General features: G+C 69.1%; 207 protein-coding genes, 1 tRNA gene and 1 pseudogene (1 of these 209 only partly in view). 107 read left to right on the forward strand and 102 right to left on the reverse strand.

Going from position 1 to position 226,833, the window contains the following annotated elements; all coding sequences use genetic code 11:
* Positions 1-222: 222 nt before the first annotated feature.
* From ACIBH4_RS29865 to ACIBH4_RS29880, 4 genes are all read left to right on the forward strand, one after another.
* Positions 223-1,092, forward strand: a complete 870-nt coding sequence (locus tag ACIBH4_RS29865; protein WP_362518073.1) for a hypothetical protein — start codon at positions 223-225, stop codon at positions 1,090-1,092.
* 90 nt (positions 1,093-1,182) lie between these two features.
* Positions 1,183-2,505 (forward strand): B12-binding domain-containing radical SAM protein, encoded by a 1,323-nt coding sequence (locus tag ACIBH4_RS29870; RefSeq protein WP_362768944.1) that lies wholly within the window; start codon positions 1,183-1,185, stop codon positions 2,503-2,505.
* The gene (gene tmk / locus ACIBH4_RS29875; protein WP_362518079.1) at positions 2,505-3,140 is read left to right on the forward strand and encodes a dTMP kinase; all 636 of its coding nucleotides are present in this window, start codon (positions 2,505-2,507) and stop codon (positions 3,138-3,140) included. The genes ACIBH4_RS29870 and tmk overlap by 1 nt, the downstream gene beginning before the upstream one ends.
* On the forward strand, positions 3,137-3,592 hold the full coding sequence (locus ACIBH4_RS29880; RefSeq protein WP_362518082.1) for an NUDIX domain-containing protein: 456 nt from the start codon (positions 3,137-3,139) through the stop codon (positions 3,590-3,592). The genes tmk and ACIBH4_RS29880 overlap by 4 nt, the downstream gene beginning before the upstream one ends.
* A 155-nt stretch (positions 3,593-3,747) precedes the next feature.
* On the opposite strand, the gene ACIBH4_RS29885 is transcribed toward ACIBH4_RS29880, so the two are convergent.
* The 3 genes and pseudogenes from ACIBH4_RS29885 to ACIBH4_RS29895 all read right to left on the reverse strand — a co-directional run.
* A complete protein-coding gene (locus tag ACIBH4_RS29885; RefSeq protein ID WP_364237676.1) occupies positions 3,748-4,401 on the reverse strand; it encodes a type II secretion system F family protein in 654 nt (217 codons plus the stop codon).
* A gap of 588 nt (positions 4,402-4,989) precedes the next feature.
* The gene (locus ACIBH4_RS29890) at positions 4,990-5,730 is read right to left on the reverse strand and encodes a type II secretion system F family protein (protein ID WP_362518088.1); all 741 of its coding nucleotides are present in this window, start codon (positions 5,728-5,730) and stop codon (positions 4,990-4,992) included.
* 400 nt (positions 5,731-6,130) lie between these two features.
* A pseudogene (locus ACIBH4_RS29895) lies at positions 6,131-6,704 on the reverse strand (ATPase, T2SS/T4P/T4SS family); the annotation flags it as partial.
* 102 nt (positions 6,705-6,806) lie between these two features.
* Here ACIBH4_RS29895 and ACIBH4_RS29900 point away from each other — a divergent pair.
* The 3 genes from ACIBH4_RS29900 (at position 6,807) to ACIBH4_RS29910 (ending at position 10,946) form a co-directional block, all read left to right on the forward strand.
* Entirely contained in the window at positions 6,807-7,799 is a 993-nt protein-coding gene (locus tag ACIBH4_RS29900; RefSeq protein WP_362768940.1) for a hypothetical protein, read from the forward strand.
* A gap of 119 nt (positions 7,800-7,918) precedes the next feature.
* On the forward strand, positions 7,919-8,881 hold the full coding sequence (locus ACIBH4_RS29905) for a hypothetical protein (RefSeq protein ID WP_362768937.1): 963 nt from the start codon (positions 7,919-7,921) through the stop codon (positions 8,879-8,881).
* A 1-nt stretch (position 8,882) separates the two neighbouring features.
* Positions 8,883-10,946 carry an FtsK/SpoIIIE domain-containing protein gene (locus ACIBH4_RS29910; protein ID WP_362768934.1) on the forward strand — a complete coding sequence of 688 codons (2,064 nt, stop codon included), beginning with the start codon at positions 8,883-8,885 and terminating at the stop codon, positions 10,944-10,946.
* A 154-nt stretch (positions 10,947-11,100) separates the two neighbouring features.
* Here ACIBH4_RS29910 and ACIBH4_RS29915 read toward each other — a convergent pair whose 3' ends face one another.
* Positions 11,101-11,616 carry a hypothetical protein gene (locus ACIBH4_RS29915; protein WP_362768931.1) on the reverse strand — a complete coding sequence of 172 codons (516 nt, stop codon included), beginning with the start codon at positions 11,614-11,616 and terminating at the stop codon, positions 11,101-11,103.
* Positions 11,613-11,846 carry a hypothetical protein gene (locus ACIBH4_RS29920; protein WP_362768928.1) on the reverse strand — a complete coding sequence of 78 codons (234 nt, stop codon included), beginning with the start codon at positions 11,844-11,846 and terminating at the stop codon, positions 11,613-11,615. The genes ACIBH4_RS29915 and ACIBH4_RS29920 overlap by 4 nt, the downstream gene beginning before the upstream one ends.
* Before the next feature lie 93 nt (positions 11,847-11,939).
* Between ACIBH4_RS29920 and ACIBH4_RS29925 the strand changes: the two genes are divergently transcribed.
* The gene (locus ACIBH4_RS29925) at positions 11,940-12,227 is read left to right on the forward strand and encodes a winged helix-turn-helix domain-containing protein (protein WP_362768926.1); all 288 of its coding nucleotides are present in this window, start codon (positions 11,940-11,942) and stop codon (positions 12,225-12,227) included.
* Positions 12,228-12,929: 702 nt separating this feature from the next.
* Here the strand turns inward: ACIBH4_RS29925 and ACIBH4_RS29930 are convergent.
* The 3 genes from ACIBH4_RS29930 to ACIBH4_RS29940 all read right to left on the reverse strand — a co-directional run bounded on the left by ACIBH4_RS29930 (position 12,930) and on the right by ACIBH4_RS29940 (position 15,639).
* The gene (locus ACIBH4_RS29930) at positions 12,930-13,379 is read right to left on the reverse strand and encodes a hypothetical protein (RefSeq protein ID WP_362768923.1); all 450 of its coding nucleotides are present in this window, start codon (positions 13,377-13,379) and stop codon (positions 12,930-12,932) included.
* A 228-nt stretch (positions 13,380-13,607) separates the two neighbouring features.
* Positions 13,608-14,201, reverse strand: a complete 594-nt coding sequence (locus tag ACIBH4_RS29935; protein ID WP_399173236.1) for a helix-turn-helix domain-containing protein — start codon at positions 14,199-14,201, stop codon at positions 13,608-13,610.
* A gap of 370 nt (positions 14,202-14,571) precedes the next feature.
* Entirely contained in the window at positions 14,572-15,639 is a 1,068-nt protein-coding gene (locus tag ACIBH4_RS29940; protein ID WP_362768920.1) for a tyrosine-type recombinase/integrase, read from the reverse strand.
* 288 nt (positions 15,640-15,927) lie between these two features.
* On the opposite strand from ACIBH4_RS29940, the gene ACIBH4_RS29945 reads away from it, so the two are divergent.
* The gene (locus ACIBH4_RS29945) at positions 15,928-16,602 is read left to right on the forward strand and encodes a helix-turn-helix transcriptional regulator (protein WP_362768917.1); all 675 of its coding nucleotides are present in this window, start codon (positions 15,928-15,930) and stop codon (positions 16,600-16,602) included.
* Between the two features lie 152 nt (positions 16,603-16,754).
* On the opposite strand, the gene ACIBH4_RS29950 is transcribed toward ACIBH4_RS29945, so the two are convergent.
* Together ACIBH4_RS29950 and ACIBH4_RS29955 are read right to left on the reverse strand one after the other, a co-directional pair.
* Positions 16,755-18,221, reverse strand: a complete 1,467-nt coding sequence (locus ACIBH4_RS29950) for a hypothetical protein (protein WP_362768915.1) — start codon at positions 18,219-18,221, stop codon at positions 16,755-16,757.
* Positions 18,222-18,279: 58 nt separating this feature from the next.
* Positions 18,280-20,034 carry a pentapeptide repeat-containing protein gene (locus ACIBH4_RS29955; RefSeq protein ID WP_362768912.1) on the reverse strand — a complete coding sequence of 585 codons (1,755 nt, stop codon included), beginning with the start codon at positions 20,032-20,034 and terminating at the stop codon, positions 18,280-18,282.
* Positions 20,035-20,810: 776 nt separating this feature from the next.
* Here ACIBH4_RS29955 and ACIBH4_RS29960 point away from each other — a divergent pair.
* Positions 20,811-21,443, forward strand: a complete 633-nt coding sequence (locus tag ACIBH4_RS29960; protein WP_362768909.1) for a MerR family transcriptional regulator — start codon at positions 20,811-20,813, stop codon at positions 21,441-21,443.
* 379 nt (positions 21,444-21,822) lie between these two features.
* Complete coding sequence (locus ACIBH4_RS29965; RefSeq protein WP_362768906.1) at positions 21,823-22,218, forward strand: hypothetical protein; 396 nt, start codon at positions 21,823-21,825, stop codon at positions 22,216-22,218.
* 384 nt (positions 22,219-22,602) lie between these two features.
* Here the strand turns inward: ACIBH4_RS29965 and ACIBH4_RS29970 are convergent, their stop codons facing one another.
* Complete coding sequence (locus tag ACIBH4_RS29970) at positions 22,603-23,541, reverse strand: hypothetical protein (protein WP_362768903.1); 939 nt, start codon at positions 23,539-23,541, stop codon at positions 22,603-22,605.
* Between the two features lie 902 nt (positions 23,542-24,443).
* Between ACIBH4_RS29970 and ACIBH4_RS29975 the strand changes: the two genes are divergently transcribed.
* The gene (locus ACIBH4_RS29975; protein WP_362768900.1) at positions 24,444-24,596 is read left to right on the forward strand and encodes a hypothetical protein; all 153 of its coding nucleotides are present in this window, start codon (positions 24,444-24,446) and stop codon (positions 24,594-24,596) included.
* A gap of 65 nt (positions 24,597-24,661) precedes the next feature.
* On the opposite strand, the gene ACIBH4_RS29980 is transcribed toward ACIBH4_RS29975, so the two are convergent.
* From ACIBH4_RS29980 to ACIBH4_RS29995, 4 genes are all read right to left on the reverse strand, one after another.
* Positions 24,662-26,122, reverse strand: a complete 1,461-nt coding sequence (locus tag ACIBH4_RS29980) for a recombinase family protein (protein WP_362768897.1) — start codon at positions 26,120-26,122, stop codon at positions 24,662-24,664.
* Between the two features lie 12 nt (positions 26,123-26,134).
* Positions 26,135-26,740 carry an ATPase, T2SS/T4P/T4SS family gene (locus ACIBH4_RS29985; RefSeq protein ID WP_362768894.1) on the reverse strand — a complete coding sequence of 202 codons (606 nt, stop codon included), beginning with the start codon at positions 26,738-26,740 and terminating at the stop codon, positions 26,135-26,137.
* Between the two features lie 17 nt (positions 26,741-26,757).
* A complete protein-coding gene (gene ssd, locus ACIBH4_RS29990; protein WP_362518185.1) occupies positions 26,758-27,804 on the reverse strand; it encodes a septum site-determining protein Ssd in 1,047 nt (348 codons plus the stop codon).
* Positions 27,805-28,993: 1,189 nt separating this feature from the next.
* On the reverse strand, positions 28,994-29,785 hold the full coding sequence (locus ACIBH4_RS29995) for an oxidoreductase (protein WP_362518188.1): 792 nt from the start codon (positions 29,783-29,785) through the stop codon (positions 28,994-28,996).
* 588 nt (positions 29,786-30,373) lie between these two features.
* Between ACIBH4_RS29995 and acs the strand changes: the two genes are divergently transcribed.
* The 4 genes from acs (at position 30,374) to ACIBH4_RS30015 (ending at position 34,934) form a co-directional block, all read left to right on the forward strand.
* Entirely contained in the window at positions 30,374-32,359 is a 1,986-nt protein-coding gene (gene acs, locus ACIBH4_RS30000; protein WP_362518191.1) for an acetate--CoA ligase, read from the forward strand.
* A 750-nt stretch (positions 32,360-33,109) separates the two neighbouring features.
* The gene (locus ACIBH4_RS30005) at positions 33,110-33,577 is read left to right on the forward strand and encodes a phage holin family protein (RefSeq protein WP_362518194.1); all 468 of its coding nucleotides are present in this window, start codon (positions 33,110-33,112) and stop codon (positions 33,575-33,577) included.
* Positions 33,574-34,497 carry an alpha/beta hydrolase gene (locus ACIBH4_RS30010; protein ID WP_362518197.1) on the forward strand — a complete coding sequence of 308 codons (924 nt, stop codon included), beginning with the start codon at positions 33,574-33,576 and terminating at the stop codon, positions 34,495-34,497. The genes ACIBH4_RS30005 and ACIBH4_RS30010 overlap by 4 nt, the downstream gene beginning before the upstream one ends.
* A complete protein-coding gene (locus tag ACIBH4_RS30015; RefSeq protein WP_362518200.1) occupies positions 34,494-34,934 on the forward strand; it encodes a DUF309 domain-containing protein in 441 nt (146 codons plus the stop codon). The genes ACIBH4_RS30010 and ACIBH4_RS30015 overlap by 4 nt, the downstream gene beginning before the upstream one ends.
* Before the next feature lie 88 nt (positions 34,935-35,022).
* Here ACIBH4_RS30015 and ACIBH4_RS30020 read toward each other — a convergent pair whose 3' ends face one another.
* Entirely contained in the window at positions 35,023-36,222 is a 1,200-nt protein-coding gene (locus ACIBH4_RS30020; RefSeq protein WP_362518203.1) for a MarP family serine protease, read from the reverse strand.
* A 72-nt stretch (positions 36,223-36,294) separates the two neighbouring features.
* On the opposite strand from ACIBH4_RS30020, the gene ACIBH4_RS30025 reads away from it, so the two are divergent.
* Positions 36,295-36,846 (forward strand): HEAT repeat domain-containing protein, encoded by a 552-nt coding sequence (locus ACIBH4_RS30025; RefSeq protein WP_362768891.1) that lies wholly within the window; start codon positions 36,295-36,297, stop codon positions 36,844-36,846.
* Here ACIBH4_RS30025 and ACIBH4_RS30030 read toward each other — a convergent pair.
* Together ACIBH4_RS30030 and nth are read right to left on the reverse strand one after the other, a co-directional pair.
* Positions 36,796-37,440 carry a CoA pyrophosphatase gene (locus ACIBH4_RS30030; RefSeq protein ID WP_362518209.1) on the reverse strand — a complete coding sequence of 215 codons (645 nt, stop codon included), beginning with the start codon at positions 37,438-37,440 and terminating at the stop codon, positions 36,796-36,798. The genes ACIBH4_RS30025 and ACIBH4_RS30030 overlap by 51 nt on opposite strands.
* Positions 37,441-37,559: 119 nt before the next feature.
* The gene (gene nth / locus ACIBH4_RS30035; protein WP_362518212.1) at positions 37,560-38,279 is read right to left on the reverse strand and encodes an endonuclease III; all 720 of its coding nucleotides are present in this window, start codon (positions 38,277-38,279) and stop codon (positions 37,560-37,562) included.
* 45 nt (positions 38,280-38,324) lie between these two features.
* Here nth and ACIBH4_RS30040 point away from each other — a divergent pair, with 45 nt between their 5' ends.
* On the forward strand, positions 38,325-39,047 hold the full coding sequence (locus ACIBH4_RS30040; RefSeq protein ID WP_362518215.1) for a Crp/Fnr family transcriptional regulator: 723 nt from the start codon (positions 38,325-38,327) through the stop codon (positions 39,045-39,047).
* Between the two features lie 109 nt (positions 39,048-39,156).
* Here the strand turns inward: ACIBH4_RS30040 and ACIBH4_RS30045 are convergent, their stop codons facing one another.
* From ACIBH4_RS30045 to ACIBH4_RS30060, 4 genes are all read right to left on the reverse strand, one after another.
* Positions 39,157-39,954, reverse strand: a complete 798-nt coding sequence (locus tag ACIBH4_RS30045; RefSeq protein ID WP_362518218.1) for an MBL fold metallo-hydrolase — start codon at positions 39,952-39,954, stop codon at positions 39,157-39,159.
* Complete coding sequence (locus tag ACIBH4_RS30050) at positions 39,951-40,787, reverse strand: NUDIX hydrolase (protein WP_362518220.1); 837 nt, start codon at positions 40,785-40,787, stop codon at positions 39,951-39,953. The genes ACIBH4_RS30045 and ACIBH4_RS30050 overlap by 4 nt, the downstream gene beginning before the upstream one ends.
* A gap of 350 nt (positions 40,788-41,137) precedes the next feature.
* Positions 41,138-41,596 (reverse strand): RidA family protein, encoded by a 459-nt coding sequence (locus ACIBH4_RS30055; protein WP_362518223.1) that lies wholly within the window; start codon positions 41,594-41,596, stop codon positions 41,138-41,140.
* Complete coding sequence (locus tag ACIBH4_RS30060) at positions 41,593-41,748, reverse strand: DUF4177 domain-containing protein (RefSeq protein WP_012887236.1); 156 nt, start codon at positions 41,746-41,748, stop codon at positions 41,593-41,595. Before ACIBH4_RS30060 ends, ACIBH4_RS30055 begins: the two co-directional genes overlap by 4 nt.
* A 415-nt stretch (positions 41,749-42,163) precedes the next feature.
* On the opposite strand from ACIBH4_RS30060, the gene ACIBH4_RS30065 reads away from it, so the two are divergent.
* Positions 42,164-43,168, forward strand: a complete 1,005-nt coding sequence (locus ACIBH4_RS30065) for an ArsA-related P-loop ATPase (RefSeq protein ID WP_362518226.1) — start codon at positions 42,164-42,166, stop codon at positions 43,166-43,168.
* Positions 43,165-44,292, forward strand: a complete 1,128-nt coding sequence (locus tag ACIBH4_RS30070) for an ArsA family ATPase (protein WP_362518229.1) — start codon at positions 43,165-43,167, stop codon at positions 44,290-44,292. The genes ACIBH4_RS30065 and ACIBH4_RS30070 overlap by 4 nt, the downstream gene beginning before the upstream one ends.
* 130 nt (positions 44,293-44,422) lie before the next feature.
* On the opposite strand, the gene ACIBH4_RS30075 is transcribed toward ACIBH4_RS30070, so the two are convergent.
* On the reverse strand, positions 44,423-44,719 hold the full coding sequence (locus tag ACIBH4_RS30075; protein WP_012887233.1) for a WhiB family transcriptional regulator: 297 nt from the start codon (positions 44,717-44,719) through the stop codon (positions 44,423-44,425).
* 266 nt (positions 44,720-44,985) lie between these two features.
* Between ACIBH4_RS30075 and ACIBH4_RS30080 the strand changes: the two genes are divergently transcribed.
* Entirely contained in the window at positions 44,986-47,262 is a 2,277-nt protein-coding gene (locus tag ACIBH4_RS30080) for a transglycosylase domain-containing protein (RefSeq protein WP_362518232.1), read from the forward strand.
* Between the two features lie 54 nt (positions 47,263-47,316).
* Here ACIBH4_RS30080 and ACIBH4_RS30085 read toward each other — a convergent pair whose 3' ends face one another.
* The gene (locus ACIBH4_RS30085) at positions 47,317-47,778 is read right to left on the reverse strand and encodes a GatB/YqeY domain-containing protein (RefSeq protein WP_362768885.1); all 462 of its coding nucleotides are present in this window, start codon (positions 47,776-47,778) and stop codon (positions 47,317-47,319) included.
* Positions 47,779-47,858: 80 nt separating this feature from the next.
* On the opposite strand from ACIBH4_RS30085, the gene ACIBH4_RS30090 reads away from it, so the two are divergent.
* Positions 47,859-48,782 (forward strand): metallophosphoesterase, encoded by a 924-nt coding sequence (locus ACIBH4_RS30090; protein WP_362518238.1) that lies wholly within the window; start codon positions 47,859-47,861, stop codon positions 48,780-48,782.
* Positions 48,783-48,817: 35 nt separating this feature from the next.
* A tRNA-Pro gene (locus ACIBH4_RS30095) sits at positions 48,818-48,891 on the forward strand.
* A 292-nt stretch (positions 48,892-49,183) separates the two neighbouring features.
* Here the strand turns inward: ACIBH4_RS30095 and ACIBH4_RS30100 are convergent.
* The gene (locus ACIBH4_RS30100; protein ID WP_362768882.1) at positions 49,184-49,690 is read right to left on the reverse strand and encodes an SRPBCC family protein; all 507 of its coding nucleotides are present in this window, start codon (positions 49,688-49,690) and stop codon (positions 49,184-49,186) included.
* A gap of 15 nt (positions 49,691-49,705) precedes the next feature.
* Positions 49,706-51,277: an aldehyde dehydrogenase gene (locus ACIBH4_RS30105; RefSeq protein WP_362768879.1), complete on the reverse strand. Its 1,572-nt coding sequence runs from the start codon at positions 51,275-51,277 to the stop codon at positions 49,706-49,708.
* Positions 51,278-51,926: 649 nt separating this feature from the next.
* Here ACIBH4_RS30105 and modA point away from each other — a divergent pair.
* The 4 genes from modA to ACIBH4_RS30125 all read left to right on the forward strand — a co-directional run bounded on the left by modA (position 51,927) and on the right by ACIBH4_RS30125 (position 56,181).
* Positions 51,927-52,718: a molybdate ABC transporter substrate-binding protein gene (gene modA / locus ACIBH4_RS30110; protein ID WP_362518247.1), complete on the forward strand. Its 792-nt coding sequence runs from the start codon at positions 51,927-51,929 to the stop codon at positions 52,716-52,718.
* 289 nt (positions 52,719-53,007) lie between these two features.
* The gene (locus ACIBH4_RS30115) at positions 53,008-53,457 is read left to right on the forward strand and encodes a hypothetical protein (protein WP_362518250.1); all 450 of its coding nucleotides are present in this window, start codon (positions 53,008-53,010) and stop codon (positions 53,455-53,457) included.
* A gap of 136 nt (positions 53,458-53,593) precedes the next feature.
* Entirely contained in the window at positions 53,594-54,907 is a 1,314-nt protein-coding gene (locus tag ACIBH4_RS30120; protein ID WP_362768876.1) for a PLP-dependent cysteine synthase family protein, read from the forward strand.
* Positions 54,904-56,181, forward strand: a complete 1,278-nt coding sequence (locus ACIBH4_RS30125; RefSeq protein WP_362768874.1) for an MFS transporter — start codon at positions 54,904-54,906, stop codon at positions 56,179-56,181. The genes ACIBH4_RS30120 and ACIBH4_RS30125 overlap by 4 nt, the downstream gene beginning before the upstream one ends.
* Before the next feature lie 243 nt (positions 56,182-56,424).
* Here ACIBH4_RS30125 and ACIBH4_RS30130 read toward each other — a convergent pair whose 3' ends face one another.
* The 4 genes from ACIBH4_RS30130 to ACIBH4_RS30145 form a co-directional block, all read right to left on the reverse strand.
* The gene (locus ACIBH4_RS30130) at positions 56,425-56,706 is read right to left on the reverse strand and encodes a metal-sensitive transcriptional regulator (protein ID WP_350942464.1); all 282 of its coding nucleotides are present in this window, start codon (positions 56,704-56,706) and stop codon (positions 56,425-56,427) included.
* Between the two features lie 80 nt (positions 56,707-56,786).
* Positions 56,787-57,455, reverse strand: a complete 669-nt coding sequence (locus tag ACIBH4_RS30135; protein ID WP_362518265.1) for an isochorismatase family protein — start codon at positions 57,453-57,455, stop codon at positions 56,787-56,789.
* Between the two features lie 199 nt (positions 57,456-57,654).
* Entirely contained in the window at positions 57,655-58,803 is a 1,149-nt protein-coding gene (gene dhbC, locus ACIBH4_RS30140) for an isochorismate synthase DhbC (protein ID WP_362518271.1), read from the reverse strand.
* Positions 58,804-58,887: 84 nt separating this feature from the next.
* The gene (locus ACIBH4_RS30145) at positions 58,888-59,652 is read right to left on the reverse strand and encodes a 2,3-dihydro-2,3-dihydroxybenzoate dehydrogenase (protein WP_362518276.1); all 765 of its coding nucleotides are present in this window, start codon (positions 59,650-59,652) and stop codon (positions 58,888-58,890) included.
* Between the two features lie 406 nt (positions 59,653-60,058).
* Here ACIBH4_RS30145 and ACIBH4_RS30150 point away from each other — a divergent pair, with 406 nt between their 5' ends.
* Together ACIBH4_RS30150 and ACIBH4_RS30155 are read left to right on the forward strand one after the other, a co-directional pair.
* Complete coding sequence (locus ACIBH4_RS30150; RefSeq protein ID WP_362518280.1) at positions 60,059-60,925, forward strand: hypothetical protein; 867 nt, start codon at positions 60,059-60,061, stop codon at positions 60,923-60,925.
* Between the two features lie 1,590 nt (positions 60,926-62,515).
* On the forward strand, positions 62,516-62,857 hold the full coding sequence (locus ACIBH4_RS30155; RefSeq protein WP_362518283.1) for a hypothetical protein: 342 nt from the start codon (positions 62,516-62,518) through the stop codon (positions 62,855-62,857).
* Positions 62,858-63,034: 177 nt separating this feature from the next.
* On the opposite strand, the gene ACIBH4_RS30160 is transcribed toward ACIBH4_RS30155, so the two are convergent.
* On the reverse strand, positions 63,035-63,436 hold the full coding sequence (locus ACIBH4_RS30160; protein WP_362518286.1) for a hypothetical protein: 402 nt from the start codon (positions 63,434-63,436) through the stop codon (positions 63,035-63,037).
* 334 nt (positions 63,437-63,770) lie between these two features.
* Here ACIBH4_RS30160 and ACIBH4_RS30165 point away from each other — a divergent pair, with 334 nt between their 5' ends.
* Positions 63,771-64,655: a DUF4429 domain-containing protein gene (locus tag ACIBH4_RS30165; RefSeq protein ID WP_362518290.1), complete on the forward strand. Its 885-nt coding sequence runs from the start codon at positions 63,771-63,773 to the stop codon at positions 64,653-64,655.
* A 22-nt stretch (positions 64,656-64,677) separates the two neighbouring features.
* Here ACIBH4_RS30165 and ACIBH4_RS30170 read toward each other — a convergent pair whose 3' ends face one another.
* Together ACIBH4_RS30170 and ACIBH4_RS30175 are read right to left on the reverse strand one after the other, a co-directional pair.
* Complete coding sequence (locus ACIBH4_RS30170; RefSeq protein ID WP_362518295.1) at positions 64,678-65,403, reverse strand: HNH endonuclease family protein; 726 nt, start codon at positions 65,401-65,403, stop codon at positions 64,678-64,680.
* A gap of 109 nt (positions 65,404-65,512) precedes the next feature.
* Complete coding sequence (locus ACIBH4_RS30175; RefSeq protein ID WP_362518300.1) at positions 65,513-66,181, reverse strand: response regulator; 669 nt, start codon at positions 66,179-66,181, stop codon at positions 65,513-65,515.
* A 332-nt stretch (positions 66,182-66,513) separates the two neighbouring features.
* Here ACIBH4_RS30175 and ACIBH4_RS30180 point away from each other — a divergent pair, with 332 nt between their 5' ends.
* Complete coding sequence (locus ACIBH4_RS30180; protein WP_362768871.1) at positions 66,514-67,023, forward strand: hypothetical protein; 510 nt, start codon at positions 66,514-66,516, stop codon at positions 67,021-67,023.
* A gap of 171 nt (positions 67,024-67,194) precedes the next feature.
* The gene (locus ACIBH4_RS30185) at positions 67,195-68,418 is read left to right on the forward strand and encodes an MFS transporter (protein WP_362518308.1); all 1,224 of its coding nucleotides are present in this window, start codon (positions 67,195-67,197) and stop codon (positions 68,416-68,418) included.
* Positions 68,419-68,539: 121 nt separating this feature from the next.
* Here the strand turns inward: ACIBH4_RS30185 and ACIBH4_RS30190 are convergent, their stop codons facing one another.
* On the reverse strand, positions 68,540-69,286 hold the full coding sequence (locus ACIBH4_RS30190; RefSeq protein ID WP_362518312.1) for an MBL fold metallo-hydrolase: 747 nt from the start codon (positions 69,284-69,286) through the stop codon (positions 68,540-68,542).
* A 303-nt stretch (positions 69,287-69,589) separates the two neighbouring features.
* Here ACIBH4_RS30190 and ACIBH4_RS30195 point away from each other — a divergent pair, with 303 nt between their 5' ends.
* Positions 69,590-70,420, forward strand: coding sequence for a putative RNA methyltransferase (locus ACIBH4_RS30195; RefSeq protein WP_362518315.1), 831 nt, complete (start codon positions 69,590-69,592; stop codon positions 70,418-70,420).
* Between the two features lie 180 nt (positions 70,421-70,600).
* On the opposite strand, the gene ACIBH4_RS30200 is transcribed toward ACIBH4_RS30195, so the two are convergent.
* Positions 70,601-71,812, reverse strand: coding sequence for an RNA-guided endonuclease TnpB family protein (locus ACIBH4_RS30200; protein WP_362518318.1), 1,212 nt, complete (start codon positions 71,810-71,812; stop codon positions 70,601-70,603).
* Positions 71,813-71,916: 104 nt separating this feature from the next.
* Here ACIBH4_RS30200 and ACIBH4_RS30205 point away from each other — a divergent pair, with 104 nt between their 5' ends.
* Complete coding sequence (locus ACIBH4_RS30205) at positions 71,917-73,683, forward strand: prolyl oligopeptidase family serine peptidase (RefSeq protein WP_362518321.1); 1,767 nt, start codon at positions 71,917-71,919, stop codon at positions 73,681-73,683.
* A gap of 232 nt (positions 73,684-73,915) precedes the next feature.
* Here the strand turns inward: ACIBH4_RS30205 and ACIBH4_RS30210 are convergent, their stop codons facing one another.
* A complete protein-coding gene (locus ACIBH4_RS30210) occupies positions 73,916-75,454 on the reverse strand; it encodes a PP2C family protein-serine/threonine phosphatase (RefSeq protein ID WP_362518324.1) in 1,539 nt (512 codons plus the stop codon).
* 120 nt (positions 75,455-75,574) lie between these two features.
* On the opposite strand from ACIBH4_RS30210, the gene ACIBH4_RS30215 reads away from it, so the two are divergent.
* Together ACIBH4_RS30215 and ACIBH4_RS30220 are read left to right on the forward strand one after the other, a co-directional pair.
* Positions 75,575-79,747, forward strand: a complete 4,173-nt coding sequence (locus ACIBH4_RS30215) for a HAMP domain-containing protein (RefSeq protein ID WP_362518327.1) — start codon at positions 75,575-75,577, stop codon at positions 79,745-79,747.
* Positions 79,748-79,750: 3 nt separating this feature from the next.
* Positions 79,751-80,383, forward strand: a complete 633-nt coding sequence (locus tag ACIBH4_RS30220) for a response regulator (RefSeq protein ID WP_362769793.1) — start codon at positions 79,751-79,753, stop codon at positions 80,381-80,383.
* 224 nt (positions 80,384-80,607) lie between these two features.
* On the opposite strand, the gene ACIBH4_RS30225 is transcribed toward ACIBH4_RS30220, so the two are convergent.
* Together ACIBH4_RS30225 and ACIBH4_RS30230 are read right to left on the reverse strand one after the other, a co-directional pair.
* Positions 80,608-81,840, reverse strand: a complete 1,233-nt coding sequence (locus ACIBH4_RS30225) for an NYN domain-containing protein (protein ID WP_362518333.1) — start codon at positions 81,838-81,840, stop codon at positions 80,608-80,610.
* A gap of 432 nt (positions 81,841-82,272) precedes the next feature.
* The gene (locus tag ACIBH4_RS30230) at positions 82,273-85,071 is read right to left on the reverse strand and encodes a zf-HC2 domain-containing protein (protein WP_362769795.1); all 2,799 of its coding nucleotides are present in this window, start codon (positions 85,069-85,071) and stop codon (positions 82,273-82,275) included.
* A 170-nt stretch (positions 85,072-85,241) separates the two neighbouring features.
* Between ACIBH4_RS30230 and pyrE the strand changes: the two genes are divergently transcribed.
* Entirely contained in the window at positions 85,242-85,778 is a 537-nt protein-coding gene (pyrE, locus tag ACIBH4_RS30235) for an orotate phosphoribosyltransferase (RefSeq protein WP_362518339.1), read from the forward strand.
* A 166-nt stretch (positions 85,779-85,944) separates the two neighbouring features.
* Here pyrE and ACIBH4_RS30240 read toward each other — a convergent pair whose 3' ends face one another.
* Entirely contained in the window at positions 85,945-86,364 is a 420-nt protein-coding gene (locus tag ACIBH4_RS30240) for a hypothetical protein (protein WP_362769797.1), read from the reverse strand.
* Between the two features lie 389 nt (positions 86,365-86,753).
* On the opposite strand from ACIBH4_RS30240, the gene fbaA reads away from it, so the two are divergent.
* The 4 genes from fbaA to ACIBH4_RS30260 all read left to right on the forward strand — a co-directional run bounded on the left by fbaA (position 86,754) and on the right by ACIBH4_RS30260 (position 90,800).
* Positions 86,754-87,776 (forward strand): class II fructose-bisphosphate aldolase, encoded by a 1,023-nt coding sequence (gene fbaA, locus ACIBH4_RS30245; protein ID WP_362518344.1) that lies wholly within the window; start codon positions 86,754-86,756, stop codon positions 87,774-87,776.
* Positions 87,777-87,877: 101 nt separating this feature from the next.
* Positions 87,878-88,297 carry a DUF3151 domain-containing protein gene (locus ACIBH4_RS30250; protein WP_362518347.1) on the forward strand — a complete coding sequence of 140 codons (420 nt, stop codon included), beginning with the start codon at positions 87,878-87,880 and terminating at the stop codon, positions 88,295-88,297.
* 207 nt (positions 88,298-88,504) lie between these two features.
* A complete protein-coding gene (locus ACIBH4_RS30255; RefSeq protein ID WP_362518350.1) occupies positions 88,505-89,788 on the forward strand; it encodes an adenylosuccinate synthase in 1,284 nt (427 codons plus the stop codon).
* An 85-nt stretch (positions 89,789-89,873) separates the two neighbouring features.
* Positions 89,874-90,800: a glycerophosphodiester phosphodiesterase family protein gene (locus ACIBH4_RS30260; RefSeq protein ID WP_362518353.1), complete on the forward strand. Its 927-nt coding sequence runs from the start codon at positions 89,874-89,876 to the stop codon at positions 90,798-90,800.
* A gap of 80 nt (positions 90,801-90,880) precedes the next feature.
* On the opposite strand, the gene corA is transcribed toward ACIBH4_RS30260, so the two are convergent.
* Entirely contained in the window at positions 90,881-92,047 is a 1,167-nt protein-coding gene (corA, locus tag ACIBH4_RS30265; RefSeq protein WP_362518356.1) for a magnesium/cobalt transporter CorA, read from the reverse strand.
* Between the two features lie 559 nt (positions 92,048-92,606).
* Here corA and purD point away from each other — a divergent pair.
* From purD to ACIBH4_RS30290, 5 genes are all read left to right on the forward strand, one after another.
* Positions 92,607-93,839: a phosphoribosylamine--glycine ligase gene (gene purD, locus ACIBH4_RS30270; protein WP_362518359.1), complete on the forward strand. Its 1,233-nt coding sequence runs from the start codon at positions 92,607-92,609 to the stop codon at positions 93,837-93,839.
* Positions 93,840-94,029: 190 nt separating this feature from the next.
* The gene (locus ACIBH4_RS30275; protein WP_362518362.1) at positions 94,030-95,064 is read left to right on the forward strand and encodes a hypothetical protein; all 1,035 of its coding nucleotides are present in this window, start codon (positions 94,030-94,032) and stop codon (positions 95,062-95,064) included.
* Between the two features lie 165 nt (positions 95,065-95,229).
* Positions 95,230-96,498, forward strand: coding sequence for a UDP-N-acetylglucosamine 1-carboxyvinyltransferase (gene murA / locus ACIBH4_RS30280; RefSeq protein ID WP_362518366.1), 1,269 nt, complete (start codon positions 95,230-95,232; stop codon positions 96,496-96,498).
* A gap of 225 nt (positions 96,499-96,723) precedes the next feature.
* Positions 96,724-98,013 carry a GTP cyclohydrolase IIa gene (locus tag ACIBH4_RS30285; RefSeq protein ID WP_362769799.1) on the forward strand — a complete coding sequence of 430 codons (1,290 nt, stop codon included), beginning with the start codon at positions 96,724-96,726 and terminating at the stop codon, positions 98,011-98,013.
* Between the two features lie 465 nt (positions 98,014-98,478).
* Entirely contained in the window at positions 98,479-99,447 is a 969-nt protein-coding gene (locus ACIBH4_RS30290; RefSeq protein WP_362518372.1) for an EamA family transporter, read from the forward strand.
* A 30-nt stretch (positions 99,448-99,477) separates the two neighbouring features.
* Here the strand turns inward: ACIBH4_RS30290 and hisC are convergent, their stop codons facing one another.
* The gene (hisC, locus tag ACIBH4_RS30295) at positions 99,478-100,539 is read right to left on the reverse strand and encodes a histidinol-phosphate transaminase (protein ID WP_362518376.1); all 1,062 of its coding nucleotides are present in this window, start codon (positions 100,537-100,539) and stop codon (positions 99,478-99,480) included.
* Positions 100,540-100,619: 80 nt separating this feature from the next.
* Between hisC and ACIBH4_RS30300 the strand changes: the two genes are divergently transcribed.
* Positions 100,620-101,255 carry a Uma2 family endonuclease gene (locus tag ACIBH4_RS30300; RefSeq protein WP_362518379.1) on the forward strand — a complete coding sequence of 212 codons (636 nt, stop codon included), beginning with the start codon at positions 100,620-100,622 and terminating at the stop codon, positions 101,253-101,255.
* A 57-nt stretch (positions 101,256-101,312) separates the two neighbouring features.
* Here ACIBH4_RS30300 and ACIBH4_RS30305 read toward each other — a convergent pair whose 3' ends face one another.
* The 5 genes from ACIBH4_RS30305 to ACIBH4_RS30325 form a co-directional block, all read right to left on the reverse strand.
* Complete coding sequence (locus ACIBH4_RS30305) at positions 101,313-101,981, reverse strand: NrtR DNA-binding winged helix domain-containing protein (protein ID WP_362518382.1); 669 nt, start codon at positions 101,979-101,981, stop codon at positions 101,313-101,315.
* Between the two features lie 19 nt (positions 101,982-102,000).
* The gene (locus ACIBH4_RS30310; RefSeq protein WP_362518386.1) at positions 102,001-103,836 is read right to left on the reverse strand and encodes a DUF4434 domain-containing protein; all 1,836 of its coding nucleotides are present in this window, start codon (positions 103,834-103,836) and stop codon (positions 102,001-102,003) included.
* 78 nt (positions 103,837-103,914) lie between these two features.
* The gene (locus ACIBH4_RS30315; protein WP_362518388.1) at positions 103,915-105,003 is read right to left on the reverse strand and encodes a glycosyltransferase; all 1,089 of its coding nucleotides are present in this window, start codon (positions 105,001-105,003) and stop codon (positions 103,915-103,917) included.
* Between the two features lie 19 nt (positions 105,004-105,022).
* Positions 105,023-106,288, reverse strand: coding sequence for a nucleotide sugar dehydrogenase (locus tag ACIBH4_RS30320; RefSeq protein WP_362769801.1), 1,266 nt, complete (start codon positions 106,286-106,288; stop codon positions 105,023-105,025).
* Between the two features lie 129 nt (positions 106,289-106,417).
* Positions 106,418-108,412, reverse strand: a complete 1,995-nt coding sequence (locus ACIBH4_RS30325) for a glycosyltransferase (RefSeq protein WP_362769803.1) — start codon at positions 108,410-108,412, stop codon at positions 106,418-106,420.
* Positions 108,413-108,618: 206 nt separating this feature from the next.
* On the opposite strand from ACIBH4_RS30325, the gene wecB reads away from it, so the two are divergent.
* Both wecB and ACIBH4_RS30335 read left to right on the forward strand, forming a co-directional pair.
* Positions 108,619-109,788: a non-hydrolyzing UDP-N-acetylglucosamine 2-epimerase gene (gene wecB / locus ACIBH4_RS30330; RefSeq protein WP_362769805.1), complete on the forward strand. Its 1,170-nt coding sequence runs from the start codon at positions 108,619-108,621 to the stop codon at positions 109,786-109,788.
* Positions 109,789-109,851: 63 nt separating this feature from the next.
* Complete coding sequence (locus tag ACIBH4_RS30335; protein ID WP_362518404.1) at positions 109,852-111,909, forward strand: glycosyltransferase; 2,058 nt, start codon at positions 109,852-109,854, stop codon at positions 111,907-111,909.
* A 538-nt stretch (positions 111,910-112,447) separates the two neighbouring features.
* Here ACIBH4_RS30335 and ACIBH4_RS30340 read toward each other — a convergent pair.
* Positions 112,448-113,203, reverse strand: a complete 756-nt coding sequence (locus tag ACIBH4_RS30340) for a class I SAM-dependent methyltransferase (protein ID WP_362770062.1) — start codon at positions 113,201-113,203, stop codon at positions 112,448-112,450.
* A gap of 72 nt (positions 113,204-113,275) precedes the next feature.
* Between ACIBH4_RS30340 and ACIBH4_RS30345 the strand changes: the two genes are divergently transcribed.
* The 3 genes from ACIBH4_RS30345 to ACIBH4_RS30355 all read left to right on the forward strand — a co-directional run bounded on the left by ACIBH4_RS30345 (position 113,276) and on the right by ACIBH4_RS30355 (position 115,959).
* Positions 113,276-113,845: a CGNR zinc finger domain-containing protein gene (locus tag ACIBH4_RS30345; protein WP_362518410.1), complete on the forward strand. Its 570-nt coding sequence runs from the start codon at positions 113,276-113,278 to the stop codon at positions 113,843-113,845.
* A 273-nt stretch (positions 113,846-114,118) separates the two neighbouring features.
* Positions 114,119-115,456 carry a DUF418 domain-containing protein gene (locus ACIBH4_RS30350; protein WP_362770064.1) on the forward strand — a complete coding sequence of 446 codons (1,338 nt, stop codon included), beginning with the start codon at positions 114,119-114,121 and terminating at the stop codon, positions 115,454-115,456.
* A 38-nt stretch (positions 115,457-115,494) separates the two neighbouring features.
* Positions 115,495-115,959 (forward strand): hypothetical protein, encoded by a 465-nt coding sequence (locus ACIBH4_RS30355; protein ID WP_362518417.1) that lies wholly within the window; start codon positions 115,495-115,497, stop codon positions 115,957-115,959.
* A gap of 235 nt (positions 115,960-116,194) precedes the next feature.
* Here ACIBH4_RS30355 and ACIBH4_RS30360 read toward each other — a convergent pair whose 3' ends face one another.
* The 5 genes from ACIBH4_RS30360 to ACIBH4_RS30380 all read right to left on the reverse strand — a co-directional run bounded on the left by ACIBH4_RS30360 (position 116,195) and on the right by ACIBH4_RS30380 (position 120,258).
* Positions 116,195-116,785, reverse strand: a complete 591-nt coding sequence (locus tag ACIBH4_RS30360; RefSeq protein ID WP_362770066.1) for a dihydrofolate reductase family protein — start codon at positions 116,783-116,785, stop codon at positions 116,195-116,197.
* 25 nt (positions 116,786-116,810) lie between these two features.
* A complete protein-coding gene (locus tag ACIBH4_RS30365; RefSeq protein ID WP_362518423.1) occupies positions 116,811-117,398 on the reverse strand; it encodes a helix-turn-helix domain-containing protein in 588 nt (195 codons plus the stop codon).
* A 235-nt stretch (positions 117,399-117,633) separates the two neighbouring features.
* Positions 117,634-117,906 (reverse strand): GlsB/YeaQ/YmgE family stress response membrane protein, encoded by a 273-nt coding sequence (locus ACIBH4_RS30370; protein WP_362518426.1) that lies wholly within the window; start codon positions 117,904-117,906, stop codon positions 117,634-117,636.
* 370 nt (positions 117,907-118,276) lie between these two features.
* Complete coding sequence (locus ACIBH4_RS30375) at positions 118,277-120,007, reverse strand: SPFH domain-containing protein (RefSeq protein ID WP_362770068.1); 1,731 nt, start codon at positions 120,005-120,007, stop codon at positions 118,277-118,279.
* Positions 120,008-120,057: 50 nt separating this feature from the next.
* Entirely contained in the window at positions 120,058-120,258 is a 201-nt protein-coding gene (locus ACIBH4_RS30380; RefSeq protein ID WP_362770070.1) for a hypothetical protein, read from the reverse strand.
* A gap of 474 nt (positions 120,259-120,732) precedes the next feature.
* On the opposite strand from ACIBH4_RS30380, the gene ACIBH4_RS30385 reads away from it, so the two are divergent.
* Positions 120,733-122,757 (forward strand): NAD(P)-binding protein, encoded by a 2,025-nt coding sequence (locus ACIBH4_RS30385; protein WP_362518435.1) that lies wholly within the window; start codon positions 120,733-120,735, stop codon positions 122,755-122,757.
* A 102-nt stretch (positions 122,758-122,859) separates the two neighbouring features.
* On the opposite strand, the gene ACIBH4_RS30390 is transcribed toward ACIBH4_RS30385, so the two are convergent.
* A complete protein-coding gene (locus tag ACIBH4_RS30390) occupies positions 122,860-123,888 on the reverse strand; it encodes an acyltransferase family protein (RefSeq protein WP_362770072.1) in 1,029 nt (342 codons plus the stop codon).
* 174 nt (positions 123,889-124,062) lie between these two features.
* A complete protein-coding gene (locus tag ACIBH4_RS30395) occupies positions 124,063-124,869 on the reverse strand; it encodes an SDR family NAD(P)-dependent oxidoreductase (RefSeq protein WP_362518441.1) in 807 nt (268 codons plus the stop codon).
* A 162-nt stretch (positions 124,870-125,031) separates the two neighbouring features.
* Here ACIBH4_RS30395 and ACIBH4_RS30400 point away from each other — a divergent pair, with 162 nt between their 5' ends.
* The 4 genes from ACIBH4_RS30400 to ACIBH4_RS30415 all read left to right on the forward strand — a co-directional run bounded on the left by ACIBH4_RS30400 (position 125,032) and on the right by ACIBH4_RS30415 (position 128,914).
* Positions 125,032-127,530, forward strand: a complete 2,499-nt coding sequence (locus tag ACIBH4_RS30400) for a nitrate- and nitrite sensing domain-containing protein (protein ID WP_362770074.1) — start codon at positions 125,032-125,034, stop codon at positions 127,528-127,530.
* A complete protein-coding gene (locus ACIBH4_RS30405) occupies positions 127,527-127,934 on the forward strand; it encodes a roadblock/LC7 domain-containing protein (RefSeq protein WP_329088690.1) in 408 nt (135 codons plus the stop codon). The genes ACIBH4_RS30400 and ACIBH4_RS30405 overlap by 4 nt, the downstream gene beginning before the upstream one ends.
* A gap of 76 nt (positions 127,935-128,010) precedes the next feature.
* Entirely contained in the window at positions 128,011-128,358 is a 348-nt protein-coding gene (locus tag ACIBH4_RS30410) for a DUF742 domain-containing protein (RefSeq protein WP_350942372.1), read from the forward strand.
* Complete coding sequence (locus tag ACIBH4_RS30415; protein WP_362518448.1) at positions 128,339-128,914, forward strand: ATP/GTP-binding protein; 576 nt, start codon at positions 128,339-128,341, stop codon at positions 128,912-128,914. The genes ACIBH4_RS30410 and ACIBH4_RS30415 overlap by 20 nt, the downstream gene beginning before the upstream one ends.
* Positions 128,915-128,997: 83 nt before the next feature.
* On the opposite strand, the gene ACIBH4_RS30420 is transcribed toward ACIBH4_RS30415, so the two are convergent.
* The 6 genes from ACIBH4_RS30420 to xylA all read right to left on the reverse strand — a co-directional run bounded on the left by ACIBH4_RS30420 (position 128,998) and on the right by xylA (position 135,889).
* Positions 128,998-129,369 carry a DUF742 domain-containing protein gene (locus tag ACIBH4_RS30420; protein WP_362518451.1) on the reverse strand — a complete coding sequence of 124 codons (372 nt, stop codon included), beginning with the start codon at positions 129,367-129,369 and terminating at the stop codon, positions 128,998-129,000.
* Positions 129,366-129,755, reverse strand: a complete 390-nt coding sequence (locus tag ACIBH4_RS30425) for a roadblock/LC7 domain-containing protein (RefSeq protein WP_362770076.1) — start codon at positions 129,753-129,755, stop codon at positions 129,366-129,368. The genes ACIBH4_RS30420 and ACIBH4_RS30425 overlap by 4 nt, the downstream gene beginning before the upstream one ends.
* Positions 129,756-129,968: 213 nt before the next feature.
* Positions 129,969-132,203: a nitrate- and nitrite sensing domain-containing protein gene (locus tag ACIBH4_RS30430; RefSeq protein WP_362770078.1), complete on the reverse strand. Its 2,235-nt coding sequence runs from the start codon at positions 132,201-132,203 to the stop codon at positions 129,969-129,971.
* 139 nt (positions 132,204-132,342) lie between these two features.
* Positions 132,343-132,993, reverse strand: coding sequence for a DUF998 domain-containing protein (locus tag ACIBH4_RS30435; protein WP_362770080.1), 651 nt, complete (start codon positions 132,991-132,993; stop codon positions 132,343-132,345).
* A gap of 365 nt (positions 132,994-133,358) precedes the next feature.
* Positions 133,359-134,741: a xylulokinase gene (gene xylB / locus ACIBH4_RS30440; RefSeq protein ID WP_362518463.1), complete on the reverse strand. Its 1,383-nt coding sequence runs from the start codon at positions 134,739-134,741 to the stop codon at positions 133,359-133,361.
* The gene (gene xylA, locus ACIBH4_RS30445) at positions 134,738-135,889 is read right to left on the reverse strand and encodes a xylose isomerase (protein WP_350942357.1); all 1,152 of its coding nucleotides are present in this window, start codon (positions 135,887-135,889) and stop codon (positions 134,738-134,740) included. Before xylA ends, xylB begins: the two co-directional genes overlap by 4 nt.
* Positions 135,890-135,968: 79 nt before the next feature.
* Between xylA and ACIBH4_RS30450 the strand changes: the two genes are divergently transcribed.
* Positions 135,969-137,162 carry an ROK family transcriptional regulator gene (locus tag ACIBH4_RS30450; RefSeq protein WP_362518467.1) on the forward strand — a complete coding sequence of 398 codons (1,194 nt, stop codon included), beginning with the start codon at positions 135,969-135,971 and terminating at the stop codon, positions 137,160-137,162.
* A 184-nt stretch (positions 137,163-137,346) separates the two neighbouring features.
* Here ACIBH4_RS30450 and ACIBH4_RS30455 read toward each other — a convergent pair whose 3' ends face one another.
* The 3 genes from ACIBH4_RS30455 to ACIBH4_RS30465 are packed head-to-tail and all read right to left on the reverse strand — an operon-like array spanning position 137,347 to position 138,762.
* On the reverse strand, positions 137,347-137,598 hold the full coding sequence (locus ACIBH4_RS30455; protein ID WP_362770082.1) for a hypothetical protein: 252 nt from the start codon (positions 137,596-137,598) through the stop codon (positions 137,347-137,349).
* On the reverse strand, positions 137,582-138,025 hold the full coding sequence (locus ACIBH4_RS30460; RefSeq protein WP_362770084.1) for a hypothetical protein: 444 nt from the start codon (positions 138,023-138,025) through the stop codon (positions 137,582-137,584). Before ACIBH4_RS30460 ends, ACIBH4_RS30455 begins: the two co-directional genes overlap by 17 nt.
* The gene (locus ACIBH4_RS30465) at positions 138,022-138,762 is read right to left on the reverse strand and encodes a hypothetical protein (protein ID WP_362770086.1); all 741 of its coding nucleotides are present in this window, start codon (positions 138,760-138,762) and stop codon (positions 138,022-138,024) included. The genes ACIBH4_RS30460 and ACIBH4_RS30465 overlap by 4 nt, the downstream gene beginning before the upstream one ends.
* A 174-nt stretch (positions 138,763-138,936) precedes the next feature.
* Here ACIBH4_RS30465 and ACIBH4_RS30470 point away from each other — a divergent pair, with 174 nt between their 5' ends.
* Complete coding sequence (locus ACIBH4_RS30470) at positions 138,937-140,241, forward strand: helix-turn-helix transcriptional regulator (RefSeq protein ID WP_362770087.1); 1,305 nt, start codon at positions 138,937-138,939, stop codon at positions 140,239-140,241.
* A 120-nt stretch (positions 140,242-140,361) separates the two neighbouring features.
* Here ACIBH4_RS30470 and ACIBH4_RS30475 read toward each other — a convergent pair whose 3' ends face one another.
* From ACIBH4_RS30475 to ACIBH4_RS30535, 13 genes are all read right to left on the reverse strand, one after another.
* The gene (locus tag ACIBH4_RS30475) at positions 140,362-140,793 is read right to left on the reverse strand and encodes a PIN domain-containing protein (RefSeq protein ID WP_362519975.1); all 432 of its coding nucleotides are present in this window, start codon (positions 140,791-140,793) and stop codon (positions 140,362-140,364) included.
* Between the two features lie 124 nt (positions 140,794-140,917).
* Positions 140,918-141,373 (reverse strand): excisionase family DNA-binding protein, encoded by a 456-nt coding sequence (locus ACIBH4_RS30480; protein ID WP_362519972.1) that lies wholly within the window; start codon positions 141,371-141,373, stop codon positions 140,918-140,920.
* Between the two features lie 222 nt (positions 141,374-141,595).
* Entirely contained in the window at positions 141,596-142,018 is a 423-nt protein-coding gene (locus ACIBH4_RS30485) for a PIN domain-containing protein (RefSeq protein ID WP_362519969.1), read from the reverse strand.
* Positions 142,015-142,245 carry a hypothetical protein gene (locus ACIBH4_RS30490; protein ID WP_362519965.1) on the reverse strand — a complete coding sequence of 77 codons (231 nt, stop codon included), beginning with the start codon at positions 142,243-142,245 and terminating at the stop codon, positions 142,015-142,017. The genes ACIBH4_RS30485 and ACIBH4_RS30490 overlap by 4 nt, the downstream gene beginning before the upstream one ends.
* A 292-nt stretch (positions 142,246-142,537) precedes the next feature.
* Positions 142,538-142,867, reverse strand: coding sequence for a PIN domain-containing protein (locus tag ACIBH4_RS30495; protein ID WP_362519962.1), 330 nt, complete (start codon positions 142,865-142,867; stop codon positions 142,538-142,540).
* Between the two features lie 62 nt (positions 142,868-142,929).
* Complete coding sequence (locus tag ACIBH4_RS30500) at positions 142,930-143,241, reverse strand: hypothetical protein (protein WP_362519959.1); 312 nt, start codon at positions 143,239-143,241, stop codon at positions 142,930-142,932.
* A 138-nt stretch (positions 143,242-143,379) separates the two neighbouring features.
* Positions 143,380-144,477, reverse strand: coding sequence for an IS630 family transposase (locus ACIBH4_RS30505; RefSeq protein WP_399173269.1), 1,098 nt, complete (start codon positions 144,475-144,477; stop codon positions 143,380-143,382).
* A gap of 181 nt (positions 144,478-144,658) precedes the next feature.
* Positions 144,659-145,087: a HEPN domain-containing protein gene (locus ACIBH4_RS30510; RefSeq protein WP_362768552.1), complete on the reverse strand. Its 429-nt coding sequence runs from the start codon at positions 145,085-145,087 to the stop codon at positions 144,659-144,661.
* A gap of 32 nt (positions 145,088-145,119) precedes the next feature.
* Positions 145,120-145,746 carry a winged helix-turn-helix domain-containing protein gene (locus tag ACIBH4_RS30515; RefSeq protein ID WP_362519953.1) on the reverse strand — a complete coding sequence of 209 codons (627 nt, stop codon included), beginning with the start codon at positions 145,744-145,746 and terminating at the stop codon, positions 145,120-145,122.
* Complete coding sequence (locus ACIBH4_RS30520) at positions 145,739-146,377, reverse strand: hypothetical protein (RefSeq protein WP_362768547.1); 639 nt, start codon at positions 146,375-146,377, stop codon at positions 145,739-145,741. Before ACIBH4_RS30520 ends, ACIBH4_RS30515 begins: the two co-directional genes overlap by 8 nt.
* A gap of 154 nt (positions 146,378-146,531) precedes the next feature.
* The gene (locus tag ACIBH4_RS30525; protein WP_362768544.1) at positions 146,532-147,095 is read right to left on the reverse strand and encodes an ATP-binding protein; all 564 of its coding nucleotides are present in this window, start codon (positions 147,093-147,095) and stop codon (positions 146,532-146,534) included.
* Entirely contained in the window at positions 147,079-147,273 is a 195-nt protein-coding gene (locus ACIBH4_RS30530) for a DUF5999 family protein (protein WP_362519941.1), read from the reverse strand. Before ACIBH4_RS30530 ends, ACIBH4_RS30525 begins: the two co-directional genes overlap by 17 nt.
* Positions 147,274-147,511: 238 nt before the next feature.
* Complete coding sequence (locus ACIBH4_RS30535; protein ID WP_362768541.1) at positions 147,512-147,964, reverse strand: MarR family transcriptional regulator; 453 nt, start codon at positions 147,962-147,964, stop codon at positions 147,512-147,514.
* 72 nt (positions 147,965-148,036) lie between these two features.
* On the opposite strand from ACIBH4_RS30535, the gene ACIBH4_RS30540 reads away from it, so the two are divergent.
* On the forward strand, positions 148,037-148,546 hold the full coding sequence (locus ACIBH4_RS30540) for a VOC family protein (protein WP_362519935.1): 510 nt from the start codon (positions 148,037-148,039) through the stop codon (positions 148,544-148,546).
* A 157-nt stretch (positions 148,547-148,703) separates the two neighbouring features.
* On the opposite strand, the gene ACIBH4_RS30545 is transcribed toward ACIBH4_RS30540, so the two are convergent.
* A complete protein-coding gene (locus ACIBH4_RS30545; protein WP_362520002.1) occupies positions 148,704-149,666 on the reverse strand; it encodes an asparaginase in 963 nt (320 codons plus the stop codon).
* Between the two features lie 322 nt (positions 149,667-149,988).
* Between ACIBH4_RS30545 and ACIBH4_RS30550 the strand changes: the two genes are divergently transcribed.
* From ACIBH4_RS30550 to ACIBH4_RS30565, 4 genes are all read left to right on the forward strand, one after another.
* The gene (locus tag ACIBH4_RS30550; RefSeq protein ID WP_362519932.1) at positions 149,989-151,227 is read left to right on the forward strand and encodes a histidine kinase; all 1,239 of its coding nucleotides are present in this window, start codon (positions 149,989-149,991) and stop codon (positions 151,225-151,227) included.
* Positions 151,218-151,859, forward strand: a complete 642-nt coding sequence (locus ACIBH4_RS30555; RefSeq protein WP_362519929.1) for a response regulator transcription factor — start codon at positions 151,218-151,220, stop codon at positions 151,857-151,859. The genes ACIBH4_RS30550 and ACIBH4_RS30555 overlap by 10 nt, the downstream gene beginning before the upstream one ends.
* Before the next feature lie 4 nt (positions 151,860-151,863).
* Positions 151,864-152,667 (forward strand): hypothetical protein, encoded by an 804-nt coding sequence (locus ACIBH4_RS30560; RefSeq protein ID WP_362768538.1) that lies wholly within the window; start codon positions 151,864-151,866, stop codon positions 152,665-152,667.
* Positions 152,668-152,985: 318 nt separating this feature from the next.
* On the forward strand, positions 152,986-155,397 hold the full coding sequence (locus tag ACIBH4_RS30565; RefSeq protein ID WP_362768535.1) for a GH1 family beta-glucosidase: 2,412 nt from the start codon (positions 152,986-152,988) through the stop codon (positions 155,395-155,397).
* Positions 155,398-155,410: 13 nt separating this feature from the next.
* On the opposite strand, the gene ACIBH4_RS30570 is transcribed toward ACIBH4_RS30565, so the two are convergent.
* From ACIBH4_RS30570 to ACIBH4_RS30580, 3 genes are all read right to left on the reverse strand, one after another.
* Positions 155,411-159,160, reverse strand: a complete 3,750-nt coding sequence (locus ACIBH4_RS30570; RefSeq protein ID WP_362768531.1) for a hypothetical protein — start codon at positions 159,158-159,160, stop codon at positions 155,411-155,413.
* 686 nt (positions 159,161-159,846) lie between these two features.
* Entirely contained in the window at positions 159,847-160,371 is a 525-nt protein-coding gene (locus ACIBH4_RS30575) for a hypothetical protein (protein ID WP_362519916.1), read from the reverse strand.
* Positions 160,372-160,666: 295 nt separating this feature from the next.
* Positions 160,667-161,374 (reverse strand): helix-turn-helix domain-containing protein, encoded by a 708-nt coding sequence (locus tag ACIBH4_RS30580; RefSeq protein WP_362768528.1) that lies wholly within the window; start codon positions 161,372-161,374, stop codon positions 160,667-160,669.
* Between the two features lie 80 nt (positions 161,375-161,454).
* Here ACIBH4_RS30580 and ACIBH4_RS30585 point away from each other — a divergent pair, with 80 nt between their 5' ends.
* The 3 genes from ACIBH4_RS30585 to ACIBH4_RS30595 all read left to right on the forward strand — a co-directional run bounded on the left by ACIBH4_RS30585 (position 161,455) and on the right by ACIBH4_RS30595 (position 168,380).
* The gene (locus ACIBH4_RS30585; RefSeq protein WP_362768525.1) at positions 161,455-162,915 is read left to right on the forward strand and encodes an MFS transporter; all 1,461 of its coding nucleotides are present in this window, start codon (positions 161,455-161,457) and stop codon (positions 162,913-162,915) included.
* A 242-nt stretch (positions 162,916-163,157) separates the two neighbouring features.
* Positions 163,158-165,248 carry a DEAD/DEAH box helicase gene (locus ACIBH4_RS30590; protein ID WP_362768522.1) on the forward strand — a complete coding sequence of 697 codons (2,091 nt, stop codon included), beginning with the start codon at positions 163,158-163,160 and terminating at the stop codon, positions 165,246-165,248.
* Between the two features lie 402 nt (positions 165,249-165,650).
* Complete coding sequence (locus ACIBH4_RS30595) at positions 165,651-168,380, forward strand: beta-L-arabinofuranosidase domain-containing protein (protein ID WP_362519904.1); 2,730 nt, start codon at positions 165,651-165,653, stop codon at positions 168,378-168,380.
* 196 nt (positions 168,381-168,576) lie between these two features.
* On the opposite strand, the gene ACIBH4_RS30600 is transcribed toward ACIBH4_RS30595, so the two are convergent.
* Positions 168,577-169,161, reverse strand: coding sequence for a TetR/AcrR family transcriptional regulator (locus tag ACIBH4_RS30600; protein WP_362768519.1), 585 nt, complete (start codon positions 169,159-169,161; stop codon positions 168,577-168,579).
* A gap of 80 nt (positions 169,162-169,241) precedes the next feature.
* On the opposite strand from ACIBH4_RS30600, the gene ACIBH4_RS30605 reads away from it, so the two are divergent.
* Positions 169,242-169,658, forward strand: coding sequence for a VOC family protein (locus ACIBH4_RS30605; protein WP_362519999.1), 417 nt, complete (start codon positions 169,242-169,244; stop codon positions 169,656-169,658).
* 17 nt (positions 169,659-169,675) lie between these two features.
* On the opposite strand, the gene ACIBH4_RS30610 is transcribed toward ACIBH4_RS30605, so the two are convergent.
* Positions 169,676-170,839 (reverse strand): acyltransferase, encoded by a 1,164-nt coding sequence (locus ACIBH4_RS30610; RefSeq protein ID WP_362768516.1) that lies wholly within the window; start codon positions 170,837-170,839, stop codon positions 169,676-169,678.
* Positions 170,840-171,234: 395 nt separating this feature from the next.
* Here ACIBH4_RS30610 and ACIBH4_RS30615 point away from each other — a divergent pair, with 395 nt between their 5' ends.
* From ACIBH4_RS30615 to ACIBH4_RS30630, 4 genes are all read left to right on the forward strand, one after another.
* Positions 171,235-171,549: a hypothetical protein gene (locus tag ACIBH4_RS30615; protein ID WP_362519894.1), complete on the forward strand. Its 315-nt coding sequence runs from the start codon at positions 171,235-171,237 to the stop codon at positions 171,547-171,549.
* An 11-nt stretch (positions 171,550-171,560) separates the two neighbouring features.
* Positions 171,561-172,715 carry a hypothetical protein gene (locus ACIBH4_RS30620; RefSeq protein WP_362768513.1) on the forward strand — a complete coding sequence of 385 codons (1,155 nt, stop codon included), beginning with the start codon at positions 171,561-171,563 and terminating at the stop codon, positions 172,713-172,715.
* A gap of 95 nt (positions 172,716-172,810) precedes the next feature.
* Positions 172,811-173,392: a putative glycolipid-binding domain-containing protein gene (locus ACIBH4_RS30625; RefSeq protein ID WP_362519887.1), complete on the forward strand. Its 582-nt coding sequence runs from the start codon at positions 172,811-172,813 to the stop codon at positions 173,390-173,392.
* Positions 173,393-173,589: 197 nt separating this feature from the next.
* Positions 173,590-173,961: a hypothetical protein gene (locus ACIBH4_RS30630; protein WP_362519884.1), complete on the forward strand. Its 372-nt coding sequence runs from the start codon at positions 173,590-173,592 to the stop codon at positions 173,959-173,961.
* Between the two features lie 60 nt (positions 173,962-174,021).
* Here the strand turns inward: ACIBH4_RS30630 and ACIBH4_RS30635 are convergent, their stop codons facing one another.
* Together ACIBH4_RS30635 and ACIBH4_RS30640 are read right to left on the reverse strand one after the other, a co-directional pair.
* A complete protein-coding gene (locus ACIBH4_RS30635; protein WP_362519881.1) occupies positions 174,022-174,249 on the reverse strand; it encodes a hypothetical protein in 228 nt (75 codons plus the stop codon).
* Between the two features lie 287 nt (positions 174,250-174,536).
* Positions 174,537-175,268 (reverse strand): hypothetical protein, encoded by a 732-nt coding sequence (locus ACIBH4_RS30640; RefSeq protein WP_362519878.1) that lies wholly within the window; start codon positions 175,266-175,268, stop codon positions 174,537-174,539.
* A gap of 528 nt (positions 175,269-175,796) precedes the next feature.
* Between ACIBH4_RS30640 and ACIBH4_RS30645 the strand changes: the two genes are divergently transcribed.
* Together ACIBH4_RS30645 and ACIBH4_RS30650 are read left to right on the forward strand one after the other, a co-directional pair.
* The gene (locus ACIBH4_RS30645) at positions 175,797-176,165 is read left to right on the forward strand and encodes a hypothetical protein (RefSeq protein WP_362768510.1); all 369 of its coding nucleotides are present in this window, start codon (positions 175,797-175,799) and stop codon (positions 176,163-176,165) included.
* Entirely contained in the window at positions 176,162-176,302 is a 141-nt protein-coding gene (locus ACIBH4_RS30650; RefSeq protein ID WP_362519872.1) for a hypothetical protein, read from the forward strand. The genes ACIBH4_RS30645 and ACIBH4_RS30650 overlap by 4 nt, the downstream gene beginning before the upstream one ends.
* A gap of 148 nt (positions 176,303-176,450) precedes the next feature.
* Here the strand turns inward: ACIBH4_RS30650 and ACIBH4_RS30655 are convergent, their stop codons facing one another.
* The gene (locus ACIBH4_RS30655) at positions 176,451-176,855 is read right to left on the reverse strand and encodes a tyrosine-type recombinase/integrase (protein ID WP_362519869.1); all 405 of its coding nucleotides are present in this window, start codon (positions 176,853-176,855) and stop codon (positions 176,451-176,453) included.
* A gap of 122 nt (positions 176,856-176,977) precedes the next feature.
* Between ACIBH4_RS30655 and ACIBH4_RS30660 the strand changes: the two genes are divergently transcribed.
* Both ACIBH4_RS30660 and ACIBH4_RS30665 read left to right on the forward strand, forming a co-directional pair.
* Positions 176,978-177,238 (forward strand): hypothetical protein, encoded by a 261-nt coding sequence (locus tag ACIBH4_RS30660; RefSeq protein ID WP_362519866.1) that lies wholly within the window; start codon positions 176,978-176,980, stop codon positions 177,236-177,238.
* 9 nt (positions 177,239-177,247) lie between these two features.
* Positions 177,248-177,943, forward strand: coding sequence for a recombinase family protein (locus tag ACIBH4_RS30665; RefSeq protein ID WP_362768507.1), 696 nt, complete (start codon positions 177,248-177,250; stop codon positions 177,941-177,943).
* A 29-nt stretch (positions 177,944-177,972) separates the two neighbouring features.
* Here the strand turns inward: ACIBH4_RS30665 and ACIBH4_RS30670 are convergent, their stop codons facing one another.
* Positions 177,973-178,257: a hypothetical protein gene (locus ACIBH4_RS30670; protein WP_362519859.1), complete on the reverse strand. Its 285-nt coding sequence runs from the start codon at positions 178,255-178,257 to the stop codon at positions 177,973-177,975.
* Positions 178,258-178,354: 97 nt separating this feature from the next.
* Positions 178,355-178,582 carry a hypothetical protein gene (locus tag ACIBH4_RS30675; protein ID WP_362519856.1) on the reverse strand — a complete coding sequence of 76 codons (228 nt, stop codon included), beginning with the start codon at positions 178,580-178,582 and terminating at the stop codon, positions 178,355-178,357.
* 777 nt (positions 178,583-179,359) lie between these two features.
* Between ACIBH4_RS30675 and ACIBH4_RS30680 the strand changes: the two genes are divergently transcribed.
* From ACIBH4_RS30680 to ACIBH4_RS30690, 3 genes are all read left to right on the forward strand, one after another.
* The gene (locus ACIBH4_RS30680; protein ID WP_362768504.1) at positions 179,360-180,238 is read left to right on the forward strand and encodes a helix-turn-helix transcriptional regulator; all 879 of its coding nucleotides are present in this window, start codon (positions 179,360-179,362) and stop codon (positions 180,236-180,238) included.
* 2 nt (positions 180,239-180,240) lie between these two features.
* The gene (locus ACIBH4_RS30685) at positions 180,241-180,438 is read left to right on the forward strand and encodes a DUF397 domain-containing protein (protein WP_362519847.1); all 198 of its coding nucleotides are present in this window, start codon (positions 180,241-180,243) and stop codon (positions 180,436-180,438) included.
* 73 nt (positions 180,439-180,511) lie between these two features.
* Positions 180,512-181,057 (forward strand): AAA family ATPase, encoded by a 546-nt coding sequence (locus ACIBH4_RS30690; RefSeq protein WP_362768501.1) that lies wholly within the window; start codon positions 180,512-180,514, stop codon positions 181,055-181,057.
* A gap of 147 nt (positions 181,058-181,204) precedes the next feature.
* On the opposite strand, the gene ACIBH4_RS30695 is transcribed toward ACIBH4_RS30690, so the two are convergent.
* Together ACIBH4_RS30695 and ACIBH4_RS30700 are read right to left on the reverse strand one after the other, a co-directional pair.
* Complete coding sequence (locus ACIBH4_RS30695) at positions 181,205-181,795, reverse strand: YdeI/OmpD-associated family protein (protein ID WP_362768498.1); 591 nt, start codon at positions 181,793-181,795, stop codon at positions 181,205-181,207.
* Positions 181,792-183,687, reverse strand: coding sequence for an NAD(P)-binding domain-containing protein (locus tag ACIBH4_RS30700; RefSeq protein WP_362768495.1), 1,896 nt, complete (start codon positions 183,685-183,687; stop codon positions 181,792-181,794). The genes ACIBH4_RS30695 and ACIBH4_RS30700 overlap by 4 nt, the downstream gene beginning before the upstream one ends.
* A gap of 422 nt (positions 183,688-184,109) precedes the next feature.
* On the opposite strand from ACIBH4_RS30700, the gene ACIBH4_RS30705 reads away from it, so the two are divergent.
* Entirely contained in the window at positions 184,110-184,637 is a 528-nt protein-coding gene (locus tag ACIBH4_RS30705) for a pyridoxamine 5'-phosphate oxidase family protein (protein ID WP_362519835.1), read from the forward strand.
* A gap of 87 nt (positions 184,638-184,724) precedes the next feature.
* Here ACIBH4_RS30705 and ACIBH4_RS30710 read toward each other — a convergent pair whose 3' ends face one another.
* Positions 184,725-185,606, reverse strand: a complete 882-nt coding sequence (locus ACIBH4_RS30710; RefSeq protein ID WP_362768492.1) for a TIGR01777 family oxidoreductase — start codon at positions 185,604-185,606, stop codon at positions 184,725-184,727.
* A gap of 80 nt (positions 185,607-185,686) precedes the next feature.
* Here ACIBH4_RS30710 and ACIBH4_RS30715 point away from each other — a divergent pair, with 80 nt between their 5' ends.
* Positions 185,687-186,265 (forward strand): YdeI/OmpD-associated family protein, encoded by a 579-nt coding sequence (locus ACIBH4_RS30715; RefSeq protein WP_362519830.1) that lies wholly within the window; start codon positions 185,687-185,689, stop codon positions 186,263-186,265.
* A 251-nt stretch (positions 186,266-186,516) separates the two neighbouring features.
* On the opposite strand, the gene ACIBH4_RS30720 is transcribed toward ACIBH4_RS30715, so the two are convergent.
* Positions 186,517-187,311 carry an IclR family transcriptional regulator C-terminal domain-containing protein gene (locus ACIBH4_RS30720; protein ID WP_362519827.1) on the reverse strand — a complete coding sequence of 265 codons (795 nt, stop codon included), beginning with the start codon at positions 187,309-187,311 and terminating at the stop codon, positions 186,517-186,519.
* Positions 187,312-187,795: 484 nt separating this feature from the next.
* Here ACIBH4_RS30720 and abc-f point away from each other — a divergent pair, with 484 nt between their 5' ends.
* Entirely contained in the window at positions 187,796-189,430 is a 1,635-nt protein-coding gene (gene abc-f / locus ACIBH4_RS30725) for a ribosomal protection-like ABC-F family protein (protein ID WP_362768489.1), read from the forward strand.
* A gap of 21 nt (positions 189,431-189,451) precedes the next feature.
* Here abc-f and ACIBH4_RS30730 read toward each other — a convergent pair whose 3' ends face one another.
* Positions 189,452-191,059 carry an MDR family MFS transporter gene (locus ACIBH4_RS30730; protein ID WP_362519821.1) on the reverse strand — a complete coding sequence of 536 codons (1,608 nt, stop codon included), beginning with the start codon at positions 191,057-191,059 and terminating at the stop codon, positions 189,452-189,454.
* A 260-nt stretch (positions 191,060-191,319) separates the two neighbouring features.
* Between ACIBH4_RS30730 and ACIBH4_RS30735 the strand changes: the two genes are divergently transcribed.
* Positions 191,320-191,883, forward strand: a complete 564-nt coding sequence (locus tag ACIBH4_RS30735; RefSeq protein ID WP_362519818.1) for a hypothetical protein — start codon at positions 191,320-191,322, stop codon at positions 191,881-191,883.
* 60 nt (positions 191,884-191,943) lie between these two features.
* Here ACIBH4_RS30735 and ACIBH4_RS30740 read toward each other — a convergent pair whose 3' ends face one another.
* Positions 191,944-192,510, reverse strand: a complete 567-nt coding sequence (locus tag ACIBH4_RS30740) for an NADAR family protein (protein WP_399173283.1) — start codon at positions 192,508-192,510, stop codon at positions 191,944-191,946.
* A gap of 400 nt (positions 192,511-192,910) precedes the next feature.
* Between ACIBH4_RS30740 and ACIBH4_RS30745 the strand changes: the two genes are divergently transcribed.
* From ACIBH4_RS30745 to ACIBH4_RS30755, 3 genes are read left to right on the forward strand one after another with little or no spacing between them, the layout of a single operon-like run.
* Entirely contained in the window at positions 192,911-193,423 is a 513-nt protein-coding gene (locus ACIBH4_RS30745; protein ID WP_362519815.1) for a SigE family RNA polymerase sigma factor, read from the forward strand.
* Positions 193,420-194,370 (forward strand): endolytic transglycosylase MltG, encoded by a 951-nt coding sequence (gene mltG, locus ACIBH4_RS30750; RefSeq protein WP_362768486.1) that lies wholly within the window; start codon positions 193,420-193,422, stop codon positions 194,368-194,370. The genes ACIBH4_RS30745 and mltG overlap by 4 nt, the downstream gene beginning before the upstream one ends.
* A gap of 52 nt (positions 194,371-194,422) precedes the next feature.
* Positions 194,423-194,653 carry a hypothetical protein gene (locus tag ACIBH4_RS30755; protein WP_362768483.1) on the forward strand — a complete coding sequence of 77 codons (231 nt, stop codon included), beginning with the start codon at positions 194,423-194,425 and terminating at the stop codon, positions 194,651-194,653.
* 299 nt (positions 194,654-194,952) lie between these two features.
* On the opposite strand, the gene ACIBH4_RS30760 is transcribed toward ACIBH4_RS30755, so the two are convergent.
* On the reverse strand, positions 194,953-195,411 hold the full coding sequence (locus ACIBH4_RS30760) for a MarR family transcriptional regulator (protein WP_362519806.1): 459 nt from the start codon (positions 195,409-195,411) through the stop codon (positions 194,953-194,955).
* A 63-nt stretch (positions 195,412-195,474) separates the two neighbouring features.
* Here ACIBH4_RS30760 and ACIBH4_RS30765 point away from each other — a divergent pair, with 63 nt between their 5' ends.
* A complete protein-coding gene (locus tag ACIBH4_RS30765) occupies positions 195,475-195,843 on the forward strand; it encodes a VOC family protein (protein ID WP_362519803.1) in 369 nt (122 codons plus the stop codon).
* Between the two features lie 278 nt (positions 195,844-196,121).
* On the opposite strand, the gene ACIBH4_RS30770 is transcribed toward ACIBH4_RS30765, so the two are convergent.
* The gene (locus ACIBH4_RS30770; protein WP_362519800.1) at positions 196,122-196,979 is read right to left on the reverse strand and encodes an SAM-dependent methyltransferase; all 858 of its coding nucleotides are present in this window, start codon (positions 196,977-196,979) and stop codon (positions 196,122-196,124) included.
* Between the two features lie 647 nt (positions 196,980-197,626).
* Between ACIBH4_RS30770 and ACIBH4_RS30775 the strand changes: the two genes are divergently transcribed.
* The 8 genes from ACIBH4_RS30775 to ACIBH4_RS30810 all read left to right on the forward strand — a co-directional run bounded on the left by ACIBH4_RS30775 (position 197,627) and on the right by ACIBH4_RS30810 (position 205,911).
* Positions 197,627-198,130, forward strand: coding sequence for a methylenetetrahydrofolate reductase C-terminal domain-containing protein (locus tag ACIBH4_RS30775; RefSeq protein WP_362768480.1), 504 nt, complete (start codon positions 197,627-197,629; stop codon positions 198,128-198,130).
* Positions 198,127-199,110, forward strand: coding sequence for a methylenetetrahydrofolate reductase (locus ACIBH4_RS30780; protein WP_362519791.1), 984 nt, complete (start codon positions 198,127-198,129; stop codon positions 199,108-199,110). The genes ACIBH4_RS30775 and ACIBH4_RS30780 overlap by 4 nt, the downstream gene beginning before the upstream one ends.
* Positions 199,100-200,590: a hypothetical protein gene (locus ACIBH4_RS30785; RefSeq protein WP_362519788.1), complete on the forward strand. Its 1,491-nt coding sequence runs from the start codon at positions 199,100-199,102 to the stop codon at positions 200,588-200,590. The genes ACIBH4_RS30780 and ACIBH4_RS30785 overlap by 11 nt, the downstream gene beginning before the upstream one ends.
* Complete coding sequence (locus ACIBH4_RS30790; RefSeq protein ID WP_362768477.1) at positions 200,590-201,771, forward strand: hypothetical protein; 1,182 nt, start codon at positions 200,590-200,592, stop codon at positions 201,769-201,771. Before ACIBH4_RS30785 ends, ACIBH4_RS30790 begins: the two co-directional genes overlap by 1 nt.
* Positions 201,768-203,009 (forward strand): methionine adenosyltransferase, encoded by a 1,242-nt coding sequence (gene metK / locus ACIBH4_RS30795; RefSeq protein WP_362519782.1) that lies wholly within the window; start codon positions 201,768-201,770, stop codon positions 203,007-203,009. Before ACIBH4_RS30790 ends, metK begins: the two co-directional genes overlap by 4 nt.
* Positions 203,006-203,872 (forward strand): formyltetrahydrofolate deformylase, encoded by an 867-nt coding sequence (gene purU, locus ACIBH4_RS30800; protein WP_362768474.1) that lies wholly within the window; start codon positions 203,006-203,008, stop codon positions 203,870-203,872. The genes metK and purU overlap by 4 nt, the downstream gene beginning before the upstream one ends.
* Before the next feature lie 42 nt (positions 203,873-203,914).
* Positions 203,915-204,907: a carbohydrate kinase family protein gene (locus ACIBH4_RS30805; protein WP_362768471.1), complete on the forward strand. Its 993-nt coding sequence runs from the start codon at positions 203,915-203,917 to the stop codon at positions 204,905-204,907.
* 77 nt (positions 204,908-204,984) lie between these two features.
* Positions 204,985-205,911: a VOC family protein gene (locus ACIBH4_RS30810; RefSeq protein WP_362519772.1), complete on the forward strand. Its 927-nt coding sequence runs from the start codon at positions 204,985-204,987 to the stop codon at positions 205,909-205,911.
* Between the two features lie 36 nt (positions 205,912-205,947).
* On the opposite strand, the gene ACIBH4_RS30815 is transcribed toward ACIBH4_RS30810, so the two are convergent.
* On the reverse strand, positions 205,948-207,285 hold the full coding sequence (locus tag ACIBH4_RS30815) for a helix-turn-helix domain-containing protein (RefSeq protein WP_362519769.1): 1,338 nt from the start codon (positions 207,283-207,285) through the stop codon (positions 205,948-205,950).
* Positions 207,286-207,678: 393 nt separating this feature from the next.
* Here ACIBH4_RS30815 and ACIBH4_RS30820 point away from each other — a divergent pair, with 393 nt between their 5' ends.
* From ACIBH4_RS30820 to ACIBH4_RS30865, 10 genes are all read left to right on the forward strand, one after another.
* Positions 207,679-208,626: an ABC transporter permease gene (locus ACIBH4_RS30820; protein ID WP_362519766.1), complete on the forward strand. Its 948-nt coding sequence runs from the start codon at positions 207,679-207,681 to the stop codon at positions 208,624-208,626.
* Complete coding sequence (locus ACIBH4_RS30825; RefSeq protein ID WP_362519763.1) at positions 208,623-209,480, forward strand: ABC transporter permease; 858 nt, start codon at positions 208,623-208,625, stop codon at positions 209,478-209,480. The genes ACIBH4_RS30820 and ACIBH4_RS30825 overlap by 4 nt, the downstream gene beginning before the upstream one ends.
* Positions 209,477-210,508, forward strand: a complete 1,032-nt coding sequence (locus ACIBH4_RS30830; RefSeq protein WP_362519760.1) for an ABC transporter ATP-binding protein — start codon at positions 209,477-209,479, stop codon at positions 210,506-210,508. Before ACIBH4_RS30825 ends, ACIBH4_RS30830 begins: the two co-directional genes overlap by 4 nt.
* Entirely contained in the window at positions 210,501-211,529 is a 1,029-nt protein-coding gene (locus ACIBH4_RS30835) for an ABC transporter ATP-binding protein (protein ID WP_362519757.1), read from the forward strand. The genes ACIBH4_RS30830 and ACIBH4_RS30835 overlap by 8 nt, the downstream gene beginning before the upstream one ends.
* On the forward strand, positions 211,526-213,964 hold the full coding sequence (locus tag ACIBH4_RS30840; protein ID WP_362519754.1) for a CoA transferase: 2,439 nt from the start codon (positions 211,526-211,528) through the stop codon (positions 213,962-213,964). The genes ACIBH4_RS30835 and ACIBH4_RS30840 overlap by 4 nt, the downstream gene beginning before the upstream one ends.
* An 84-nt stretch (positions 213,965-214,048) precedes the next feature.
* Entirely contained in the window at positions 214,049-215,305 is a 1,257-nt protein-coding gene (locus tag ACIBH4_RS30845; protein ID WP_362519752.1) for an amidohydrolase family protein, read from the forward strand.
* The gene (locus tag ACIBH4_RS30850) at positions 215,302-216,339 is read left to right on the forward strand and encodes a peptidyl-alpha-hydroxyglycine alpha-amidating lyase family protein (protein ID WP_362519749.1); all 1,038 of its coding nucleotides are present in this window, start codon (positions 215,302-215,304) and stop codon (positions 216,337-216,339) included. The genes ACIBH4_RS30845 and ACIBH4_RS30850 overlap by 4 nt, the downstream gene beginning before the upstream one ends.
* Complete coding sequence (locus ACIBH4_RS30855) at positions 216,336-217,526, forward strand: epoxyalkane--coenzyme M transferase (RefSeq protein ID WP_362519747.1); 1,191 nt, start codon at positions 216,336-216,338, stop codon at positions 217,524-217,526. The genes ACIBH4_RS30850 and ACIBH4_RS30855 overlap by 4 nt, the downstream gene beginning before the upstream one ends.
* Before the next feature lie 185 nt (positions 217,527-217,711).
* Positions 217,712-219,268, forward strand: a complete 1,557-nt coding sequence (locus ACIBH4_RS30860) for an ABC transporter substrate-binding protein (protein ID WP_362519744.1) — start codon at positions 217,712-217,714, stop codon at positions 219,266-219,268.
* Between the two features lie 17 nt (positions 219,269-219,285).
* Entirely contained in the window at positions 219,286-220,173 is an 888-nt protein-coding gene (locus ACIBH4_RS30865) for an SDR family oxidoreductase (protein ID WP_362519741.1), read from the forward strand.
* A 47-nt stretch (positions 220,174-220,220) separates the two neighbouring features.
* Here ACIBH4_RS30865 and ACIBH4_RS30870 read toward each other — a convergent pair whose 3' ends face one another.
* The 6 genes from ACIBH4_RS30870 to ACIBH4_RS30895 all read right to left on the reverse strand — a co-directional run bounded on the left by ACIBH4_RS30870 (position 220,221) and on the right by ACIBH4_RS30895 (position 225,100).
* Positions 220,221-221,090 (reverse strand): amidohydrolase family protein, encoded by an 870-nt coding sequence (locus tag ACIBH4_RS30870; protein ID WP_362768467.1) that lies wholly within the window; start codon positions 221,088-221,090, stop codon positions 220,221-220,223.
* Positions 221,091-221,182: 92 nt separating this feature from the next.
* Complete coding sequence (locus ACIBH4_RS30875) at positions 221,183-222,055, reverse strand: amidohydrolase family protein (RefSeq protein WP_362519736.1); 873 nt, start codon at positions 222,053-222,055, stop codon at positions 221,183-221,185.
* Positions 222,052-222,462 carry a lipocalin-like domain-containing protein gene (locus ACIBH4_RS30880; protein WP_362519733.1) on the reverse strand — a complete coding sequence of 137 codons (411 nt, stop codon included), beginning with the start codon at positions 222,460-222,462 and terminating at the stop codon, positions 222,052-222,054. The genes ACIBH4_RS30875 and ACIBH4_RS30880 overlap by 4 nt, the downstream gene beginning before the upstream one ends.
* Positions 222,459-223,226: an aldolase/citrate lyase family protein gene (locus tag ACIBH4_RS30885; RefSeq protein ID WP_362768464.1), complete on the reverse strand. Its 768-nt coding sequence runs from the start codon at positions 223,224-223,226 to the stop codon at positions 222,459-222,461. The genes ACIBH4_RS30880 and ACIBH4_RS30885 overlap by 4 nt, the downstream gene beginning before the upstream one ends.
* Positions 223,223-224,152: a hypothetical protein gene (locus ACIBH4_RS30890; RefSeq protein WP_362519727.1), complete on the reverse strand. Its 930-nt coding sequence runs from the start codon at positions 224,150-224,152 to the stop codon at positions 223,223-223,225. Before ACIBH4_RS30890 ends, ACIBH4_RS30885 begins: the two co-directional genes overlap by 4 nt.
* 57 nt (positions 224,153-224,209) lie before the next feature.
* A complete protein-coding gene (locus tag ACIBH4_RS30895) occupies positions 224,210-225,100 on the reverse strand; it encodes a DUF6282 family protein (RefSeq protein ID WP_362519724.1) in 891 nt (296 codons plus the stop codon).
* A gap of 104 nt (positions 225,101-225,204) precedes the next feature.
* On the opposite strand from ACIBH4_RS30895, the gene ACIBH4_RS30900 reads away from it, so the two are divergent.
* Both ACIBH4_RS30900 and ACIBH4_RS30905 read left to right on the forward strand, forming a co-directional pair.
* Positions 225,205-226,089 carry a CoA-transferase gene (locus ACIBH4_RS30900; protein WP_362519721.1) on the forward strand — a complete coding sequence of 295 codons (885 nt, stop codon included), beginning with the start codon at positions 225,205-225,207 and terminating at the stop codon, positions 226,087-226,089.
* Positions 226,090-226,095: 6 nt separating this feature from the next.
* Positions 226,096-226,833 carry the 5' portion of an alpha/beta hydrolase gene (locus ACIBH4_RS30905; RefSeq protein ID WP_362768461.1) on the forward strand. Its footprint extends 111 nt past the window's final position, so the window shows 738 of its 849 coding nt (coding positions 1-738); it begins with the start codon at positions 226,096-226,098; the stop codon falls past the right edge of the window.

The following is a 226,833-nucleotide window of genomic DNA, read 5'->3' on the forward strand; positions in this document are numbered from 1 at the left end:
GCCGCCCCCCGCCCCCCCCCCCCCCACCCCCCCCCCCCCCCCCCCCCAAACACACCCCCCCCCCCCCCCCCCCGCGGCGGGGGCCGGCCCCCCCCCCCCCCCCCCCCCCACGCCCCCCGCGGGCGGTGGTGCACCACCAGGGGCCGCCCGCAGGGCCAGGCAAGACCGGCAACACTCCGCTCTCTTCCCACAACCATGAAACGACAGCTCCAATGACATCCGATGTCCTACCGTGGCGGCCACGCGGCCCACCTCGACCGCAGTTGCCCCACCAACCCACTCCGCACCCTGGAGACGCACATGACCTGGACCATGCTCGACCACCCCGGATGGGACCACACCACCACTCCATTGCGCGCCATGCGGACCCCCACCGGCACCTGGCTCATCACCCACCCCGACACCGTCACCCCGCTCAACAGCGACGGTGCCGCCCCGACTCTCGACACCTACGACCCCACCACCCTGCACGACGCGCCGCTCCCCGCGGGGCTGCGCACAGCCCTCGACCGGCTCGGCCCGGTCCGGAGGTGGCGTAACTCTGACCTGTGGGAGGCGCTGGCGACCGCGATCATCCGACAGGTCATCCGCGCCGGACAAGCCCGCAAGATGCACCACGCGTTCCGAGCCGCCGCCGGCGACCGAGTTGGGGACACTGCGCTGATCCCTACCCCCGAGCGGGTGCTCGCCCTCCCCGACGAGGAGTTCACCGCCCTGGGGATGGCGTTCAAGCGGCGGCCACTGCGAGCCGCCGCATCCGCCTACCTGACCCACCATGTCGAGTGGGCGGAGCTCGCCCCCGAGGTTCTGGTCAAGGCCGTACAGGCGGTGCCACGCATCGGCCCCTGGACCGCCGGAGCCGCCGTCGCTGACTACAGCGGCGATTACAACCTCTACCCCTACGCCGACCTCGCCGTCCGCACCTGGGCGGCCCTGGCCGACCCCACCACCTCGTGGCCCGCCGACGAACCCGCCTTCGCCGCGCGCTGGCGTGACCTGGCCGGCCCGCATCTATCCACCTTGACTGTCCTGACCCTCGCCTGGGGAGACCACCATGCACGCACTGATCAAGGGAGTACCACGCACCACTGAACCACAGCTCGACCTGCTCCTCATCAACGCCCCCTGCGGGACTACGCTCTTCGCCCCCGCGTCAACGACTACACCCTGCCCGTCCTCGGTATGGTCTACATCGCCACCTACGCTGCCACCCAGGGCTACCAGGTGGGCGTGCTGGACGCCGAAGCCGCCGGCCTGTCCGTCGCCGCCACCATCGACCTAATCAACCAGGCCGCCCCCCGCTGGGCCGGGTTCAACCTGCTGGCCCCCACCTACGAAATCAGCGTCACCATCGCCGCCGCTCTCGATTCCGACATCCGCGTCATGGTCGGCGGCCACCACGCCAAGGCCATGCCTGCCGAGATCCTCACCGATCCCCGGCTGGCCCACTGCGACGCCCTCATCCTCGGCGAGGCCGAAACCCGCGTCGTCGAGCTCCTGGCCGACCACCGCAACCGCACCAGCCTGCCCGGCGTCATGTGGCTCGACACCGTCCTCGGCACGCCAGTCACCGGCGGCCGACCTGGCACCAGCCATCACCTCGCCCCGGACATCAACAGCCTCCCGTTTGTGAACAGGGAGTTTCTCGCCCAAGACCCATACGTCGCCGACGACGGGCGCATCGAGGCGAACATGGTCGGGGCCCGCGGCTGCCCGTACGACTGCTCGTTCTGCGGAGCCGCGGTCAGTGCGAACCCCGACGTGACGATCCGGGTGCGGGATCCGCTCGACATCCTCGCTGAGATGCACCAGCTTCGCGCCGAACGGCAGGTGACGGCGTTCCGGTTCGTCGATGACCTGTTCCTCGGCGCCCGGCGGGTGATCGACCAGATGATGGGCGCCTTCGCCCAGGCCCGTATCGGCGAGTGGGCGGTGTGGGACGCCACCGGCCGAATCAACGTTCTGCACCGGGCGCCTGACGCCACTCTCGACCTGCTCGCTGCCTGCGGGCTGCGGGAGGTCGCGCTCGGCATCGAATCCGGATCCGAGCGGATGCTGACCTACATCGACAAGCGCATCACCCGGGAGATGATCCTCAGCGTCGTCCAGCGTCTCACCAGCCGCGGCATCAAGGTGAAGGGCTACTTCATCCTCGGTTTCCCCACCGAAACCCGGGAGGAGATGGGTGCCACCGTCGACCTGATCCACCGTCTGTGGGACCTCACCGACAACCAGCCTGGAACGTTCCGGACCAGCGTGTTCCAGTTCCGCCCCTACCCCGGCACCCCGGAGTGGACGCGGCTCATGGCCACCGGCCAGTACACCGCTGACCAACTGCTCGACTACGCGCCCGTCGACCTCGGCGGCGAAGAGGCGCTGCGTGGACGTGACGAGTTCAACTTCAGCTCCGGTATCCAATTCGGGGAATCCTCCGAGGAAGAGATTCACCAGCATCTGGCCGATCTCGCTCTTGCCCAGCACGCCCGCCTTCAGGGGAGCATGTGATGCCCGGCTTGCTCATCACCCTGGACGGGCCCGGCGGCGCCGGCAAGTCCACCCTCGTCGCCCTGGTCGCCGAGCAACTCGCCACGGCCGGACGCCCGGTGTTGGCGACCCGGGAACCGTCCGACGGCCCCCTCGGCACGATGGCCCGCCAGCAGACCGCGACGTTCTCCGGGACCGCGCTGGCCTGCCTGGTAGCCGCCGACCGCTACCACCACTTGGAGACTGAGATCCACCCCGCGCTGGCGAAGGGGGCGGTGGTGGTCTGCGACCGATACGTGCCCTCCTCTTACGTACTACAGAGCAGAGACGGCGTCCCACTGGACTACATCCGCCAACTCAACGCACCAGCCACCCGACCAAACCTAGCCGTCCTGGTGACCGCCGCGGCGCCCGTCCTGGAGCAACGACTCGCCGTTCGGGGCGCGCATTCCCGGTTCGAACACGAAGGCTCCAGTCTCGCCGAGGCCACCTTGTACGAGGACTTGGGCGACATCCTGGCTGCCGATGGGTTCGCCTTCCATCGGATCGACACTGGTCATCTATCACCGCAAGACGCCGCTTCGGCCCTCACCAGCCACATCCTTGAGCTATCGTCACGGGCGTCACCCCATTGGGAAAGGCCACCAACCTTATGACGCAGCGCCAGCAGGTCACCGTCGATGTGCACGTGATCCTCGAACGCGACGGCCACATCCTGTTGTGCCTGCGCCAGGGCACCGGGTACGCCGACGGGCTGTACTGTCTGCCCTCCGGACACCTCGACCCCGGCGAGACCGTGATCGACTGCGCGATCCGTGAAGCCTGCGAGGAGATCGGGGCCGTCATCGCCCCAGGTGATCTGCGACCGGCCACCGTGGTGCACCACCTGTCCCCAGAGGGGCAGCCCCGGGTCGGATTCTTCTTCGTCGCGCTCCGCTGGGACGGCGAGGTAGTCAACGCCGAGCCGAACAAGTGCGCCAAGGTCGAATGGGTGCCCATCGACTTCCTGCCGGACAACACCGTGCCGTACACAGTCGCTGGGATCAGGCTCTACCGCGAAGGAGTCGGCATCGGTGTGCACGGCTGGCCCGACCCGGCAGTCGTATAACGCGAACACGGCCTCGGCCCTTCGAGGAAGAACCGAGGCCGTGGCCCGCAATACCCGGTTTCCAAGGCTTGGTGTGCGCGAACATGTGATTGATCGGGAAACCGAACGCCACACTGTGGATAACCCCTCCCCGTGGGGAAAAGTCTGTGGATAACTCAGGGGAGCAGTACCTCGCCGGCGAGGCCGGCCACGACGGGGATGATGCCCAGGAAGACGAACGCGGGCAGGAAACACAGTCCCAGGGGAGCGACGGCCTGGACCCCGACCCGTTGGGCGGCCGCCGCGGACGCGGCGCGGGCGACATGGCGGGAGTCGTCGGAGAGTCTGGTGAGGACATCGGCCACCGGTGCGCCACTCGACGCGGCCCGGCTCATGGCACGGGCCAAAAGGGCGAGCGGGCGCTCGGAGGCCAGAGCCCGCCAGGCGTCGTCCGGCGCGGCTCCCAGCCTCAGCTGGCCACTCACCCAGGCCAATCGCTCGCCCAGCGGCCCCCCGATCGCCTCCACCGTGACATCGATGGCTCCGGTGATCGGCTGACCGACACGCAGGCAGGCGACCATGAGGTCGGCCGCCAGCGGCAGATCCGCGGTCAGCCGCCGGCGTTCCTCACGAACTTCGGGTGGCTCCCGCCTGCGCAGGATCACCAGTGTGATCCAGAAACCGGCGACACCCATGACCACTCCCGGCAGGCCGCCCACCGTCAGGAACGCCGCCAGCCCCGGAGCGATGGCGGTCGCGAGCTCTCCCCGGCCCGGCCGTCGCCTCTTTCTCGGCTCCCGAGCCGTCCCCTCTCTCGGCTCCCGGAGCATCCCCCCAGGCCCTCGGAGCATCCCCGCAGGCCCTCGGGCCATCCCCGCAGAGGAGAACGCGGGTGCTTCTGTCTCCTTCCGCCCCCCAAGGGATCCAGTCGGCTGCCCCACCCCGTGGGATCCGGTCGGCTGCCCCACCCCAGGGAACTCGGCCGGGTGAGGTGAACTCCACACATGGCGGAGCCGGTCGGATTGTTCTCTCCGGGTGCTCCACAGTCGGCCGGCGATTCCGGCGAGCACCACGGCCAGCAAGATGATCATTACCTTTCCTCCCCACGTCCTGGCTTTTCGCCTCCCCTGGCCTCACGTTCCGGCTTCCTGACATTCCCCTGGCCTCATGTGCCTTCCTCACCCCCTGGACACGCCCTCTGGACACGGGCCTCAGCCCGCCCGAAGCTGCGGGTCCGGCCTTGCTCGGCAGGCGCGCCGCGAGGGCGACGAGATCCTTCCCTGTTGGCAGCCGAAAGGCGCGTCGGGACCCGGGCGTGGGCGATGTGGAGGGGCCTGTGCAGGTCGAGGGTGGCGGGCGACCCGCACGGGGCACTCCCTGGCCACGCCCTCTGGCCACGCCCTCTGGACGCGCGGCTGTCAGATTCGCTGAGCACGGGTGACCAGACGGTGGGTCCACCACAGACCACAGGCGTCGAGCGTGAGACCGACGACCAGGCAGCCCGCACCCGCCGGGCCGCCGAACAGGAAGTGCAGCGGGCGCATGCCAAGACCGACTGCCATCAGCAGACCGAGAACGGGCAAAGCCGCCAGCAGCCGAGCCGTGGCACGGGGACCGGCGAGCTGGGCGGCGACCTCGTGGCGATGAGCCTGAGCCTCTCGCAGAGAACCGGCGACACGGTCGACGAGAACGGCCAGACCCGCCCCGGCGGTCACGCTCGCCTTCCAGCAGGCGGCCAGCCCCCGAAACGCCTCGCCGCCGTGTTCGGGTGCCACGGCCAGCAGAGCGGCGGGGACGTCACCTCCGTCTCTCGCCACCGCGACCAGCGGGCGCAGAGCCACGGGATCGGGAAAACCCGCCGCCCCCACGGCCCGCGCCAGCGCCTCGCCCGCCGTCCGACCTGCCGCCAGCTCGGCGGAGAGCCCCTGGCACAGCTCGATCGACGCGATCCGCCAGGCGTCCGCACGCCTGGAAGGCCGTGCCCGCGCGGTGAACCTCTCGTAGCGGGAACCCCGCACGATCGGGCGGCGACGCCTCATCCGGCGCAGGCGAGCGGCGCCAAGGTCCGCCCCCATCCACAGCCACGTCGCCACAGCGGCGAGGACCAGGGCGGTCGCCATCATGTCGTCGGCCGTGACATCGACCGCGAAACCGACCACGCCCTCGGCTCGTCGAAGCCCGGACCACCCGGACCACCCGGACCACCCGAGGCACCCGAGGCACCCGAGGCACCCGAGGCACCCGAGGCACCCGGAGAAGACTCTCGGCGGTGAGAGGACGCGAACACCGCCGGACATGAATCCGCGATGTCGGGAGAAAACTCTCGCGAACGCGAAGACTGACGTGAGGCCTCTCGGATATCCGGTGACGGACCGCGGGGAAGCGGGGAGGCGCCCCCTCCATAGGGGATGCCCCTGAAGGAAGTGACCGATGAAGGAGCTCCAGCTCGGGAAGCTCCGGCTCGGAAGGCTTCAGCTTGGGGCGTCCCAACTCGGGACGCTTCAGCTCGTGATGTTTTTGGGGAGATGTGATGCCTGTGGCGGGAAGTGAGCGAGATGGGGACGCCGGGCGCTCGGGCCGCGAGGGCGGGTAGGCCCGGGCCGGGGGTCACCTGTCCGTCCGGAGCGAAGGTGAGGGCCGATTCGGCCTCGACCAGCCCCGAAGGGCGACGGACCAGCATGCAGATCTCGGCGACCCGGCGACGCCCGTCGGCACGGTCACGGGTCAGATGGACGACGACGTCCAGGGCGGCGGCGATCTGGCTGTGGACCGCCTCCCGGCTGAGACCCGCCGCGCATCCCAGCGCCTCCAGGCGGGGTGGCACATCGGTCGCGGTGTTGGCGTGCAGGGTGCCGCAACCTCCCTCATGACCGGTGTTCAGGGCACTGAGGAGATCAACGACTTCGGCTCCCCTCACCTCTCCGACGACAAGCCGGTCGGGGCGCATCCGCAGGGCCTGACGGACGAGGTCGCGCAGGCCGACACCGCCCGCGCCCTCAAGATTGGCCGGGCGCGACTCCAGGCGGACGACGTGAGGGTGAAGCGGTCTCAGCTCCGCCGAGTCTTCGACGAGCAGCAGCCTCTCATCGGGGTGGGCCAGGGAGAGCAGGGCGGAGAGCAGGGTCGTCTTGCCCATATCGCGTAAAAGACACACCTAGCGCGAATCGGCCCCAAGCCGGTGCTGGAACACCTGCTCGGGGCCTTGACCCCCGCCTGTGACACCAGGAGCGGACCCATGACCATTAGTAGCATCCCCGAGCCGGAGGACGTCTCCGCGCTCATCAGCGAGACCGAGGCATTCCTGGCCGCCCAGGAGCCCGTGACCCAGCCCGCCACCAACGCCCCGGCCGTGACCGGCGAGACCCGGCGCGTGCGCCAGCTCCGGGCCGAGGTGGCCGAGGCCAGGCTGCTGGCCGAGCTGCAGGACGACGACACCCCGCTGCAGCTGGACACCGTCCGCGTACGCAAGCGTCGCCGAGCCGCACACGAGGCCGCACGCCTTCACCAGCTGGCCCAGGACCCGACGATGAAGGCTTGGCAGGCCTCCCGGATGCGCAAGCTCCTGGTCACCGTGGCCATGATGTCGCTGACGCTCGCGCTGGCCTGGTCGACGGCCGGTGTTCAGGTGTTCGCCTCCGAGGGTGCTCCGGCCTGGTCCCCGTCGTGGGTGTTCGCCTGGCTCGTCGAGCCGTTCATGAGCATGGCCCTGCTGGTCGTCGTCGGCGCCCGTGCCTACATGGCCACCCACGGCCAGCCCATCGCGAGTAAGACGCTCACGCGGATCGAGTACCTGTTCCTGGCCCTCACGCTCGGTATGAACGCCTGGCGCCACCTCCCCGGCGTGGCTGACGATTTCTCCCTCTCCGCTCTGGTCCTCCACACCCTCGGACCCGTCGTGGCCGTGGCTATCGTGACCGCTCTCCCGATCATCCTGGCCGCGTTCACGGCGCTGGACCACAGCCAGAGCACCAGCGCGGAGGCCTCCGCGTACACCCCTCCGGCTACCCGGCGGCCTTCGCCCTCCGCCCCCGCTGATCAGCAATCGGATGGAGGCTCGGAGACCCGGACGGCTACCCCTCCGCGTGGCCGCTCTCTGGGCGACCACCGGACGAGCCTGACGCTCCTGATCGCGAACGGCGCTCTCCCGGCGAAGCCGTCGGCGGAGGCCATCCGGAAGGCACTCGGCTGCAGCCGCGCCACCGCGCAGACCCTCCGCGACGAACTCTGAACCCCCGCCCTCAGCTCACACGAGGGCCTGACGAAGTCACCAAGACAGTACGACCCCGGTCGGTGCGCCAACACCGGCCCGGGGTCTAGGGCCACCCCTGCGCTTACCAGGAGCGAACCTTGCCCAACCGTACCCCGGGGATCCGCCGGGCTGAACTGCCCACGGATCACTTCACGACGATCAGTAACAGGTGGGTCCGCGACAAGCGGCTGACCTGGAAGGCGCGCGGCGTCCTCGCCTGGATGGCCTCCCACAAGGTCGGGTTCCGGATCTCGGAGAGGACCCTCATCGCCGCCGCACCGGACGGGCGTGACGCCGTACGCGGCGCCCTCAAGGAGCTGGAGCGCCACGGCTACCTCATCCGGGAGCGCCAGCGCGCGGCCAGCGGCAAGCTCGGCAGCACCGACTACATCCTCATGGACCCCTGGACGGCCGGAAACCGGCAGGTCGCGACCAACGACGGAATTCCCGTCGCTGGTGAGCACGGCCAGCCCGCACCTACGACGGATTACCCGTCAATGGGCGCTACCAGGGGAAACACCGCCGATGCCCAGGTCGGCCCTGTGACGGATAACCCGGCGGAGGCTGCCACCAGCAAGAACGAGGCATCGTCGCAGGTCGCGACCAATGACGGGTTTTCCACCCTCTTTAAGAAGAACAACAACCAGAAGACCAGGAAGAAGAACAACGACGAAAACCCTGCTTCTCCTCTCGCCGTAGGCGTCGTTGCGGACCGTAACGCGCGAGACGCCGTCACGGCGCCTCCGGCGAACCGGGAAAACCTTCCTCGGATGGCTGGGGATGTGCTCACCCTGCTCCCGGACCACTACCGGTCGGCCCCGGCCTGGCTGCGCTCCCGTCTGCTGAACAAGATCACCGAGGCCCTGACCGACTACGGCCCCGCTGCGGTCGCGACCTACGCCACCAAGTTCCTGGGCGACCCGAATTTCGGCGCCTACGAGCACCTGCGCCGGTTCGACGACATCGTCCGCAAGCTCGCCGCAGACGTCGCCGAGGGGATCACCTGCCCTGGCTGCGGCCTCGACGCTCGTCACCCGTTCTGCACGGCCGGAGGTGCCTGAGATGGCTGCTGCTGAGATCGAGCGCCCGACCCTGCACGTGGTCCCGGATGTCGACGAGAGCCGCATGATCGACGCCGAGAGCGCCGCAGAGGAGACCTTGACCGGAAGGCCGGTTGATCTTCCTGAGGACGTTGACGGCGACTCTGTGGCCATCTACGCCACGGTCACGGGCCGAGACGTCACCCGTCAGCCGATTCTGCCCGCGTGGGCTCGCTCCCGTACCGACTTGGCCGCTGCGGCGCGCTGGTGGGCGGGCACCGTCGCCTATCGCGTCGCCTTCCACGCCTGGCGCTCCCCGGTGTACGGCCTGCGGGTCATCCGGTGGACGCCGGTCGGCGGCGGGCGCCTGGTCGGCCGTACCTGGCAGTGGGTGACCGACGCCGAGTCCCGGCCGCTGCGGCGGTCCATGGTCGTCGCCAAGGACAGTGACGCCTACCTGCGTCTGGTCAAGCAGCGAGACCAGACGGTCCGCCGTCGCATGGTCGCCACTGCGGCGGGCCTGGCGGGTCTGGGAGGGGTCGGGACGGCGTCGTGGGTGCTGCTGCCCTGGTGGGCTCAGGCGATGCTCTACGGAGGTCTGACGCTTGGCCTGGCCCAGGTCGGCCGCCCGGCGGACAAGCCCCTCACCTCGGTCGCCGTTTCCGTGACCAGGTACCACCGGCTGACGGCCGAGCGTGTCCGGGAAGCCCTGTGCGTTCTCGGCATCACCGGGATGAAGGACCCCAAGGCGATCACGTTCCCGACCGAGATCCACCGGGACGGCCCCGGCCAGCTGGCGCGCGTGAACCTCCCGGCTGGCGTGGAAGCCGTGTCGGTGGTCGAGAAGCGCGGCAAGCTCTCGTCAGCCCTGCGGCTCCCCATCGACCAGGTCTGGCCGATTCCCGGCCCCGACCACGCCGGACAGCTTGACCTGTGGGTCGGCTACCAGCCCGCGTCGAAGATGCGCCCGCCGAAGTGGAGCATCCTCGCCGACGGCGCGCGGACGTCGGTGTTCGAGCCGGTGGCCTTCGGCGCCGACCAGCGCCAGCGCCCGGTGTCCTCGCCCCTGTTCGCCCGGAACTGGCTGATTGGAGGCATGCCGGGGTCGGGCAAGTCCTACGCCGCCCGCGCCCTGACCCTGGTCGCCGCGCTGGATTCGACGGTGGAATTCAAGATCGCCGAGTACAAGGGCACCGCTGACTTCGCCGACTTCGAGCCGATCGCGTCGGAGTACTACTGCGGTGTCGACGATGAGGCCATCGCCGGAGGCGCCGGGATCATCGCGTGGGGCCTGGCCGAGGCCGAGCGGCGCGGTAAGCGGATCAAGAAGTTCCGGGCCGAGGGCAAGGCGCCCGAGGGCAAGGTGACGCCGGAGCTGGCCACCGCAGGCGTCGGCCTGCACCCGGTCGTCATCCTCATCGACGAGGCGCACGAGCTGTTCCTGGCCGACAAGGACGCCGCCGTCGGCGCCGAGCGGCTGATCAAGCGCGGTCGCGCCCTGGGGCTCATCGTCATTCTCGCCACCCAGATCCCCGACAAAGACAGCCTGCCGCCGAACATCACCCGGTGCGTCAACATGCGCTGGTGCCTGGCCGTCCAGGATCAGGTGGCCAACGACATGATCCTCGGCACCGGGAGCTACAAGCGCGGCATCACCGGTACCTCGTTCCGGCCGGAGATCGACGCCGGGTGGGGCATGGTCACTGGCCTGAAGGACCCCTCCGCCGTCAGGTCGTTCTACCCCTCCGAGGCCGAGGCGAAGAAGATCCTCAACCGGGCCGTGCAGCTGCGCGGTGGCCGCGTCCAGACCAGCCAGGCAGAACAGCCTCGGCTTGATGTCCTGGCCGACGTCGTCCGCGTGTGGCCTACCGGCCGCGCGGGCCTGCAGTGGCAGACGCTGGCCGAGATGCTCGCCGAGACCCGGCCGGAGGCGTACGGGGACCTGACGGCCGAGTCGGTCTCGTCGCTGGTGCGTGGCTGCGGTGTCCCGTCCGAGGATGTCAAGGCCGACGGCAGGGTCTTGAAGGGGTGCAAGCGCCTGGAGATCGACGCCGCCGTTGAGCGCCGGGAGCTGACTGCCAGGTAGCGGCGGGTTCGGTGTCCCCAGACCCTCCCAGGGGCCGGTTTCTGGGGGCACCGAGCCAACCCAGCTACCCGCTACCTCAGAACGTCCGCGCAGGTCAGACCGGTAGCGGGGCCAAGTAGCGGCTCCGCTACCTCGATCGCGCCCGCAGGGCTCGCTACCCCGCCGAGGCGCCGGTTTCGGGGTCGTCCTCGGGGTGCCGGACGGAGAGGTTTGCCACGCAACCGGGGCAGGCCAGCGAGGAACCCGAATCGAACGCGATCCTGCCGATGCCTGAGGAGTCGACCGGTCTGACGTCCAGCCCGCAGATCGCCTCGGTGATATCGCGGTCGGCGCGGTTCCCGGGCACCGCGTGCCGGATCCCTCGGTTGGCCTTGAGGACCACGGGGAAGTTCTCGAAGCCGACCACGTAGAGCACCGGCTCGGCACGCGCCCGCGACGGGTACGAGATCACCGTGAGATCGGCCGTGTGAATCGTCCACCGCCGTTGGCCTGGAAACCCCTGCACGGCGTCGTCCATCTCGACCAGGGCGTAGGTAGACGAGCCTCGCTTGATGAGCCAGAGCACGTAACCGGTGTTGCCGACGAGCCTTCGAGCCGACTGGGTGAAAGTGTGGCTGAAGAACAGGGAATCGACGACCACGCGGCATCCGGCCGAGGCGGACGAACTCATGCCGGTACGTCGTCCTCGGGCGGCTCATACTCCCAGGACCACGCCTTGACCCGGTTCTTCACGGCTCGGATTCTCAGCCGGGCTAGGTTCTCGTCGACCAGGACCCGCTCGCACCCGTTCGCGAATGCCTTATCGGTCAACAGGCCGAGGTACTTCGCCTCCCAGCCGACGTCAGTGTGCGCGACCTCGTAGCCCAGGATCTTCGGCTCGTCGCCGGTTTCGCCTTCCATGCTCGCAGGCTATGACGCGGCATAGAGCGGTGTACAGCGGTAGACCGCTACCCACACATTTATGCAGCTCAAGGCCGTTCTACGTTGGGTGCTATGGCAGATGTGCAGGGAGTCCCCGACTTCAACCCGTCGGACATGGCGTACGTCTACGCCCAGATGGCCGACCACATCGCCCTGCGCATCGCCGCCGGTGACCTCCGCCCCGGATCCCGCCTACCCGGAGAACGCGCCCTGGCCGAGGAGTACGGCGTAGCGCTCGGCACCGCCCGGAGGGCCGTCGAGGAGCTGCGAGACCGGGGACTCGTCGTGACCCTGCCCGCCAAGGGAACGTTCGTCGCGGTCGAGGACGGCAACGGGGCGGAACCGGCCGCACCGGCCTGAACTTACTTACTACGCACCCCTGCGACGGAGGCGGGCCGGCAAACCGTCCATACGTGAGTTTTCGCAGGTCATAGGCCTATATGACAAACCGCGGTGGCCCCTGTGCGCGGCCGACCTGAGTTGGGACCTCGTTCCGCGTTCGCGGCGGCTGGATCCCAACTACAGGGACGGGGAGATCCGCGTTTCGTCCACATGCGGATCCAGCCACCTAGCAACTATTTGCCGTCGCGACGCGAGGACTCGACCAGACCGAGTCACACGATAGGGCCGTCGATGACGAGCGCCAGGGCCTCGAGAGCCCGAGTGGCGAATGAGCGTTGGACGGGGGCGCCGCTCATGTCGGACAGAACCTGCCGTTTTACACCGTCATCCCGTTGATCGGCGAGGCCTGAACGGCCGGGACCGTGTGGCCGAGGGCCCCACCTCGGAACGTCGCGTAGGCAGCTCTAGGCGGTGCCATGGCGGCCACTAACGGCCGAGAACTACCCACGGGCGGAATGGGGCCCAGGGTCGGTCGAGGGCGCGCTACAGGTGGCTGGTGAATGCCCGACCAGTGCGGCTCGTTGACGCCGTCCTCGCCATCGCCAGCCAAGTGAGCGGCGAAGCCGTGGAGGGCATCGCCGACGCTCGCGACACGCGCACGGCGGGCGGCAGAGATGCCACTGACGTGGTTCCAATTGATCATGAGGTACTCCTGAGGGATCAGTCGGCCGGACGGCCGGATGCGGAGATGGTCGACACGGTCAGGTCATGCAGGGGCCTGGTGGCCTCGTAACGCGTGCGGGCCTGGGCGGCCGTGCAGATGGAGCACTGACGCCAGCCTCGGGCGGTTACGCGGTCGTACGGGTGACCCTTGGGGCAGGCCGTTTTCCGGGCGTTCCGCGCGCTCGGGCCGTTGCCGCGTAACACGTTCTCGCGGTGCGTCACCGGCCTGACGTGGTCCGGGTGGGCGCACAGCGGGCCGATACAGCCGTCGTCCGGGTACCCGTAGTGATCGAGTTCCAGGCCTTCGGGCACCAGGCCGTTGACGGCCTCCCAGGCCCACCTGTAGGCGGTCTGGAACCTGGTCCCGGCCCAGAACAGACCGCGCGGTCCACCGGAGCGCCGGGCGTTAGTCGCGCCTGTCCAGCGCCAGCAGCCATTTTCGAGCACTACGATTTTCTCGGCGAACCGCCGAATGGCCTTAGGGGTAGCCGAGGAATTGTCCCGGAGGTACCGGGTGACTCGCGCGTCTACAGCGGGTCGCTTGCGGCTCACTTCTCTTTCTCCTGTCGTGTTGACCAGGAGGGACGACAGAGCGCGAATCGTGCTCGATTATTTTTTCGAGTTAGCCACAGGTATTTCTCAGAGGGTCTTCCGAGCCGTCCCGACTGGGGGTGTTTAGATCGTAATCAGGGTGCGCAGGTGGGCGCAGTGCTCGACGAACCGGGCACGTTGCCCCTGGTCCACGATGGCGTCAGCTACGGAATCCTCGCTGAACACCGGCACCAGGCGCACGAGGAAATTGATGCTGGTGGATCGCCCGGAATCCAGGCGCCAGATTTGCTGAGGGCTCGTGCCGATGAGACGAGCCAGAGCGCGAGCACTCATGCCTACATTTTCCCGGAGCTGCCTGAACCGCTCCGGCGATACACGGATTTGCCTCATACAGTCATTGTATTGGCCACGATCAATCAATTGATAATGCCGGGAATTGCCCTCGACTACCACTCCGGAATCGGCCACTGTCCCGCGTAGGGGGCCGTCAGCTACGCGGCAACCCAGACCGGAGGCCTTGTGGGAGGACGACTTAACGGTGGGGGGGTGCCTTTTGTCGGGAGGGCGGGCGCTCCTGGCGCGCCAGCTCGACGACGGCCAGGAGCTCGGCCAGGTTGGCGCTAGCCCGGCGGGAGCCGTGGCCACCTGGTACCCCAACGAAACGGCTCCGCCCAGACAACTGGGGCCGACGACTAGCCGTCTCACAGGCGACCCCATCCCCTGCTCTGGGAGCTCCCTCCTTGTTCAGACGCCTGCTCGTCTCCGTCGCCCTGGTCGGTTCTGCGCTCGTCGTGCCCGTCTCCGTCACCCTGCCTGCCGCAGCATCGGCTGTCGTCGCGTCCGCGCCTGCCATGTCGTTGTCGGCCGCATGTCAGTACCGGCGTGCTGGCCAGACCTGGAAATGCGTTACGCCCGGCGCCTACTGTCCCGCTGCGGCCCGCAACAAGTTCGGCACCGCGAAGGTCACCAACCGGCGATACAAGTGCTCGGTGTACCCCAACGGGCAGTGGCGTTGGAAGCGAGCCTGACCCGAGAACGACGGAGCGCCCGCCCTCTCATCAGGGAACGGGCGCTCTTCTACGGTCGGTCAGAGCCCCGCCACCGGGTTCTTCTCCCACATGTCCCCCTCCTCCAGGTAGCCGAGCAGGGCGGTAGAGCCGTCCTTCCAGCCACCGTGACGGCCGATCCTCTCCAGGTTGGCGCCCGCGCGGCGGGCGGCCGTGGCGAAGCCGCGCCGCAGGCTATGGCCGGTCCAGCGGCCTTCCAACCCGGCGGCCGCAGCGATCCTGCCAACGATCTCCCCGCAGGCTTCGGCGGTCATGCGCCCGTGCGGGTCACCGATGGGCAGACCCTTGCGCATCATCGGCGGGGCAATCCGGCCGTGCCGGTCGACGCGCACCAGGAGCGGGCCCGACGTGCGGTCGGCCTCGGCCATGGCGGCCAGGAGATCGCGCACCGCGCGGACGGGGCAGCTGGCGGGGATGCGGCCGTACGGCACGGCCACCTCAGTGAACGTCTTGATCTTCCGCCGGTAGATGGTGACCTGGAGGCCCTCGGGCTTCTCGCGGACGTCGGCGATGTCCAGAGCCACCAGCTCGGAGACGCGGGCGGCGCAGGCGTACCCGAGCAGCAGCGCCACGGCGTCCCGCTTCCCCGCCAGGGTCGAGCGGTCGACGGCGGTCAGCATCGCGCGCAGGGCATCCGGCACAGCCGCGTCGGCCTTGCGCGTGCGGGCGGCCGGGTCCTTCGCCAGGGCCAGGCGCTCGCGGTAACCGGACAGGACCTTACGCGCGGCCTTGGTCTGCGGTGGGGCAGCATCGGCAGCGTTGTGCATGGTCCGGATGGCGGCCAGGGCCCGCTCGATGCTGGACGGAGCCAGCGGGCGGCCGGTCTTCGCCGACGGAGTCGCCGTCAGGTGCGTGACGTACTCAGTGATGGTCTCGGCCGTCGCCGGGAGCAGGAGGCGGCCGTGCCGGGCGCACCAGGCGGTGAAGGCCGACCAGTCGGAGGCGTACGCCCGGCGGGTCGAGGCGGGGATGCCCGCCAGGACGGCCTCCCTGGCCGCGTCGCTCACCGCGAAGTCGGCGGCCGAGTGAACGGGCTGGGCAACGGGGGCGACGACCGGAGCGACGGGGGCGGGGAGAAGGTCGGTCACAGAGTGCTCCTTGGGGCCGTTTCTAGCTCTTGAGAAGAAAGTTTATCAGGAGCCAGATCCGAGAAATATAAACGATCATGAAGAGGGTGGTGAATCGTCGGCACCCCGGTGCCGAGCTGCGCCGACATCCGACCGCGAGCCGAGCAAAAGAGTTGTTCGTAGTCAGCGGTGCATAGCGGGTCATCTACGGCTGGACATCGCAGGCCGACGGCCGCATGCTCCTGCCATCACCGCAGGTCACCCAGACCCGGAGCGAACTAGGAAGGTCGGCCGCCGATGAAGTGGATCATGATCGATATCAACAGAGACAGCGAGGCCAAGGAGAGGGTGGCTGAGCTGATCACACCGCTGAAGGAGCGGCTGAGGCAGCGGGGCTGGAAGCAGAAACATCTGGCGAGGAAGGCCGACCTCTCGCAGAGCACGGTGTCGCGGGCGCTGTCGGGGCACGTCCTGCCCCCGTCCGCCACGGTGGCCTCCCTGGCGCGAGCACTCGGCTGCGAGGAGGAATCCATCCGCCGATGGACAGCCGCCGACGTCGCCGTGGGCGCGCAGCGCATCCGGGACAGCAACGACGCCCCGCCAAGGTTCCGCGACTACCTCGACCTGCTGCGAGGACTGCGTGATCTGCTGGCCAGTAAGCGCCTGTCACAGCGCGCTCTGGTCCGCGAGGACAACAAGCGTGGCGGGAGCCTGCGGCAGTCCACCGTGGGAGCCCAGTTGGGCGGGAGACGCAGTCTGCACCGCGAGACGGTGGAGGTCATCGTCGACATATGCGGCGTGCCGAGGCCGAGCGCGGCGGAGTGGCTGGCGGCGTGGGACCGGCTCGGTGCGCCGCACATGGCCGAACAGCTCCGCCGCCGGGACGAGACGTGTCGGCGGCTCGGCATCGCCCAGGCCCGCGTCATGCATGCGGAGCAGCGGCGCAGGCGTAACCCGTGGTACGGGCTCGATACCGCGATGTGACCGCGCTGGGCGCGGCGTGCCAGTGCCCGACGCTAACGGCGTCGGGCACCCGCACTCGATCACCAGGCTGCTGGGGGTGAGCGTGGGAACGCTGTACCACCACATCCTCGACCCGCAGGAGCCCCACGTCAGCCGCCACTTACGCCTAGCTTCTACCAGAGGTGCAGGTCCCAATCCGCGACATCATCAGCCGTGTCGATCCGTTTGTTGACGTAGTCCGCCGTTTGGTCCCACCAGCTGCGGCGCGAAGCTACTCCGAGCGCTAGCCGAAGAACCCCTTCCGGCGGGTCCTGGGGGGATCGGGGCAGCTCGATCACCTGGTAGGCGGTCACGCTGTTCGCGTTGAGCGACCGCAGCCGCCGAAGCGCCTCCGCCCACCGTCTGGCGGATTCATCACCGAGAGGCTGGGGAGCCAGCAGATGCGGCTCGATGTGGGGTCTGAGTACCTCATGCGCGATAGGCACGGCCGTCAGGGCGATGTTGTCGAGGTCCTTGCCCTGCTCGGGAGGCACGACCAGGAAGGTCATCTTCACCGGGACGGTCAGGAAGTTGAACATCGGGCGCTGCGCCTTGAACTCCTCCATACGCTGCCGGAGAGCCGATTTGAACTCCTCGCCTTCGCGGCCGTTTCGGGGAAGCCCAGGGAGTGACAGCGTCAGCGGGTGTGCCAGAAGCTGCCGCCGACTCATAGTCCGCGAGTCGGAGAGGAGACGGTCGAAGTTGCTGCGATACGGCTCAGGGCAACCAGGCGGCGTCGTCTGGGACAGGCCGTCGAAGTACATGCACAAGCCAGCGCAGAGCGCTGCGTCAATCTGGCTCAGGACCGCCTCCTGAAACCGTGTCAGCCACCAGAATCGGCTGGAACGTTCGATGTACGCCCACAGCTCCGCGTCCTCGTCGCCAAACATCGTGGGATCGTCTGGGGGGTCCTCGAAGTCGTCGGGGAGGTCGGGGGCGACGAAAGGACTGGAGTACTCGTCATCCTCGTCATCTCGGATATGCCTGAGCCGGTTCGCCAAGATGAGATCGGCGATGACGTCCCGGCCGGGGCGAGCCATAAGCATCGTCCGCCCGCCGGGTTCATGGGACCGGACGATACGGGGACGCAAACCCTCACCGTCACTCGTCGGTTCCGTAGGGTTGGGGGGGAGCAGCTGCTGGCTGGACCGAGGAGCAGGTGGGGCCCAGATGTCCGATGGGTTCGCCGACGCCGGATCCAAGGCTCGTAATTCGTCACGGTTCCACGCCTGGTCCAGGTCCACGTACAAGAACTTGACCTGCCGGTCGTCGCGGTACAGCACACTGCTTCGGCGCGGCCGGACCGCCGAATCGGCTGGACCGAGCAGGTCGAGCACGTGCTTGGCGACGCGATGGATCGCCGGCGGATTCTTGCGGCTGGTCTTGAAGAACAGGTCCAGCGCAACGGGCCCAGTGAAGGCACGCCGTCCAGCTACAGCCATCTGGTCGATGACCTGCTGCTGGAAATCGACTGCGGATCGTCGTCCCCTGGCTCCTTTTTGCTCGGGCTCACCCTGGATGGTCACCCGCAGGGTCCGCAGCCAACGGGCTCGTCGTTGCATCACCCAGAAGTCATTCGGCATGTTCCAGGACTGTTTCATCGCCTCTCCATGGCAGCAGAACTGCCGAGCCTTCGTCTAAGGCAGCCAAGTCGCGGGCTCATACCGCTCCGGTGGCATCGGCGCCAGAAGCCCTGTTCAGATCGCCGCTCGCCGACTGGCCTCCAGCTTCATCGGCTGGTTGCGCTGTGGGCTGCCCTGGGAGTCGTAGCCCTTCCGCCGTGTCAGGAAGCCCGATAGGTGGGCAGGACCAGTCGGCAACCCCGGTGAGATCAACCTCGCCGCCTGAGAACTCCGCGTCGACGAACGAGACCTCAGCGCCGGAAAGCTCCGCATCGTTGAACCAGAGCCCGCCGTCGGAGAACCTCGCGGGCCCGAACACGACCTTGCCGCTCTTGAACACCGCGTCGCTGAACCAGACCTCACTCCCCGAGAACTCCACATCGGCGAACCGGACGTCTCCGCCCGAGAACTTCGCACCGTTGAACAGGACCGTGCCGCCCGGAAAGGTTGCTGCATCGAACGAGACTCCGCCGCGCGAAAACACCGCACGATTGAACGAGACGCAGCCACCTGAGAAGGTTGTACCTCCGAACCAAATCCGGGCGCCTGATAACTCCGCCTCGACGAACGAGACCTCGCCGCCCAAGAACCTCGTCAGTCCGAACCAGGTCCGGCCGCCGGAGAACTTCGCCCAGTTAAATGCAACCGCGCCACCCGAAAACTTCGCGCTGGCGAACACGATCTCTCCGCCGGAGAACTTCGCCCAGTTGAACGCAACCTTGCCACTCGAAAACTCCACGCTGACGAACTGGACAGTGCCGCCGGAGAACTCCGCGTGGCTGAACCCGACATCTGCGCCGGAAAACTTCGCACCGATGAACCTGACATCTCCGCCGGAAAACTTCGCAACGCCGAACTGGACATCTCCGCCGGAGAACTCCGCGTGGCTGAACTGGACTTCACCGCCGGAGAACTCCGCGTGGCTGAACCTGACAGCGCCGCCGGAAAACTTCGCACCGACGAACCTGACATCTCCGCCGGAAAACTTCGCACCGATGAACTGGACTTCACCGCCGGAGAACTCCGCGTGGTTGAACCTGACAGCGCCGTCCGAGAACTCCGCATAGTTGAACCTGATCTCGCTGCCGGAGAACACCGCACCTGTAAAGTCTGCGCCCTGGTCGAAGACAACGCCGGTGAAGTCGAGGTCGGTCCCTGACCAGGAGATAGGGGCGTCACGGTGCAGGTGCGCACCAATGAGACGCAGGATCGTGGCGCGTACTTCTCGCATAGCCCGCCAGGTGGCCGCCCCAGTGGGGTCCCGGTCAGCGTCGGGTTCAGGTTCGTGTGGCATGCGAAGGTAGGCGCACAATACGTCGATACACATCTGACGGCCGCCGGGCCAATCGTCGGCGAGAGCGGCCAGGGCGTGAACAGCGGCCAGTCGGACGGCGGCAGAGGCGTCCCCCAGCTTGCCTGAGGCCTTGTCGAAGCGGTCGACATACAGCTTGACGTCCTCACGCCGGGCGGTTTCCCGGGCCCGATGGTTTTCCTCCTCGCTGATGCGCTGTTTGCGGTAGGCGACGACCAAGGCCACCACGCCGCCGATTCCGCCGACGACCGCAAGCACGATCTTCAACGTGTCGAGGAACTCGGCGACGGTTGGCCTCTTACCGGTGGCAGCGGGGAGTCCGAGCCAGGCTAATGCGCCGAACAACAGCAGCCCTGTCGCAGTGACAGCAAGCGCCAGAGTGAGGGTTAAGGCCCAGCCGATCGGCAGCAGCTTGGCCGATTTTGTCTCAAGAACGGGCTGGCGGCGGAATCGCCGGACGAATTGGGGGAAGCGCCGCATGACGCCCACTTTGCCCGACGATCGGCTTGCCGACAGGGGAATTCACACACGGAGGGCCACATCTGAAGCGCGGGCGGAGGACCAAGCCGGAGGTGGTGCTCGGGGAGTGGAGCACGTCTGCGGGGTTTGTCAGCAGCTCATCCAACCCGACGCCCGAGGCGAACCCGGGTTGAGGGCATGACGCCGAGGGGCCAGTACGTCACTGGTTTCACGTACGGGTGACGTACGCGGTGCCGTCGACTTCCCGGTCGGTTACGTCGGTCGCAGGCTTGCCTAGAGGGGACGATCCTGAAACCGGCTACCCCGACCCCGCGCAGGCCTGATAGCCATGACTCATGGACGACGAATACGAACCACCGTGGTACAGCTGCCCGACCGACAACTGCGAGAACGGCTCAGTCGACCTAGCAGAGCGGCCTGATGTGGAAGGTGACGGTTCCCCCATAACGGGCGGTCACTGCAACCGCTGCGGCATCCCGGCCGTTCAATGCTCCGAATGCAAGAGCCTCATCGCCCTATTTGACTGGGAGCCAGTCTCATGTGACGCCTGCGGCGAGACGGAGTACCAGCGTATCCCCGCAGACAGAAAGGGCAGCGACTTCACATTCCACCGCCTTTCCTGACGAACCAGGCGAGTCGGCCGGACGCGGCCACTGTTCCGGCCCCCTCGGCGCTCGTCTGCGCCCAAGGCCCGACCGACAGGGGGCCGGGGACTTCGCGTAGTTGGTCGACGGCTGCCGGTAAGTGGCAGGGATCGACCCGTGTAGTACGCCAGGATGGCGGACATGTTCCCGCCTGGAGAAGATCCGCTGTGGAGCGTCGAGAGGATCGCTGACCACCTCGACGTCGACAACGACTGGGTCCTCGGCTTCGCCCGGGAGCACGGCCTTGAGCTTTTCGACATCGGCGGGGGCAACCTCAGGGCCCGCCAGGGTGATGTCATTCGCTTTGCCCTGCGGAACAGTCGCCCTCGCCTCGACCAGCCGGATTTTCAGCGGCAAGAGCGCGCCGACGACAAGCCGACGGGCTCCGCTGCGCCTGCTCGGAAGCCTCCGCCCGATCCGCAGCCTCCGCCCGATCCACTGCGAGGCTATCGGCCTTATGTCTCGGAGCGTGGCAGGGACTTCGACCTCTTCCCCATCGGGGTGCTGGCCGCCGTTCTGAACCGCAAGCCTGACACCATCCGGGGCTGGGAGCAGCAGGGCTGGCTGCCTCCTGCGCACCGCTCCACTAGCGATGACCCACGCGGTACGCGCCGCCGCTATACCCGCGCCCAGATTCTGGCCATACACCGCATCGCTCAGGAGGAGGGCGTACTTAAGCCGCATGCCCGGTCCATTCGAGACACCCGATTTGTCGAGCGAGTCCGAGCCGTGTTCGAGGAGCCTCCATCTGAGCCCGACCGCTGAGTCAGGTGTCCGAAGGGCTGAGGCAGTTGGTCGACGGCGGGGAGTTGGCGACACGGTGCCGAACTGGTCGACGAGGACCAGGGCGCCGGGGCGACGGCCACGGTGGGCACCAGGCGGCACGTGATGTGAGGGTGTCGCTGTAGGGGGTGGAAGAGGACCCGGGCCAGACCCTCGCCGATTTTTCGACCAGTCGCCGGCTGATGGCACTCGAAAAAATCCGACTACGGGTCCGCGGATTTTCTACCAGCGGAAACGCGGGAAAATCCGGCTGTCGGCCGCGCCGTACGGCTCCTGGCCACGCATCTTGAGAAGACGAATCGCTCACATTTCTTGGACATTCCTAGTGTGCGGATCCGTCACGTCCCGTAGACAAGGAGACATGAGCAGAACACCATTTCGTGATACAGCCCGAGCCATCGCCGACCGCATGGACTACATCGCCATGTCCATCGGATGTGACCGCGTTCGCTCCCACGGTTGGTGGCGGAACATGGTCGAGTACGGCGCATGGAACGGACCCGGCACCAGCCGAGTCGGCCCCCCCACCCCCGAAGCAGTCATCGGTATTGCCAAGCTGTTCGCTACCACTCCAGAACAGGTGAACGCGATGATCGCGGCCGACTGGTACGGCGTGCTCCCCGACAAGGAGCTGTCTACCCGGGTTATGGGCCTGGGCCCGATGATCGACCGGCTGGACATCAGCGACTACGGCCTGCTGCATAATCTGACCATCCGCTTAGCCCTACAGCGCGAGGCCGTGGACGGCATGGACTAGGCGTGATCGCCGAGCCGAGTCCCTCAGCCCATACCTTGATCTGCTCGGCGCCCGGCTGGCGTAGGAGTCGATAGGTGACCGTGCCGGGCATTCGTCCCCTGCCGACCGTCACCCAGCCGTCGTCAGACAGGGCCCGCACGTGCTCGCCGATTTCCGCGCGGGGTCCAGCCGGTGTGCCGCTCCAGCTGGACCGTGGGCACCTCGACCCCCGGGGGCCCTCCGCTAGTCGGGCCAGCAGGAGGTAGAGCAGGACGGTCCCGGGCGGTACACAGCCCTTTTGCCAGGCGCATGGGCACGATCAGGCACTCGTCATCGGGGAACGTGACTGCCGAGTACGGCACGGCCGGGAAGGCTGGCATGTCGGAGTCCTCGGCTGGTGTCCTTTCAGTGGCTCCGGCTGTCGATGTGGTCCAGGAGCTTGGTCAGTTCCTCATCGCTGAGCGGGTCGGCGTTGAAGTCCAGGACCTTGCTGATGAAGTCGAGTGGGTAGCCGGGCCCGTAGGTCTTCAGGCCGGTGTTGATCCGGATGCGGACAATCGCCGGATCGCCCATTTCCTCGAGCGCCTTCTCGATGGCGTCGAGAACCTCGTCATACTCCTCGCCCCGCTCGTATTCGTGATCCCGCCAGTCCTCGCCGATCGTTCCACTGACCCAGCGGTCGAGGAGTTCGAGGCAGATGCGTATGTGCTCCGAGCCGGGCATGTAGTCGATGATCTCGGCGGTTTCTTCCTGCTCGGCCTCGGGCTCGACCTCCACCATGATGATGTGGAGCCGGTCAGTCGGCCGGTAGCGGTTCATCCGGCCGTGGACGGCGTACTCGTCGATCTCGACGAGGCCGCGTTCCTCCAGCTGCTCGGTGTCTGATCCGACTGTCTTGGGGTGCAGCCTGGATCCGGGATCGCGGATCAACGCGACCAGCTCGGCGTGCGTGATGTAGGCCCACCCGAAGCTCTCCGGCCGGTTCTTGTCGTGCCCCTTGAGGATCATCAGGACGACCCAGATCCGGATCTGGCGGGGCGACAGGCCGCTGAACATGATTTCGCGGGAGAGCCGCGCCCAGCCCTTGCCATCCAGGTACTTGGCGAACTTCGTATCCCTGATGCCGTGGAACGTGTCCTCAGCGGACGGCCAGTCGTGGAGGGTTGGCCGCTGGCCTTCGTGACCGAGGTCTTCCAGGGTGATCCAGCCCGAGGAGCTGAGGCGCTTCAGGGACCGCTTGATGGTGTCTACGCTCACGCCGAAAACGTCCATGAGATCGGCGCGCTTGAACGGCTTCGTAAGGCCGTTGTAGTAGTCCATGTTCGACTGGAAATACCAGTACATGAGGCAGTCGAAAGCTGTGAAATGGTCCGAGAGTGCGACGCGAATGTTAGCCTGCGCGAATCGCTCAATACCCCTCTGACCTGCTACACTGTCCATAGATGAAGCCCAATCCTTCGTCTCACCGGCCCGGAGTGTTACCGCACTCGCGGGCCTTTTTGATTTCATGGCTTATGCCGTAATTACACGGTACCAGGATGGCCCTATCCGGTAGCAATTCCTGATCACCGGAGGCGGGGCGAGTAGCGCGTAAGCCGATTTCCAGTTGGGATTTCCGACACGCGAGGATGCTCGAGGGCTCCCGGTCAAAGTGGAGGGGGTGCCCGAAGACTCCAGGGGGGGTGCACCAGGACTCCGGGTGGGGTGCACGGAGGCTCCCCAAAAGAAGAGGTCAACTAGAGGGTGTAGACCGTAGTACTTCGTACTACGGGTGCGCGCGCTCCGCGCTCGCACACTGAAGGGGCACACACCGAACCCGCAGGCTGGAGGATGCAGGAAATCAGGGACGGACACCCTCGGCCAATGACACGGCCTCCGGCCAATTAATCGCAGGAATGGATACCCTCGGCCGCTTCCTCGACCTTCGGCCGCATTAGCCTCCACGCGGCCCTGAGAGCCGTTCTCCAGCCCTATCAATTACCGCCCTCGGGATTCTCGCCAAGCGGCTACAGGGCGACCCTGGGGCGTTCTGGAGGCTTCGGGAAAACGCGCCCCCCATGGTGTCGTAGCCGTCTCGGATTAGCCCTATCACGGCCCCACATGGCCTGGCTACCACATCCCAACTCAACGAAAGTCGCAAAAGGGTCTAGTTATGCCGTAACTAGCGCCCATTCGCCCCGGCCGGAATCCTTAGACCCGTGAGAGAGCGCACGAGACAGAAGCAGGTCGAACCTGTGAGGGCCGAGGTGAACGAGTACAAGTACGCGGCACTCGTCCGCGAAATCGTCGATGGCTTTCCGCCGCTCACGGCCGAGCAGAAGGCCCGCATCTCGATCCTGATGCGCGGCGCGGTTCCGGCCGCCACCGATGAGCCGGAGAGCACCCGCAACGCCGCCTGAGCCCCGCTAAGCCATACGGGAGGAGGCCGACGGGGGCGCTTGCGCCTCCTCCCTCGACCTCCTGGTCACCGCTTCGGTTCGATCCTCACCGAGGCGGGGTCAAAGTAGCTGCCGTCAGAAGCCCGCCCGTGACGGGCCGGAAGGATCGTCACGGTCATCAATGCGTCGAGGATGGCGCGCTTCCGGCCGAGGTCCAGCCCCTTCCACGTGGCCCGTGGGTCCTCCGTGCCAACGACCCCGGCGAAGACGCTCCCCTGACTCGCTGCGGTGATCCGGTTCTCGACCTCCTTGAGCTGGCTGCGGAGCCGGGTGCTGCCCGTCACGAGCTGGCGGGCGTCGATCGCCCCGTCAGCGTGCAGCGTCGACAGCTCGTCGAGCCGGGCCCGCAGCGTGACAGCTTCGACGTGCAGGGGAGCAACGTCCTCCCCCCGGTCCTGCAGGGGCAGTTCAACCGCGTCAGGCCGGGACAACCGTTCGATGACGAGTTCCTCCACGAACGCGTCCAGCGGTGCCGCAGTCCGTGTGACGTGGTTGCCCGGACTCTGGGACCCTCCACGTGGCGGGCGGCACCGGTAGCACGGGTTCCGGGCCTGGCTGGAGCGGGAGCAGATAACGGTCTCCCCGCACCCCCCGCAGATGTAGATGCCGGACCCGAGCCACCGCGCCCGGTTGCCCGGCGACGTCTTGCGCGCGGGGTCGCTCAGCAGCGCGACGACTGCCCGCCAGGACTCTTCAGGAACGATCGCGGGCCAGGAGGCCTGGCCTACCACCTCGCCCTTGTAGACGGCGAGACCGGCGTTCCTGGCACGCAGGAGCACGTCCCTCAGCTCGACTGTGCTCCACTCCTTGCCGCGCGACGTCCTGACACCCGCAGCGTTGATCGTGCGGACGGCGGAACGGAGGCTCGCCCCTGCGAGGAGGGCGTCCGTCGCCTTGACGATCTCGGCCGCTTCGGCCGGCTCCACGGTGACGCCGTCCTTCAGGAAGCCGAACGGGCGGATCCCGCCGCCGTACTCACCGTTGGTCGCCATGCGCAGGCGAGCGTTTGAGACCCGGCGGCCCGTGTCCCGGGAGGCCTTGTTGGCTACAGCTACCATGACCCGCGCCATGGTGATATCGGCGTCGTTCGCGAGCCGCAGTGACCCGGTAACCGACGCCACCGGCGGCCGTGGCTTGCGCATCTCGACGGCGTCAATCAGGTCCTCAAGGTCGCGGGGATCGCGGGCGGCCCGGTCAAGGTCGTAGGCGATCAGCCCGTCGGCCTCGCCGGTCGACAGCCACGTGATCGCGTTGCGCAGGCCGGGCCGGACGGTCCGCAGTCCCTGGGTGCCGTCGGGGAGCTGGATCTTCCGCCGCTTGTAGGCGGACACGTCGTTCTCCACGACGACCTTCCAGACCTTCCAGCCGAGGCGGTCGGCCACTCCACGGCAGTGCCGCTCCTGGTCGTCGACTCCGGTCGTGTCCTCGTCGCGGGCGTCGCTGATTCGGCACAAGATGACGGCTCGTTGGGGGATGTACTCGCTCATGGTTTAATGGTGTCACAAGTAGTGCTTCGGCTTGCCCGTACCCGTGCCGCCCGTGACCAGGAAGGCGAGCCTCGACTCGATCACCGCCGTGAGAACGGAGACGCTGTCGGCCCTGATCGCGCCCGCTTCGACCAGGTCGGGAAGGGTGAAGGTGCGTCTGGGCGGGAGCCGCAGGGAGAGGCAGGTGCCGTTGGGCGCCACGGGTGGAAGGACGGCGTGGAGCCGGACGCCTCCGGCGAGGCGGGCGTCGACGTACGGGCACGCGTCGTCGAGACGCCTGCCCGCGGCGGAGGCGAGACGCTGCGCCAGCCGCCGGAGAGCGTCTTCGCTCGGGAAGACGATCGAGGTCAGATGTAGCCCACCGCCGTCGTCGACCCATACCTCGCGCGGGCCGTTCACCAGCACGTCGGTGACCTCGGCCTCGGCCAGCAACGGCTCCAGAGGACCGGCCCCGATGAGATCGGCGCACAGGACCCGGGCCACCGCCAGGATCTCCGCGTCACCGAGCATCGCCCGCTCGGCTCGCAGCGCGACCGCGACGTGCGCGGCACTGGGCTCGACGCCCGTTCGGGCCAGCCGTACGCGGACCGCCTCCACCAGCTCCGGCGAGACCGTCACGGCTGTCTCGGCCCGCTTCACGCGTCCGGCCCGAACAACTCGTGCAGGAACGCGGAGCAGAACCGCCCGAGAGAGGTGCGGCGGCCGAGCGGGGGGACGTCCCCCCGCTCGAGCGCGGCGGCCAGACGAGGCTGGTCGGGGAGGCTGCCACCGTGCGGGACGTCGAGTGAGGCCGCCACCACGTCGTCGTTCAGGACCCCGCTGCGCACGACGGCCCGCACCTCACCCGTGTGCCCGCGCAGCCCGGCGAGCACCTGGGCGGCGGCGAGCACGCCACGCACGTCGGCGGTGACGACCAGGAGGGTCGTGGCGGCTCGTCCGAGCGCCTCCACCGCGGCCTCGTCGAGGTGGCGCGGCAGGTCGACGACGACCAGGTCGAAGCCCCTGCGGCCCGCCTCAAGGACCGAGCGCATCGCCTCGGCCGGGATCGGATCGACCTCGCCCCTGTGGAAGGAGAGCAACGTCAGCCCGGCGAAGGTCGGCAGGGCCGCCTGGAGCGCGGTATGGCTCACCCTGCCCTCACGGGCGACCAGGTCGGACCAGCGCGCCCCGTCGGACTCCTCCTGACCGAGGAGGAGGTCGAGACCTCCGCCTAGCGGATCGGCGTCGACGAGGAGGGTGCGGATGCGCCGCCGGGACGCGGCCAGTGCCAGCGAACCCGCCAGGACGCTGGCTCCCGCTCCTCCCCGCCCTCCCGCGACACACACCACGGAGCCGGGTCTCGCGGGCGGCTCGACGGCGTCGGCGAACTCGTCGACCAGCTGTCGCTCCGCGGCGGGCAACTCCAGTACGCCCTGAGCGCCGACCGCGACGCACTTGCGCCATGTGTCGGGATCTTCGGAGGTGTGGGTGGCCAGGAAGACACGGGAGCGAGGTGGCGGGCCGGTCGCGGCCAGGGCGTCGGCCACGTCGCCCCCGACGACGACCAGCGGGGCACGGTTCCAGTAGGGCCGGGCGTGCGCGGGCACGTGGGCGACATCGAGCTCGGCTCCGGCCGCCGCGGCGACACGAAGCAGGTCGTCGAGCAGATCGTGGTCTTCGGTGATGATCAGCGGACGGTCCACGGGTGCCTCCCTGGGGTGCGGGAGCCCCACTTTCCGCGACGACCTACCCTTCAGGGGAAACCGAACGCCGCACTGTGGATAACCCTTGCCGACAGGGAGAAGCCTGTGGAAAACCGGCCGCCGGACGGAAGGCCGGGAAGACATGCCGCCGGGGCAGGGGACGCTCGAAGAAAAGGGCGACCCCCGCCGGGGGGGAGAGAGCGGGGGTCGCCAACCGGTCCGGCTCTGGGGGGGTAGAGCCGGTCCCGTTTAGGAAGAAAGCCTTCAACAACCGACCGGAGCACAGCGAGAGGGTCGCGTTGCGACCTGCGCAGTTACTCCGGTTTGGGGAGATAACACCTCATGCTGCCCGATCAACTTGAGTTCCGTCGAGGAGTAATCCTCGATTTCCGCTAGTTTTTTTAATGCAACGGTCCAGTCTCCGGACACGGTCCCGCCGAGACGCGCGCCACGCACACACGAACGACGGTGACGCTCGGTAATTGCCGCCGAGGCGTCACAGCATCCGCCGGACGCCACACCGGGCGTGCTCGGCGGAGCATAAAACGATATAAGAGGGGATTCGTCCATTAATGTCCCCTGATCCGTAAAGGTCTTGCTCCCAGGGGTTCCCATCTGCGCGGATCGGACGTACAAAGGTTTTACGGACCAGTTGTCCGGGCATGGCCGCCGAGTACCCACGTGCCGTCAGCCGCGGGAGGCGCGCTGAATCGGGCTTGCCCCGCTTCAGCGATTATCAGGTGCACGCTTGGTAACTCGGTCGGGACATGTCGGCGACGGCGCCCCCACACCAGGGGCGCCGTCGGTATGTGCGGCCGATCCCGCTGGATGTCCGTAATCAGTGACGCTCGGTAATCGAACACGCGGCCGGCCGTCACTCAGTGGCACGGATGAGCGAGCAGGCGGGCAGGCCACGGGTGCGATCGAGCCGATCCCCGGGCAGGTCAGATGCGAAGGCGGGGGACCCTGGCAGGCCAGGGACGCGAGTGCGCGGACGGGCTCAGGGACGCGGGCAAGTGTCCTCGCGCCGCCCCGCCGCTCTCACACTGACCCGCTACCCTCGCACGCCGACCCCGCTGCCATCGCACGCCGCCTCCCCGACCCCGCCGCCCCTGCTGCCCTCACACTGACCCGCCGACCCCGCTCTCCTCGCACTGACCCGCTGAGCCCACGGCCGACCGGTCCGAGGTCAGCCGCGCTGCATGGCCTCGCAGATCGCCGTGGCCTCTCGTACGCCCAGCGTGACCGCCGACGCGCAGTGCCGCACCCACGCGGCGACGCCCTCGGGGGTACCGCTCAGATATGACCGCAACCCCTCCCCGTAGGCGGAGCCGAGTTCGAGGTGGCCCACCTCGACGGCGACCAGCGACTTCGGGTCCAGGCCGAACTCCACAAGCGTCAACCGCTCCGCCGCCCGCGCGACCACACCGTCCGCCGTACCGAACGGGCGCAGCACGGCCAGTTCCGCGTGTACGACGGCGGCGAGCACCAGGGCGGGGGCCTTCGACGAGGCCGTCACCAACCGGACCAGCCCGTCCACCCGTGCCACCGTCTCCTGCGGACCGGGGGCGGCCCCCAGGCCGAGCGGGTCGGGCGCCTCCGCGACGGCCCTGGGGCGGCCGAGGTCCCCCGCACCCCCGCCGTCTCCGATGAGCCCCGAGGCCGCGAGGGTATGCAGCCTGGCCAACACCTGGCGGGGCGCCGAACGCCAGGTCGCGCCGAGTCGCCCGAGTTCGGCCGAGACACGCAGCGCGCCCTGCACCACGGGATCGGTGACCTCGGGGATGGCTTCGAGGGGCACGTCCACGCCCTCCAGGGCGGCTGACGCGCGTGCGCCGCGCAACGCGGATCTGGCCGACACCTCCGGACTCTTACGTCGCAGCACGCGGTGTCCGTAGAGCCGGTCGACGGCCTTGCGCGCGTCGGTGACCGCCTCGGGCACTCCGGGCATTCCCGCGATGACAGCCAATGGGTCGCTCACGCTGCCCGACCCTATCGGGGCCGTTCGGCGGGACTTCGGCCAGGCCATGAGGCACTCCGGGCCACGTCCCCGCCCGTCTGGAAGAGCCTCCTTCGGAAAACCGCCCTTGAGAGGCCGTGAGAGGCGTGGGAGACCGCCCGGGAAGACCCTTTCGGAGGACCTCGCCGCTGAGGGGCCCCCACGGAGACCTCCCCGGAAGGCGGCCTTCGCGAGAGAAGGCGGCCTTCGCGAGAGAAGGCGGCCTTCGCGAAACCTCCAGGAAGACCTCCTCGGAGCACCCCGTCCTCGGGAGCCCTCTCGGGGGCTTGCCGGAAACGGCTCAGGAAGCGGCGTGCGAACCGTTCACCGAGCGCATGGCACCGTCCAGCGCACCACCTCGCCAACGCACGTTGAACAACGCCGTCCGCATTCCTACGGTGTCGAAAACGCAACGTTCCGTGGGTGGAACTCCCTAGAAATGAGGCGTTTGACCGTATATGGCCCCTCATCACCGGTTGGTACAGACCTGTGCTAGACCTCTTGTGGCAGACACATGTGGCCTGGTGAAGTGGGACACGACCGTCGATAGCAGTACGTGAGGAGTGCGTAGTGGCCCCGGAGAACCCTGGTTCCAAGTCGCGTGAGACCCAGGAGACGCTGTCGAACCTACTGCGGGAGACCCGGCGATTCGCACCTCCCGCCGACCTGGCCGCGGCCGCGAACGTGACCGCCGACGCCTACGCGGAGGCCGAACGGGACCGCCTCGCCTTCTGGGAGAAGCAGGCGGACCGCCTGACCTGGTCGAAGCGCTGGGACACCACCCTTGAGTGGAACCCGCCCTTCGCCAAGTGGTTCGTCGGCGGCGAGCTCAACATCGCCTACAACTGCGTCGACCGCCACGTGGAGGCAGGCCGCGGCGACAAGGTCGCCTACCACTGGGAGGGCGAGCCCGAGGGCGACACCCGTACGCTCACCTACTCCGACCTGCTGCGCGAGGTCTCCAAGGCCGCCAACGCACTCCAGGAGCTGGGCGTCGGCAGGGGCGACCGGGTCGCGATCTACATGCCGATGATCCCCGAGCTGCCGATCACGATGCTGGCCTGCGCCCGCATCGGAGCGATCCACTCGGTGGTGTTCGGCGGATTCTCCGCGAGCGCGCTCAGTGGCCGGATCCTGGACGCGGACGCCAAGCTCGTGGTCACCGCCGACGGCGGCTACCGCCGCGGCGCGCCCAGCGCGCTCAAGCCGACCGTGGACGAGGCCGTCAAGAAGTGCCCCGGCATCGAGCACGTCCTCGTCGTGAGGCGGACCGGCCAGGACGTGGAGCAGACCGACAAGGACGTCTGGTGGCACGACGTCGTGGACCGGCAGTCCGACGTGCACGAGGCACGGCCGAACGACGCCGAGGACCCGCTTTACATCCTCTACACCAGCGGCACGACCGGTAGGCCCAAGGGCATCCTGCACACCACCGGCGGCTACCTCACCCAGGCCGCCTACACCCACAACGCGGTGTTCGACCTCAAGCCCGACACCGACGTCTACTGGTGCACCGCCGACATCGGCTGGGTGACCGGCCACTCCTACATCGTGTACGGCCCCCTCGCCAACGGCGCGACGAGCGTCATCTACGAGGGCACCCCCGACACCCCGCACCGGGGCCGGTTCTGGGAGATCGTGCAGAAGTACGGGGTCACGCTGCTCTACACGGCCCCGACGGCCATCCGTACGTTCATGAAGTGGGGCGACGACATCCCCGCGAAGTACGACCTGTCGTCCCTGCGGATCCTGGGCAGCGTCGGCGAGCCGATCAACCCCGAGGCCTACATCTGGTACCGCGAGCACATCGGCGGCAACCGTACCCCGGTCGTCGACACCTGGTGGCAGACCGAGACCGGCGCCGTCATGATCAGCCCGCTGCCCGGTGTCACCGAGGGCAAGCCCGGCGCGGCCATGCGCCCGCTACCCGGCATCACCGCCGACGTGGTCGACGACCAGGGCCAGAGCGTGGGCAACGGCGGTGGCGGCTACCTCGCGATCCGCGACCCGTGGCCGTCGATGCTCCGCACCATCTGGGGTGACGACCAGCGCTACATCGACACCTACTGGTCCCGCTTCGAGGGCATGTACTTCGCGGGCGACGGCGCCAAGAAGGACCAGGACGGCGACATCTGGCTGCTCGGCCGGGTGGACGACGTCATGCTCGTCTCCGGGCACAACATCTCCACCACCGAGGTCGAGTCGGCGCTGGTCTCCCACCCGAAGGTCGCCGAGGCGGCCGTGGTCGGCGCGACCGACCCGGTGACCGGGCAGGCCATCGTGTCGTTCGTGATCCTGCGCGGCAACGCCGAGGAGGGCGAGGACATCGCGGCCGAGCTGCGCGCCCACGTGTCCAAGGCTCTGGGCCCGATCGCGAAGCCGCGCCAGATCCTCGTCGTCCCCGAGCTGCCCAAGACCCGCTCCGGAAAGATCATGCGGCGTCTCCTGCGTGACGTGGCGGAGAACCGCAGCGTCGGCGACGTCACCACCCTCGCCGACAGCACGGTGATGAACCTCATCTCGGAGAAGCTGCCCAGCGCCAAGAGCGAGGACTGAGCGGACAGGAACACCCGGGTGGGCCGAAGACGCGGCCCACCCGGAGTTTTTGAGCACTCCGAGTTCCCGTGAGAGGCCCTCCCCGAGGGCTTCCGGCGAACTCACGCGGGCTCACGCGGTCTCTCGACGTCGCCGGCGCGGACCTTCAGCGGTCTCACCCGGTCTCACCCGGTCTCACCGAAGAGCTCCACGTGGTCCCCCGACGTCGCCGGGCTTCAACGGGCTCCGGTGACGGCGGTGTCTCCCCTGCCCTCCCACCGATCTCCGCGGTGACGGGGTTCCTCCCGCCCGGAAGCCCTTTTCTCGTCGGCTCTCATCGGCCCGGCGATGTTCACCGGCCCGCCGCCGGGGTAGCACCCGGCCCGTTGAACATCATCTTCACGGCCGGAGGCCGCCGCAGCCCGCAGGAGCCGGGAACTCCTCCCCGCACGGGCCGGGAGTCGCCCCGGCGATCGCTGTCGCGGTCAGGAGCCCAACGGTTTCGCACCGGCTTCACCTGCCGCCCACCCGGCGGGGCTGTGGTGCAGGTTCTCACCACCGGACAGCCGAGACCTCACCAAACCGGTGCAGCCCCACGCCTCCCCTCCGCCCCGGGACTAAAGTCTGAAGTCTTGATGACGCAGGTATTTGATGACACGTACGCGATCACCCCGGCGTGCTCGCGGCGCCGGTTCCGCTGCGGGTGTGCGTGCGCGACCACCTCGACGCGCAGCATGATGTTCGACAAAGGCCCTCGATAGGAGATCGTCCATGACACATATCCCGCCCGCGGAACCACAGGAGGAGTCACTGGGCGCGCTGGTCGCCGCCGCCAGCGACCACATATCCACCCTGGTACGCGCCGAGATCGAGCTCGCCAAGGCCGAGTTCAGGTTCGACGCCAAACGGGTCGGTACGGCGGCCGGGCTCTTCGGCGCAGCGGCGTTCATGGCGCACCTGTGCCTGATCCTCGCCTCCTTCACGATCGCCTACGCCCTGGTCGCCGCGGGCATGTGGACCTGGCTCGCCTTCCTGATCGTCACCGTGTTCTACCTGCTCGTGGCCGCGCTGCTGGTCTTCATCGGCATACGGCGACTCAAGGGCCTGACCGGGATGAAGCGGACGCTGCGCTCGCTCAAGACCATCAAGAGCGGCGGGCACGACCCCGCTCTCGACACGGCTGCGGCCACGGCCGGCCAGACGGGCGGCCATCGCGACCCGGTGAGACCGAGCCAGTGAGCAGACCCGACGAGTCCCTGGTCAGGATCGAGGGCCCGTGGACCCACCGCTCCGTCCACGCCGGCGGCACCCGCTTCCACGTCGTGGAGGCCGGTACGGGCCCTCTCGTGCTGCTGCTCCACGGGTTCCCGCAGTTCTGGTGGAGCTGGCGCAACCAGCTCGTCTCGCTCCCCGCGGCCGGATACCGCGCCGTCGCCGTCGACCTGCGAGGCTACGGAGCCAGCGACAAGCCTCCGCGCGGCTACGACCTGCACACCCTGGCCGCCGACGCGGCAGGGCTGATCCGGGCGCTGGGCGAGACCGGTGCCGTCGTCGTCGGCCACGACTGGGGCGGGCTGCTCGCCTGGACCATGGCCGTGACGGATCCCAAGGCGGTCCTGCGGCTGGTCCCGGTCTCGGCACCGCATCCCCGGCGTCTCCGCACCACGCTGTTCACCGAGCCCTTCGGCCAGTTCAGGGCGGCCCGCTACGCGCTGGGCTTCCAGCTGCCGCTGCTTCCTGAGCGGCGTCTGACCGCCAACTCCGGCGCCAGGGTGGGGCGGTTGCTCGATCAGTGGTCGGGGCCCGGCTGGCCTGAGGAGGACGTGGCGAAGACCTATCGCGACGCGTTCCGCATTCGCAACGTCTCGCACTGCGCGCTGGAGTATCACCGCTGGTTCGGCCGCTCCCAGCTCCGCCCCGACGGGTGGCGCTACGCGAAGACCATGCGTACCCAGATCAACGCGCCGACCCTGCAGTTGCACGGCGCGCTCGACAGGCACGTCCTGCCGCGCACCGCCCAGGGTTCCGGCCGCTACGTCGCCGCCTCCTACCGGTGGCGGCTCATCGAGGATGCCGGGCACTTCCCGCACGAGGAGCGCCCCGAGGAGTTCGACGCCGAGCTCGTGGCCTGGCTGTCCGACCCGGAGCCCGACCGATGAGGGGACGCGACCGGGATCCCGACGGCAGGCCGCGCAACCAGCGCCCCCGCGACGCGTTCGGACGCCCGCTGCCCCACGGCGCCGAGGGCGTGGAGCGCATCCCCGACGACTACGCGCCGAGCGCCGAGGAGGCGATCTCCGAGGCACGCCGCCTGCTCGGCGAGGGGCGGCCGTTCCACGCCCACGAGGTGCTTGAGGGCCGCTGGAAGAACTCCCCCGAGGAGGAGCGCGAGCTCTGGCAGGGACTGGCGCAGATCTGCGTCGGCCTCACCCATCTGCAACGGGGCAACCGGCGCGGGGCCGCGACGCTGTTCGTGCGAGGCGCCGACCGGATCAGCCGCTACGGGATGCCGTACGAGCTGATCGCCAGGGCCGCCCACGAGCTCGACGACCTGGAGGCCGAGGTGGCCATCGCCAGGATCGAGGCTCTTCTCTGACGTTCACCCCCTCCGCGCGGCGGCGAGGGCGAGGCCGTGACGGTCCGCGAAGGGTTCCGGGAGCCGTTCGCGGGTTTTCGTCGAAGGGCTAGTTCTGGTCGCACTCCTGGGTGTCGACCTGGTTGAAGAGCTTGGAGCCGTCCTCGGCGTCCGGCGCGACCTCCGCGGCGGTGAGCACGTAGCCGGTCTCCTGCTGGTCGAGGGCCGCGGCGAAGACGACACCGTAGACCTTGCCGTCGGTGGTGAGCAGCGGGCCGCCCGAGTTGCCCTGGCGGACCAGGCCGCGGATGGCGTACACGTCGCGGACGACGGACTTGCGCTCGTAGATGTTGAGGCCCTTGGCCTTCTGCTGCACCCGGATGCGGGCCACGTTCATGGTGTAGCCGTGGCCGTGCGGGAATCCGGCGACGATCGCGTCGTCGCCCTTCTTCGCGGTGCCGTCGAAGCGCAGGATCGGCATGTTGAGCCCGGGAACGTGGAGAATGGCGATGTCTCGGTCGGGGTTGTAGAGCACGACCTTGGCCGGGTGGGTCTTGTTGAGGTAGTCGGTGACCTGCAGGCCCTGGTTGACCCCGGCGACCACGTGCGCGTTCGTCATGATCTTGTTCTGGGCGTAGACGAACCCGGTGCCCTCGATGTGCTTGCGGCAGCTCGTGGCGACGCCCTGGACCTTCACGATGCCCCGGCGCGCCCGGGTGAGCTGCTTGTTGCCCTTCGCCACGCTCTGGTCGGGCGGCGAGACGTCGACGAGCTGGCCGCCTCCTATGGCGTCGAAAACCTTGGGGAAGCCTGAGGTGTTGATGAAGTTCTTGAACGGCACCTGCAGGTCCTTGGCCGCGCTGGGCAGCGTCTGGTCGACCGTGCTCAGCAGCAGGGACCTGTTGACCTGCTCGCTGATCAACGTGAACTGCGACGACGCCACCAGCGAGCCGATCAGCCACGCGATGATCAGCACGGAGAAGGCGCTGGCGAAGGTGCCGCCGACCGCGTCGACGACCTTGGCGGGCTCCCAGGTGACATGGCTGCGGACCACCGCGCCGATCGTGGACGAGGCGAACTGCCCGACCGTGGCGGTGAGGAAGACGATGACGATCGCGAGCAGGGCACGCTCGGTCTCGCCGTCGACCACCGCTCCGGCGAGGGGTGGGGCGAGGAACATGCCCAGCAGGCCGCCACCGACAAAACCGACAAAGCTCAGGGCCCCGATGATGAACCCCTGGCGGTATCCCGACACCGCGAAGGCCACCATCAGGGCGATCAGGATGAGATCGAGGAGATCACCGCTCACTCCCTTACGGTATCCAGCCGCCGCCCCGCGCGTGCACACCTTCTGTGAGCTCTCTGCGGTTATCGTGGCCAGATGGCGATGATCGGAGGGGCGGCGGCGGTGGAGTCTCTCATCGAGACCGCGCTGCGAGAACGCGATCAGGAGGGTGCGGCACGCTGGCGCGCGATCACCCAGCTGCAGGAACGCGGCGATCTGGAGACCTTCACCGCCGCACGGAGGTTGTGCTCGGGGAAGACCGCCGCCGAGCGGATGCTCGGGGTCGACATCCTGGGGCGGCTCGGCTTCGTCGACCGGACGCTGCCGGTGCTGCGGACCATGTCCGTCCAGGAGGACGACTGCCTGGTGCTCTACTCGGTGCTGATCGCCTTCGGCCATCTCAGGGACCGCCGCGCGCTGCCGTCGGTGATCGCCCTCGCCGAGCACGACGATCCCCGGATAAGGTACGGGGCCGCGTACGCGCTGCCGAACATCATGGGCAGCCCGCCGGATCCGACGGGTCTGGCCGCGCTGCGGCGGCTCACCCTCGATCCCGACGAGGACGTGGCCGACTGGGCCCGCCTCGGCCTCGCCCTGTCAACGGGACGCGAGGTTGAGGACGTCGGGCGGGATGTCCTCGACCCGTGACCGGTCCCAGGGAAGCTCGAAGCCGGAACCGCCGAGCACCCCGTCGAGCACTCCCGCGGTGAACCCCCACACCAGCAGCCCGCGCACTCGAAACGCCGGCCCCAGGTGACCGCTCGGGTGGCGCAGGATGATCCGGTTGACCGGGTCGACGAGCTCGCGGATCGGGACCCGCTCCACCGACTCCACCTCGTCGGGCGAGGCCGCGTGCACCGTGCAGGGGGTGTGCCACCAGCCCAGCACCGGGGTCACCCGGTTGTCGCTGTGGCTCAGGTACAGCTCGGGCATGGTCCCGAGCACCCGGACGCCCGCCGGGTCGAGACCGGTCTCCTCGCCCGCCTCGCGCAGCGCGGCACCGATCGGGCCGTCGTCCTCGGGATCCACCCCGCCCCCCGGGAACGCGGGCTGTCCCGCGTGCGTACGCCCGCGCGAGCTGCGCTGGATGAGCAGCACGTCCGGGCCGAACGACCCTTCGCCGAAGAGCAGGAGGACCGCCGCCCGCCGCCCGCCGGACACCGGAGGACGGAGCAGCGGTGAGGGCGACATCCCCGTGACCCGCTCCGCCAGCGTTTCCAACCACCCTGGGACCTCTTCCACGGGCACACCTCCGGTTCTCTGCAACACGATGCCCCGCCCCGCGCTTCCCGGCCTTCGCGGATCCACCGACACCGGGAGATGCCTGCCGGACGGTCATCCGGCGACGGGCAGGAGGAAGATCACGAGAAAGGACCTGGACGCACCAGCTTGGCGGCCTGGGCCGCGTCGACGGGGCCGATGCCGTACGACGGGCAGAGCGCGGCGAGCGGGCAGACCCCGCAGGCCGGTTTGCGCGCGTGGCAGATCCGGCGGCCGTGCCAGATCAGGCGGTGGGACATCATCGTCCAGTCGCGCTTCGGGATGAGCCCGGCGACGACCTGCTCGATCTTCACCGGATCGGTCTCCGAGGTCCAGCGGAAGCGGTGGGTGAGCCGCTGGAAGTGGGTGTCGACGGTGATCCCGGGCACCCCGAAGGCGTTTCCGAGCACGACGTTGGCGGTTTTGCGCCCGACTCCCGGCAGGGCCACCAGGTCCTTGAGGCGGCCGGGGACCTCTCCGCCGTGGCGCTCGCACAGGGCCTGGGCCATGCCGATGATGCTGGTGGTCTTGGCGCGGAAAAAGCCGGTCGGCCGGATGATCCCCTCCAGCTCGGCCCGGTCGGCACCGGCGTAGTCCTCCGCCGTAGGATATTTTGCGAAAAGGGTAGGAGTGACTGTATTAACCCTTTTGTCCGTGCACTGGGCGGACAAGATCGTCGCGACCAGTAATTCAAGAGGATCACGGAAGTCGAGTTCGCAGTGGGCGTCAGGATAGGTTTCCACCAGAATCCGATCCATTCGACGAGCTCGACGGACCAGGGCAAGCTGGGATTCACCACCGGGGCTGACGTTGCGAAGCACTCCGACAGCCTACGCTCAAGGCCCTCTGGAGAGTGGCGCGGCGGGATGGGTCACAATGACTGCGTGAGCCGTGAAACAGGAGGCACTGTGAACTCCGACGACGTGCTGGGCAAGGCCCCTCTGTTCGCCGCGCTCGACCGTGAGAGCGCCGCCGCGCTGCGCACGAGCATCTCGGAGGTGGAGCTGCCCAAGGGACAGACCCTCTTCAGCGAGAACGAGACCGGAGACCGCCTCTACGTGGTGCTCGAAGGCAAGATCAAACTCTCCCGCACCTCGCCAGACGGCCGGGAGAACCTGCTCAGCGTGCTCGGCCCGAGCGAGATGTTCGGCGAACTGTCCCTGTTCGACCCCCGCCCCCGTACGGCGTCGGCCACCGCGCTGACCGACGTCCGCCTGGCCGGGCTCGGACACGACGACCTGCGGCCCTGGTTGACCGGCCGCCCCGAGGTCGCCCTCCACCTGCTGCGTGCCCTGGCCCAGCGCCTGCGCCGTACGAACGACGTGCTGGCCGACCTGGTCTTCACCGACGTGCCCGGCCGGGTGGCCAAGGCCCTGCTCGACCTGGCCGATCGCTTCGGCCAGCGGATCGACGACGGCGTACGGGTCCACCACGACCTCACCCAGGAGGAGCTCGCCCAGCTGGTCGGCGCCTCGCGGGAGACCGTGAACAAGGCGCTGGCCGACTTCGCCCAGCGAGGCTGGCTGCGTATCGAGGCCAAGGCCGTGGTCATCATGGACCTGGAGCGGTTGCACAACCGCTCGCGCTGATCCGCTCGGGGGCAGGAAGTGCCGCGGAGGGTGATTCGCCGGAAAAAGGACCGTTCCGAAAGCGGTCCCCAAGGGAGCGGACCGCCCTCCGAGGCCGGTCCGACCGTCTCTAACCGTCGAGGTAGGCGAGCTGCGCGCGGACCGACATCTCGGCGTAGGGCCGGAGCGCCCCGTCCACGTCCGCGTAGACGATCTCGACGATCTCCGCGGGCGTCGTCGCGCCCCACCGTCGTGCCTCCCGGATCTGGTCCAGTCTCCGCCGCCGGTGCGCGATGTAGCCGTCGAGGGCGGCGATCGGGTCGGGCAGCACCGGACCGTGGCCGGGCAGCAGCGCCTCGGCCCCGGCCCCCTCGGCCTTCGCCCTGAGCAGGTCGAGGGAGCGCAGGTAGTCGGCCAGGTCGCCGTCCGAGGCGATCACGGTGGTGCCGCGGCCGAGCACCGTGTCGCCGGTGAGGATCGCCCGGTCCTGTGGCAGCCAGAAGCAGAGCGAGTCGAACGAGTGGCCGGGTGTGCCCACGACGTGAACCTCCAGGTCCCCGGCCGTGAGCACGTCTCCGTCGCCGAGCCCCTCCTCGCCCAGCCGGTGCGCGGGGTCCAGCGCCCTGACGGGCGCGCCGACCAGTCCGGCGAACGTCGCGGCGCCGCCGCTGTGGTCGTGGTGGCCGTGGGTGAGCAGGATCGCGGCGACCCTACGGCCCTCCAGGTGCCCGGCGACCCGCGAAAGGTGCTCGTGGTCGTCCGGTCCCGGGTCGACGACGAACACCTCCTCCTCGCTCGCGGGAAGACCGATCACCCACGTGTTCGTACCGTCCAGGGTCATCTCGGAGGGGTTGGGGGCGAGGAGGTTGAACGCGTGGTCCGTGCCGGCGCCGTCGGGCCCCTCCAGGGGGATCCGCAACCCACTCATCGCGCACCGAACCGGTAGTCGTCGTCGAGCACGATGCGCATCTCCCCGTCCACCTCGGCGATCCCCGGCATGAACGTCACGATCTCACGCTCGGCCGCGAGCACCTCGGGCACCCTCTCGTAGGCGCTCAACTCGGTGAGCGTGCGGTGCGTCGGGGGCATCAGGAAGATCTGGCCGGTCTCGCCCTGGCCGAGCGCGTCGGCGGGCCGCACCCAGGCGACCTGGTCGGCCTCGCCGCCGACGTCGCGGGTGAGCTGGCCCGGCGGTAGCGCCGCGACGAAGAACCGGGTGTCGAAGCGCCTGGCCTCGACCTCGGGGGTGATCCAGTGCGTCCAGGGACGGAGCAGGTCGGAGCGGAGGACCAGGCCGCGCCTGTCGAGGAAGTCGGCGAAGGAGAGGGTCTTGCCGATCAGGGCGAGCCGGTCGGCCTCCCAGTCGTCGCCGGTGGTGTCGGACACGACGGACTCCGCGGACGGTCCGGCGAGCAGCACCCCCGACTCCTCGAACGTCTCCCGTACGGCGGCGCACACCAGGCCCCTCGCGGTCCGCTCGTCCGCGCGGAAGATCTCGCCCCAGGCGGCGGGCGAGGGACCGGCCCAGGCGATCACCTGGTCGGTGTCGCGCGGGTCGACCGACCCGCCGGGGAACACGTAGGCCCCGGCGGCGAAGGCCATGCTCGCCCTGCGCCGCAACAGGTAGACCTCCAGCCCGCCGGCGTCCTCGCGGAGGACGACCACGGTGGCGGCGTCCCTGGCCGGGACGGGAGCCACCCGCCCGGCCAGAATGTCGCGTGCACGTTCGCCCAGCTCACCGGGGAGCGGAATACCGCCCATTTGACACCCTCCACCAGAACATCACTCGGTTTCAGGTCCATCATGTGGCACGCCACCGCCCCGGACAACCACGGCACCACCCGGACAATAACTGCGTCATCCGGCTAAACCCAGATAAAAACGGCTTTGCTCTGACAAGCGCGGCCCCATCCGGACAAAAACCGGCAGGCGCCGGGCCGTCACCGGCCTGCGGAGCCGCCCTGCCCGGAGGGCGCACCCACACGGCTCCGGCGAGCCCTCACAGCGCCCGTACGGCCCCGTCGAGCCTCATTCGCCCTGAGACCTCATCCGCTGCCGACGGGCCCCATCGGGCCACCAGGGGCCCTCTCGATCCCGGGGCCCCTGAGATCTCAGCGAACCTCGGCGATCACCTCGACCTCGACCGGCGCGTCCAGCGGGAGGACGGCGACGCCGACCGCGCTGCGGGCATGCTTGCCCGCGTCGCCGAGCACCGCGGCGAGCAGGTCGCTCGCGCCGTTGACGACCTGCGGCTGGCCGGTGAAGTCAGGGGCGCTGGCCACGAAGCCGACCACCTTGACGATCCGCACGATGTTCGACAATCCCCCTGCCGCCGACGCGACCGCGGCGAGGGCGTTGAGCGCGCACACCCTCGCGAGCGCGTAGGCGTCCTCGACGTCCACCTCGGCGCCGACCTTCCCGATCGCCATCAGCTTGCCGTCCACGATCGGGAGCTGCCCCGAGGTGTAAACGTGGTTGCCGGAACGCACCGCCGGGACGTACGCCGCCAGTGGCGGCACCACCTCCGGCAGGATCAGGCCGAGTTCGGCCAGTCTCTCCTCGCCTGTCACTGCTTGGGCCGCTTCAGGTAGGCGACCAGCTGCTCGGGGTTGGGGCCGGGCACGACCTGGACGAGCTCCCAGCCGTCCTGCCCCCAGTTGTCGAGAATCTGCTTCGTCGCGTGGACCAGCAGCGGCACCGTCGAGTACTCCCATTTCGTCATGCGGGACACATTAGCGAGACCGCCCGCGGTGAACGGCCCACCGCGCCCTCTCGGGCACCTCGCCTCCCTCGCCCGCCCCTGGACGGGCTCCCGGGCGGAACCGAACCGACGACCAGGACGGTCCACCGCGGGAAGCTGTGAGAATCTGCATATTTACTTTCCGCATTCGATCGATTAGTGAGACGGCGGCGCACGGTTCACCGGGCCGCGCGCCAGGTCCCGCTCCGACGCCTGCGGCCCGCGTCACCCCGGCAACCAGGGGAAAACGGTCGTATGCCCGCTCGGCGGCGGAACCCCCGAGCGGGCGCCCACCCGGGCCGGCCCGCCCTCCTCGGGTGGGGAGCGGTGCGGGTGCGCGGTCTCCGGAGGAAGGCGCCGAGGAGTTGTCAAGTACCGGTTGGGTAGCCTTCGAAGAGTGAGAGCTCGCGACACCGATTGGGACGGCGTACGCCTTCACGTCGTCACAGGCAAGGGCGGCACCGGCAAGACCACGGTCGCCGCCGCACTCGCGCTCGCCCTCGCGGCGGGTGGTGGAAAGGTCCTGCTGGTCGAGGTCGAAGGCCGCCAGGGGATCTCCCGGGTCTTCGACCTGCCACCGCTGCCGTACGAGGAGCGCAAGATCGCCGTCGCGCCCGACGGTGGGGACGTCTACGCGCTGGCCGTCGACGCCGAGGAGGCCATGCTCGAATATCTTGAGCTGTTCTACGGCATGCGCAGGGCGGGCAGGGCGCTCAGCAAGATCGGCATCGTCGACTTCGCCACCACCATCGCCCCCGGCTTTCGCGACGTCCTGGTCACCGGCAAGACGAGCGAGGCCGTCCGGCGCAGGGGCAAGGACGGCAGGAGGGTCTACGACGCGGTCGTGCTGGACGCGCCGCCGACGGGCAGGATCGCGCGCTTCCTCAACGTCACCAACGAGGTCGCGGGGCTGGCGAGAGTCGGCCCGATCAAGAACCACGCCGACCTGGTGAACGGCGTCGTGTCCTCCCCGGAGACCGCCGTGCACTTCGTCACGCTCCTGGAGGAGATGCCGGTCCAGGAGACCCTGGACGGCCTGCGAGAGCTCCGCGCCGCCGGGCTCCCGCCCGGTGGGATCTTCGTCAACATGATCCGCGAGTCGCTGCTCCCCGCCCCGGTCCTGGAAGCCGCCGCCGAGGGCAGGTTCGACCCGAGTGAGCTGGCACTCGGCCTCAAGGCCGCGGGGCTCATCGACGGCGGCTCCGCCGCGGTCACGGTGGCCGAGGCCCTGACCGAGGAGATCGCCGAGCACGCCCACCGCACCGAGCTGGAGCGGCAGGAGAGACTGGCGCTGGACGAGGCCGCCCGCCCTCGTTACGACCTGCCGCTGCTGGCCGACGGCGTGGATCTGGCCGGGCTGTACGAGCTGGCGGAATCGATCCGCAACCAGGGAGCAGCGTGAAGACCCCCCCGTTCCTCGACCTCGACGCGATCATCGACGACCCGAACACCCGCATCGTCGTCTGCTGTGGCTCCGGCGGTGTCGGGAAGACCACCACCGCCGCGGCGCTGGGACTGCGCGCGGCCGAGCGGGGTCGTTCCGCCGTGGTGCTCACGGTCGACCCCGCGCGACGGCTCGCGCAGTCGATGGGGCTCACCGAACTCGACAACACCCCCAGGCCCGTCACGGGCGTCGAGGGGGAGGGCCGTCTGCACGCCATGATGCTCGACATGAAGCGGACCTTCGACGAGATCATCGAGGCGCACGCCGACCCCGAGCGAGCCCGTCAGATCCTGACGAACCCCTTCTACCAGTCCCTGTCGTCCAGCTTCTCCGGCACGCAGGAGTACATGGCGATGGAGAAGCTGGGCCAGCTCAGGCGGTCGGACGACTGGGATCTGATCATCGTCGACACCCCGCCGTCCCGCTCCGCCCTCGACTTCCTCGACGCCCCCGAGCGGCTCGGCCGCTTCCTCGACGGCAAGCTCATCCGGCTGCTCATGCTTCCCGCCAAGGCCGGGGGGCGCAGCGCGTTCAAGCTGTTCAACGCCGGTTTCGGCATCGTCGCCGGGGCGTTGACCAAGTTGCTGGGCGCGCAGGTGCTCAAGGACCTGCAGACGTTCGTGTCCGCGTTGGACGCCGTCTTCGGCGGTTTCAGGGCTCGCGCGGAGCAGACCTACCGGCTCCTGCAGGCCCCGGGGACGGCGTTCGTCGTCGTCGCCTCGCCCGAGCGCGACGCGATACGCGAGGCGTCCTACTTCGTGGAGAGGCTCGCCGAGGAGCGCATGCCCCTCGCGGGTCTCGTGGTCAACCGGGTGCACCGCTCACCCGCGTCCATGCTGTCCGGGGCGCGGAGCACCGCCGCCGCCGAGGACCTGGAGTCGCGCGGAGAGCACGAACTCACCTCGGCGGTGCTGCGGTTGCACGCCGGACGAATGCAGCTGGCCGCCCGCGAGCAGCGCGAGGAGGAGCACTTCGTCTCCGCCCATCCCACGGTGCCCGTCGCGCGGGTCCCCGCGATGGCGCAGGACGTGCACGATCTGGAAGGACTGCGCGAGGTGGGTCAGCTCCTGGCCGCCCGCTAGGAGAAGCCTTCCCGCGGGAGGAGAACGAGTCAGGGAGCGCGCCCGGCGGGCACACTCCCTGACCTTTATGCAATCGTTATACGCATGTACGGCTGGCGCCCGGCGCCAGCCGTACGGGATCGGCGCGAACTCAGCCGGCGATCAGCTCGTTAGTCCGCTCGTACTCCTCTTTGGCCAACTCCAGCAGGTCCCGCCAGGAGTCGACATCCGGTCGCCGACGCAACAGCGCTCGGCGTTCGCGCTCGGTCATCCCGCCCCACACCCCGAACTCGATGCGATTGTCCAACGCATCGGCGAGGCACTCGGTCCGGACCGGGCATCCTCGGCAGATCAGCTTCGCTCGGTTCTGGGCAGCGCCCTGAACGAACAACGCGTCAGGATCCGCACCCTTACAGGCCGCACGGGAGGTCCAATCCGTGATCCACATTCGACCCCACTCCCCTTTAGGTGGTCAGTCGTGACTTGGGCCGACGGGCGCGGGCGTCAGGCCTCGGTATTCAATTGCTGCAGAAAGAGAACGTACGCAACCAGACGTTCGGGCCGACAGACCCCGGCGGGACCAAATTCTCACATGGTCATCCACGGCCATCTGGCCGGGAATGACTAGTCACCTGCCCGAGATACAGGACAAAGCCAAACTAAGATGGCGTTCCGTTACCGTATGGGTCATCTGCCCGACGTACTCTGGGACTCGTGCAAGCTCAAGGCAAAGACCAGCGGTCTGTGATCGGCGCGGTCGGTAACGTGGTGAAGTTGCTCGGCGCGGCGACTGTCACGGGTGTGCTGGTCGCCGCCGTGGCGCTTCCGACGGTGGGTGGCGCGGGGCTGACGGTGAACGCGGCGGCGGACGAGCTACGTCTTCTCCCCGAAGAGCTCCAGGAGCCCCCACTCGCGGAGAAGACCACTCTGCTCGACGCCGACGGCAAGCAGTTCGCCCAGTTCTACTTCGAGAACCGCGAGTCGGTGAAGCTGGACGCGGTCGCCGACGTCATGAAGACGGCGATCGTGGCGATCGAGGACTTCCGGTTCTACGAGCACGGGGCGATCGACCTGGAGGGCACCTTCCGCGCGGCCGTGAAGAACGTCTCCGGCGGCGGAGTCGTCCAGGGCGGCTCCTCCATCACGCAGCAGTACGTCAAGCTCGTGCTGGTCAACGCCGCGGAGAGCAAGGAGGAGCAGGAGGCCGCGATCGCTCCCACGCTCTCCAGGAAGCTCAACGAGCTGCGCTACGCGCTGGCCATCGAGGAGAAGTACACCAAGTCGGAGATCCTTGAGCGCTACCTGAACATCTCCTACTACGGCGCGGGTGCCTACGGCATCCAGGCCGCGTCCAAGCGCTTCTTCAACAAGTCCGCCTCGAAGCTCACCCTGTGGGAGGCGGCCACCCTCGCCGGAGCCGTGCAGAACCCGAGCGTGACCGATCCCAACGCGGGCAAGGCCTCCCGCGACCGGTTGCTGGCTCGGCGCAACGTCGTGCTGAACCGGATGGCCGAGCTCGGCAAGATCACGCCGCAGGAGGCGGAGGAGGCCAAGAAGAAGAAGCTCGGCTTCAAGAACATCGAGGCCCCCGGCGGCTGCGAGGAGAGCCCCTACCCGTACTTCTGCCTCTACGTGCGGCATGAGATCGCGACGAACGAGGACTTCGGCAAGACCCGCAAGCAGCGCGAGAGGCTGCTGCAGCGAGGCGGCCTCGTCATCAAGACGACGCTCGACCCGAAGGCGCAGAAGGCCGCGGAGAAGGCGATCAAGCAGTACGTCAAGACCAGCGACAAGCCGGTCGCCTCGCAGGCGATGATCGTCCCCGGCACCGGCGCCGTGAAGGCGATGGCCGCCAGCCGCAAGTTCGGCAGGAACAAGAAGAAGAACGAGATCAGCTACAACCTCGTCGGCGACAGGACGCACGGCGGCGGAGCGGGTTTCCAGGCGGGCTCCACGTTCAAGCCCTTCACCCTGCTGACCGCCCTGGACCAGGGCATGAAGCTGAACGACGGCTTCGGCACCGGTTCCGGCTACAAGGCCCCCAGCAGGAGCGCGTTCCGCGACTGCAAGGGCAACGTGGTCGGCGACACGAACCACGAGGTCAAGAACTCCAGCGAGGGCGGCGGCGGCTTCAAGACCCTGACCAGCGGCACCCTGGGCTCGGTGAACACCTTCTTCATGCGCCTGTCGCAGGAGGTCGGCCTCTGCGACACGGTCAAGATGGCCAAGAGCCTGGGCATCAAGCGTGCCGACGGCGAGCCGCTGAAGGAGTTCGAGACCTTCACCCTCGGCATCAACGAGATGGACCCGGTGACGGTCTCCGCCGCCTACGCGACGATCGCCGCCCGCGGCACCTACTGCACCCCGATGGTGATCACCGAGAGCACCGACCGCGACGGCAAGAAGACCTCCTACAAGCCCAAGTGCAAGCAGGTCCTTGACGAGGAGGTCGCCGACGCGGCCACCCACATCATGTCCGGGGTCTTCACCAAGGGCACGATGACCGAGGTCGGCGGCATCGGCCGGCCGGCGGCGGGCAAGACCGGCACCACCGACGCCTACACCGCCGCCTGGTTCGCCGGATTCACCCCCGATCTCGCCTCCGCGGTCAGCCTCGGCGACCCGCGCGGCGCCTTCAAGCACGACCTGACCGGCGTGACCATCGGCGGGCGCTACTACAGCTACGTGTACGGTGCCTCGATCTCCGGGCGGATCTGGAAGAACTCCATGATCGGCGCGCTCAAGGGGGTCGAGGCGACTCCCTTCACCTCGGTGAACATGTCGCGCTTCGGCGGCTGTTCCCCCGGCCGGTGCGAGCCCAAGCCCCCGCCGAAGCGCGACGGTGACGGCCCCGGAGACGGCCCCGGTGACCGCCGGGGTGACAACCGAGGCGACAACGGCGGCGGCCCGTTCAGGCCGGGTGGCGACGGCCGGGAGGTCAACGGAGGTGACCCGTTCGGCGGCGCCCCGATCGCACCGACCGTCCCGTAGCCCCCGAACGCCCCGGCGGTTCCGTAGCGGCCCCGGAACCGCCGGACCGTCGGATCAGGGCGCCGCCGCCAGGCGGGCACGTACGGCCTGCGCGACACGACCGCCCTCGGCGCGTCCGGCGACCTTCGGGTTCACGATCTTCATGACCTGCCCCATGGCCTGCGGCCCGGCGGCGCCGCTCTCGGCGATGGCCTCGTCCACGAGCCCGGCGAGCTCGTCGTCGGACAACTGCGCGGGCAGGTACGCCTCAAGCACGGCCTGCTCGTCGACCTCGGCCTGGGCCTGCTCCACCCGGCCGGCACCGCTGAACGCCTCGGCCGCCTCGCGACGCTTCTTCGCCTCCTTGGCCAGCACCTTGACGATCTCGTCGTCACTGAGCTCGCGTGCCGTCTTGCCCGAGACCTCCTCGACGTTCACGGCCGCGAGGGCCATGCGAATCGTGCGGGTGCGGATCTCGTCCCTGCTCTTCATGGAGGCCGTGAGATCGGCCTTCAGCTTGTCCTTCAATGCGCTCATGATGTCCATCTTGCCGCCTCACCAGCCCCGCCGTATCCCGAGTTTCCGTTCGAGGGCTCGATCTCGGGCATGATGAGAAGGTGAGGAAAGCAGCCGCGGTGCCCCTGTCCCTGTTCGGCGTCGGCCTGGCCGGCCTCGCGTACGCCTCGTTCGTCGAGCGCAACGCGTTCCGGCTGCGCCGCTTCGACGTGCCCGTTCTGGAGCCGGGACAGCGGCCGGTGCGCATCCTCCACCTGTCCGACCTGCACCTCACCCCCGGCAGGCGGAGGCTGATCGAGTGGGTGCGCTCGCTCGGCGCCCTCAACCCCGATCTGGTGGTCAACACCGGCGACTCCATCGCGCATCCCGACGCGGTCGCGCCCCTCATGCACGCCCTGGAGCCCCTGCTGTCACGCCCGGGCCTGTTCGTCTACGGCTCCAACGACATGTACGAGCCGCGGCCGAAGAATCCCGCGCGCTACCTCTGGCGCACCTCCAAGGCCGACTACGGCCAGAAGATCCCCAACCTCCCCTGGGAGGAGCTGGGCGCCGCCATGGCCGCCGAGGGCTGGCTCGACGTGAACAACACCACCGCCCGCCTCAAGGTCGGCGATCTCGACGTGGCGGTGGGCGGCATCCACGACTCCCACATCAACCTCGACCGCTACGACCTGATCGCCGGCCCCGCCCCGGCGGCGGCCGACCTGCGCCTGGGTGTGATGCACTCGCCGGAGCCCCGCAACATGACCCGCTTCGCCGCCGACGGCTACCAGTTGCTGCTCGCCGGGCACACCCACGGCGGTCAGCTCTGCGTCCCCTTCTACGGCGCACTGGTCACCAACTGCGGCATCGACCGGGCCCGGGTCAAGGGCATGAGCCGCCACGACTCCGCCTACCTGCACGTCTCCGCCGGTCTCGGCACCAGCCCCTACGCCCCGGTCCGTTTCTCCTGCTATCCCGAGGCGAGCCTCCTCACCCTGGTGCCCCGCCGCCGTGGCGACGCAAGCACCCACGAAGTCCGCTAGACTTTCCCAAGCACGAGCAAGTCCGGACGTGCGACCGGGGTGTGGCGCAGCTTGGTAGCGCGCTTCGTTCGGGACGAAGAGGCCGCAGGTTCAAATCCTGTCACCCCGACGTTGAATGTCCCGAAGTGAGAGCCTGGTCACCAGAAATGGTGACCAGGCTTTTGGCTTGTGGACCCCGTTCGGATCGCGAAAGCAAGTGGCCATCTGGCGAAATTTCTCCCATTCGCCTATTTCATCCAGCAGTGCCCGCTTTGTTGATCGGTTCCCGCTGCCCTCCGGACCGGACGGATGCCCCCGCCTGCCTCGCCCCGCCGGTGACGGTGCCTCGGAACACCGGCGTGGCGACGAAGGCGAAGGCCCGTCCCCGGGCCGGAGCGTCCGGGACTCCGGGGATCCGGAGGTCACCGAACCGCGTCGTCCGTGATCCCTTCCGGCACGAAGCCCTCCGGCAGGTCCCGCAGGTGGTGACCACCGGCCGTGACACGCACCGGGCCTCCGACGGCGAACATGATCTGGTGGGCACTGCGGATCAGCACCCGCCCGACGGCCGAGTCGATCGCCCCCGCGAAGTGGGGAACGCTCGTGCTGTAGTTCACGTCGAACACGACCTCGCAGCCCTCGGGCAGGTCCGTGCTCGTCCACACCCCCTTGAGGTGCTGGAAATCCCCACTGACCTGCTCGAACTCGATGCGGTACGGCTGCCGGCCGCCTCCGGACCCCTGGCTGCGCTGCACCCACCGCGCCGTACCGCCACGGAAGGCCAGCACCCACTGGCGGAGCCCGTCGCCGGTGTCGGAGACGGAGACGATGTCACGGGCGTACGCGGGGTATGCCGCCTCGTCGCCGAGCCGTTCGATCACCTCGGCGGCCGTCGCCGGCACCGTGGCCTTCAGAATGCGAGATGTCATGACGCATGCTCCTTCTCAGTCCGCCGGGCGGATGACGCTGACGCCCTGCAGGCGGGTGGTGCGCAGCATGGGGTGGCTCGCCTCTCCGAAGGCACCGCCGGTGAGACCGGGCCCGCCCTGATTGGGCAGGAAGGGCAGGAAGCCACTGTGCGAATCATTGATCTTCAGGTTGCCGCCGTTGACGACCCCCTCCAGGAACCGCTCGATCGTCGAGGTCCCGGTCGACCAGACGGAGTTACGCAGGCCGTACGCGTTGGTGTTCACGAAGGCCAGCACCTCCTCCAGGAGAGCCTCGTCATCCGTCCCGGCGTCGGGGACGATGATCGGCAGAAGCGGGAAGAAGGTCTCGTCGCGGACCACCGAGAGCGACCTGGCGTTGCCGAGCCCGTCGACACGGACGATGCTCGGCTCGACGAAGAACCCCGTCTCGGACGGTGATCCGTCCACTTCGAGGCGACGGCCACCGTGGACGAGCTTCGCACCCTTGGAAAGGGCCTCCCCCAGGCAGCCGAAGAACCAGTCGACCCCCAGAACCGGGGTGAGCACCACACCGACCTCGTCCGGGTATCCCGGCTGGATCCTCCGGGTGGCCACGACCAGCCGCTCGATGAGCTCGTCCGCGATCGCCGGATGGACGACCACCTGGTTGGGCACGTTGCAGATCTGGCCGGAGTTCATGAAGAACTGGGTGAGGGTCTCCACCGTGGCGTCCAGGTCGGCGTCGTGCCACACCACGCAGCAGTCGTTGCCCGCGAGTTCCAGGATCGGCTTCTTACCCGCGGCGATGCAGTCGGCCTCGAACTCAAGCCCCTTCTTGCTGCCCCCGAAGTAGAGGACGTCGTCGACGTGCTCGCTCGCCATCCAGGCGTCGAGCATGGGCGGCCCGCAGAGGGCGTTGAGCGTTCCCGGCGGCGCTCCCGCCTCTTCGAGCACCGGCGCCACGATCTCCCGCATCGCGTACATGCAGCTGAGAGCGACCCCCCGCGGTGCGCGTACCACCACGGCGTTGCCCGCGATGAGGGAGGTGAGGCCGTTCAGCGCGTTGACCGCCGCGGCGTTCTGGGGCGGGTTGATGCAGACGACCCCGTCCGGAACGCGACGCAGGATCATCTCACGGTCGCCGTCCCATCGGCGGAACTCCATCTGCTCGGCGCACCATTCGAGGGTCTCCCGGCTCCAACTGGTGTACGGGAGCCCGCCGATCATGCCTTGGGCCGCGGAGCGCGGTGTGCCCTCGGCGACGAGGATCTCGACGAGGGGGTCGAGGTGCTCAAGCATCCTTTTCGCGATGCGGCGTCCGATCTCGATTCGCTCGCCGAGCGGAACGCGTCTCCATTCCGGGGCGGCGCCGGCGGCCGATTCCAGGGCGAGGGCCGTCATGCTCTCGTCGGCGACGACGCACGCCCCCACGACACGTTCCCCCACGGTGTGCGAATCGGTGATTCCCAGATCGAGATCACGCTTGAGCCCCAAGGTGGGGAAGGTGTCCTCGATGAGGGCCCGAGCGGTGAGCGTGTGAACAAGCTGGGCGTTCTCGCCGGTGACATCTCGGCCGCAGATGTAAGCGGGATATATCCCAAATTTCACATTTCCTCCTTCGCTCGATATGACCACGGCTGATATTCACGCTATGTGCGGTAATAGCAGTGGAGCAATGGGCGTGTCATAAGGGCTTCTTATGAAGCCCAAGAGCCATTTCTTATCGAGTTCGGGCCGACCAGGGGCTGGGCCGCTGTTCACCGAGCAGGGCACCGCCGCCCAAGGGGGACCGCCGGACCTTCCACTCACCACCCCGCCGATCCGTCCGGCACCCCATCCGTCCGACATCCCATGCATCCGGCACCCCGCTCGTCCGACACCCCATGCACCCGACGCCCCGCTCGCCCAACATCCCGTTCATCCGGCACCCCCCTTTCCGCCCAGCCCCCGCCCGTCCGCCCTCCTTTCCGCCGGGCGCGGGGTTCGCGGGTCGGCGTGATCACGAAGGCCCCATCTGGCGCGAACCTGCGCGCGGCACACCCCCTCCCATCCATCCCGCCCATGCCACTATGTCCCGTTCAGCACGTTCCGTTCGGTTCCACTTCGCCGATATGGATTGTCCTCGCATGTGCGATGACAAAGCGATCAATACCGCATGACTGCCAGGCTATTTAGCCATTAGGGCATGAATATGCGAAGGTAGGGTGATTGTTCGCGATGTTTCGGCTCAGCACGGTGAGCCGGTAAGGAGCCCTCGTTGTTCAGGCGTCTTCCCCGGTGGGCCGTCGCGGTCCCCCTCGCCCTCACGCTGGCTGCCACCCTGTCCGGCTGCGGCTCCAGCGAACCGCCCCCCACCACGGCCTCCTCCGGCGACGGGACCACGACGCTGACGGTGCTCGCCGCCGCGTCGCTGACCGGCACGTTCACCGAACTGGGAAAAGCCTTCGAAGTCGCGCACCCGGACATGACGGTGCGTTTCAGCTTCGGCTCCAGCGCCACCCTGGCCCAGCAGATCGTCGCGGGCGCCCCGGCCGACGTCTTCGCCGCCGCCAGCCCGGCCACGATGAAGACCGTCACCGACGCCTCCCTCGCCACCGGCCCAACCACCTTCGCGCGCAACATCCTCCAGATCGCCGTCCCTGCCGACAACCCGGCCAAGGTCGACGACCTGGCCGACCTGGCCGACCCGAAGGTCAAGGTCGCCCTCTGCGCCGAGCAGGTGCCCTGCGGTGCCGCCGCGGTCAAGGCCCTGGACGCCGCCGGCCTCAAGGTCACCCCCGTCACCCTGGAGCAGGACGTCAAGGCCACCCTCACCAAGGTCGGGCTCGGCGAGGTCGACGCCGCCCTCGTCTACAGGACCGACGTCATCGCCTCCGGCGGCAAGGTCCAGGGCATCGACTTCCCCGAGGCCGAAAAGGCGATCAACGACTACCCGATCGCGGCCCTGTCCGGCGCACCCGCCCCCGAAGCGGCGAAGCGGTTCGTCGACCTCGTGCTGTCACAGCAGGGTAAGGACGTACTGACCAAGGCCGGTTTCCAAACACCCTGACCGCTGCCACGACACCCTCCGTGACGCGACATCCCCGCGCCCACCCGTACGGGAAACCCTGCGCGGGGCGCGCGTCCGGCGTCTCGCCCGCGCCGTCGAGGACCTTCTCCACCTCGATCCCGGCCCTCGCGAGGCCGGCGAAGCGGATCCGCCGAGATACCTCACACCGGCATCACCGGGCCCTCTGCCCCCATAACTACCCATCTAGCGCCCTTTAGCGACATAAAGTAACCCCCCGGAGTCGAGCGACAGCAGACGGTAATGTACGTTTGTGGTCATGATCGTGTCGATGCGACGAGTCGCGCAGCGCGGAGGCGTCACCCTCGCGCTGGGACTGGCCGTGCTCGGCGCCGTCATATTGATGCATCTGGCACTGTGCGTCGTAACCCCCGCACACCGGGGGCACTTCCACGCACCCGGCCATCGGTCACCGGCCGCCGCGACCGCTGTCACCGCCGCGGGGCATCTCACCGCGATCGGCGCGGAGGTGCCCGCGGATCACGTACCGTGCCCGGCGCCACCACCCACCGAGGAGGATCACCACCTGTGCGGGGCGGCGGCCGGAGCGCAGATCACCGGTACGCGTGCCCCGGTGCCGACCGGCCCGGTCATCGGTGGCCCGGTGGCCGTCGACGAGGCCCCGGCACCCTCGCCGTCGCCCGCGTGGCGCCGCGCGCGGCCGGTCCGCCCGCCCCCGGGTGCGGTGTTACTCCTTCTCAAATCCGTTTCCCGTATATAGCCCGCCCCGCGGGCCCGCTCGTCAACGACTCCGCACTCCTCACGAGGCTCCTCGCGAGTTCCTCATGAGCGGTAGAGCCGTCGCTCAAGCGTGCCCAGAAGCGAGTTGATCACATCGCATCCAGGGGAAACGGATCATGACATACACACTTAATTCACCACAGGTAGCGGCCGACCGGCCGCAGATCGACACCGCCTCACTCGGCCGGCTGATCACCGGGGCCACCTGCCACACTCCCGAGCACGTGGTCGGCAACACCCCCGTGCTCTGGGTTCCCGAGATCGCCTCGGGGCTGGGGCACGGATTCTGGGCGAAGTTGGAAGGCGGCAACCCCGGCGGGATCAAGGACCGCTCCGCGCTCTACATCGTCGAGCGGGCGCGCGAGCGCGGCCTGCTGCGACCGGGAGCACCCATCGTGGAGTCCACCAGCGGGACCTTCGGGCTGGGCCTGGCGCTGGCCGGCATCGTGCACGGCCACCCGGTGACGCTGGTGACCGACCCGGGCATGGAACCGCTGATGCACCGGTTGCTGTCGGCCTACGGGGCCCGCGTCGTCGTCGTCACCGAACCGCATCCGGTGGGCGGCTGGCAGCAGGCCCGTCGGCAGCGCGTGCGGGAACTGCTCGGCGAGCACCCGGACGCCTACTGCCCCGACCAGTACAACAACCCCGACAACGTCGCCGCCTACGCGGGACTCGCCGTTGAGCTGGCTGGTCAGCTCGGGCGGATCGACGTCCTGGTATGCAGTGTGGGCACCGGTGGCCACAGCGCCGGCGTTCATCGCGCGCTCCGGCGCTTCTATCCCGACCTGCGGCTCGTCGGCGTCGACACGATCGGCTCGACCATCTTCGGCCAGCCCGCGCGCTCGCGGCTCATGCGCGGCCTGGGCAGCAGCATCCACCCGCGCAACGTGGCGTACGAGGCCTTCGGGGAGGTGCACTGGGTCGCGCCCGCGGAGGCGGTCTGGGCCTGCCGGCGGCTGGCCGCGCTGCGGTACGCCACCGGCGGCTGGAGCGTCGGCGCGGTGGCCCTGGTGGCGTCCTGGCTCGCCCGCACGCTGCCCGGACACACCCGGATAGCGGCGATCTTCCCCGACGGTCCGCACCGCTACTTCGACACGGTCTTCAACGACGACTACTGCGCGGAACGCGGCCTGCTCGGCGCGCCCCCGACGACGGACCCCGACGAGATCACCCATCCGGCCGAACGCGAGGTGACGCGCTGGACGCGATGCGCGACCGTGCCCGCCCCGGTCACCTTCCCGAGAGACGGCGATGCCTTCCAGAAAGACGGCGACGTCTCCCTGGAAAAGCGGGTCGCCTTCCCCGAAGACAGTGTCGTCTTCCCGGGAGACGGCGTCGTGGAAACGTCGTCGGCCGCCGCGGAAGACGGCGCCCGCGCCGAGGTCGTCGCCGTCGAGGAGACAACCGGGAAAGGTGGCCCCCGGTGAGAGGCACCGTCGCCCTGGCCCGCTCCTTCGACCGGCCGGTGAGACTGCTGCTGATCAACCAGCTCACCATCAACACCGGCTTCTACATGCTGATGCCCTATCTGGCCGGTCACCTGTCGGGAACGCTGGCACTGCCGGCCGCACTGGTCGGCCTGGTCCTGGGCATCCGCAACCTCAGCCAGCAGGGCATGTTCCTGGTCGGCGGTACCCTCGCCGACAGGCTCGGCCACAAGCCCATGATCGTCGCGGGCTGCGGGCTGCGCACGGTGGCGTTCCTGCTGCTCGCCGTGGCCGACTCCCTGCCCGCGCTGGTGGTCGCCTCGGCCCTGACCGGGTTCGCCGGCGCGCTGTTCAACCCCGCCGTACGGGCCTACCTCGCCCGCGAGGCCGGGGCGCGCAAGGTCGAGGCGTTCGCCGTGTTCAACGCCTTCTCCCAGGTCGGCATCCTCATCGGACCGCTCGTCGGCCTGCTGCTCAACGCGGTGGCCTTCAGGCTCGTCTGCCTGGTCGCGGGCGTGATGTTCGCGATCCTGACGGTCGCACAGACGCGAGCCCTGCCCGCGGGAGCCGCTCCGGAGGGCGAGGAGGGGCGAGGCGTGCTGCCGGCCTGGCGCGAGGTGGTCGGTGACCGGCCGTTCCTGCTGTTCTCCCTGGCCATGATCGGCTCCTACGTGCTGAACTTCCAGATCTACCTGGGGCTGCCGCTGGAGATCCGCCGGGCGACGGGCGGTGAGCTGGGAATCACCCTCGTGTTCGCCGTCTCGGCGGTGATGACCCTGGCGGGCCAGGCCCGTCTCACGACGTGGGCGACCCGGCGGTGGCGACCGCCGCAGGCCATCGCGTGGGGCCTGGTCCTGATGGGACTCGCCTTCGTCCCTCTCGCCCTGGCCGCCCCCTGGGCGGGCACCGCCGTCGTGCCGTCCGGCGGAGCCGCCCTGATGCTCACGCTCGTCCCCGTCCTGGGGACCACGGTGCTGCTCAGCCTGGCCACCATGATCATCTATCCGTTCGAGATGGCGACCGTCGCCACCTTCGGAGGCCGGGACATGGTGGGGACGTACTACGGGCTCTACAGCACCCTGGCCGGCGTCGGTATCGCCGTGGGCAACCTGCTCACCGGGTCGGCCCTGGATCTGGGTACGCGGGTCGGTCTGCCGAGCCTGCCGTGGCTGGTCCTGGCACTGATCGGCCTCGGCTGTGCCACGGCCGTCGCCGTTCTGGATCGATCGGGGCGCCTGGCGACCCCGCCGAGGGCTGCCCCGGCGACGGCGTGAGGCACCAGAGGCCGGTCCGGCCCTGACGATCGGCGGGGGCGGGGGACCATCTCACCGAGATTCCGTACTTCCCCGTCCCCGCGGTCCCCGCCGGTCGTCAGGGGTCGGCGCTCGGCCGCGGCGGACGACGGTGCGATCAGGAGGAGTCGTCCGGTACGCGTGCGTCCGGCCTGTTCGGCCCTCGACCCACCGGCGCCATCCGTCACGACGCGCTCAGGAACGGCGCCGCCCGTCACGGCCCGCTCAGGAACGGACAAGGCGGGCGATCGCGTCGGACGCCTCCCTCACCTTCTCCTCGGCCTCGGCTCCCCCCTTGGCCGTGGCCTCGGCCACGCAGTGCGCCAGGTGCTCCTCCAACAGGGACAGCGCGAAGGACTGCAGTGCCCGGTTGGCCGCCGACACCTGGGTGAGGATGTCGATGCAGTACTTGTCCTCCTCGACCATCCGCTGCAGGCCCCGGACCTGCCCCTCGATCCGACGCAGCCGCCGCACATGGTCCTGCTTGTTGGCGGTGTATCCGTACATCTCGCCCCCTCCGCTCGGCTTCCCCTGCGAAAGAATACCCCCCGCTAGTATTCAAGGCAGCCTCGCCGTTCGTGCCCGGCCTACATGCCGCCGACCATCTCGGCGGGCGGCGGCACCGGCTCCCACCCGCCCACCAGCCCACGGGTGGTGATCGTGACCGCGCAGCGTTGCGCGGCGTACGTGAGGGCCATGGCGTGATGTTCCGGGGAGAAGTCGGCGACGGCATCGGCGACGAGGAACGGCTGAAGGTCCTGCATGAAGGCGTCGCAGGCGGTCATGAGGCAGCCGATGTGCGCGTAGACACCGCAGACGATGATCTGGTCGCGCCCCATCGCGTCCATCCGGGTACGCAGGTCGGTCCTGTGGAAGGCGCTGTAGCGCCACTTGGTGAGCAGGATGTCGGATTCCGAGGGAAGGAGGCTCGCGACGATCTCGCTCTCGCGAAGACCGGCGATGCCCGCTCCCCAGAAGTCCTGGAGCAGGCCGCGCTCATGCCTGCTCTGGCCGCCGGGCTGCACCGAGTAGACGACGGGAACCCCCAGCCCCGCGCAGACGTCGCGCAGGAGACCGATGTTGGCGATGAGCCCGGTCAGCGGGGAGGCGTCGGCGGTGAAGGGGGCGAGGAAGTAGTTCTGCATGTCGTGGACCAGCAGGATGGCGCGGCGCGGATCAGGGCGCCAGCTCACCCGGTTCTCGGGCAGGTCGTTCTCCCTCGGCAGCGGGTAGGAGGCGATCTGGGGAAGGGCCACGGGCGCTGTCTCCTTTCCTCGGTTTTCGTCGGGTTTCCTGCGGCTTTTCTGCGGCTTTTCTGCGGTTTCCCTGCGGTGACGGAACCTTCTCGCGGTGGCGAACCGCCTCCCGCGACGGTGAACCTCTTCCGTGACGGCGAGTCGTCTCCCCGTGGCGGATCATCGCCCGTGACGGCGGATCGCTGCCCGTACCGGCGGGTCAGCGGTCCTGGTCCAGGCCGACGGCGCGGAGCATGGTCTGGAACTTGGCGGTGGTCTCGGCGAACTCGGTCTCCGGTACCGACCCCGCGACGATCCCCGCGCCCGCGAACAGCCTCAGGGTCTGGTCGGCGATCTCGGCGCAGCGGATGGTCACGACCCATTCGCCGTCGCCCGTCGCGTCACCCCACCCGACCAGGCCGGCGTACAGACCGCGGTCGAACGACTCGATCTCCTCGATGGCCTCGCGCGCGGCGCCCGCGGGCGTGCCGCAGACGGCGGGGGTGGGGTGCAGCACGGTGGCCAGTTCCAGCGAGGTGACCGCCGGGTCGTCCAGCACGCCGGTGATCCGGGTCGACAGGTGCCACATGGAGGCGGTGGACAGCGGCGAGGGCCCGGCGGGGACGGACAGCTTCCTGCAGTACGGGCGCAACGTCTCCACGATGCTCTCGATCACCAGGGCGTGCTCGCGGAGGTCCTTGTCCGAGGCGAGCAGAGCGCGGGCCCGTTCGCGGTCGACGACGGGGTCGGGGTGGCGGGGCGCGGACCCCGCGAGCGGGTTCGTCGTGATCCGGCGGCCCCAGCGGGAGACGAGGAGTTCGGGACTGGCTCCCAGGAGGGTGCGGGCCGTGTCATCGCTCGACGGCAGGTCGACCGCGTAACCATAGGCCTGCGGGTCGCGCCGGACGAGGTTGCGCAGGATACGGCCTACGTCGACGGGGACGCCCATGGTGATGTCCAGGGTCCGGGCCAGCACGATTTTCTGGAGCTCTCCGGCGGTCAGCTTGGCCAGCGCCTTCTCCACACCGCGCATGTAGTCGTCGGAATCGGAGACCGGACCGACCCCGGTGAACGTCCCCGTGATCCGCTCGGGAGCGGCGGAGATGCCGGTCGGCGGACTCGTCCAGCAGACGGTGGCGGGCACCAGCAGGCGCGCGGGACGATCGTCGCGGAAGGGAACCGCGCCCACCACCACGGGGTTGGGGTGACCGGAATCCCGCGCGTCGCGCAGGGCCGAGGCGACGCGACCCTGCAGGCTCGTCGTCCCGGAATCGGGGACCTCCTGGACCACCCCTCTGGCGAGCAGGGTCCTGGTCGGCGAGGTGAAGAAGAAGGTACCGGGCTCGTAATCTCCCAGAAGGTCGGGCATTCGAGACATGGTCATGGTGTCGTTTGACGACATGGCTAAGAGGTCTCCTGTCGGGAGAAATCCAGGAACGGGGGGTGTGCCGTACTACGACCGGAGCGTGGCGCCCCCGTCGACGTACAGGTCCTGCATGGTGATGTGCCTGGCACGGTCGGAGGCCAGGAAGAGGACGGCGTCCGCGATGTCGGCGGGATCGGCCAGCCTGCCGAGGGGGATGCCCACCCGGAAACTGGCCGGCGAGCCGTCGATGACCGTCCTGGCGTCGTGGCCGCCGGTCCACAGGGCACGCTGCATGGGAGTGTCGGTGGAGCCGGGCGACACCACGTTGCAGCGGATGCCGTACGGTGCCAGCTCCAGGCCGAGGCACTTGGTGAACTGCGCGGCCGCGGCCTTGGAGGCGGCGTAGGCCGACATGTTGGTCCGGGGCACGCCCGCGGCGTTGGATCCCACGGTGACGATCGCCCCGGATCTGCGGGGGATCATCCGGCGGGCGACCGCGCGGGACAGGTGGAAGACTCCGCCGGTGTTGACGGCGAACGTGCGAGCCCAGTCGTCGTCGCTGATGGCGACGACGGGTCCCGAGCAGAGCACTCCTGCGACGTTGACGAGCAGCTCGATCGGGCCGAGATCGGCCTCGACCCGCGCGACCACGTCGTCGACGGCGGCGCTGTCGGTGACCTGGCAGGGGTAGGCGACCGCGACGCCGAGGCCGGCGGCGACCCGCGCGACCCGCTCGGCGTTCACGTCGAGCGCGGCGACACGTGTGCCCGTCGCCGTCAGGGCTCGCGCCACCGCCTCGCCGATGCCCTGTGCCGCACCGGTGACCACGGCCACCGCGCCTTCCATCACCATGCCTTCACCGTCTCTCGCCGCCGTCGCGCTCCCGTCGCCCTCGCCACGGTCCGCCTGTATCGGTAGGCAGGCTAGCTCCATCACTTTAGGTCGCGCAGCAAAAACTTATAGTTACTTTTCACAGATCAGGAGGACATCGCGGAGGTTAGTGGGACCACTCCGGACTGCGGGCCGCTGCGAGCGAGGGAGCCCTGAGCGGGCGGATCGTCCCCCGGTGACGGCTTTCCGGGGAGAAGCGGTCTCCCCTGCTCCCGCCCAGCTGAAGGGCGGATTCGACGCGTTTACAGATAGTCAACATCGCGTCAATCGCTATGACCTACCATCATCCTTCGTGACAAGTCAGGATATTTCAGAGCGACAGGTATATATCCCCCCTGCGCCTCCCGCCGAAACCTCCGCGGAGCCCGTGGAACCCACGGAGGAGGGCAGCGGCGTGCTGGCGATGATCGAGCGCATCGGCTCGATCATCGTCCCGATCGGCGTCGCGTTCTACGCCGTCCTCTACCTCGGCGTCGAGCAGATGTACGGCGTGTTCGGCATCAGCCCGCAGCAGGCGGGAATCGACCAGTCCGTCCTGCTCGGCCGGTTGATGGGGACGCTGATCCTGCTCCTGCTCGTCATCGCGCCGCTTCTCGGCCTCGTCGTCGGGGTGGGCTGGCTCGCCGACAAGGTGACCCGCGGCGCGGTCGGAAAGGCCATGACGGCCGTACGGCGCCGCCCCTGGGTGGCCGCCCTGATCGCCGCGCTGTGGTGCGGCGCGACCTACTGGGGTCTGCTGAGCCTCGTGGGCGACCTCGAAATCGCCGCCATGGTCGTCGTCGCGGTGGGGCTGGGCGTGCTGACGTTCCTGGTGCCGTTCCGGCTGCTGCGCCGCAAGCCCGTCGGCCGCGCCGGCATGAAGGTGCTCACCGGCGCCCTCACGGGCATCGGCCTCGGATTCCTGCTGATCCTGCAGATGGCCCTGGGCGCGATCGAGATGCAGGAGACGGGGCGGGCCAACGACCTCCTCCCCTACGTCGGCTTCCAGGACCAGTGGGCCGTCATCAAGAACGCCGACGACGACAAGCCCCTCTACGACGGCCGGTGGATGATGCTGCTCGGCGAGAGCCAGGGCACCTACGTCTTCTACGACTGCGACAAGCTGGAGACCTTCCGGCGCCCGATCGACGGCACGCTCCTCGGCAACCTCCAACTGCAGCCGGAGCGAGAGGCGGGCTACAAGTGCGGCACGCTCGCCGAGCAGGGCCAGACGCAGGCGAGCGAGAGCCAGTAGACACAACCGGTGAACACATCCGAGAGGACGTCCACCGGCTCACCCACAGCATCTGCCGGCGGCGGGACCGGCGCTCCCGGTCCCGCCGGGGACGGCACGACGCGCGTCACGAATTTTGACCCGAATAATCATCTCAAAAATCATTACGGGCAATAAAAAAGGCCTCGACTCGGATATGCGAATCGAGAGAGCCGCCATCTGCCGCGGCCACGGGCGGGGAATCAAACAACCTGGACATATCCCCGCCATTGACGAATCCGTTTAAACCTTCTTAACGAGGGTCGCGCTTTGCCATGTCGATCATCGGGTAACTCCTGCTTGCCGCCATCGTCGCGGTTCAAGCAATCCGATTCCCTGAAATCACAAAAGACATGGAATGCGATGACTTTTAGCGGTAGAAAACGGGCTCAAAACATTAATTCCAGCCAACGTGCTCGAAACCGGTCCGTCGCGACAACAGCAATCGGTGCCGTTCTGGCACTTTCCTGCCAGGCACCGGCCGGCGCCGTGACCGAGACCACGGGAGTCGTTCTCCTCAACACGCGAGCCGCAGGTAGCGAGACCATCCCGGTCGGGAGGACGATCGGCGCGCCCGGGGGCGCGAGTTTCTCCCTGATCGGAGCCCTCGGGCGGGAAGACTGCAAGTGCCAGGGGCAGCACTGCGTGTGCGACCGCGATCGTCCCGGCAAGAATCGGGGCAGCGGGAAGAGCAGGAGCGGCCGGGACCGCGGCAAGAAATCGTCGAGTCTCGAACTGCCATCGGAATCGGCGATCCCGGCGAATCCCGCTAAAGAAAATCCCGCCAAAACGGATCTTCCAGATGCTCCACTCGATCCGCTCAGCCTACCCGGCCCGGCTAAACCGGCCAAACCGGCGGGGCCCGCGAAACCAGCGGGACCTGCCAAACCAGCCGACCCAGCGAAACCAGTCGGCCCCGCGAAACCGGCGGGACCCGGGGGGACGGCAGGCCCGGCAAATCCGGCAGGACCCGCAATTCTGGTGGGCCCCGCAGGCCCGGCCGGTCCGGCAGGCTCCAAGGGAGTTTCGGGTCCCGCAGGACCGACGGGAGCGACGGGAGCGAAGGGTGACACCGGTGCCCCCGGCCTTCCCGGGGCACCGGGCCCGGCGGGCGCGATGGGACCCGCGGGCGCGACGGGTGCCACCGGTCCTGCGGGGCCGATGGGACCTGCGGGACCGATCGGCCCTCAGGGACCGGATGGGCTCACCGGACCGATCGGCCCTGAAGGACCCGCGGGTCCGGCGGGTCCCCAGGGACTCGCGGGACCGGTAGGGCCGATCGGTCCTGAAGGACCGGTGGGACCGATCGGCCCTGAAGGACCTGCGGGGCCGATCGGCCCTGAAGGACCTGTCGGCCTCGTCGGGCCGATGGGCCCGGAAGGACCGGTCGGCGCCCCCGGGCCCACGGGTGCGGACGGCGCTCCGGGACCCGTGGGGCCGGCCGGCGAACCTGGCGCCACCGGACCGGTGGGCCCGACCGGCGCCACCGGAGCCGCGGGCGAGCCTGGAGCACCTGGCCCCGAGGGACCCGCGGGACCGATCGGCCCCGCGGCGCCGACCTCCGCCGTCTCGGTGTCGTACCTGCTTTTCGAACCGATCACCGCGTCGGTCAGGAACGACGGGACGGCACAACTCCGCGATCCGCGCACGACTCCGCTCTGGCACGATCTTTCGAAGATCCCCGGTCATCCCACCGACGTGGTGGACCTCGCGACGACGATCCTCCATGACGGCGCCCTTCCGTACCTTCACCTCACGGTCCAGAGTTCGTCCGGTCAGGTCGCCCGGACGAAGTGTCTTCTCGGGCGGCCGGTTCCGCGAACGGGGGGCTTCTTCGCTCCGGGAACGCCTCTCGGGCCTCCCGCCTACCCGGCGAACTGCGACAAGTTCACCAACGAGACACCGCCGCTCTGAACCTCTCCGAGTTCCGAGCCTGACAAATGAAAGAATTGTCGTTAAAAGAGAATGCCGTACCCGGCATCGGCCGGGCGCGGCATTCTCCTGTCGAATGCCGCGAACGATGTCGAATCCCTCGAATACCCATGAACTCCCGTTCCCCACGATCACACGGCCCTCGGGCCGTGGAGCGCGTCAGTTGCGGGCGAGGACCAGACGCGAGGGGTCTTCTCCGGGCAGCGGGACGCGGAGGCGGCGCCTGGCTGCGACCATCCGGCACCCGGCGGCGCACGCGTTCGCACCCAGCGCGACGACGGCGAACAGGCCGAGGCGGAGCAGGTCCTGCCTGCCGAAGCTGAGCTCCCCGGCACCGTTGACCAGGAATCCGGTACCGAAGAACCACGCCATGACGGCCGTCGCCAGCGCGACCCCGGCCCGGACCCCGCGGGCGGCGTAGGCGCACACGGCGATCGCCATGATCAGTACGCGGCCGGTGGTCTCCGCCGGAGCGAGGAGCAGCGAGGCGGTCGCGGCCGTGGCGACGACGGTGACGAACCCCCCGGCGAGCGAGAACCCCACCGGTTCGATCCCGGACATCACACCTACCCCCTCCGCATAACGGACATTTATTGCCGAATAGGCATTTATCGAGGGGGTGGGCCTCCGCCCCTCCATGAAATCCCGGGAAATGCCCGAACGCCAATGTCGGTATCTTTTCTTCACCCTTTCCTGACGCTCCTTTACGCCGTTCTCGTCCGCGGTCGGCTCCGGCGGGCGCCCGCCGGAAGCTTCTTTGCGGCGACAAGGCGCACACGGGTGGAGAGTCCGAAGATGACCGGAGCTTTCGTGCCGGGACGATGGAGAACCGGTCTGGGGTGACTCAACCCACTCGATTGCGAGCATCCCGTGCCCTCTGCCATACGATCGCCATATGGCGGAGGTCATGGTGCGCGACGGGACTTGGACGTTCGACGGCGAGATCCTGCGGATCGTGCCCGGCCGTGACCGGAGCGTGAAGAAACTGCGGCAGTTGCTGGGAGAGGTGCGGGTGCCGCTGGAGGCGGTGGCCGGCATCGCGTACGAGCCCGGTAAGAAGGGCGGCAGGCTGCGACTGCGCCTGCGGGAGGGCGCCGACCCGTTCAGCCAGGCGGCGCGCGGTCGGATCGCCGACGCCGCCGACCCCTACCAGCTGGTCGTCGACACCGACCGCATCGGCGCCGCCGAGTATTTCGTCACCGAGGTACGCAACGCGCTGGTGATCGAGCAGGTGCCGGACGGTCCCTCGGAGCGCTACCTCATGCCCGGCCCCGAACTGCCCGTGGTGGTCCCGGCGGGCGACGGCACGGCCACGTTCGACGGTGAGTCGATCCGTCTTGAATGGAACTGGGCCGCGGAGGGGGTCAAGAAGTCGGCGGGTTCCCAGCGGTTCGCGCTGAAGGACCTGAACGGCGTGGAGTGGGTTCCGGCCACGGGCATGGAGAACGGCTGCCTCCGTTTCCATGTGAAGGGCACGGCACCCCACAAATTCGCTCCCAAGCACGACCCGAACTGCCTGGTCCTGTGGGGATTCGACAAGGAGATCCGCACGACGGCCCTGCTCGTCGCCGCCGTTCTCGCCAGGCTGCCGCACCCCTCGGACGCTTACCCACCTCCCGCCGAACCCCTCTCGATCGAGGCCTCCACGGCACCCGCCGCCGGCGACGACCCGGACTCGCTCCTGCGCCGCCTGCGCGAGCTGGGCGACCTGCACAGGGACGGCATCCTCACCGACGAGGAGTTCACCACCGCCAAGCAGGCCCTGATCCGCCGCTTCTGACCTCAGGGCGGCCGCGCGGAGGTCACCTGCACCGGGCGAGCATGACCTTCTTGTCCGCGCGGGTGACCGGCAGGTTGTATTTCAGGGCGACCTGGGCGAAGCGGACGACGTAGGCGCAGCGGACCCCGCGTACGGGAGGGAGCCAGGACGCCGGTCCCGAGCCGCCCTTCGCCTCGTTGGCGGCGCCGTACACCGGGATGAGGTTGAGCGGGTCATTGGCGATGCGCTTCCGCTTGGACATCGGCCAGCGGGAGGCTCCCATCCGCCACCCGTAGGAGAGCGGGACCACGTGGTCGACCTGGATCTCATCGGAGCGCTTCTTGGTCCAGCGGACGATCCGGCCGGTGTAGGGGTCGCGCAACTTCATGGAGACGACCACGCAGTCGGACCCTCGGCGGTAGCGCACGTCCTCGCCGTCGCGGGCCAGCAGGTCGTCGCGGGTACGGCAGCCGTTGCGCGCGTACGGCACCCCTTTGGCGGTGTCGGCCCAGTTCTCGCCGAACCTGGTCCTGCTGTAGCCGGCCTTGGAGCCCATCGGCCTGACCCGGAGTCTCCCGATCAGCCTGACGGCGGCTCCCCGATCCCCGGCCGATCTGACGGGCGCCAGGCCGGGACCCACGCCGTCCGGATTGTCCAGTGGTGCGACCCGGGCAGGCGCGGCCCTCGCACGCGTGTCCTCACCCTGCGTCGACAATGAGAAGAGCACCGCGGCGCCGAGCATCACGGTGACCACCCCCCGCGTGCTCAACCATGCCTCCAGAAAAGGTCTACGGACTCACGCCTGACCGATTCCCGGTCATCTCATGGTTGACACGGGGGTGTCCGCTGGTTGAGACCGAGTCCGGCGAAGGGGCAGGTCAGGGCTGGAAGCGGTAGCCCATGCCCGGTTCGGTGAGCAGGTGGACCGGGTGGGCGGGGTCGCGCTCCAGCTTCTTGCGCATCTGGGCCATGTACTGGCGAAGGTAGTTGGTCTCCTTGCCGTAGGCGGCGCCCCAGACGTCGTTCAGCAGACGGCGCTGGGTGATCAGCTTGCCGGGGTTACGGGCCAGGATCTCCAGCAGGCGCCACTCGGTGGGTGTCAGCCGCACGCCACCGGAGACGGTCTTGCCCACCAGGTCCACCTCGTGCTCGCCGATCACGAACCGGGCCGGTTCCTCCTCGGTGGCGGAGACCCTGCGCGACACCGCGCGGATCCTGGCGAGCAGCTCGTCGACGCCGAACGGCTTGATGACGTAGTCGTCCGCGCCCGCGTCCAGGGCCTCCACCTTGTCGTGGCTCTCGGCCCTGCCGGACAGCACGATGATCGGGACACTCGTCCAGCCGCGCAGCCCGTGGATGACGTCCACCCCGTCCATGTCGGGCAGGCCGAGGTCGAGCACGACCAGGTCGGGATGCCAGTCGGCGGCCTGGCGCAGGGCGGCGGCACCGTCGTCCGCCACGGCCACCTCGTACCGGCGCGCGGCCAGGTTGATGCGCAGCGCCCGCAGGAGCTGGGGTTCGTCGTCGACGACGAGGATGCGCGTCACGGGGTCCTCCTCGGTCGAGACCAGGCTACGGCGGCGACTCCCCGGCTGATCAGGTGCCCCGGTGAACGGAACGAGGCCGGGGAGCGGTCGAGCACCGTGAAGTCCAGCCAGGAGGGGCCCGGTGGGTACGCACCGAAAAGCCGCGTCCCACGCCGATAACGGTGATATCGAGCTAAATGTCGATATCAGTGGCACCTTCAGGAAGCTTGTCCGTCATATTCTTCGACGCCCATCGGGATCCGATGAATAATCCCGCTCGCCCAGGGCAGCAAGGGCTACCACAACAGCCCAAGCCTGAGGTGAGGTCACACATGATAGCGCTGGGACTTCTCTTGATCGTAGTCGCGGGTGCGGCCGTGATCGCGGTCTCCTGGGACGAGACCACGACATCGACCGCCACCGCTTCGTTCACGGTCTTCGACCGCCTGTTCCAGCTGTCCCAGCTGGAGCTCTTCTTCGCGGGTGTCGCCACGGGAGCGGTTTTCCTGCTCGGCATGGGAATGGTGTTCGCGGGTATGCGACGCTCGGCCGCGCACCGCCGCAGGCTCCGTGCCTCGCGGATGGAGGCGCGTGACCGTGTCACCCGCCTGGAGGAGGAGAAGCGGGAGCTGGAGCGCAAGCTCGAAGAGTCTCCCAAGACTCCCGCGGCCGCCACGACTCCCGTGGCCCCTGCCGCCTCCGCCGCTCCCGCGACCGCCTCGGCCCCCGTGGTCGACCGCGACCGCGACGGCGTCGACGACCGTGTCGAGGACACCGCACCCCACCCCCGGGTCGACGTGCCCCGTCAGGCCTCCACCGACCAGCTCGTGGCCGGTCGTCACGGGCGCTCGGACCACCGCTAGCACCACGCCTTCCTCAGCCGGTGCGACCACGGGGGTCGCACCGGCTGAGGCATGCCCGGACCCCTTTCACCGCCCTCCGGACCGCGGGAGGACCGTTCAGAGAAAAGCCGTTCCCGGGTCCTCACGACCCCGCTCGTATTGTTAAAACCCCCAAAAAGTAATATTCCCCCCATGACACCACGGTCTAGGGCGATTCTCTTCTGGGCCACCGGTGTGCTCGCCTACATCGTCGCCGTCTTCCACCGGCAGTCGCTGGGTGTGGCGGGCATCGAGGCGGCGGCGAGGCTCGACGTCGGCGCGGCGGGACTCTCGATCCTGGCCATGTGCCAGTTGCTGGTCTACGCGGGCATGCAGGTGCCCGTGGGGGTGCTCGTCGACCGGCTCGGTTCCAAGCGGATGCTGATCGTGGGGGCCGTGGTGATGGCCTGCGGCGAGCTCGTCTTCGCCCTCGCAGGAGGACTGCTACCGGGGATCGCCGGGCGGACGCTGATCGGGTGCGGGGACGCGATGACGTTCATCAGCGTGATCAGGCTGGTCCGCCTCTCCTTCCCCGCCCACCGCAACCCGCTGATGGTCCAGCTCACCGGCCTGCTCGGCCAGCTGGGCGCGATCGCCTCCGCGGTGCCCCTCATCTACTCCCTGCACACCTACGGCTGGACGCCGACCTTCCTGATCGCCGCCGTCGTGGGCGTGGTCTCGGCGTTCCTGCTGATCACGGTCCTGCGCGACACCCTCCCCGAGGTCGCGGGGCAGCCACCGAGCCTGAAGGCGGCCTGGGCCGAACCGGGCACCCGGCTGGGCATGTGGACCCACGCGGCCACCCAGTGCTCGGCCGCGGCCTTCCTGCTGCTGTGGGGATATCCGTTCCTGGTCCAGGGGCAGGGGCTCACCCCCTCGACGGCGGGGGTGCTGCTCACCACGCTGACCCTGTGCGGCATGGTGTGCGGGCCGCTGCTCGGCTATCTCGCCGGACGGTTCCCCTTCCACCGCTCCCGGATGGTGTTCGTCGTGATCGGCAGCACCGCGGGGGTGTGGACCGCCGTACTGCTCTGGCCGGGGCGGGCACCACTCTGGCTGCTGGTCGTGCTCGTGGCGGTGCTGGCGGCCAACGGGCCGGGGTCGATGATCGGCTTCGACTACGCCAGGACCTTCAACCCGGCCACCCGGATCGGCGCGGCCACCGGCATCGTGAACGGCGGCGGTTTCGTCGCGTCCATACTGGTGATCGCCCTGATCGGAATCACCCTCGACCTCAGGGGCGACAACGGCCTGGACGCCTTCCGCTGGGCCCTCGCCACGCAGTACCCGATCTGGGCACTGGGCACCTTCCAGGTCATCCGCTACCGGCGCAAGGCACGCCGGAACCTGCTCGCGGCTCCCCGGACGACCCCCTGACAACCTCTCCGGTACGGCGAAGACCGCGCCTGAGCCGGAACACCGGCTCAGGCGCGCGCACCCCTCGTGCTCGTCCTCCCCTGGCGCCTCCGGTGTGGACGGACCTTCCGAAGGGCTCGGTTCAGACGATCCTGGTGAAGGGCTCGGCGAAGTGGGCGGTGCCGATCATCCCGCCCTCCGCCCTGACCTTGTCGAGCAGCTCCACCCGCGTGACAATGGCGAGCTCGGGATCGGCGTCGTAGAGGTAGGGCACTCGCGGATCCTCCAGTTGCACCGGATGCAGCACCACGTCGCCGGTCAGCACCAGATCGCCGACCTGGACGACCTGGTGGCCCGGGGTGTGCCCCGGCGTGAGCAGCACCCGGATGCCGGGCAGCACCTCCGCCCCGCCGTCCACCGCCTGTACCCGATCGCCCAGTGGCCGGACGACGCGGTCGAGGACCTCCTCGCCCGCCGCGTCGATCTCGGCGCGCTGCAGAAGGTGCCGGGCGTTGGCGAAGACCGGCGCCCCCGCGATCACCGCGCCGCTCGCGTGGTCGCTGTGCAGGTGCGTGATGACCACGGCGTCCACCTCCTCGGGAGCCGTCCCCACCCGGGCCAGCTCCGCGCCCAGGGAGCCCGGCACCGGTGCCCAGCTCGCCGCGAGCGAGTCACGGGGGCCGATGCCGGTGTCGACCAGCACCGTACGGCCCGCCTCGTCGCGCAGCAGATAGCAGTGGAAGTGCAGGATCCACCCGTCCGACTCGCCGTGACAGCCGCCGGGGAACATCTGCGCCATCGGGCGCCGGATCGACTCGCCCATCGCCCCCACCGCGTCACACAGCGGGAACACCTCGACCCCGGCAACCGTTATAGACCGATGTAGCATCCGCTCTCCTGTTCGGGATGAGGCAACGGTGCTACCGTAATACCGGGCGTGACGCACCGCTGGCTAGGCCGCGTGCGATGATCCGCCCCCGTTTCTCGCTTCTCTCTCACCGCCCCTGTCCCAGGCGTGCGGTCCCCATCTCTTGTGAAGAGGCAGCAGGCGCTGGAGCTTCTCACCGGCAGGCTCAGCGAGACCCCGTCCGACGCGGCCTTTCTCCAGCAGATCCAGCAGACCACCTGAGCCTGTGCGACCTCCCGCTCATCATGACAATTCACCCTCGGCGCGGCGCGAGATGATGGGGAGATGCTGGACGATGTCGTCGAACACCTCGCCTGCCCGGTCTGCCGCGGTTCCCTGGAGCTCGAAGAGCGGGTCCTGAGGTGCGCCCTGGGGCACGGCTTCGACGTGGCCAGGCAGGGATACGTCAGCCTGCTGACCGGGTCGCGGGTGCCGGGAACGGCCGACAGCGCGGCCATGGTGGCGGCCAGGGACGCGTTCCTCGGCGCCGGGCACTACGCCCCTCTGACGGAGGCGGTGGCCGCTGCCTGCCGCACCGGCGCGAAGGTGGTGGCGGACGCCGGGGCCGGGACGGGTCACTATCTCGCGCGGGCGCTCGACGGGCTGCCCGGAGCCGCGGGGGTGGCACTGGACGTCTCCAAGCACGCGATCAGGCGGGCCGCGCGGGCACATGCCCGGGTGGGGGCGGTGGTGGCCGATGTGTGGCGGCCACTGCCGTTGCAAGATGGCACGATAGATGTGCTTCTCAATGTGTTTGCCCCTAGAAATGGGGCAGAGTTCGCACGAGTGCTTAAGGGGGACGGTGAGCTCGTAGTGGTCACGCCTACCCCGCGGCACCTCGCGCCACTGGTGGAGCGGCTGGGGCTCCTGTCGGTGGACGATTCGAAGGAGCGGCGGGTGACGGAAAGCCTGAACGAGCACTTCGTCGAGACGGATCGAAGCCTTCTCGCGTTCGAGATGCGCCTGGGGCACGACGCGGTCGAGGCGGTCGTGGGAATGGGACCCAGCGCCTGGCATACGGATACGGAAGTTATGCGAGGCAGGATCGGAGGGCTTCCGGAAATGAGCCCCGTGGAGGCTTCTTTTCGTATGTCTACCTTTAAGCGTCGCCGGTGAGCAAGCCGTGTGCTTGACAGTCACCTTCGAGACACCTGTTACTGATGTGACTTTTAGTCCGAAATTCCCAGACATTCCCCAAGAAATTAGCCGGTGAAGACGACATACTGGACCGCAATTCAGCAAGCCCGCGCCCGGGCGCGAGAAGCTGACGCCTTGACGGAGGGAAGCGCCACTTGACTACTCCCCGCCCTGAAGGACGGGGATTCCAGCCCTCGCGGGCCGGGGTTCCTGTTTCGTCGGCGACCGCACCCGGGAGGACCCGGAATGTCTGACGTCACCTCCGCAGGCAGACACGGCAAGACCTGCCGCCAGGATGTTCTTCGCGGCGTTGACGTCCCGGTCGTGCCGGGTGCCGCAGGACGGGCACTGCCACGTCCGGGTGCCGAGGGAAAGTCGGGCGAGCAGGTGCCCGCACGCCGAGCAGGTCTTCGAGCTGGGATACCAGCGGTCGATCACGATCAGGTGGCGGCCGTGTTCGGTCGCTTTGTACTCCAGCATGCGGCGGAAGGTGCCCCACCCGCTGTCGGAGATCGCTTTGGCCAGGGACCGGTTGCGGACCATGTTCTTCACGGCGAGGTCTTCGATCACGATGACGTCGTGGTCGCGCACCAGTCGCGTCGAGGTGCGGTGCAGGAAGTCGGTGCGGGAGGCGCGGACCTTGCGGTGCGCGCGGGCGACCTTCGCCTTGGCCTTGGCCCGGTTGGCGCTGCCGCGCTGCTTGCGGGCCATGCGCCGCTGGTAGCGGGCCAGGTTGCGTTCCCGTTTGGCCAGGTGACGCGGATTGGCGATCTTCTCGCCGTCGGAGGTGACGGCGAAGTCCTTCACACCGACGTCCACCCCCACCATCGTGCCGGTCGCCGGAGCCTGCTCGGGGTCGTCGACGTCGACGGCGAAGGAGGCGTACCAGCGTCCGCACGCCTCGCGCGAGACGGTGACCGTGGTCGGGTCGATGCTCGCCGGGTCAACGTCGGGCCAGGACCACACGAACGCGAGCGGGGTGTCCGTCTTCGCCAGGAACAGTCGCCCGTCGCGGTAGCGGAACCCCGACCGGGTGTACTCGGCGCTTTGTCGCCCGGTGCGGGACTTGTAGCGCGGGTATCGGGCGCGTCCGGCGAAGAAGTTGGTGAAGGCGACCTGCTGGTGGCGGATGGCCTGCTGCAGCGGAACCGACGACACCTCGTTCAGCCACGCCAGCTCGTCGGTGGCCTTCATCGCCGTCAGGTAGGCGTTGGCCTGGGTGAAGTTCGTTGTGGCCCGCTCGCCGCGGTAGCGGGCGTGCCGCCAGGCCAGGGTCCGGTTCCACACCACGCGTACACAACCGAACGTGCGGCTCAACATGGCCGCCTGCTCAGGGGTGGGGTAGGCCCGCACCTTGTACGCCGTACGCACGTCCGGACCTTATCGGAACGCATGGCAGGCGATAGGCGTTACGGTGCCATGCCCCGTTTCCTCCCGGCCCTGAAAGACCGGGTCTCCACGCTCAAGGAGTTCAGATGAAGGCGGAGGAGCGCTGGCAGGCCAGGTTCCGCGCGCCGCGCGCGACGTTGCCCGTGTGGGCCGGCCAGGCTCCCAGCCGGTCCGTCTACCGCAGCAACGCCTCGGGGGCGTGGGAGGTCTACGCCTGGGACCGTGCGGGCGGCTCCACCCGCCCTGCGACCTCCCGGCCCAAGGGCACCTCATACGGCGCGATCGATCCCACCGGGCAGTGGATCTGGTGGTTCGACGACACCGACGGCGACGAGTGGGGCCGGTGGATGCGCCAGCCCTTCTACGGCGGCCCCGACCAGCCGATCGACCTCGACCCCGGCTTCCCCGCCGGGCTCGGACTCGCCGCGACGGGCGAGGCGGTCATCGGCATGGCCAGGCCGGGTCAGGGCTTCACCATCCATCTCGTGCAGCCGGGCGAACCCGCACGGACGATCTACGAGCACGCCGAGGCGGCCGCCGTCTCCGCGGTCTCCCCGGACGGCTCGCTGATCGCGATCAGTCACAGCGAGCACGGCGACGCCCGGCACCCCGGGCTGCGCGTGCTCCGGCGCAACGGAGCGGTCGTCGGCGACCTGCACGACGGCCCCGGCAAGGGGCTCATCGGCCTGCGCTTCGCCCCGGTGTCCGGAGACCGCCGCCTGCTCACCCTGCACGAGCGCAGGGGCCGCCGCGAGCCCCTCGTCTGGGACCCCCAGACCGGCGAGCAGCGGGAGATCTGGCTGCGCGACCCGGGCGAGATCACCGCCGACTGGTACGACGACGGCCGCTCGCTGCTCGTCGTACGAGGCAACCGGGGCCGCACCTACCTGACCCGCTACGACCTTCCCGGCGGCGGCTTCTTCCCGATCGAGACCCAGCACGGCGTGATCGACGCCGCCGCGCCCCGCCCCGACGGCTCCGTCGAGTACTCCTGGTCCAGCGGCGCCCACCCGCCGTTGATCCGATCGACCAGCGGCCACGTGGTCATGAACCACGGCGGCCCCACCTCACCCCCGTCGGTCCCGGTCGAGGACGTGGACGTGGAAGGACCCGGCGGCCGCATCCACTCCCTGGTCTCGCGTCCCGAGCGCGGCTCCGGCCCCTTCCCCACGGTCTTCATGCTGCACGGAGGGCCCACCGCGCAGGACGACGACTCCTTCGTGCCCCAGGTGGCCGCCTGGGTGGATCACGGCTTCGCGGTCGTGCGGGTCAACTACCGGGGGTCCACCGGCTACGGTTCCGCCTGGCGCAACGCCCTCCACGGCGACGTCGGGCACATCGAGCTGGCCGACGTGGCCGCCGTCAGGGACGCCCTGGTCGACCGCGGCGTCTGCGATCCCGACCGGCTGGTGCTGTCCGGCGCCTCCTGGGGCGGCTACCTCACGCTGCTCGGCCTGGGCACCCAGCCCAAGATGTGGGCGGCGGGCATCGCCACGGTGCCGATCGCCGACCACATCGCCGCCTACAAGGAGGAGACGGAGGCGCTGCGCTCCTACCACCGTGCGCTGATCGGCGGCTCACCCGAGGAACAGCGCGAGCGGTACGTGAACAGCTCACCGATCACCTACGTCGACCAGGTCGAGGCGCCGGTCCTCATCCTCGCCGGGGAGAACGACCCGCGCTGCCCGATCGGGCAGATCGAGGCGTACGTGGCCCGGCTCGCCGAGCGCGACCACGAGCACAGGGTGTACCGCTACGACGCGGGCCACGGCTCCCTGGTCGTCTCCGAGCGCATCGCGCAGATGTCGGCACAGCTGGAGTTCGCCAGAAAACACGTGAAGACCAATATTTAACGCACATCCCCTATCGGAGGGCGACGGTTTCCCCTCGGAAGAGGTGACGGCCCTCCCCTGAAGGGGGATGGCCACCCGTGCAGTGACGACGGTTTCCCCGTGAAGACGGTTTCCCCGTGAAAAGGTGACGGCCTTCCCCTTGAAGGGGTGATGGCCTCCCATGAGGTGACGACGGCCCTGCCCGGCCGGTGAGAGGGCCGGTGGACGGGCTCCGACCGGTCGGCGGTCCCCGTCAGCGGGCCCGCAGGACCACGATCGCCATGTCGTCGGCGCTCGGCTCGGGGGCGAAGTCCTGGACCGCGCGGCGGATCCGCTCGGCGACCGCCCGCGCCGACAACCCCACGCACTCGGCCAGCAGCTTGGCGAGCCCCGCGTCGTCGTCGAGCAGTCGCCCGTCCCTGCGGCGCTCGGTCACCCCGTCGGTCACCGCGAGAAGCACGTCACCGGGGTCGAGGTGGACGAGCTCCGCCTTGAAGGTCGCCTCGGGGAAGACCCCGAGCAGCGACTGGGAGGTCACCACGGCCTCCACGACACCGTTGGGCCGCAACCGCAGCGCCTCCGGGTGCCCCGCGGAGACCATCGCCACGTCCAGGCCGCTCGGCACGGGCGTGATCTCCCCGTGCAGCAGCGTCAGGAAGCGGGCACGATCACCCTCGTCCAGGATCGCCTGGTTGAGGCGTTCGAGAACGGCCGCCACCCCGTACCCCTCCCGCGCGAGCAGGCGCAGGGTGTGGCGGGCCAGACCGGTCACCGCGGCGGCCTCGGGGCCGGTCCCGCAGACGTCGCCCACCGCGAACCGCCAGGAGCTGTCACCGGCCGCGAAAAGATCGTAGAAGTCGCCGCCGACCTCGTTGGTCTCCCCCGCGGGCTCGTAGACCACGGCGGGGTCGAGACCGGGGATCTCGCCCGGCTCGTCGGGAGGGAGCAGGCTGCGCTGCAGTGCCCGGTTCGCCGCCGCCTGGGTGGCGTACAGCAGGGCGTTGTCGAGGGCGAGCGCGGCGCGGCGGCCGATGTCCTCGGCGTACTGGAACACGTCCTCGGCGAACCGGTCGGGCCGACCCAGGCACATCGCGCCCAGCGTGCGCCCGCGCGCCAGGAGCGGGATGACCAGCACCTGCGAGTCGGCGAGCTGCATGGAACCGCCGCCCTGCGGGATCTGGACGTCGGCGAGCTCCTCCCTGAGCTCGTCGATGCGCCGCTCGTCGGTGTGCCAGAGGTAGGCTGGACGCTGCGGACCGCCGCCGTTGCTCCACGTATAGACGGCACACCAGGTGGCGAGCCGCGGCACCACGATCTGCGAGATGATCGCGGGCACCATGTCGGGGTCGAGAGTGCCTGCCAGCAGGTCGCTCGCGTCGGCGAGAAAACCCATCCATATCGGTCCACGACTGGGCTCTTCCGTGGCCCACTCCGAGGACGGACGCCCGGAGGAGCCGGCCAGCCGGATCTTGGCCCAGTGCGTGCGTTGCTGACCGGCGAAGGTGACACCCCACTCCTCCACCGGCACGGACGGTGCGCCGGGGCTCTCGGCGGGAGCCTGCCTCTGGCGCACCTCGATCCGCAGGCCATCACCCAGATGGCTCCAGACGATCTCGAAGGGAACGTCCGTGACCTGCGACGACAGGTCGGCGGCCAGCCGTTCGGCGACCGCCAGAACGGACGCGGCGGCCCAGGCGGTCATCACCTCGATGGTGAACCGCCTGGCGGCAGGGACGGCCGTGTCTCCTGGGGCGAAGGTCGCCGCCAGAACGGCGCGGGGAGCACTGGTCACTGTTCCGTGACTACCACACTTCCCGTTGACATGGGGTGAATCGAAGGTGGGACTACACATTGCGCACCGTGACAGACTGGGGTGACTCACGGCCGCGCCCCCGGGAGTCAGGGAGGTCATATGACCACGGTCAATACCGTGTCCGACGTCGAGGAGCGACGTTACAGCGAATCGGATCTACGACCGATCCTTCAGACGCTCATCACCTGGCGCGACGGTGACTTCCGCCGCCGGGTGCCACACGCACCTCCCGGGATCCTCAGCGAGATCCGCCTGCTGCTCAACGAGGTCGCCGACCGCCGCGAGCACCTCGCGAACGAGCTGCACCGGGTCCGCCGCGAGGTGGTCAAGGAGGGCCGCTTCGGCGAGCGCCTCACCCCCGGCCCCGGCGTGGGCTCGTGGGCCGAGAGCGTCGACTCGGTCAACACGCTGATCGACGCGCTCGTGGGCCCGGTCAGCGGGGCCGCCGACGTGATCGACGCGGTGGCGAAGGGCGACCTCTCCCGCCGGATCGATCTCGACCGCGGCGCCCGGGGCGAGGTGCGCCGCCTCGGCAAGGCGATCAACGGCATGGTCGACCAGTTGTCGCTGTTCACGTCCGAGGTGACGCGGGTGGCGAGGGAGGTCGGGACCGAGGGACGCCTGGGCGGCCGGGCGAACGTGCGCGGCATGTCGGGAAGCTGGCGCGACCTCACCGAGGCCGTCAACACCATGTCCAGCCGCGTCTCCGCGCAGGTCCGCGACATCGCCGCGGTGACCACCGGGGTCGCTCGGGGCGACCTGAGCCGCAAGGTCACCGTCGACGCGGTCGGCGAGATGTTCGAGCTGAAGAACACCGTCAACACCATGGTCGACCAGCTCCTCGCGTTCGCCGAGGAGGTCACCCGGGTCGCCCGCGAGGTCGGCACCGAGGGTCAGCTGGGCGGTCAGGCGCAGGTGCGCGGCGTCTCCGGCGTCTGGAAGGACCTCACCGACAACGTCAACGTGATGGCGGGCAACCTCACCACCCAGGTCCGCGCCATCGCGGCGGTGTCCACCGCCGTCGCCCAGGGCGACCTGTCCAAGAAGATCACCGCCGACGCCCAGGGTGAGATCCTACAGCTCAAGGACACCCTGAACACCATGGTGGACCAGCTGTCGATGTTCGCCGACGAGGTCACCCGCGTCGCCCGCGAGGTCGGCACCGAAGGACAACTCGGCGGCCAGGCCCGGGTACGCGGCGTCTCCGGCGTCTGGAAGGACCTCACCGACAACGTCAACTCCATGGCGAACAACCTGACCTACCAGGTCCGCAACATCGCCGAGGTCACCACCGCCGTCGCCAACGGAGATCTGACCCGCAAGATCGACGTGAACGCCCAGGGCGAGATCCTCGCGCTGAAGACCACGATCAACACCATGGTCGACCAGCTGTCGTCGTTCGCCTCCGAGGTGAGCCGCGTCGCCCGCGAGGTCGGCTCGGAGGGTCAGCTGGGCGGTCAGGCGCAGGTGCCCGGTGTCTCCGGCACCTGGAAGGACCTCACCGACAACGTCAACGTGATGGCGAACAACCTCACCACCCAGGTCCGTCAGATCGCCGCGGTGTCCACCGCCGTCGCCCAGGGCAACCTGTCCAAGAAGATCACCGCCGACGCCCAGGGTGAGATCCTCCAGCTCAAGGACACCCTGAACACCATGGTGGACCAGCTGTCGATGTTCGCCGACGAGGTCACCCGCGTCGCCCGCGAGGTCGGCACCGAAGGACAACTCGGCGGCCAGGCCCGGGTACGCGGCGTCTCCGGCGTCTGGAAGGACCTCACCGACAACGTCAACTCCATGGCGAACAACCTGACCTACCAGGTCCGCAACATCGCCGAGGTCACCACCGCCGTCGCGTCGGGCAACCTGAACCGCAAGATCGACGTGAACGCCCAGGGCGAGATCCTCGCGCTGAAGACCACGATCAACACCATGGTCGACCAGCTGTCGTCGTTCGCCTCCGAGGTGAGCCGCGTCGCCCGCGAGGTCGGCTCGGAGGGCAAGCTGGGCGGCCAGGCCCGTGTCGAGGGCGCCGAGGGCATCTGGAAGCGCCTCACCGAGAACGTCAACGAGCTCGCCGGCCGCCTCACCACCCAGGTGCGCGCCATCGCCGAGGTCACCACCGCCGTCGCGACCGGCGACCTGACCCGCTCCATCACCGTCGACGCCGAGGGCGAGATCGGCGAGCTGAAGGACAACATCAACATGATGGTGGCGGTGCTGCGCGACACCACCACCGCCAACCAGGAGCAGGACTGGCTGAAGTCCAACCTGGCGAGGATCTCCCGCCTCATGCAGGGCCACAGCGACCTGATGGAGGTCGCCAAGCTCATCATGAGCGAGCTCACCCCACTGGTGTCGGCACACTACGGCGCCTTCTACCTCGCGGAACCCACCGGCGACCGCGACCTGCTCCTCATCGCCGGGTACGGCGCCCGCCCCGGCAGCGGCCCCAGGCAGCGGTTCGCGACCGGCGAGGGCATCGTGGGCCAGGCCGCGCTGGAGGGCAGGGGGATCATCCTCGGCAACGTGCCCGCCCGCTACCTCACCGTCGACACCGGCCTCAGCACCTCCACGCCCGCACAGATCGTCGTGCTGCCCGTCCTGTTCGAGTCACAGGTGCTCGGTGTCCTGGAGCTCGCCTCGTTCAGCGAGTTCAGCGAGGTCCACCACGACTTCCTGAACCAGCTCGTCGAGACCATCGGCGTCACGATGAACACGATCATCGCGAACTCCAGGACCGAGGACCTGCTGACCGAGTCGCAGCGCCTCACCACCGAGTTGCAGGAGCGTTCCGACGAGCTCCAGCGCCAGCAGGAGGAGCTGCGCCGCTCCAACGCCGAACTGGAGGACAAGGCCGCGCTGCTCGCCAAGCAGAACCGGGCGATCGAGATCCAGAACTTCCAGATCGAGCAGGCCCGCCGCACGCTGGAGGAGCGCGCCGAGCAGCTCGCGGTCTCCTCCCGCTACAAGTCGGAGTTCCTCGCCAACATGTCCCACGAGCTGCGCACCCCGCTGAACAGCCTGCTCGTGCTCGCCAAGTTGCTCACCGAGAACGCCGACGGCAACCTCACCGCCCAGCAGGTGGAGTTCGCCAGGACCATCCACGGCGCCGGTTCCGCCCTGCTGCAGCTGATCAACGACATTCTCGACCTGTCGAAGGTCGAGGCCGGCCGGATGGACATCCACCCCCAGCAGATCTCCCTGCCCAAGCTCGTCGACTACTTCGAGGCCACCTTCGCGCCGCTCGCCCAGGACAAGGGCCTGTCGTTCAACGTCGAGATCGACCCGTCGATCCCGCAGGAGCTCCGCACCGACGAGCAGCGTCTCCAGCAGGTGCTGCGCAACCTGCTCTCCAACGCGATCAAGTTCACCCCCAAGGGAGAGGTGCGGCTGCGCGTGATCCACGCCAGGCGCGCCGTCGCCTTCGTGGACGACACCCTGCGCGGCGCCGACGGCATCCTCGCCTTCGAGGTGGTCGACACCGGCATCGGGATCGCCTCCGACAAGCTGGAGGTCATCTTCGAGGCGTTCCGCCAGGCCGACGGGACCACCAGCCGCAAGTACGGGGGGACGGGCCTTGGCCTGTCCATCTGCCGCGAGATCGCCCGCCTGCTCGGCGGCGAGATCCACGTGGTCAGCGAGGTCGGCGAGGGCAGCACCTTCACCCTCTACCTGCCCCCGTCGTACGGCGGCCCGCTGTCCGCGCGCGACGGCGGGGCGAGCACTCCCTCCTCCCCCCGCAACCCCACGCTCATCGGCGTGCTCGAAGAGCCCGGCGACCTGCCGGAGCTGACGCTCAACGACGACATGCCCCTGCCGCAGTTCCCGCAGGGCGAGGGCAAGCCGTGGAAGGGCGACGATCCGCTCACCGGGGCGAAGATCCTGATCGTGGACGACGACATCCGCAACGTGTTCGCGCTGACCAGCGTGCTCGAACGCTACGGCTCCACGGTGATCTACGCGGAGAACGGTCGCGAGGGCATCGAGCAGCTCGAACGCAACGAGGACGTCGCCCTCGTCCTGATGGACATCATGATGCCGGAGATGGACGGCTGGGCCACCACCTCCGCGATCCGCCGGATGCCCCAGTTCGCGGATCTGCCGATCATCGCGCTGACCGCTAAGGTCATGCGAGGCGACCGGGAGAAAAGCATCGCCTCCGGCGCCTCCGACTATGTGCCCAAGCCCGTGGACGTCGACCGCCTGCTGGAAAGGCTGCGCGGCTGGCTCACCCGGGGCAAGCCGGCCGCCGACTCCGACGAAGGCGTGTGATCGATGCCGGACAAAGCCAAGATCCTCCTGGTGGACGACCGGGAGGAGAACCTCATCGCGCTTGAGGCCATTCTCAGCTCGCTCGATCTGATCCCTGTCCGGGCGAAGTCCGGGGAGGAGGCGCTGAAGGCGCTGCTCGGCACGGAGTTCGCCCTGATCCTGCTCGACGTCCGTATGCCGGGCATGGACGGATTCGAGACGGCGGCCCACATCAAACGCCGCGAACGAACCCGCAACATCCCGATCATCTTCCTGACCGTGGTCGACAGCGCGCCCGACTACGCCTTCCGCAGTTACGCGGCGGGCGCCGTCGACTACCTCACCAAGCCCTTCGACCCCTGGGTGCTCCGGGCCAAGGTCGCGGTGTTCGTGGAGCTCTACAACATGAACCGCAGGCTCGCCGAGCAGGCCACCATGCTCCGCGAACGCCTCGCCACGGAGTTGCCGCCCGGTGAGGCGTCCGACCAGGCGGCCGTGCTGCCCGAGCTGTCCAGGCGCCTGGCCGCCGTCGAGGAGGAGCTCGGCCGGGTCGTGGAGCTGGCCCGTAAAAGCGGCGACCCCGGTCTCGCGGGGCCGTTGACCGACCTGTCCAACCGTCTCGACCACCTGCGCGCGGGCTTCGACGCCCTTACCTGACGGGCGCCTTCGCAGGTCACTCCGGGCGCCCCGCAGTCAGACGGGCGTCTTCACGGTCACCTGACGGGTGCCCCGCAGTCACCCGGCGGGCCTCTCCGTCGCTCACCCGAGGGACGTCTCCGCGCCTCCCTGAGGGATCTCCGCGTCACTTGGGGGATCTCCGCGGCGCGATCCCTTCGCGCCGCGGTTCCTTCCGAGCCGACCGTGCGCCTCTCGTGCGCCTCTCAGCGGCGGGCGCGCTCCAGGGCGTCCCAGAAGCCGCGGCGCAGGGCGTGGCGGACCTCGTCGTGCAGGAGGAAGTCGATCGGCAGTGAGGAGCCCTGGAGCAGGCGTGCCTCCAGGTCAGAGGGCATCCGGGGCTTGCGGGCGAGGACCGCCTCCAGCCACAGGGCGGGCGCGTCCTTGGCCACGGACTCGCCGAAGTCGTGGCCTTCCTTGTGTGCGGCCTGCACCGCGTCGGAGAGGGTCGTCGCGGCACCGGTTCCCGTGCTCTGCGTCGGCACCGGAGCCGGTTGGGGGCCGCTGTAGGTGCCCATCTGCTGCGGCGGGGACTGATAGCTCGGCATGCCGCCGGTGTTGCCCAGCGAGTACTGCGGCGCGACGGGCAGCGGACCGGTCTGGGTGCTGACGGCCGCGTGCGAGGGCGGGGAGGCGGGCGGGGGTGGCGGTGGCGGCGGTGTGGCGGGAGCGGCCGGGACGACCGGTGACTCCTGGGTGTAGCTCTGATAGGCGGAGGGCAGCGCGGGCTGGGCGTGAGCCGCGCGGGACGGCTGGACCGCGGGGATGGGACTGGTGGCCGGGGCGGTGGTGTTCGCGCCGATGCCCCCGGTGTTTCCGCCGGCGCCCCCGGTGCCGCGCGAGGAGACGGACTGGCCGTTGGCGGCGCGCTGGTGGCCGTTGGCCACCAGGGCGGGTGTGTCGCCGCTCAGCAGGCTGACGTGGGGGCGCAGCTGACCGGCGCCGATCTCGATCAGGTCGTCGCACTCCTGGCGCAGCGTACGGGAGACGGCCCAGTTGCCGTCGGCGCTGATGTGCACCACGGTGACCCGGATGCCGAGGTCCTGGGCGTCGCAGATGACCTGCGCCAGGTCCTCGTCACCGCTGACCACGACCGCGTCGCAGACCGCGCCGTTGCGGGCCAACGTCATCAGGTCGCGGTGGACCTGGGCGTCGACACCCTCGCGACGACCGGGGCGGATGCGCGACAGGCGAAGCTTGAGGCCGGGGATCTCGGCCAGCGTGTCGTGCTCCGGGGTGCGGCGGCCCTCCACGGTCGCCTCGTACCAGTAGCAGCGCAACAACGGCAGCCCGGTGCGCTCTCTCGACAACTTGTTGAGCAGCTGGAGCAGCCCCGGGTAGTCCCAGGAGACGGACTCGCGGTGGCGGGTACCGTGCGCCGCCATCGCGCCGTCGGCCAGCAGGTAGCCGGCGTCCACGAACAGCGCGCAACGATCCACACGACACCGCCCTTCCTACGTAGCCCGATCCTTCGGTTCAGACAAGCCTGAAAGAACCCCTCAGAGACCGGACAGACGGCCCTTCCTCAGGGTAATCAAGCAGCTGACCATCCGAGGGTGAATCCCGACGATTCCACCCGCGCTCGACCATACGCTGGATCGTTCACGCAGACCGTACCAGTTTGTCCCGTTCGTGAACCCGCTCGGCGAGGTGCTATCACTTCCGGTTCTCCCCCATTGCGCCCCGGCCTCCCCGCCCTCCACACCAGCCCCTCACCGCACAACGAACCCACAGGCGCGGCGTGCCCCTTTTGTCAGGGATACGACTCTCCTTCCGTCAGCGATGCACCTCGTCAGGGATACGACCGGCCCCTCCTTTCACCGCACCGCCGACGACTCACCTTCCACCGCGTCGCCGACCACCGAGGGCCGTCACGGGGCGGTCCGCACGCTCACCGCCGCCACGCCGAACAGCAGAACGTCCTCGCGCGTACTGATCTCCAGTACCGGGTCACGGCCGAGGGGCGCCCGGAAGCGGTCCACGTCCGTGCCGAAGGTCGTGCCGGTGCCCCGCGCCCCGACGGCGGACCCGTCGAAGGGATTGCGCGGGTCCCGCTCCCCACCCGCGGGCCGCAGGGTCCGGCCGCCGAGCCTCACCCGATCGCCCGCGACGCCCGCGTCACCCTCCCAGGTCACCAGGGACATCCTCGCGGGCACGCCGGAGGGCGTCAGCCCTTCGAGCGGTATCCGCGCCGAGCGATTCTCCCCGTCCAGCACCTCGGTGGTGTCGACGACGACGGCCTGACTGTACGGCCGGCGCGGGTCGGCGACGATGACCACCAGGCTCCACCCGGCGTGACGCGCCACACCTGACCGCACCGAGGCGTCGGCCACCCAGTACGTCCCGCGAACCCTGCCCAGCAAACGCGTCACCTCGGCGAACGCCTGGTAACCGCGCCCCGCGGGCAGCTCCCTCTCGACCACCTGCGTGGCCCTGACCTGCCGGTACCGGCCCTCACCCGGCACCTTGAGCTTGATCCGCCCACCTGGTGGCGCACTCGCCGACCAGTAGAGTCCCGCCCACACCACCTTGCTCGCCGCCGGCAGGGCGAGCCGGGCGGCGCTCGAACTGCTCGTCGACGGATCCTCGTCATGATCGATGAGACGCATCTCCCAGTTGTTGTTGTCGCGTCTGCCGCCCCGCCGGGAGCGGGCGGCCTCGCACGCGGGCTCCGAGGGCGCGCAGCCCACCAGGGTGTTGCCGATCGCGGAGACGGCGACCCGGCCGTCGGTGGCGAACCTGGCCGGGGCCCCCGTCGCCCGTACCCTGCTGCGTGACCTCGCCTCCACCCGCGTCCCCGCGGTGGTGACCGTGACCGAGGGCGACGTCCCGTAGGCCGCCTCATCCGACACCAGAACCCTGAGGAAGACCGCTGTGGCCCGGCCCGCGGGAAGTGGGCCGCGGACGCACCGGGCGCCCCGGTTTCGTGCCCGGCAGGACCAGCCGTCGACCGTACCCACCGGTGTGACGCCGCCGACGGCGTTCCCTCGGCGGGACCCGGACGGCAGCGTCACACCTCGCGGCAGCCCGACGTCGGCGACGACCTCCTCGCTCTGCCCCCGGCCGGCGTTACGCAGCCGCACCACGACGATTCCGGCCTCGGACCTGACGAGGGCGCCGAGCGCGTCGATCCTGGCCACCAGGCGGGGAGCGAGCCAGGCACCCGTCTGACCGCCCGGCCCCGCTCCGGCCGGCGCGCCCCCCTCGGACTCACCGGCCCTGTCCCCGGGGCCCGTCTCACCGGACTCGCCGTCGGGGGGCGCGCCGGCAACGGATCCGGGCGCCGCTCCGGTCTCCTCGGAGCCGCGGCCGGATTTCGCCGACCGTCCCGACGGAGACGGTACGGGGCCTTCGGAGGTCTCCGGCACCTCCGGGTCCGGGGAGTCGGGCACCGGGGCCACGACGATCGGCTCGGAGGCCGTGCTCGGCCATCGGACGGGCTCCTCCGTCGACACCAGCACGAGGGCCGCGGCCACCATGACCGAGGTGGCCATCGCACCGGCCGCGACGGCGCGCCGTACGGATCGGGGAGCCCTCCGCCAGCGGCCGGACAGCCCGCCGCCCCCCGCCGTGGCGCCCATCCTGGCGAGCGCCGTCAGGTAGGCGGGGAACGCGGGACCGGCGACGAGCGGGCCGATGACGGAGCGGACGCCGTGGCCGATGCCGGTCAGTTCCGTGAGCACCGCGCGGCAGCCGGAGCAGCCCTCCAGGTGCCTTTCGACGACCCTGCTCTGTTCCCTGTCCAGGCCGCCACGCGTGTGGGGGCCCAGCCTGGTCAGCACGGGCCGGCACTCGGGGGCGGACGTCTCGGCCAGGTGGATGCGCAGGCACGCCTGGCGCATCCCCTCCCTCGCCCGGTGGGCGAGCGCGGCCGCGCCGTTCACGGTCAGACCCAGCAAAAGCCCGACGTCCTCGACCCTGAGCCTCTCGACCTCGGCGTGCCACAGGACGAACTGCCACCGCTCGGGCAGGGAGAGGAACGCCCTCGCCACCGGCGAGCGTTCCAGGCCCCGCAGTGACGGGTCGACGAGAAACGCGCGCGGATCGAAGGGTCCTGCCTCGCCGTCCGCCCGCTCGTCGGTCTCCCCGTCCGCCTCGCCGCCAATCTCACCGGTGGGCCGCTCACCGGTCTTCCCGCCCGGCTCGTCGGTGGGCCGCTCAGCGGTCTCTCCGTTCGCTTCTTCCCCGGTTGCGGGGAGTGTCCGCTCGACGGTCTCCTCTTCCGCCCCGCCCTCGATCTCACCGGTCGCCCGCTCGACAGCTTCCTCATCGGACTCATCCGCGACCTCACCGGTCGCCCGCTCTACGGCCCCCTCGTCGGCCCCGTCCTCGCCGTCGGCCCGCTTGAGGACTTCCCGTGACGGCCGTTCCGGTACGGCCGGTGTGCCTCCGTCCGTACCGGAGCGGTCGTCGGCGGTACGGCGGAGGACGGTGAACAGATGGACGCGAAACGCCTGTTCCGGGCCGTGTCCCTGGGCGATCACGTGGTGGACCTCGGCGAACGCCTTCCCTACGAGGTCCTCGGCCTCGCTCTCACCCGGCAGGAGCAGGCGGGCGAGGGCACGCGTCGCGGGGGCGTGTCGCCGATGGAGCAGCCGGTAGGCGGCCACGTCGCCGTTCCTGGTGGCAGCCAGCAGCTCGGCGTCGCCTTGAGATGTTTCCGCACCCATTGTGACCTCACCATTACCCGGAGTTGCCTGCCGGATAATCCCGCAGTCCGCGCCGCGAGTAAACCCGGATCGCACTTTTGCCATCACGGGCCGAAATCGACGTTACGGCCGGCCTGCTCGTAGGCGGGGCCCCGATCGGGCGGGCTCCCCGGTCGCCCTAACCTTGTGCCATGAGCGATCGCGAGAGTCTGCTGGCGGAGATCAAGGGCAAGGCCGTGGTGCACGGCAAGGTCGTGCTGTCCTCGGGCATGGAGGCCGACTTCTACGTGGACATGCGCAGGGTGACTCTCGACGGGCAGGCGGCGCCGCTGGTGGGGCGGGTCATGCTGGACATCACCAAGGATCTGGACTACGAGGCGGTAGGCGGTCTCACGCTGGGCGCCGATCCGGTGGCGGCCGCCATGATGCACGCGGCGGCCGCGCGAGGCGGAAGGCTCGACACGTTCGTGGTCCGCAAGGCGCAGAAGACCCACGGCATGCAGCGCAGGGTCGAGGGGCCGGATGTGTCGGGGCGTCGGGTGCTGGTGGTGGAGGACACCTCCACCACCGGTGGATCCCCGCTGACGGCGGTGGAGGCGTTGCGCGAGGCGGGCGCCGAAGTCGTGGCGGTCGCCACGATCGTGGACCGGGGAGCCTCCTCGGCGATCGCCGAGGCCGGACTGCCGTACCTGACCGCCTACACCCTGGCCGACCTCGGCCTGGCTTAGCGGGAAACGGGTTGACCTCCTCCCCGGCCTGAAGGGCCGGGGATTCTCCCGTCGCGTCGCGGTCAAGCGGCGCGGGGGGTAGCCCTCCGGTCCGCGCGCCCTCGCGATCGATCCGGGGCGCCGGGTCGGGTACGACTCGCCGCCTGTGACGATGCGGGAGGCGGGGCTAGCGGGAGACCGTGAACTCCTGGCGCTCCCCCGCCTTCCCCGGGGAGCGGACGGCACCGTTCACCTGGACGCGGACGGTGGCGGAGTCGGCGAGGACGACATCGACCTTGGGGTCGAAGGACCGGAACTGCTCCCCGAGGGCCATCTCCCTGTCGAGGAGCACGTCACCTCCGCTGATCTTCACGAAGACCGTGGGGCACCGCTCCCGCAGGCACTCGACGAGGACCGTCGGGACGCGCTCGGGGGTGGCGGATGGGGGTGGGGAGGCGACGGCGGACGAGACGGCGTCCGAGGGGGCGGGCGACGCCGTCGGCGCGCCGGAGCCCAGGCTTCCGGCCAGCGAGAGGACTCCCAGCACGATCAGGGCGACGACCGCCAGCACCGCGAGTCCGACGAGGACCAGGCGCGCGATGCCCATGGGGTCAGACCTGTGGCGTCCCACACTGTGGAGGTTAGCGGTTCGTGAGGATATTTCACGAACCACCTGGTCGGATCCGTCAGAGAGGGCGTATTTCCGCACCTCGTCCGGGTCGTGCCACGGCCGCTGAGTCCCCGCGGGGAAAGGGGCCGAGAAGCGCCGCGCCGGGGATTGCCTGGTGGGGAGGGGGCGAGGGGTGCCGCGGGTCCCGGTCCTCCGGCAGGAAGGGGGCCGGGGATACCGTTGGGGAGACGGTCGGAGACACCTCGGTACGCACCGAAGTGGTACCCGAGCTATCCGACCGGGAAGAAACTCCGGAATACTGGCCTGCGGGCTATGTCTTCATAGCCGCGCCAGCTGTTCATAGCCGTCTCCAGGGAGATGACACGATGCCTATCGCTACTCCAGAGGTCTACGCCGAGATGCTCGACCGGGCTAAAGCAGGCGGTTTCGCCTACCCGGCCATCAACGTGACCTCATCACAGACCCTCAACGCGGCGCTCAGGGGGTTCGCCGAGGCGGAGAGCGACGGCATCATCCAGGTGTCGACCGGCGGCGCCGACTTCCTCTCCGGCACCACGGTCAAGAACATGGTGACCGGCTCGGTGGCGCTGGCGGAGTACGCCCGCGTCGTCGCGGCCAACTACCCCGTCACGATCGCCCTGCACACCGACCACTGCCCCAAGGACAAGCTGGACGGTTTCGTGCGCCCGCTGCTCGACATCTCCCTTGAGCGGGTGGCGAGAGGCGAGGACCCCCTCTTCCAGTCGCACATGTGGGACGGCTCCGCCGTGCCGCTGGAGGAGAACCTGGACATCGCGCGGGAGCTCATCGAGAAGACGGCCCGCGCGAAGATCGTCCTTGAGGTGGAGATCGGTGTCGTCGGCGGCGAGGAGGACGGCGTCGTCGGCGAGATGAACGAGAAGCTCTACACCACCACCGAGGACGCCCTCGCGACCGCCGAGGCCCTGGGCCTGGGCGACCGTGGCCGCTACATGCTCGCCGCGACCTTCGGCAACGTGCACGGGGTCTACAAGCCGGGCCACGTCAAGCTCCGCCCGAGCGTGCTCAAGGAGATCCAGGACGCGGTCGGCGCCAAGTACGGCGCGGAGAAGCCGTTCGACCTGGTCTTCCACGGTGGCTCCGGCTCGCTGCTCGAGGAGATCCACGAGGCCATCTCCTACGGCGTGGTGAAGATGAACATCGACACCGACACGCAGTACGCCTTCACGCGTCCGATCGTCGACCACATGTTCAAGAACTACGACGGCGTTCTCAAGGTCGACGGCGACGTCGGCAACAAGAAGGCGTACGACCCCCGCTCGTACGGCAAGGCCGCCGAGGCCTCGATGGCGGCGCGCATCGTCGAGGCCGCCCAGCACCTGAAGTCCGCGGGTACCAAGCTCTCCTAAGCCCAGAAAAGGGTCACAGCAGAGACAACGAGGTCGGCTTCCGGAAAGACTCCGGGGGCCGATCTTGGCCTGAGGTGGGTCCACCGGGTAGGACTGTCGTCATGGAATCGCACGAGAACCTCCTCGCCGGCCCGCCGCCCACCCTGCTACCGGACCTGACGGAGGCCAGGGAAGCACTGGAGACCAGCGCCCAAGCATCCGATGTCGCCGCGCGTTTCCCCGCGTACCCGGCCGTCTGGGCCGTACTCGCGGACGAGTCCTTCGCGGCGGGGCACGCCGTGACGTCGTACGCCTTCGCCCGCACCGGTTACCACCGCGGCCTGGACCAGCTCCGCAGGGCGGGCTGGAAGGGGCACGGCCCGATCCCGTGGGGGCACCTTCCCAACCAGGGGTTCCTGCGTTGCCTGCACGCGCTCGCCCGCGCCGCCCAGAGCATCGGGGAGAAGGAGGAGGCCGAGCGGTGCTTCCAGTTCCTGAAGGATTCGAGCGCCGAGGCGTCCGAGGAGCTGACCAGCCGCTGATCTGCGGGTATTCAGCCGCCGGTTCCGCCCCTGATCTGTCCCGCTGAGCCGCGGGTCAGCTTCCGATTCGTCCCTGGGATCTCCCGCCGAACCCTCTTTCCCAAGGTGGGAGATCCCCATTTCGGGCGCGGTCGGGTATTCTCTCCACGCAAGAGCCCCTGTCGCGATTGCGTCAGGGGTTTTCGTTTTTGTGGTGGGAGACTCACGATGCCGGCTGTCGTTCTCGTTGGTGCCCAGTGGGGCGATGAGGGCAAGGGTAAGGCGACCGACCTGCTTGGAGACCAGGTCGACTACGTCGTCAGATACCAGGGAGGCAACAACGCGGGCCACACGGTCGTCATCGGCGACCAGAAGTACGCGCTGCACCTGCTTCCCACGGGAGTGCTCTCCCCGAACGTCGTCCCCGTGATCGGCAACGGCGTCGTCATCGACCCGGGGGTGCTGCTGAGCGAGATCGACGGGCTCCAGGCCCGGGGGGTCTCCGCGGAGCGGCTGCTGATCTCCGCGAACGCGCACCTGATCATGCCCCACCACAAGGCCCTGGACAAGGTCACCGAACGCTACCTCGGCAAGGCCAAGATCGGCACGACCGGGCGGGGCATCGGCCCCGCGTACGGCGACAAGATCTACCGGATGGGCGTGCGGGTCCAGGACCTGCTGGACCCGGGCATCCTGCAGAAGAAGATCGAGGTCGCGCTGGGCGAGAAGAACCAGATCCTCACCAAGATCTACAACCGCCGGGCGATCGACGCGGGCAAGGTCCTGGATGAGTATCTCGGCTACGCCGAGCGCCTCACACCGCACATCGCCGACACCTCGCTCATCCTCAACAGGGCGCTGGACGAGAACAAGGTCGTGCTGCTCGAGGGCGGGCAGGGCAACCTGCTCGACATCGACCACGGCACCTACCCCTTCGTCACCTCCTCCTCCCCGACGAGCGGCGGCGCCTGCTCGGGTTCCGGCATCCCGCCGACCCGGCTCACCGGCGTGATCGGCATCCTGAAGGCGTACACCACCCGCGTCGGCGCCGGCCCGTTCCCGACCGAGCTCGACAACGAGATGGGCGAGTGGCTGCGCACCACCGGCGGCGAGTACGGGGTGACCACCGGCCGCAACCGCCGCTGCGGCTGGTTCGACGCCGTCATCGCCCGCTACTCGACCCGGATCAACGGCGTCACCGACTACTTCCTCACCAAGCTGGACGTGCTCTCCGGCCTGGACACGATCCCCGTCTGCGTCGCCTACGAGATCGACGGCGTCCGCCACGACGAGATCCCGATGACCCAGACCGACTTCCACCACGCCAAGCCGGTGTACGAGGAGTTCCCCGGCTGGAAGGAGGACATCACCGGTGCGAGGAGCTTCGAGGATCTGCCCCCCAACGCGCGGGCGTACGTGAAGGCCCTTGAGGAGATGAGCGGCTCCAGGATCTCGGCCGTCGGGGTCGGCCCCGGCCGTACGGAAACGCTCCAGATCCACTCGATGATCTAGTTCGGACCGGTACGGCTCGCGAACGGCGTCGCCGAGACGCGAGCCGTACCGGACGATCGGCGCGCGAGGTGGATAAGGTCCCTGTGTGCATGCCGAGATTCACGGTCACCGCGGCGCCCGCGGGCTCCGTCCAGAGAACACCCTGCCCGGTTTCGCCCACGCCCTCGAACTGGGTGTCGACGCGCTTGAGCTCGACGTCGCGCTCACGGCCGACCGGCGGCTGGTGCTCACGCACGATCTCACCGTCTCCCCGGTGACCAGCGCCGACGTCCGTCCCGCCTTCCGCGACGACCCCGCCTTCCCGTACGTGGGCCGGTCCATCGGAGCGCTCACGCTGGCGCAGCTGCGCACGCTGGAGTGCGGGATACGGGTGCCGCGCCACCCCGAGGACCGTTTCGCCGCGACGCAGGTGCCGGTGCCGAACACCCGGATGCCGACCCTGGGTTCGGTGCTGGGCCTGATGGACGCGTACGGCGCCGACGGGGTGCGGGTGCACGTGGAGCTGAAGTCCGACCCGACCAGGCCGGAGCTGAGCGCCGACCCCGCCGAGTTCACCGAGATGGTCGTCGCCGAGCTCGACCGGCACCGCAGGCTGGACAGGGCGGCGATCCTCGGTTTCGACTGGCGCGTCCTGCGGATCGCCCGATCGCTCACCCCCGCGACCCCGAGGTACGCCCTGATCGAGCGCGCCACCATGGACAGCGTGTGGCTCGACGGCCTCCATCTGGAGGACTTCGGCGGCGACGTCCCCGCCGCCGCCGTCGAGGCGGGGGGCACCACGCTCTCCCCCGAGCACGTGATGGTCGACCAGGAGTTCGCCCGGCGCGCCGAGAAGGCCGACCTGCCGATGGCCGTGTGGACCGTGAACGAGCCCGGACGGGCCGGGGAGCTGCTCGACCTCGGGGTGGCCGCGATCGTCACCGACTATCCCGACCGGATGATCGCCCTGTGGACCGAGCGGGGCATGCCCGTTCCCCGGCCGATCACCCCCGCGCGCCCTCTGAGCGCCTGAGAGCCGGTGGGAGAGATCGGGTCATATCCGGGCGTCGCGCCGGAAACCATGGTGGAGCGGGGCCGACTGGAGCGCCCCGGTCACATCCAGCCGTTGCGGCGGAAGCCCCGGTAGAGCAGCGTGCAGGCGATGACCATCACGCCGATCACCACCGGGTAGCCGAAGACGGAGTCGAGCTCCGGCATGTGCTCGAAGTTCATGCCGTAGATGCCGGCGATCATCGTGGGGACGGCCATGATCGCGACCCACGAGGAGATCTTCCGCATGTCCTCGTTGGCGAGCGCGTTGGAGCGGGCGAGCGCCGCCTGCAGTATGGAGTTGCAGAGTTCGTTGGACGACTCGACCTGCTCGCAGACGCGGGCCAGGTGGTCGACGACGTCGCGGAAATACTCGCGCATCTCCGCGGGGATCATCCGTCGCTGGGCCAGCGTGGACATCGGCGACTGGAGCGGCATGACGGACCGCTTCATCTCGATCATCTCGCGCTTGAGGTTGTAGATCCGGCCGATGTCGCGGGCGCTGACGTCGGCGAAGACCATGGCCTCGACGTCCTCCAGCTCGGCCTGCATGCGGTCGGCCACGCTGAGGTACTTGTCGACCACGTGGTCGGCGATCGCGTGCAGCACGCCGGTGGGTCCGCGGTTGAGGAGCTTGGGCTTGTCCTCAAGGCGCGCGCGCACCTCCGAGAGGGGGCAGTGGCTGCCGTGGCGCACGGTCACCACGAAGTCGGGGCCGACGAACACCATGAGCTCGCCGGTGCCGATGATCTCGCTGGTGGCGGTGAGCACCTCGTGGTCGATGTAGGCGACGGTCTTCAGGACCACGAACACCGAGTCGCCGTAGCGTTCGACCTTGGGCCGCTGGTGAGCCTTGACGGCGTCCTCGACGGCGAGCGGGTGCAGGGCGAAGACCTCCGCGAGCCACTCGACCTCGGGGGCGTCGGGCTCGTGCAGGCCGACCCAGACGAAGGCGTTCCCCTTGCTGGAACCTCCGCCGGAGCCCCCGTCGGAGACCGCGTCGGAGCCCTGGTGGTGAGCCGCGTTGTGGGCACGGACGAGCTCCAGGGCGTCGGGGATGCCCAGGGCGTCGATCTTCTTGCCGCCGATGTACGCGGCGTACTCGACGAGCGAGTCGCTCGGCGGGACGCAGACGCCGGTCATCCGCTCACGGATCGAGACGGCGGGCGTGTGCGCGGCACGGATCGTACGGGTGTGCTTGATGCGAGGAAAAAGAAGCGAGGAGCGCATGGCGAGCCTTTCCCGCCCAACCTGGCGGGATCCACACGCGATGCGATGTCACCCCCGGTGAGGAGGGTGATGCGTGTGGCGCCGGTCGGGCACCGAGATGGGGTGGTCGAGGGTGCGCACAGCAGGCGTGCGCGAGCACGTACTGCTGGGATCGCCAGAGGACATCCCGAACCACCTCCAATCAGCAATAGACACGCAAAGCCACCCAAAACTAACACGATTGAGGGGATGACTCTCAGCTTACTCCCAGGTTCAACAGTCGATCATGCGTAACCAGACAAAATTCACACGCCCTTTACGGCACCTTCCCCAGCCGGGAGTGCTCCGACTTGTCCACAGCCTGTGGAAAAGTTCTCGAATCCGCCACGGGCACGGGTCTACCGGAAGCGCCGGCGTCCCGGAGAGTGGCCTTCCAGAGCGTAAACCGCCCGGAGCGAGGGCCTCCCGAAGCGTGAACCGCCCGGAACGCGAGGCTCCCGGCACACGAGACCGCCGGGAGTGCGGCCCTGGTGGGGCACGGGCCCGAGGGCGACGCCGCAAGGACGATAGGCTCTGACGAGTGCGCGTTCTTGTGATTGGATCCGGCGGGCGTGAGCATGCCCTGTGCCGGTCGCTGGCGGCCGACCCCCAGGTCACCGAGGTTCACTGTGCTCCCGGAAACGCGGGTATCGCGCAGGTCGCGACCCTGCACCCGGTGACGCCGACCGACCCGGCCTCGGTCACCGAGCTGGCCGGGAGTCTCGAAGCCGACCTGGTCGTGATCGGCCCCGAGGCACCCCTGGTCGCCGGGGTCGCCGACGCCGTCAGGCAGGCGGGGATCCCCTGCTTCGGGCCCTCGCGGCAGGCGGCGCTGATCGAGGGTTCCAAGGCCTTCGCCAAGGACGTCATGGTCGCGGCGGGCGTTCCCACCGGCCGGTCGCACACCTGCGTCACGCCCGAGGAGGTCGCCGCCGCGCTCGACGAGTTCGGCACGCCGTACGTGGTCAAGGACGACGGCCTGGCCGCGGGCAAGGGCGTGGTGGTCACCGACGACCGCGACGAGGCGCTCCGGCACGCCGCCGCCTGCGGGCGGGTCGTGATCGAGGAGTTCCTCGACGGCCCCGAGGTGTCGCTGTTCGCGCTCTGCGACGGCTCCACCGCCGTGCCGCTCCAGCCCGCCCAGGACCACAAGCGCGCCTACGACGGCGACCAGGGTCCCAACACCGGCGGGATGGGCGCCTACACGCCGCTGCCGTGGGCGCCCGACGACCTCTCCGAGCAGGTGATGGCCGAGACCGTCATGCCGACCGTGACCGAGCTGGCCAAACGCGGCACGCCGTACACGGGGGTGCTGTACGTGGGGCTCGCCCTCACGTCCAAGGGTCCGAAGGTGATCGAGTTCAACGCGAGGTTCGGCGACCCGGAGACCCAGGTCGTGCTGGACCGGCTGGAGACGCCCCTCGCGGGCCTGCTGCTCGCCTGCGCGACCGGGACGCTCGACCGGTTCGGGCCGCTCTCCTACCGCGAAGGCGCCGCGGTGACCGTGGTGATCGCCGCGGAGAACTACCCCGCGGAGCCGGTGAAGGGCGACGTGATCGAAGGGCTGTCCGACCCGGTCGAGGACGCCTACGTGCTGCATTCCGGCACCGCCCTCGACGGCGACCGGATCGTCTCCAACGGAGGCCGGGTGCTCAGCGTGGTCGGCACGGGGCCCGACGTCCCCGCGGCGCGGGCGGCGGCCTACGAGGCCGTGGAGCGCATCCGGATGCGCGGCTCGCACCACCGCACCGACATCGCGGGCCGCGGCGTCTGAGCCTCCGGTTTCCCGGGGGGCCGCGAGACCCGGTCGGCACGTCCGGGTCCGGGTTTTGCCAAAGGCGAACAGCGCGCTGATCGGCATGCCCGAGCCCCGGTTTTCCGGGATGCGTAGCGCCTGATCGGCATGTCGCGGTAAGCCTGGGGCAGTCAGTGCCCGTCCCAGGCCGCTCCCCCCCGGAGGAACGATGTCGCTCGATCCCGCGCTGCCCCCCGAGCGGATCGGCGACACCGGCGTGTTGCGCTGGCCCGGCACCTGGCGGGTGTACGTCGCCACCCGGAGCGAGGAGATCAGGGCCGACACCGAGCGGGCCCTGACGCTGCGCGACGAGGCGGGGCAGCTCGCCTCGGTGGGCGAGGGCATCGGCACGCACCTGGCGCGGGCGGAGACGTACGCGCGCAGCACGCACGGCGTACGGCGCTGGCTGACCGGCCAGGCCATCGAGGGCGCCTGGTCCAACGTGAACAGCGCGACCGTGATGCTGTACGGCGTGCTGCCGACGGCGGAGCTGTGCGGGCGGGCCCCCGAGGTGGTGGCGATCGGCCGGGCCTATCTGCCCGGCGACGACCCCCGGCTCGTCCACCTCCAGGCCAGGCTCGCGGCGGGGGACCTGTCGGAGAACGACAGGCCGCTGATGCAGTCGGTGCTGCGGGCCGCGTACACGGCGCAGGCGATGGAGACCGGGCGGGTGCGCAGCTTCCGCAACCTGCTGCTCGGCGGGGTGGTCATGCTGTCCCTGATCGTGCTGAGCGTGGTGGTCATCGGCGCGATCTGGCCGAACGTCATCCCGATGTGCGGCGACCAGTCGGTGATCCGCACCCAGGGGCTGATGCCCGCCCAGATCTGCCCGACGGGCGGTCTGCGGCCGGGGCACGGCGACGTCCCTCTCGTGGCCCTGATCGGCATGCTGGGCGCGGCGCTGGCCACCGCGGCCTCACTCTCGACCCGCTCGGAGCTGTCCACCCGATACTCGCTCGCGGTCGTGCAGAACCTTCTCAAGGCGCCGGCGGGGGTGGCCACCGCGGTGCTCGGTCTGCTGATCCTGAACTCGGGCTTCGTGCCGGGTTTCGCCGGACTCGGCTCGCAGCCCGCGATCCTGGTCTGGGCGATGGCGTTCGGGTACGGCCAGCAGGTCGTCACCCGCTTCGTCGACCAGCGGGCCGACAACCTCCTCTCGGCCGCCTCCCCCCTCACCACCGCGGGCGGCGCGAAAGGCAGGTAACGGCCCGGGGACGACGGGAGGCCAAGGATTGTCGGCCGTTCGAGGGGTAGTTCCCCCTCGAAGTGGCCGGTTCAGGGGCATCCAACGACTACTGTTGACCGGATAAACCTCGGCTGCCGCCCCGCGCCACACGAATCACCCACATCACTTCAAGGAGCATGACGCATGGTCCGTTACCGCGTGCGCGGTGGCAACCCACTTCGTGGAACCGCCTTCATCCAGGGTGCCAAGAACGCCGTGCTGCCCATGATCGGTGCCGCGCTGCTGGCGTCCCGAGGCCGGACGGTCCTGCGCAACGTGCCCATCATCGAGGACGTCCGCCGCGCGGTCGAGCTGGCGGAGAGGGTCGGCGCCACGGTCGAGCTCCACGAGGCGGAGCGCACACTGGTGATCGACGCCTCGACGCTCAGCAGCCCGGTCCTGCCCGCCGAGATCGCCCGCCGCTTCCGCGGTTCCGTGCTGTTCGTGCCCGCACTGCTGCACCGGCTCGGTGAGGCGGTGATCGAGGGCGTGGGGGGCTGCAACCTGGGCAGCCGCAACCTCGACTTCCACTACCTGGGCTACAAGCGCCTGGGCGCGATCGTGGACGAGGGTGACTCGGTCATCCACGTCAAGTCGTCGGGGCTCACCGGCGCCACCCTGTACCTGGACACCCCCTCGCACACCGGCACCGAGAACCTGATCATGGCCGCCGCCCTCGGGCGCGGCACCACCGTGATCGAGAACGCGGCGCTGGAGCCCGAGGTCCTCGACGTGATCGAGATGCTCACCCGGATGGGCGCGAAGATCAGCGGCGGTGGCACGGGGTTCATCACCGTGGAGGGCGTGGAGGAGCTCCAGGCCGTCGAGCACACCGTGATGCCGGACCGCCTCGACGCGGGCGTGTTCGCCATGGCCGCCGCCGTCACCGGCGGAGAGGTCAACCTGGTCGGCGCCAACCTCGACCACCTCGGCGTGGTCCGCTACAAGCTGGAGCAGATGGGGGTGGAGTTCGCCGACCACGGCGCGGTGCTCCACGTGCGCAGGGACCGCCCGCTGCGCCCGATCAACGTGATCACCGACACCTATCCCGGCTTCGCCACGGACCTGCAGTCGCCGATCATGACGGTCGCGTGCCTCGCCGACGGCGCGAGTTACATTCATGAACGCATCTTCGATGGGCGTTTCGCTCTCGCCTCAGAACTGAACAAGATGGGCGCCGACATTGAAGTGAAAGAGAACAGTGCTGTCGTTCGCGGCGCCACTCCACTCACCGGAACAGAGGTGACCGCTCACGATCTGCGTTCGGGAATCGCGCTCGTGCTCGCGGGCCTCGCCGCCGAGGGGGAGACCGTCATCGGATCGGGATATCTCATCGACCGCGGGCACTCTTATCTGGCCGAGCGCATGCAGTCCCTGGGGGCCGACGTGCGGCAAGAGATTTCAGCTTCATAATGAGCGGGTTTGAGACGCTCAAAAACCGCTCTGACCTGTGTAAACGATGCCAGTCATGGCTTTAACCCGGAAGTGGCTTCCGGAATTGGCCGCAAATCGGGCGTGACATTACGGCCCTCGCAAGCGATCGTTCCAAAAGAGAGCCGAAAACAAACGGACGGCATGATGGGACGAACATTGGTCGAGCGGGCCGAAGAAGCGCCACGAGTGTCACGCCCGGGTGCCATGACACCGGACCTCACTATCGGTGTGGTGGGCCCCCATGACCTCGTTGAACGGGTGATGTTGATGGGGCATGCGGCCGCCCCGTTACCCTGCCGCCTGGTGGCGGCGGCATACCGCGACGAGCAGGAGGCCGCCGACAAGGTCACCCGCCTGGGAGCAGGGGTGGACGCGTGCCTGTTCGCCAGCCCGGTCCCCTACGATCTGGCACGGCGATCGGGGGTGCTGACGATGCCCGCGACGTATGTCCAGCTCGGAGGCGCCGCGCTGATCGCCGCGCTGGCGAGGGCCGCGCTGGACGAGCGGATAGACCCGCGCAGGGTCAGCGTCGACGTGCTGAGCAGGGCGGAGGTCGAGGAGGCGTACAACGATTTGAGCCTTCCCGCAGGGGATGTGCACAGCCGCGACGAACCGGGCGCCACCGGTACGATCGCGGCCTTCCATGAACGCCTCGCCCGCCAGGGCAGCACGAGCGGGGCGCTCACATGCCTGCCCGCGGTAGCCGACCGCCTTCAGACGGCCGGGGTGCCCGTGGTCAGGATCCGCCCCACCTCCGCCGCGGTGCGCACGGCGCTGCACACGGCGGCCCTGCTGGGCGCGCACCACAGGCTGGAGGAGTCGCAGCTCACCGTGGTCCTGGTGGAGGTGCCCACGCTGCGCGAGCCGGTTCGCCGTGCCGCGCCACGCTACTGGCGCGACGAGCTCCGGCTGTCCCTGCACCGGTTGCTGGTGCAGGAGGCCAACCGGATCAACGCGTCGGTCACCGCGGTCGACGACCACAGCTACATGGTCACCGCGACCCGCGGTTCGGTGGCCGCGGCCACCGAGGGCTTCCGGGTGCTGCCGTTCGCCGCGCGGGTCCGCGACGAGCTGGGCCTCGCGGTCGAGGTGGGCGTAGGCATGGGCCGCACCACCCACGACGCCGAGTCGCACGCCAGGGCCGCGCTCGCGCGCACACAGGCGGGCAAGCAGGCCCAGGGCTTCGCGGTGGACCGTGAGGGCAGGGCGCTCATCCCGGCCCCCAGGATGCCCCCTCAGGGCGCTGGAGCGCTGAAGCCGAAGGGCGTGGAGGTCCTGGCCCGGCTCGCGGCCAAACTGGAGGGTGGGGACACGGTGGTGGACGCGGAGGGCGCCGGCAAGATGCTCGGCGTCACCCCGCGTACGGCACGGCGGTTGTTGCGCACGCTGGTAGACGAGGGACTCGCGTGGCCGCTTCCGCCGAACCGGACACCCCAGCCGGGGCGTCCTCGTCAGCTGTACCGGCTGATCGTGGAGAAGCTCGGCGCCCGCTGAGCCCTACGCCTCCATCGGCACGGAGGGTTTCCGCCGCACCCGGGCGGCGGGACCTCCCGGGTCACGGCACGCCGACCCCGGCGTGGCGTGACCTGCCGGGCCCGGACCGTTCGACGTGGCGCGGCGTGACGTAGCGTTGTCGATTCGTCGCCGCGTGTTCACGAAACCTTGTTCACCGTGGCTCGTTCACCGGGACGTGTTCACTGCGGCTTGTTCATTCCGGCCTGTTTGTTTTTGCCTGTTCACAGCATCCTGTTCATTACGGCGTTCATTACGGCCCAGTGATTACGGTCCACCCCGGCACGGTGAGGACGCGGCAGGGACCCCGATGCCGCGATCCCCCTCGGCGCGGATCCGCCGGCGCGGCGTCAAGGAAAACCACTCGGGTCACGCCCCGCGGAAGCGCGTCTCAAGGTCCGAAACTCGCGAGCGGATTGTCGGTGTCAGCCACTATTGTCATGAGCTATGAGCAAAGACGGTGCTTACAGCCGTAAGACGCTTCTCGTCTGGGGAGCGCTGGCGATCGTGTACGTGGTGTGGGGTTCCACGTACCTGGCGATCATGATCACGATCGAGACGATCCCGCCGCTGCTCAGCGGAGCCGCCCGGTTCATCACGGCCGCGCTCGTACTGGGCCTCGTGGTGCTCCTGGTGAAGGGACGCGATGCCTTCCGGATGACCTGGAGGGAGGCGGGCGGGGCGACGCTGGTCGGCCTGCTGCTGCTGAACGGAGGCAACGGCATGGTCGCCGTGGCCGAGCAGCACATCTCCAGCGGCCTGGCCGCGCTGCTGGTGGCCTCGACCCCGCTCTGGCTCGTCATCTTCAGGATCATGTTCAGGGACCGGCCGCGGGTGCTGACGCTCGTGGGGGTGCTCATCGGGTTCGGCGGCGTGGCGGTGCTGTCGCTGAGCGGCGGGAGCAACGTGGCCGACGGCGTCGGAGTCGTGATCATCCTGCTGGCCTCGCTGTCGTGGGCGGTCGGCTCGTTCCTCGCCTCCCGCATCCCCATGCCCGCGAACCCCTTCGCCGCGAGCGTCGTCGAGATGGCGGCGGGCAGTGTCGGGCTCGCCCTCACCGCCGCCGCGATGGGCGAGCATCTCGACGTCTCCGTCGTCTCCGCACGGTCGTGGACCGCGCTGATCTATCTGATCATGGTCGGGTCGCTGGTCGGCTTCACGGCGTACGTGTGGCTGCTGGGCAACGCCCCGATCTCGCTGGTCTCCACCTACGCCTACGTCAACCCGGTCGTGGCCGTCGCACTGGGCGCCCTCGTGCTGAGCGAACCGGTTACCGGCTCGATGATCGCGGCCGGCGTGGTGATCGTCGTCGGCGTGGCCCTGGTGGTCTCCACGGAGCGGCGGCGGGGAAAGCCGGAGCCCGCGGAGCCGGAGCCGAAGCCGGAGCCCGCGGAGCCGGAGCCCGCGGCCGTGTAGGCCGCGGGCGCCCGGCGCGGGTCCGGCGGGTCAGGCGCCTTTGAAGGCCGCCGCGGCGGCGAGGAAGGTGTCGTTGGCCTCGGGGTCGCCGATGGAGACGCGGGCGCCCTCCCCGGCGAAGGGCCGTACCGCGACACCCTCGGTCGCGCACACCCCGGCGAATTCGAGCGTGCGCTCCCCCAGCCGCAGCCAGACGAAGTTGGCCTCGCTCACCGGCACCTCCCAGCCCTGGCCGATCAGCGCCTCGCGGACCCGGTCGCGCTCCTTGACCACGACGTCGACACGCTCCATCAACTCGTCCTCGGCGGCGAGCGAGGCGATCGCGGCCGCCTGGGCGAGGTGGTTCACCGCGAACGGCACGATCGTCTTGCGGACGGTGGACGCCACCGGCTCGTTCGCGATCAGGTAGCCCACCCGGAGCCCGGCCAGGCCGTACGCCTTGGAGAAGGTGCGCAGGACGGCGACGTTCGGCCGGTCGCCGTAGACGGTGAGCCCGTCGGTGACCCCGGTGTCCCTGACGTACTCGCGGTAGGCCTCGTCGAGCACGACGAGCACGTTCTCCGGCACCCGGTCGAGGAAGGCCTCAAGCTCCGCCGCGTGGACGACCGTGCCCGTGGGGTTGTTCGGGTTGCAGACGAAGATCATGCGGGTGTGCGGGGTGATCGCGTCGGCCATCGCCTCCAGATGGTGCGTCTCGCCCAGCAGCGGGACCCGCACCGAGGTCGCCCCCGCCAGGTCGGCCAGCAGCGGGTACGCCTCGAAGGACCGCCACGCGTAGATCACTTCGGCGCCCGGCTCGCTCACCGTCTCGAAGAGCTGCTGGGCAACCGTCACCGAGCCGGCGCCGAGCGCGATGTGCTCGGCCGGGACGCCGTACTTCTCGGCGATCGCCGCGGTCAGCTCGGTGGCCGCCGGATCGGGATAGCGGTGCATCTGGGTCGCCGCCCTGGCGACCGCCTCCACGACCGAGGGCAGCGGCTCGTAGGGGGATTCGTTCGAGGAGAGCTTGTAGGACCGGCCGTCGGCGGACACCACGGCCTTGCCCGCCCGGTAGGCGGGCATCGTGTCCAGGATCGCGCGGAAACGAGGCATGGCCTTACCTTATGAGCAGCGGGCGGATGGGGCATCCTGTAACACTGGAGGTGAGAGGCGTGCCCGACCGGGAGGACGACATGAGCATCGCATCGCTGGCCGACAGGCCGAGCGCCGAGGCGGACGAGACGGGGTCGCCCGAGCTGGAGCCGCTGCCCCGTTGGGTGTTCCCTCCCAAAGAGGGCTTCTCGGCCGAGGACCTCGACCGGCTTCGAGGGATCCCTCCCCACACGGAACTCATCGATGGCACTCTCGTCTTCGTGAGCCCCCAGACCCGTTTCCACTCACTCATCGTGGATCTCCTGATTTACACGCTGCGTCAAGCGGTTCCGTCCGGACTGCGTGTTCGCAGGGAGATGACGGTGACACTCGGCAAGCGCCAACGCCCCGAGCCCGATCTCGTGGTGACCCGAGTCGATGGCGACCTGGATCTGAAGCAGACCACCTACCAGCCGGCCGACGTCGTCCTCGCCGTCGAAGTCGTCTCCGCCGAGTCGGAGATCCGCGACCGGGAGCGCAAGCCGGTCCTGTACGCCCAGGCGGGCATCGACCACTTCTGGCGGGTCGAGGAGAAGGACGGCCGCCCGGTCGTCTACGTCTACGAGCTGGACCCGGCCACCAAGGCCTACGCGCTCATGGGGATCCACCACGACCGGCTGAAGGTCAGCGTCCCGTTCGACGTCGACGTCGACCTGACGGAGATCGACGGCCTCTGATCGTCGGCAGGGCTCCACGGCTCACCACGACGGGGCTCAGGCGACATAGGGCTCCGGTCACTCCTTGAGAGAGCGGAGCATCGGGGGATGCAGCGCCACGGCGGGGCCGCGGCGATACAGCTTGGCGGGGCGTCCGCCGTCGCGGGTGGTGGTGCCGCCGGTGGGCACCAGGAAGCCCTCGGCCTTGGTGACCTTGCGGTGGAAGTTGCGCGGGTCGAGGGTTCGGCCCCAGACGATCTCGTAGACCCGGCGCAGCTCGGCGACGGTGAACTCCGGCGGGCAGAAGGCCGCGCCCAGCGGGGTGTATTCGAGCTTGGCGCGGGCCCGCTCGATCCCGTCGATCATGATGCGCCGGTGGTCGAAGGCCATCTCGCGCAGCAGCGAGGAGACCGGCTGCCAGCTCATGTGCGCCTCGGTGGAGGTCGGCAGGTGCGGGGCGAGGCCGAGGTAGGCCACGCTCAGCACGCGCTGGCGCGGGTCGCGGTCGGGATAGCCGTAGGTCTGCAGCTGCTCCAGGTGCACGGGGGCGCCCGGCAGGCCCGCCCGTTCCGCGAGGACGCGGGCGGCGGCCGCGGGCAGGTCCTCGTCGAGCTGGATGAAACCGCCTGACAGGGCCCAGCGTCCCTCGTACGGCGGCTTGTCGCGCCGCCAGACGAGCGCGCTCAGCACCTGGCGGCGCACCGTGAGGACGACAAGGTCCACGCTGACGGGAATGCGCGGCACCATGGCAGGCACGTTACACCGGTCAGACCCGTACGCGGACGTGCAACGTCTCGGTGGCGGCGCGTCCGTCGGCCGCCGCGACCGAGACCCTGACCCAGGTGTCCTCGGGCACCTGGGTCCAGTCGAACGGGATCCACGCCGTTTCCATCCGTACCGGCAGGTCCGGCGGCGGCTCGGTCAGGTTCACCCCGGCCACGTCGACGACGCGGGGCTCCTCCTGGCCCTCCCAGGTGATCGTCACCTTGGAGCCCATGGGGATGTTGTAGCCGCGGATCTCCATGCCGTCCTGGATGTCGCGCTGCATGCGGATCGCGTCGGCGGCGATGGGCCGGTTGTAGTCGCGGGCGATCTCCTCGGCGAGGGACGGGGAGCCGCAGGTGTAGAAGTCGCTCCACATGTAGGAGACGACCTTGGAGACGTAGCGTCCGACCTGTGCCACGGCCGTGTCGAGCCGCTCCTTGTCGGTGCGCCCTCGGTCGGACCCCGCGGCGCACGGCTCCTCGCCCGACGGCTCGAAGGCCTCGACGTTGGCCCAGAGCTGCACGTTGAAGCCCTGCTCGATCATCCTGGTCCTGGCGAGGGACATCTCGCGGTAGTAGTCGCGGGTCGAGCCGTGGTACGCCTCGCCGTTGGTCTTCTTCTTGACGACCGGGCTCAGCCGCTCGTCGATCTTCTCCTCGCGCTGGTCGGCCCAGAACAATCCGACCTTGCCCGTACCCCGGCTGTCCTGCGGGGCGATGATCCCGACACCGGTCCTGACGAGGGCCTCGAAGCCCTTGGCGACCTGCTTGGGAGTGGCGCTGAACGGCCGTTCCTTGCGGGCGTCGAGGTAGGGGCTGACGAGCACGGGCCTGCCGGGCATCTCCTGCTCGACGATCTCGTGCTGCGAGGCGTAGACCCTGAGCGTCGGGTGGTCGGAGTCGGAGTCGCCGACGTACTTCATCTCGCGCATCTGCAGCTCGAACGGCTGGTAGAAACCGCCCAGCGAGGTCCGGTCCTGGAAGCGCGCCCCGTAGTCCTGCATGATCCGCCGGGTGAGGGTGGTGAGCGTGTCCGTGCCCTGCTTGGCGGCCTGGGTCTTCTGCGCCGGGTCGCGGGGGGCGAGCGGCAGCGCCGGGTAGACCTTCACGCCGAACCGGTCACCGAGGTCGAGCAGCTCGGCGAGGCTGTCCTCGTGCGCGGCCGCGACCAGGATCACGTGATAGCCGCGTCCCTTGGAACGGATGTTCTCGCAGCTCGGGTCGTCGGTGCCGTCGTCGGGGGCGACGATCCGGTAGAAGACGGTCTTGTCGGTGACGATCTTCCGCTCGAACTCGGGGCAGCGGAACAGGTCCGGGCCGAACGCCTCGTCGGTGCGGTAGACGAACGTCCAGCTCACCCGGTTGCCGGGGTTGGCGGCCTTGAGGTCGTTCTCCGCCGCCAGCGCGCACGGGACCCCGTTCTCCTCGCACGGCTCGTAGCGGGCGTCGACGTCCCCCTGGCCGTCGAGGATCCGGCCGTCGTTGTCGAGGCGGCGCGCCTGCAGGCCCCAGCCGATCCGGATCACCGTGTCGCCGCCCACCTCGTGGATGGCGCCGAACTGCCGGCGCCAGGTGCAGTGGTCGGTGGTCGGGACCAGCCAGTAGCCGGTGACCGCGTACGGCCAGCGCATCGTCGTGTCGAACGTCCCACACGGGTCGGTGAACTCGGTCACCTCCGGCACCGGCACCGAGGGGGTGGCGGAGGTGGAGGGTGAGGGCGAGGCCGTGAGCGACGAGCCTCCCGCCGTCGGGGAGCCGTTCCCGGTGGGCGTGGTCACCACGAACGCCGCCACACCCGCGAGGATCGCCACGCCCAGGAAAGCGATGAGCCAGCGCACGTTCAGGACACTACCGTTCTTGTGATCAGGCAGACATAAGGAGCCGGACGGACACCGCGGGCCTCGCCGTATCGACAATCAGCTCTTGACGCCCGCCCACGCCTCCAGCTGAGCGACGAAACGGCGGGCCGAGTTGGGCCAGTGGTGGTTCGCACGAGCCGCCGCATACCCTCGGGCGCCCCTGGCATACCGCTCCCTGACGTCGTCTCGCAGGAAGAGCACGGCCTGGGCCACGGCCTTGGGATCCTGCCAGGGCACGACCATGCCGCTGTCGTAGCGCTCGACCAGCTCCACCGCGCGGGGCGAGGGAGTGGTGATCACCGGGATGCCGTGCGCCATGTACTCCACGATCTTCGTGGGCATGGAGTGCCGGTAGTTGGGCTCGTCGTGCAGCAGGGAGAGCCCGGCGAGCGCGCCGTCGAGCCGCTTGAGCGCCTCGTCGTTCGGCATGAAGTCACGCCACTCCAGCACGCCCTCCGCCACCGCCTCGTTCAGCGTCGGCCGCGACTGCGGGTCGGCGTAGCCGATCAGCTCGACCGCCACCCGGTACGGCTGCAGCAGCCGGGCCACCTCGATCGCCTCGCGTACCCCGCGCGCGCCCGACAGCCAGCCGAGGTAGACGACGCGGTCGTCGCCCGGCGGCGTCACCTCGTCGGGCACCCAGGTCTCGTTGGGCACCACCAGGTGCGCCTGGCGGAACCTTCCCGCGTACGCGGTCTCGGCCAGCAGCAGGTGCAGGTGCCGCTCGGCCGTGCCTTCGAGCAGGCGGGCCAGGAACCGCACCGGCGGACGCAGGAACGCGGGCAGCCAGGGCTTCAGCGACAGCGTCGCCGGGGTGTCCTCGTGGACGTCCCAGACCACCGGGGGCCGCTTGCGCACCCCCACCACCGCGAGCAGCAGCTCGGGGTCGTGGATGACCACGAGGTCGACCTCGCCGCGCATACGCTTGAACACCTTGCGCGCGGCGCGCACGGCGGCGAACCGCTTGCGCTCGGCGGCGCGGGGGAGGTCGACGCCGTTCACCCAGGAGCGGGCCATCACGCCCCGCGCCGTGTACGGGGCCGCGTACGTGACCTCATGACCGGCGTCCACGAGCGCGCGGATCTGCCGGTGCAGGATCCGGGCGTCCTCGGGGTGATGCACCACCGTCATGACGAGCACGTGCACTTCGCGCAGCCCTCCGTCGCTAGAGCCGCTCGACGCGTTCACCCTCGGCGAGCACGCCTCGGGTGTCGAGCACGAGCTTGCCATGGTCCTCGACCGTCGACAGGTCGAAGGCGGCGTGCTGCTGGAGCAACAGCGTCACGTCGGCTTCGGCCACCGCCTTGGCGAGGTCTTCCTCACGTGGCACGTCGACGTCGTCGACCCGCCACTCCTTGACGTACGGATCGGCGAAGACGAGCTCCGCCCCCAGCTCGAGCAGCGCCCGCGCGACCGGCAGGGCCGGGGTCTCACGCTCGTCGGCGATGTCGGGCTTGTACGTGACACCGAGCAGCAGCACCCTGGAGCCGTTGACGGGCTTTCGCTGCCGGTTGAGCAGTCGCTGCACGCGGGCCACCACGTAGGACGGCATCCGCTCGTTGATCTCCTGTGCCAGCTCGACGAAGCGGAACGGGTAGCCCAGCTTGCGCACCGTGTAGGAGAGGTAGGAAGGGTCGACGGGGATGCAGTGCCCGCCGACGCCGGGTCCGGGGAGGAACTTCTGGAACCCGAACGGCTTGGTCGCCGCGGCCTCGATCGACTCCCACAGGTCGACACCGAGCTCGTCGCAGAAGATCGCCATCTCGTTGACGAGGGCGATGTTGACGTGGCGGTAGGTGTTCTCCAGGAGCTTGGCCATCTCGGCCTCGCGGGTGCCGCTCACCGGCACGACCTGCTCGATGAACTGGGCGTAGAACCCGACCGCGCGGTCCTTGCAGGCCGGGGTGTAACCGCCGACGACCTTCGGGGTGTTGCGCAGACCGTATTTGGGGTTGCCCGGGTCGATGCGCTCGGGCGAGAAGGCGAGGTGGAAGTCGGTGCCCGCGACGAGACCCGAACCCTTTTCCAGGATGGGGCGGGCGACCTCGTCGGTGGTGCCGGGCCAGGTGGTGGACTCCAGGACCACCAGCGCGCCGGCGCGCAGGTTGCGTGCGACGGTGGCGGTGGCGCCCTCGACCGACGACAGGTCGGGGCGGTGGTCCTCGTCCAGCGGGGTCGGCACGCAGATGACGATGGTCCGGCTGTCGGCCAGTACGGATTCGTCCAGCGTGGCGGTGAAGCCTCCCGCCAGCATGTGCTCAAGGTCGGCGTCGGTCAGGTCGTCGATGTACGACGTGCCCGCGTTGAGGGCCTCGACCTTCGCGGCGTCGACCTCGAAGCCGACGACCCGCAGACCGGCCGCGGTGGCCTCCTTGGCCAGGGGCATGCCGACGTAGCCCAGACCGATGATGGCCAGGTCGTAGGCAGTCACTGGATGACCTTGGAACGCCGGAAACAACACTTCATGGTCGCAAAGGCTATCTCAAGTCCGAACGAGCTACGCCTAATGCGATTGAACGCATCGCAAACGGCTGGTCTCCCTGTTACCAACACGAGACCATCATCCAGCAATCGATCGGTAAATATCACGGTAAGTCTCCGCGATGCGGCTCCACGTACGCTTCGCCGCCACCTCGGCCCGTCCCGCCTCACCCATCCCGGCCCTTCGCTCAGGATCGTCGCGCAGTCCGGCGATCGCCTTGGCCAGCGCCTCGGGGTCTCCCGGGGGCACCAGAAGCCCCGCCCCCTCCGAACCCACGAGCTCGGAGAGCGCCGGCAGGTCGCTCAGCACGACCGGCTTGCCGAGAGCCATCGCCTCGACGGGCTTCAACGGCGTGACGAGCCGGCAGACGCGCAGGTCCTCGCGGGGGCAGACGAAGATGTCGATCGCCGCCTGCGCCTGCAGGGCCTCGTCGGGACCGACACGTCCCGGCAGGATCGCGACGTCGCCCAGTCCCAGCTCCTCGACCTGTTCGAGCAGCGCCGCCCGCTCCACGCCGTCGCCGACGAGAAGCACCTTCACCGGCGCGCCCTCGTCCCGCAGGAGCGCGGCCGCGTTGATCATGGTGGCGAAACCCTCGTAGGCCACGATGCTCGACACCGAGCCCATCACGATCTCGCCGGGCTCGATGCCGTACGCGGCACGGAACGCCGCACCGTCGTACTCGGCACTGAGCAGCGAGTCGTCCACCGCGTTCGGCGCGAGATAGATCCTCTCCCTCGGCACCCCGCGTTCGACGATCTCGCCTGCCATGGTCTCCGCGAGGGTGACCACGGCGTCGGCGGAACGCATGATGAACGCCTCACGGTCGCGCTGCAGCACGTGCCGCTGGCTGCCGATGCGCTTGGGGTCGCGGGAGGCCCAGGTCTCCTCGAGGAAGCCCCGCACCTCGTAGACCATCGGCGTGCCGGTACGCTCGCGCACCGCGAGCGCCACCGACCCGTTGCGATGGTCGGTCGCGGCGTGCAGCACCTGCGGTCGCAGGGTCCTGACCAGCTCGGTCACCTCTCCGGCGCCGCGGATCATCCGCCCCTGGCTCTCGAACGGCACCTCGCCGCTCGGGATCAGCCGGTGGTAGGGGATGCCGTCGATCTCCTCGTACGGCGTCGCGTCGGCGTGCCCCTGCATCATCGGCCAGCCCCAGCTGGTCACGACGTGCGGGTCGAGCCCCGCGGCCTTCTGCGAGGTGACGATGCGGTGCGTGCGGACGGTGTATCCGGCCTGCGTGTACGGCAGCGCGTTCGTCACGCAGTGCAGCACCCTGCCGGGGAACCGCTCGCCCACGATCACCTTCGCCTTGGGCGGGATCGGGTTCGGCTGGATCGCGGCCAGCTCTCCCGCGTAGTAGGCGTGCCGGCGCTTGATGAAGGGGTAGCGCGTGTGACCCTGCAGCACCGCGGCGGCCTCGCTCATCCGGCCGGAGTCGAAGTGCTCCTTCGCCTCGCTCCACGGGCCCTTCACCAGGCGCATGCCGAGCTTGCGTACGACGATCTTGGCGCGGCGCGCGACGGGCCAGGCGAACCGGCCGACCACGGGACGGACGCTCGGCGGGAGCGTCTCGGCCGCCGCCTGCGCCACGCGTACCGGGTCGGACTTCACCTTGGTCGCCACGACCCGGGAAACGATCACCGGGTGCTGGACGAAGCCCTTGATGAGGCCGCGCAGCCCGGCCCTGGCCGACTTCGCCGAGACCGGGGAGACGGGGGAGTTCGGGGAGGCAGGGGAGCCAGGGGGCGTCTGGGAGTCCGGGGAGGCCGGGAGCGACGCGGGGACCTTCTCCTCGTCCTCGTCCGAGGGCCTCGCGGTGACGGTGGGCATGTCGGAGACGGGGGGCGTGTCCGGGGCGGAGGGCGTGTCCGGGAGGGTGGGTGTCTCCGGTGTCTTCGCTGTCTCCGGTGTCTTCGTGTCCGGTTCCGTGGTGTCGTCCGCGTCGGGTTCGCGCATCGTGTTCGCGTCGGGTTTCCGCGTCGTGTCCACGTCGGAGACCGGGGCCGCGTCCACGGGCGAGGGCGTCTCCGCGCTCGGCGGGGGCGGCGGCTCCGTGGGCGTGTCCACTGCGGGGGTCTCAACGGCCGGGAGCGTCACCGAGGGAGAGGGTGTCGCCGGAACCGAGGGCGTCACCGGATCCGGGGACTTCACCGGATCCTTCGCCGAAACCTTCGCTGGAACCGAGGGGGAGTCTGGCCTGTTGGCATCGGATACCACGCCGTGACCGTACCATAGGCAACGTTTGCCCCACTGCCGCATGAAAGGCGAGGTCAATGAGGGACTTTGCCCGTCCGGGCGCTGCTCAGAGCCCCGATAATCCCCTCGTCCTGCACGTGCTCGGCGCGCGCCCGAACTTCGTGAAGGCCGCTCCCGTGGTGCGCGCCCTCACCGAGCTCGGGGTGCGACAGGGCATCGTTCACACCGGTCAGCACTACGACGCGCTCATGTCGGACGTCTTCTTCGCCGACCTCGGTCTTCCCGAGCCGATCGCCAACCTCGGCGTCGGTTCCGGCTCGCACGCCCGGCAGACGGCGGCCCTGCTCGTCGGCCTGGAGGACGTGGTGCTCGAACACCGTCCCACCCTGGTCGTCGTCTACGGCGACGTGAACTCGACGCTCGCCGCGATCCTCGTCTGCGCCAAGCTCCACGTGCCGACCGCGCACGTGGAGGCGGGCCTGCGTTCCTTCGACCGGGAGATGCCCGAGGAGGTGAACCGGGTCGTCACCGACGGCCTGTCCGACATCCTCTTCGCCACCTCGCCGGACGCGCTCTCCCACCTCGCCGCCGAGGGCGTCGATCCGGCCAGGGTGCACCTCGTCGGCAACCCGATGATCGACAGCCTGTTCTCCGCGCTGGACCACCTCGACCCCGCCCCGGTCCGCTCCCGGCTCGGCCTTCCCGAGCGGTACGCGGTCGCCACCCTGCACCGTCCCGGCAACGTCGACGACCCGGCCTCGGCCAAGGAGCTCGTCGACGCCGTACTCTCGGTGAGCGAGCGCCTGCCGGTCGTGGTGCCGCTGCACCCGCGCGGCCGGACCCGTCTGGCGGAGGCCGGACTGGTGAACGGGGAGAACCTCCTCATCGTCGACCCGCTGGGCTACGTGGACTTCCTGTCACTGGTGCGGGGCGCGACGCTGGTCGTCACCGACTCCGGCGGCGTGCAGGAGGAGACGACCATGCTGGGTGTGCCCTGCCTCACGGTGCGGCCCAACACCGAGCGGCCGATCACCATCACGCACGGCACCAACCGGCTCGTCACCCCCGCGCAGTTGCCCGCCGCCGCCGACCTGGCGCTGGCCGAGGGCTCGGGAACGCCGTCGGGCGAGCTGCCTCCGCTCTGGGACGGTAAGGCCGGTCCCCGGATCGCCCGGGTGATCGAGAGCTGGCTGCGCGGCGGCAACCTCTCGCCGGCCGGTCAATCCGTATCGCCCAAATCCCTTTAAAACGGCCATTCGGCTACGACTTTGGTCGTACGCTGGCACGACCTCTGACAAAGGCGATTCCCCATGAGCGATGAGACCCCAGAAGAGCCGAAGTTCCAGCGTCTCGGACCGATCAACTGGCTGCCCGAGGAACGCAAGGTCGTCGAACGCCTTGAGGAGCGCGTCCACGACCTGGAGCGACGGCTCGCCATCGCCGAGGCGCGGGCCGACTACGCGCAGTGGAAACTGGAGTCCACCAAGGTGCAGCGCCCCTACCGGGTGGCCGAGGCACTGACGTCCGCCAAGGGGCCGGGGGTCACCGCGCTGCCGGGCAAGCTGCGCTCCGCGATGCAGGCCCGCAAGGGCCCCAAGCCGCCCCGTCCGGTGACCGAGGTGGTCGAGGAGCTCGACCGGCAGGGGCCCGTGGTCGACGTACCGCAGGTCAAGTGGCCCGCCGGTCCGATTGTCCGCCCCGACATGAAGGTCGCGGTCATCCTGGACGACTTCTCCCGGATGGCGTTCAAGTACGAGTGGGACCAGATCGAGTTCGGGCTCCGCGACTGGCCGGAGATCTTCGCCGAGCGTCGTCCCGAGCTGCTGTTCGTGGAGTCGGCCTGGCACGGCAACCAGGGCCGCTGGCGCTACCAGATGACCGGGACGAAGGCTCCCAAGCCCGAGCTGATCGCTTTGATTGACTGGTGCCGCGCGGAGGGGATTCCCACGGTCTTCTGGAACAAGGAGGACCCGCCGAACTTCGACTTCTTCATCGACACGGCCAAGCTGTTCGACTACGTCTTCACCTGCGACGGCGACATGGTCCCCCGCTACCGCGAGGTGCTGGGTCACGACCGGGTCGACGTCCTGCAGTTCGCCGCGCAGCCCCGGGTGCACAATCCCATCCAGGAGAAGCAGGGGCGCGTCAACGACGTGGTCTTCGCGGGCATGTACTTCAGGGACAAGCACCCCGAGCGCCGCGAGCAGATGGAAACCGTCCTCGCCCCGATCCGCGAGCTCGGGCTGCACATCTTCGCCCGAAACGGCACCGTCGACGAGAAGTACGCCTGGCCGAAGGAGTACGTCCCGCACATCGTGGGCGAGCTGCCGTACGACCAGATGCTGGCCGCGTACAAGATGTACAAGGTCTTCCTCAACGTGAACTCGGTGCTCGACTCACCGACCATGTGCGCCCGCCGCGTCTTCGAGCTCTCGGCCTGCTCGACGTCGGTGGTCTCCGGCTGGTCCCGGGCCATCGAGGAGACCTTCGGGTCACTGATCCCGATCGCCCGCGACGAGCTGGAGTCGTACAACCAGGTCCTGCACCTGATCAACAGTCCCGAGCTGCGTGCCCGTCAGGGGCACCTGGCCATGCGCGAGGTCTTCGACAAGCACCTGTTCTCGCACCGCGTGGACCAGATCCTGGGGATCCTCGGTCGACCGGTGCAGCCGCGGACCCGCTCGATCTCGGTGGTCCTGCCCACCAACCGCGCCTCCCAGATCGAGCACGCGATCTCCTCGGTGGCCAAGCAGATCCACCGTCCGGTTCAGCTCGTCATGGTCCTGCACGGGCTCGCCATCGACCCCGTGGTGGTGGCGGACAAGGCGCGGATGGCCGGGATCACCGATGTCGTGGTGCTGCCCGCCGACTCGTCACTGTCGCTGGGCGCCTGCCTCAACATGGGCATCGCCGCCGCCGAGGGCGAGCTGATCGCCAAAATGGACGACGACAACCTGTACGGCGAGCACTACCTGTCGGACCTGGCCCGCGCCTTCGACTACTCCGACGCCGAACTGGTCGGCAAGGGCGCGCACTACGCGTACTTCGAGGGCGGCAACACCACGATGCTTCGGCTGCCGGGGCTGGAGCACCGGTACGCCTTCCTGGTGCAGGGCGGCACCTTCCTCGGCAAGGCCGACATGTTCCGGCATTATGGGTTCGAGGACGTGACCCGGGGCGAGGACACCCGCCTGGTCCGCCGGCTCAAGGAGGACCGCGTCAAGATCTACTCCGCCGACCGGTTCAACTTCGTCTACTGGCGCAGTGGCGACAAGTCCCTGCACACCTGGCAGGCCGACGACATCAAGCTCACCCGCAACGCGCAGTTCTCCTTCGCCGGGCATCCGGAAGCGCACGTCATGATCTGACTTCGGTTTCGGCGTTGGTGGGGCGATTCCCGAAGGTTTTCCTGCGGCATGGGCACGATGGCCGGGGATCGGCGTGTCAGGTGGGCGGGTGCTCCGGGCGGCCGTCGTTGGTGACGGGTCTGGGTGTCCGGCCGGTGTTCAAGGTGGGTGCGCGCTCCGGTGGGCGGGTGCTCCGGGCGGCCGTCGTTGGTGGTCGTCTGGTGGGTCAGGCCTCCGGCCTGGCGGGCGCGCTGGTTGCGGATTTTTATAAGCCGCCCGGAACACCCACCCACCTCCGCACACGGCCCGTCTCGCCGTAGGTGGTGCGGTCCGTAGTGGCTTTCTTACGGGCCGCCCAGTGTGCGCTGGGGACGCTGAAGCAATCCGTACGGGGTCGTTCGGGGTCCGTCGCCGTAGCTGAAGCGCCGGTACGGAAAGGAGCGCAGCGGACTCGCCGTGATTTCACCGGGCTCGGCGTGGTTCGCTCTCTTGGCTCACCACTCGTTTTCCGCCTGATCGCGGTTCTCCGCCCTCGGCTGTGGGGGCGTCGGTGGTCGGGTCAGTGGCGGACGGCGCAGAGGAGGCGGTTGTTGCCGCGCTGCCAGAGGGTGCCGATCTCGGCGAATCCGGCATCGCGCAGGGCGTCGACGTGCTCGGAGAGCAGGGAGGACTCCGAGCCGTGGTGGTCGGCTCCCGCGGTGGTGCGTGCGGTGTGGAGTTCGGCGAAGGCGGGATCGGCGGCGATCGCATCCCACCACTGGCGCCAGTCCTCGGGGTGGCCGCCGGCGAACACGCGCTGGGTCTCCCGGTCGTGTACGGCGCGTTCGAGACGGGCGATGGCCGGGGTGGTGTCGTCGGTCTCCATGTGGTCGCCGTTGAGCAGGAGCCCGCCCGGGCGCAGCACGGTCGCCAGTTCGGCGTACATCTTCTGGAGGTCGGGCCCGGAGATCCAGTGCAGTGCGGTGGTGCTCACCGCGACGTCGGCCGGCCTGTCCAGGCCGAGGGATCCGGTCCATCCGGGGGTGCGCAGGTCGAGGGAGAGGAAGGTGAGGTGCGGGTAGGCGGCCCGGCCGAGGCCGAGCAGCAGGGGGTCGGCGTCGACCGCGATCACTGTCGCCTGGGGCAGTCGCTCCAGGAGACGGGCGGAGAGCGAGCCCGGTCCACATCCGAGGTCGATGACGAGCGGATCTGGGCGGCCTGTCGCTTCGACGGCGTCGATCAGCGCGGTGAAGCGCTCTTCGCGGTCGGGCAGGTAGCCCTCCTGCTGACGATCCCAGCGTGCGATCCACTCAAGTGCGGCATCGTGGGTGAGCACCATAGTCTCCTTGTGACTGTCGTCTAAGCTTATGACAGTTACAAACTAGAACGCGAGGATGTGACTGGTCAAGTGGATTTCAACAGTCACACCGATTCGATCGTCCGCGTGGCGGTGGGGTTGGTCAACGAACTGACGCCTGGAGAGAGGCGGGGCCGCGACTTCTCACCGCCGCGCGATCTCGCTCCCGCCGCCACGGAGGGCCTGCGCACCGGCTACCCGGGCCATCGGGAGGTCACCGAGGTGGAGGCCGGCGAGCTCGCCGAGATCGCGGCCCGGCTGCGCATGGTCTTCGACGCCGTCGCGAAAGGAGACGTCGATGCCGCAGCCCTGCGGGTCAACGATCTTCTTGAGAAGACCCGGGCCCGACCGATGCTCGAACGACATGACGGAGAGCCGTGGCACCTGCACTTCCACGGTCCCGGCGGCACCATGACCGGCGACTGGGCGGCGAGTTGCGCCACCGGGCTCGCGATCGTGCTGGGGAGCGAGCACCACGACCGTCTCGGCGTGTGTACGGCGCCGCACTGCGACCGGGTCTACGTGGACGTCTCCCGCAACGGCACCCGCCGGTTCTGCGGCACCGCCTGCCAGAACCGCGTCAAGACCACGGCCTTTCGCGCCAGGGGCAGGGTTTCGTGAGGGCGGGTTGGAGACCCCCAGCCGGTCGGCGCGAAGATCTGACCGCAGCGGTTCCGTGGGGGCGGACCGGAGACCGACCACGGTGGCCCCGGCAGCATCACCGCGACTGTCATCGACGGGTGGAACGCTCGTCGGCCGTCGTTCGGGGGTAGGGCCGCTCAGGAGGCATCCACTCTCCCGAATCGCGCCTCTCCGTACCAGCTGTCGCCGTATCGTGACTTTGCGTGATCGAAGAATCGTCGACGCCCTCGCGCTCGCTCATCGATGCTGCCGTTGGAGCAGCCCGTTCGGCACGGTTTCCGGCTCGGCGAGAGCAACGGCTCCCGCTCGGTCACGGCGGCACGGCGGGAGGTCCGCTCCCTCATGGCGACTAGGAGCGCCCCGATCCGCGGCCCGGTGCGGAGCGGCGAGCGCGCACTCGCACCCGATCTCGCCCGTGGCTTCATGCTGTTGCTCATCGCCGTGGCGAACACTCCCTGGTATCTGTGGGGCCGAGAGATCCGAGCCACCACGATCCATCCGCCCGGAGGCTCGGCGCTGGACCGGATCGTCCAGGTGGCCGCCATCGTCGGGGTGGACTTCCGGGTCTATCCGATGTTCGCGTTCCTGTTCGGCTACGGCATGGTGCAGCTCCTGTCACGCCAGCGGGCCGCCGGGCACTCGGAGTCGGCCGTGCTGACGCTGCTGCGTCGTCGCAGCCTGTGGCTGTTCCTGTTCGGGTTCGTGCATGCGGCGTTGCTGTGGCAGGGGGACATTCTCGGCGCGTACGGCCTGACCGGGTTTCTCCTGTCCGGGCTGTTCCTGCGCAGGAAGGATCGCACGCTGCTCGTCTGGGCCGCGATCGGCACGGGCATCCTCATACTGGAGACCCTGCTCAGCGTGGTGGGGGCCTACTTGGAGTCGTCCCCCGAAATCTTCGGCTATCTGTCTTTGGGATCTGCGGGCAGTGCCGAGAGCGATCCGCTCGCCGCGGCATCGGGGCGCCTCGCCTTCTGGCCGATGGTCGTGGTCGGCCAGGGCTTGCTGGGGCTCGTCGTGCCCGTCGCGATCGTCCTCGGTTTCTGGGCGGCCCGGCGGCGGATTCTGGAACAGCCAGGCGAGCACCTGTCACTGTTGCGCCGCGTCGCCGCCGTCGGCATCGCCATCGGCTGGCTGGGTGGACTGCCGCACGCGGCGGCGGTCATGGGGGTGCTGAGGATCCCCGAAGAGTCGATGTTCGTTTTCGAGATGTCCCAGACGGTTACCGGCCTGCCCGCCGGGCTGGGCTACGCGGCGGCGTTCGGACTCGTCGGGCACCGGCTCGGACGTCGGCGACGCCCCGGCCTCGCGTCCACCGCGGTGGTCGCGCTGGGCAGGCGGTCACTCTCGGCCTATCTCGCCCAATCGCTGCTCTGCGCCCCGGTGCTGGCCGCATGGGGTCTCGGGGTCGGGGCTCACCTGCACAGCGCCTCCGTGGCCGGCTACGCGCTCGGCGTCTGGCTGATCACCGTGGTCGCGGCCTACGGCCTGGAGCGTCGCGGCAGGCGAGGACCCGCCGAGGTTCTCCTGCGTCGGCTGACATACCGAACGGGTTGGAAAATCGAAGATCGTCAGGCGGCGTCGGGCGAGTAGACTTGCGCGCCACCGCCTCGCCTGTGAAGGAGTCGCTCGTGATCATCGACCCAACGCTCACCCGGATCGGCCAGGGGGTGGAGCTGCATCACCACAAAGGGCAGCGTGACGCCGCTCGCGAGCTGTTCGCGCAGATCTGGGACGACATCGGCGGCGAGAAAGGCGAACCGCTGCATGTCTGCGTCCTCGCCCACTCGATGGCCGACGTGCAGGACGACGTGCGCGAGGAGCTGATGTGGGATCTGCGAGCTCTCGCCGCCGCCGACCTGGTCACCGATGAGCAGGCGGCCCAGGCCGGGGTGGCGATTTCCGTGGCCGGCCTGTATCCGTCGTTGCACCTCAACCTGAGCGACTGTTATCGCAAGCTGGGCGACCTCGACCTCGCCCGCAAGCACCTCCAGCAGGCGCGGGACACGATCGGCGCGCTCGGTGACGACGAGTACGGGCAGCTCATCAAGGGTGGTCTGCAGCGGTTGGCCGAACAGCTGGATGAGACCATTTGACCGAGCCCCGGCGCTTCCACCTCCTTGGGTTTCCCCACCCTCGGAAAGCTTCCACCTCGTTGGGTGTCCGCCACCCTCGGAAACTCGTGTCGCCCACGGGGGAGCACGGAGGCCCAGGCACCCCGGTGACGCCCAGGCACCCCGGTGACGCCCAGACGCCCCGGTAACGTGGCGGCTCGCTGATCCTCACCGACGAACACCGGTCACCTTCCGGTCGCCGGGACGTCCCGGGGATTCAGCCGGCCGGGCGGTAGACGCACACGTTCGTGCCCGCCTTGCTGGTGACCGTGGAGACCAGCTCGAACGTGTGCAGGCCGCCGTCGTCGGGGAAGATCGTCTTGCCTCCGCCGAGGATCACCGGCATGACGATGAGCCGGAGCTCGTCGACCAGGTCCTCGCTCAGGAGGGTGCGGGCGAGGGTGGGGCTTCCCATGAGCACCAGGTCGCCGCCCTCGGTCTCGCGCAGCTTCCTGATGTGGGCGACGGCCTCGTCACCGGGGATTCGGGTGGTGTTGTTCCACGTCAGCTCGTCGTCGCCCAGCGTCAGGGACACGACGTACTTCGGGATGGCGTTCATCCGGTCGGCGAACGGGTCACCGGCCCGCCCCGGCCACGCCGCGGCCATGGTCTGCCACGTCCGGCGCCCGAACAGCAGCGCCTCGGCCCCGCTCAGCGCGCCGTCGAAGGCACCGCCGACCACCTCGGGGTCGAAGAACGGGTGGGACCAGCCACCGTGGGCGAAGCCGCCGTCGGCGTCCTCCTCGGGGCCACCCGGCGCCTGCACGACGCCGTCCAGGCTCATGAACTCGACGATCACGGTACGCATGGATTCGCTCCTTGAAGGGGGTGGCTCAACGGGTTTCCTTCACGCTCGGGTGAAGGGCGACGACGATCCGATGGTCGCGGCCTTTCTCTGCGGACTCGTCGTGATATTTGGACACCAGGGCCGTGACGGCCCCGGCGAGCTCCCTGGCGAACTCGGCCCGGTCGGCGGCCGAGGCGAAGCGCACCTCGCCGTCGATCGCGAAGGTCGCGACGCGCCTGCGTGCTTTGGCAGCGCCGGTGATGAGCGCCCCGACGTCGCGGACCAGCCTGGCCGCGACGGCCAGCAGCCAGCTCGCCGAGAGCTGGTCGGGTGAGCGCGCCGGGTCGGGCTCGACGGAGGAGAGCGCGGTCGGGGAGATCACGTACGAGGCCGCGGTCGCCCGCATGATGCGCTCGTTGACGTTGCCCTTGCGCCGCTCCTCGATCATCTCGACGAGCCCGTGCGCCTCAAGCGTCTTCAGGTGGTAGTTGACCTTCTGCCGGGGCAGGCCGACCTTGGCCGCCAGCATGGTCGCGGAGCCGGGCTCGCTCAGCTCGGCCAGCAGCCGAGCCCGGATGGGGTCCAGCGAGATCTCGGCGGCGGCGGAGTCTTCGATCACGGCGATGTCCTGCATGTCCGCAGACTATCTCCGACAAATTATATTGTCAATAAAGCCTTATTTTCCGAGAAATCGGTCCTCACCGGTTCGGGTCCGGGTGGCATGACGGCGGTACCGCATCCGCTGGGGTGGGAACACAGCGACGGCCCCGCCCGAAAGGATCCGGGCGGGGCCGTCGGGGTGACCGGGGTGGTGGTCTCCGGATTTCCTCGGGATCTCCCCGTGGAAACCGGCCGCCCCGGGTCACGGACTACCGGACGCCGCGCCTGCCGTACAGGCTCACCGTCAGGATGACGCCGACCGCGGCGAGGGCAATCTGGATCATCAACTCGATCCAGTCGATACCTGAGGTGGCAGCGACCCCGAGCGCTCCGGCGATCGCGGTGCCGATGAGGGCCGCGACAATACCGATGACGATGGTCAGCCAGATCGGGATGGACTGCTTGCCGGGCACGACGAGCCGACCCAGGGCACCGATGATGGCGCCGATAACAATGGCGGTGATGATGCCGGTGACTGTCATGTTCCACTCTCCCTGTCTGCTCAACTGCCAGGCGTATGCCCTAGGAAAAAGGAACAACACATAACGGGGTGCTCCGAATTAATGGCCGCGGGTCACGAATCCGTTGCGCGGAGGTCTCAGGCAGGTTGTGCCCCTCGATTCGCCGCGGAGGAGACCCGGCTTCACCTGCCACGAAAGCCACACGGCCCCCATCCGTTCTCTACGGGGGGTCCCCAGAAAAAATCTGTCATCCGTGCGGATCGGCTGGGAAAATCCGCCGGAGAAATCGGGGAGAGGGGGGCGAAGCCGGGGGTTCGGAGGGGGAGAAGTCGGCTCTTCGACGGTGAGGGGGACGCTCGTCTTCGGCATCGAAGAGCCGTGACGTCGAGGGTCAAGGGGCGAGGGCGGCAGGTTTTTCTGGGGGCGTGGCTCCTCTTTCCGATCTTTCTGAGGGGGCGGCCCCGCCGGTTGCCGTGGCCCCGCCGGTTGCCGTGGCCCCATCGGTTGCCGGGGTCCTATCGGTTTCGTCGGTTTCTGTGGCCTCGCTCGCCTCGGTGGTTCCGGTGGTTCCGGTGGTTCCGGTGGTTCCGGTGGTTCCGGTGGTTCCGGTGGTTCCGGTGGTTCCGGTGGTTCCGGTGGGAGCGGCCGTGGCGGAGGCAGGGGTGGGTTCGAGGGTGGGGATGGCGGTGGGGGTGACGGTGTTCAGGAGGGAGCGGGCGAGGCCGAGGCCGGCGCCGCCGAGGGTGAGTGCCTTGGCGAGCATCTCCTCGATGCCCTGGGCGCCGTTGAGTACGACCATGTGGTCGACGTTGCCGAGGGCCTTCGCGCCCGCCTCGACGATCTGGGGCCACTTCTCGGCGAGCTGCTGGGCGATGACCGCCTCCTGGTTCTCGGCGAGCGCCTCGGCGCGGGCCCGGATCGCGTCGGCGACGGCCAGCCCCTTCGCCCTGGCGGCCTCGGCCTCCGCGAGCCCCTGCGCCTTGGAGGCGTCGGCGGCGGCCAGGCCGCGGGCCCTCGCGGACTCCGCCTCGCCGAAGCCGGTGACCTTCGTCGCCTCCGCGGTGGCGATACCGCGCAGCCGCACGGACTCGGCCTCGGCCGCGGCGGCCTGCTTGACCTGCGACGCCTGTGCGGCGGCGCGGAGCTCGGTCTCGCGCGCCTCGGCTTCGGCCTGGGCGATGCGGGCGTCACGCTCGGCCCGGGAGACCGTCACGGTTTCGTACGCCCTGGCGTCCGCGGGTTTGCGGATCTGGGCCTGGAGCCGTTGCTCGGCCAGCGCGGCCTCAAGCTCGGCCGCCCGGGTCTCCTGGACGACGACCTCCTGCCGGGCGGATGCCTCGGAGAGCGGCCCCGCCTGGCGGGACCTGGCCTGGGCCTCGTCGATCTCGGCCTGGTAGACCGCCTGCTTGATCTTCGAGTCGCGCCAGGCCGCGGCCTTGTTGGCCGCGGCGATCTGCTCGGCCTGGGTGGCCTCCTGGTCGCGCTGCGCCTCGGCGATGCGAGCCGCGGCGGCGATGCTGGCGGCGTGTGGCTTACCGAGGTTGGTGATGTAGCCCGTCCCGTCCTCGATCTCCTGGATCTGCAGGGAGTCGACGATCAGACCGAGCCTGATCATCTCGTCGGCGGCCGAGGCGCGGGTCTCGCCGGTCAGCCGTTCGCGGTTGAGGATGAGGTCCTCCACCGTGAGGTTGCCGATGATCGAGCGCAGGTGGCCGGTGAACAGCTCGTGGATGGCACCGTTCATCGAGTCCTGCTGGTCCAGGAAGCGCCGGGCCGAGTTGGCGATCGAGTGCAGGTCGTCGCCGACCTTGTAGATGACGACGCCCCGTACGACCACCGGGATGCCCTGCTGGGTGACGCAGGAGACCTGGAGGTTGGTGGCGCGGCTGTCCAGGCGCAGGCGGCGCGCGGTCTGGAAACCGGGGAGCACGGCGGTGCCCTTGCCTGTGACGATCTTGAATCCGAGACTGTCGGCGCCCGTGGAGTTACCCCGGGCACCGAGGCCGGAGATGATCAGCGCCTCGTTGGGCTCCGCCACCCGCCAGACGGATTTGAAGAGCAGGGTGATGATGAGAAGGGCGACTAGGGCGAGGCCCCCTATGACGAGGTACTCCATGGGCATCTCGGCCTCCGCGGTGTGGGGGGAGATCAGATTCGGGGGGGCGGGGTGGATCAGGGGAGCGCGCGGGCGACGTAGATCGTGCGCGGCGGGAAGAACTCGACGACCACCACGATCGAGGACGGGGCGATCTCTTCGTCCGGGACCGTCGGATGGGCGTAGAAGGCCTCGACACCCCCGCGGACCTCCACCATCACCTCCCCGACCAGGCCGGGGCCGATCCTTCCCGTGACTCTTCCGTGCTTTCCGACCACGTGATACTCCCCCGCGGCATCCGTCAAAAGGAAAAGCGAATACGAAGGCACGGAGGTATGGAGGCCGCCCCCCGGCGTGCCGCGCCTCATCACCCGGCGACATGGAGGCGCCGGATCCCTCGCTTCACTTTATACGAGTAACAAGTCGAATGACCATATGGTTATGGATTATCCGACAATCCGGATGGCACGTCTTCCCTGCCTCGCGGAGTCCTCGGGAGGGCCCCCGGAGAGCGCGGAGCAGCGAGAATGGGAGGGATCGGCCGGTGGCGACGTGGGGCGCGTACCGGGCCACTCGCGGCTTTTCCCGGATCGGATCGGCCAAGGCCCCATCTCCCCGCTTAATTCCCGGCCGCCATGACATGACTCTCATGTAGGACATGTCGCGACAGCGCGTTAATGGCCCGGGTAAAAACTTCCCGAAAACGCAGCGAGGCGGCCCCACCGATCCATTCACATCGTGATGATCACCCCATGACAGATCCTCACGAGATCAATCCACGTAAGACCCTGGAACTCGGCATGGACCGGCTCATCTCCCGCCGGGACTTCTTCGATGGGGTGATCACGGCCACCGGGATCGCGGCGGCGTGCTCGCTGCCCGGGGCCGATCGGGGAGACACCCACTCCGCGCTTCCGGAGGATCTGGAGCTCTCCTGTCCGCCGTCCCTCACGGGGTTGCGCGGCGACACCGCGGAGGCGCTGAGCGTGCCCCACGCCCTCCGCGACCGGCGCTTCTGGCCGTACGTGGGCACCCCGGAACCCACCGGCGAACACTACGACCTGGTCGTGGTCGGCGCGGGGATCAGCGGTCTCAGCGCGGCCCACCGGTGGCTGGAGCGCGAGCCCGGCGCGCGGATCCTCATCCTCGACAACCACGACGACATCGGCGGGCACGCCCTGCGCAACGAGTTCCGCCCGGCGGCCAGGAAGGGGCCGCTGGTCGCGTACGGCGGCTCGCGGTCGATGGAGCACCCGTCGGCGTGGACCGCCGAAGGCAAGGACCTGCTCGCCAAACTGGGCATCCACCCGGAAGGGCTCGGGGCACCCTCCGGCCGGGAGCCGTACGCGAATTTGGGGATGCACGACGGCGTCTTCTGCGACCGGGAGGCGTTCCCCGCCGGAGGCGCGGAGAGGCTCGTCGTGCTCGCGCCCGGCAGGAGCGCTCCCGAGTGGATCGCCGAGCTGCCCGTCGCCGAGCGGGCCAGACGGGACCTGCTCATGCTGTACGGCGATCCGCCCGACTGGTTTCCCGGCCTGTCCGCCGAGGAGAAACAGGCGCGGCTGGCCCGGCTGACCTACTCGGGCTTCCTCAGGGAGGTCTGCGGCGTCCACCCGGACGTGCTGGCGTTCGTCAGGACCATGCCGAGCGACGAGTGGGGCTACGGCTCCGACGCCTTCGGCGCGATCGACGCCTGGGGCAGCGCCGACGAGCACCGGTACGCGGGGTTCCAGGGGCTCGGGCTCGACAGGTCCAAGCCGTCCAGGTACAACTCGCCGACCGTGATCAAGGAGTGGGACGCGGGCGAACCGCGCGCCTGGCGCTTCCCCGAGGGCAACCAGGCGATCGTCAGGATGATGGCCGCCCGCATGATCCCCGGCTTCGCGACGGCCTCCGGCGTGAAGGACATCACCACCGCGAGCTTCGACTACGGCGTGCTCGACCGGCCGGGCAACCGGGTCCGCGTACGGCTGTCCTGCCCGGTCGTCTCCGCCGCCAACGACGGCCCCTCCGGCACGGCCGGCGGCGCCACGGTCGGCTACTTCGACGGCGAGCGGGTGAGGACCGTACGGGCGGGCGGTGTGATCATGGCCTGCTGGAACTCGATGATCCCCTACCTCGTCGACGACCTCCCGCCCGAGCAGCGGGCGGCCCTGGGGCGGGCGGTCAAGGTGCCCCTGCTGTACGCGACGGTCCAGCTCCGCGACTGGCGGGCCTGGCGGAGGATGGGGATCAGGCGCGCCCGGTTCACCGGCGCCCGCTGGTGCGTGGCCGAGCTCGACGACCCGGCGGACGTCGGCGCCTACCGGTGCCCGAGGAGGCCCGAGGAGCCGATCACCGCGCACCTGGTCGGCACCCCCGTCACACCCGGCGTGTCCCCCGCGCAGGGCTCGGTCGCCGGGCGGTACGCCCTGATCGAGACGCCGTACGAGCAGCTGGAGTACAGCATCCGCGACCAGCTCACCCGGTTGCTGGGGCCCGGGGGCTTCGACGCGGCCCGTGACATCGAGGCGATCACGGTCAACCGGTGGGGACACGGCTACGCGCCGGAGTACGCCACCCCGTGGGACCTCGACTTCTACCCCGACGGACAACCCCCTGCGGCCGTCGCCCGCAGGACACACGGCCGGATCGCGATCGCCAACTCCGACTCCGTTCCGGCCGCCCGCGCCGACGCGGCCGTCACCGCCGCCTACCGCGCGGTCGCGGAGCTCCAGGACGGGCCCTCGCGGCCCTCCCGCCCTTCCCGTCCTTCCCGCGGACCGCTCCTGGCCTGACTCCGGCGTCCCTGCTCCGACCTTGGCCCGGCCGGTTTCGATCGGAAGGGCCGCCCTTGTCTCGGTCGGTCTCGGTCGGAAGGGCCGCTCCACCCGGTTCTCTCAGCCTGGTTTTCTCAGCTTGGTGAAGGCCCAGCTCATACCGGGCTCGACCGCCCAGTGGGTGACGCGTCGCACCGGCGCCGTACACAGCAGGGCGGCGAGCCCGACCCCGAAGAGCGCCACGGCCGTCACCCCGGCCACGGTCTGCGCCCAGTCGCCGTAGAACCGTTCGGCGACCTTCACCACCAGGCCGTGGAGGAGGTAGGCGTACATGGTCGCCATGCCGAGTCCCGAGTACCAGGTGCGCACGGAGGGGGTGACCGCGAGGAACGCGGCGACGAGCACCGCACCCGCCGTCAGCATGCCCAGGCGGATCAGGCTGCCGGTGAGGTCGTCCACCCCGATCGCGTCGTTGGCGTGCCGCCAGCGGATCCATTCGGTCTTCACCACGGTGTGCGTGGCGAGCGCGAGGGCCGCGCCGGCGGCGAGTGTGACCGCGCCCGCGACCCGGACCCACCGCCTCCTGAGCCACTCGAAGTGTTCGGGCCGCAGCATGAGCCCGAGTACGTAGAACGGGAGCAGGCCGAGGGTGCGGTTCATCGACAGCTCGTCGGGGAGCCTGCTCATCCCCGACAGCAGCGACAGCCCGACCGCGACCGCGAGCGGCCACCGCAGCTGCTGCCAGACCGGCGTGGACAGCCGCCACAGGAACAGCGACATCAGGAACCAGGTCAGGTAGTACGGGTCGAGGAGGCTGATGTCGAGCTTGCCGTACAGGAAGAGGCGCGGCAGTGAGTAGATCAGCTCGAAGATCACGTACGGGACGGCGAGGGTGCTGATCAGCTTGCGCGCCTTGCCGGACGAGAAGGTGAAATTTCGTGACAGGTAGCCGCTGAGCACGATGAACAGCGGCATGTGGAACGTGTACACGAAGAAGTAGGCGGCGTGTGCGACCGGAACGTCCCGCAGGTCCTCGATCAGGTGGCCGGACACGACCAGGGTGATCGCGAGGAACTTGGCGTTGTCGAAGAACGGGTCCCTCACCGCGGCGGGCGGGAGGGCGGCCCGCAGCGGGGTTGCGACGCTCACAGCCCGGGACCGTAACCGGACCCGCCCAACACCCGGCGAACGCCCGGTGACGCGCGGGGAAATCCCCGCCGCGCACGCGAGGCCGTGCGTTGTGAGTCCGTACGTTGTGAGGCCGCCCGTCGCGAGGTCAGGTCGCGAGAGCGCCCGTCGAAGGGGCCGCGTACGGGTGGGCGGTTATGCGACGGCGGCGGCGCTGGCGTCCCAGAGGGCGCGGGCCAGCGCGGGATCGCTCATCCTCCTGGGAACGGCCGCGGGGGCGCTCTTGGCGAAGTAGCGGCCGGGGTGGGCGGCGCCGTCCGGATGGGTGGCAAGGTGGACCATGGTGCTCGCCCCCTCCTCGACGGTCTGCCCCATGCCGGGAATGTTCTTCACCATCCACATCATGAACGTCGACGGGGCGAACTCGGTCTTGATCACGCCGGGGTGGAAGCAGGTCGCGGTCACCTCGGTGTCCTGGAGGCGGCGGGCCAGTTCCACGGTGAACAGGGCTCCCGCCTGTTTGGTGTCCCCGTACTGGAGCCAGCCGCTCCAGCGCCGCCGTTCGCGGTTGAGGTCGGACGGGTCGAGTCCTCCGGTCTTGCCCGCGCGGGAACTGGTGGTGATCACCCGCCCGGTGACCCGTTCGAGCAGCAGGTTCGTCAGCAGGAAGGGGGCGAGGTGGTTGACCTGGATCATCGTCTCGTGGCCGTCGCGCGTGAACGTGCGCTCGGTCGTCATGACCCCCGCGTTGTTGACGAGGATGTCAATCCGGTCGTAGCGGGAGAGCAGTTCGGCTCCCAATCTACGCACATCAGCCAAAAGGGTGTAATCGCAGGTAAACGTATCCGGGAGCACCCCGGAGACCTCCCGCACCCTTTCTGCCACCCGAGCCGTCTTGTCGGGATTACGGCCGACCAGAACTATGGTCTGCCCGCGCCTCGCGAGCTCCACCGCGGCAGCCGCGCCAATTCCGGCACTAGCCCCGGTAATCACACTAATCATCGGATCCTCCACTGCGCAAAAACCCTATTCGGTGCTAGTCTCCTGTGCGATCTTCCGGAGGCGTAATCACCCCTAAAGCGGCACGGGCCTCCACACGCTCAGAGGTTGGGACGAGTGGACATGGGCTCTAGAAACCGCTCGATTCGGTTCAAGATTTTCTCGTTGCTGCTCCTGCCTCTGTTGTCGTTGAGCGCGCTGTGGGGCTTCGTGCTCAACCTCACCGTCGGTGACGGTCTCGCGCTGCTGAGGTCGAACACCGTGTACCAGACGGTGGGCGTCACCTCCACGGACCTGGGCCTACAGCTCCAGGCCGAGCGGACGCTGTCGTCGGTGGCGATCAGCTCCCGGGTCCTCACGAGCGGAATGGGTGAGCAGCGCGCCCGCACCGACCGGGCGGTCGGCGCTTTCAAGGCGGCCGCGGCCGAGGATTCCGGCAGCCCGGAACTGAACAACTCACTGAGCGAGCTGGTCCGCAGGCTCGAAAGGCTCCCCAGCATCCGCTCGGGCGTCGACAGCGGACAGCACACGCGGCTGGGCGCGCTGTCGAACTACAACCAGATCCTCGACTCCGTCTTTCTGGTGTACGACCAGATGGTCGCGCTGCCCGATCTCTCGATCTTCCAGCAGGCCTCGGCCATGCAGGGGATGGGCAACGCCTACGAGATGATCGAGAGGGAGAACGCGCTGATCAGCGGGGCGCTGATCGACAGGCGGCTGTCGGAGGAGGAGCGCAGGGCCTTCGGCGAGTACGTCTCCACCCGGCGCTTCCTGCACAACCGGGGCGCGGCCGCGCTGGATCCCGAGCTGGGCACGCAGTACCGCGACACCTTCGCCTCCGCCACCTTCGAGAAGTTCACCGACCTGGAGAAGGCCATCATCTCCTCGGCCGGCGACCGGCTTCCCCCCGAGGCGAGCGCGTGGAAGGCGACCACGAACGCGCTCACGACGTGGCTCGACAAGGTCAACCTCGCCGCCGCCGAGGCCCTGGCGGACCGGGCGCAGGGGGTCGCCACCGGTGTCCTGGCCCGGATCGTGATCGCCGGTGGCGTCGGCCTGATCGCGGTGGTCGCGTCGATCATCATCTCGGTCCGCTTCGGCCGCCGTCTCGCCGCCGAGCTGGCCGGGCTCCGTTCGGCCGCCCTGGATCTGGCGGAGGTGCGGCTCCCCCACGTCGTGGACCGCCTGCGGCGCGGCGAGGAGGTCGACGTACGTGCCGAGGCGCCGCCGATCCAGGCGGGCGGCTCGACCGAGGTGCACGACGTGGCCCACGCGTTCGGCTCGGTGCAGCGCACCGCCGTGGAGGCCGCCGTCGGCCAGGCCAACCTGCGGCGCGGTGTCAGCCAGGTCTTCGTGAACCTGGCCAGGCGCAAGCAGAGCCTGCTGCACCGCCAGCTCACCCTGCTCGACAGCATGCAGCGCCGGGCGACCGACCCCGACAGCCTTCAGGACCTGTTCCGGCTGGACCACCTCACCACCCGCATGCGGCGGCACGCGGAGGGCCTGATCATCCTGTCCGGCGCCGCCCCCGGCCGGTCGTGGCGCAAGCCGGTGCCGGTGATCGACGTACTGCGGGCCGCGATCGCCGAGGTCGAGGACTACACCCGGGTCAGCGTGGCGCCGGTGCCCGACATCTCGCTCGACGGGGCCGCGGTCGCCGACATCACCCACCTGGTGGCCGAACTGATCGAGAACGCCACGATCTTCTCGCCGCCGCAGACCGCGGTGACCGTGCGCGGCGACGTCGTGGCCAACGGATTCGCCGTCGAGGTCGAGGACCGCGGCCTGGGCCTGAGCGTCGCGGAGTACGAGGCGATCAACGAGCGGCTCGCCAACCCGCCGGAGTTCGACCTGGCGGACAGCGACAGGCTCGGCCTGTTCGTGGTGGGCCAGCTCGCCTCACGGCACGGCATCCAGGTCATCCTGCGCGGCTCGCCGTTCGGCGGCACCACGGCCATCGTCCTCATCCCCCGCTCGGTGATCGCCCAGCAGGACCCGCCGCTCGCCCTCACCGCGGAGCGGACGTCCCCCGCCGAGCGCGTCGCCGGACGCCAGGCGGAGCCGTACGTCCCCGCCCAGCCGGGGGCACTCGCACCTCCGGCCGGCGGCAACGGACTCCCGCGCAGGAACAGGCAGACCTCCCCGAGGCCGCCCCAGCCTGAGCAGCCGGTCGCCCCCTCTCTCAGCGTGGTGTCGGACCTGCCCGACCGCACACCGTCCCCGCCCGCGAGCCCGGAGCCCGGATGGGAGACAGGCTGGGACACGGGTTGGGACACCGGCCGGGACACGGCCTCACGCGAGGCGCCTCCCACGGCGTCGCCCCGGGGGACACCTCAGGAGTCCCGTGAGTCCCACGAGACGCCCCGGGAGGCCCCCGCCGAGGAAAGGGGCGGCAACGGCGGTCCGACGCGCCAGACGGCCGCACAGCCCTCCAAGGGGCCGGGTGGCCTGCCCCGCAGGATCCGACAGGCGAACCTGGCGCCTCAGCTCCGCCAGGAGGCCGAGCCCGCCGAGCCCGAGCCGAGCGCGGAACCGAACGAGGAGCGTTCGCCGGAGGAGGCCCGCGCGTTGTTCTCCGCCTTCCAGGCGGGGTCTCGACGCGGTCGCGAGGAGCAGGACAATGACTTCGCGCACCATACGACAGGCGACAAGGGGGACAAGTGACCGGAAAATTGACCAACACCGGCGAGCTGAACTGGCTCCTCGACGACTTGACCACCAGGGTGGGTGCGGTGCGCCAGGCGGTGATCCTCTCCACCGACGGGCTCGCCGTCGGATTCTCGAAGGGGCTCCTGCGCGAGGACGCCGAGCATCTGTCCGCGGTCGCCGCCGGGTTCCAGAGCCTGGCGCGCGGGGCGGGACGCCACTTCGGCGGAGGTGAGGTGCGCCAGACCATCGTGGAGATGGAGTCGGCGTTCCTGTTCGTCACCGCCGCCGGGCAGGGCACCTGCCTGGCCGTGCTGAGCAGTTCCGACGCCGACGTCGGCCACATCGCGTACGAGATGGCGATGCTGGTCAAGCGGGTCGGCCAGCACATCTCCACCAACCCACGCCAAGGTCTCTCATGAGGGGGGGAGCGGACGGCCGCGCCGGCCGCGTCTTCGGCGGACCGCTGGATCCCCGAGCCCGGTACCGGAGGCCTGGATGACCCACTGGATGGACGAGGACGCCGGGCCCATCGTCCGGCCGTACGCCCTCATCGGGGGTCGCACCCGTTCCTCCGGTGACAAGCTGGACCTGGTCGCGATGGTCACCTCGACTCGCGGCGCTCCTACCGGGGGGTTCGTCCCAAGCCCCGAACAGGAACGCATCCTCGCCATGGTCACCACTCCGACCTCGGTCGCCGACGTCGCCTCGGACCTCAACCTGCCGCTCGGCGTGGTGAGGGTCCTGCTCGGCGACCTGCAGGACCACAAGCTCATCTCGATCGGGCGCGCCTCCGCGAGCGAGCGCATTCTCAAGGAAGTGATCAATGGACTTCGGGCCCTCTGACGAACCCGTCGCCCTCAAGATACTCATCGCGGGTGGCTTCGGAGTTGGCAAGACCACGCTCGTGGGCGCCATCAGCGAGATCCGGCCGCTCCGCACCGAGGAGGTCCTCTCCGACCGCGGTATCGGCATCGACGACGTCGACGGCGTCGAGGGCAAGACCACCACCACGGTCGCGATGGACTTCGGCCGCATCACGATCAGGGAGGGGCTGGTCGTCTACCTGTTCGGCACCCCCGGCCAGGAGCGTTTCTGGTTCATGTGGGACGAGCTGTCCTACGGCGCGCTGGGTGCCGTGGTGCTCGCCGACACCCGGCGGCTGACCGACTGCTTCCCCTCGATCGACTACTTCGAACAGCGCGGCACGCCGTTCATCGTGGCCGTCAACTGCTTCGACGGCGCCGACCGGCACGACGCGGAGGAGGTGCGCGTCGCCCTGGACCTCGACGTGGACGTACCGGTGCTGCTCTGCGACGTGCGGCGCCGCGTCTCGGCGAAGACGGTGCTCGTGACGCTCGTGGAGCACTCACTGAGGGTGCTGACGGCCAGCCAGAGCTGAAAGAGCCGGACGAGGTGCGAAACCGGCCCCCGTGACGGGGCCGGGCGCCGGCTCGGGCGCTCAGGGCCGGAAGGCGGAGGACCTCACAGGGCGCGCAGGCCGCTGATCAGTTCCCTCAGGAGGTTCTCCGGGGGCATGGAGGCGGCGGGAAGCGGCGACCGTACCAGGATCAGGCCCTGGTCCAGCAGGTCGCCCAGGAGAACCCTGATCACGCCGATGGGCAGGCCCGCGTCCGAGGCGATCTCCACGATCGGGCGTGCCCGCTTGACCAGGTTGAGCAGCCGCCGGTGCTCGGAGCCCAGGTTCGCCCCCGAGGCGACCGGCGCTCCCGTCGCCACCGCCACCGCGAGCATGTCGAGCGAGGAGGACGACGCCCGGGTGCGTCCACCGGTCATCGCGTAGGGGCGGACGACGGGACCCGCCTCCTCGTCGACCCACTCGACGTCGTCCTTCACTGGCCCCCCACCCGGGGGCTTGTGGCCAGATGTTGGCCGACGCGGGTGACCAGGCGGGCCATCTCGTAGGCGACCAGCCCCACGTCCGCGGCGCCGGTGGTCAGGACCGAGAGGCAGCTCCCCTGGCCCGCGGAGGTGACGAACAGGAACGCGGAGTCCATCTCCACCATCGTCTGGCGCACGCTGCCCCCGCCGAACTGCAGGCTGGTGCCCTTGGCGAGACTCTGGAAGCCGGAGGCGACCGCGGACAGGTGCTCGGCGTCCTCCTTGCTCAACGCTCGGGACGAGGCCATCATCAACCCGTCGTTGGACAGGATCAGTGCGTGCGAGACGTCCGCCACACTTGTGACGAAGTCATCCAGAAGCCAATGAAGCTCACCCGGCACGTGGTCAAACCCCTTCCCCTGCGATGGTCTCGCCTGCCGCCGGCCCCCACCGGCTCGGTAAATCCGTTCCTGCCGGTCCGTTCCCACCGGCGTGACTCCGAAGCACCGGAACCGGCGCGACTTCGCTCACACCGGCGTCACCCCGACGCGCCCGACGCCTCCGGGCGGGGCTCCGCGAACCCGATCCCGCGGCTCCGCTCCCGCGCTCCCGGCTCATCGATCGGCACCGCCGTCCTCGTCGTCGGCGCGTCCGCGCTGCCAGCCGGACTGCAGGGCGCTCATCAGCGCCCTCGCCTCCTCGGGTGACCGTTCCTCGACCTCCGAGCCGGACGCGGCCTCTGACGGGCGGGACTCCCGCGCCTGGCGCGGCGGCATGTTCGCCTGCCGCACCCGGCGGGGCAGGCCGTCGGCACCGCGCCGCCCCGGCTGCCACAGGTCGGCGGGGATCGGGACCTCACCGGAGTCACCGGTCCGCTCCACCCGCTCCACGACGGTCTCCGAGCGCCGCTCCGCCGACTCGGGCCGCGCGCCGATGACGGTGAGGACCGGCGGCTCCTCGACGGGCTCCGGGTCTCCGAGCAGAATCTCGGGAATGAGGACGACCACCCCTGTGCCGCCGTACGGCGAGGCGCGCAGCGTCACCTCGACCCCGTATCTGGCGGCCAGCAGGCCGACCACCGCGAAGCCCAGCCTGTCGGTGTCGGCGGGGTCGAACTCCGGAGGGCTGGCCAGACGCTCGTTGATCGCGGCGCGCTTCTCGTCGGTCAGCCCGAGTCCCCTGTCCTCGATCTCGACCGCGAAGCCTCGTGCGACGAGCTCGCCCCGTACCGAGACCGGGCTGGCCGGCGGAGAGAAGACGGTGGCGTTCTCCAGGATCTCGGCGAACAGGTGCATCATGTCCGCGGCGGCGTTGCCGATCAGGGTGGTGCCGCCCGTCGGGTAGATCAGCACCCGGGTGTAGTCCTCGACCTGGGCGGCCGCCCCACGCAGCACGTCCTCCATCGGCACCGCCGAGCGCCACTTGCGGCCCGCCGCCCCGCCGGACAGGATCACCAGGCCCTCGGCGTGGCGGCGCATGCGGGTGGTGAGGTGGTCGAGCCTGAAGAGGTTGTCCAGCGCGATGGGATCCTCGGCCTGCTTCTGCATGCCGTCGAGCAGCTTGAGCTGGCGCTGCAGCAGCGACTGGCTCCTGCGGGCGAGGTTGCGGAACGCCTGCGAGACGCCCTCGCGCAGCCTGGCCTGCTCCACCGCGGCGTCCAGGGCGCTGCGCTGGACGCTGTTGAAGGCGGCGGCGACGTCGTGGACCTCCGTGGTGCTGCCCGACGGCTTCAGCGCGGGCGCCTCCGCCTCCACGTCCACCCTGTCGCCGCGGCGCAGCTTCTCCATCACCCTCGGGAGCCGCACCTGCGCGAGGTCGGCGGCGGCCCGCCGCACGTCGGCGAGCTCCCTGGTGAGCCCGCTGCCGATCCGGTACGAGACCAGCACCGACGCGATGACCGCGATGAGGCCGAGCACGCCGACGATGCCGGCGCGGACGAAGACGCCGACGGCCACGGGGGTGGCCTGCTCGACCACCAGGGGGACGGCCGCCGCGAGGGACCGCCGGTAGGAGGCGTCCACCTCGTCCCCGGCGGAGCGCCAGGCGACGGACGACACCTCTGCGGCACCGGACAGCAGGCGGTTCTCCAGGGCGGTGAAGCGGGCGTACGCCGAGGAGGCGATCAGCTCGGAGAAGGGGGCGCGCAGCCCGGGGGAGAGGTCGGGGAGGGCCTGCTCCATGAGGAAGGCCCGGTTGTCGGCGAGCCTGGCGAACAGCCGCGTCTCGCTCATCGTCATCGGGGTCCCGAGCGCGAGCGGGCCCGCGACGAGCGCCCGCTCGCGGGTGAGCAGGTCGACGGCCTGGTTGATCATCGTGATGCTGCGCGTCTGACGGTAGAGCGGGAGGTCGTCGCTGAGGCTCAGGGTGTTGAAGAGCCCGCGCAGGGCGTCGGGCACCCGGCCGAACTCCTCGGTGAGGCCCACCGGGCCGATCCGCCCGGTGTCGATCCTGGCGCGGATCGCGTCGATCCCGTCCACCTGGCGCATCAGTTCGGCGTGGCGGGTCTTCATCTCGTCGGACATCGCCGTCTGCGCCACCCCGACGGTCGTCTTCCGGCGCAGGCGGTCACGGGCCTGGTCGGTGACGAGGCGCTGGCTCGCGAGGGTGTCGCGGTCCGCGGCGGAGCGGGTGGCCAGGTAGTCGGCCGACAGGAGGTGCTCACGCTGGACCGCGGCGCCGAGCTCTCCGGCGGGCTTGCCGACGGCGTCGTACAGCGTGCTGAGGGAGAGCAGGCTCATCGAGTCGCCGACCGTCACGGCCGCCGCGAAACCCCACACCCCGACCAGTGAGACGAGGGGGATGACCAACAGCACCGAGACCTTGAACCGGATGGACCTGCTCGCTGCCATGTCACCTCAACGGCTTGCTCTCGGAGCGCCCGGGGAGACCGGGCAATCTCTAGATCGCCGACGACAATAGCACTGGCGGCTCCCCCTATTTGTAGCCTATTCGTGACATGTGATGAAAGAGTTTCCAGAAGTGAATGAGTCAGCCGAGGGCGGCGCGTGAGGCGGGAGCGGCGCCCCGCGCCCACGTCAGCCGCGCGAGCCGGACGGCGAGCACTCCGACCAGCGCGACCTCGGCGCCGAGCAGCGACCACTCGACGAGACCGACGAACATCCCCTGCCCGGGAAGCATCACGTAGACGAGCGCCAGCAGCCCGAAACCCCCGGCCAGCGTGAGCCACTCCACCGGCCTGGCCGTCGGCCGCCACCGCTCGTCCTTGGCGAACCGCGCCACCGTCAGGCCACCCGCCGCGGGCACCGCCGCCAGTACGGCGACCGACAGGTAGCGGTACGTCTGGGCGATCAGGTCCGTCCCCGTGGCGGGAAGCGCGGCGGGCAGCACCGCGAGGACGACGAGCCCCGCACCCCAGGCCAGCATCAGCCGCTCGGCCAAGGCGTCCACCGGCGCCCCCACGGCCCGCAGCCCGGCGACCACCGCGAAGGCCGCGATCCCCAGCGCCGCCATCGCGAGCCCGGCGGCTCCGGTGCGGTCCAGGGCGGCGTACTCACCGATCGTCAGATCGAGCGGGTTCGGGGAGAGGGCCGGTTCGGTCAGTCCCGTGACGGCGGCCACGACGGCGACGACGATCGCGGCACATGCGATCAGGGGGTAGAGCCTCTTCGACGCGAGCATGCGCTAAGACTGTCCGCCGGCGGACGTTTCAGACATCCGGCGGCATCCCTGATCCGACCCTGAGGCGCCCCTGAGAGTCCTCACCCGAGACGGTCCTGGTACGCGGTCCGCCGCCTCCTGTTCGGAGGCGGCGAACCGTCCCGGGCGAACCGCGGTGGTGCGCCCGCATCCGGCCGCACTGTCGCGGATCCTCGCGGTGTGAACCACGGCCGCGTGCCCCGTGTCCGGCTACGCGGCCGTGGATCCTCGCGGTACGCGGCGCGAACCGCGTACCCGTATCGGCTGCTCCACCGCGGATCCGCGCGGTGGGAGCGGTCACGGCCGTGTGGTGGGGGCCACGACCGTGTGGTCGCCGTGTCCGTGTCTCAGCCGAGGCCGCGGACCTCGGCGTAGCGTGCCCTGACCTCGGGCGCGGGATCGGCCTCGTAGTGCTCGACCTTGCCCGCCTCCCAGGCCGGCGGCTCGTCGCCGCCGAGCAGCCAGGCGGCCTGCCTCGCCGCACCGTCGGCGACGTACTCCCCCGGCTCGGGGACGACCACCGGCCGCCCGAAGACCGCGGGGGCGATCCGCCGTACGGCCTCGGACCTCGCGCCTCCGCCGATGAGCAGCACCCTGGCCGGGTCGAGCCCGAGGGCGTCGAACGCGTCGGCGAGATGGCAGAGCAGGCCCTCCACCGCCGCCCTGGCGAGGTGCGCCGGGGTGGAGGTGGCCAGCGTCAGCCCGTGCAGCGAGCCCGTGGCGGTGGGCAGGTTCGGGGTGCGCTCGCCCTCCAGGTAGGGGACGTGGACGAGACCTCCGGCCCCCGAGGGCGCCTCAAGTGCCAGCCTGCCCAGCTCGTCCAGACCGACCCCGAGCACCCGCGCGGCGGCGTCGAGCACCCTGGCGGCGTTGAGCGTGGCCACCAGCGGGAGGAACCGCCCCGTGGCGTCGGCGAACCCGGCCACGGAACCGGTCGGGTCGGCGATCGGGGCCTCGGCGACCGCGAAGGCCGTCCCGGACGTCCCGATCGACACCACCACGTCCCCCGGCAGGGCGCCGACCCCGAGGGCCGCCGCCATGTTGTCGCCCGTACCCGGCGCGAGCCGCACCGCGCCCGCACCGGAGACACCGGCTGCGGGCCGCACCTCGCCCGCGCAGTCGCGGGGACCCAGCACCTCGGGCAGGCCCGGTACGGCGCCGAAGGCCGTCTGCAGGAGGTCGGTCCGGTAGGCCCCGGTCGCGGGCGACCAGTAGCCGGTACCCGACGCGTCGCCCCTGTCGGTGACGAACTCCCCGCCCAGCCTCCAGGTGAGCCAGTCGTGCGGCAGGCACACCCTCGCCGTACGGCGGGCGGACTCCGGCTCGTGCTCGGCGAGCCAGCGGAGCTTGGTCACCGTGAACGACGCGACCGGCACGCTGCCGACCGCCTCGGCCCAGACCTCCGGGCCGCCCAGCTCCTTCACCAGGTCGGCGGCGGCTCCGGCGGAACGGGTGTCGTTCCACAGCAGCGCCTTCCTGACGACCTCGCCGGACTCGTCCAGGCAGACCATGCCGTGCTGCTGCGCGCCGATGCTCATCGCCTCGACGCCGTCCAGCCCGCCCGCCCGCGCCAACGCCTCCTGGAGCGCCTGCCACCACGCCTCGGGGTCGACCTCGGTGCCCTCGGGGTGGGTCGCGCGTCCCTGGCGGACCAGGGCGCCCGTGTGGGCGTCCCTGATCACCACCTTGCAGCTCTGGGTCGACGAGTCGACCCCGGCCACCAGTGTCATCCGCGGACTCCGAGGAGGTAGTCCATCGCGAGCTGGTTGAGGCGCGTGAAGTGGAAGCCGCGCGCCGCCACCGCGTCGAGGTCGAACTCGTCGCGGTTCAGGTCGGCGATCGTCTCGCCGGGGGCGAGCGTCGGCTCGGACAGCTCGGCGACCCTGCTCGCGGCGAGCGCCTCGGCGACCTCGGGGTCGGCGCGGAACGCCGCCACCTTCTCCTTCAGGATCAGGTACGTGCGCATGTTGGCGGCGGCGGAGACCCAGACATCCTCGGAGTCCTCGGTGCGCAGCGGCTTGTAGTCGAAGTGCCTGGGGCCGTCGTAGCCGCCGTTCTCCAGCAGGTCGACCAGGAAGAAGGCGTTCTTCACGTCGCCGTGGCCGAAGATCAGGTCCTGGTCGTAGCGGGGACCGTGCTGGCCGTTCAGGTCGATGTGGAAGAGCTTGCCGTGCCAGAGCGCCTGCGCGATGCCGTGCGCGAAGTTGAGGCCGGCCATCTCCTCGTGGCCCACCTCGGGGTTGAGGCCGACGCGCTCGGAGTGCTCAAGCTCGTTGATGAACGCGAGGGCGTGGCCGATGGTCGGGAGCAGGATGTCGCCCCGGGGCTCGTTCGGCTTGGGCTCGATGGCGAACCTGATGTCGTAGCCCTGCTCGATCACGTACGAGGTGAGCAGGTCCATGCCCTCCTTGTAGCGGCTGAGCGCGGCCTTGATGTCCTTGGCGGCCCCGGACTCGGCACCCTCGCGCCCGCCCCAGCAGACGTAGGTGGTCGCGCCGAGTTCGGCGGCGAGGTCCACGTTGCGGATGACCTTGCGCAGCGCGTAGCGGCGGACGTCGCGGTCGTTGCTGGTGAATCCGCCGTCCTTGAAGACGGGGTGGGTGAACAGGTTCGTGGTGGCCATCGGAACCTTGAGCCCGGTCTCGGCCAGCGCCTTCTTGAAGTTCGCGATGGCCCTGTCCCGGTCGGGCTCGACGGCGAGCAGGTCGTCGTCGTGGAAGGTGACGCCGTACGCGCCGAGCTCGGCGAGCCGGTGGACGCTCTCCACCGGGTCCAACGGGGCCCGGGACGCGTCCCCGAAGGGGTCGCGGGCCTGCCAGCCGACGGTCCACAGCCCGAAGGTGAAGCGGTCTTCGGGCTTGGGGGTGTAGGCGCTCATCTGCTGTTCCTCCGATTTAATCCACTTTATGGACTTAATATGGATCGGTGTGGTGGGATCGTCAAGAGGTGGAAGCTCAATGACACAGGCTGTACGCCACAATTCGATGCGCGCCCGCAACCTTGGCGTGGTTCTCGGCGAGGTAAGCAGGAGCGGTCCGATCAGCCGGGCCGCGCTGGCCGAGATCACCGGACTGACCAAGACCACGGTGTCGAAGATGGTCGGCGACCTGATCGAGGCGGGCATGGTCGCCGAGTCCGGCGCGCTCAGGGACGGCGAGCGGGGACGGCCCGGCACGGCCGTCGCGCTCAGCGGGCAGCGGGTCGCCGCGCTCGGCCTGGAGATCAACGTCGACTATCTGTCCGCCTGTGTGGTCGATCTCACCCTCGCGGTGCGGCTCAGATATACACAGGCTGTGGACAACCGCAGCGCCTCGCCTGTGGAAACCCTGTCCCACCTGGAACAACTTGCCCACAGGGCTGTGGACGAAGCTCGCGCGGAGGGCCTCACCATCGCCGGATCGACCCTCGCGGTCCCCGGCCCTGTGGAAGACGGGCTCGTCCACACGGCCCCCAACCTCGGCTGGCACGACGTCCGCGTCTCCGAACTGCTGAACTTCCCCGTCACGCTGGACAACGAGGCCAACCTCGCCGCCCTGGGCGAGCGCTGGTTCGGCTCCGTACCCGGCGACTTCCTGCACGTGTCGGGGGAGATCGGCATCGGCGCGGGCCTGGTGGTCGGCGGGACCCTGTTCCGCGGCGCCCGCGGCCTCGCCGGGGAACTCGGCCACGTGGTCGTCTCCCCCGAAGGCCCGGCCTGCCGCTGCGGCGGCCGGGGATGCCTGGAGCAGTACGCCGGACAGGACGCGCTGCTGAGGGCCGCCGGACTCGCCGGGGTCCCCGACGGGGTGACCACCCTGCTGGAGCGCCTCCGAGCGGGCGAGCCCGCCTCGCTGGAGGCCTGCGAACGCGCCGGCCAGGCGCTCGGCGTCGCCCTCACCTCCGCCGTGCACCTGATGGACCCGGGGACCATCGTGCTGGGCGGGGTGTTCGCCCCGCTGTTCCCGTGGATCCGAGGCACCACGCACGAGACGATGACCTCGCGACTGGGCGTGATGCGCCGCGCCGTCCCCGAGCTGACCGTCTCCCGCCTCGGCGGCGACGCCGCCACCCTGGGCGCCGCGGGCCAGGTCATCCACCGGGTCATCGCCGACCCCTGGATCCACCTCGCCACCCCCGCCCCTGACCCCGACTCCCGCGCACCCCGCGGTTGAGCACTTTTCTCCCCCTCCCCCCTTCCCCGCGTTTCCCTCGTCTCCCCTCGTTGAGAAAGACCATCCGCGTTCTGATGGGTCGCCTGGTCGCGTCCGACCCTGCGGGCGGTCCCAGGTTGTGCGTCACCGCCCGCAGGGGTGGGGAGCGCGACGGCAGAGGCTGGTCGCCGTGCCGCCGCGCCGTTCATGGAGCCGTGGTCGGCTCGATCCGGTCACCTCGGGGCCGGGTACGCCACAGGTCGAGGTCAATCTGCTGCATCCGGTCCCACAGTTCGGCGGCGCTGCTGGCGTGGACGGTGCGGCACTGGGCCGGGTCGGTGCATTCCCAGGCTTCGAACCGGCGAAAGCGCAGGCTCCAGATGACGCACCAGGTGGGTGCGTGATCCTGTACTTGCCGGGCGGCGCGGGTGGCGTCGGCGTCAGCGCGGGACAACATGCTCTGCCGGGGTCGTGTCGGTGAGTAGTGGTAGTTCGCTCTCCAGGAGGCTGGCGGCGGGGCGGGCGCGCAGGATCCGGTAGTGCGCGGCGAGGCGTTCGGCGGCTGTGGCCGGATCTGAGGCGGCGCTGAGCAGGTGGTCGCCGGATCGGTCGAGTACGGGGCTGGTCCACCAGAATCTCTCGCCGTCGCTGTAGGCGAGCAGGCCGAGGAAGACGGAGGCGATGGCGTTGCCGGAGCGCAGGTGGTGGATGTCGGCGCGGATGCCGTACACCTCGTTGAGGATCGTGGCGAGGTCGTTGGCGCGTGCTGCGGCGTGGTTGCGGGGTGATTGCCCGGTGGGTGGTGGCGCGGCGGCGGGGATGTGGGAAGGAGCCGCGCCGCCGCGCCTGCTCATGGGGTCACCCTGCTGCAGGGTGGTGTTCATGCCGCGACCTGCTGTCGGCGCTCATGACAACTGGGCTCGTGAGGGCTGGGTGCGAGGGCGTCTGGGAAGTAGCGGACTTGGCCGGAAGTGAGGGCGGGGTTGGGCCAGGAGGTTTGGTGTTGGTGGTCGGGAGGGTCCAGCAGCAGGGTGAGCGGCGGCCGGGTGGGCGGTTGGCTCACGGTCGGGGGTGGAGTGCTGTGCTCGTGGGCGCGGGCCGCGATGCGGGCTCGGCGGCGGGCGAGGGGGTCGCGGGCGAGCGCGAGGCGGGTCGCGCGGTCCTGTCTGGACTCGACCGGCCGGGGTGCGGGACGCCGGGCGACACGGGCGTCGTCGCGGCGGGGTGGTGCGGCAGCGGGCCGCGCGGTTGGGCGGGGGGTGGGGTGTGGTGTCCGCATGGGCGGTGGCGCGGGCGCGGCGGGAGCGTCCGGGATGGAGGCGGGTGAGGTGGAGTGGCGAGGCGCGGGCACCAGGGGGATGACCTCGGCGGGCGCCGTGGTGACGGGCCGCTCGACGAGAGGGAAGGGTCGCGTGCCGGTGCGGCGCGCCTCCAGGCGCATCGCCATCAGCGCACCGGTCGGCTGCGCGTACTCGTGATCGCTGGCCCGGCCGGGGCAGCCGTGGGCGTAGGGGGCATGTCCGCACTCGGCGCAGCCCATCGGCAGCGGCGGCACGTCGGCGAAGCAGGAGCAGTCGCTTGCCGCAGTCCGATCGAGAACCGGAGCATTGGAGTTGTTCACAGGTCAGGACTCATTTCCTGATCAAGGAGCCCGTCCTGGCGCGCGATGCCATGGGCGGGCTCCGCCTTTTCATGGGGGCTCCATGAAAACGCTCCGTGACCACTCAGCAACAGAGGATACTTTGGATGAGGGGGGATATCCCCCCCTCATCCCCTGTGCCTTTGAGGTGCGCACATGAACGATCTTCCTGTGTGGGCCGTTCGATTGCGCGAAGAGCGGCAGTCGCGTGAATGGTCCTTGAAGGACATGGCTCGGCGGTTGATCGACGCCGCCGGTGGCCGTACCAGGGAACACCTGCCGACTCAAGAATCGTTGACCCGCATGGTCCGCGCCTGGGAAGCCGGTAAGCATCGGCCGAACGAGCCTTATCCTGCGCTGCTCGCTCAGATCTTCGAGGTTCCCGAGAGGGAGTTGTTCGCAAATCCACCGAATGCCGATGAATTGGTGATGCCATCCGAGGGTATTTTCATCCGGAAGGCGCCAGATGGAGACGACATGGAACGTCGAAGGCTTTTGCAGATTGCCGCAGCCAGTGCCGGAATTGGGATATTTGGCGTCTCCGGTGAGCCGGTTCGCCAACTCCTCGAACTGTCCCTCGACCATGGTTTCCGAAGCGGCGAGGAATGGGAGATATCCGCCGCCGACCACCTGCACGCGCTCCGCACCAGGCCGCCCGCACAGGTGGCGGCCGATCTCATCATCGACCTGCTCACGGTACGGCGGCAGATGGAGGTGTCATCTCCCGCCGAGGTGACCGAGTTGCAGCGGACCCTGGCCGTGCTGTCCAGCATTCACGCCAACGCGCTGACCCGCCTGGGCGACCATGGGGCCGCTGTCCGTTGGTGGCGTACCGGACGAAGCGCAGCCGACGCCTCTGGGGACCGGGAGGTGTGCCTCATGGTCCGCTCTGGCGAGGCGGGGCACGGGCTCTATGGGCAGCGCGCCCCTGAGACGGTCATGCGCCTTGTCAACAACGCGGAACAGATCGCCGGCGGCCCTTCCGTCAGCTTGCTGACCACCCGGGCGAAGGCCCTCTCTCTGCTCGGCAAACATGCCGAGGCGTGTGAGACGTTGGATGCCCTTGTCGAGCTGACGGAGAAGGGAGCCTGCGGGGATTCGCTCGGCTTCTGGAAGGAAGACCAGATCTACTTCACGCAGAGCTGGGTCCATGCCGGTGCGGGCGACGAGGCCAGGGCGGGCACAGCCCGGGAGAACGTGCTCAGGTTGACCGGCGACTACCAGTACCGGACCAACATCGCTCTGCACGAGGCGCTCTGCACGGTCGTCCAGGGCGCGATCGACGAGGGGGTCCGCCGAGCAGCGACGGTGATGGACCCTCTTCCTGTCGCCTACCGCAGCAACCACATCATCGAGACCGGGCGAATGCTGCTGCGCGCCATCCCGCTCGATCAGCAGGACCGCCCGGCCGTCGGCGAGTTCCGTGAAGTCCTGTCCACGGAGGTCAGGCCGACGGGGTAGCTCACGCCGGTGCCACCGGCGCCGCAATAGCCGTTCGGCACCTGACCAGGTCTTGCCGGGGGTAGCGGTTCGCTTCAGGCAGCAAACCATTCTCACTGTCACCTCAGCCTCGACGACCCGCTAACCGGCTCGGAGGGCGGCGACCGACTCGACCAGGCCTGCTTTCTCCAAAGCGTCGAGCACATCGTCCACGGCCTCCGGCGGGTTCACCCGCGAGTCCGCGATCTGCTGAATACAGGCCCAGATCACTCGTCCATCGAACTCGATCTGGTCCAGCACGAAGTCATCGGGAGACTTGGCCTCGATCTCCCAGGGCGCCAAGTGTTCCGAAGGAAAGTCCCTGAGATTTGACGTGACGATGACCTGTGCTCCTACTTTGATCGCCGCAGCAAGCACATGCCGGTCATCCGGGTCGGGTAGCTTCAGCCCTTCGACAAGGGGTTCGTACCCCTCGACCAGGCAGTCTCGGACTGCGGAGTTCATGAGCAGGCGAAGCTTGCCCAGCTTCTCCTCCGGAATGTCTGGACGATTGGCGGCAAGGTTGCGCTGCATTTCGTCGAGAATCCTGCTGGTCCACTGGCCTGGAGCCGTCCTGTCATGGCCAGGCGGATGAGCAGGTCGCGAAGCGTGTTGCCATAGAGCACATTCGCGTCATAGACCACCACAAAGCTCATGCTCAGATGCCTAGCTCCTGGCCTAGCGCGGCAAGTTGATCGGCAGCCGTACGACGCCTGGCGTCATCGCGGCGCTTGTACTCCTGAAGGTCTTCGCATGTGACGCGCCTGTGCTTACCAACCAGGCGGAAGGGGATCTCCCCCTCCTCCAGTAGCTTGATCAGGTAGGGACGTGAGACATTCAGCATGTCCGCCGCCTGCTGTGTCGTCAGCTCGGCGTGAGAGGGGATGACTGTCACTCCCCGCCCTTCGGCCGCCTGGGCGAGAATGAAGGCGAGCAGACTCACGGCTTCCCGAGGCAAGATCAGCGGGTCCTCCGCACCATGTTCGCCGACGACACGGATGACTGGCTGCTCGTGAGATCGCATGAGGTAGTCCTTGATGCGGCGCACGGCACGGCCGGCCATCTCAGCATCGATGCTTCCGGGTTGCACTCGCTTGGCCTGCACATCTGTCATCGCCGCACCTCCTTCTCGCAGTATCCGCAACAAACGAAATAAACGCAAGCGACACCGACAGCATACGGCTCGCGCTCAGAGTTGAGCGCGAGCCGTACAGCGAGAGCTGTGGAGCTACTCCTCGGTCGGGACCAGGCCCGTCTGGCAGGCGGCCCACTCGGACGGGTCACCTAGCTTGACGTTGGTGCCTGCCAACGCGATGTAGCCGATGGCATGAAGCGGTCAGCCGGGTACCAGGGTGAAGGTGACGACATGCGCGGGCCGCACTACGGAGAAGTCCCTGGTGTCCAGGGTGAACACCTCGGTGATGCGAAGACGCTCGGCGACGGCGACCACCGAGGCGTCCGCCGATCCGAGAGGAAGGTCTGAATAGCGCTCCACCAAGTCGGCGATGCGGTTGAGATCATCGTCTGTGAGATCGACCAGGTCGAAGATTCCGGATCTCAGCGAGCGCAGGGATCCGGCCTCCACCTTGGCTCCGCCGATCTTGCCGAGCATGTAGGAGACCTCACCTGCCACGAAGGCCGGAACGAGGAGTTCGCGTCGTTCTCTGCGGAATCGGTTGAACACCTCTACACAGACATCGTGCCTGCGGTCATTTCGGATGGCAGCCGCAACGATGGGGCCGGTGTCAACAACGATCACACTTCGTGACCATACCCCTGGCGCAGGAGATCCTCAGCGTGTTCGGCGATGTCGTCCCGCTCGGTGGTCACCGATCCGAACCAGGAAGGAGGCCACTCCTGACCCGACTCACCCTCACCGGAGTGGACGAGACGCAGGGTGTGCGCGCGCACCTCATGGAGCTGGTCCGGTGTCAGTCGATCGACCAGCCGATGCATGTCCTCGTACTCTTCAGGAGCAGCGGTCATAGCCGGAGTCTACGCCAACCCAGCTGGAAAGCACCGATCTACCAGCACACTTGCCCCGAAGCGATGCGTTCAGGTCCCGTCGCCTGAAGCGGTCGGCTTCGTCGACTCTCCGGATCGACGAAAGGATGCCGGCGAGCTCGCGCCCAGGAACCGGGCGCGAGCCGTACAAACAGAACCCGGAGAGTTACTTTTCGGTAGGAGCCAGACCCGTCTGGCAAGCGCCCCACTCGGATGGGTCACCCAGCTTGACGTTGGTGCCGCCCGATGTTCATTGCCACGTGACCCATAGGCCTCAGACTCCGACAACCTTGACGGTTTTCCCGCAGAGCCGGTCCATGTCGTCCTTGTCAGAGGTGAGAACGATCACTGGTCTGACCGCACGCAGGGCGGTGGCAGCGACCACGGCATCGATGGCGTACTTGTGACCATGTAGCCGGGCATCGCGCAGAAGCTCGATCGCCCGCCCACAGATGTCCTCGGTCACCGGCTCGACCTTCAGCCGGGACAGATGCCATTTGAGGCGATCACTTTTCACGCGGACGTCCTGAGCCTCGATCGGCGTCATCGCGCTGACCACGACTCGGAAGTCGTTGTCCTGGGCTCCCCGGACGATCGCGGTCACCCTCTGATCGGCCTCGCACCACCTGACCAGGCCTTCGCAGTCGAGAACCACGGTGCCCGCGCTCAGCTTGCTTCGTGCGTGCGCCATCCGCCCTCTTCCTGAAGCTCGGGTGCGGACTTCACGCTGCGAAACAGCTCCGCCGCCTCATCACGCAATCTCTGCGGAATCGGCCCGGAGACGGCCTCGTTCGCCTGAAGCGCCTCCTCCAGGAGGTCCCGCTCGATCTGACGTTCAACCGCGGCATCGACGTAGGCGGAGAACCCGCGCGCTCCGACGCGTTCCCTGACCGCCCGGATGTTCCCCGCACGCAAGGAGACACTGACCTTGGCCGCCGGACCATCCCCCGGGGCGAACTCCCGCTCAGGCACACTCATGCGACCAGTTTACTACTCGAAGTAGCAAATAACTGGGAAGTTCACCCATCGATGGATCGAGCAGTCGAACCCTACTTCTCGGTGGGAGCCAGACCCGCCTGGCAGGCGGCCCACTCGGATGGGTCACCTAGTGGCGTGTCACGCAACCTTGGCGGGATAACTGGTCCATGAGCGGATCGGGGAGCTGGCCGCGAAGCTGACCTTGGGCTGGGCGTGCCGGTTGTGCCAGCGGATGTAGGCAGCGATGGCGGCGTTCTGCTCGGGGTGGCTGCGGTGGTCGGTGCCGTTGAGGGCGAAATAGCGCAGTGCGGCGAATTCGGACTCGATCCAGTTCAGCCAGGAGGCATAGGTCGGAAGGAACACCAGCTCGACGTCGTTGGCGGCGGCCCAGGCTTTGACCTGGGGATGCTTGTGCGGCGAGTAGTTGTCCACGATCAGGTAGAGGGTGCCTGCGGGCCAGCGCCCGCGCAGGGACTTGATGAACGACAGGAACTCACGCCACCGTTTGCGTTCACGGATCCGGTAGTAGAGCTTCCCGGTGGCCAGGTCCAGGGCGCCGAGCAGGTGCATGACCCCGCTGTAGCGGTTGTAGGTGGCCCGCAGACGGCGGGGGTTCTTGCCCTGCCGCCAGGCCTTGCCCTTGCGGGGCTGCAGGTTCAAGGGGCCGAACTCATCCACGCACAACACCCGCCCGCCCTGTGGCGGGGCGTCGTACAGGGCCAAGATGCGCTGCATCTTGGCGATGAAGCCGGTGTCGTTGCTGCTCTTCCACGTCGTGGTGGTCTGCCATGACACCTTGCCGGCCTTGAGGATCCGCGCCAGGTGCCAGCGGCTGATCGAGGTCACCAGCCGCAGCTCGACCAGGTGGGCGGCGAGCTTGGACAGGCTCCAGGTGGAAAAGCCGGTGAGGCCCCACTCGGCGGGGGTCGTCCGGGCGATCAGGCAGATGCGCTCGCGCACCCACTCACTGATCCTCCGCGGACGACCCCCGCTCCATTTTGGGTCCAACGCCTCGAACCCCCGCTCGTTGAACGCGTGCACCACCTGGCGCACATAGTCGTCACTGACCTGCATCAACGACGTGATCGCCGAAGCCGACTGCCCTTGCGCGGACATCAGCACCACGATCGCCCGCCGCAGCTTCACCGGATCCTTGGCCGAGCGGGTGATCCTTTGCAGGCGCCGTCCCTCCTCCATCGTCAGCGCACGGACGAACACCTCGGGTTTACGCGCCATGACCACCTCCCAGAACTACTCCGGGACCAGGCTGGCCTGCTCACCCGCCGAGATCAAATAGCCCAGCAAGGTTCAGTGACACGCCACTAGCTTGACACTGGTGCCAGCGTTCCCGCAGTGACCAGTCCGCCGAGGTACAGCCTGTGGCGGCACTTCCTCCGAGGGGGCAGCCAAACCATCGTCAGAAAGGCTGCATCTGATCAATCACTTTCGCCGAGATCTCCATGATCGCCTCGACCTTGGCCATGTCGGCCCGAACATCGTCGGCGTCGAATTGAGGTGACCCCAGACGCGGATATTCTGCCTCATTCCGCCGTCGACGCATCCGGTCAAAGGGGCGAAGGCTCCGGCCCAGCGGTGGGTCGAGCTGCGCACTGACCGCCTCGTATACCGCGATATGCCCGCCCCGGCTGCTGGCTCGAAGCCCTTGATTCTCCAGCACCGCGCACAACGCCTTACGGGCCGCGTCGTAGAGCAACTGGTATGCGCCAATCGGATCCGACTCCATCGCGAGACGAGCAGTCGCCAGGTGTTTCCCGGCCTGAGCGAGCAACTCCTCGGCCTGTGGACGACTCGCCATGACTTTTTCGATCTCGCCGCGGCCCAGCATGCCCTCAAGAGTGGCGCGCCCTTGTTCCCATCTCACCGAACATCCCTCTTTTCAATCTTGAGTCGTACGAGTGGCCGGGACCTGACCGTTTCCAGGAAGGGATCGCCGCCTGAGGACTCCCAGACATCGCGGCTCAGCCGGCGCATGTTCACCTCCCTGCCGAGTCGCCGTTCCGCGGCCCTGGCGGCGTCATAGAGATCGTCTTCATCAACAGCACCGACAACCAGGACATCCACATCGTTCGGCACCCGCCCCGGCTCTCCCGAGTAGCGTGCGGCCCAGGAGCCGTAGATGTACGCCTCCTCGACGGCGGCGACCTCGGACAGGTGTTCACCGAGCACGGCCACCGGCCCGTACGTCAGAGCGAGCAACTCGGTCAGCGGTCGAGCCACGACCGTGTCGGTGTCCGCGCGGATCATCCGCAGATTGCCGAATCTCCGCTCGGCAACCAGGCCCGCCGCGGCGAGACGGTCAACTTCGCGCGTCACGGTCGAGGCCGAGACGCTGAATCTCCTGGCTAGCTCAACCTGCGCGTACTCCTCGTCGGGATGGAGAAAGAGCCAGGCCAGGAGTTCCCCCTGAAAGGGAGAACGCAGCAGGGGAAGCAGGACAGGCGGCGGCTGTTTCATGAACTGAAACATAGCTTGCAGCTTACGCAAGTCCTAGTGGCCACGTGCCGGAATCGATATTCATGTACCCCAAGGACGGTCTCCGCGAAGGGCGAGCGGGGACCAGGCCCGTCTGGCAGGCGGCCCACTCGGACGGGTCACCTGGCTTGACGTTGGTGCCGCCGATCTCGCAGTAACCCGGCGCCGAATGGCTTTCGCCTTGCATGGTTCCAACCCGTGAACGGCGATTACGGGCTAACGTGACCCCGAGCGAAACTCCGTCCAGAGATCGACGGCTTCCTCCAGGTCGAGTGCCGCCCGCCACCTCCTCGCGGGCCATGCCGACTGTGCAGATCAACCGATTGGCGAGCCAGTCAGGAACCGGCTCCCGTGCAGGCACCTCGCCGATGTGAATGTGATCGGTCAGAGTTCCGAGGCGGTCGATGACCTCACCGAGGCGGACGACATCGGGACGCGAACCGCCGGCCGCCCGGACTCGTGCCTTGGCCTCGGCGTAGACCTCCGCGTCGGCCCTCTCGCCGACCGCCCAGATCTCACAGATCTCGACCGCCTTGTCATCGGTGATCCGATAGACGATCCGCCAGGTGTTCCGGCCGACGACAAGCTTGCGAAATCCGGTGAGCTCCCCACCCAGTGGGTAACCGGCCTCGGGGTTCTCCAACAGCAGAAGGATCTTTTTCAGGACCTTGGGACAGGTCTGAGAAGGTGACGGCGTCGGCGTTACTGCTCACCCTGCCATCGCAAGTCAGAACACATTCTGAAGTCGGTGAACCGGAGAAGGAGCATTACACGATCGTCTCGTCGCGGATGGACGGTCAGGAAGCCTGACGCGCCGGATGGGCGGGCAGCTCGAACCAAACGGCCTTTCCGTACTTTCTCGTGCGCGTGCGGCCGGTGCCCCAGGACCTGGACAGCGCGTCGACGAGGAACAGCCCACGGCCGTTCTCTCCCTCGTCGGATTCCTCGCACACCTGAGGGAGGGATGGATCTTCGTCCTCGACCTCGCAGCGCAGCGTGCCCTCCCGGCAGGAGAGGGTGACGACCGGTGCTCCCCGCCCGTGGAGCACCGCGTTGGTGATCAGCTCGCTGACGAGCAGTTCCGCGACGTCGCCTTCCCCCGCGCATCCCCAGTCGCCGAGCTGGGTTCGGACGAGCCGCCGCGCCAGGGGCGTCGAGGAGATGGCGGGCGACAGCGTCCAGGAGGCTCGTCGGACGCGCGCCGCGCGGGCGGCTCGGATCACCGGCTCGCCGAGTCCGCGCAGGAGGCGCCGCCATCCCGGGGGACAGGCGTTTCCCGGTCGGGCCGGAGAGACCGGCCGGCCGGGTGCCGTCTGCTTGGTCGCGGAGCCCTGGCGCATGAGCTCAGGCCGCCTGGGCATAGGAACCCCGGTGAGCGGGGATGCTGCGTCCATCGGGCAGAAGCTCGCCGTTGTCCTCGAACAGCACCACACCGTTGCAGAGGAGTCCCCACCCCTGCTCGGGGTGGAAGGCCACCAGGCGGGCCGCGTCGCGGTCAGGAGCGTTCGCGGGTGGGCACTGAGGCTGGTGCTGACACATGGCCGTTACCTCGATCCTTGACTCTCGCGGGAGAGTCTTCGGGAGCCACCGCTTCCGGATTGACGTTCATCGTCGGTTTTTCCGGTCCGGTGAGCTGCTTTCACCCCCTACGATGCCGCGCCCGCCGCCCGTTGTCTGCGCTGGCAGCACCCGTTCCCGCCCCATGCCAACGACCCCCCCGGCATACCTGCTAACCGCAATGCCCAAGCAAAGCCCCGCCCCCACCTGCCGTATTCGGCTACGAGGGGTCCTGGGTGGGGAGGATCGCGGTGCAGATCTCTCGTAGTTGGCGGAGCTGGTCGGCGGTCAGGCGGTCGAAGAGGATCTGGCGTACGACCTCGACGTGCCCCGGGGCGGCGGCGGTGAGGGCGGCGAGGCCCTCGTCAGTGAGGATCGCCCAGCTCACGCGCTTGTCGGCGTCGCACGGCTCGCGCCGCACCCAGCCGCGTTCCTCCAGCCGTTTCACCGCGTGGGACAGGCGGCTCTGGGAGGAGTTGACCTCCGCCGCCAGCTCGCTCATCCGCATCATTCGCTCGGGTGCCTCGGAGAGCTTCACCAGCACGGCGTAGTAGGCGTGTGGCATGCCCGAGTCTCGCTGCAGCTGCCGGTCCAGCTCCTCCAGGACGAGCTGCGAGGCGGCCATGTAGGCGCGCCAGGTGCGCTGCTCGTCGTCGTCCAGCCATCGCGTCACGGGGCCATCTTACTTGAACTCTCAATGAAACGGGGGTAATGTACTTGAGAGTTCAAGTTTTTGGGAGGAACCATGCCGGTCCAGCGACTCAACCACGCCGTTCTCTTCGTCCGCGATGTGGAGCGCAGCGTCGCCTTCTACCAGGAGGCGCTCGGCTTCAGGACGGTCATGGGCATGCCGGGCGCCGCGTTCCTTCAGGCCTCGGGATCCAGCAACGACCACGACCTCGGTCTCTTCGAGGTCGGCGCGCAGGCGGGTCCCTCGGGGGCCGGGCGCTCTGCCGTCGGCCTCTATCACCTCGCCTGGGAGGTCGACACCCTCGCCGAACTGGAGCGGATCGCCCTCAAACTCGGCGAGCTCGACGCCCTCGTCGGCGCCTCCGACCACTCCACCACCAAGGCCCTGTACGCCAAGGACCCCGACGGGCTGGAGTTCGAGGTCTCCTGGCTCGTCCCCGCCGACCTTCTCACCGAGGAGACGCTGAAGGGGCGTTCCCGCATCAAGCCTCTCGACATCGCGAGGGAGAAGGAGCGGTACGGCGCCGAGACCCGCGGCGGCCTCGGGGTCTCGATCCCCGTCTGATCATTCCCCGCGGCGCGGGGAGAGGGGGTGATCCGGTGAAGGCCTCCCCAGCCCTTCACCGGATCACGGACTTCGCATCCACCGACGTGCCCGCAAAGTCGGGTGATACTCCCCTTTTTCGTGTTTTTTACCTACTCGTATATCCCCTCACGGAGCGTCAGAGCCTGCCGAACCAGTCGCGTACGGCGTCGATCCCGCCGGCCCCGAGGGCGACCATCAGCGCGTACCGCGCCTTCGAGGGCGCCAGACCGCGTGCCCCGATCGCCCCGACACGAGCGGCGAGCCCTTCGGCCAGGTGCAGCTCGCCGAGCGGGGCCGCGTGGGTACGGCACCTCGACGCGACGACCACCGGGATCCCCCACTCCGTCAGCTCGGTGATCGTCGTGAAGAGCTCGACCGGTACGTTGCCCAGGCCGGTCCCCTCCAGCACGACACCCCGGGCCCCCGCGTCCACGACGGCGGTGAGCGACGCGGGTCCGATCCCCGGATAGGTCTTGATCAGGGCGACGTCCGACGCGGGGTCCCCCACGAACGCGGGCGGCCGGGGCGGCGGGGCCGACAGCGTCTCGACCCGGCCGCCGACCACCCGGCCCAGTACGGGGAAGGGGGCCGACGAGAACGCCGCGACGCTCGTGGCGTCGACCTTGGTGACCCAGCGGGCCGCGTGGATCTCGTCGTTGACGCACACGACGGCGCCGGCACCGCGCAGCGCCCCGTCGGCGGCGGCCGTGACGGAGGAGGCGAGGTTGCGCGGGCCGTCCGGGGACAGCTCGTCCAGGGAGCGTACGGCTCCGGTCAGCACGATGGCTCCGCGCTCCGCCGCCCGGCCCGCGAGCAGGTCCGCGAGATAGGCGGTCTCCTCCAGCGTGTCGGTGCCGTGAGTGATCACGACGCCGTCGAACCCGCGGTCCAGGATGGCCGAGCGTGCCCTGCGGGCCAGGTCCAGCATGGTCGAGGTCGACATGTCCCAGCTGGGCTCCGCCATCACGTCCTCGGCCACGACGTCCGCGGTGATCGCGCCGGACGGGAGTGCCCGCAGGAGGTCGGCCCCGGACGCGAACCCCGGGCGGCCGGGGGCGTAGGAGTAGGCGATGACATCGCCGGTCGCCAGCAGCAGCACACGCTTCAAGGCGCGGTCCCTTCGATGGGCCGTGTTCGGGTCGCCTCTATTTATAACCCATCGCTACCCCCATTGGGGTTATCTGCGAAACCGTGCGATGTCAGGAGAGGTCGTCGAGGGCGGGTGTCTCCGGGGCGGCTGGATGCGAAGGCGGACGGGGTCCGCCCGAGACACCGGGGCGGGAACCGCCGAGAAGATCCCATCGGTGGGAACCGCCAGGCGAACCGCTGAGGGGCCACCTCAGAAAGGTGGGGTTTGCCCTACCTTTTTCTGGGATACCTCGCCCCTGTGTCCCGGCCGTCTCGATCTCTACCGTGGTCGCATGACCGCCATCGAGATGACCACCCCCTGGGAGAGGATCAGCACCCACTGGTCCGCACGGACCTGGCTCCGCACCGCGCACCTGGTGGTGGGGACGCCGATCGCCCTGCTGGGCGCGTGGGTGATCCTGGCGCTGGTGGCGGCGGCGGTGCTGCTGGTGTGGACCGTGGTGGTCCCCGTGGTCGCGCTGCTGCTGTCCTTCGTGGTCGTCCGGCTGCTCACCCGGGTGCAGCGGTCCCGGTTCGCCGCCTTCCTCGACGTCGACATCCTCCCGGTCGCGCGCCGCCCCCTGAGCATGAACCCGTTCAGGCGGCTGCTCCAGGAGGCCAGGACACTGAGCACCTGGCGTCGGCTCGGATACCACCTGCTCGCCCCGCTGATCAGCGGCATCGGCGCCTTCTCCGTCGTCGGGGCGTGGGCGGGCGGCCTGGTCACCGCCGCGCTCGCCGTGCGGTACTGGGCGATGGAGGAGAGCTGGCGGAGCGTGGGGTTCGTCCTCGTCTCCGGGACCCTGTTCGTCGCGGCGCCGTGGGTGGCCCGCGGGTTCGCGATGCTGGACGTGATCGCCGCCGAGTCCCTGCTCGGGCCCAGTCTGAGCGACCGGCTGGTCCAGCGGGTCGAGACGTTGCGGGAAAGCCGGGCCGAGGTGGTCGACGCCGCGGACGCCGAGCGCCGCCGCATCGAGCGGGATCTGCACGACGGCACCCAGCAGCGGCTGGTCTCGCTCGCGATGAACCTGGGCATGGCCCGCGCCACCCTCACCGACCTGCCGGAACCCGCGCGCGAGGTGATCGTGCAGGCGCACGAGGAGGCGAAGCAGGCCCTCAAGGAGCTGCGCGACTTCGTCCGGGGGCTGCACCCGGCCGTACTCAACGACCAGGGCCTGGACGCGGCGCTGTCCGGCCTCGCGGTGCGGGCGCCGTTCCCCGTACGGCTGAGCGTCGACATCGCCGAACGGGTCTCTCCCACGGTCGAGGCGGTGGCGTTCTTCGTCGTGTCCGAGTCGCTCACCAACATCGCGAAGCACGCGGGGGCGTCCTGCGCCGAGGTCGTCGTCGACCGCGTCGGTGACCGCCTCCACGTCGCCGTCGGCGACGACGGCCACGGCGGCGCGGACCCCGACGCCGGGACCGGCCTGCGCGGCCTGGCCCGTCGGGTCGGCTCCGTGGACGGCATCCTGTACGTCGACAGCCCGCTCGGCGGGCCGACGACGATCAGAGTGGAGCTGCCGTGCGCGTAGTGCTCGCCGAGGACTCGGTGCTGCTGAGAGAGGGGCTCGTCCGCCTGCTCGGCTCGGCGGGCATCGAGGTCGTGGCCGCGGTGTCCGACGCCGAAGGACTGCTGCGCGCCGTGGACGAGCACGTCCCCGACCTCGTCGTCACCGACGTGCGGATGCCGCCCTCGCACACCGACGAGGGCCTGCGCGCGGCGCTCGTCCTGCGCCGCCAGCGGCCGACGCTCGCGATCCTCGTGCTCTCCCAGTACGTCGAGGAGCGCTACGCCACCCAGCTGCTGTCCACCGCGACCAGCGGGGTCGGCTACCTGCTCAAGGACCGGGTGGCCGACGTCGAGGAGTTCCTCGACGCCCTGCGCCGGGTCGCCGCCGGAGGCACCGCCCTCGATCCCGAGGTGGTTGCCCAGCTGCTGCTGCGCAGGCACAGCGACCCGCTGGACCGGCTCACCCGCAGGGAGCACGAGGTGCTCTCGCTGATCGCGGAGGGCCGCTCCAACACCGGGATCGCCGAGGCCCTGGTGGTCTCGGAGAGCGCGGTCGGCAAGCACATCAACAACATCTTCACCAAGCTCGATCTCTCCGGCGCCGACAAGGACCACCGCCGGGTACTCGCCGTCCTGCGATTCCTGAGGGTTTGAAAGCATGCCGATAAGAAACAACGTGCGGATCGCCTGGCTGGTCGCGGGCGGTGCGCTCACCGCGCTCGCCGTCGCCTTCACCACCATAGGGGCGTGGGCCGAGATCACGGCGCCCCGCCGGACCACCGAGACCACGATGCGGTCCTGGGCGCTCACCACGCCGGGAATCGTCGTGGAGAGCGCGAGTCACGTCAACATCTCGGTCGTACCCGGAGCGGTGAAGCGCCTGGACCTGGAGCGGATGCTCTTCTGGACCGAGGACCGGCCCGTGGTCACCGAGGAGTGGGACGGGCGGACGCTCAGGCTCGACGTCCGCTGCCCCGGCGGCGACCGTCCCGGTGGCCCCGCCTGCCAGGCCGACTACATCCTGCGCGTACCCGCCGCCACCGACGTCGAGGTGACGTCCCGCCGCGTCGGGACCGTCATGGCGAGCGGTATCGAGGGCGACCTGCGCCTCTCCACCACCGTGGGCGACGTGATCGTGGACGGCACGAAGGGCGCGCTGCGGGTATGGGCGCGAACGGGGGACGTGATCGGCATCGACCTCGGGTCCACGGAGGCCGACGTCGAGACCGGTACGGGAGACGTCGACCTGGGGTTCACGGTCCCGCCCGGCGACGTCAGCGCCGTGGTGAAGACGACCGGCGACGTGAGGGTGAGGGTGCCGGACGGGGAGGAGTACCGGGAGGGCTACGACGTGCGGACCGGCACCGGACACGCGATCGTCGAGGTGCGACGTGACCCGGCCGCCCCTCGGCGGATCACCGCCCTGACCGGGAGCGGCGAGCTGCACGTCTTCCCGTTCTGACCCACCGCCCTGGCAGGGAGGGGCGAGCCGCGCATCCTCCCGTTCCGACCCCTGCCCTGACGGGTAGGGGCGAGCCGCACATCTTCCCATTCCGACCCATCCCCCTGGCCGGAAGGGGACGAACCACACATCCTCCCGTCCTGCCCCACCCCTTCGCCCGTAGAGTGGGAGCGTTCCCACGCATTGGGGAACCCTCTCGACGCCGGGCCGCGACCGTGCTCATGATGGCGGTGGAACGCTTCCACCGACCGGGACGACGGCGACCCGCCACCCCGCGCGTTCCGGCAGTCGCGAGAACCGACGGGGGGTTTTCGAAGCATGACCGTAACGACCATCTCGGCCCGGGGTGAGACCCTGGCCTTTCCCCAGGGCTTCGTCTGGGGGGCGGCCACCGCCGCCTACCAGATCGAGGGCTCCGTGCGAGAGGGCGGGCGCGGCCCGTCGATCTGGGACACGTTCTCCCGCACGCCGGGAAGGATCGCCGACGGCCACACCGGCGACGTGGCCTGCGACCACTACCACCGCTACGCCGACGACGTCCGGATGATGGCGGAGCTGGGACTCGGCGCCTACCGGTTCTCGGTCGCGTGGCCCAGGATCCAGCCGTCGGGCTCTGGGCCCGCCGTCGCCGCCGGGCTCGGCTTCTACGACCGGCTGGTGGACGAGCTGCTCGCGGCCGACATCACGCCCTACGTGACGCTCTACCACTGGGACCTCCCCCAGTCGCTGGAGGATCGGGGCGGGTGGACCAACCGCGACACCGCCTACCGCTTCGCCGACTTCGCGCGCATTATGCACGACCGGCTCGGCGACCGCGTCGGGACGTGGATGACGGTGAACGAGCCGTGGGTGTCGGCGGTGCTGGGGTACGGCATCGGCATCCACGCGCCGGGCCGCGCGTCGGCGGCGGAGGCCTTCCGCGCCTCCCACCACCTCCTGCTCGCCCACGGGCTGAGCGCCCGGGTGCTGCGCGAGGCGGGCGCCCGCGAGATCGCCCTCACCCTGAACCTCACGCCGGTGATGACGCCCGGCCAGGTGAACGACCCCGACCTCGTCCCTTCCGTCGAGGACGCCGAGGCGGTGGACCGGATCGACTGCCTCATCAACCGGCAGTTCCTCGACCCCACCCTGCGCGGGAAGTACCCCGACCCGGCGCTCGCCATCATGGAACGCATGGGCGGGATCGACCACATCCGCGACGGCGACCTCGAAACGATCAACCAGGCCGTCGACCTGCTCGGGATCAACTACTACACCCCCTGCGTCGTACGGTCCCAGCCGGGCGAGCCCGCCAACGCCGCCTACCCCGGCAGCGAGGACATCCTGTTCAGCGGCACCCACGCCCCGACGACCGCGATGGGCTGGGCGATCGTGCCGACCGGGCTCTCCCAGCTGCTCACCCGGCTCTCGCGCGACTACCCCGAGGTCGGCCTGCTCGTCACCGAGAACGGTGCCGCCTTCGACGACGTGGTGGAGGACGACCGCGTGCACGACGCCGACAGGACCGCCTTCTTCGAGGGCCACCTGAGAGCGGCACACACCGCGATCGAGGCCGGCGCCGACCTGCGCGGTTTCCTGGTCTGGTCGCTGATGGACAACTTCGAGTGGGCCGAGGGCTACAACAAGCGCTTCGGGATCGTGCACGTCGACTTCGAGACGCAGCGGCGGCTGCCCAAGGACAGCGCGCTGTGGTACCGCGAGGTGATCCGGCACAACGGGCTGCACCGCGAGCGTGCCAAGCGCCCCACCCTGGAGGCGGTCGCCGCCCGCGCGGGCGTGTCGAGGTCGACCGTCTCCCGGGTGATCAACGGTGAGGGCACGGTCAGCGACGAGTTCCGCGCCATCGTCATGAACGCCGTGAACGAGCTGGGCTACGTCCCCAACTCGGCGGCCCGAAGCCTGGTGACCCGGCGCACCGACTCGATCGCGCTCGTCGTCTCCGGCTCCCCCGCCTCGGTCAGGGCCGACGACCCGCTGTTCTCCGCGACCGTCCGCTCGGTCACCGGGGAGCTTGAGGAGTCGGGCAAGCGCGTCACGCTCATGCTCGCCGACTCGTCGGCCGGCCGGCTCCGGGTGGAGCGGTACGCCGCCTCGGGGCACGTCGACGGGGTGGTACTCGTGTCCACGCGGGGCAGCGACCCGCTGCCCGCCGCGCTGGCCCGCACGGGCGTCCCCGTCGTGTCACTGGGCAGGTCCGCGATGGAGACGCGGATCTCGTACGCCGACATCGACAACGCGGGCGGTGCCGCCTCGGCGGTGAGACACCTCCTCGACCGGGGACGGCGGCGGATCGCCGCGATCTCCGGGCCCCCGGACGCGATCGGCGCGGGGGAGCGGCTTGAGGGATACCGCAAGGCGCTGCGCGACACCGGACACCGGTCGATCATCGCCGTCGGCGACCTCACCCTCGCCTCGGGCGCGGACGCGATGCGCCAGCTCCTGCGCGACGATCCGGCGCTCGACGCGGTCTTCGCGGTGGGCGACCTGATGGCGATCGGCGCCCTGCGGGTGCTGAGCGAGTCGGGACGGCGGGTGCCGCACGACGTCGCGATCGTGGGGTTCGACGACATCGAGGCCGTCTCCTACACCGTGCCCGCGCTCACCACGGTGCGCGTGCCGGCGGAGGACCAGGCACGGGTGGCGGTGCGCCTGCTTCTCCGCCAGATCGACGGCGGGCCCATGTCGTCGACGATCCTGCCCGCGGAGCTGGTCGTCCGGGAGTCCACCTGAGACATCGGAACGGTCAGCCGGGGGCCTGGAGGAGGACCTTGCGCTCGTCCACGGTCAGCTCGCGGACGGTGCGGGCACGGGCGAGTTCCAGAACCTCCTCCATCGGGCCGCACACGTCGCACCGCCAGACCCGGACGGTGGCGTCGCCGTGCGTGGTGACCAGGTGGCGGCCGTCGCGCCCGAACCCCACGCTCTCGACGGAGGCGCCGTACCCGTGGAAGACCACGGGCTCGCCCCGGCCCGCTGCCGTCCAGATCCTGACGGTGTTGTCGTTGCCGCTGCTCGCCACGTGCAACCCGTCGGGGCTGAAGGACACGCTCCACACCAGACCCTGATGCCCGCGCAACACCACCGGCTCGCCGTGTCCCGAGACGTCCCACACCCGGACCGTGCCGTCGTTACCGCCACTCGCCACGTGCAACCCGTCGGGGCTGAAGGACACGCTCCACACCAGACCCTGATGCCCGCGCAACACCACCGGCTCATCGTGTCCCGAGACGTCCCACACCCGGACCGTGCCGTCCTCACCCGCGCTCGCGACCCGCCGCCCGTCCGGGCTGAACGCGACGTACCTGACCACTCCCCGGTGGCCGCGGAGCACGAGTGGCTCCCCGGCTCCCGAGGCGTCCCAGACGCGGGCCGTACCGTCGTTGCCGCCACTGACGACCCGCCGCCCGTCGGGGCTGAACGCGACGCTCCACGCCATCCCGAGGTGGCCGCGAAGGAGCACGGGCTCCCCGCGCCCCGAGGCGTCCCAGACGCGGACCACGCCGTCCTCCAGCGCGCCCGCCACCCGCCGCCCGTCCGAGCCGAACGCGACGTCGAGGACCTCCCCGCCCTTCGGACGCAGCACGACCGCGTCGCCCTGGCCGGTGACGTTCCCGACGCGGACCGTCCCGTCGCTGCCGCCGCTCACCACCCGCCGCCCGTCGGGGCTGAGATCGGCGCTCCACACCTCCCCGGTGTGACCACGCACGACGGTGGCGTCACCCGCCGCCGCCACGTCCCACATCCGTACGGTGCCGTCGTCGCTCGCGCTCGCGAGCGTGCGGCCGTCCGGGCTGAACGCGGCGCTCCACACGGTGCCCCGGTGACCGCTCAGCACCAGGGGGGCGATGGAGCCGCCCGCGCCCCAGACGTGGACCGTGCCGTCGTTGCCGACGCTCGCGATCCGCCCGTCACGGCCGAACGCCACCCCCTCGACGGTGCCGTCGTGCCCGCGCAGGACCTTGGAGGTGCCGTCGTGCCCGCGCGTGCCCTCACCGGGCACGTCCCACGCCCGCACGGTGCCGTCGGTGCTCGCGCTCGCCAGGCGGGCGCCGTCCGAGCTGAACGCCACGCTCTCCACCGAGTTCTCGTGTCCGCGCAGCACCGTGGGCCGCCTCCCGCCCTCCGGGTCCCACAGCCGTACCGTGCCGTCGCCGCCCCCGGTGACCAGGCGCCTGCCGTCAGGGCTGAACGCCACCCCCAGGACCCGCCCCTCGTGTCCGCGCAGGACCTTCGGCGCCTCACCGTCGGCGAGGTCCCACACCCGCACCGTGCCGTCGTTGCCGGCGTCGGCCAGGCGCCGCCCGTCGGGGCTGAAGGACACGTTCCACACCGGTCCCTCGTGTCCGCGCAGAACCTCGGGTGCCTCCACACCCGTCAGGTCCCACACGCGCACCGTGCCGTCGACGCCCCCGGCGGCCACGTAGCGCCCGTCGGGGCTGAACACCGGGTTCCACGCCTCGCCGTCGTGTCCCCGCAGTACGACCGGATCGTCCGGTGACAGGCCCCGCCCGTTCACCTTCCACACCCGTACGGTCCCGTCACCGCTGCCCGTGACCAGGAGGCGCCCGTCAGGGGAGAAGGCGGCACCGCAGACCTTGCCGCCGGCGACGGGCAGGATGAAACCCACCCGGGAGTCGACGACGGCCTGCCTGAGGACCGAGGCGGCCTCGACGGTGTGGCTGACCTCGTACGCCCGCCGGGCCAGCAGCAGGCCGAGCTGGGGATCGAGCTGGAGCCTGCCGCGGGCGTCGGCGGCGAGCTGGCGGGAGTAGGCGAGCTCCTGCCCGTGCCGGGCCCGATCCGCCAGGACGAAGGCCATCACGGCGAGCGCGCAGACCACCACTCCGACCACCGTCGTGCCGATCAGCACCAGCCTGACCCGCCTGCCGCTCGCGGCGCGCTTACGTGCCTCGCGTGCCCGCGCGGCCTCCAGGAAGGCGCGCTCCAGGTCGTTGAGCCGGTCGAGTTCGCGGCCATCCCAGGCGGTCAGGCGCATCCCCCGGTAGAGAAGCTCGTCCTCGCGCCCGTGCTGCTCCCACTCCGCGGCGGCCTCGGTGAGGCGCCGGTGAAGACGTACGAACTCCCGGTCCTCGGCGAGCCAGCCCCGCAGCCTGGGCCAGGAGCGGATGACCGCCTCGTGCGCCACCTGGACGCTGTCCTCGTCGACGGTGAGCAGCCGGGCCTCGGTGAGCCTGGTCAGCACGGTCGCCACCGCCGTACCGTTCGGGCCGGAGAGCAACTCGTCGGGGGCGACGCGGCGACGGGTGTCCTCGGTGCCCTCGCCCAGCGCCGTCAGGCGCAGGAACACGTTCTTGACCAGGTGACGCTCCCCGTCGCCGAACTCGCCGTAGACCCGCTCGGCGCTCTGCGCGATGGCCCCCTGGATGCCCCCGGCCGCGCGGTACCCGGTGAGCGTCATCGCGTCGCCCTTGCGCCGCTTCCACGTCTCCAGCAGCGCGTGCGAGAGCAGCGGCAACGCCCCCGGCTCCGTACGGCAGTCGCCGAGAATGGCCTCGACGAGCGCCCGGTCCACCCTGAGCCCGGCGCGGGCCGCCGGTCCCGTGATCACCTGCCGCAGATCGTCCTCGTCCATGGGCCCGATCAGCAGCTGCCGGTCGCGCAGCGCCGCCACCAGCGGCGGATGTTCCGCGCACCTGGCGTAGAAGTCCGCGCGAACCCCCAGCACCACCCGCGCCCGGTCGCCGCCGTCCGCCGCGGCGAGCAGCCAGTCGAGGAAGGTCACCCGTTCCCGCTCGTCGCCGCAGAGCGTGAAGACCTCCTCGAACTGGTCGACCACGATCACGGCGCGCGCCGACCTCGGCCGTCCCTCCAGCAGCTGCCCGACGTCGAGGCGGGCGTTCGCGTGCCCTGCCGTCAGCCCCGCGTGGAGTGAGGAGGCGCTCACACTCATCGCGTTCGCCAGGCCTATCGCGAGCTCCTCCAGCGGATGCTCGCCCGGGGTCAGCAGCAGCGTCGGCCACGTCTCACTCCCCGGCAGCGCCCCGCCCCACAGCGTCGGCAGGAGCCCCGCACGCAGCAGCGACGACTTCCCGCTCCCCGACGGGCCGAAGACCGCGAGCAGGGAGGTGTTCTCCAGCCGCGCGCACAGCTCGGCGACCAGGTCCTTCCTGCCGAAGAACCGGTCGGCGTCACCGGGGTCGAAGGTCACGAGCCCCAGGTACGGGGCGTCCTCGCCCTCCTTGGCCCGCTCGGCGGCGTCCGCCGAGGCGAACTCCGCGGCCAGCGTCCGCCATCGCCTCTCCCAGGCCACGGGATCGCCGTCGCACGCCTCGACGTAGGCGAGGGTGACCGCGAGCGTGGGGAAGATCTCCCCTCCGGCCGCCTCCGACAGTGCCGTCACCGAGTAGTGCGCACGCCGGGACAACTCCCGGTAGCTCGGTCTTCCCGCCGCCTCCCGCAACTGCCGTAGTTCTGACGCGAACCGCTGAAGTGGGCTCGCGTCGGGATCGAGTGCCCTTTCGGGTCGCCCCATTCAGCCCCCGCCGGCATGCGATCGTCGTTGTCTTCTCCAGCAGATCAATTCTGGACAAGTCGAGATGCAACCATGCCCGGCCGTACGGGTCTAGGGGTTGGGCCGAATCACTGGATCGGCGCCCGTCGAAAACGACGTCGCCGGGGGGCGCCGCCGAGAGGCACACCCCCGCACCGGCCCCAGAGAAAACGGTGCGGGGGTTCTCGTGCCGTCCTTTCGGTATCGCTCACGCGCGATCCGACGGCGAAACGCCGGCCTCTTCGTTCCCCGTGGAGGCTCGGCGTCCGAGCACCGCCCGGGGTGGTTCCGGCCTGCGGACCGGAGCCACCCCGGGCGGAATCAGGTGGTTCTGAGGAGTGACGCGCGTCGCCCTGGCACGTTCCTCATCACGGGCCGCTCACGGCGGCCGGGCCGTACTCCCCCTGTTCTAGCGGTTCCGGCTTTGTCCAGCACAGATCTCGCGAACTAGACAAACAACCTGTACCTGCGGGACGAGACGGTCCGGGCGCGATGAGCGTCCCGGCGGGCGTGCGACAGTCCGGGCGGGGCGAGTCTCCCTGCCTCGTGGGCGGGCTCGGCCGCCCCTCCCGGGTCGGCCCTGTCGGGTCGGCTCGGCTGCGCCTCTCCCGAGTCGGCTCGGTCGCACCTCCGTCGGGTCGGTTCAGTCGCGCCCCTCCCGGATAGGCTCAGTCGCGAGCCTTCTTCCCCTTGGCGTTGACCGCGTACCACTCGCCGCCGAAGCCGTCGACGTCATGCCCCTTGATCTCGCCGGCCTCGGTGTCCTTGGCGAAGTAGTAGAGGGGATGGCGGTTGTAGGTCACCTGCGTCGTACCGTCCTCCCGCTCGGTGGTGCCGAGCAGGTCCTCCTTGACGCCCTCACCCGCCTCCGGCGTCCCGTCCGTGACGTACGGCGGCCACGCCCGCGCGCAGGCGTCGGAACACGACGACTTCCCGTCCTTGTCCTTGTCGAAGAGGTAGAGCGTGCGCCCTTCCTCGCCGACCAGAACCTTTCCGATCTTCGTCTCACCCAGTTCGACCTTGGCTCTGGTCGCCTCCGAGGGCGAGAGCGAGTCGGAGGGTTCCGGCGAGGTGGGCGACGCTTTGACCTGGTCCGCGACGATCGGCTCGGTCGTACCCCCGTCGCCGGCGCCGCCGCATCCCGCTGTGAACACGCCGAGCGCGAGCACGCCGGCATGAAGTAACTTCCTCATCTCCGTCCCTCCAGGCAAGCAGTGCCATTACTGCTGGACAGCAGACACGCTGCGACCTCGGCTGGAGGGCGCGACACGGACCCCCTTGGCAATCCTTTGCCCGCCCTTGCGAGATCCGTCCCACGTCCTGCCTCTCGCCGAGGTCACGTGCGAAACGCGGGGGAAGGCGAAGGCCCCGAGGGCGGCGCGGGAACGGCGGGGGTGAGGTCCCGGAGGTCCGCAGGGCGGCGCGGGAACGGCGGGGGTGAGGTCAGCCGGAGGTCCGCAGGGTGGCGCGGGAACGGCGGGGGTGAGGTCAGCCGGAGGTCCGCAGGGTGGCGCGAGAGCGGCGGCGGTGCGCCTTCTGGCGGCACGCCGCGTTGCAGAACCGGGCGGGGCGGCCGGTACGTGCGGCGTGGATCGGTTCGCCGCACACCTCGCACCGCGAGCGGGCCTCGCCGCGAGTGCTCTCCTCGCGCGGTGCCGCCACGGCCCGAGTTTCGTTACGTAACGATACTGGGGGGTGGGTTCCGTTACGTAACGGTGTCGCGGCCGGCGCGGTGTCCGCGCGGGCGTCGTAGGCCGCACGGGCGGCGGCGATCTCGTTCTGGTGCCGCTCCGTCCAGGTGACGAGCGACTGGATGGTGTCGTGCAGGGTCACACCGAGGGGGGTGAGCTCGTAGTCCACCCGGGGCGGCACGACGGGGTGCACGGTGCGGCGCACCAGGCCGTCCCGCTCCAGATGGCGCAGGGTGACGGTGAGCATGCGCTGGCTGACGCCGTCGATCTCGCGGCTCAGCTCGGTGAAACGCAGGGTGCGGCTGTCGAGGAGCGCGATGACGAGCAGGGACCACTTGTCCGCGACCCGGTCGAGGATCTGGCGGACCTCACAGTCTTCCCGGGTGTCCCACTGACGGGCGTCGTAGGCATCGTGGGCGCTGTGGGCGCTGTGGGCGCTGTGGGCGCTGTGGGCGCCGTCGGTATCGGGGCAGCGACTCGGTGACTTCGAAGTGCCTTCTTCCATGGTCATTGATGGTGTCTCATGATGCGACTACTTACAAGAGAGAACCGACTGCGGTTCCCGCCTCTTCGAGGAGTCGTCTCGTGTCCACACCACTGTCTCCACCCTCGGACCGGATGAGCGGGCGTGCCTGGGGCATGCTGCTCGTGCTGTGCGGTGCGATCTTCCTGGAGGGGATCGACGTGGCGATGCTGAACGTGGCCCTGCCGTCGATCCGCTCCGACCTGGACCTGAGCACGGGCTCGCTGAGCTGGGTGATGAGCTCGTACGTGCTCGGTTACGGCGGTTTCATGCTGCTGGGCGGGCGGGCCGCCGACCTGCTCGGCCGGCGGCGGATGTTCCTGGCCTGGCTCGGCGTGTTCATCGTCTTCTCCGGCCTGGGAGGGTTCGCGACCGAGGGATGGATCCTCATCGTCGCCCGTTTCGTGACGGGGGTGGCCTCCGCGTTCATGGCACCCGCCGGTCTTTCCATCATCACGACGAACTTCGCCGAGGGGCCGCAGCGCAACCGGGCCCTCCTGGTCTACGCGGGTACGGCGGCGGCCGGCTTCTCCCTCGGCCTTGTCGTCGGCGGCCTGCTCGCCGAGATCAGCTGGCGGTGGGTGTTCTTCGCCCCGGTGATCATGGCCTCCGCGGTCCTCGTCGCCGCGCTTCGCCTCATCCCGGGCGGTGAGCGTCCGTACCGTCACACGCGGGGCTTCGACCTGGCCGGAGCGGTCACCGTGACCGCGGCGATGATGACGCTGGTGTTCGCGGTCGTCCGGCTGGAGGACCCCGCCGGGGGATGGGCCTGGACAACCGGAGCGCTCGCCGTCGGAGTCGCGCTGATCGCCGCTTTTGTCGCGATCGAGCGACGGTCGGCGGCGCCGCTGGTGCGCCTCGGCATCCTCCGCTCAGGCCCACTGGTGCGCGCCAACCTCGGCGCGCTGCTGTTCGGGGGCTCCTTCTTCGGGTTCCAGTTTCTCGTCGTGCTCTACCTGCAGGAACTGCGCGGCTGGTCGTCGTTGCAGGCGGCCCTCGCCCTGCTGGCGGTCAGCATCGACGCCATACTCGCGCCGACCCTCACCCCGTTGCTGGTGAACCGCTTCGGCAACGTCCGGGTGATCTTCGGCGGGCTGTGCCTCGCCGCGGTGGCCTACGCGCTGTTCCTGCCGGTCGGTCTCGACTGGACGTACGCGGCGATGTTCCCGACCATGATCATTCTCGGTCTCGGCTTCGCCCTGGCGTACGGGCCGCTCACCATAGCCGCGACCGACGGCGTGGCCGAGGAGGAGCAGGGACTCGCCGGTGGCCTGCTGTACACCTCCTTCCAGTTCGGCGCGGCGCTCGGCCTGTCGGCGGTGACCGCCGTGAACGTCGCCGCCACCGGCTCCGGCGGGTCCCTCCTCACCCAGCTCGACGGCTTCCGCGCCGCCCTGGTCATCCCGTTCGCGATGGCCTTCGTCGCGGCGGCCGTCATCGCGTCCGGCCTGCGCGGGCGCAGCGGGGCCGACAGGTTCGTTCCAGAACTCATGAACGGCTCGTTACCGGGCAAAGGGCTGTGATGCCGTGTCCGGCTTCGCCGGTCGTTGACAACCGACCGGCCGTTGGCGACGGTGAACTGCCATGATCGGGGCGTGCGGGGAGGGACGAGGGCTTGGGCGACGTCGAGCGAGAGGAGCCGGCACCCACCCCAGGGCAGGTCAGGGGCCTCCTCCAGAGGGCGGGGCGCCTGGGGTCCCACGCGCGCACCCTGCTCGCCGATGACGCAGAAGCGCGCGCCGACGTCCAGCGCGCTCTCTCCCCGGTGCGTACACGCCTGGCGCGTGAGGAACTGGGGTCCATTCCCCTGGCGCGCCTGAAGGACGTCACCGTGGGACGGCTTCGGGTCAGCGCCCTCGAACAGGCCGGCCACCAGACGGTCCTCGACATCCTGGACACCACGCCGTACGCGCTCCAACTGCTCCCCGGGGTCGGGGCGTGGAACGCGAGACAGGCGCACGCCGCCGCCGGGCAGATCGCCAAGGCGGTGGAGGAGACGGTGGCGCTGCGGATCGACGTCGATCGGCAGGACGACGAGACCACGGCCCTGCTGATCGCACTGAACCGGCTGGTGAACGCGGGCCCCGACCTGCCGCGCGCGGGTGCCGTCGCGCGCAGGATCGCGGAGAGGCTCGCCTCGCTCCTGCCCGCCGCGCAGCCCGCCCGCGGGTGGTTGCGGATGTTGTTCGCGGGCCAGGAAGGCCGTCGCCGGGCGCGGGAGGCCGTCGCGCGGATCGAGGACGTGATCGCGGAGGCGAACGCGTCCGACACGGCGCTGCTCTTCGGCCAGGTCTCCGTGGACCTGCTGCGCCCGCCGGTCTCCGGCATCGAGGCGTGGGTCGACTTCGAGTTCCGCGCGTCCGAGTACTACAACCTGCTCGCCGAGATCGCGGCGACGGAACCCGACAGGGTCGCCTCAGAGGGTTTCCTGCCCGACGACATCTCCTCGCGGGTGAAGGCCCAGAACCTCGACGACACCCACCGCAGGGTCTCCCTGCGCGGCTACCAGTCGTTCGGCGCCCGCTTCGCCCTCGCCCAGCGCCGGGTGATCCTGGGGGACGAGATGGGCCTGGGCAAGACCATCGAGGCCATCGCCGTCCTGGCGCACCTCCGGGCGCGAGGCGAGAGGCATTTTCTGGTGGCCTGCCCGGCCAGCGTCCTGATCAACTGGGTGCGCGAGGTCGAGACCCGCAGCACGCTGCGGGCCTACTCCCTGCGCGGCGGCGACCGGGCCGCGGCCCTGGCGGAATGGGTACGCACCGGCGGTGTCGCCGTGACCACCGTCGACACCCTGCACCGGCTGGAGATTCCCGACGACGTCGCACTCGGGATGCTCGTGGTCGACGAGGCCCACTACGTGAAGAACCCGGCCGCGAGGCGTTCCCAGGCCGTCGCCCGCTGGTGCGACCGTACCGAGCGGGTGCTCTTCATGACCGGGACCCCGATGGAGAACCGCGTCGAGGAGTTCCGCAACCTCGTCGGCTATCTCAGGCCCGATCTGATCCCCGCCCTCCGGAACGGCGACGCGACGGCGGGAGCCGCGGGGGCGGCGGGGGCGCAGGCATTCCGCAGGGCCGTGGCGCCGGTCTACCTGCGCCGCAACCAGGAGGACGTGCTCACCGAGTTGCCCGACCTCGTCCACGTGGACGAGTGGGAGGAGTTCGGCGAGGCGGACCTCGCCGCCTACAGGAAGGCCGTCGCCGACGGGAACTTCATGGCGATGCGCCGTGCCGCCTACGCCGTACCGGAGACGTCGGCCAAGCTCCAGAGGCTGCTGGAACTCGTCGACGAGGCGGCGGGCAACGATCTCAAGGTCGTGGTCTTCTCCTACTTCCGCGACGTCATGGCCGCCGTCCACCGGGCACTCGGCGGCCCCGGCACCCCGACCTCCCCCGGAGACCCCGGCGGCCGGGTGCACGGGCCGATCTCGGGCGACCTCGGCGCCGATCGCCGCCAGCAGGTCGTCGACGAGTTCACGGCGGCTCAGGGACATGCCGTACTGCTCAGCCAGATCCAGGCGGGTGGGGTCGGCCTCAACCTGCAGGCCGCCTCCGTGGTGATCATCTGCGAGCCGCAGGTCAAGCCGACCATGGAGAGCCAGGCCGTGGCCCGCGCCCACCGCATGGGACAGGTACGCAAGGTCCAGGTGCACCGCATCCTCACGGCCGACAGCGTCGACCAGCGCATGCTGGACATCCTGCGCGGCAAGGCCGGGCTCTTCGACACCTACGCCCGCCGCAGCGACCTGGCCGACTCCACCCCCGACGCGGTCGACATCTCGGAACAGGCACTCGCCCGCCAGATCGTCGAGGAGGAACAGCGACGCCTCGCGACGGCGCGGCCGTCGCAAGACTGAGAAGGGCGCTCGCCGCCCCTTGGCAGTCGACGCGAGGAGCCGACCGCGACGCGGTGCGGCAGGTTCGCGTTAAATCGCGCAAACCCCCTGTTGCAAAGCGGTAACTTCTGTGAAACTTTCACAAGCGCGGACAGGGCGGCGCGATCCGTTTTCGGACGAGCCTCCAGGCAGGGGCAGTCGCCCTGACAACGCCACGTCAGCGAGAGTCGTGACTCGTTGACGCCGGATCGGGTCATCGGATGTACTTCGCGGCAAAGCACTCACCGAAGGAGTCCGTACAGAATTGCCACGTTAAATGTTAGCGCTAACAATTTCGTAGGGCAGCTCACCGGCTGAAAGTCGGTGGCCGACCGTGGTGGTCACGGCAGGTCACATCCCCCCTTCTCTCAAAGGAGCACCCCAATGTCCTTGAGTCGCCGCCAGCTCTTCCAGGCCGCGGGCGCCACCGTCGCGATCTCGGCCGCGAGTCAGGTGGCGGGTACGTCCGCCGCCTGGGCCGCCCTCCCGTGGGCGCGCGCCGACATCGGCGTGTCCGCCTACGAGTTCGACCTCGGCCAGGTCCGCCTGACCTCTGGCCGCTGGCTGGACAACCAGAACCGCACCCTGTCCTACCTGCGCTTCGTCGACGTCGAGCGGTTGCTGTACGTCTTCCGCGCCAACCACCGCCTGTCCACCAACGGCGCGACCGCCAACGGCGGCTGGGACGCTCCCAACTTCCCGTTCCGCTCCCACATGCAGGGCCACTTCCTGACCGCGTGGTCCCAGGCGTACATGGTGACCGGTGACACCACCTACCGGAGCAAGGCCGAGCACATGGTCGCCGAACTGGCCAAGTGCCAGGCGAACAACGGCGCGGCCGGGTTCACCACCGGCTACCTGTCGGGTTTCCCCGAGTCCGACATCACCGCCGTGGAGAACCGCACGCTCAACAACGGCAACGTGCCCTACTACTGCATCCACAAGACCCTCGCCGGGCTGCTGGACGTGTGGCGGCACATCGGCAACACCCAGGCCAGAACGGTGCTGCTCGCCCTGGCCGGCTGGGTGGACACGCGCACCTCCCGGCTCAGCTCCAGCCAGATGCAGTCGATGCTGGGCACCGAGTTCGGCGGCATGAACGCCGTGCTGACCGACATCTACCAGATGACCGGCGACTCCCGCTGGCTGACCACGGCCCAGCGATTCGACCACGCCTCGGTGTTCAACCCGCTCGCCTCCAACCAGGACCAGCTCAACGGGCTGCACGCCAACACGCAGGTGCCCAAGTGGATCGGGGCGGCCCGCGAGTACAAGGCCACCGGCACGACCCGCTACCGGGACATCGCGACCAACGCCTGGGCCATCACGGTCGGCGCGCACACGTACGTGAACGGCTCGAACAGCCAGGCCGAGCACTTCCGCGCGCCGAACGCCATCGCGGGCTACCTGGCGAGGGACACCGGGGAGGCGTGCAACACGTACAACATGCTGAAGCTGACCCGGGAGCTGTGGACGCTCGCACCGACCAGGGCCGACTACTTCGACTACTACGAGAACGCCCTGCTGAACCACCTCCTCGGCCAGCAGAACCCTGCCGACAGCCGAGGGCACGTCACCTACTTCACGCCGCTCAACCCCGGTGGCCGCCGGGGTGTGGGCCCGGCCTGGGGCGGCGGCACCTGGAGCACCGACTACAACAGCATGTGGTGCTGCCAGGGCACCGGCATCGAGATCCACAGCAAGCTGATGGACTCGATCTACTTCCACAACGGCAACACGCTCTTCGTGAACCTGTTCGCGCCCTCCACGCTGAACTGGTCACAGCGCGGCATCACGGTCACCCAGACCACCTCCTTCCCGGTGAGCGACACCACGTCGTTGCAGGTCACCGGAAACGTGAGCGGGACGTGGTCGATGCGGATCCGCATCCCGGCCTGGACCCAGGGCGCGACGATCAGCGTCAACGGGGTGCAGCAGAACATCGTCACCACCCCCGGTTCCTACGCCGACCTGAACCGGTCATGGGCATCGGGCGACACGGTGACCGTGCAGCTGCCGATGCGGGTCATCATGAAGCCCGCCAACGACAACCCGAACATCCAGGCCGTCACCTACGGCCCGGTCGTACTGTCGGGCAACTACGGCAACACCTCCCTGTCGTCGGCGCCGACGCTGACCCCTTCGTCGATCACCCGGACGAGCACCTCGTCGCTCGCCTTCACCGCCACGGCCAACGGGGCATCGGTGAACCTGGGGCCGTTCTACGACGCCCACAACCACAACTACGTCGTCTACTGGAACGCCACCGGCTCCTCCAGCGGCGGCGGCGGAGCGAGCTTCCGGCTGATCAACGCGGCCAGCGGGCTGGCGCTGGGCATCCAGAACATGTCGACCGCCGACGGCGGTCTCGCCCTGCAGTGGACCGACAACGGCACCGCCGACCACGACTGGGTGCCCGTGGTGGACGGGGGGAACCTGCGCTTCCGTAACGTCAACAGCGGCAAGGTGCTCGGCGTCGAGAACATGTCGACCGCCGACAACGCCCGGGTGCTCCAGTGGGGCGACACCGGCACCGCCGACCACCGCTGGGCGATCGTCGACGTCGGCGACGGCTCGGTCAAGATCCGTAACGCCAACAGCTCCAAGCTGCTGGGCATCCAGAACAACTCCACCGCCAACGGCGCCCAGGCGGTGCAGGACTCCGACAACGGCACCGCCGACAACCAGTGGCGCTTCGTGCCCAACGGCGCGCGCCGTATCCAGAACGTGGGCACCGGCATGGTGCTCGGCGTCACCAACATGTCCACCGCCGACGGCGCGCTGGTCGTGCAGTGGGGCGACACCGGCACCGCCGACCACCTGTGGACGGCGGTCGTGGACACCGGCGGCTACCTGCGTCTGCGCAACTCCAACAGCAGCAAGGTGCTGGGCGTGGAGAACGCCGCCACCGCCGCCGGGTCCCGCGTCGTGCAGTGGGCCGACAACGGCACCAACGACCACCGCTGGCGGCTGCGCTACGGCTCCAACGCCGCCTTCCGCATCCAGTGCGCCAACGGCGGCCGGGTCCTCGGCCTCTCCGGCACGGCCCAGGGCGCGCAGGTCGTACTCGCCGACGACAACGGCTCGAACAACAACCTGTGGAGGTTCGTGTAAAGCACGTGTTCGACCGGAAAGCGGGAAGTAAGTGAATTCCCGTCGGGCGAAGCCTCGATGATCGGAAACGAGGCTTCGCCCGATCGCCTCACCAAGGGCCGCGCGGGGATTCCGGTCACCGACGGTCGCGCGAAGATTTCAGTCACCGGTGGTCGCACGGGGATTTCGGTCACCGACGGTCGCACGGGGATTCCGGTCACCGGTGGTCGCGCAGGGATTCCAGGACGCGCGTCAGCTCCTCGGTGACGGCGGGGAGGTCGTCGGGGTCGGTCGAGCGGGCCAGCCACAGGGCCGCCTCGTTCATCGCGCCGGACAGGAGGTGGGCAAGCGGCTCCACGGGCCTGCGGGCGATGACCCCCGCCTCGATCAGCGTGACGAGCGCCTCGGTGAGGTGCCGCGCCGAGGACGCCTCGTCCATCGCCCGCCACTCGTTCCAGCCGAGCACGGCGGGACCGTCGATGAGCATGATCCGCTGCACGTCCGGGTCACGGCTCACCGCGAGGAAGGCCCGGCACCCCGCGACCAGTTGCTCCCACGGGTCGTCGTACGCGTCGGCCGCCGCTGCGACCCGCTCGCCGACCTCCTGCTGCACCTGCTCGACGACCGCGTGGAAGAGGTCGGCCTTGCTCTCGAAGTGGTGGTAGAGCGCGCCCTTCGTCACGGCCGCCGCCCCGACGATCTGCGCCAGGCTCACCGCGGCGTACCCGTGCCGCGCGAACAGCGCCCTCGCCTCGGTCACCAGCGCCCGTCTGGTCTCCAGCCGTTGCCGTGCCCGGTTCACCGTGGCCTCCCTTGTTGACGTACCGATGGTATGTTAGCTTCACATACCGTTGGTATGTGAAATGGACCGAAGGGAACGGCATGACCCTCACGAGCTTCTACCCGGTCGTCTGCACCGATCGGATCGCCGAGTCCCACGACTTCTACCGGCGGTTCCTCGGTTTCGAGACGACCTTCGAGGCCGACTGGTACGTGAGCATGCGACGGCCGGAGCCGCCGCACTACGAGCTCGCGCTCGTCGACCGCGCCCATCCGACCGTGCCGGAGAAATACCGTTCCGCGGTGCGAGGGCTGATCCTCAACTTCGAGGTGACCGACGTCGACGCCGAGCACGACAGGCTCGTACGGCAGGCGGGGCTCCCGGTGGAGCTGACGCTGCGCACCGAGGATTTCGGCCAGCGGCACTTCATCGTGGCCGCACCCGACGGCGTGCTCATCGACGTGATCACCCCGACCGAGCCGTCCGCCGCCTACGCGGAGCAGTACGCCCTCCCCTGATCCCTCAGGGTGATTCTCTAGGACGCGCCCTGTGCGGACTCCCCCGTCGGCTCCCTCTCGGGTTCCCTCGGAGAAGATCTGGCCAACCGCCTGCCGAGACGTTGAGCGGGAGCCTCGATCAGGCGGTGGGTCAGGTAGCAGAGCGGCACCAGGGCGAGGAAGAACAGCGGAAGATTCGGGCTCACCCCCAGCAGGAGCGGGTGCAGCAGATACAGGGAGAAGCTGATCACCCCGAGGTGGGCGAGCCACCGGGGGAACGACCTGCGCCGCAGCGCGAACGCGGCCGCGAAGAAGCCGGCCGCCAGCAGGAGCGCCGGCGCCCAGCCGGGGTCGTCCTTCGCGAGGACCCCGCAGGCCAGCACCGTCAGCACGGCGGCGACGGCGGTACGCCATCGGATCGCCCCCTGTTCCGCGCGGTACACGGCCGTACCGGCGAACATCATGGCCGGCACGATCAGGCCCTGCCACGCGCCGATCCGGCTGCCCAGCACCACCAGCGCCACCCCGAGGAGACCACCGGCCACCGCGGCGGCCGTACGCGTCCCGCCCGCCGCCCGCGCCGACACCACGATGACCGCGACCGTCGCGACCCCGAGAAGCGCCGCGACCAGGTCGGCGCGACCACCGATGACCGGGCCCGGCAGCAGCAGCCCCAGGAGTACGGCCGAGATCGCCAGAACGATCGCGGTCGCGGCCGACCGATGCGCCCGCCCCGCACTGAACAGCCCGGCCGCCATCAGGTAGAACGCCATCTCGTACGAGAGCGTCCACATCACCCCGATGACGGCGGGCACGCCGAGCAACTCCTGCAGCATCGTCACGTTCCCGAGGACGACGAGGGGAAGGGGACGTGTGCTCAGGCCCGGGTGCAGGGTTAACGCCCCGGCGTACCCGAGCAGGAGCGCCAGGCCGAGCGCGACGAGCAGCAGGGGCAGCAGGCGGAAGGCTCTGCCGATCCAGAAGACCCGCAGGTCACCGCGCCGTTCCAGGGAGGCGGGGATGATATAGCCGCTGACCAGGAAGAACACGAAGACGCCCCAGGTGCCGACGTCGATCCTGCGATCCACCTCGGCCCAGAGGTCCGGGATGAAGGCCCAGCCGGAGTGGTGCAGCGCGACGGCGAGCGCGGCAGGCCCCCGTAGGGCGTCCAACCAGGCCAGCCGTGAGGGGATCGAGGCCATTCACCCGACTGTAGGCGATAGACGCACTTTCCTGGACATCGCCCGATCCGCCACTCGGGATCCGAGAGAGATCAGCGCGAAGGTGGTGGAATCCCCAACAAGAGGGAGTAAAAAGTACGCTCACCTCTGCATCCCACAAAACAGGCCAAAATTATCAAATCGGCCAGCTGATCCACAGTGGAGAAAAACTCCACGATCAACTCGCGAAGGGGTGACCGATAGCCGCCGTCGGAGGATTTCAACAGGATCAGCATTCTTGACCTGGTGACGAGGATATCGCGCGACATTATGATTCCTACGAGGCCTCACGGCGGCACCACATATCAAGGCCGCGCCGCGTCGAGCGGTCTTCGGTCGGACGGAGAGATCCATTGACCCGGCAGACGAGGTTGGTCATGGCGATTGTGCTGATCATGCTTTGTGTCGGCGTCGGAATTTGGAGCTGGTATCTGTTCCATCTGCCTCTCCAGGAAGCGGACAGCAGGTCCAGCGTCCTCTCGGGCTTCGCCAGCGTCGTCTTCGGGGTGTTCGGCCTGATTTTCGGGTTCCTCGCGATTCGCAGGCCACCGGAACCGCCCGCCACTCCACGTCCGCGCGGACGTGCCGCGAAATCCAACCCTGAATCACCGCCCGGCTCACGGTCGGTCCAGGTCGGTGGAGACGTTCACGGCCCGGTCGTCACCGGCGACGACAACATCATCGGGAAATAGGCGGATCACCGATGCCGGACCCCCGCCCTCCCGATCGCTCGTCGGTCGACGTCAAAGGAAACGTCCTTGGCCCGGTCGTCACCGGCGACAGAAACACCCTCGTATTCGGCAGTTTCTCCAAGCGTCAGCAGAAGGCGATCTGGTCTGTCCTGCTCGCCATTCTCATCATCGGTTCCGCCACCATCATGATCATCATCGGCGACCGGGGTGAGAAAGGGCGCCCGACGCCCGTACGCACAGGCGCGTACACGGTCCTCCTGCGCGGCAGCGCGTTCGGGGGCGCGACATTCGATCAGCAGGGCGAGCTGCGCATCCGCGACTCAAGCAGCCGCCCGCCCTATGAATGGTGCCTCCAGGTGGGTGATCCATGGGGGGCGCCCGCGTACGGTGCCATCCGGTTCGGGACCACCGGCACCTGTTTCGGCGGTGGGCTCGACAGAGCGGTCGCACGTATCCAGGAAAAGGACGGAGAAACCCGTATCTCACCCGAAGCCTCGCCCGCGGCGCCGGGACAGAGCACGAACTCCTTCACCGCCACGTCCGGACTCGCCTCGGGGGTTTACATACCCGACCGCGGCGAGGTGCGCTTCCGCGCTTCGGGCTCCAAGCTCGAAGGCACGATCAGTCTTCAGGGACTGCAGGGAACCGGCGAAAGCTCGATAGGCACCTTCACCGCCACCTTGAACGCCTCGCTCGTCTCCGACGACCCGGAAGCGGTGATCTCCTCCCCGGTCCAGCCGGTACCGTACGGCGGCCCCACGGACTCGACCTCCGGAAAGGGAGTTGCAAAAACCAAACGCTACGCCATAAAGACCGTTGTCTCCTTCAGACAACTGGAAGGCGACCCACAGTCGATCGAGGACGCCCAGGCACGCTTCGCCGGTGCCGTCCTCGTGATAGACACCGGTGAGGGCGGCAGCTTTGTCTATGATCCCCCGGGATCCCGGACCGATGTCTTTCCGGTCGCCGGAAAGGTGATAAGCGCCGAGTCCGTCTACATTCTGGCCGGACAACGCTCGTCGAAGGACGCGACCACCAAGGCCGTGGTCGGCGGAATGCTGGATCTCAGCGGAAACGAACCCAGCATCAGACTGACCCTCACCACCACCACGGCCGAGACCACCTCGTACGAGGCGGAAGCCGTGTTGCGGGAGCTGGACGACTGATCGCGCTCACCCCACCGCCCTGGTCGGCCCCGGCCGGGGCCGACGGCGTCCTCAGCGGACGAGCAGACGGATCGGCAGGCGGGCAGAATCAAAAGATGACCTTCACGACACCGCCGAGTACCGCCGCCTGGCGACATCTCGACGCACGCGACGGCTTCGAGGTCGCCTACTTCCGGCCCCTGGACGACGGCCTGCGCGTCGAGGGCTGCACGACGGCGGTCGAGGACGACCGGACCTGGATCGTCGGCTACACCATCGACCTCGACGCCGCCTGGACCACGCGAAGCGCACGGATCACGAGCCGGTCGGCCTCGGGAGCCCGGCAGACCGTCCTGGAGGCCGACGGCGCCGGCCACTGGCGCGTCGACGGCGAACCCACCCCCCACCTGGACGGTTGCCTGGACGTCGACCTGGAGTCCTCGGCGATGACCAACACCTTCCCCGCGCACCGGATGGGCCTGCGCGTCGGCGCCCGGTCGGCCGCCCCCGCCGCCTACGTACGCGCCACCGACCTCACCGTCGAACGGCTTGAACAGGACTACGTCCGCGTCGCCGACGAGGGCTCCCGACAGCGCTACGACTACAGCGCCCCGGTCTTCGACTTCGCCTGCCGCCTCGTCTACGACGAGTCCGGCCTCGTGCTCGACTACCCCGAGATCGCCGCACGCGCGGCGTGACCGCCAAACCGTCGAACCGGGCGAACCGAACTCCACCGAAGTGGCGCAGCGGCCGGGGGGCGAGCAGTGATGGAATGGTCAGTGGCGTTAGCGAGGTGTCGGGGCGCGGCTTACCGCCACTGGCCGTTCCGATCCGGCTGGTCGCCGGGGCGGCCTGCGAATCCTTGGCGTCTGTAAGGGTCTTGTGGACGACGCCGATGGAGACCTTGACACCAGCGCGGACGCTGAGCGGGTTCGACCAGGTCGAAGATAGGGTCACGGGAGCTGCGGACGGAGTGCCGGAGGCGGCGGACCGGTGCGTCGAGCTGGCCAGGCTTGAGGGTGCGGACGTTGCGGATGCGTTCGAGGTCGAAATAGTCGGGGTTAATGGATTGGCGGCCGATGGTGACGAGTCCGAGTTCGGTGAGGTCCTTGATGCCGATAGCGCAGGTGTCTTGGCTGAGTCCGCAGTGTGCCTTGAACACCGAAGGGCTGATCCAGACTGGTTGGGGGCGGTGCCGGTGAGGGCGTTCTGGTCGAGCAGGATCAGGTACATGGCAAGGCTCGGGCCGACCATAAGTTGGATGTAGCCGGTGGTCCAGAGAGTCGCCGGGATCTGGGCGTAGTAGTGGGGCTTGGCCTTCGCGGGGTCAGATGAAAACGCCGGCGGTGTCTACGTCGGCGTGCATGATCGGGTAGCCATAGGCGGTGCCGCCATCGGGATACACGTTGCGAGGCAGGACCAACGCCCGCACGACCAAGCCCGCGCGCTCCGCCCGTTCGGCGGCCATCCGAGCCACCGCGATCTGCCCGGCGGCCCAACCGACGGTGAGCTTCCCTACCTGGGACAAGCCATTGGCTTTTTCGTCACTTGTCATACTCTGAGTCTGCCCAACCTCGCCGACAGTCAGCTGGGCGAAGCGCCGATCTACTTGTCGGTAACGTGCGGGGATACCTAATCCCGTGAGTTACCAGGCGCCGGGCAAAACGGGCATCCTCACCCCCGCTGTCCTGACTCAGCGAAGCTGCGGCAGATCGGCGGATCTGATGCATCGGCTCAGGCAATCTGACGCGGCTCAGTGAAAGTGATCCGGGCAGGACACCCGCCGCGCCTGATGAACCTTCCGATTCGATGATGATCATGGGGTGGACCCCTGACCGGCCGTCATGCGGCGAGCATGTCAAGCGGTCCGCCGACCAGCACCAGGGCAAACGCCGCCCAGCGGAACACATGCAGCGGCCGAGTGCGATGCAGGAGCGCGCCAAGGAGTGTCTCGGCCGCGCCCATCAGCGCCCACCACGCTGCCTTGGCGAGCAGCCAACTCCAGCCCTTTTCCAAGAACCGTTGCTGATCAGCGGGCACGTGTTCCGTCAGGAACGCGTCGATCCGCAGAGAAATGTGATGATGCTGTCCGGCGCATAGATCGTCGTGCTCGCGGTCGCATGGATTGCCGTTGTCCCCCGCGTGGACGCGAGGCAGCTCTGCGATGACGCTCCTGTGGAAGGCGTCGTACTCCTCAAGCGAGCAGCCCAGCGCGCGGGGGACGTAGCCCGGACTACTACGTACAGCCCACATGCGGGCTGCCAGGCCCGTCTGCTCATACACGCCTACGGAGATGAAGTGCTGCCTGACAGTCGTATGAAGGCGGGCCACGCCAGCTTGAGACAACCTAAGTCGGGCATGAGAGAGGGCGTCTGTAGCGCGGGCCTTCAATCCGCCGCCCCGCTCCCGCAGCTTGTCGGGGTCGAGGAGGTCCAGAACGATGGACAGCGCGGCGAAGTACAGCATGACCTTCCCGACGCGGCCCCACACCAGCATGGGCCACCCCCACACCAGCATGTTGGTGGTTGAATGGCCGTTGAACCAGGTGGCGATGACGTCAAGTAATTCGTTCACGGGCAGCCCCTTCGCGTGTGCAGCGGGTTTCACGCAGGGTTCCAGTCTTCTCTCGTTCGCCGGTATGTGCCGGTCGTTCGCTGGCGCAGAAGAGGCAACGACTTGATGTCTCGACTCAGCCAACCCAATGCCGCCCAGTTCAGCGAACCGCGCTCCGAGGCGTCGGTCTTCTGCTCTCATCACTTGTGCTGAGCCGCACCCTGCGCCATCCAGCTCAGCACATCTGATGCGCCGCAGGTACGCGCGCCGGGCCGGGCATCACTCGACTGAGTCAGGACACGCGCGTCCCACTGACAGCCGCCCCGAACGACCGTAGCCGGGGTGCCACCGGAATACGGCGGAAACGGACCGCGCCGGGATGCCGACGGACAGAATCTTGGACTCTGTCTGGTCAGCACAACCGCATCACCGCAGGCCAACGCACCAACGACGGTTCGTTCAGCATTCCAATGGGCAGCCCTCACTTCGGAGGCGCGCAAGTTTTATATGTTATACTTGTTGCTTGACTAAGTGTGATAGAACGATAGTATGATTAATAATTTTTCTCGGCAACTTCGACGGAAGATGTTCCTCTTTGCCTTTTTGGGCGTCCTTGCCATGCTCGCTGCGATCACGCTGGCAGGTGTAGGCTTTTCTTTCCCCAAGGGAACTCAGCTAATAGCGCTTATATGCCTTTCTTCAGTAGCTCTTAGTGCCCTTGCGTTCATGACTGCGCTCGCTTCTTTTGCCTTCACAGGGAAATTTCGCTCTGCACTCCACAGGAGTGCTGACGAACAGGAGGAAACGGCCGTTTGGCGATTGTCCGGCAAGCTCTTGCTGATCAAGATCTCTTTTAGCTTCCTGGCATTCAGCGCTGTGTTACTGGCTCTCGCTGTTGTATTGAATACCTGGTCATGAAGACCAGAAGACACGCGGATCGGGTCAATGCCGGGACGCGGCAACAAGCTCACCTGGTCCCTTGCACCCCCTTCCTGGCAGCCAAGGTCCTGCCCATCCTGTTCGCCGAGTACGAGCGGGTCCACTGGGTCTACTGAGGATGAAATCTCGGCGTAACGGTGCGCTTGGGGTCAATTCCGGTGCGTTGTCCGTGTGGGTGTAGACCTGGAGGTATGAGATACGCGGACAGAAAGGGGTCCCCGTAGCGAACAGCGAAAATCCAACGGATATAGATCTGACCTGCGGTTAGTGGGTTCGGCGTGGTGGGGCGAGGATGCCGGTGATCTCGGCCACGGCCTCGCCGCCGGGGCGGGTGTAGCGCATGGCGGCGCGGGGGTTCTTGTGGCGGGTCTTGGCCATGATGAGTTGGAGCGGCACCTTCTGCTCGCCCAGGTGGGTAGCGGCCGAATGGCGCAGCTGGTGCGGGTCGAGGCCGAGATGCCGCTCCATGAGCACGCGCACCCGGTCGTAGCCCAAACGGGGCCGCCCGGTGTGGGGGCAGATGTGCTCGGGGCTGGGACGCCGGGCGGGGACAGGGCGCCGGTCGGCGAGGAACAACGGGCCGCGTGTTCGGACAGGCCCGTCGGGGTGGCCGTTGGGCAGTCGGAGAAGGCGGGGTAGGAGGCGGGCGGTGCCGGCGTCCCAGTACACCCACTCAATGTCGCCGCCCTTGGACCGCAGCGGCGCGGGCGGCGGTCTCGTACAGCATCCGGTAGAGCGTCTTGTCCCGCAGCGGGAGGTCGCGCCGGGACAGCAGCCGTTCCAGCTTGATCTTGGCGACGGCCTTGGTGTGGTCGACGCTCTCGCGGCGACGTTCGGCGTCGGCGGGGACCGACGGCGCCGCCCATCTCTTCTTGGTGGCGCACCAGGTGAGCCAGGAGGAGACGGCGGCGCGGTTGCGGTTCCAGGTGGCCGACGCGCATCCACCCCACAGGATGGTGAGGGCATCGCCGATCTCGGTGTCGGAGACGTCTGCCAGGAGCCGCTCGCGACCGCCGACTGCGGCGATGGTCCGGTCGATGGCCGAGGCGTAGGCGCGGCGGGTGTTGTCGTTGGCGACCCGGTGGGTGGACAGGAATTCGTCGGCCGCGTCGCCGAGGTTGATCGCGGCGCCGCGCAGCGCGATGACCTTCGCGTTGGGTCAGCACCGACAAGCAGAAGACCCAACGCCAGCACGACGCCATCGACCCGATTTACCTGAAGGTCTTCGAGGAGAAGGCCAGCGGCAAGACCGGCCCGCGCTGCTGAACACGCTGTCCTACATCCGTTATGGGGACATGCTGTGCGTCCAGGAGGTCGACCGCCTCGGCCGCAACCTCCTCGAAGGGCTCATCGTCCTCAACAACCTGTTCCAGCGAGGCATCGCGGTTAAGGTGCTGAAGCGAATCGCGGCCGGCGAGCACACCGAGCGCTCCCTGATTCTCGATCTGGCCCTGTCCGAGGACCGGCGCCGCGACATCGTCCGCAAAACCAAGGACGGCTTGGAGGCGGCCCGCCGCCGCAATCGGGTCAGCGGCCGCTGGCCCGTGGTTGACGACGACAAACGCGCCGCCATCCGCACCATCGCCGCTGGCGTCAAGGTCTCCATCGGCGTCGTCCACAAGACCCTTACAGACACCAAGGATTCGCAGGCCGCCCCGGCAACCAGCCGGATCGGAACGGCCAGTGGCGGTAAGCCGCGCCCCGACACCTCGCTAACGCCACTGACCGTTCCATTACTGCTCGCCCCCCGCCGGTGAGAAGGATGCTCTCGTACCGCCGCGCCGACTCAGGCGCCGGGCGGGTAACCGGTGTTCAGGCTGAGCGCGATCTGCACCTGACGGACCAGTACCGTGACCAGCCGTTCAGGCGAAGATCGAATGATCATGCACCTGGCGCCCGCCTTCACCTCCCGGTCGGTGAGTGGCCGACGCCGAAAAGCTGTCCAGCGGTCGGGAAGAAGGTCATGGACAATGCGCCACTCAGGGAAGGTCTGCTCAAGCGCGGCGCGCTGGCGCTCCTCGGACGCGCCCACGACAACGGCGATCTGTGCTGCTCCTTTCATCGCGATCACCTCGGCACGTTCCGGTACGGGTGAGGCGAGCGACTGCGGACGGAAGCGAGGGCCGGACCGTCGTGGTGCTGCCCTGCAGCGCGGGATCGGCGCCCGATCACGATGTCACCCGCCCCGCCGCCTCCCGGGCGATGGCCTCGTGCCGATCGACCTCGGCCCGCAGCTCGTCGAGGGTGTCGGCGTCGACCGTACGGTCCGCACCCGCATCCGTCTCGGCGTCGGTGAACGGAAGGACGCGGGACGCCCACAGCCGTCCCTTGTCACTGAGAATCACCCGCCAGCCGGGAATGGTCGATTTGGGGATAGTAGTTCTAGCATCTTCCATGGATCGGACCTCCGCAGTCCGCTCTAGGACCCGTCCGGACGTGTGCAGCGTCGGACGGGTCCGCCTTATGGGATGGGAAAGAAGCTGGTTCGCGCCGTATGGCTCGGGCGGCCGGGGCGTCGGTGGAGCAGTCTTGACCTCGTCAGGACCGCAGGCAACCGGGTGTGCACCATAGGAGGCGGGGCGTCGGCGATCATCGCGCCGGGGTGGCGCGAAGGCAGCGGGCCGCGATCCCCGAGGCCGGAAGGATCGAGAGATCCTCCGGGCTTGCGGTGTTGGCACGCTGGGAACGGGGGCCGGTTCGGGGCGCCGCTGGGCGGGCACCAACGGGATCACCTCGACAGGAGCCACGACGGCGGGCGGCTCGAAACCAGGCAGGTGACTCGGTCCTGTACGGCGCCGAGCCTCCAGGCGCGTGGCAATCAGCTCGCCCGACGGCTGCGCGTACTCGTGATCGACGAGGTGATCTGGGCAGCCGTGCGCGTAAGGTGCGTGCCCGCAGACGGCGCAGCCCATCGGCATCGGCGCTCTGTCGGTGAAACAGTCGCAGCCACTCACCATGGTCCGGTCGAGAACCGGAGCACCAGGATTGTTCACGGACCGGGGCTCACTTCCTGATCAAGAACCCGTCCGGACGTCGCAAGCGCCGAGCTGGTTCGTTCGCGTTCACGGGGAGCAGCGACTGGGAGCAATGGCTTCTTGACGACCTGCACCACTCCCAGCGAGACATCCCAATGATGGATGGGAAATCCCATGATCACAATATGTAATCTCAAGATGACTGACCGTGAGTCGGGGAAGGGAATCTTCGTGGGGCAAACTGTCCCCATGCAGAACACCGTCCGCCAACGCCGACTGGCCCGGGAGATCCGCAGCCTTCGAGATGCCGCAGGCTGGACGACCACCGAGGCCGCACAGCACCTTTCCTGGTCGAAGAGCAGGCTCAACCGGCTGGAGACGGGCGCGGCCAAGGCCACGGAGCAGGACGTGGCCGAGATCTGCGACGTCTACAAGGTCACCGAGTCTGTGCGGACCGCACTCGTCCAACTGGTGCGAGACAGTGCCCGCCACGGCTGGTGGACCGCTTACAGCGATGTGTTCGCCGGATCGTACGTCGGACTTGAGGATGAGGCGTCACTCATCAAGGAGTGGGGCGTCCAACTCGTTCCCGGCCTGCTTCAGACCGAAGACTACGCCCGGGAGATCATAAGCACGGGGCTCGGAAACGGTGACGCAGAGCAGGTGTATCGCCGCGTGATGGCCAGGATGGCGCGAAAGACGCTGCTCGGAAGACCGAACCCGCCTGGGCTGCATGCCGTCATCGACGAAGCGGTGCTTCATCGTCCGATCGGCGGTCCTGAGGTGATGCGGGAGCAGCTACGGGCTCTGATCATCGCAGCCCGTCGGCCCAACGTGACCATTCAGGTGTTGCCCTTCGGAGTCGGTGTCCACGCGGGCATGGACGGCTCGTTCATTCTCCTTGAGTACGCCAACCCCGCTGACGACGTCGCCTACGTGGCAGGAACTGCCGGGGATGTGTACGTCGAGAACCCCGAGCACGTAACGCTCTATAAAATGTCTTTTAAGCGCATTTGCAGTGCAGCGCTCACCCCTGACGCATCGCAAGCGATGATCGCCGCGGCCATGAAGGAGTAGCCATGTCCTCTGATCTGCTCGGCGCCGAGTTCCGCAAGTCCAGTTACAGCAACAGCGGCGACGCATGCGTCGAGGTGGCGACGAACCTGCCGGGCCTCGTCGCCGTCCGCGACAGCAAGGACCCGTCCGGCCCCGCGCTGACCTTCACCCCGAAGGCATGGCGCGACTTTCTGGCGAGCGTCCGCGACGGCGGCTTCTGACCAGACCCGTAACGGCGGACACGACCGCGGACGTACGAGGTCTTCTACCGATACAGCGCGACAAAGGACATTCATGACCCCCATTCCCCCGCAGTCCGTCGTTCTCGTCACCGGGATCCAGGCCGCGGGCAAGTCGACCGTCGCGCAGATGCTGGCCGAGCGGTTGCCGCGCTCGGTGCACGTCCGGGGCGACCTGTTCCGCCGGATGGTGGTCAACGGCCGGGCCGACATGACGCCCGACCCGTCCGCCGAGGCGGTGCGGCAACTGCGGTTGCGGTACCGGCTGACCGCGGCCACCTGCGACGCGTACGCCGAGGACGGGTTCACGGTGGTCGCCCAGGATGTCGTGCTCGGCGACCACCTCGCCGAGATGACCGGGCTCATCCGGCGGCGGCCGCTGTTCGTCGTCGTGCTCGCCCCGCGCCCCGAGGCCGTCGCCGCCCGCGAGGCGGCCCGGGGCAAGGACGCCTACGACCGGTGGACCATCGACCTTCTCGACAAGGGCCTGCGTACCACGACCCCCCGCCTCGGTCTCTGGCTCGACACCTCCGACCAGACCCCCGAGGAGACCGTGGACGAGATCGTCGAACGGGCGGGGGCCGAGGCCGAGGTCCGGTGATCGGTCAGACGCTCCACCCACGGTGGTCGGTCAGACGTTCCCCCCACGGTGGTCGGTCAGACGTTCCCCCCACGGTGATCGGGCGGACCCTCCACCCACGGTGATCGGTCGGACGCTCCACCCGCAAGGTCGCGAAGTGCGGAGGCGTCACGGTTTTCTGCGGGGGCCGTGGAGTGGTTCCCCGGCTTCGAGGCGTTCGACGTAGTCGGCGATCCTGCGTGCCCTGGTCTCGGCCTTCCTCGCTTTCTCGACGGTGAGCAGGATCTGGTAGCCGTTGCTTCTGCTGAGGGCGGCGAAGGCGGCCGCCGCGGCGGGAGAGGCGTCGAGCGCCGCCCGCAGGTCGGGTGGGACCTCGGCCGTGCTCGCCGGGGCGTAGGCCGCGGCCCAGCGGCCGTCGGCCTTGGCGAGCTCGATCTGTTCGAGCCCGGCCGCTCGCATCCGGCCCGCCGCGATGAGCTTCTCGACCTTGGCACAGTTGATCTTCGACCACGAGCTGCGGGCCCTGCGCGGGGAGAAGCGCTGGGCCCACCAGCCGTCCGGCGAGTTTCCGGAGAATGCCTTGCCGTCGATCCAGCCGTAGCACAGGGCCACGTCCAGGGCCTGGGACCTGGTGACCGAGGGCACCGGCGTCCCCTTCTTCGGCAGGGCGACCCAGACCTCGTCCGCGGTCCGGTGGTTCGCCTCCAGCCAGGTGGCGAACTCCTCGACCGAGGCGAAGCGCAGGTTCTCGTCCGTCATCGAACGCCCTCGACGTGCAGACCTCCGGTCGTGACCTCGGCGGGCCGGCTCCGCTGTTCGGCGGCGGCCTTGACCCGCTCCAGGGTCTTGTGGATGCCGTCGCGCAGTTCCTCGGTGTGCCCCTCGTAGCCGCCGAGCGCCAGGTTGGCGAAGGAAGCGGTGCGCTTCCGCTGCCCGGCGCTCTGCCCGGAGACGTCCCACCGCTCGGTGAGAAGGGTGCCGCCGCCGTCCTGCTCCAGCCGGTAGCTCCAGCGCACGCCGTTGGTGGCGGTGCGGAACGCGAAGGACTTGCCCGGCTCCGCCTGCTCGACCTCGTTGGTGGTGACCCAGGTGACCCAGCCGCGGCGGTTGATCCCGACGAAGCGTGCGCCGACCCCGCGCCTGCCACCGATCCAGAAGCATCGACGGCATTCGGGACTCCACTGTCCCATCCGCGTCACGTCGCTGATGAGGTCCCACACAACGTGCGGATCGGCGTCGATCCAGATCGACACCTCCTCGGGCTCGTAGCCCTCGGGAAGCCCGTTCGCGGCGGCCTTCGCCTTGAGCCTGGCCTCGGCCTTGGCCGCCGCCGGTGCGCGCCGGGCCCCGTCGCGCCGGGCGCGGCGCAGTTCGGCCAGGTAGGGATAGTGGTCCACCTGCATGGTGTGGCGCTTGGACGTCACGTAGCGCTTGGCGAGCTTCTCCTTGTACCGGTTGATCTCCCGGCGCATCCGCTCGGGCGAGGGCAGCGCGGCGCTGCCCTCCAGCAGGTCGGCCACCCAGTGGGACTGCGCCTCGGACAGCACCGTGGTCGCGCCCAGGGGCTGGAAGAGGCCGATGAAGTACAGGCCGGAGTGGTTGGGGTCGACCACGCGGTGGAACAGGGAGACGTCGTTGTCGGTGGGGGCGATCACGCTCTCGTCCAGGAACGGGAAGTTGATCTTGTACCCGGTGCTGTAGATGACCGCGTCGATCACCTCGCTGCTGCCGTCGACGAAGTGCACCGTGTCACCGTCGAAACGGGCGATGTTCGGCTTCACCGTGATGTCGCCGTGGCCGAGGCGGGGCAGCAGGGACTCGGAGACGGTCGGGTGGGAGTTGAACAGCTTGTGGCCCGGCTCCGGCAGCCCGTAGTCGGTGACCTTGCCGACCGTGAGGCGCAGCAGACCCGCCATGATCCACCGCTGCATCTCCCTCGGCAGCACCGTGGTGAGGAAGGGGCTGATGAGGTCGTCGCTGGGCTTGCCGAACATGAACTTGGGGAAGACGTATCCTCCGCGGCGCATCGCCATGAAGGTGCGCTCGGAGACGGTGGAGGTCTCCACCGCGATGTCCGACGCCGAGTTGCCGAGGCCGAGCACGAGCACCCGCTTGCCGGCGTACTCCTCGGGGACCTTGTAGTAGTGCGAGTGGGTCTGGATGCCCGTGAAGGTGTCCGCGCCGGGGAAGGCCGGCTCGGGGTAGCGGGGGGTCGAGTGGTGTCCGTTCGCCACCACCACCGCCCGGTAGTGGCGGGTGGTCTCGGCGCCGGTGTCGCGGTTGCGCGCGGTCACGTGCCAGCCGCCGCCCTCGGCCGGTTCGACGCGGGTGACCTCGGTACGGAAGATGATCGCGTCACGGAAGCCGAAGTGGTCGACGAAGTCGTCGAAGTAGCGCGCCATCTGGTAGTGGGTGGGATAGGCCGGATAGTGGTCCGGCATGGGGTAGCTGCGGTACTCCGTCAGGTGTCGGGAGGTGTTGATGTGCAGCGACCGGTAGCCCGAGGACAGGCCGTTGTCGTTGAGATAGCGCCAGTTGCCCCCGATTTCGGAGCCGGCCTCGTAACAGTCGAAGGCGATACCGCGCTCGTGCAGGACCTGACAGGTGGCGATCCCTGATGATCCCGCTCCGATAATACAGACGTCCTCCATGATTCCCTTCCTTCTTGGGATCGGTTTCCCGGTCGCACCCACCTCACCGTGCCGCTGCGAAACACGAGGCCATATCCCCGGATTTCGCGTCACCCTTTCGCTCAACCGTCCACGGCGTTTACGTTTACCTGCGATCAGGTTATGCCGGTAACACCTTTTGGACAACGGACACCCCATAAGGGTTGCTTATTGAATAACGGAACAACCTCTTATTGGACTCGCGACGCCCCTGCTCATCATGGGTGGCGAATTAAGGTCACCACGGAGCCTGATCGATGCGAGAGAGACCACTTATTGCGACGTCATTGCCCGCCCGCGACCGCGGACGTAGCCTCGTGATCGGAACATCATCCATCACCTATCCGACGCCGGGAAAATCTCCCCTCATCGAGACGGCCCCTGCGTCGCAGAAAGGAAAAACGATGTCCGTCACTTATCCCGAGGCGAAACTGGACGTGCGTTACAGCGAGCCGGGGGTGGAGCCCACGTCGTGGCAGGAGACCCTGGGCCTGCTGGAGACGGCCGAGCTTTTCTGGCTGACGACCGTCCGCGTCGACGGCCGCCCCCACGTGACCCCCGTGGTCGCGGTGTGGCACGACGACGCCATGTACTTCACCACCGCTTCGATCGAGCAGAAGATGCGCAACCTTGAGCACAGCGGAAAGGTCGCGCTGACGACGGGGAACAACCTCTGGACCAAGGGACTCGACATCGTCGTCGAGGGCACGGCCACCGAGATCACCGCCCCCGAGGCCCTGCCGGGGATCGTCGACGCCTTCGACGCGAAGTACGGCGCGCACAACAGCTGGAGCCTGGAGCTCATCGACGATGTCGCCCAGGTCGCGGGCCACCCCGCGATCGTGTTCCGCGTCGAGCCGGCCAAGGTGCTCGCGTTCGGAAAGGAACCGCACGCGCAGACCGGCTACCGCTTCACCGCACCCTCGGCCTGACGGCGATCGCCGCGCGCCCGAATGTCAGCAGAGGCTCCGAACGTCGGCAAGCCCGGCCTCTTACAGAACGTCCGCGAGCCGGGCCTCTCACAGAACGTCCGCGAGCGCGGCGTCGAAGTCGACGTGCCGGAACGTGAACCCCGCCTCGCACAGGACCCTCGGGACCGCGCGCAGGCTGATGAGCGCCAGCTCGTCGGCCGCCTCTCCGAACACGGCCCGCACCACCGCCTTCGGTACCGACAGATACACGGGCCGATGGAGTGCCCGGCCGAGCGCCCTGGTGAACTCGTCGTTGGTCACGGGTTCCGGCGCGCACAGATTGACCGGTCCAGAGATGTCCGGGTTCTCCAGGAGGAAGCGGATGGCGGCGACCTCGTCCGGCAGGCTGATCCACGCCACGTACTGCCTGCCGTCGCCGAGTCGCCCGCCCACTCCGAGCCGGATCGGCGGCCTGAGCAGGCTGAGCAGGCCGCCGTCGGACGACAGTACGAGGCCGGTGCGCAGCAGCACGACCCGGCTGCCCGCGTCGCGCGCCACCGTGGTCGCGGCCTCCCAGTCGACGACCATCTCGGCCAGGAAGCCCTGGCCCAGGCCCGCCGTCTCGTCGACGACGTCGTCTCCGGTGTTGCCGTAGAAGCTCAGGCTGGACGCGTTGAGCAGGGTGGGGATGCCGTACTCGGCGACGGCTTCGGCGAGCGTCCTGGCAGGCTCGATGCGGCTGGCACGGATGCGTCGCTTCTGCTCCGCGTTCCAACGTCCCTGGACCGACGAGCCGCACAGGTTGATCACGGCGTCGACGCCGTCGAACGCGTCTCGCGGAATCGTGCCGGACGGGGGATCCCACCGGTGCTCGTCCTTCGCCGCAGGTTCGCGTCGTACGAGTCTGCGCACTTTGTGACCCGCTTCGCGAAGCTCGGAAACGACTACTCTGCCGATAAGACCGGTTGATCCAGCGACGACGATCAGCATATGAACCACATTACTTCGCCCGCATTGTCGCGCGTCAATCCGGCGTCGAGACCGACAGCGGGGGCGATAACCTGATCCATATGGATGAGCGCGACGGAGTGGAAATCATCGCCTTCTCGGACGCGGAGGCGTTCGAGAGCTGGCTTGCCGAGAATTACACGCGCCACGAGGGCCTGTGGGTCAAATTGGCCAAGAAGAAAACCGGTATTCCAACGGTCACTTCCGACGAGCTGGTCGATGTCGGGCTGTGCTACGGCTGGATCTCCGGGCAGCGACTGTCTCTTGATGAGCGGTACTACCTGCAGAAGTACGTGCCGCGACGGCCCAGGAGCCTGTGGTCGCAGGTGAACGTCGACAAGGTCGCGATGCTGACGGCCGCGGGACGGATGCGCGAGCCCGGCCTCGCCGAGGTGCGCAAGGCTCAGGAGGACGGGCGGTGGGCGGTGGCGTACGAGTCGCAGAAGACCGCGACGGTGCCCCCCGATCTCGCGACGGCGCTGGATGCGGACCCGGATGCCAGGAAGGCGTTCGAGGCGCTTGACAAGACCGGACGTTACCTGGTGATCCTGCCGTTGCTCCAGGCGCTCACGCCGGAGAACAGGAAGGCCCGTCTCGACAAAATCCTCGAAACACTCGCAAAGAGCGAAAAAACGCGATAAATCATCGTGATCAAGCCTGGTCGCCGCCCGAATCCGTCCACCTCTCGCCGATGTTCCGGTAGCGGAAAATCACCGGGCCCGTCCAGCCCTTGAGCGACGTGGCCCCCTCCGGGAGTGACCCCCTCCGTCACTCCCGGACCTCTCGAAGACGCGGACCCCCTGGAAACCGCCTCGGAACGGATCGTGGTAGCCCTACTCCGATTCCCGCAGGGAGTGGGTCACCGGGTCCGGGTCATCCGGGCACCACCGGGTCACCGGGTCACGTGAGGCACCGTCTCCAGCCGGGCGAAGTCAGCGCTGATCTCACCGGCGGTCTGGAGCAGCGGCGGAAGGTGCTCCTCCAGGAGCCGTTCCAGAGAGGTCTCCGCGGCGTGGCTGTTCACGTTGATCCCGGCGATCACGCGTCCTGACCCGTCACGCAGCGGCGCGGCGACCGAACGGATCCCCGGCGCGAGCTGCTCGTCGGTGAACGCCCAGCCGCGCGCGCGGACCTCGCGCAGCTCGTCGGCCAGCTCCTCGCGGCCGATCCGCCGCGGTTCGATGCCGGAACGGGACGGCTCGGCCAGCACGCGCTCCACCTCCTCGGGGGTGAGCGCGGCCAGGCAGACCTTGCCCAGCGACGTCGCCTGCGCCGGAAACCGGGTGCCGATCTGCACGGCCAGGCCCACGATCTTGGGAACCGCGACCCGTGCCACGTAGACGATGTCGGAGCCGTCTAGCTGGGCGATCGAGCACGACTCCCCGGTACGGGCGACGAGCCTTTCCAGGTGCGGGCGGGCGACGTCCCACAACCCCATCGAACGCACGTAGGCCACCCCCAGGTCCAGTACCCGGGGGGTGAGCGCGAATCCTCCCTTGCACGAACGCACGTAACCCAGCTCCTGGAGGGTGAGCAGGATACGGCGGGTGGTCGGCCTGGCCAGACCGGTCGCCGTGGCCACCTGGGTCAGTGACATCACCGGCCGGTTGGGCTGGAAGGCGGTGACGACCTCCAACCCCCGGGCCAGTGCCTCGATGAAATCCGGTCCGACGCCTTCCCGCGGCATTGCCCGACTCCTCACGATGGGGTTGTTACGGGACGATCCACCCTATGGAGGACCGGCATGCGGACAATTTAAGTGAGTGCGTGGCATATTCGCCACCTAGCTTATATATCCAGGTAACACGGCACCGCGAAGACGACTCCCCGCCGTATCGTGACCCCGCCCCAACGGATGGTCGATGGCCGCATCCCTCTTCGCTCGCTGGGCGGACAAGTAGCCATTCTCCGGCGCGTCCGTCGGCCGCGAGACCCGGTGTGGCGGCATCGCGCTCGCACCCTTTAACGTCCAATATGCTGGGCTGCGAGTGACAGGGAATCAGGGAGACCAGACGTGATAGGCGACGACGACATCTCCGGGTGATACCGGAAGTGATCGGCCACCGGCGGGCGCGTAGGAGCGCCGACGCCGTGGCCGCCTCTGTCGTCAGCCCATCGATCCCCGCCGGGCGGCTCCGACGCGCGCCCGCGTCCCATACGAGGTCCCTCGCATGTCCGATGCGTTCATCATCTGCTCGAACCTTTCCTTCTCCTGGCCCGACGACACCCCGGTCTTCCAGGACCTGTCCTTCACCGTGGGCGCCGGCCGTACCGGCCTCGTCGCACCGAACGGCGCGGGGAAGAGCACACTGCTCAAGCTGATCGCCGGGGAGTACCGGCCCGGCGGCGGAAGCGTGTCCGTCGAGGGCGTGCTCGGCTACCTTCCGCAGACCCTGCCGCTCACCGGCGACCTCATCGTGGCCGAGGTCCTGGAGATCGCTCCGGTGATCAGGGCCCTGGACGCCATCGAGTCCGGAGACACCGATGAGGAGCACTTCACCACGATCGGCGACGACTGGGACATCGAGGAGCGCACCCGTGCCCAGCTGGACCGGCTCGGCCTCGGGGAGATCTCCCTCACCCGGCGTCTGGGCACCCTCAGCGGTGGCCAGATCATCTCTCTCGGCCTGGCGGCACAACTGCTGAAGCGGCCCGACGTCCTGCTGCTGGACGAACCGACCAACAACCTCGACCTGGACGCGCGCCGCAAGCTCTACGACGTGCTGGAAGACTGGAACGGCTGCCTGCTGCTCGTCAGTCACGACCGGGCGCTGCTGGACCGCATGGACCGCATCGCCGAACTCGACCGGGGCGAGGTCCGCTCCTACGGCGGTAACTTCACCGCCTACGAGGAGTCCGTACGGGCCGCCAGGGAGGTCGCGGAGAAGAACGTCCGCAACGCCGAGCAGGAGGTCAAGCGGGAGAAACGGGAGATGCAGCAGGCCCGCGAGCGGGCGGCACGCCGGGCGAGCAACGCCGCCCGCAACCTCAAGGACGCCGGCCTGCCGAAGATCTTCGCGGGAACGATGAAGCGCGACGCCCAGGAGTCGGCGGGAAAGGCGGACGAGACCCACGCGGCGCGGGTCAACGACGCCAAGGCCCGGCTCGACGAGGCGGGCCGGGCGCTGCGCGACGAGCAGAAGATCACGCTGGAACTGCCCGGCACCAACGTCCCGGCGGGACGCACGGTCTTCCTCGGGAGGAGGATGCGGGTCCACTACGGTGCGCGGGAAGTGTTCACGGGAGAGGGCGCCGACCTCACGATCCGGGGACCCGAACGGATCGCGCTGACCGGCTCCAACGGCACCGGCAAGTCCACCCTGCTGCGTCTGATCAACGGCGACCTCGAACCGGAGGGCGGCCAGGCCAGGCGGGCCGACGGCCGGGTCGCCTATCTGTCCCAACGGCTGGACCTGCTCGATCCCGGCCGTACGGTGGCGGAGAACTTCGCCACGTTCGCCCCCGCGATGCCGCAGGACCAGCGGATGAACCTGCTCGCCCGCTTCCTGTTCCGTGGCTCCCGCGCTCACCTGCCGGTCGGGGTGTTGTCCGGCGGTGAGCGCCTGCGCGCCACTCTGGCCTGCGTGCTGTACGCGGAACCGGCGCCGCAGCTACTGCTGCTGGACGAACCGACCAACAACCTCGACCTGGTCAGCGTCGGCCAGCTGGAGAGCGCGCTCAGCGCCTACGAGGGAGCGTTCGTCGTGGTCAGCCACGACGAACGCTTCCTCTCGGAGATCAGGATCGACCGCTGGCTGCGGCTCTCCGAGGGCCGACTGCTGGAGACGGGACCTCCGACGGACTGAACGGTCCTCGCCTCCACGTCGTCACACCGGCTCCGTCGACCGGACCTTCTCGACCTCGTCGGCGGTGCCGCCCGCTCGGGCGGCGCCGCCCACCCCGGCGGGAGCGTCCTCCTGAGCGGAGCCGTCCCCCTCGGCGGAGGTGCCCTGAGCAGAACCGTCCGCGTGAACGGGACCATCCTCATGGCCGTCCGCATGAGCGGGGCCGTCCGCTCGGGCGGGCAGGAGCAGGGCGGTGATGATCACGATCACGGACAGCGCCGCACCGATGATGAAGGCCAACCGCATACCGCCGAGGGTGGCGAGCACCTCCGTGGCCCCCTCGGATCTCAGGACACCGGCCCGCGCGCTCATCACGGTGATCACAAGCGCGGTACCCATCGCCGCGGCGACCTGCTGCAACGTGCTCAGAATCGAGCTGGCGTGGGAGTAGAGCGGCGGCGGAACGGCCCCGAGCCCGAGGGTGAACACCGGCGTGAAGGCCAGGGCCAGGCTCACCATCAGCAGCGCGTGCAGACCGAGGAGCTGCCAGAACGGCATCGTCATCGTGATCTGAGTGAAGCCGGTGAGCGCGAGCGTGATCCCGATCGCACCGGGGATGACCAGCACCCGGCCGCCGAACCGGTCGAACAGGCGGCCGACGACCGGACCGAGCAGACCCATCGCGAGACCGCCCGGCATCACGAGGAGCCCGGTCTGCAGGGCGCTGAGCCCACGGACGTTCTGCAGGTACAGCGGCAGCAGGATCATCGAGCCGAGCATCGCCATGAAGGACACCGACATCAGGATCAACGCGACCGTATAGGTGCGGTAGCGCAGGGTGCGCAGGTCGAGCAGCGGCACATCGCGCTTCTGCAGCGACACCTGGCGGAGGACGAAGACGAGAATGGCGAGCAGGCCCGCCGCCACGATCGTCACGGCGACGGCGACGTCACCGCCCTCGAACCTGCTGAGCCCGTAGACCAGGCCGCCGAAACCGGCGGCCGCGGTCACCACGCTCAACCAGTCGACGGTGCTGACCTCGGGCTCCCCGACGTTCTTGAGCTGCCTCAGGCCACCCCATGTGATCAGGGCGGCGATGGGGAGCACCACGGCGAACAGCAGCCGCCAGGACCCGAAATTAAGAATCACTCCCGAGACCGTCGGGCCCATGGCGGGCGCGACCGAGATGGCCAGGCTGACGTTGCCCATCACCCGGCCCCGCTCCGACCTGGGCACCACCTGCATCAATGTGGTCATCAGCAGCGGCATCATCACGGCCGTCCCCGACGCCTGGACGATGCGGGCGCCCAGCAACACCTCGAACGACGGCGCGACGGCGGCCAACGCCGTGCCGAGCAGGAACAGGCCCATCGCGGTGGTGTAGGCGCTGCGGGTGGACACCCGCTGCAGGAACCACCCGGTGATCGGAATGACGGCGGCCATGGTCAGCATGAAGGCGGTCGAGAGCCACTGCGCGGTCTGCTCGTTGATGTGCAACGCGTCCATCAGCTGCGGGATCGCGTTAATCATGATCGTTTCGTTGAGGATGACCACGAATGTGGCGAGCACCAACAGCCGGATCACGGGCGGGGTGCGACCTGAAACAGCGGTCGCGGACTTGGCTGGTGAGTCGAGCTGGAGGCTGGACACGGATCCTCAATCGGGGTTGTCGAACATGAGATCGGGGTCGTCGAACACGACGCGGTCATGGCTGGCGTCCCAGCCTCAGGTCTCACAAGACGTTGCGGTCATGCAGAGTTTGACCCACACCACCGACAAAACTCATCGGTCGCCCCCAGCATTCCCGCGAACAGTGCGACATGTCATCCGATTTTCGTCGGCGAACGACGCCCCACAGATGACGTGTCGATCGCGGCTGAGATGTGATCTCCTTACGCGAAGCTGGCCACGTGAGCATGGATGAACTGCGTCTTCGCGTTGAGGAGTTGTCCCAGCGGTTTGGGATCAACCCACCTGACGTGGTCCACGGCGAACCGCCCCAGGGAGCGGACTGCATCCTGAAAAGACGCGGCAAGAACTCCCTGATCGTCATCGGAGCCAGCTTCGACGCTCTGCCCAGGCAGATACAGGACGCGGATCTCGCATGGGCTGTCGCGCTATCCGACCGCACACGCGTCCGTAAGGAAGGTGTCTCAACTACGGCCTTGCTCGGCTTCGGCGTTGTGGCCGGCCTCGTTACAGCCCAGTTGATCTCCCCGTTCAGCTCGCCCATCCCCGCCACCGTGATGATGCTGATATGTCTCATCATGATCGGAATGCCGATCATGATGAGACAGCAGATCTACGCACTGGACCGCAGGGTGGCGGAGGTCTGTGGAGAAGAGATGCTCCATCGAGCCCTCACGTACTGGCAGGAGCGCCCGCCTCGAATGCGAGGCCTCTACTGGCTCGTGTCGAAGGTGCAACCTTCCATGGCGAAACGAGCTGCCCGGCTGGCTCCTGCGAATATGTGAGGGCGACCGGCGCTCCCCACCGCATGGGCAACACCGTCGGCATCGATCACGTCATCACCGTCACGATCGCCGAAGGGCCTGCCTCACCTCCATCAGGGCGAACCCCAGCAGGTTCAGCCCCGGCCACAGCTCCGGCCTCTCGGCTCGTTCGTCGTCGGCCGCCAGTCCGATCCCCCAGACACGATCGACAGGGCTCGCCTCCACCAGCACCCGCTCACCGGTGCCCAGCAGGAACTCCCGCAGATCGGCGTTCTGGCCGAACTTCGCGAAGTTGCCGCGAACTACCAGGTCAAAGCGGGCCGCCGTCCACTTCTCCTCGTCGAAGCCCCGCACACGCCGTCCGAGATCCTTGACCTGCCCCGGGTCATCGGCCACCACGATCGCCGCCGCGCTCTCCTCGTCACCGAACAGCCGCGCCTTGCCCGCCATCATGAAGTGCTCCGCCGTACGGTAGACCACGCCGTCCACCACGAAGTCCGCCGGCCACCACTGCGACAGGCACCCGGTCCCGACCCCTCCGGAACGCGGCGGCCGATGCCCCCAGAACATCAGGTACTTGATCCGCTCACCGCCCCGGGCCGCCTCGGCCAACCCCGCCACATCACGCGCCTCCACCGCCTTCACCATGCACGCACCCTCCCAAACTCCTCAGGCCCGGCGCCAACCACTTTCCCAGGCGAAACCCCTCAGGCGACCGCAGCAGGGATGCGCACCGCGCTGATCAGGCACGGCTCGTAGGGCGTGATTCAGCAGGCCGCCCCGGACACCGAGCGGCCCCTTCTCCTCGCATCGACTCGCTGAACGAACTGCCGGACAAGATACGCCGGCTCAACACCTCAGGACGGGGGTGGACGAGCCACGGTGCACCTCGCCCTCCAAAAGGTCGTTTCATACTGAGTCCCGCAAGTGGCGGAGGTAGATGATGCAGGCCAGGACATGCGGCCTTTGATGTAGATCGGTTCGGTCATGCCGGCATAGATCCACGCCCTGTCCTCGTCCTTGCTTGGTGACATCGCGAGGAGGACAGGTGGATCCAGGATTTGAGGCGGACTTCCGGGAGTTCGTCATCGATCGCTCAGGGGCGCTGTTCCGTACCGCGTATCTGCTGACCGGTGACCGGCACGCCGCCGAGGACCTGGTGCAGTCGGCGCTGGCGAAGACCGCCGCGAAGTGGCGCGGCCTGCGCGACACCGCGGCCATCGAGGGCTACGTCCGCCGCGTCATGTACCACGAGCAGGTGAGCTGGTGGCGGCGCCGTTCCCGCGTCGCGGAAGTGCCCACCGGATGGCTGCCCGACCAGATCGGCGGGGAGCACGCCGAGATGGTGAACCTTCGCCTGGTGATGCGTACGGCTCTCGCTCGGCTGACACCCCGGCAGCGGACCATTCTCGTGCTCCGTTACTTCGAGGACCTGTCCGAGACCGAGATCGCCCGGCTGCTCGACCTCAGGGTGGGATCGGTCCGCAGCCAGATTTACCGGTCGTTGGAGCGCCTGAAGAAGGCGGCGCCTGAGCTGAGCACCGTAAGGGAGTTGGGATGAACATCGAGGATCTGCTGCGCGAGACTCTCTCCGACATGGCCCGTGAGGAGCAGCCTCCCCCGCCTGGTCGGTTCCTCCACGTCAATGGGAGCCGATACCGTCGCCGCAGCCTCGCGCTGGTGGCGGCGGCAGCCGTCACCGTGCTGGCGATCGGGTCCACTCTTGCGGTTCAGGGCCTGTCCTCACGGACGACGGCCCCCGAGGTTCTCACCGGGCAGGGCTCCGGCGAGACACGTGCGGAGACCCGAATCACCGTGACAGTGAACGAAGGAGAGCGACTCTCCCGTGTCTTGAAGGATCTGTCGACCGCCACCGGCAAGCCGCTGAAGGAGTTCGAGCGGGCCGCCGGGGACGGTGAGGCGCTCGGTCTTCCCGACTACGCCAAGGGCATCCTGGAAGGATTCGCCTTTCCCTCGACCTATGAGATCTCGCCCACGTCGAGCGCCGACGAGATCCTCGCCGCGATGGTGACACGCTTCAATCGCGCCGCCGAGGACGGCAACCTGGTGGACGGTGCCAGGCGTGTCGGCCGTACGCCACTGGAGATCCTGACCGTCGCCAGTATCGTCCAGGCCGAGTCGACCAGCAGGCGCGACATGCCCAAGATCGCGCAGGTCATCTACAACCGGCTGAACCACACGCCCGAGATGAATCTGCAGTTGGACAGCACGGTCCTGTACGGCCTGGACAAACTCGGCATCAGGACCTCGAACGAGGATCTCAAGAGCCGGTCGCCGTACAACACCTATGCGCACCGCGGCCTGCCGCCCGGTCCCATCGGAAACCCGGGCACCGACGCCATCGAAGCCGCCCTGAAGCCGGCAGCCGGCCCCTGGTTGTTCTTCGTGACGACCGACCCGAAGAAGGGCATCACGAAGTTCGCCGACTCCGAATCCGAGTTCTTCAAGCTGGTCGAGGAATACGACAAGAACCTCGGGACCGGGTAATGGATCGGCGCGCCGCAGTCCTCGGCTCACCGATCGGGCAAGCCGCCTCTCCTTGTACCTCCATCGGATCGCGACGACGGAGTCGCTGCTCGGCCTCGTCATCGAGGCTTTCGAAGGCACCGAACACGCCGAGCTCTATCCGAACATCATCGGTTTTCGCGAACCCTGGGACGGCTCGTACCTGCGGCCCGGTCGTCACACACTGACCATTCGCGGATCCTCTGGCGACTTCCACACGGGCGTTGATTACACACTCGTCGTCGAGGCCGGGCCACAAGCATGAGTGCACCCTGAGATTTCAACGAATGGCCGATGAAGCCCAGCGACTATCACCTCGCCTACAGGTGCCGTCCGGCAAAGTGATGTATGAGTTGCTCTCCGAGTAATCCTTTTCCGCAGGTTAAGCGGCAAGTAGCTGCGGTGTGCCACATCCCTTTGGCAAAGAGGGGAGCACTGAAAGTATCACGGCTCTTCGCAGATGAGGTGTAGTCGAGGTCTGTCGGTTTCCGAGGTCCGTCCGCACGGTTTTTCACGCTCGGGCGCACTCCTGTGCGCGCGACGAGACGTGCGCCGGGGAAGGAGCTATGAACCGTCGTTGCCATCGCGCAGGGAATGGATCATCCCCTGCAGGATCCGGAACGCGCCTGACTGCTCGGCCTCGGTCATGCCGGCCAGCATTCTGACCTCGACGGACCGGACCGCTACGGTCGCCTTCTCGAGGCTCCGTCGACCGCGAGGCGTGAGCCGCGTGGGAAGAACCTTCCCGACAGGTGCCTCCGCGGGCCTGGTCACGTAGCCTTCTCGTTCCAGGGCCTGGAGCAGCACGTTCATCGACTGCCGTGTCACAAACGCGCCCCGCGCGAGCTCTGAGTTCGACAAGCCCGGTCGTTGAGCCAGCAGCTCGAGGCAGGAGTAGCGCGTCACGCTCATCCCGAGCGGCCGCAGCACCTCCTCCATGGCTGCGCGCAGGGCGCTCGACGCCTCTTTCAGCAGGTAGCCCAGTGATTTGTCCAGGTCGACGCCTGCACCGTTTTGACTCATGTCAGCATTCTGACATAGATTGACGTGTGTCAGAATGCTGACACGCAAAGAAGGAGCGTCGTCATGCCCGCCACCGGCCCCGACTTCATCTCGCTGCAAGCGCGTGACCTCGACGCTTCGCAGGCGTTCTACGAGCAGTACCTCGGCCTCGTCCGCTCGCAGGCCGGACCTCCGCACGCCGTCGTCTTCGAGACGAAGCCGATCGCGTTCGCACTCCGCGACGTCGTTCCCGGCACCGATCTCACATCCGTTGCTCAACCCGGCATCGGTGCCGCGATCTGGCTCCACGCCACAGACGTCCAGGCCATTCACGATGCTCTCGTCGCCGACGGGCACACCATCGTCTCCGCGCCGATCGACGGCCCCTTCGGTCGAACATTCACCTTCGCCGACCCCGACGGCTACCAGATCACTCTCCACGACCGCACCTGACAGGCCGAACGCCACCCGCTCCCCGAAGACCGCGGTGGCACCTACAGATTCGAGAATCCGGGCGACACTCGTTGGCTCCTCGCAGTTGACGGCGTCGGCCAGTCAGGTGCGGTCGTGGAGAGTTCCTGTGCGGTCGTCCTTGGCGGCGTGAAGCAGGGCGTCGATTTCGGCATGGACGCCGTACCCGTTCGACCACGCCGATGATGCCCTGCGGACCTGGTGGCGGACAGGGTGAACGGCGTGGCCGTGCTGCGGGTCGGTGCTTGGCCGGGGTTCGGCTAGGCCTTGCGGGCCAGGCCGCCGTAGTAGGTGTGGTACAGAAGGGCGCTCTTGTCGAAGAAGCTCGGCTCGGCACGCCACTCGGGGAGCGGGACGAGGCCCGGTTCGACCAACTCGAAGTCGCCGAAGTACTCCGTGATCTCGTCCGTGGTGCGCCAGCGGCCGGTGCCGAGGTTCTCGTTGAAGAGCTTCTCGACCGTCGTGGCCTGCTGGGACGCCGCCGGGTGCGCCTCACCGGGATTACAGAAGTGCGAGATCGCCACGAAGCTGCCGGACACCAGCGGGGCGCGCAGCGTGGCCGCCACTCCCGCGGGATCGTCGTCGTCGTGCAGATGGTGCAGGATGCTCAGCATCAGCAGCCCCACCGGCTCGCTGAAGTCGATGAACTTCTTGACCTGATCGTTCTCCAGGATCGACCGTGGGTCGCGAGCGTCCGCCTGGATGACCGTCGTGCTGTCGTCGGAGGCGAGCAGCGCTCGCCCGTGGACCAGCACCATGGGGTCGTTGTCCACGTAGACCACCCGGGCCGCCGGATCGACCTCCTGCGCCACCTGGTGCACGTTGCCCTGGGTGGGCAGGCCAGAGCCGATGTCGATGAACTGCCTGATCCCCGCCTCGGCCGCCATGTGGTGCACGACCCGCCGCAGAAAGGCCCGGTTGTCCTGCCCGGCCTGCTGGGCTCCCGGGGAGATCTTCATCGCCGCCTCGGCGACCTGCCGGTCGATGGCGAAATTGTCCTTCCCACCCAGGAACCAGTCGTAGACCCTCGCGATGCTGGGCTTCGTCGTGTCGATCTCCGCAGGCAGCTGACCCTTGTTCAGCGTCGCCTCGTTCACATCCTCGCCGCGTTCGGACACCTCGCCACCTTCGCTCCGCTCGGGGGCCCCACTTGATCGCGGGGGACTGGGCAGATAATAACCCCGAATCCCTCTAAGAGCAGGTATATAGCGACAAGCCCATCCATAAGCACTGGAATCATGATGCGCCGATAGCTCTAAGGAACCGCAAATCACCCAATCAGCCAGCTTTCCCTATACGTATCGTCAGCCTCGGCGCGATCAGGGTGGTGGCGTCCCCCCGTCCACCACCTCCGTGGACGCGACCCCGGGGGCTGCCGCAGGGGCGGACAGGGCCGCGCGACATCCGGCGGTCGCCCCTCACCGGACGAGCCCGACGAGCCCGACGAGCCCGACGAGCCCGACGAGCCCGACGAGCCCGACGAGCCCGACGAGAGGGAGTGTGCCCCACCGCGGAAGGTGCCGTGACGGCGCCGAGCGGGTTGTGGGCCATCACAACGAACGTCCCCCCAGTGTTGGTGTGCGGGCCTAAGACACTCGTCGCACGCTCTGGCAGCCTCGATCTCAGCGGTTGAACGAACTTCGTCGAACGATCCGGCCGCGTCTTTTCCGGCCACGTCAACGATGGTTTCCGACCGCATATCCAGAAGGAGGAGATCGTGGGCTTCGACGAGCGGAACGCACGCGGCGGCGGATGGCCTCGCCCCGTGATCCCCCGAATCGGGGCTCGGCTCAGTTACGCCCTCCACCCTCTCCTCGTCGCGAATCCCCTGTACCGGAGGTTCGGAGCCTGGCTCGAACGCAGGCAGCGGGCCTATCGCTGGTTCACCCGCGCGGAGCGGGTGGCGAAGGAACAGCTGTACGGATGCCGCATGTGCGGTCAGTGCGCGTTGCCCGACACCGGCTACACCTGCCCGATGTCCTGCCCGAAGCAACTGCGCAACGGCCCGTGTGGTGGGGTGTCCGCCTCCGGCCGCTGTGAGGTCCATCCCGATCTGGTCTGCGTCTGGGTGACCGCGATCGAGCGGGCGCAGGGCGGTGGGCACGGCGCCGACCTCGACCTGCTGCAGCGTCCGGTCGATCACCGCGAGTGGGACCGCAGCTCGTGGGTGAACTACTGGCAGGGCCGTGATGACGGACTGGGGGTGGCGCCCGGCGCGGATGATCCCCGCCCGCTGCTGCGACGCGAGCTGGGGTTGAGTCCGCGATGAGCGTCCAGCCACCTGGAGGTGGGCTGCGTGCCGCGTTCGCCGCCGGCAGGTTCGCCGTCACCGCCGAGATCGGCCCGCCCAGAGGGGCCGACGCGGAGGCGGTCACGCGTAAGGCGGAGCTCCTGCGGGGCTGGGTCGACGCCGCGAACGTCACCGACAACCAGGGGGCGAACGTCCGGATGTCGAGCTTGGCGGGCAGCCTGCTCGCCCAGCGCGCCGGGGTCGAGCCGGTGATGCAGCTGACCTGTCGCGACCGCAACCGCCTTGCCCTGCAGTCGGACCTCCTCGCGGCGGGTGCCCTCGGTATCCCGAACGTGTTGCTGCTCACCGGCGACCACCCCCGGTTCGGTGACCATCCCGAGGCCAAGCCGGTTTTCGACCTCGACGGTGTGCAGCTCGTCTGGACCGCGCGAACTCTGCGGGACGACGGCGTGCTCATCTCCGGCAGGACCGTCTCCTCCCGTCCTGCCTGGTCGATCGGCACGGTCGAGAACCCGTTCGCGCCTCCGCTGGGGTTCCGTGCCCGCCGGCTGGCCAAGAAGGTGGCCGCGGGTGCGGAGTTCGTCCAGACGCAGTACGTGTTCGACTTCGAGGTGTTCGAGCGGTGGATGGCCGAGCTGCGGGATCTCGGCGTCACCGAACGCTGCAAGATCATCGCCGGTGTCGGCCCCATCCGCTCGCTGCGTGCCCTGGAGTACATGCGCACCTCCGTTCCCGGCGTGCATGTTCCCGACCACGTCGACCGGAGGTTGCGCGGGGTACCCGCTGACCGGGTCGCCGAGGAGGGGATCCAGATGTGCGTGGAGACCGTGCAGCGGCTCGCCACGATCCCCGATGTCGCGGGCGTCCATCTCATGGCGCTCGGCTACGAGCACGGCGTGCCCGACATCCTGCGGCGGGCCGGTGTCCCCCGGCCGCCGACCGCGCTTTCCGATCACAACCGCCACCACTCCATGGAGGGCATCGGTCATGCTCGTTGACTTCCGGCCTCACTCCAAACTCAGCGGCACGAGTCCCCTGGACCTGATGACCTCGCTCGCGCCCGTCGTCGAGGCGTTGCGGGAGGGCTCCACGGACCTCGACAAGGTCCGGTTCGTGTGCGACTGGGTCCAGTACAAGTCGAACTTCCGCGAGGTGGTCGACGTCCGGCCGATCCTGCCGTGCCCGCAGCCGAGCGCGAGGCCCGGACCCGCCATCGTTCCCCTGGGCACCAGGGACGACGCCGTGGAGATCGCCGTCGACGTACGGCGCAGTGCCGTCATCTCCCTTGAGGAGGTCACCGCGGCGCTGCGGCGGGGGAGCGCGAACGGCCGCGTCCTGCTGGAGGACTGGGGACCCGGCAGCCGCAGCTGCGTCTGGGACTTCAACGCCCGCTACTGGAAGGACCTGGACCTCTGGGAGAAGTCCACCGGGCGAGGGTACGAGCAGGCACTGCCGGGCGGTGAGAGTGACGCGCACAACCGCGACGCCGCGCGCGACGTGATCGGTGATCTCTTCGAGGTCTGGGATGTGCTGGCCGACGGCGACGCCCTGCCCGAGGAGCTCTATGTCGTCGAACTCGGGGTGGGCAACGGCAGCCAGGCGAAGGTCTTCCTGGACGAGTTTCGCGCCCTCGACGCCGAGCACGGGCGCGGCTACTACCGGCGCCTGCACTACATGATGTGCGACTACTCCCAGCATGTGCTCGATCTGGCCCGCGAGGCGGTCGGTGAGCATCGGGCGCGGATCAGCTCGTTCGTGCTCGACGCGACGATGCCGTGCACCTCGCTCGGCTTCCTGAAGTACAAGGTCTTCCTCGTCTACGTCTCCAACGTCTACGACAACCTGCCGACCGACGAGGTCGCCCAGCTGGGCGGCCGAACCTACCGGGTGGAGACCCGTGCCTACCTCGACGACGCCACCGTGGCCGAGCTCGCCGGGTCGGTGGGGGCCTCGGTGGGCGAACTGCCGGCCCTGGTGCACCGGCTGCTGCGGCTGGGGCCGGGGCTGCTGGCGGAGACCGACCCCACCCGTTTCGCCGACGTGGACGCCGCCGTCTCCTTCTGGCGGACGGTGTGGGGCATGGTCAGGCTGGAGGAGCGGTACGTCCCGCTGGCCGGCCTCGACCTCTACTCCCTCGCGCCGTCCATGAGCGGGGAGCTGCTGCGGCCCCTGCTCGAATCCGGCGCCGACATCCGCATGCACGTCAGCAACGGGGCGGTGGCGAGCTTCGCCGACAGCCTGCGACTCCTGCATCCGTTCGGCAGGCTCGTCTGTCATGACCTGTTCGTCACCGACGTACAGGCCTATCGAACCAACTTCCGGGGCCCGGGGAAGTACGAGGGGTCCGTCGTCAACTGGGTGAACGGACCGCTGCTGGCGCATGTGGGCCGGCGTAACGGCTTCGACGTGCACTACGCGCCCTTCGCCCATCGGGCGGGCGGGAACATCGTCACGATGACGGCGCAGGTGAGGGACTGATGTCCGCGCTCCACCACGCCGACCTCATGGGCCGCCTGCCCCTGCTCCCCACCAGCGTCGTGGGCTCCTACCCCGTTCCCGAGTGGATGGAGCGGTTGAAGACCGACTACTACCGCGGCCGGATGAGTTACGCGCAGCTCCAGGACCTGCACGACATGGCGATCAAGGCGGCACTTCGTGACCAGGAGATCGCCGGCATCGACATCGTGTCCGACGGCGAGCTGCGCCGCGACAACGACATCGACTACTTCCTCGCCAGGATGCCGGGCATCGACATCCCGCGGACGTCAAAGGACTTCTACTTCGACTACTACGAGGCCAGGGTCACCGAGCGGCTTCCGCTCGCGGTCACGGCACCGCTGATGCTGGCCGACGACTTCTCCTTCACCACCGAACAGACCTCGGATCCGGTCAAGTTCTCCTTCACCGGGCCGTTCTCGCTCTCGCGGCGGGTGCGGAACGAGGCGTACGACGATCCCGGCGATCTCGTGATGGCGATTGCGCGCGTGCTCAACGCCGAGGCGCGTGCCCTGGCCGAGCGCGGCGCGCGGCTGCTGCAGATCGACGAACCCTTCCTGGCCGGCTACCCCGGCGAGGTGGAAACGGCGATCAAGGCCGTCAACGTCGTCACCGAGGGTGTCGACGTCACCTGGGCACTGCACGTCTGTTACGGCAACCGCTACGCGCGCCCCTCGTGGGAGGGCCACTACGACTTCCTGTTCCCCGCCGTGCTCGACGCCGACGTGGACCAGCTCGTCCTGGAGTTCGCGCGCAAGGGGTACGCGGACCTGCCGGTGATCGACAAGTTCGGCTGGGACCGCACGATCGGGCTGGGCGTCATCGACGTCAAGTCCCCCGACGTGGAGACCCCGGAGGCGGTCGCGTCCAGGATCCGGAGCGCGCTCGACCTCGTTCCCGCCGACCGGCTGGTCGTCAACCCCGACTGCGGGCTACGGAACGTCTCCGTGCCTGTCGCCAGGGCGAAGCTCGCGGCCATGGTCGCCGGCGCCGCCATGGTGCGAACCGAACTGACCGGTGCCGCCACAGGGCGGACCGAACCGACCGGCGCCCCCACGGTGCGAACCGAACCCACCGGCGCCCCCACAGGGCGGACCGAGCTGACCGGCGCCGCCCACCACCTGAACCCGCTCGAACCATCGCCCGAGGAGCCTGAGCAATGACCCAGCTGGGAATCGACGACGACTACGTGTTCACCTCCGAGTCGGTGACCGAGGGACACCCCGACAAGATCGCCGACGCGGTGTCGGACGCCGTGCTGGACGCGGCGCTGACCCTTGATCCCCACTCCCGGGTCGCCTGCGAGACCCTGATCACCACCGGCATGGTCGTCCTGGCGGGAGAGATCACCGCCCCGCGATCGCTCGACTACACGCAGATCGTCCGGGACACCGTGAACGGGATCGGGTACGACGACGGGGCCTACGGCTTCGACGGCCACTCGTGCGCCGTTCTCGTGGCGCTGGACAAGCAGTCACCCGACATCGCGCAGGGCGTCGACCTGGCGCACGAGCATCGCCGCGACCGCTCCGGCGACGAGTTCGACCGAGCCGGCGCCGGTGACCAGGGAATGATGTTCGGCTACGCCACCGACGAGACCTCCGAGTTCATGCCGATGCCGATCGCGCTGGCGCACCGCCTGTCCCGCAGGCTCGCCGCGGTCCGTAAGAACGGGACCCTCGGCTACCTACGCCCGGACGGCAAGACGCAGGTGTCGGTGCGCTACCAGGGCGACGTCCCGGTCGGCGTGGAGCAGGTCCTGATCTCGACCCAGCATGCCGAGGAGGTCTCCCTGGAGCAGATCCGCGAGGATCTCTGGCGGCACGTCGTCACCCCTGAGCTGCCGGCCGAGCTGTACGACGCCGACGCGCTCCACCGGAGCCTGCTGGTCAACCCCACCGGCAGGTTCGTGATCGGCGGCCCGGTGGGTGACGCGGGACTCACCGGACGCAAGATCATCGTCGATACCTACGGGGGATTCGCCCGGCACGGCGGCGGCGCCTTCTCCGGCAAGGACCCCTCGAAGGTGGACCGGTCCGCCGCCTACGCGGCGCGTCACGTCGCCAAGAACGTGGTCGCCGCCGGTCTCGCCCGCCGGGCGGAGGTGCAGGTGGCGTACGCCATCGGGGTGGCCCGGCCGGTGTCGGTGCTCATCGAGACGTTCGGCACCGAGCGGGTGAGCCGTTCGCTGATCCGGACGCTGGTGGCCGAGCACTTCGACCTGCGGCCCGCCGCCTTCCGTAGATATCTCGGACTGCACAGTCCCATCTACCGCCAGACCGCCGCCTACGGACACTTCGGGCGTACGGACCTCGACCTGCCGTGGGAGCGGACCGATCGGGCCGACGCGCTCCGCCGGGCCGCCGCGCTGTCCGCCGACGCCGTCCCCGCGACGCTGTGACCGGGACGGACCCCGACGTCGGCCGGCTGGTCGTGTCCTGCACCGACCGGCCGGGCATCGTCGCCTGCGTCTCATCGTTCCTGTACCGGCGCGGAGCCAACATCGTGCAGTCCGACCAGGACTCCACCGGGCCCGCGGGCGGCCGGTTCTTTCTGCGCATCGTGTTCCACCTGCCCGGGCTGGACAAGGAACTGCCCCGGCTGGAGCGCGAGTTCCGGCAGGAGGTCGCGGCGCGGCTCGACGCGGACTTCCGGTTCCGCGCCGCCTCCGTGCCGACCCGGGTGGCGCTCTTCGTCTCGCGGTACGACCACTGCCTGCTCGACCTGCTGTGGCGGGCCCGCCGGGGCGAGTTGCCCATCGAGGTGTGTCAGGTGGTCTCCAACCACCCGGACCTCGCCGACGAGGTGTCCTCGTTCGGGGTGGCGTTCGAGCACATACCGGTGACCAGGGCGACCAAACCGGAGGCCGAACGGCGCCAGCTCGACCTCCTGCGGGGCAACGTCGACCTGGTGGTCCTCGCCCGCTACATGCAGATCCTCTCGGGTGACTTCCTGGACCGGATCGGCGTACCGGTGATCAACATCCACCATTCCTTCCTGCCCGCCTTCGCCGGCGCCGGGCCGTACGAGCAGGCGAAGGAGCGCGGCGTGAAGATCATCGGGGCGACCGCGCACTACGCCACCGAGGAACTCGACGAGGGGCCGATCATCGAGCAGGACGTCGTCCGGGTCTCGCACCGCGAGAGCGCGCGCGAGCTGACGCGGCGCGGCGCCGACATCGAGCGGACCGTACTGGCCAGAGCCGTGACCTGGCACTGCGAGGACCGTGTCCTGGTGAACGACCGCACCACGATCGTCTTCTGACCTGGCCGGCCCGCAACAGAATCCACACACCGAGGAGTAACCGTGCCCCCAGGGACCATCGCCGTGGTCGGATCGATCGCCACCGATCATCTGATGCACTTTCCCGGCCGCTTCGCGGACCATCTCGTGGCCGACCGGCTCGACCGGGTGTCGCTGAGCTTCCTGGTCGACGATCTCGTCGTCCACCGTGGCGGGGTCGGCGCGAACATCGCCTTCGGGATGGGGGTCCTGGGGCAACGGCCGGTGCTGGTGGGAGCGGTGGGCGCCGACTTCGCCGACTACCGGGCGATCCTCGAACGACACGGCGTCGACTGCGGCGGTGTCCTCACCGTCGAGACGGCCCACACCCCGCGCTTCACCTGCACGACCGACGACGACCAGTGCCAGCTCGCGTCGTTCTACCCGGGGGCGATGACGGAGACGAAGAACATCTCACTCGCCCCGATCGTGGAGCGGTACGGCGTCGAGCTGGTGCTGGTGGGCGCGAGCGATCCGGACGCGATGGTCGCGCAGACCGAGGAGGCCAGGGCGCTGGGCGTACCGTTCGCCGCCGACCCGTCGCAGCAGCTCCCCCGCCTCGACGGTGACCGGTGCCGGGCCCTGGTCGACGGCGCCCGCTACCTGTTCACCAACGAGTACGAGCTGGAACTGCTGATCCGCAAGACCGGCTGGGACACCGACGAGATCACCGGCCGGGTCGGCCTGCGGGTGACCACCCTGTCCGACCGGGGTGTGGAGATCGCCGGGCGCGACGGCACCGCGCTGCACGTCGGGGTGGTGCCGGCCAGGACGATCGCCGACCCGACCGGCGTCGGCGACGGGTTCCGTGCCGGTTTCCTCGCCGGTGGGAACGGCGGGCTGGGGCCGGAGCGGGCCGCTCAGCTGGGGGCGCTCGTCGCCACGCTGGTGCTGGAGACGAACGGCGCCCAGGAGTGGGTGATCGACGCCGACACCGACGTGGCCCGCCTGCGCGAAGCCTACGGTGAGGAGGCGGCGGCTGACATCGAGCCGGTGCTGCGTGCCGCCCTGACCTGAGACGGTGCCACGTTCTCCCCGCCGCGTAGTCTTGTCGTGGCGCACCCTGTGCGCCACGAAGTGCGAGGAGATGCGGCATGCGAAGCATCGGGTACGTCGGCGTGCGGTCCGCGTCGGCGGAGGACTGGCTGGATTTCGGCCCGCGCGTCTTCGGCTTCGAGACCTACCGGCTTCCTGACGGCACGGTCCGGGTGCGCTGGTGCGACCGCTCGCACCGCCTCGCGATCCACCCGGGTGACTCCGACCGGCTGCTCTATCTCGGCTGGGAGATCGGCGCCGAGGAGACGCTGGAGGACGTCGCGGCACACCTGACCGCCGCCGGGTTCGAGGTGACGGCGGGTTCGGCACGGCTGGCGGCGGCGCGCTCGGTCGAGCGGCTCATCTCCTTCGAGGACCCCTTCGGCCTGCGGCACGAGTTCTTCGTCGGCCAGGAGGAGACGGCGGGCTCCTACCGGGGGCACCGGCCGACGTCACGGACGGTCACCGGGGTGCTCGGCCTGGGCTTCGTCGTGCTGCGGTTACCGGACCTCCAGCGGGGGCTCGACTTCTATGCCGACGTGATGGGCATGAAGGTGTCCGACGCGATCAACCTCGGCGCGCACCTCGGCGAGATGTGGTTCCTCCGGTGCAATCCTCGCCACCACAGCATCGCCCTGCTCAACGGGGGCGAGACCCTCGGCCTGGAGCACCTGATGATCGAGGCGACCACGCTGGAGGAGGTGGAGATCGCCTGGGACCTGGCCAGGAGTGAGATGGACGCCTTCGTCAGCCCCGGACGCCGGCTGTCGGACAACATGTTCCTGTTCCGCGTGCGCACCTCCACCGGCTTCAACCTCTGTTACGGGTGGGGTGCGACCCAGGTCGACGACGAGGAGAGCTGGATCCCGCGTTACATCGACTCGTCGACCGGCGCCGGCATCGTCTATTCCGCCGCCGCCGCCGTGACGGCGGCCGATCCGTCCCCTGAGGCCGGGCGCCGGAGGCCCGGCACGGACCTCACATGATCTCCCCGCCGAGGGCCCGGAGGTCCGGCACGGACCTCACATGATCTCTCCGCCGAGGGCGTCGATGATCTCCAGGGCCACCTGCGCGGCGAGGCGGTCGCGATAGGTGTTCAGGTCCAGTCCGGTGATCTCCTCGATCCGGTGGATCCGGTAGGTGACCGTGTTGGGATGCACGTGCAGCAGCTTCGACGCGCGTTGCGGGCTGTTGTTCTCCCGGAAGTAGCACATCAGCGTGGAGATGAGCTCCGAGTGGTGCTTCTTCTCGTGGCGCAGCACCTCGCCGAGGATGTCCGCGGCGAACTCGTGCAGCGTCTCGATGTCGGGTACCTGGAGCAGCAGGCGGCTGATGCCGAGCTTGTCGAAGGCGACCACGGCGCCGCGCCGGCCGAGCCGCCGGATCACCTCGTTGGTCCGCCGCGCCTCCTCGTACGAGCGGGCGATGTGCGCCGGTTCGCGGAACGCTCCACCGACGCCGATGGAGACGCCGACGTCGGGGAAGAGCGCTCCGAGTCGTTGCACGCACAGGGTGCCGAGCTGCTCCGCCCGGGTGGTCGAGCCCGGCGTGGCACTCTCGGTCAACACCACGACCACCTCGTCCGTGCGTACGGAGGTGATCGCGCCCGGGGACTGGGCGACGAACAGGCGGGCGGTCGCGCCCGCGGCGCGGTCGGCGATGAGGACGCTGCGCTGGGGGTCGCCCGTGGGCGGTTCGAGGATGACCGACAGGACGCGGTGGTCACGCTCGGTGTCGTAGCCGAGGTGCTGCGCCCAGCGCACGACCTCGTCGTTGTCGCGGCCCGACCCGGACAGCAGCCCTTCGACGAGGTCGTCACGCACCTGGCTCGCCGCCGAGACGATGACGCGCTCGCGGGCGAGGATGACCCCGCAGATCGTCGCGGCGTGCTCGGCGACCAGCAGGTCGATGTCCTCGCCCTGGTCGGGAACCGCCTCGACGAGCGAGACGAGATAGGCGGGCACGGTGTCGCCGACGAAGATCGGGGCCACGACGCGGGCTCGGCCGCGCGCCGGATCGGGCAGCCGGAGCGGGTGGCGGGACTTGCCGGCGTTGGCGAGCATGTGCGCCAGCCGGGGGTGGATCAGGTGGTCGTGAACGTACTGGATGGCGCTGTCGTCGCTCTGGCCGGGTGAGGCCGCGGCGAGGATGCCCAGCTTCTGGCTGATGATGGCCACCGTCACGTCGGTCCGGTGGGCGACGAGGTGGGCGACCGTGCCGATGTCGGCGTCCTGGAGGACCAGGCCGGACAGCCGGCGGTAGATCTCCACCAGGTCACGCAGGGTCCGGTTCTCCTGGCTGATCTCGGTGGACCCGCTGGTGACACTGGTGAGGCCGGTTAACGACGAGTCTGCGGCCATGTGCGAATCCTAAGGTCGAACGCCGGGGTTGCCATGTGTGTGACGACAAAGAGTACGTCTCCATCCTGTGCTGCGGCACACAGTGCTACCTCGCCCTGTCGGCTATACGTGGTAACCGGCCCACACCTGCGGCCGTCCGACCGTGACGGCATTTCGGGTGGTCACCGCCTTGCGACGGGTGCCCGGTAACGATCCCGAAACCGCCCATTTACGCAACGGCTCCCTCTTGACGCCCAGGTAACCGCAGGGCAGCATGGCGTTTACAACTATTGCACATTTTGTCCCATTATCGGACAACAGCGCAGTGGATCGATGTTGCACGAACGGAGCCGGCGAGTGTTTCGCCCGGCTCCGCGCACCCTTCGTTCCACGTAGCGCTGGACGGAGGTGGCGGTGAGCGCAGGCATGGTAATTCGCCGGCTCGGCGGCGGTCTGCTGGTCTTGTGGCTTGTTTCGATTCTCACCTTCCTGCTGGTACAGCTGATTCCCGGCGACCCGGCGGAGGTGGTCGCCGGCGAGAACGCCACCGTGGCCGAAGTGGCCAGGATCCGCGTCGAACTCGGCTTGGACAAACCCGTCCTGGAGCGGTACTTCGACTGGTTCTCCGGCGTCCTGCAGGGAGATCTCGGCAACTCGTTGTTCACCAACAGATCCGTCGCGGACACGATCATCGAGGCGGCGCCGCCGACCGTGGTCATCACCCTGGTGGCGATCATGATCGCCGTCGTGCTCGGTGTGACGGTCGGCATCTTCGCGGGCCTCACCCAGGGAAGCTGGATCGACCGGACCGTCTCCGCCCTCGCCACCCTCGGCATCGCGATGCCGAGCTTCTGGCTCGCGATGGTGCTCGTGTCCGTGTTCGCGCTGGCCAACCCCTGGTTACCCGCGACCGGATACGTCGACTTCAGGGAGGGGTTCGGGGAGTGGCTCTCCTACGTGATCCTCCCGTCCACGGCGCTCGGGGTGGCCACGGCGGCGGAGCTCGCCAGGCACACCCGAGGCTGTGTGGCCGACGTGCTCACTCGCCCGTACGTGCGCACGGCACGGGCCAGAGGCGCCTCGGGCATGTGGCTGGTCCGGCGGCACATCCTGCGTAACGCGGCCATCCCCGTGGTGACCGTGCTCGGCCTGCAGGCCGGCCGGCTCCTCGGCGGAGTCATCGTGGTGGAGGCCGTGTTCGGCATCTCAGGACTCGGCTCCCTCGCCATCAACTCGGTGCTGCAACGGAACTATCCGATGATCCAGGGCTACGTCCTGTTCAGCGCCGTCATCGTGGTGGCGATCAACCTCATCGTGGACCTGGCCTACGGCTGGATCAACCCGAAGGTGCGTACGGCATGACCATGGCCACCCGGAGCGCCCGTCCGCGACATGTCCTCCGCTCGATCCTGCGCCGACCATCCAGCGCGGTCGCCGTCGGATTCGTCGTCATCCTCGTCTTCTTCGCGGTCGCCGGGCCTCTCGTCTACCCGCACGACCCGGAGGCCCAGGATCTCGGCAACAGGTTCGCCGACGTCAGCCTGACGCATCTGCTCGGCACCGACGAGTTCGGCCGTGACGTCGCGAGCCGGATCATCCAGGCGTCGCGCATCGCCGTCGTCGCCCCACTTATCTCGGTGGGCGTCGCGTTGCTCATCGGCCTGCCGCTCGGGCTGTGGGCCGGTGTGCGCCGCGGTGTCGTCGACAGCGTCACGGGCCGGCTCGCCGACACGATCCTCAGCCTCCCCGCCCTCGTCGGGGCGCTGGCCATCGTCGCCGTGCTCGGCCCGGGGCTGGTCAACGCGATGCTCGCGATCGGCATCATCTTCTCCCCCGGCCTGTTCCGCGTCGTACGCGGGGCGACGATGTCCGTGGCGGAGGAGACCTTCGTGGACTCGGCGGTGGCGATCGGCTCGTCCACCCGGCGAACCCTCTGGGTGCACATCCTGCCCAACATCGCCGCTCCGCTGCTGGTCCAGGTCACGATCCTGATGGGCGTCGCACTCCTGGTCGAGGCGAGCCTGAGCTTCATCGGTCTCGGAGTCCAGCCACCCGACGCGAGTTGGGGCTCGATGCTCAAGGCCGCGTACACCAACCAGTTCCACTCACCCTTCTCGGTGGTGCCGCCCGGAATCGCGATGGTGCTGACCGTACTCGCGTTCAACACGATCGGTGACTCGATCCGTGACGCCGTCGGACTCAGGAGGCGTACATGACAGCAGGACCGGCACAGCGAAGCGACGCCACCGAGCCGCTGCTCTCCGTCGAGGGCCTCACCATCGATCTGCCCGGCGGCTCCAGACAGCCCGGCCTGGTCGAGGACGTCACCTTCGAGGTGCGCAAGGGCCAGGCGGTCGCGCTGATCGGCGAGTCCGGCTGCGGCAAGTCGCTCACCTCCATGGCGATCCTGGGCCTGTTGCCCGCGGCCGTCCGGGTCTCGGCGGGCTCGATCCGCTTCGACGGGGTGGACCTGCTCACCTGCGACCGGCGGCAGCTTCGCCGGATCCGCGGCGGACCGGTCGGCATGGTCTTCCAGGAGCCGATGAGCAGCCTCAACCCCACGATGACCGTCGGCGACCAGATCGCCGAGGTGCGAAGGCTGCACCTGGGCGAGCGGCGGTCGGTCGCGCTCAAGCAGGCGGGACAGCTGCTGAGCCGGGTCGGCATCCCGAACGCCGAACGCAGGCTCAGGTCCTACCCGCACGAGATGAGCGGCGGCATGCAGCAACGCGTCATGATCGCGGCCGCCATCGCCTGCGACCCGAAGCTGCTGATCGCCGACGAACCGACCACCGCCCTCGATGTCACGATCCAGGCCGAGATCCTGGAGTTGCTGCGCGACCTGCGACGCGACCTCGATCTGGCCGTCCTGCTGGTCACGCACGATCTCGGCGTGGTCGCGGACTTCTGTGACGACGTGGTCGTCATGTACGCCGGTCACGTCGCCGAGCGAACCCCCGTCGACCGGCTCTTCTACGATCCTCGGCACCCGTACTCCAGCGCGCTGCTCGCCGCCGTACCGCAGGCGGGCCGGGCCAGGACCGGTCTGACGGTCATCCCGGGCAGGGTCCCGTCCGCCGGTCAGTTCCCCGAGGGCTGCCGGTTCGAGCCTCGCTGCGTGCACAGCGTCGAGGACTTCTGCCGACGACCACAGGCCGACACGATCATCGGCGACGAACGCCACACGCGATGCGGACGCGTCGCCTCCGGCGACCTGATTCTGAAGGGGGCCGTCCGTGGCTGAGGATCGTGTGGTTCTGCGCGTGCGCGACCTGAGCAAGTCGTTCCCGCTGCGCCGCGGCCTGCTGGGCCGGACGCTGGAGAGCGTCCAGGCCGTCGACGGAGTCAACCTGGAGGTACGGGCCGGTACCACGGTCGGCATCGTGGGCGAGTCCGGATCGGGCAAGACGACGGTGGGCCGGCTGATGGCCCGGCTGCTCAAGCCCGACCGGGGCACGGTCGAGGTGGAGGGCAAGGACGTCAGCAGGGCGCGCGGCAGCGAGCTCAAGGAGATGCGCGGCAAGCTCCAGGTCATCTTCCAGGATCCGTACGGCGCGCTCGACCCGACCAAGACGATCGGCCACGCCATCGCCGAACCGCTCCTGGTACACGGCCGGATCGGCCGGGGCCAGATGCGTGAGCACGCCGCCCAGCTGCTCGGCCGGGTCACCCTCGATCCGGCGTTCGTCGACAGGTATCCGGACGAGCTGTCCGGTGGGCAGCGGCAGCGGGTCTGCATCGCCCGCGCGCTGGCGCTCTCGCCGAGCGTTCTCGTCGCCGACGAGCCGACCTCCGCGCTGGACCTGTCCACCCGCTCGGAGATCCTCAACCTGCTGCTGTCCATCCAGGAGGACACCGGGCAGGCGGTGGTCCTCGTGTCCCACGACTTCGCCACGGTCAGACACCTGTCGCACCGGATCGCGGTGATGTACCTCGGCCGGATCGTCGAGGAGGGGACCGCGGAGCAGATCGCCACCGACCCGCGGCACCCGTACACCAAGGCGCTGCTGTCGGCGGTGCCGGTGCCCGATCCCGACGTGCAGCGCTCGCGGCGCCGCACCGTGCTGCGCGGCGAGCTTCCCGATCCGGCGAACCCCCCTTCGGGCTGCCGCTTTCGCACCCGCTGCCCGGTCGTCCAGGACGAGTGCTCTCGCCTGGACCCACCCCTGTTGCAGATCGGCGCCGAGCACAGGGTCGCGTGCATCCTGCACCGGCCACCGCCGAACGACGCGCCGGTCGGCGAGCCCCAGGAGACCTCGCGATGAGCGCCTCCCGAGTCTCAGGGGGCTCAGAAGCCTCAGGAGCCCTGCACGGGATCCGCGTCGTCGACTTCGGTCACCACGTCGCAGGACCGCTGGCCGCGCTCATGCTCGCCGACCAGGGGGCCGACGTCGTGCACGTCGACCGTCCGGGCGTCACTCCCCCGGTCGACGACGCGTTCTTCAACCGGGGCAAGCGGCGCATCAGCCTCGACCTGAAGGACGCGGCGGACCTGGGCGTCGCCCGCGACCTCGTCCGGCGGGCCGACGTCCTCGTCGAGAACTTCCGGCCAGGGGTGATGGACCGGCTCGGGCTCGGCTGGGAGGAGTCGCGCGCCGGCAACCCACGGCTCGTCTACTGCTCGATGCCCGGCTTCGCGGCCGACGATCCGCGCGCCGGTGTCCCCGGCTGGGAGGGTGTCGTCGCGGCCGCCACCGGCAACTGCCGGATCCGGGCCGGTCACGCGCCGGACGGCTGGGACGACACCCGGCCGACCTACACGGCGGTACCCGTCGCGTCCAACTTCGCGGCGTTCTGCGGCGCCTTCGCGATCGTGGCGAGCCTCACCACCCGGCACCGCACCGGACGGGGTGACCGCGTCGAGGTCCCGCTGTTCGACGCGATGTTCGAGGCCATCGGAGGGAGCGGCGCCTACCCGCTCGCGCAGGGGCTGCCGCCGGATCGGGCGATCAGTTCCAACGGCAGTGGCACGTACCGCTGCGCGGACGACAGGTATGTGCAGTTCAACCCGATCGGCGCGACGCCCCGCTTCCTCACCTGGTTCCTCGACGCGGCCGGGGTGACGGCCTGGACGGGCGAGGGCCTGACCGACCGCGCCCGGATGGATCGCGACCCCTCGCTACGCCGGCTGCTGCACGACCGGCTCACCGCGCTGTTCCAGACCCGCCCGGCGGGCGAATGGGAGGAGCTCGCCAACGCGGCGGGCGTCCCGCTCGCCGCGGTCAGGACGCTGGGCGAGTGGCTGGAGAGCGACCACGCGCTCGCCTCCGGGCAGGCCGTCGTGGTCGACGATCCGGAGCTCGGCGCGACGGTGATGCCCGGCTCCGCGGTGTGGCTGTCCGCCACCCCCGCGCTGCCCGGCAGGCCGCGGCACCTGCCCGGCGCGGACCGCGCGGAGATCCTCGCCGAACTCACGTCGCCGTCCGCCGGTTCGCCGCGCGACGAGCCGGCGGGCGGCGAGCCGATGGGGAGCGAGCCGGCGCACGACGAGCCGGCGGGGAGCGAGGACGAGCCGGTCTGTCTGCCCTACGAGGGACGGCGGGTCGTCGACCTCACCCAGATTCTGGCCGGGCCGAGCGCGGGACGGATCCTCGTCGAGTTCGGCGCCGACGTCGTCAAGATCAACTCACCGCAGCGGCGCGTCGGCGCGCACGGGTTCGTCAACCGTGGCAAGCGGACGGTCCTCGTGGATGTGAAGTCGAGCCAGGGCCAGCAGATCCTCTGGCGCCTCATCGACGACGCGGACGTGCTGACCCACAACTTCCCCGAGCGGACCGCCGAACGCTACGGCCTCGGCTACGAGCACGTCCGGGCCCGCCGCCCCGACATCGTCTACGTCTCCGTCAGCTGCTACGGCCACGGCGGGCCCTGGACCGGCCGCCGGGGGTACGAGACCCAGGGGCAGGCCGCGACCGGGATCATGGCCAGGACGGGCGGCGACGGCCGACCGGCCGTGCTGGGCCCGTACAACCTCCTGGACTACGGCACCGGCGCGATGGCCGCCTTCGCGAGCGCGGTGGGTCTCCACCATCGCGAGCTGACCGGAGAAGGCCAGCAGGTGCGCACCTCCCTCACCCAGACCGGCGGCTACCAGCAGGCGAGGTTCGCGGTGCGCCCCGCACCCGGGCTCCCGGCCGCGACGCGAGGCCGGCACCGCCCCGCGGCCGAGCCGTGCGGGCCGTCGGCTCTGGGGGTCGACCCGTGGCACCGGTTCTACCGGGCGGCCGACCGGTGGTTCTTCCTCGGGGCGACCCGGGGGAGCCTGCCGACGCTCCGCGAGGTCCCCGGCCTGGAGGAGGCCCTGTCCGGCCTGGACGGGTCCGACGAAGACGCGGTGGCCGAGGCCCTGGAGACCGCCTTCCACGCCGGCACCGCCCGCGAATGGACCGACCGCCTCACCGCGGCGGGGCTGGGCGCACACCCGGTCACGACCCTCGCGGAACTGATGACCGACCCGTGGGCCCGATCGAGAGGGCTCACCGTCAGCCAGATCTCCGAGGAGGTCGGCGAGGTGGTGATGCCCGGCATCGCCATCCGGGTGCACGGCAACCCGCCGCGCCTGGGCCACCCGGTACGCCGGCCAGGCGCCGACGCGCGCGAGGTGCTGGGCCGGATCGGGCTCGCCGACTCGGCCGAGGAACTCGAGGCGGGCTGGGCCGTGCAGATGACCGCGCTGCCCCCTGGCTGGGACCACTTCTGACCGCCGACCGGCAACCGAACAGCACATCCCAGGCCCGCTGAGCGGGACGTGCCGCGATCGCGCGGCACCGACAGGAGGACTCTGATGAGCGACGACCCGGTCACCCGGTACGACCTGTTGATCAAGGGCGGCCGGGTTCTGGACCCCGGGCAGGAACTCGACGGCGTCATGGACATCGCCGTCACCGGCGGCCGTATCACCAACATCGGCAGGGACATCCCCGCCGATTCGGCCCGCCGGGTGATCGACGCGAGCGGCTCCGGACGCTACGTCGTCCCCGGATTGATCGACATCCACACGCACGTCGCGCACGGCGCGATCACCCCGGGTGTGGGCATGGAAGGCTGCGACCCCGACGCCATCGGTGTGCGTTCCGGAGTCACCACGCTGGTCGACGCCGGATCCGTCGGCGTCGCCAACATCGGTGTCTTCTCCGCCTACATCCAGCCGAACGCCAGAACGCGGGTCATCCCGTACCTGAACATCGGCAGCTACGCGCACACCATGCCCACCATGATCGACGTCAACGACCTGGCCGAGATCGACCCGGTCGCCATCGCGAAGTGCGTCGCCGCCAATCCCGGGCTGGTCCAGGGCATCAAGCTGCGGCTGGTCGGGCCGCTCGTCGCCACGCGGGGCAAGGACATCGTGTCCGCGACCAAGGCGGTGGCGAGGGAGCACGGGCTCCCGCTCATGGTGCACATCGGCGACCTGTCCGCGCGGCGGCGCCCCGATCCGCACCTGCTCGAACCGGCCACCCGGTTCGCCATCGAGCAGCTCGACGCGGGAGACATCCTCACCCATCTGTGCACGCCGAACCACGGCGGTGTGATGGACGCGGCGGATCGGATGATGCCCGCCCTGCTCGCCGCCCGCGAGCGCGGGATCACTCTCGACTCCGCGCTGGGCAGGGGCAACTTCGGCTACCGGGTCGCGAGCGAGCAACGCACGCTCGGACTGCTCCCCGACACCATCAGCAGCGACCTGACCGCGGCGGGAGAGACCTTCCACTCGCTGCTGGAGTGCATGGCCAAGTTCATGGCCGTGGGCTACAGCCTGTCCGAGGTGGTCCGGATGACCACGGTGAACGCGGCGCGGGCGATCGGCGCGGAACACGAGCTCGGCGCCGTCGCGGTCGGCAGGGAGGCCGACCTCACGGTGCTCGACCTGGTCGAAGGCGACTTCGAGTTCGTCGACACCAAACAGGAGGTCTTCCACGGCGGCTTCGGCCTGCGGCCGGTGCAGACCGTAAGGGCCGGCGAGCTGATCGCGCCCGGGTGGGGCACCCACCCGTGGGGCTGGCTGCCGGCACCGCGTTCCACCTCAGGGGCGGCGTCATGACGGGCGGGCGGAGGTTCGAGGTCGACGCCGACTGGGAGCGGTTGCCCGACGACCTGCGGCACGCGGACGTGGCCGCGGTCGACGTGGACGCGGCCGACCGCGTCTACCTGTTCACCCGCTTCGACGGCCAGGTCATCGTGTACGAGCGGGACGGCACCTTCGTCAGGAGCTGGGGAAAGGGCCTGTTCACCACGCCGCACGGGTTGACCGTCGGGCCGGACGGCGGCGTCTACTGCGTCGACGCGGGCGACCACACGGTCCGCAAGTTCACCCCCGAGGGCGAGCCGCTCATGACGCTGGGCACCGCCGGGACGGCGTCGGACACCGGGTTCGTCTCCGGCCGGCCGGTGCACGTGCACAGCGTCGAGGGCGTTCGGTACGCGGGCGGGCCGTTCAACCGGCCCACCAACCTCGCCGTCGCCCCGAACGGCGACCTCTACGTGACCGACGGGTACGGAAACAGCCGGGTGCACAGGTTCACCGCGTCCGGTGACCTGATCGGCTCCTGGGGCGAGCCCGGTACCGGTCCCGGCCGGTTCCACCTGCCGCACTGCCTGGACATCGCGGCGGACGGGCGGGTGTTCGTCGGCGACCGCGAGAACGACCGGATCCAGATCTTCACCCCGGACGGGGAGTTCATCGAGGAGTGGACCGACATCCGGCGCCCGTGCGACCTCACCATCGCCCCGGACGGCTCGGTGTTCGTCGTCGAGCTGTGGCGGCCGGAAGGCAAGAGGTCCTTCGTACACGGCGAGGCGCTGGAGGACCAGCCGGCTCGGCTGACCGTGCTGGACCGGCACGGCGCCGTGGTCGAGCGGTGGGGAGACTCCACGACGGATCGCACGGCGGCCGGCAACTTCATCGCGCCGCACGGGGTCGCGCTGGACTCACACGGAGACCTGTACGTCGCGGAGGTGACGTACAGCTTCGCCATCAGACCCGGCTGGGTCGCTCCGTCGAGCGGCCGGCACCAACTGCAGAAGTTCCTGCGCGTCGGCGCGGGAGAAGACACCTTGGCTAGGAGACACGCATGAGGCGCGAAAACGGTCGGATTCTCACCACGCACGGCGGCAACCTGCCGCGTCCCAAGGACCTGGACGAGTTGATCGCCCAGGGCGATCAGGAGGCCGTCGACGCGCGTCTGCCGAGCGCGGTGGCCGAGGTCGTCGCCCGCCAGATGGAGTGCGGCCTCGACGTCGTCAACGACGGCGAGTACGTCAAGGCCGCGAACCTGTCCGCCTACAGCGGCTACATCCACGCCCGCGTGACCGGTTGGGAGACCCTGCCCATCGACCCGAACGTCCCGCCCAAGCGCGAGTACGTCGCCGCGCGCGACAAGGCGGACTTCCCCGGCACCTACGCCTCCGGCCTCTGGCTGGCCGGATCCGGAGGCCCGGTGAGGCCCGGCTTCTCGACCCCGGGCGCCGTGCCGAAGCCGCCGACGTCGGGCCGGGTGTGCACCTCCCCGATCACCTACATCGGCCAGGACGCCATCGCGGCCGACATCGCGGCGATGAAGACCGCGGTCGAAGGCAAGGAGGTGGACGGTTTCATCGCCGCGCTGGGACCGCTCAGCCTGGGCGCGGGTGCGAGGAACGAGCACTACGCGAGCGAGGAGGAGTACATGTTCGCGGTCGCCGAGGCGCTCCGCGAGGAGTATCGGGCGGTCACCGACGCCGGCCTGGTGCTGCAGATCGACGAGCCCGAGTTCGCGACCACCTGGCAGTTCCACCCCACCTGGACGGTCGAGGACCTGCGTCGTTACCTTGAGTTCGCGGTAGAGGTGATCAACCACAGCATCGACGGGCTGCCCTCCGAGCAGATCCGGATGCACACCTGCTGGGGCAGCGGTCACCGGCCGCACACGCAGGACATCGGCCTCGAACACATCGCGGACCTGCTGATCAAGGTCAACACCCAGGCCTACGCCATCGAGTCGGGCAACGTCCGGCACGCGCACGAGTGGCGGGTGTGGGAGGACGTGAAACTGCCCGAGGGCAAGATCCTCGCCCCCGGAGTGGTCAGCCACGCCACCGACCTGGTCGAACATCCCCTCCTCGTCGCCGAGCGGCTGACGAACTTCGCCGGCGTGGTGGGCAAGGAGAACCTGCAGGCGGGGACCGACTGCGGGATCGGATCGCGCGTGGGCCACGAGGAGATCGTGTGGGCGAAGCTCGCCGCACTCGCGGAGGGCGCCGCGATCGCCAGCAGCCGGTCCTAGGCCGGTCCACAGCTCACGTCCAGGACCTGGTGGGGGCGTGATTCAGCGTCACGGCTGAAGACGGGGCACCGAGAACCACAGGACACGCGGGATGCGGGCCGGCACGTCGATGACGGAGTCGGAGAGCGCCGCGGGTCGCCAGTCATACCAGTCAAGCTCGCTTCTGAAATATGGAGGCATAAGCCGTGAAACGAGCAGCAGTAAAAACGGCCGGCGCATTTCTCGCCACCGGTCTCGCCCTCTCCGGCTGTGGCGCCGGGACGACCGACCAGCCGACGTCGAACGCCTCCGGGGCTTCCGGTGATTCCGGCGCTTTCGACAATGCGGCCATCCTGCGGTGGGCCGTGCCGGGCAACCCGACCTCCTTCGATCCCCGCAAGGCCGCGCCGCTCGACCCGGTGTTCCTCGACGTGGTCTACGAGCACCTGGTCCGCCGGAGTGCGGCCGGTGAGATCGGGCCGGGTCTGGCGACCGAGTGGACGTTCTCCGACGAGAACAAGGTGATCACCCTCAAGCTGCGCGAAGGGGTGAAGTTCCACAACGGCGAGGAGTTCAACGCCGAGGCCGTCAAGGCGTCGCTGGAGGCGTACAAGAAGAGCGGTGCGCTCGTGACGACGCTGTCGGCGCTCGACAAGGTCGAGGTCACCGGCCCGTCCGAGGTGAAGCTCACCTTCTCCAAGCCGGCCGGTTACATGATCAATGTGCTCGCCGGTGAGGCCGGCATCGTGGTCGCGCCCGGTGCGCTCGACGCCGAGGACCTGCCGACCAAGCCGGTCGGCACCGGCGCCTTCGAGATCGACACGCTGCAGGTGGGCAAGGTCACCTTCAAGAAGTTCGAGGGCTACTGGAACGCCGCGGAGACGACCATCGGCGGCCTGGAGATGACGGTCTATTCCGACGAGACGACCCGCCTGCGCGCGGTGAAGTCGGGGCAGGCCGACGGCACCTCGATCACGCCCGGCCAGATCAAGGAGGCCGAGGCGGACGGCCTGACCGTGGTCAGGGGCCCCAACACCACCTTCAACGGAATCCTGCTGAACACCTCCGTCAAGGGGCTCGACAATCCCAAGGTGAGGCAGGCGTTGATGTACGCCATCGACCGCGACGCGATCAGCAAGAACCTGTACGAGGGTGCCTGCGTCTCGGCGGTGCAGCCGTACCAGGAGGGCTTCTGGGCCCACGTGCCCGAGCTGAGCGACGTGTCCTCCTACTACGACCCGGAGAAGGCCAAGAAGCTCCTCGCCGAGGCCGGCCTGCCGAACGGCATGGAGATAACGCTGGAGGTCGGCCCCAACACGTCGTACCAGATTCTCGCCCAGGCGCTGCAGGCACAGCTGCAGAAGGTGGGGATCAAGGCCACGATCAAGGTCCTGGAATTCCAGCAGATGATCACCGCTCGCCGGACCGGCCAGTTCACCGCCACGGTGGCGCTGGTACAGGCCGGTCGGCCCGACCCGAGCCAGTTCGTCGCGGACTTCTACACGAAGGGCGGCGCGTACAACCCGGGCGGCTTCTCCCAGGACGGGATCGGCGAACTGCTGGCGAAGGCGCGGGCCAGCGACGACGTCACGGAGCGTGCGGCGCCGATGCACCAGATCATCAAGGACGTCGTGGCGGCCGGGCCTCCGGTGATCCCGGTGTGCGGCGTGACCTACGTGGCGGCCTTCCGCAAGGGGGTGACCGGCCTCGACGTACCGGTGGTCGGTGACTACCACTACAACTCGGTGAAGATCAGCAACTGATAGGGAGAGGAAAGCCCATGCGGCTCAACGACAAGGTGGCCGTAGTCACCGGCTCAGGGCGTGGCCTCGGCCGCGCGTACGCCGAGGCGCTGGGCGCGGCCGGTGCCGCCGTGGTGGTCAACGACATCGACGCCGACGTCGCCAAGGAGACCGTCGAGGCGATCAACGCCGCCGGTGGGCGTGCCGTCGCCGAGGTGTGCGCCGTCGGCACCGCGGAGTCGGCCGACGCACTGGTCCAGCGGGCCGTCTCGGAGTTCGGCCGCCTGGACGTGATGTGCACGAACGCCGGCGCGCTGCGCGACCGTACGCTGGCCAAGGTCACGGACGAGGAGTTCGACCTCGTGGTGGACAGCCACGTACGTGGCACCTTCACCTGCGGTCGCGCCGCGGTGCGCCGGTTCCGCGAACAGGGCGGCGGTGGCCGGCTGATCCTGGTCGGCTCACCCGCCGGCCAGTACGGCGGCTTCGGACAGACGGCGTACGCCGCGTCCAAGGCGGCCATCATCGCCATGGTGCGGGTGTGGTCGACCGAGACGGCGAAGCTGGGCGTGACCGTGAACGCGATCGTGCCCACCGCGCTGACCAGGATGGCCGCGACCATCCCGGCGCTGACCGAGGTCGTCGCCGCGGTCGAGGCGGGCGGCCCGGTCCCCACCGACCTGCGTCGGCGCGGCATCGGCAAGGTCGAGGACGTGGCGCCGCTCGTCGTCTACCTCGCCTCGGACGAGGCGGCCGGCGTCACCGGGCAGTACATCGGCTTCGGCGGCGACAGGTTCGCGATCTGGGCGCACCCGAAGGAGGCGTTCGTCACGCATCGCGACGGCGGGTGGAGCGCGGAGCAACTCGCCGCCGACTTCGCCGGGTTCTCCGAGCACCTGCAGAGCCACCTGCCGCCCCCGAAGTGACCTGCGAGAGCCGTCCCAGCCTGGCTGGGACGGCTCGACGCGCGTACTCAGCCGAAGTAGAAGGCGTGCGAGGCGAGCGAGATCCGCCTGCGGAACGCGGGATCGGGGACGAGCCGCGCGAAGGAGCCGACGGCGTCACGGTAGGTGACCGGATGCCGGGCGCCGACGAACGGGGCGTCGCTCCCCCAGAAGACGTGTTCCGGTCCGGCGGCCCCGATCAGGGTCGCCGCGTGACCGGCCAGCGTGTCCTGGCCGACGTCGAAGCGGTAGCCCGCGGACAACTTCACCCACACCCTGCCGGTGTCGAGGGCGCGCAGGAGCGCCGCACCGCCGGCGCCCGCGTAGCCGGCGACCCGGTCCGGGTCGCCGAAATGGTCCACGACGACCTTCACCCCCGAGGCGGTCAGCCGCTCCAGCACCGGCGGCAACCGGTCGCCCTCGATGTTCAGCTCGACGTGCCAGTCGAGGTCCGCGACCCGGAACAGCAGCCGCCGGTACGCCGGGTCGGTGAGATCCGGCAGGTCGGCGAGCCGTCGCCACTGGAATCTGACGCCCACCACGCCGTCGGACTTCATCCGGTCCAGGACGTGTCGATCGACGGTGGGCTCGACGATGACGGTCCCGCGCAGTCGCTCGTGCGCCCGCAACGCCTCGATCGTGTAGTCGTTCAGGTCGCCGAGCAGGCTCATCGCCGACAGCACACCGTAGCCGACGCCGTGCTCGTCCATCATCGACACGAACGTGTCCGCCGTCAGCTCCCCCTCGGGCCGGGTCCAGGCCCGCGCCGCGAGAGGTAGCGCGCGGGTGAACAGGTGAACATGGGTGTCCACAAGAGGCGCCCCGCTTTCCGGCAGACCGTCGCCCGCCACGGCGTCGCCACGAGGCATCCCGCCCTCGGGCAGACCGTCACCCGTCACGGCGTCATGACGAGGCACCCCGCTCTCAGACAGGCTGTCGCCCGTCACGGCGTCGCGACGAGCCGCCCCACCTTCCGACAGACCGTCACCCGTCATGGCGTCGCGATCCGGTAGAGCGAGGCCGCCGTCCCGCCGAGGACCAGGGCGGCGTCCCCGGCGGACAGGCCGGAGACCGACTCGCGGGCGATCCCGACCATGTCCGCGTAGGCGCCGGCGGTCTGGGTGACGTCCGAGCCCCACAGCACCCGCTCCGCGCCGAACCGGGAGACGAGCCATTCGACCACGACCGACGGCGCGCCGCCCGCGGCGATGATCCTGGCGAAGTTGAGCGTCGTCACCTTGACGTGGACCTGCGGCAGGTCGGCGAGCGCGAGCAGCTCGTCGGCCCCCGGGTAGGGCGCGGGGCGATCCGTCTCGACACTCGCGATGTGGTCGAGCACGACCGGTGTGCCCGGGAACTCGCGGGCCACCGCGGCGAGCGCGCGCAGGCTCTCGTCGCGGTTCCATCGGTAGATGTGCAGGCACATCGACAGGCCGAGTTCGCTCGCCTGCCGCCACACCTCGCGCGCCCGTTCGCCGGCGAACCACTCGGTTCCGGGGGTGCCACCGTGCTGGTTTCCGCCCGGCGAGGTGAGGCGAACGGCCGCGGCGCCGCGCTCCGCCCAGTGGCGTACGGTCCGCGCCGCGTCCGGGGCCTGCGCGTCGAGGACGCACATGGCGGCGAGCCTGCCGGGGTGCCGGGCCGCCGAGTCCACCACATAGCTGTTGTCGTAGCCGAACACGTGGGCGCGCTGGACGGCGACCGCACCCGACAGCTCATGGTCGCGCATCGCGGCGAGCAGCCGTTCCGCGGTCATCGGATCGTCGCGTACGGCGTCGCTGACCGAGCCGCCGGGCGGGTTGAACGGGTAGGCCGGGTCGTTGGTCACCAGGTGCGCGTGTGCGTCGATCAGGGTGGGGGTCATCGGATGCGCTCCCAGGTGAGGATGGGGGTGGGCGGCCTGCCGGGGGTTCGCTCGGCGCGCAGGGTGAGCCGGTCACCGTCCACGACGGCGAGGCGGACCAGGGTGGCGCCGATCCAGTTGGGGTAGACGGCGGTCTCGACCTGGTGGATGACGCGGTCGCCGGACCATTCGTAGCGTCCGGCGTACGCGCCGAAGGTCCGTACGGCGGCGAGCTTCTCCTCGTCGGTGGTCCAGCGCCAGTTCTCCGTCCGCAGCAGCGGGCGGTCTCCGGCCATGTACTGCACCGACATGTAGCCGTCGGGGCCGTAGATGAGCAGGCCGAGCGGTTCGTCCCCGAGGGAGCGCGCGCCGTCGTCGGGCTCGCCCTCCATGACGTAGTCGACCAGCCGCCAGGTTCCGACGATCATGAGGCCGCGCCCATCTGCTCCCGGAACGCCCGCGTCATGGAGTGGGCCGTGCGGGCGAGCATGGTGGCGTCGTTGCCCATGATGAGGAACTGGTGGCCGAGGGCGGCGGTCCCGACGGCCGACGACGCGTCCACACACGCCGCGCCGCAGGGCTTGCCCGCCGCGGCGGCCGCGGCCCGCGCCCGGTCGAGCGACTCCTTGACCACGGGATCGTTCATGCGGACCCCGAGCGCGAGGGAGAGGTCGCCGGCGCCCAGGAACACCGCGTCGACCCCCGGCACGGCGAGAATGCCGGCGGCGGCGTCGATCGCCGCGGGGCTCTCCAACTGGGGGACGCAGACGACGCCCTCGTTGCCGCCCCGGACGTACTCGTCTCTGGACATCAGCCCCCACCTGCCCGCGCGGCTGGTGCCGCCCGCCCCCCTCCTGCCGAGGGGCGGGAAGCGGGTGGCCGCCACCACCCGCTCGGCGTCGGCGACCGAGTCGACGCGGGGGGCGAGGATGCCCCGGGCGCCGGCGTCGAGGACCCGCTGGATGGTGCCGGCCTGATGGTCGGGCACGCGTACCAGGGGATCGACGCCGTACGCCGAGGCGGCGCTGATCATCCGGGCGGCGAGGGTGAGGTCGATGGGGGAGTGTTCGAGGTCGATCACCACGAAGTCGAATCCGGCGTCGGCCATGATGTCGACGCTCTCGACGGTCGCCAGCTTGATCCAGGTACCCAGCCTCGGCGTCTGCGCGGAGGCTGTCGCGAAGAACGTCATGCGGTCGTGATGTGGTCGGGGGCCGGGTACTCGTCGGCGTTGAGCACCCATCCGGCCTTGGCGGAGAAGTCGGCACGCGGCGGGCTGAAGATGTCGATGAGCATGTGCACGCCGTCGCCGACCGCCTGGCTGGTGTGCACGGTGGGCGGCGGGATGATCGCGACGGCGGGGCTGCCGACGGCCGCGTGCTCGTCGGCGCGCCACTGGGAACGCTTCGACGTCCAGGGCGTCCGGACATGGTGGATGTAGTCACCGGCGACGGTGAGCGAGCACTGCTCGAAGTCGTCGTGGTGATGGGGGGAGAGCCGATCGGGGTCGCGCGGGCCGTCCTTGGGATCCCCGAAGTTGACCATGAAGGCGCTGGACCGGAAGATGCGGCCGAACCGGCCGGGTCGCAGCGGGAAGTCGGCGTTGCGGTAGACGCGCAGGCGGTGGCCGGCGGGCGGCTCCGGCCACGGCTCCAGCAGGGCGACGCGCGGGTGGGGCTCGGCGTACTCCGAGGCGTTGCCGCAGCGTGCGAGGAGGTCGGTGGTGCGGACGTCGAACAGGCGGACCAGGTCGGCGTCGCCGTGCGCGGTGAGCTCGCTGTCGCCGGGTGGCACGATGACCACGCCGCTCCCGGTCACCGTCCGGCTTTCCGCGCCGGCCGTCACGTCGATCGTGATGTCGTCGTGGGGGAGGACGACGACGTACTCCTCCCGCTGCGCGGACGCGTCGCGGCGGAGCGCGTCGCCGGGAACCAGGCGGGTGAAGGCGAGCACGAAGTTCTGGCCGCGGACGTACCAGGTCTTGCTGCCGAGCTCGGTGACCTCGTCGGGCGGCAGCGCGAGGAACTCGTAGGTGGCGAGCGCGGCGATGGGGTCGTTCGGATTCGTCGTGGCCGGCGCCGTGTTGAGCGCGGCGCGAGGGTCGTTGGGGCCGTACATGTGGTTCGTCCTTACAGTCAGTCGTCCAGGCCGAGCAGGTACGAGGGGTGCGGACTGTCAGTCGTCCAGGCCGAGCAGGTACGAGGGGTTGACGCGGACTATCTGCCGCAGGTCCTTCTCCGGCAGCCCGAGGTCGAGCAGCGCGGACCCGACCCGGATGAAGGAGTCGACCGGCATCGGGCGGCCGACCTGGCCGAGGTCGGAGGCGAGCACGGTGTGTTCGGGCCCGACCCGCTCGATCCAGTCCATCAGCACTTCCGGACCCCACCGCACGTTCGCCACCTCGGGGTCGTACATGCTGGTCTCATGCTCGATGTAGGCGCCGAGCATGACGAACTCCCGGCACTGCGCCGGGTCGGAGCCGATCACGAAGTTCGGATGGCTGACCACCAGCCGCCGGACTCCGGCGTCGCGCGCGGCGGTGAAGACCTCCCTGATGTCGTCGGGTGCCATGTGCCCGGCGGAGAGCAGCGCGCCGGTCTCGGCGACGACCGAGATGACCTGACCGACCTCGGGGATGAGCTCGCCGTCCGGGCCGCGTACGTCGACCTGGGTGGTGGTGAGGGGGATCGTCGGTTTGGGGAAGCCGCCGCCGGAGTTGTGGTGGTCGACGTGCGCGCCGGAGGAGATGGTGGGAAACCAGACGCACCGCCCGCCCATCCGCAGGCACATCTCCACCGCGTGCGGGTTGATGCCGCCGACCTGGTTGTTCAGCGCGATGCCACCGTAGACGGCGGTGCTCACGCCTTTCAGCCGGTCGCCCATCGCGAGGAGGTCCATCACCGTGTTGTGGTGGTGGGACTTCGCCAGGAAGGCGCGCATGCCCAGCCGCGCGCCGTCCTCGGCGGCCTGGACGTGGTCGAACCTGCGCGGCAGCGGGTTGGGGCCGGAGTGGCAGTGCAGGTCGACGAGGCCGTGCAGGACTCGCTCGATCGCGGGTGGGGTCATCGTTGTCCCTCCTGCGCGGTAGCCACCGACGAGGGCACGGCGACCCTTGACAGAAACACCACCACGATAGCATTGTTACAAATTACGGACTTACTGTACGATAAATGCGACTCGCTGTTCTGACAAGCACTTGTCCCGGCGAGATGTTCCAGCGCGACGACCTGCGCTGTCGCTCAAACCCGATTGGGGGCCATGTGCCGGAGGCGACCTATACCTGGGCGGAGATGATGGCGATCTCCATTTCGCACGAGATGGCCGACGGGGCCTTCGGCTCCGTGGGCGCCGCATCGCACATTCCCGCCGCCGGACTGCGCCTGGCGCAGCTCACGCACGCGCCCAACCTGTCCTTCTTCTGCGGGGGCAGCGGCGCGATGAACCCGAAGATCCAGCGGTTGACCGAGTCTTCCGCCGACTACCGCAACCTCGTGACCAGCGAATACCACTTCAGTCTCGACGACGTCGTGGACTTCGAGACGGCGATGCGCTTCGACTTCGCGTTCCTCGGCGGAATGCAGATCGACAAGCACGGAAACCTGAACATGGCCATGATCGGCGACTGGGACAAGCCGAAGGTGCGCGGGCCGGGCACCATCGGCCTGATCTTCCTCGGCGGCTTCAAGACCAGCTACATCTACACCCAGCACCACACGCCGAAGATCTTCGTCGACAAGGTCGACTTCATCAGTGGCGCGGGCTGGCTCGACGGCGGCGACGCCCGCTCCAAGGTCTTCCGTCCGGAGTCCGACGGGCCCCGGCGGGTGTTCACCCCCCTGGGCGTGTTCGACTTCGAGCCGGAGAGCAAGCGGATGCGCCTGATCAAGGTGCACCCGTGGAGCAGCATCGAGAAGATCCAGGCCGCGACCGGATTCGAGCTGCTGATCGCCGACGACGTGCAGACCGTCGGCGCGCCCAGCGACGAGGAGCTCACCCTGCTCCGGACCCAGGTCGACCGTGACGGGGTGCTGCGCCGCTACCCGTCCGTGGCCTGAGCACCCATGAGCTTCCACGATCGCCACGTTGTCGTCGACGGCTGCACGACCCACTATCTGGAGGCCGGGGACGGTCCTGCGCTGATCCTCCTGCACGGCGGCGAGTACGGCGCCTCGGCACAGCTCGCCTGGGAGAACTGCATCCCGGCGCTCGCCGAGCGCCATCGCGTGCTGGCGCTCGACTTCGTCGGCTTCGGGCACAGCGACAAACTGCGCGACTTCGGCGGCCAGCGCCGGCTCATGCGACGGCAGGTCGCCGGCGTGCTGCGCACCCTGCGCGTCGACTCCGCGGACTTCATCGGTACGTCCCTCAGCGGGCGGCTGCTGCTCGACATCGCCAACCGGCCGTCACCCGAGTGGCCGATCCGGTCGATGGTCGTGGTGGGCACCGGTCTGGCCGCCCCGGCGGCCGAGGCCCGCGCCGTGCTCGAGGACTTCGACGGCACGCTCGACGGCCTGCGCCCGTCGATGGACGTCCTCTTCCACGACCCGCGCTGGAGGGACAGCGAAGACTACCTGCGCCGCCGCCACGAGTACTGCATGGTTCCCGGGGCGTGGGAGACCGCCGCGGCGGGCGGTCTGCGCGCACCGGGACGTGACGGCGGCGAGCGACGGCCGCATGTTCGCCCGCCCGCCCGCGACTACGGGGGCATCACCGTGCCCACCTGTCTCGTCCGAGGGCAGCACGACCGGCTGGTGCCGCCGCCGACCTGGCAGGAACTCGCGGCGCAGATCCCGTACGCG

Source organism: Streptosporangium sp. NPDC050284, assembly GCF_044459525.1.
Lineage (GTDB): Bacteria > Actinomycetota > Actinomycetes > Streptosporangiales > Streptosporangiaceae > Streptosporangium.

What these genes read in the sequence shown, in the direction of transcription:
- ACIBH4_RS30570 (WP_362768531.1), bottom strand. Translation starts at nt 159,160, where the DNA reads ATGGGGCGACCCGAAAGGGCACTCGATCCCGACGCGAGCCCACTTCAG.
- ACIBH4_RS30605 (WP_362519999.1), top strand. Translation starts at nt 169,242, where the DNA reads ATGACCCTCACGAGCTTCTACCCGGTCGTCTGCACCGATCGGATCGCC.
- ACIBH4_RS30230 (WP_362769795.1), bottom strand. Translation starts at nt 85,071, where the DNA reads ATGGGTGCGGAAACATCTCAAGGCGACGCCGAGCTGCTGGCTGCCACC.
- corA (WP_362518356.1), bottom strand. Translation starts at nt 92,047, where the DNA reads ATGCGCTCCTCGCTTCTTTTTCCTCGCATCAAGCACACCCGTACGATC.
- ACIBH4_RS30815 (WP_362519769.1), bottom strand. Translation starts at nt 207,285, where the DNA reads ATGGCCGCAGACTCGTCGTTAACCGGCCTCACCAGTGTCACCAGCGGG.
- ACIBH4_RS30290 (WP_362518372.1), top strand. Translation starts at nt 98,479, where the DNA reads ATGAGCAAAGACGGTGCTTACAGCCGTAAGACGCTTCTCGTCTGGGGA.
- ACIBH4_RS30685 (WP_362519847.1), top strand. Translation starts at nt 180,241, where the DNA reads ATGTCCTCTGATCTGCTCGGCGCCGAGTTCCGCAAGTCCAGTTACAGC.
- ACIBH4_RS30395 (WP_362518441.1), bottom strand. Translation starts at nt 124,869, where the DNA reads ATGATTAGTGTGATTACCGGGGCTAGTGCCGGAATTGGCGCGGCTGCC.
- ACIBH4_RS30100 (WP_362768882.1), bottom strand. Translation starts at nt 49,690, where the DNA reads ATGACATCTCGCATTCTGAAGGCCACGGTGCCGGCGACGGCCGCCGAG.
- ACIBH4_RS30865 (WP_362519741.1), top strand. Translation starts at nt 219,286, where the DNA reads ATGCGGCTCAACGACAAGGTGGCCGTAGTCACCGGCTCAGGGCGTGGC.
- ACIBH4_RS30275 (WP_362518362.1), top strand. Translation starts at nt 94,030, where the DNA reads ATGTCGCTCGATCCCGCGCTGCCCCCCGAGCGGATCGGCGACACCGGC.
- ACIBH4_RS30220 (WP_362769793.1), top strand. Translation starts at nt 79,751, where the DNA reads ATGCCGGACAAAGCCAAGATCCTCCTGGTGGACGACCGGGAGGAGAAC.
- ACIBH4_RS30825 (WP_362519763.1), top strand. Translation starts at nt 208,623, where the DNA reads ATGACCATGGCCACCCGGAGCGCCCGTCCGCGACATGTCCTCCGCTCG.
- ACIBH4_RS30690 (WP_362768501.1), top strand. Translation starts at nt 180,512, where the DNA reads ATGACCCCCATTCCCCCGCAGTCCGTCGTTCTCGTCACCGGGATCCAG.
- ACIBH4_RS29915 (WP_362768931.1), bottom strand. Translation starts at nt 11,616, where the DNA reads ATGAGTTCGTCCGCCTCGGCCGGATGCCGCGTGGTCGTCGATTCCCTG.
- ACIBH4_RS29870 (WP_362768944.1), top strand. Translation starts at nt 1,183, where the DNA reads ATGGTCTACATCGCCACCTACGCTGCCACCCAGGGCTACCAGGTGGGC.
- pyrE (WP_362518339.1), top strand. Translation starts at nt 85,242, where the DNA reads ATGAGCGATCGCGAGAGTCTGCTGGCGGAGATCAAGGGCAAGGCCGTG.
- ACIBH4_RS30165 (WP_362518290.1), top strand. Translation starts at nt 63,771, where the DNA reads ATGGCGGAGGTCATGGTGCGCGACGGGACTTGGACGTTCGACGGCGAG.
- ACIBH4_RS30490 (WP_362519965.1), bottom strand. Translation starts at nt 142,245, where the DNA reads ATGACCGCTGCTCCTGAAGAGTACGAGGACATGCATCGGCTGGTCGAT.
- ACIBH4_RS30615 (WP_362519894.1), top strand. Translation starts at nt 171,235, where the DNA reads ATGGCGATTGTGCTGATCATGCTTTGTGTCGGCGTCGGAATTTGGAGC.
- metK (WP_362519782.1), top strand. Translation starts at nt 201,768, where the DNA reads ATGACCCAGCTGGGAATCGACGACGACTACGTGTTCACCTCCGAGTCG.
- dhbC (WP_362518271.1), bottom strand. Translation starts at nt 58,803, where the DNA reads ATGCCCGACCTTCTGGGAGATTACGAGCCCGGTACCTTCTTCTTCACC.
- ACIBH4_RS29880 (WP_362518082.1), top strand. Translation starts at nt 3,137, where the DNA reads ATGACGCAGCGCCAGCAGGTCACCGTCGATGTGCACGTGATCCTCGAA.
- ACIBH4_RS30900 (WP_362519721.1), top strand. Translation starts at nt 225,205, where the DNA reads ATGCGACTCGCTGTTCTGACAAGCACTTGTCCCGGCGAGATGTTCCAG.
- ACIBH4_RS30740 (WP_399173283.1), bottom strand. Translation starts at nt 192,510, where the DNA reads ATGGTGAAGGCGGTGGAGGCGCGTGATGTGGCGGGGTTGGCCGAGGCG.
- ACIBH4_RS30895 (WP_362519724.1), bottom strand. Translation starts at nt 225,100, where the DNA reads ATGACCCCACCCGCGATCGAGCGAGTCCTGCACGGCCTCGTCGACCTG.
- ACIBH4_RS30760 (WP_362519806.1), bottom strand. Translation starts at nt 195,411, where the DNA reads ATGAGTCAAAACGGTGCAGGCGTCGACCTGGACAAATCACTGGGCTAC.
- ACIBH4_RS30145 (WP_362518276.1), bottom strand. Translation starts at nt 59,652, where the DNA reads ATGGTGATGGAAGGCGCGGTGGCCGTGGTCACCGGTGCGGCACAGGGC.
- ACIBH4_RS30335 (WP_362518404.1), top strand. Translation starts at nt 109,852, where the DNA reads ATGAGCGATGAGACCCCAGAAGAGCCGAAGTTCCAGCGTCTCGGACCG.
- ACIBH4_RS30435 (WP_362770080.1), bottom strand. Translation starts at nt 132,993, where the DNA reads ATGCTCGCGTCGAAGAGGCTCTACCCCCTGATCGCATGTGCCGCGATC.
- ACIBH4_RS29885 (WP_364237676.1), bottom strand. Translation starts at nt 4,401, where the DNA reads ATGCTCCGGGAGCCGAGAGAGGGGACGGCTCGGGAGCCGAGAAAGAGG.
- ACIBH4_RS30460 (WP_362770084.1), bottom strand. Translation starts at nt 138,025, where the DNA reads ATGAACACCACCCTGCAGCAGGGTGACCCCATGAGCAGGCGCGGCGGC.
- ACIBH4_RS29865 (WP_362518073.1), top strand. Translation starts at nt 223, where the DNA reads ATGTCCTACCGTGGCGGCCACGCGGCCCACCTCGACCGCAGTTGCCCC.
- ACIBH4_RS30360 (WP_362770066.1), bottom strand. Translation starts at nt 116,785, where the DNA reads ATGCGTACCGTGATCGTCGAGTTCATGAGCCTGGACGGCGTCGTGCAG.
- ACIBH4_RS30810 (WP_362519772.1), top strand. Translation starts at nt 204,985, where the DNA reads ATGCGAAGCATCGGGTACGTCGGCGTGCGGTCCGCGTCGGCGGAGGAC.
- ACIBH4_RS30530 (WP_362519941.1), bottom strand. Translation starts at nt 147,273, where the DNA reads ATGTGTCAGCACCAGCCTCAGTGCCCACCCGCGAACGCTCCTGACCGC.
- ACIBH4_RS29970 (WP_362768903.1), bottom strand. Translation starts at nt 23,541, where the DNA reads ATGTACTGGTATTTCCAGTCGAACATGGACTACTACAACGGCCTTACG.
- ACIBH4_RS29945 (WP_362768917.1), top strand. Translation starts at nt 15,928, where the DNA reads ATGATCGATATCAACAGAGACAGCGAGGCCAAGGAGAGGGTGGCTGAG.
- ACIBH4_RS30005 (WP_362518194.1), top strand. Translation starts at nt 33,110, where the DNA reads ATGACACATATCCCGCCCGCGGAACCACAGGAGGAGTCACTGGGCGCG.
- ACIBH4_RS30120 (WP_362768876.1), top strand. Translation starts at nt 53,594, where the DNA reads ATGACATACACACTTAATTCACCACAGGTAGCGGCCGACCGGCCGCAG.
- xylA (WP_350942357.1), bottom strand. Translation starts at nt 135,889, where the DNA reads ATGAGCGCCTACACCCCCAAGCCCGAAGACCGCTTCACCTTCGGGCTG.
- ACIBH4_RS30240 (WP_362769797.1), bottom strand. Translation starts at nt 86,364, where the DNA reads ATGGGCATCGCGCGCCTGGTCCTCGTCGGACTCGCGGTGCTGGCGGTC.
- ACIBH4_RS30700 (WP_362768495.1), bottom strand. Translation starts at nt 183,687, where the DNA reads ATGGAGGACGTCTGTATTATCGGAGCGGGATCATCAGGGATCGCCACC.
- ACIBH4_RS30480 (WP_362519972.1), bottom strand. Translation starts at nt 141,373, where the DNA reads ATGACAGATGTGCAGGCCAAGCGAGTGCAACCCGGAAGCATCGATGCT.
- ACIBH4_RS30050 (WP_362518220.1), bottom strand. Translation starts at nt 40,787, where the DNA reads ATGGGCGGTATTCCGCTCCCCGGTGAGCTGGGCGAACGTGCACGCGAC.
- ACIBH4_RS30540 (WP_362519935.1), top strand. Translation starts at nt 148,037, where the DNA reads ATGCCGGTCCAGCGACTCAACCACGCCGTTCTCTTCGTCCGCGATGTG.
- ACIBH4_RS30855 (WP_362519747.1), top strand. Translation starts at nt 216,336, where the DNA reads ATGAGGCGCGAAAACGGTCGGATTCTCACCACGCACGGCGGCAACCTG.
- ACIBH4_RS30455 (WP_362770082.1), bottom strand. Translation starts at nt 137,598, where the DNA reads ATGTTGTCCCGCGCTGACGCCGACGCCACCCGCGCCGCCCGGCAAGTA.
- ACIBH4_RS30630 (WP_362519884.1), top strand. Translation starts at nt 173,590, where the DNA reads ATGGAGACCTTGACACCAGCGCGGACGCTGAGCGGGTTCGACCAGGTC.
- ACIBH4_RS30060 (WP_012887236.1), bottom strand. Translation starts at nt 41,748, where the DNA reads ATGACGAAATGGGAGTACTCGACGGTGCCGCTGCTGGTCCACGCGACG.
- ACIBH4_RS29960 (WP_362768909.1), top strand. Translation starts at nt 20,811, where the DNA reads ATGGCGGACATGTTCCCGCCTGGAGAAGATCCGCTGTGGAGCGTCGAG.
- mltG (WP_362768486.1), top strand. Translation starts at nt 193,420, where the DNA reads ATGAACATCGAGGATCTGCTGCGCGAGACTCTCTCCGACATGGCCCGT.
- ACIBH4_RS30525 (WP_362768544.1), bottom strand. Translation starts at nt 147,095, where the DNA reads ATGCCCAGGCGGCCTGAGCTCATGCGCCAGGGCTCCGCGACCAAGCAG.
- ACIBH4_RS30845 (WP_362519752.1), top strand. Translation starts at nt 214,049, where the DNA reads ATGAGCGACGACCCGGTCACCCGGTACGACCTGTTGATCAAGGGCGGC.
- ACIBH4_RS30500 (WP_362519959.1), bottom strand. Translation starts at nt 143,241, where the DNA reads ATGAGTGTGCCTGAGCGGGAGTTCGCCCCGGGGGATGGTCCGGCGGCC.
- ACIBH4_RS30580 (WP_362768528.1), bottom strand. Translation starts at nt 161,374, where the DNA reads ATGGAAGAAGGCACTTCGAAGTCACCGAGTCGCTGCCCCGATACCGAC.
- ACIBH4_RS30830 (WP_362519760.1), top strand. Translation starts at nt 209,477, where the DNA reads ATGACAGCAGGACCGGCACAGCGAAGCGACGCCACCGAGCCGCTGCTC.
- ACIBH4_RS30595 (WP_362519904.1), top strand. Translation starts at nt 165,651, where the DNA reads ATGTCCTTGAGTCGCCGCCAGCTCTTCCAGGCCGCGGGCGCCACCGTC.
- ACIBH4_RS30185 (WP_362518308.1), top strand. Translation starts at nt 67,195, where the DNA reads ATGACACCACGGTCTAGGGCGATTCTCTTCTGGGCCACCGGTGTGCTC.
- ACIBH4_RS30130 (WP_350942464.1), bottom strand. Translation starts at nt 56,706, where the DNA reads ATGTACGGATACACCGCCAACAAGCAGGACCATGTGCGGCGGCTGCGT.
- ACIBH4_RS30875 (WP_362519736.1), bottom strand. Translation starts at nt 222,055, where the DNA reads ATGACCCCCACCCTGATCGACGCACACGCGCACCTGGTGACCAACGAC.
- ACIBH4_RS30385 (WP_362518435.1), top strand. Translation starts at nt 120,733, where the DNA reads ATGACAGATCCTCACGAGATCAATCCACGTAAGACCCTGGAACTCGGC.
- ACIBH4_RS30195 (WP_362518315.1), top strand. Translation starts at nt 69,590, where the DNA reads ATGCTGGACGATGTCGTCGAACACCTCGCCTGCCCGGTCTGCCGCGGT.
- ACIBH4_RS30250 (WP_362518347.1), top strand. Translation starts at nt 87,878, where the DNA reads ATGGAATCGCACGAGAACCTCCTCGCCGGCCCGCCGCCCACCCTGCTA.
- hisC (WP_362518376.1), bottom strand. Translation starts at nt 100,539, where the DNA reads ATGCCTCGTTTCCGCGCGATCCTGGACACGATGCCCGCCTACCGGGCG.
- ACIBH4_RS30620 (WP_362768513.1), top strand. Translation starts at nt 171,561, where the DNA reads ATGCCGGACCCCCGCCCTCCCGATCGCTCGTCGGTCGACGTCAAAGGA.
- ACIBH4_RS30475 (WP_362519975.1), bottom strand. Translation starts at nt 140,793, where the DNA reads ATGCAGCGCAACCTTGCCGCCAATCGTCCAGACATTCCGGAGGAGAAG.
- ACIBH4_RS30255 (WP_362518350.1), top strand. Translation starts at nt 88,505, where the DNA reads ATGCCGGCTGTCGTTCTCGTTGGTGCCCAGTGGGGCGATGAGGGCAAG.
- ACIBH4_RS30560 (WP_362768538.1), top strand. Translation starts at nt 151,864, where the DNA reads ATGCCGATAAGAAACAACGTGCGGATCGCCTGGCTGGTCGCGGGCGGT.
- ACIBH4_RS30430 (WP_362770078.1), bottom strand. Translation starts at nt 132,203, where the DNA reads ATGGCAGCGAGCAGGTCCATCCGGTTCAAGGTCTCGGTGCTGTTGGTC.
- ACIBH4_RS29900 (WP_362768940.1), top strand. Translation starts at nt 6,807, where the DNA reads ATGACCATTAGTAGCATCCCCGAGCCGGAGGACGTCTCCGCGCTCATC.
- ACIBH4_RS30305 (WP_362518382.1), bottom strand. Translation starts at nt 101,981, where the DNA reads ATGGTGCCGCGCATTCCCGTCAGCGTGGACCTTGTCGTCCTCACGGTG.
- ACIBH4_RS30885 (WP_362768464.1), bottom strand. Translation starts at nt 223,226, where the DNA reads ATGACGTTCTTCGCGACAGCCTCCGCGCAGACGCCGAGGCTGGGTACC.
- ACIBH4_RS30205 (WP_362518321.1), top strand. Translation starts at nt 71,917, where the DNA reads ATGAAGGCGGAGGAGCGCTGGCAGGCCAGGTTCCGCGCGCCGCGCGCG.
- ACIBH4_RS30365 (WP_362518423.1), bottom strand. Translation starts at nt 117,398, where the DNA reads ATGCAGGACATCGCCGTGATCGAAGACTCCGCCGCCGCCGAGATCTCG.
- ACIBH4_RS30215 (WP_362518327.1), top strand. Translation starts at nt 75,575, where the DNA reads ATGACCACGGTCAATACCGTGTCCGACGTCGAGGAGCGACGTTACAGC.
- ACIBH4_RS30375 (WP_362770068.1), bottom strand. Translation starts at nt 120,007, where the DNA reads ATGCCCATGGAGTACCTCGTCATAGGGGGCCTCGCCCTAGTCGCCCTT.
- ACIBH4_RS30645 (WP_362768510.1), top strand. Translation starts at nt 175,797, where the DNA reads ATGATTAATAATTTTTCTCGGCAACTTCGACGGAAGATGTTCCTCTTT.
- ACIBH4_RS30565 (WP_362768535.1), top strand. Translation starts at nt 152,986, where the DNA reads ATGACCGTAACGACCATCTCGGCCCGGGGTGAGACCCTGGCCTTTCCC.
- murA (WP_362518366.1), top strand. Translation starts at nt 95,230, where the DNA reads ATGGTCCGTTACCGCGTGCGCGGTGGCAACCCACTTCGTGGAACCGCC.
- ACIBH4_RS30850 (WP_362519749.1), top strand. Translation starts at nt 215,302, where the DNA reads ATGACGGGCGGGCGGAGGTTCGAGGTCGACGCCGACTGGGAGCGGTTG.
- ACIBH4_RS30695 (WP_362768498.1), bottom strand. Translation starts at nt 181,795, where the DNA reads ATGACGGACGAGAACCTGCGCTTCGCCTCGGTCGAGGAGTTCGCCACC.
- ACIBH4_RS30680 (WP_362768504.1), top strand. Translation starts at nt 179,360, where the DNA reads ATGACTGACCGTGAGTCGGGGAAGGGAATCTTCGTGGGGCAAACTGTC.
- ACIBH4_RS30720 (WP_362519827.1), bottom strand. Translation starts at nt 187,311, where the DNA reads ATGCCGCGGGAAGGCGTCGGACCGGATTTCATCGAGGCACTGGCCCGG.
- ACIBH4_RS30880 (WP_362519733.1), bottom strand. Translation starts at nt 222,462, where the DNA reads ATGATCGTCGGAACCTGGCGGCTGGTCGACTACGTCATGGAGGGCGAG.
- ACIBH4_RS30715 (WP_362519830.1), top strand. Translation starts at nt 185,687, where the DNA reads ATGGATGAGCGCGACGGAGTGGAAATCATCGCCTTCTCGGACGCGGAG.
- ACIBH4_RS30635 (WP_362519881.1), bottom strand. Translation starts at nt 174,249, where the DNA reads ATGACAAGTGACGAAAAAGCCAATGGCTTGTCCCAGGTAGGGAAGCTC.
- ACIBH4_RS30705 (WP_362519835.1), top strand. Translation starts at nt 184,110, where the DNA reads ATGTCCGTCACTTATCCCGAGGCGAAACTGGACGTGCGTTACAGCGAG.
- ACIBH4_RS30790 (WP_362768477.1), top strand. Translation starts at nt 200,590, where the DNA reads ATGTCCGCGCTCCACCACGCCGACCTCATGGGCCGCCTGCCCCTGCTC.
- ACIBH4_RS30015 (WP_362518200.1), top strand. Translation starts at nt 34,494, where the DNA reads ATGAGGGGACGCGACCGGGATCCCGACGGCAGGCCGCGCAACCAGCGC.
- ACIBH4_RS30710 (WP_362768492.1), bottom strand. Translation starts at nt 185,606, where the DNA reads ATGCTGATCGTCGTCGCTGGATCAACCGGTCTTATCGGCAGAGTAGTC.
- ACIBH4_RS30285 (WP_362769799.1), top strand. Translation starts at nt 96,724, where the DNA reads ATGACACCGGACCTCACTATCGGTGTGGTGGGCCCCCATGACCTCGTT.
- wecB (WP_362769805.1), top strand. Translation starts at nt 108,619, where the DNA reads ATGAGGGACTTTGCCCGTCCGGGCGCTGCTCAGAGCCCCGATAATCCC.
- abc-f (WP_362768489.1), top strand. Translation starts at nt 187,796, where the DNA reads ATGTCCGATGCGTTCATCATCTGCTCGAACCTTTCCTTCTCCTGGCCC.
- ACIBH4_RS30410 (WP_350942372.1), top strand. Translation starts at nt 128,011, where the DNA reads ATGACCCACTGGATGGACGAGGACGCCGGGCCCATCGTCCGGCCGTAC.
- ACIBH4_RS30075 (WP_012887233.1), bottom strand. Translation starts at nt 44,719, where the DNA reads ATGTGGATCACGGATTGGACCTCCCGTGCGGCCTGTAAGGGTGCGGAT.
- ACIBH4_RS30550 (WP_362519932.1), top strand. Translation starts at nt 149,989, where the DNA reads ATGACCGCCATCGAGATGACCACCCCCTGGGAGAGGATCAGCACCCAC.
- ACIBH4_RS30470 (WP_362770087.1), top strand. Translation starts at nt 138,937, where the DNA reads ATGAACGATCTTCCTGTGTGGGCCGTTCGATTGCGCGAAGAGCGGCAG.
- ACIBH4_RS30370 (WP_362518426.1), bottom strand. Translation starts at nt 117,906, where the DNA reads ATGACAGTCACCGGCATCATCACCGCCATTGTTATCGGCGCCATCATC.
- ACIBH4_RS30450 (WP_362518467.1), top strand. Translation starts at nt 135,969, where the DNA reads ATGACACAGGCTGTACGCCACAATTCGATGCGCGCCCGCAACCTTGGC.
- ACIBH4_RS30040 (WP_362518215.1), top strand. Translation starts at nt 38,325, where the DNA reads ATGGGTCACAATGACTGCGTGAGCCGTGAAACAGGAGGCACTGTGAAC.
- ACIBH4_RS30650 (WP_362519872.1), top strand. Translation starts at nt 176,162, where the DNA reads ATGAAGACCAGAAGACACGCGGATCGGGTCAATGCCGGGACGCGGCAA.
- tmk (WP_362518079.1), top strand. Translation starts at nt 2,505, where the DNA reads ATGCCCGGCTTGCTCATCACCCTGGACGGGCCCGGCGGCGCCGGCAAG.
- ACIBH4_RS30190 (WP_362518312.1), bottom strand. Translation starts at nt 69,286, where the DNA reads ATGCTACATCGGTCTATAACGGTTGCCGGGGTCGAGGTGTTCCCGCTG.
- ACIBH4_RS30765 (WP_362519803.1), top strand. Translation starts at nt 195,475, where the DNA reads ATGCCCGCCACCGGCCCCGACTTCATCTCGCTGCAAGCGCGTGACCTC.
- ACIBH4_RS30675 (WP_362519856.1), bottom strand. Translation starts at nt 178,582, where the DNA reads ATGGAAGATGCTAGAACTACTATCCCCAAATCGACCATTCCCGGCTGG.
- ACIBH4_RS30780 (WP_362519791.1), top strand. Translation starts at nt 198,127, where the DNA reads ATGAGCGTCCAGCCACCTGGAGGTGGGCTGCGTGCCGCGTTCGCCGCC.
- ACIBH4_RS30840 (WP_362519754.1), top strand. Translation starts at nt 211,526, where the DNA reads ATGAGCGCCTCCCGAGTCTCAGGGGGCTCAGAAGCCTCAGGAGCCCTG.
- ACIBH4_RS30510 (WP_362768552.1), bottom strand. Translation starts at nt 145,087, where the DNA reads ATGCTGGGCCGCGGCGAGATCGAAAAAGTCATGGCGAGTCGTCCACAG.
- ACIBH4_RS29980 (WP_362768897.1), bottom strand. Translation starts at nt 26,122, where the DNA reads ATGAGCGAGTACATCCCCCAACGAGCCGTCATCTTGTGCCGAATCAGC.
- ACIBH4_RS30610 (WP_362768516.1), bottom strand. Translation starts at nt 170,839, where the DNA reads ATGGCCTCGATCCCCTCACGGCTGGCCTGGTTGGACGCCCTACGGGGG.
- ACIBH4_RS30115 (WP_362518250.1), top strand. Translation starts at nt 53,008, where the DNA reads ATGCGACGAGTCGCGCAGCGCGGAGGCGTCACCCTCGCGCTGGGACTG.
- ACIBH4_RS30505 (WP_399173269.1), bottom strand. Translation starts at nt 144,477, where the DNA reads ATGGCGCGTAAACCCGAGGTGTTCGTCCGTGCGCTGACGATGGAGGAG.
- ACIBH4_RS30025 (WP_362768891.1), top strand. Translation starts at nt 36,295, where the DNA reads ATGGCGATGATCGGAGGGGCGGCGGCGGTGGAGTCTCTCATCGAGACC.
- ACIBH4_RS30890 (WP_362519727.1), bottom strand. Translation starts at nt 224,152, where the DNA reads ATGTACGGCCCCAACGACCCTCGCGCCGCGCTCAACACGGCGCCGGCC.
- ACIBH4_RS29925 (WP_362768926.1), top strand. Translation starts at nt 11,940, where the DNA reads ATGGCAGATGTGCAGGGAGTCCCCGACTTCAACCCGTCGGACATGGCG.
- ACIBH4_RS30300 (WP_362518379.1), top strand. Translation starts at nt 100,620, where the DNA reads ATGAGCATCGCATCGCTGGCCGACAGGCCGAGCGCCGAGGCGGACGAG.
- ACIBH4_RS30045 (WP_362518218.1), bottom strand. Translation starts at nt 39,954, where the DNA reads ATGAGTGGGTTGCGGATCCCCCTGGAGGGGCCCGACGGCGCCGGCACG.
- ACIBH4_RS30785 (WP_362519788.1), top strand. Translation starts at nt 199,100, where the DNA reads ATGCTCGTTGACTTCCGGCCTCACTCCAAACTCAGCGGCACGAGTCCC.
- ACIBH4_RS29965 (WP_362768906.1), top strand. Translation starts at nt 21,823, where the DNA reads ATGAGCAGAACACCATTTCGTGATACAGCCCGAGCCATCGCCGACCGC.
- ACIBH4_RS29920 (WP_362768928.1), bottom strand. Translation starts at nt 11,846, where the DNA reads ATGGAAGGCGAAACCGGCGACGAGCCGAAGATCCTGGGCTACGAGGTC.
- fbaA (WP_362518344.1), top strand. Translation starts at nt 86,754, where the DNA reads ATGCCTATCGCTACTCCAGAGGTCTACGCCGAGATGCTCGACCGGGCT.
- ACIBH4_RS29950 (WP_362768915.1), bottom strand. Translation starts at nt 18,221, where the DNA reads ATGAAACAGTCCTGGAACATGCCGAATGACTTCTGGGTGATGCAACGA.
- xylB (WP_362518463.1), bottom strand. Translation starts at nt 134,741, where the DNA reads ATGACACTGGTGGCCGGGGTCGACTCGTCGACCCAGAGCTGCAAGGTG.
- ACIBH4_RS30625 (WP_362519887.1), top strand. Translation starts at nt 172,811, where the DNA reads ATGACCTTCACGACACCGCCGAGTACCGCCGCCTGGCGACATCTCGAC.
- ACIBH4_RS30160 (WP_362518286.1), bottom strand. Translation starts at nt 63,436, where the DNA reads ATGTCCGGGATCGAACCGGTGGGGTTCTCGCTCGCCGGGGGGTTCGTC.
- ACIBH4_RS29910 (WP_362768934.1), top strand. Translation starts at nt 8,883, where the DNA reads ATGGCTGCTGCTGAGATCGAGCGCCCGACCCTGCACGTGGTCCCGGAT.
- ACIBH4_RS29955 (WP_362768912.1), bottom strand. Translation starts at nt 20,034, where the DNA reads ATGCGGCGCTTCCCCCAATTCGTCCGGCGATTCCGCCGCCAGCCCGTT.
- ACIBH4_RS30415 (WP_362518448.1), top strand. Translation starts at nt 128,339, where the DNA reads ATGGACTTCGGGCCCTCTGACGAACCCGTCGCCCTCAAGATACTCATC.
- ACIBH4_RS30085 (WP_362768885.1), bottom strand. Translation starts at nt 47,778, where the DNA reads ATGAGCGCATTGAAGGACAAGCTGAAGGCCGATCTCACGGCCTCCATG.
- ACIBH4_RS29935 (WP_399173236.1), bottom strand. Translation starts at nt 14,201, where the DNA reads ATGGGGTCGCCTGTGAGACGGCTAGTCGTCGGCCCCAGTTGTCTGGGC.
- ACIBH4_RS30575 (WP_362519916.1), bottom strand. Translation starts at nt 160,371, where the DNA reads ATGAGGAAGTTACTTCATGCCGGCGTGCTCGCGCTCGGCGTGTTCACA.